This is a genomic window from Nocardia sp. Tas62D01, assembly GCF_055232035.1.
The window spans coordinates 8167916-8398601 of record NZ_JBUYUZ010000001.1 but is presented as its reverse complement, the minus strand read 5'-3'; the positions used below and the strand labels follow the sequence as shown (position 1 = coordinate 8398601).

Sequence of the window (230686 nt, the reverse complement as noted above, 5' to 3'; positions counted from 1 at the left end):
GTGATCAAGGGACGCTACGTCGAGCAGCAGATCCTGCGTGAGCTGCTCGACGAGAACCCCGAGGCCGAGCGGCTGCGGGAGGAGATCCGCGACAAGCCGGAGGACGCCACACGTAACGAGCGCATGGCGCTTGGCGAGATCATCAACCAGGCGATCGAGGCCAAACGCGCCGAAGACACGCGCCGGATGATCGATGCGCTCGACGCACTGGAACCGCTGGTCAACCAGCGGCAACCCACCGACGAGGAAGACGCCTTGCACATCGCGGTCCTCATCGAATTATCCCAGCAGGGCGAACTCGAAGAGGCATTAGGACGACTGAGCGAGGAATGGGACGGCCGCGTCGAGATCAGCCTGTTCGGCCCGATGGCGGCCTACGACTTCGTCATGAAGCAGGAACCGGCGGGCTGAATCATGGGCCTGCTGTCGTCCATCATCTCTTTGCCGTTCGCCCCGATCCGCGGAGTGATCTGGCTGGGTGAAGTGATCCAGGACCAGGTCGAACAGCAACTCCACGATCCGGCGATCGTTCGGCGGCAACTCGAGGAACTCGACGAAGCCCTGGCAGCGGGTCACCTGTCGAAGGAGGAATACAAGGAAGCGCAGCAGGCGGTCCTCAACCGGATGATCCGGGGTCCGACGACATGAGACCGACCGAAGGGAAGGAGTGACCCGCGATGAGCGGCAAAACCACCCGCGACGAGTCCGACGACGTCCAGGAATCCGAACTGACTCAACCGCCTCCGCTGAGCGCGGTGCAGGCCGCCACGGCAGCGATCGCGGCCCTTACGGAGCTGATTCCGAAGGAAGTGCAGGGGGTCACCTCCGTGGAGCCCACTGAACAGGGGTGGACCGTGGAAGTCGAGGTGCTCGAGGACCGCCGTATCCCCTCGTCGGCGGACATGCTGGCGCTTTACGAGGTGGAGATCGACCTGGACGGGAACCTCTTGGCTTATCGCAGAACCAAGCGCTACGGCCGCGGTAGCAGCAACATCGGCGGAAGGTATCAGACATGACGGTGGTAGGGGGCGGGTCGTCGTCGCCGCAGCCATACGGGGGCGGGCACCAGTCGACAAACCTCGGCGACATTCTCGAACGGGTCCTCGACAAGGGCTTGGTGATCGCCGGCGACATCCAGGTGAATCTGCTCGACATCGAACTGCTCACCATCAAACTGCGGTTGGTGATCGCCTCTCTGGAGACGGCGAAGGCGGTGGGCATCGACTGGTGGGAGACCGATCCCTGGCTCAACAGCAAGGCCCGCACGCTCGAGCGGCAGGATCGGGACCTCGAACTCGAGAACCGGGAACTCCGCGACCGAATCGCCGAACTCGAAGCCGGACGCGACCGCCGCCTACCCCTCGAACGCACCCGCCAACCCATGGAAGAGGAGGATCGTGACTGACGGTGCCGGGGTCTGGTTGTACGCGGTGACGGTCGACGGGCACGCCGCGGACGAGCTGCGCCGCGTGACCGGAGTGGCGGGCGAGGACGTCCGCATCGTCGTCTTGAACGACTTGGCCGCGGTCGTCGGGACGGTCCCGCTCGAAGTTTTCGGCAACGAGCCGCTGCGGCACAACCTGGAAGATCTGAAATGGCTGGAGGCGACGGCCCGGGCGCACGACACCGTCGTCTCCGAAGTCGCGCGACGGGGCCCGGTCGTCCCGCTGCGCCTGGCCACCGTCTATCTCGACGACGACAGAGTCCGTGGTCTGCTCGACGAGCGACGGGCGGACTTCGAGTCGGCACTCGCCCTGGTGACCGACCGCACGGAGTGGGGCGTCAAAGCCTACGGCGACCGCGCCGCCCTCACCACCACAGTGGCCGAGGCCCATGCGACGAGCAGCGACAAGGGCACGGGCACGGCGTATTTGCTCCGTCGCAAAGCCCAGCTGTCCGCGCAGGAGATCGTCGAACACGACGCCGCGGCGCGCGCAGACGCGATCCATGCGCGCCTGGTCCGACATGCTGCCGCGGGTCGGCGCCAGGCCGCGACGGATCCGGCGCTGAGCGGCAGCCGGGACTGGATGGTGCTCAACGGCACCTATCTGGTGGACGACGACCGCGCCGACGAGTTCGCTGCGACAGTCGAGGAACTCGGGAAGGAATATCCCGGTATCCGGCTCGAGCTCACCGGTCCGTGGCCGCCGTATTCCTTCGCCGGCGTGGAACGCGACGCCACATGAGGGATGCCGACGGCGAGCGCCGCATCGCCCTCATCGACCTGCTGGACCGGGTGCTGGCCGGCGGCGTCGTCATCTCGGGCGACATCAAGCTCTCCATCGCGGACGTCGACATGGTGCAGATCTCGCTGCGGGCCCTCATCTCCTCCATCAGCACCCTCTCCACCCAGCCACTCGAGTCCACGGCACCGCGCGAGGCACTGGAAAGATGACTGAGTTCGACGGCATCCCACCACATATCGACTCGAATCCGGAATCCGTCGAGCGCGGACTCGTGACGCTCGTGCTCACCCTCGTGGAGCTGCTCCGGCAGCTGATGGAGCGGCAGGCGCTACGGCGGGTGGACGAGGGCGACCTGAGCGACGCGCAGATCGAGCGGATCGGCACCACCCTGATGCTGCTCGAGGAACGGATGGAGGAGTTGCGGGACCACTTCGGGCTGACCCCTGAGGATCTCAACATCGACCTCGGACCGCTGGGGACGCTACTTCCCCGGGAGTGAGGCCTGAACCGCTACACATTCTTACTCGCCTGCACCTCCTCGACCGGTGGGTTATCCTGTTGACGTCGTGCCCCCGTGACGACCTCGATCGGGCTCGGGCGAAAGGATACGCGTTCACCCGGTACGGCGGTCAGGCCGTCGCGTCGAAATGGGCGATCACCTTGCTGGGCCGCAGGCGGACGACCAGTTCGCCGGGCACACCGTTGCGCCTGCCGAACTCCTCCGCACAGTCCGCGCCCATGTAGCGGCCAGCGATCTCGGTGGCGGTGCGCAGCAGTTCGTCCGGGTCCTCCGACAGCGTCACGGTGCCCTGCACCTGGACCGACGGGTACGGCGGCTCCTCCAGGTCGACGCACACCGCAATGCGGCTGTCCCGGGCGAACGCCTTGCCCTTGACCGACGACTTGCCGGTATTGAAGACCAGTTCGTCACCATCGAGGATGAACCAGACCGGCGTCACCATCGGCCTGCCGTCAGCCGCCACGAACGCCACCTTGGCCGTCCGGGTGCCGTGGGTGAGGAATTCGCGCACATCGGGATCCGAAAGTGAGGCCATCCCCCAACCCTAAGTCGCCATACACAGTGGATCCGCGTACCAACAGCGCATGTCGCGGTCATCGCATGGCACCGCGCTGAAACATCGGCGACCGAACGGCGCCGAGCCGCCTACCTGAGCACGGCGCCCTCTTCCGATCGCCTACCCGGGCGCAGCGTCGCGACACCACGACCTTGCCGATGGTTCTCACGCAGATCAGCGCTGTGCCCGGTGTCCCGCGCCGCGTGGCAGGGTGTGGTCGCAGTCGAGGTGATGAGTCGCACGTCGCGGTGATCGTGTCTTCGCCGAATTCCAGGTGAGCGCCGCGGTGATCACCAGTGCGCGCCGAGGGGCCCGATCATCGCGAGTAGCGTCGCGATCGAAGCGGGCGCGGTCGGGCCGAACACCAGCGTGCGAGCCAGATCGCAGCCGGATGAGCTTGCCAGCGCACGGATTTCGAGTTCGTGACGGTGCGCGCGACGACCGGAGATGTCGCGGCGCGGGTAGCCGATCGCCTTTCTGCTTCATGGTGACCTCTCGTTCGGTGGTGCGCCCGACGCCGGAGGCATTTCGCGACCGGCCCGCAGCTCACTGCGGCCGGAGTGCCGTGAGAGCACGACATCGCCCCGGTGTCGGGCGCACCGCAAGCCTCGGGCACCGACGGGTGCGCGGCGACGCTGTCAAGCGCGCGGCGGTAGGTGCGTCCGGGGCCGGGCCGTGAGGTGTCGGCGCACTGGCCGGAAGTGGGGTTTCGGAGGGAGGTTCGGCAAACCCTCGTCGCACGCGGGCGGGGGTGAGCCGTTAGGGGTCGGTGACGGGTCTCTCCCCCGGAGCCACTACCCCCGGCAACATCTGGCGAATCCGCCTTTGGCCCGACGTTCCGTATGAACGACATCGAAACCGAAGGCATTGCCAAACATCATGATTGGCTGATTTAGGAGCGCGAGTACGGCCGCCGGGAGACGCATCGCGGCAGACGGTTCGCGTTCACGGAGCTCGATCCGGACGCACGGCGCTGGTGATGATCGACATGGTGCCGTTTCATGTCGTCGACAGTCCCTATTGCCTCGGCATCGTACCCAACAAACCGCTTGGCCGAGGGGCTTCGGGCCGCTGGTGGCACCGTCGCGTGGGTCCTGCCGACAAGTGGCAATCCCACGCCGAGCAACGTCGAGTTCTTCGACGCGGAACGTGCTGCGATGTAAAACAATTAGGTGGTCCGGGCCTGCTGCATACCCGCCTGTGGCACGAGTTCACTCGACATGATCGAAGCGGGGCGTGGGGCCACCAGGGTTCTCGACGCCGCGCCGGGCTGGTAACCCTGTGTGACGCATGGAAGGTCCGGGGCGTGCTGGGTGTGGGGAATGATCGGGCGGTGAGGTCCGGGGGGCGTGCACATCCCGGACCCCACCCGATTGGCGATCCAGCGACCACGAGGGGTCGTCGGGTTGCGAAGCTCTCACGTTGATTGTGGACCCGGATAGTGCGTGAGCAGCGAGGTTCGCTGTTACAAGCCGGTGAATATGCGTGTCGCCTCGTTAACGCGGATGGCGGTGTGCCTACCTGGGTCGATGTGCTCGTGTGCAAGCCTTGCCCCTGGCTGGAGGCGACTCGCTGATTTCGAACGTGTCCGCGCGATGGGTCGCGGCTTACCGCGCCTCGAGCGACGGATCAGGAACGCCGTCAGCGACGCGCAGAGCAATCTGGGCCAACCTGCCACGACGGGTGCCCTCTCCGACGTACCATCCCTGCGTGGCTGATGCGATTCGTTCCACCCCTCTGCGGGTCCTCGTGTACAGCAACGACGCTGACACCCGGCACCAGGTGATGCTGGCGCTGGGTAGGCACCCGCACCCGGAGCTACCCGGACTGGAGTACCTCGAGGTCGCCACCGTACAGGTGGTGATCGACCAGATGGACGCGGGCGGCATCGACCTGGTGATCCTGGACGGCGAGGCGGCGCCCGCGGGCGGGCTCGGCATCGCCAAGCAGCTCAAGGACGAGATCGACCGGTGCCCACCGGTTCTCGTGCTCACCGGCCGTCCGGACGACGCCTGGTTGGCCACGTGGTCGCGGGCCGAGGCCGCCGTCTCGCACCCGATCGACCCGATCCGGCTCACCGAAGCCGTCGTCGCGCTGCTACGCAACCGCTCCGCGGCCTGACTCACACTCGCACTGGACATGCCTTCGTACTCGCGCGCTTATTGTCACGTGACAACGCCTCGATTACCCCCGTTTCAGTCATAAATGGCAGTCGCGTTTTCGATCAAAAACCGCATCGAAACAGGGCTCAGCCAGGCGCATCAGTTGTAGTGTGTGCCATAGCTCACATGAGCGCGGGCACGGTATGAGACCCGCCACGTCAGGTCTCCTCCAGCTCACCCAACCCGCCGGCTCCGGCTTGCAAGGAGGGGAAGTGCAGTTGTGAATATCGAAATGCCGACGCTCGTGCTCGGCGCGATCGGCGCCGCGTTTGCGGTGTTTTCCATAGTGATGGCCGCCCTTGTCGGCCCGAAGCGCTACAACCGGGCCAAACTCGAGGCCTACGAGTGCGGGATCGAGCCGACCCCGCATGCCGTCGCGGGCGGGCCGGGAAACATTACCGGACAACGTTTTCCGGTGAAGTACTACCTGACCGCGATGCTATTCATCATCTTCGACATCGAGATCGTGTTCCTCTACCCGTGGGCTGTCCACTTCGATGCGCTCGGTCTCTTCGGTCTCGCCGCGATGGGGCTGTTCATTTTCAACGTCTCCGTCGCGTACGCCTACGAATGGCGCCGCGGCGGTCTCAGCTGGGACTGATCGCGTACAAGGTCGTCGGCCGCGGCCGCTAGCGACTGCTTGCAGGCCGCTCGAAACACTCTGTCATTTGCACAGTGGAAGTGAGATGTAGTCCAACATGGGTCTCGAGGAAAAACTGCCCAGCGGCTTTTTGCTGAGCACGGTCGAAGATTTCGCCGGATATCTGCGCAAGGGTTCGCTCTGGCCCGCCACCTTCGGTCTCGCCTGCTGCGCGATCGAGATGATGGCCACTGGCGCCGGACGTTTCGATATCGCCCGCTTCGGCATGGAGGCCTTCCGTGCCTCGCCGCGGCAGGCCGATCTGATGATCGTCGCGGGCCGGGTCAGCCAGAAGATGGCGCCGGTGCTGCGCCAGGTCTATGACCAGATGACCGAGCCGAAATGGGTGCTGGCGATGGGCGTGTGCGCATCGTCGGGCGGCATGTTCAACAACTACGCCATCGTTCAGGGCGTCGATCACGTCGTACCGGTCGACATCTACCTGCCCGGCTGCCCGCCCCGCCCGGAGATGCTGCTCAACGCGATTCTGGCATTGCACGCAAAGATTCAGGAGATGCCACTGGGCGTCAACCGGGACGAGGCCGTGCGGGCCGCCGAACGGGCCGCGCTGGCATCCACGCCGACCATCCGAATGGAGGGTCTGCTGCGATGACCTTCGATTCCCCCGCCAACACCGATAGCCACCCGCCCGAAGACCTTTCGGAGGCTGTCACCGCGGGTCCCGAGGGCACGCCGCCCGAGGAAGAGTCCGCGCCCGCGGGCGCCGAGGTGATCGGCGTGCGCCGCGGGATGTTCGGCGCCAGCGGCAGCGGCGACACCTCCGGCTACGGCAAGCTGGTCCGGCCGGTGACCCTGCCGGGCAGCACGCCCGCACCGTACGGCGGTTACTTCGACGAGGTGGTCGCCGCCCTGCATACCGCACTCACCGCGGTCGGGCTCGGCTTCGAAACCGCCATCGAAAAGATCGTCGTCTTCCGCGGCGAGCTCACCCTGCACGTGCGCCGCGACCGCCTGCCCGTGGTCGCCCTCGCGTTACGCAACGACGCCGCGCTGCGCTGCGAGCTCTGCCTCGGCGTCAGCGGCGTGCACTACCCGGACGACGAGGGCCGCGAGCTGCACGCGGTGTATCCGCTCATGTCGATCACACATAATCGCAGGCTGCGCATCGAGGTCTCCGCACCGGACACCGACCCGCACATCCCGTCGCTCTACAGCGTGTATCCGACCACGGACTGGCACGAGCGTGAAACCTACGACTTCTTCGGCATCATCTTCGACGGCCACCCTTCGCTGACCCGCATCACGATGCCCGACGACTGGCGAGGCCACCCCCAGCGCAAGGACTACCCGCTCGGCGGGATCCCGGTCGAGTACAAGGGCGCGCGCATCCCGCCGCCCGACGAGCGGAGGACGTACAGATGATGAACAACACCGACACCAGGCCCGACGTCTGCGATGACGCCGGGCCGAAGCCGACGATGGTCACCGTCGCAGGTCAGGATTGGGATCAGGTCACCGAAACCCTCGACGGCGCTGGCGAAGAGCGCATCGTCGTCAACATGGGCCCGCAGCACCCGTCCACGCACGGCGTGCTGCGACTCATCCTCGAAATCGAGGGCGAGACGGTCACCGAGGCCCGCTGCGGAATCGGCTACCTGCACACCGGAATCGAGAAGAATCTCGAATTCCGGAACTGGACGCAGGGCGTCACCTTCGTGACCCGGATGGACTATCTGTCGCCGTTCTTCAACGAGACGGCGTACTGCCTCGGCGTCGAGAAACTGCTCGACATCACCGACGATATCCCCGAGCGCGCCACCATCATTCGCGTCATGCTCATGGAACTCAACCGCATCTCCTCGCACCTGGTGGCGCTGGCTACCGGTGGCATGGAGCTCGGCGCACTGACCCCGATGCTGTTCGGTTTCCGGGAGCGCGAACTGATCCTCGACGTCTTCGAGACGATCACCGGCCTGCGGATGAATCACGCCTATATCCGGCCCGGCGGCGTCATCCAGGATCTGCCCGACAACGGCGTCACCAAGGTCCGCGAGCTGCTGGATCTGCTGCCGAAGCGGTTGCGCGACATGGAACATCTGCTCACCAGCAACCCGATCTGGAAGGCCCGCACCCAGGACATCGGCTACCTGGATCTCACTGGCTGCATGGCGCTCGGCATCACCGGTCCGGTGCTGCGCTCCACCGGCCTGCCGCACGACCTGCGCAAGTCACAGCCCTACTGCGGTTACGAGACCTACGAATTCGACATCCCCACCACCACTGGCTGCGACTGCTACGGCCGCTACGTGATCCGGGTCGAGGAGATGAAGGAGTCGCTGAAGATCGTCGAACAATGCCTGGACCGGCTGCGGCCGGGACCGGTGATGGTGGACGACAAGAAGATCGCCTGGCCCGCCGACCTGTCCATCGGCCCGGACGGACTCGGCAACTCCCCCAAGCACATCGGCAAGATCATGGGCACATCCATGGAGGGACTCATCCACCACTTCAAACTGGTCACCGAGGGCATCCGGGTACCTGCGGGCCAGGTGTACACGGCCGTCGAGTCGCCGCGCGGCGAGCTGGGCGTGCACATGGTCAGCGACGGCGGCACCCGCCCGTTCCGGGTGCACTATCGCGACCCCTCCTTCACGAATCTGCAAGCCGTGGCGGCGATGTGCGAGGGCGGCATGCTCGCCGATGTCATCGCCTCGGTCGCCAGCATCGACCCCGTCATGGGCGGAGTGGACAGATGACCGAGATCATGTTGAAGCTCTCCACCCGGCCCGAGCCGTTTCCGGCGTACGTCCGCGAGCGCCTGGAGGTCGACGCCAAGGAGATCATCGGCCGCTACCCGCACCGCCGCTCGGCCTTGTTGCCGCTGCTGCACCTGGTGCAGGCCGAAGAGGGCTGCGTGACCGGCACCGGCATAGAATTCTGCGCCGACCAGCTTGGATTGACCGGCGCCGAGGTCACCGCAGTGGCGACCTTCTACTCGATGTACCGGCGCACCCCGACCGGCGACTATCACGTCGGCGTCTGCACCAACACGCTGTGCGCGGTGATGGGTGGCGACGCTATCCTCGACACCCTCGAACGCCACCTCGGCGTCAAGCACGGCGAAACGACACCGGACGGATCGATCACGCTGGAGCACGTCGAGTGCAATGCGGCCTGCGATTTCGCGCCGGTCGTCATGGTCAACTGGGAGTTCTTCGACAATCAGACCCCCGAATCCGCTCAGGCACTGGTGGATTCGCTGCGTGCGGGCCAGCAGGTGACCCCCAGCCGCGGCGCGCCGCTGTGTACCTTCAAGGAGACCGCGCGCATCCTGGCCGGATTCCCGGACGAGCGGCCCGGCGTCCTGGACGGCGCGGCGGGCGAGGCCACCCTGGCCGGGCTGCGTGTCGCGCAGGAGCAGGACATGAATCCGCCCGCGCCGCAAGAGAATCTGGAGGGCGCCTGATATGACGTTGACTCCTGTGCTCAGCAGGTACTGGGACGACCCGCAGTCGTGGACCATGGACACCTATCGCCGTCACGACGGCTACCAGGCGCTGCGTAAAGCGCTTCGGATGGAGCCCGATCAGGTGATCCAGACCGTCAAGGACGCGGGTCTGCGCGGCCGTGGCGGTGCGGGCTTCCCCACCGGAATGAAGTGGAGCTTCATCCCGCAGGGTCCCGGACCGGACGGCACCAGCAAACCGCATTACCTGGTGGTCAACGCCGATGAGTCGGAACCCGGTACCTGCAAAGACATTCCGCTTATGCTAGCCACACCGCACACGCTGATCGAGGGTATGATCATCGCCGCCTACGCCATCCGCGCGGCGCATGCCTTCATCTACGTGCGCGGCGAGGTGGTGCCGGTGCTGCGTCGCCTGCAGGCCGCCGTGGCACAGGCATACGAGGCCGGTTACCTCGGCTGCGATATCCTCGGCTCCGGCTACGACCTCGAACTCATCGTGCACGCCGGTGCGGGCGCCTACATCTGCGGCGAGGAAACCGCCCTGCTGGATTCCCTGGAAGGCCGCCGCGGCCAGCCCCGGCTGCGGCCGCCGTTTCCCGCCGTCGCCGGTCTGTACGCCTGCCCGACCGTGGTGAACAACGTCGAATCCATTGCCAGCGTGCCGCCGATCATCCTCAACGGCACCGCCTGGTTCCGGTCGATGGGCACCGAGAAGTCCCCCGGTTTCACGCTGTACTCGCTGTCGGGCCATGTCGCCCGACCCGGCCAGTACGAGGCGCCGCTCGGCATCACCCTGAGCGAACTCCTCGACTACGCCGGTGGGGTACGCGCCGGACATCGGGTGAAGTTCTGGACGCCGGGCGGCTCGTCGACGCCACTGTTCACCGAAGATCACCTCGATGTCCCCCTCGACTATGAGGGCGTCTCCGCGGCCGGATCCATGTTGGGCACCAAGGCATTACAGATCTTCGACGACACCACCTGCGTGGTGCGGGCAGTGCTGCGCTGGACCGAGTTCTACGCCCACGAATCCTGCGGCAAATGCACGCCATGCCGCGAGGGCACCTACTGGCTGGTCCAGCTGCTCCAGCGCATCGAAGCGGGCCGGGGCACCGAGTCCGATCTGGACAAGCTCCTGGACATCAGCGACACCATCAACGGCAAGTCGTTCTGCGCCCTTGGTGACGGCGCGGCCAGTCCGATCATCTCCTCGCTGAAGTACTTCCGCGAGGAGTTCATCGACCATCTGCGCCTGGACGGCTGTCCGTTCGATCCCGCGCGCTCCACCGCCTGGGCGGAAGCAGGAGAAGGAGTTCGATGACTGCCACCGTGAACACCAACACCAATGGGCTCGTCCCCGCCGACCTGGTGACCGTGACCATCGACGGCACCACCGTCAGCGTGCCCGCCGGCACCCTGGTGATCCGCGCCGCTGAACTCATCGGCATCCAGATCCCGCGCTTCTGCGACCACCCGCTGCTCGACCCGGTCGGCGCCTGCCGCCAGTGCATCGTCGAGGTGGAGGGCCAGCGCAAGCCGGTCGCCTCTTGCACGATTGCCGTCACCGACGGCATGGTCGTGCGCACCCAGCTCACCTCCGCGGTGGCGGACAAGGCGCAAGAGGGTGTGATGGAGTTGCTGCTCATCAATCACCCCCTCGACTGCCCCGTCTGCGACAAGGGCGGCGAGTGCCCGCTGCAGAACCAGGCGATGTCCAGCGGTCGGCCGGAAACCAGGTTCGAGGGCGTGAAACGCACCTATCCCAAGCCGATTCCGCTGTCCACGGCGGTGCTGCTGGACCGGGAACGCTGCGTGCTGTGTGCCCGCTGCACCCGTTTCTCCGAGCAGGTGGCGGGCGACCCGTTCATCGAACTCATGGATCGCGGTGCGCTGCAACAGGTCGGCATCGCGCAGGCCGAGCCGCTGGATTCGTACTTCTCCGGCAACACCGTGCAGATCTGCCCGGTCGGCGCGCTCACCGGCACCAGCTACCGATTCCGGGCCCGCCCGTTCGACCTGGTGTCCAGCCCAAGCGTGTGCGAGCACTGCGCGTCGGGCTGCGCGCAGCGCACCGACCACCGTCGCGGCAAGGTGCTGCGCCGCCTGGCCGGTGACGACCCCCAGGTCAACGAGGAATGGAACTGCGACAAGGGTCGCTGGGCCTTCGCCTACGCCACCGAACGCGATCGGCTGACCACGCCACTGGTCCGCGGCTGGGACGGCAACCTCGCCCCGGCCTCCTGGTCCGAGGCACTCGCCGCGGCGGCGGAAGGCTTGGCCTCCGCCTTCGGCAGCGCGGGTGTGCTGGTCGGCGGCCGCGTCACCGAGGAAGACGCCTACGCCTACGCCAAGTTCGCGCGAATTGCCCTCGGCACCAACGACATCGACTTCCGCACCCGGGTGCATTCGGTCGAGGAAGCCGACTTCCTCGCCGCACGCGTCGCCGGACAGGGTGTCACCGTCGACTACGACAGCATGGAGAAGGCATCGATCGTCCTGCTCGCCGGTCTCGAGCCGGAAGAGGAATCGCCAATCGTCTACCTGCGGCTACGCAAGGCGGCCCGCAAGCGTGGACTGCCCGTCTACTCGTTGGCCGCTTACTCCTCGCGCGGCCTCGACCGCATGTCCGGCACCCTGCTGCAGGCGATGCCGGGCGCCGAACCGCACCTGCTGGACACCCTGCGCACCAGCGAATTCGCCACGGCCGGAAACGATTCCGAGAAGATGACCGAGGCGTCGCGGCTGCTGCGCCAGCCGGGTGCGGTGATCATGGTCGGTGAGCGGCTCGCCGGGATTCCGGGTGCACTCTCGGCCGCCGTTCGGCTCGCCGACGAGACCGGCGCCGCCCTGGCCTGGGTGCCGCGCCGCGCCGGTGAACGCGGTGCGGTCGAGGCGGGCGCACTGCCCGGCCTGCTCCCAGGCGGTCGGCCCGTGGTGGATCCCCTTGCCCGCCAACAGGTTCGGTCGCTGTGGAACGTGCCGGACCTGCCTGTGACGGTCGGACGCGATACCGCCGCGATCCTCGAGTCGGCCACCACCCTCGGCGCACTCGTCATCGGTGGTGTCGACCTGGCCGACCTGCCGGATCCGAAGGCCGCGCTCGCCGCCGTCGACGCCGCCCGTTTCGTCGTCAGTCTGGAACTGCGCCGCAGCGATGTCACCGAACGCGCCGATGTGGTGTTCCCGGTGGCCTCGGCCATGGAGAAGTCCGGCACCTTCCGCACCTGGGAGGGCCGACCCCGGCCGTTCGACGCCGCGCTGCGCGACTCCGCCGTGCGCTGCGAGGCCGCACCGCTGTCGGATCAGCGAGTCCTGCAGGCGATCGCGGACGAGATGAAGGTGCGCCTCGGGCTGCCCGACACCGACGCCGCCCGCGCCGAACTCGCCGAACTCGGCGTCTGGGATGGCCCGCCCGTCGCATCTCCCGCGCATCGGGCGCACCCGGTCACCCAGCCCGAACCCGGCACCGCCGTACTCGCGGGCTGGCGCATGCTGCTCGACCAGGGCCGGATGCAGGACGGCGAACCGAACCTGGCAGGCATCGCGCGCCCACCGGTGGTGCGGCTGTCCCCCGCGACCGCCGCGGAAATCGGCGCCGCCAACGATGATCCGATCACCATCGGCACCGACCGCGGCACCATCACGCTGCCGCTGCTGATCACCGACCTGCCCGACCGGGTGGTCTGGCTGCCGTTGAATTCGCCGGGAAGTTCGGTCTTCGAACAGCTCGCCACCCAACCGGGCGGCGTGGTGCATCTGCGGCGTGCGGACGAGAGGATGAAGGAACACCGTCATGAGTGATCTGTCCCTCTTCGGTCACGACCCGCTGTGGCTTGTGATCGGAAAGTCCCTCGCCATTTTCGGATTCCTGCTGCTCACCGCCCTGATGTCGGTGTATCTGGAACGAAAGATCGTGGCGCGCATGCAGATGCGCATCGGCCCGAACCGGGTCGGACCCAAGGGCACCTTGCAGGCGGTCGCCGACGGCGTCAAGATGGCGCTGAAGGAAGACATCATCCCCACCATCGTGGACAAGCCGATCTTCATTCTGGCGCCGATCATTTCGGTGATCCCGGCGGTGATGGCGTTCGCCGTTATCCCATTCGGACCGGAGGTGTCGATCTTCGGGCACCGCACCGCGCTGCAACTGACCGATATGCCGGTGGCCGTGCTCTACATCCTCGCCATCACCTCGGTGGGCGTGTACGGGATCGTGCTGGCTGGATGGTCGTCGGGTTCCACCTACCCGCTGCTCGGCGGATTGCGTTCGACCGCACAGGTCATCTCGTATGAGATCGCGATGGCGCTGTGCTTCGCGACGGTGTTCCTGCTCGGCGGCACCATGGCCACCTCCGGCATCGTCAAGGCGCAGGAGGGCACCTGGTATGTCTTCCTGCTGTTGCCGTCGTTCCTCATCTACTGCGTGTCGATGGTCGGCGAGACCAACCGGGCGCCGTTCGACCTGCCCGAGGCCGAGGGCGAACTCGTCGGTGGCTTCCATACCGAGTACTCCTCGCTCAAGTTCGCCATGTTCATGCTCGCCGAATACATCAACATGGCAACGGTTTCCGCGCTGGCCACCACGCTGTTCCTCGGCGGCTGGCACGCACCTTGGCCGCTGAACATGTGGGACGGCGCGAACTCCGGCTGGTGGCCGGTGCTGTGGTTCACGCTCAAGGTCTGGACGTTCCTGTTTTGCTTCATCTGGCTGCGCGGCACGCTCCCGCGGCTGCGCTACGACCAGTTCATGAACCTGGGCTGGAAGCTGCTGATTCCGACCTCGCTGGCCTGGGTGATGCTGGTCGGCGCCGTCCGCGTCCTGCAGTCCGAGGGCTACCACGTCCAGACCCCGGCGCTGGTGATCGCCGGACTGATCATCTCCGGGCTGATAGTCGGGATGTTCCTGCGCGCCGGACGCGCGGAGGGAATGCCGCCGCCCGTCGAAGAACCGAGCGTCGAAGAACCGAGCGTCGCAACCTCGAGTGACAACGCGGTATTCCTCGGCTTCCCGACACCGCCCATGCCGGATCGGTCCACGATGCCCGCCCCAGCCAAGGCCGGCCTGCTGGAACCGCTCGCCGGGTTCGTTGTCACTGCCGCGACGATGTTCAAGAAGCCCAACACCGAGTATTACCCGGAGCACAAGGTGCCGACCGCACCGCGCTACCACGGTCGCCACCAGCTCAACCGGCACTCGGACGGACTCGAAAAGTGCATCGGCTGCGAGCTGTGCGCCTGGGCCTGCCCCGCCGACGCCATCTATGTCGAAGGCGCGGACAACACCGAGACGGAACGCTTTTCGCCCGGCGAGCGCTACGGCCGGGTCTACCAGATCAACTACCTGCGCTGCATCGGCTGCGGGTTGTGCATCGAGGCGTGCCCGACCAGGGCGTTGACGATGACCAACGAATACGAAATGACCGACGACAACCGCGCCGACCTGATTTACGAAAAGGATCGGCTGCTCGCCCCGATACAGCCCGGCATGAGCGCGCCACCGCACGACATGTACCCGGGCGCCGATGAGGGCGACTACTACCGGGGCGATGTGCCCGGCGGTGCGCCCGACCCCGATGCCCCGAGGGAGCCCGCGACGGTGGGCGTGGAAGGAGGGGTGCGATGACCGACCTGATCCTCGCCGCCGAACCATTGACCCGAACCTCCACCCTGGAGTCGGTGCAGTTCTGGATCCTGGCTCCGCTGGCCGTGATCGGTGCGCTCGGCATGGTCTTCGCACCCAAGGCCGTGCATTCGGCGCTGTGCCTGGCCACCACCATGATCACGCTCGCGGTCTTCTACATGGCCCAGGACGCGCTGTTCCTCGGCGTGGTGCAGATCGTCGTCTACACCGGCGCGGTGATGATGCTGTTCCTGTTCGTGCTCATGCTGGTGGGTGTCGATTCGGCCGAGTCGCTGCGGGAAACAATTCGCGGACAACGGCTCGCGGCCGCCGCGGTCGGTCTCGGCTTCGGTCTGCTGTTGATCAGCGGGATCGCCAACGGCATCCGCAATTCCGGAATCACCTACCCGGCAACAGGATTCGCGGGACGGAACGTGATCGGTTCGCTCGCCGAGCTGATCTTCGTCCGCTACGTCTGGGCCTTCGAGCTCACCGGCGCGCTGCTGATCACCGCCACCATCGGGGCGATGGTGCTCGCGCACCGCGAGCAGTTCGGGCAGCGGCTGGGTCAGCGGGAGATGTCCCAGCGCCGGTTCCGGGACGGCAAGGGCCGCGCCACCCCGCTGCCCACGCCCGGCGTCTACGCCAGGCACAACGCGGTCGATATCCCGGCCAGGCTGCCGGACGGTTCCTTCGAAGAGTTGTCGGTCAGCACCATCCTGCGCCACCGCCGCAACCGGGCGCTCACCGAAGCGGCGATCCTGTCGGTCGGCGCATCGGGCAAGCGCAATGGGACCGAAACCCACACGTCCGTCGACGATTCGACACCCATCGACCACTCGACGCAGAGTTGACGAGGAAGGCATCCGGTGAACCCTCAGAACTACCTGTTTCTGTCCGCCCTGTTGTTCACGATCGGCGCGGCTGGAGTGCTGTTGCGGCGCAACGCCATCGTCGTGTTCATGTGCATCGAGTTGATGCTCAATGCGGTGAACCTCGCCTTCGTCACCTTCGCCCGGCTGCACGCGAATCTCGACGGTCAGGTCTTCGCGTTCTTCACCATGGTGGTCGCCGCGGCCGAAGTCGTTGTCGGCCTTGCCATCATCATGACCATCTTCCGTGTCCGCCGCTCGACCTCGGTCGACGACGCCAACCTGCTGAAGTTCTGACGTGGACGGGGCAACGCTGTTTCTGCTGCCCGCGCTGCCGCTGGCCGGCGCGGTCATCCTGCTGCTCGGCGGCAAGTACACCGACAAGTGGGGTCACCTGCTCGGTATTGCCGCGGCCCTGGCGTCGTTCGCGGTCGCCGCGATCGGGTTCTTCGAGATGCTCGGCCGCGCCAACGCCGAACGGGCCATCCACACCAACCTGTTCAGCTGGGTCCCGGTCGCCGGACTGCAGGTCGACTTCAGCCTCCAATTGGACCAACTGTCGGTGTGTTTCGCGCTGCTGATCACCGGAGTGGGATCGCTGATCCACATCTACTCCGTCGGCTACATGAGCCACGATCCGGCGCGGCGGCGGTTCTTCGCCTACCTCAACCTGTTCCTCGCGGCCATGCTGCTGCTGGTGCTTGCGAACAACTACCTGGTGCTCTACCTCGGCTGGGAGGGCGTCGGCCTGGCGTCCTACTTGCTGATCGGGTTCTGGCACGAAAAGCCGTCCGCCGCAACGGCGGCCAAGAAGGCGTTCGTGGTCAACCGGGTCGGCGACATGGGGCTGGCGATCGCCATGTTCACCATGTTCGCGACCTTCGGCTCGATCAACTTCGCCGACGTATTCGCCGCCGCACCGAACGCGAGCGAGGGCAAGCTCACCGCGATCGGATTGCTGCTGCTGCTCGCCGCGTGCGGCAAGTCCGCCCAGGTACCGTTGCAATCCTGGCTCGGTGACGCGATGGAGGGCCCGACCCCGGTGTCGGCGCTCATCCACGCGGCCACCATGGTCACCGCGGGCGTGTACCTCATCGCGCGGTCCGGCCCAATCTTCGACCTGGCCCCCAATGCCCGGCTCGGCGTGGTGCTGGTGGGCGCGGTGACGCTGTTGTTCGGCGCCGTCGTCGGCTGCGCCAAGGATGACATTAAGAAGGCTCTCGCCGCCTCGACCATGAGCCAGATCGGCTACATGGTCCTCGCGGCCGGGCTGGGTCCGGCCGGATACCCGGTGGCCATCATGCATCTGCTCACCCACGGGTTCTTCAAGGCCGGACTGTTCCTCGGCGCCGGGTCGGTGATGCACGCGATGGACGACGAGACCGACATGCGCCGCTACGGCGGACTGCGGACACTGCTACCGATCACCTACGTCACCTTCGGCCTCGGCTACCTCGCCATCATCGGCGTGCCGCCGTTCGCCGGGTTCTTCTCCAAGGACCGGATCATCGAGGCGGCGTTCAACCAGGGCGGGGTAAACGGGCTGGCGCTCGGCACGGTCACCCTCATCGGTGCGGGGCTGACCGCGTTCTATATGACGCGGGTGATGCTGATGACCTTCTTCGGCGAACGCCGCTGGAAGCCCGACACCCATCCGCACGAGTCACCGGCGGTGATGACGGGGCCGATGATCCTGCTCGCCGTGGGTTCCGTCGCCGCGGGTGGATTGTTCGTCCTCGGGTCGTCGCTACAGAACTGGCTCGAACCGGTGGTCGGAGCGCACCACGGCGAGGAGACCGTCCCCGCGGCAGTCGTCACCGCGCTCGCCTTGATCGTGGTCGCGACCGGTGTCGCGGCCGCCTACTACCAGTACGCGCAGCGCGAAATCCCGGAGACCGCACCCGAAGCCGTCACCGTGCTGACCGTGGCGGCCCGTAAGGACCTCTACGGTGACGCGTTCAACGAGGGCGTGTTCATGCGTCCCGGTCGGCACCTGACCCGGGCGCTGGTCTTCTTCGACAGTCGCGGCATCGACGGCATCGTCAACGGCACCGCGGCGCTGATCGGCGGCCTGTCCGTCCGGATCCGGCGGGTGCAGTCCGGTTTCGTGCGGTCCTATGCCCTGTCCATGTTCACCGGCGCGGCCCTGGTGGCCGCAGCCCTGCTGGCGGTGAGGATCTGGTGAACGACTTTCCCTGGTTGACCCTGTTGTGGGTGTTGCCCGCGGTCGGATCCGTGGCCGTACTCGTGCTGCCCGCATCGCAACGCACGCTCGCCCGCTGCCTGGCATTCGGTATCTCGGTCGCCGTGCTCGCGCTGGGTATCGTGCTGGCCGTGCGCTTCGAACCCGGTGGGGCACAGTATCAGTTCGTCGAGAACCACGAGTGGATCCCGGCTTTCGGCGCCGGATACACCGTCGGTTTGGACGGGATCGCACTGGTGCTGGTGTTGCTCACCGCGGCGCTCATACCGCTGCTGATCCTGGCGGGCTGGAATGACGAACGCGAGGTCGGCAGCGGACGCCGCGTCGCGCACACCTATGTCGCGCTCACCCTCATGGTCGAGGCGATGGTGCTGATTTCCTTTGTCTCACTGGACATTCTGCTGTTCTATGTGTTCTTCGAGGCCATGCTCATCCCGATGTACTTCCTCATCGGTGGCTTCGGGCCGCGCAGCGCGGATGTGCAGGTGCGCCAGCAGCGGTCGCGGGCGGCAGTGAAGTTCCTGCTCTACAACCTGTTCGGCGGGCTGATCATGCTGGCCGCGGTGATCGGGTTGTATGTGCTCACCGCCCGGGAAGGGCTCGGCGCCGGGTCGGCGGGCACCTTCGACTTCCGCACCGTCGTCGCGGCGGCCAATACCGGGCAGCTCGGCGCGGGTCCGGCCGTGTTGAATGCGCTGTTCCTCGGGTTCATGTTCGCGTTCGCGGTGAAGGCGCCGCTGTGGCCGCTGCACACCTGGCTGCCGGATGCGGCGGTGGCGGCGACCCCATCGAGTGCGGTGCTGATGATGGCGGTGGTCGACAAGGTCGGCACCTTCGGCATGCTGCGCTACTGCCTGATGCTCTTCCCCGAAGCGTCGGGAACCTATGCGCCGCTGGTGATTACGCTCGCCGTGATCGGCATTATCTACGGTGCGCTGCTTGCCATCGGCCAGACCGACGTGATGCGCCTGATCGCCTACACCTCGATCTCGCACTTCGGGTTCATCATCCTCGGCATCTTCGCCATGACCAGCCAGGGGCAGACCGGGGCCACACTGTATATGGTCAACCACGGCATCTCGACCGCCGCGCTGTTCCTGATCGCCGGCTTCCTGGTGTCGCGCCGGGGCACCCGTGTCATCGCCGAGTTCGGCGGGGTGCAGAAGGTGGCGCCGGTGCTGGCCGGCACCTTTTTCATCGCCGGTCTTGCCACCTTGTCGCTGCCCGGGCTTGCGCCGTTCATCAGCGAATTCCTGGTCCTGGCAGGCACATTCACCCGCTACCAGGTCGCCGCCGTCATCGCAACGGCCGCGCTGGTCTTGGCGGCACTGTATGTGCTGTGGCTCTACCAGCGCATGATGACCGGCCCGGTGAAGGAAGGCAACGAACGGCTCTACGATCTGGTGCCGCGCGAGCTTGCCGTGGTGGTGCCGCTGATCGCTGCCCTGCTGTTCCTTGGGATCTACCCGAAACCGGTGCTGGACTTCATCAATCCCGCGGTGGGACAGACGCTCACCACCATCGGCAAGCACGATCCCGCGCCGTCGGTGCCGTCGCTCCCGGAAGCGGGCGCACACAGCGGAGGAGGGCACAAATGAGCGCTCTCCTGAACGGAACGGTTGATCTGGGCCCCGGCCGCTGTACGAACTTCGATTCAAGGACGGCATAAGTGACTTCCTACGAATACGGAACCGTGCTCGCGGCGACTGTCCCCGCACCGAGCATCGAATACGGCAAGCTGTCGCCGATGCTGATCGTGTTCGGCGTCGCGGTGGTGGGCGTCTTGGTGGAGGCGTTCTTCCCCCGCAAGTATCGGTACGCGACCCATTTGATGCTCGGGCTCGCGGGTTTGGTGGCGGCGCTGGTTGCGGTCATCCGGCTGGCGGGCACCAATGCCACCGCGATGGTCGGTGCGGTGTCGGTCGACGGCGTGACGCTGTTCCTGCAGGGCACGATCATCGTCGTGGCCATCCTCGCGCTGCTGTTCATCGCCGAGCGTGGCGCCGAGCCGCGGGCCGAGGGACGCTCCGGCCCCGGCACCTGGAGTCTGGCCGCGGCGACCGTCGGGCGCGGCGTTGACGCGTTCACGCCGCAGGCGTCCGCGGTGCCGGGTAGTGCGGGCGAAATGGCCGCTGTTCGAGCGGGTGTCGCGACCACCGAGGTCTTCCCGCTCACGCTGCTCGCGGTCGGTGGGCTGCTGCTGTTTCCGGCGTCCAACGATCTGCTTACCATGTTCGTGGCGCTCGAGGTGCTGTCGCTGCCGCTGTATCTGCTGTGTGGAATGGCGCGCCGAAAGCGGCTGCTCTCGCAGGAAGCGTCGCTCAAATACTTTCTGCTCGGCGCGTTTTCATCGGCGTTCTTCCTCTACGGTGTGGCGCTGCTCTATGGGCAGGCCGGAACAGTGCGGCTCGGTGGTATCGCCGACGCGATAGCGCAGCACCCGCAGAACACCACCCTGGCTCTGCTCGGTGTCGGCCTGTTGTCGGTCGGCCTGCTGTTCAAGATCGGTGCGGTGCCCTTCCAGTCCTGGGTGCCCGACGTGTACGAGGGTGCGCCGACCGCGATCACCGGATTCATGGCCGCTGCAACGAAAATCGCAGCCGTCGGTGCGCTGCTGCGGCTGCTCCAGGTCGCGGTGCCCGGCCTGCGCGACGACTGGCGTCCGATCCTCGCCGCCATCGCGATCGCCACCATGGTCGTCGGTGCGGTCATGGCCATCACCCAGACCGATGTCAAGCGTATGCTCGCTTATTCCGCGGTCGCGCATGCCGGTTTCATCCTCACCGGCCTGGTCGGCGCCAACAACACGGGCGTCTCCGCGGTCCTGTTCTACCTGCTGGCCTACGGTATCGGCACCCTCGGCGCCTTCGCGGTGGTCAGTTTGGTCCGCGACAGCTCGGGTGGAGAAGCCACCGCCATGTCCCAGTGGGCGGGCCTCGGCCGCCGCTCCCCCTGGCTGGCCACCGTCTTCGCCCTCTTCCTGCTCTCCTTCGCGGGCCTGCCCCTCACCAGCGGCTTCGTCAGCAAGTTCGCGGTCTTCCAAGCCGCGTCCGCGGGCGGCGCGGCCCTCCTGGTGATCGTCGGCGTCATCTCCAGCGCCATCGCCGCCTTCTTCTACATTCGCGTCATCGTCCTGATGTTCTTCACCGACCCGCCCACGGACGCACCCACGATCGTCACGCCCTTCCTCACCACTACCGTCGTCACCTTCACCGCGGGAGCCACCGTCCTGCTGGGTGTCTTCCCCCAGCCCCTGCTCGACATCGCCTACCGTGCAGCAACTTTCGTGCAATAGGCCCACCGGGACTGGCATCTGCCGGGCAGTGCTTTCGGCCGGTGGCTCGCCATTCCATTTGGCGAGCCACCGGCCATTCAGCAATTTCGTATGGAGTAGTTCACCGTTCCGCCGACTCCTGGCTCTGCCCGTCGTCTGGTTCGGGCAGCAGCAGCCCGAGAGCAATCGCGGCGGCAGGAATGAAGCACAGTGTGGTGGGGACTTGCCTGTGGGCCGTGTTTGTCGGCGATCGCGCCGAGGACGGGCGCACGATTCCGACCCGGTCGGCGAGACGACCACCCGACAACGTTCCCGCCACGCCACCGACGAGGAAGGCGGTCAACGCCGCGCCACCGAGTTCGGGCAGTCGTGACGTTCTACCGCCAATGCGGCCTGATCGGGCGTGAGATCCATGACGGCAGTCTCTCAGAACGCCCTCGCACAACATGTGGGTTTTGAGGGGACTTTTGCGAACGGCCACCTGCGGAAACGGGTCGGCTTCCAGCGCTCTCGCAGAACTCTCACAGATGCGTTTGTGAGGTCGCGGTGTGCGACGGCCGCCGCGCAATGTTCCCGGCGGGCTGCCGCCGGGGCTGGTGATTCCAGGTTCCCGGCGGGGCCTGGGTTAGCCGGTCGTTGTCGGCCGCAGTGCGTCCATGACGAGGTCGATCAGTCGTCCGGTCTGCTTGGAGGTATTGCTGGCGGTGCTGGCGAGGAAGATCCCCAGCAGCATCACGGTGATGTCCTGCGGCTCGACGTCGGCGCGGAGTGAGCCGGCTTCGGCTCCGCTGGCAAGGATCGTGGCGATGGCGGTGGTGATGCGTTCCCGGGTGGCCGGTGTGGCGATCCGTCCCGAGGCCCAGCCTGTGCGGAGTGTGTCGGCCATGCCGCGCTTCGTCGCGATGAATGCGGCGTAGCGCTCCATCCAAGCTCGGAGCGCCGCGTCCGGCGGAAGCTCCTGGAGCAGGGCGGGAGCACTGCCGGCGACGTCGTCGAGTTCGGCGGCGTACACGGCCTCCACCAATGCCTCGCGGGTCGGGAAATGGCGGTACAGCGTGCCGATGCCGACGCCGGCCTCGCGGGCGATGCCTTCCAGCGGGACGGTGCCGTCCGAGGCCGCGAACGCGGCCCGGCCGGCCTGGACGAGCCTGTCCCGGTTGCGCAGCGCGTCGGCGCGGGGGGTGCGCGACTTCTTCCCGGGGTCGGTCCCTGGGGATGTCGGGTCGGCGGAAATCATAACGGAGGTGCCTCCGGTAAAAGTGCTATAGTTCAATGAAGCGGAGGTTCCTCCGCTTCTCTTATTGTCTCATGAGGATGGAATCTCCCATGACCTCGACCAGCACTCCCTCCCCCCAGCTCACGGCCACCGGTGCCCCGCGCGCAGGAGGAGCCGGGACGATCGGAGGCCGCACGGTTTCCCGCATCGGATACGGCGCGATGCAGTTGGAGCGCCGGCACGCCGACCGCGACGCCGCGATCGCCCTCCTGCGCCGCGCGGTGGAGCTCGGCGTCGACCACGTCGACACCGCCCAGTTCTACGGCGACGGTTTCGTCAACGGGCTCATCCGCGACGCGTTCCGCCCCGAGGACGGCATCATGGTCGTCAGCAAGGTCGGCGCCGATCCCAATCCAGGCGGCACCGTTCCGCTACGCCCCGCCCAGCGGCCCGAGGAACTGCGGGCGAGCGTCGAGGACAACCTCGAGACCCTCAGCCTCGACCAGATCCCAGTGGTGAACCTTCGCCGCTTGGACACCAGGCCAGGCCTGCAGGCCGAGGGCGACCAGGTGGTCGACCTCGACGACCAGCTCGCGGTGATGACCTCCCTACGGGACGAGGGCAAAATCGGCGCGATCGGCCTGAGCGGCATCACCCTCGACGGACTGCGCCAAGCCCTTCCCGCCGGGATCGCCTGCGTCCAAAACCTCTACAGCCTGGTGTTCCGCGGCGAGGAGGAGATGCTGCGGCTCTGCACCGAAGAGCAGATCGCCTGGATACCGTTCTTCCCGCTCGGCGGTGCCTTCCCCCGCATGCCGAAGGTGGCCGACAACCCGGCCGTCACCGCCGCCGCGCAGTCCCTCGGCTGCACCCCCTCGCAAATCGGCCTCGCCTGGCTGCTCCACCACGCGCCGAACATGCTGCTCATCCCGGGCACCGCGGACGCTGGACACCTGCAGGCGAACATCGCCGCCGGAACGATCGAGCTCGACGGCGCCACGCTGGCCGCGCTGGACGCCACCGAGTCACAGTCCATCGACGTCACACTCGGCTGAGCGCGTCCGCGGCGGGTGCGCTTGGGAGCCAGCCGGAAGCCCGCAGGGTGGTCCAGGTCAGCGCAGCGGTCTCCAGCGAGACCTTGAACCACCACTACACCCCGGTCCGAAGCCATTCCGGCTCCAGGGTGTGAAAATGAACGCTCGGCCCCTGCGACGGCTCATGTGGACGCCGCGGGATTCTCGGGTCAAGTTCCAAGCTCCATTGCTCCCGCCGCCACCACGGCCGCTCGTGACACGTTTCATCAGCCGCCAACGGAGCCGGACATCACTCGATGTGATCGGCCTACATCAGCCAGACCGCTAAGCGCGACTTTTCTCGCCACTGGACCAAGCGCCGCCAATTGCATCGGATGCGAACTCGCGACGGTATGCGAACACCGGGCGTCGCTGTCCGGAATTGTGTTGGCTGTGAAGGGAATTCCGCCCATCAGCTGACTCTGAGAATAGTCGTCACCGGCGGGCTGGTGCTGCTGCGACATGCCGATGCGGCGTGGTGACCTGCAATTCCTCCCTCGATTCGCACACGATGCGACCTTCTCGCGTGACCGTACCGACTCAGCCGAGGCGGCGATCGCGCTCCTCGGTCTTCACTCGCGCGGCCGGATCAGGTGGGCCGTTTCGCGGAATTCGCTGTTCGGCAGGAGGTCACGCGCGATCCGCACGGTTCGCGGCGGTGTCGATCTCGGCCATGTGCTCCTCCGCCCACGCCCGCAGTGCGGCCAGCGGATTTTCCAGGGACAGCCCGAGATCGGTAAGGCGATAGTGCACGCGCGGCGGAACGGTGGGTTCAACGCGGCGGGCGACCAGCCCGTCGCGGGACAGGCTTTGCAGAGTGACCGACAGCATCTTCTGCGATACGCCGGGCATCCGACGCTGCAGTTCGGCGAAGCGCACCTCGCCGGGCGCGGCCTCGGCGAGCAGTTTCACCACCATGGACACCCATTTGGTGCCGAGCCGATCGAGCAGCCGTCGGGTCGGGCAGCGGGGGGCGAACAGATCCCCGCGCTGGCCTGTGCTGGTTCGGGTAGTCACCTGGAGCTCACCACCTGTATCGAAAGTGCCGTCTTGGCAGGCTACCTCTGGTTACCTACGGTCAGCTAGTAACTATCGGTAACCGGCTAGCGGAGGATCGAATGTCTCACGAACTGCCAGATCTCACAGTGCGGATGGTGGCAACCAACGGGATCAAAGCGAACGTGGCGATCGCCGGCACCGGACCGGTAGTCCTGCTGCTGCACGGCTTTCCACACACCTGGCAGCTATGGCGCGAGGTGATGGGCCCACTCGCGCAACGACATCGAGTGATCGCGCCGGACCTGCGCGGCCTCGGCGCCAGCACGCGAGCACAGGACGGCTACGACGCGGGCACGCTTGCCGCCGACGCCGAGGGGCTGCTCGACGCCCTGGGTGAAACCAGCGCCTCCGTCGTCGCGATCGATGCCGGTGCTCCGCCGGCGTTCCTACTGGCGATGCGGCGGCCCGAACGAGTCAACCGGCTGGTGCTCATGGAATCACTGCTGGGCACGCTGCCCGGTGCCGAAACCTTTCTGACCGGTGGCCCGCCCTGGTGGTTCGGCTTTCACGCGGTACCGGGTCTCGCCGAACAGGTCCTTGCCGGACACGAATCCGATTACCTCGACTGGTTTCTGGCGACCGGCACCCGGGCCGCGGCATACCCGCAGAAATCCGCGACGCTTTCGCCGCCGCCTACACGGGCGCCGATTCCTTGCGGTGCGCGTTCTCCTACTATCGGGCGATGCCCACCAGCGCTGAGCAGATCCGGCGGGCAGTCGACACCGCCCGGCTCACCGTGCCGACGATGGCCATCGGATCCCACCCGGTCGGAACCGCACTCGAAACCCAACTCCGGCCCATCGCCGACACCCTGACCGGGCACTTGATCGAGGACTGCGGCCACATCATCCCCCTCGACCGCCCGGCGACACTGGTGCCATTGCTCGCCGACTTCCTCAATTCCTGAGCGCCACACCATGATCTGGTCATGCGAGGGCGATCAGGCCGGCCGAGCACCGGCTTCGGCGCTGCGTACTCAACCGAAGTAGTGGCGCTTGTCCAGGTCCTCGATGAGCCCGGCTGGACCGGCCGCCACCCGAGCAGCTCGCTGGTCAGCGCGCTGGATGCAGGCTGGATGCAGGCTGGTCGCCCGCGAAGACCTGCCCCAGAAAACCGAGATCCTCGACCGGGACGGAAGCCGTCGGCAGGTTCAGGTGGCGGCCGATCACCTCGGCGATGTCGCGAATCGGCACGCCCTCATCGCCGACCGCGTGCAGCACCGATCCCTGCGGGGCCTGCTCGACCGCGAGGCGGAACAGGTGCGCGGCGTCCAGCACGTGCACCGCGGGCCAGCGGCTGGACCCGTCGCCGACGTAGCCGGAGACACCCTTGTCTGGGACATTCACAGTGTCATCGTGGCCGGGTTGGTGTGTTGAGTCGGGCCATGAGTTCGCGGTTGGTGGCGCGAGCTGCGGCGAGGTCGTCGTCGCGTTCGTCGAGTTGTTGCTGCAGGTCGAGATTCTGCTGTTCGAGCTCGTTGATGCGCTGGTGGAGGGCGTCGATGTCGGTGGGTGCGCCGAGCCCGGACTCGCGCCAGGTCTGTTCACCGAGCGCTTCGGACAAGCGTTTCTCGAGGTGCTGGATGCGGGTGTTGAGCCGGGCGGCTCGTTCCTGGGCGGCGAGCAGGTCGGCCTGCAGCGAGGCGCGGGTGACCGCGGGCCCGGTGTCGGTGATGGGGGCCGGATCTGCTTGCAGCGCATGGATTTTCTCCAGGAGGTCGCGGTGCCGGTAGAGAAAGGTGCGGTCGACTCCGGCCGCGCGAGCGATCGCGGACGCGCTGATCTGCTCGCCGTCGGCCGCGGCCCGGTCGAGCACCGTCAGGACGCGTTGACGGCGGCGCATCGAGTCGTCGCGGCGGCCGTCGAACATCGGCCGGGTATTGATGGTGTGTTGCGCGCGTGTGGATTTCGGTGGGGTGGTGGTCATGCGCTGGTCTCCGATTCGGGTGTGGTCGGTGATGCGGGTGTGGTGGTGAGGATCGGCATGCCCAGTGGGACGCTGTGGGTGGCGCGGTGACGACGCACGATGGCGACCGCGTCGTCGATGCGGGCTCGTTCGGTGTCGTCGAGGTCGGCGACGTCGCTTTTGATCCGGTTGATCAACCGTCTGATCCGGGTGATTTCCTCCTGGGTGGGGGTGGCATCGGCACGGGCCCAGTCGTCGACTCCGTCGAGGGTGGCGGCCAGTCGTTCCCGGGTGCGCAGCAGATCGTCGAGGTATGCCTGGAGGTCGGGCAGGTAGGCGATGTTCGTGCGGAAATGGTCGCAGCCCGCGCAGCGGAACCGGACGGGGCAGGCGCCGCCGCCGGCTGTGACGTTGGTCGGTTCGGTGCAGGTGCCGTAGGGGACGGCGACCTCGCCGACGGCGTGGCGGGCGCGTTCGGATTCCAGCAGCATCCGCGCGTCGCGCCAGATCCGGTTGCCGTGCCGGTCGAAACTGAGCGCGGTGACGGTGTCGACCGCGGCGCGGCGGCGGTCCTCGCCGATGCGGTAATACCGGCGGGTCATGGAATAGCCGCGGTGATCGAGCAATTCGGCCAGCACGTCGATCGGAACCCCAGCGGCCGCGTGTCTCTGGGCATACGAATGGCGGTATCCGTAGGGAACCACCCGGGATTTGTCGAACTCGATTCCGTCGCGGGTTCGCAACGTCGGCAGCGTGGCCACCCAGTCGCGGTGGCGCGCTTGAAGGGTCGTCGTGCTGATCGCCTTGCGTTGGTGTCGATCAACTTCTGCTCGCGGGCGAGGGCATCGTCGAGTTGCTGTTGCAAAGCCTGAACGCTCGCCGGGATCGGCCCGCAGCCAGCGGCGGTCTTGAATTCGGCGATCAGTTCGGTGTGGTGCTCGTAGAGCCGGTGGCGGGCGATGTTCGCCTCGGTCGCGAGCCCGGCGACGGTGAGCTTGCCGCTGCTGCGGTGGGGTGTTCCTTTGAGCAGCCGATGGGCCGCTTCGCGGAGTTGGTGCTGCTCGGCGTCGAGCTGGGCCTGTCGATCCTCGGTCATTTCACGGCTCCGTCCTCGGGGTGTGGTCGTTCGCTCTCGTGGTCGGTGATGGCTCGTTCGTGCGCCTGCAGCCGCTGCTGGATGCGTTGCTGGAGCGGCTCAGGAAGCCCGGGGATGCCCAGCTCCGGCCCTGAGGTTGCGGATATGGTTACGGAGTTCGTTGATGTCGCGGTCGGTGCGTGCGATGTTGGTGCAGGTCATCCGGCAACGCCACCATGACGGACCGCTGTCGGTGTCCTCGGATGCGCGGCAGGCCGCGGTCGCTGGGCGATAGACACAGGTCAGTAGCAGACCATGGTGGATTTGCAGATCAGGATTCGACAGTGCTTGCGCGACTTGAGCTTTCGTGGTGATGGCTAACCTGGCGTATTTGCTTCCGGCGGCGAACCGTCGGCGGTATTCGTCGGCGGCCGGGCCGGAAACGTGCTCACCGCCGAGCACGAGGCGCTGGTGGTCGTCGTGGATGGCTTCAGCGCGGACCAGGAACTGTTCGAAGGCGATCTCATCGACGAAGCCGGAATCGGCACGCCCGGGCGTAGCCGAGAATCAGTTGATCGTGAGCGTGGCCGTATTGCATTGCGCCAGCGATGGTTCCGCCGGGACGCCGGACGATGTGCCAGGCCAGCGTGCGGCGCGCGCTCGCGCCGATGATCACCGGATTTCAGCTGCTCACCGGACATGAAGATCAACCCGAGCATGGCGTCGCGGCTGATGCATCCGTGGCGGAGGTTCAGCGCTACTGGTGCAGGGGTGTTATTCAACCCGTGCACTATTCCGCGGTCTGGAGGGTCTCTGGCAGCTGCAGGAGCTCCGCTTCGGTGGCGAAGGACTCGGTGGCTGAGATGAAGGTCAGCAGGCGGACGGTGCGTCCTGCCGCGGCGGCTGTCTTGTGGTGTCCGTCCAGGAGGTAGTGGAACAGCCCCCAGTGGCGTTCGCGGCGGAACCAGGGTCCTTGGATGTCAAGGAGCCCGAGGGCGACGACTGTGGGGTGGCCGTCGGCAGCGCTGGCATAGTGGTCAGTGGTTGCCGGATCGGCCTGTGCGGGGTCGGTGATGGGGACGGCGAACTGGAACAGTTCGTCGTGTTCGTTGACGCGGTTGCTGCCGAGCCGGTAGTAGGCGGTGTTGGCTGGGTCGAGTGGATACTCGAACTCTTCGTTTCGCCAGGCGCGGGGGCCTTCGGCTGTGAAGTAGTCCTCGGCTGAGCCGGGTGTGACGAGCGTCGGCTGGACGTCCAGCAGCATGACGAGGTAGTCCCCATGGGGCAGCTGGGCCGAGAAGGCGCCGATGACCTCGGAGTCCAGTGTGTCGAGTCCGGTGTTGAGCCGGTCGCGGACCTCCTCTGGGGGCGGCGTGCCCTCGGTCGTTCCGGGTTGGCGGCGAAGGACCAGCCCGCAGGTGCCGCAAGAGTAGGCGATCTGGTAGGCGGGCTTGCCGTCGATCGTCAGGTAGCGGCTGGGGCGTTGTGTCCAGTCGACCCCGAGCCGGGATGTCTTCGTTCCCAGGGTCATGAGTTCGCAGGCGAGGACCTCGGTCATGGTCGGAGTCTGCCGTGATGTCGGTTCTGGGGCATGCGGATTACTCGCCGGCTCACCACCTGATCCGGCGTGAACGGTGATGGAGTTGCCGCGTTCGACTCTCGGGCGACGTCCGCGAGGAGCGCGGCCGCCCAGAGGAAGACCTTGGGGTCGCCGAGGCCTGAGTCGTTGAGCCATTGAGCGGCCCGGCGCGCGCTCTGCTCGGGGGTCGAGGAGTAAATCCGCCCGATCCGGAGCTGTAGCCGAGCATGTGGCGAATGTCTTCGGATACGGTGCGGGCGCAGTCGCGGCTGGTGGAGCGGGTGAAGGCCTCCTGGGGTCGCAGCCAGGGTTCGCTGTACTGGGCGGTCACGGCCAGTACTGGAACGCTGGCGAAGTCGACGAGGAATTACCGCTCATTCGGGAAGCATCAAAGCCCCTTTTCGTCAGTGGAGGGCTGTGCTGCGTGCGACCACAGTTGTTCCCAGTAACGACGATGTGACTGGGCTCGGCGCTGTGACAGGATCGTCGGCAAGAGGGATGAGGAGCCGGTGACATGATGAGAATCCGTACGACGAGGTGTGTCGAGAAGGGGCATGCGGAGTTCACGGCGACGATAGCCGGATCACCATCGATCGTGGCACCTCTTCTCACGTTGTTGAAATCTCTGGAAAAGGCGGTGCTGGGCGGAAGCTGGTTCGAGCCTAGACGCAAGATTCCGCTGGGTATGCGGTTGCTGCGAATCGTTGCCCGCGACGACGAAACGCTCGGGATCGAAGAGCAGACTGCGCCGGGACAGTGGAAGGACCAGGTCGATCGGGCGCTCACCGAGGATCTGGAACAGATGAGCGCCTGCAGCAGGCTTGGTCTGCCGATGGGCGAAGACAGGGTGTACGAAATCCAGCTCGCCACCGTCCAACCTTGCGCGATGGAATCCGAGGTGCTCATCCTCGACCGCAACGTCGATAGCGAGAGGCAGGGGCACTCGGGTTGGCGCGTGCTCTGCGGCACCGAACACGACCACCAGAAGTTGACGTACGTCGCACTGTCCGACGTTGTGGCGGCCTGCGCGGCCGCGGCGCAATTTCTGCGGCTGCCCAGAGGCGCGCGGGTCCTTTTCCGACCTCCACAGTCGCCAGGTAAGCCCATCTGGGCCAATGCCTCCTACCAGGGCCGGGCATTGAACTCCGGCGAGTTGATGCAGTTCCCTGAGAACACCGGCAAAATCCCCTGGGCCCGCGGCGCGCTGCTGCAATTCGACGCCGGGCAATGGCGGACCGGGGCGGGTAAGTTGGTGGAGCTGCCAGATGTCGTTGCCCGAGTCAACGATCCGGTCGCGGCGCAAGCAGCGGGCCAGTGGATAGGCTGGGTGCTGGACGATGTCCAACGGCGTATCTCCCAAGACGGGTTCCGCTTTGCCGCTGGACAAACCATTAGGTGTGGTGCGCGGACGTTGCGGTTGATCGACCGCCCCGATGGACTGGTCGGCCTCGAAGAACGCATCGCAGGCGACCGGTGGTCCGAGCAGGTCGACAACACGCTGCGGGAGCAGTGGCAGCAGCGACAAATACTGAGCTCGTTGGGGGCATCCGATGACTGGCTGCGGTTTCCCGCCGATGACCAGACGGTCAGGGTCGGCGAGTGCGTGAACGAGACGACTCCGGCATTGCTGTTGGCTCGCTCCCAGGATGACAACAATTCACAGTTCAGCGGCTGGACGTTGAGTTGCGTACGAGAGCACGATCACGGCGCCGAACGCGCCAGGGCGATATGGGAGCTGACCGAGTCGTTTCCATTCCTCACCCAGTTCTTGGCGCTGCCTGTTCCGATGTCCGTTACTACCGATGCTCCAAGCGGTGCCGCCTCATCCGATGCCGTTCGGTTCAGCGTTCGGGCCTACGGTCTGGAGTTTCTCGCGGAATCGGGATCCTACCTCGACGGTCTCAACTACCAAGCGGGACAAACGACTATCGACACAGTGGGCCTCTCCGAATGATGGAAAGCTCAACGTGAAACCCCTGGGCCCCGGCATGCCGGGCAATCGGATTTCAACTGGTCACCAGTCGCGTAGATTATCCAGAGTCGTGGCCGGACCCGGTGCCAAGCATCCGCAATTCGGCATTACCGGCGAGGGCGTGATTGTCTTCAATGGCGTAGGCGGGCCGACGATGGTGACTGCTCCTTGATAACGGGTATGCCGAGATGTGCTTGTTCGGGAGATGACGCCGCGCGTGTTCGCGCAGCTCCTCGGCCAGTGCATCCGCGTCCGGATGCTTCTTGTGCCATGACGACGGCCTCAGTCCGGGAGTGGTCCAGTAGACGATATAGATGCCGTGGGTGAGCGCGGCGGGTTCCATGTACTGGCCGACGAGTTGATCGTCGATCGCGGTCAGCAGTTCGCGGTTGTTGACCCGCTTGGCTTCAAAGACCACCCGTCCAAGGTCAATGCCTCCGGAAGTGGCCGTGATGTCGATGCGGGTGCCGACGTTGGTGGCGTTGGGGCGAGTCACCTGTATCTCTCGATCTACGACGACGTGAGGTCGCAGCCGCAAGCGAAGCTGCTCCGCCAACCAGTCGGAGATGGTGTCCTCGCCCTTCGGCGAGGCGTCCTTGGTGCCGGGTTCGCCGTCCCACAGGCTTGGAAAGGCGGCGCGCCCGCGGACGTCGTGTTGGATCTGATCGAGCTGTTCGAGCAGAACTGTGAGCAGTCCGGCGCTGTCGCGGACCAGCCGGGCGTCCCCACTGGCCAGCAAGTTGATGAGCGTGCCCGGCTGCAAGGGCCGCCAGTTCGCAAGCGCCTCACGAGTGCGCGCCTCCTGCAACAGGTGCCGGATCTGCTCGAGGTCTGTTGCCGGGCGGCTGTGCCCGAGGGTGGCCAGGTGAGAGGCCATGGCGCGACCGGCCATCGACTGCAGCAGATGCGTGCGCAGCCGGCGAGCCGTGGACTCCGGGGTGCTCTCAGTGAAGTCGTCGCTTTGTGCAGGATCCTCAGCAAGGGTAGCTCGTCGAGCAGCATGCCGGTCAGCGCGGCGAGTGAGGTGTTGGACAAGCGCTCGGGATCGAGGTCGCGCAGACGCTCTCTCCTCGCTCCTGTAGGGCGGCATCACGGTGATCACCGAGGCCCACGAAGCCCACGCAGTCGGCTCGACGTCGGCCAGCAGGTCAGGGCGGCGCGCGGCCAGGGTCGCGAGCAGGAACACGGCAGCCAGTCGGGCATCGTGTCACCGCCGAGCATCTTCGCCCAGACGGATCGACCGGCGCGCACACCTGAAGGAGATGCCCAGCGCATGAGCAGCGACGCAGCGACCGGCGCCCTGGCGCGCTACAACAAGGACCGCAGCCAGCAGAAGAAGAACGCCGTCCGGGTTGCGCTGGGCGAACTCCTCGAAGACACCCGACAGCCGATCACCAAGTCCAACGTCGCCCGTCGAGCACGCGTTTCCCGCGAGGTCTTCGGCGCCAATAGTCTCGGCCCCGGAACTCGAGCCACGGGTACTGGCCAGTGAGGAACCCGGCCGGCGGGCTACGCAGACATCTACGCCTTCCTCAGCGAGGAGCTGCTCACGGGCGTAAGGGTGAACCACTTCACCCTCGGAAACATGCTTGATCTCGTTGTCGAACCCGTGCCGCTGAGAGGCCAGGCTCACTCCGCCGGCTGATCTGCGTCGGCTGTTGTCGGTTCGTTCGCGTCGAGCAGACGGCACAGCAGTTGGTCGAAGGTTCCCAGTTGAGCGGGTGTCAGAGGCGCGAACGAGTCGGCGAGGACTTCGCCGAGGATCCGGTCGCCGGCTTCGCGGAGCCGTTCGCCCTTGGCGGTGAGGCGATGCCGGATCGCACGCCCTGGGCCGGGAACTCGTTCGATGAGGCCACGTTCGATCATCCGTGTGGCGAGCGCCCCGAAGGCCTGATCGGTCTGGAATGTCAGCTGAGCCAGGGTATGTTGGCTCGCTTCGGGATTCATGTGCAGATGCCGCAGCGCATCCCATTGCACGAGGCTGATCTCTAAGGGCGCCAATCGCGCGTTGGCCGTGCGGTGGTGCCGTGCCTGCAGGCGCTTCACCGACAATCCGATCTCCTGGGGCGTCCTGGTCACCCGTCGAGTGTACCCAATCGAATCAGGTTGCTTAACTAAATATGTTGAGATAAGCTCGTTTATATTCAATCGGCTGATCGAAAGAGAGCTGGCATGACCGCCACAACACACACCCTGACCATCGAGAATCGCGGTTCGGTGCAGGTCGCCTTCACCGAACGCGGCGAAGGACGTCCCACGCTGCTGCTACACGGCGGCGGCGGTCCATCGACGGTGGAGAGCTTCGCCGAGCTTCTGTCCGCAACCGAGCGCACCCGGGTCCTCGTCCCCATCCATCCCGGCTTCGCCGGCACACCGCGCCCATCGTCGCTGACCACCATCCGTGGACTCGCCGCGCTCTACGTCGCACTGCTCGACGAGCTCGGCCTGACCGACGTCACCGTCATCGGCAACTCCATCGGAGGCTGGATCGCCGCCGAGATGGCCCTGCTCGGCTCCCCCCGCCTCAGCCGCATCGCGCTCGTCGATGCCGTCGGGATCGAGGTCGCAGATCATCCCGTTGCCGACTTCTTCGGTCTCACCATGGATCAGGTCGCGCAACTGAGCTTCTACGATCCGGATACCTTCGGCATCGACCCGTCCACCATGCCTGCCGAACTGCAGGCCGTCATGGCAGGCAACCGAGCCGCGCTGGCCATCTACGGCGGGACACCGTCGATGGTCGATCCGACCCTGTTGCCCCGCCTGCACGGCATCGCAGTGCCGGCCCTCGTGCTGTGGGGCGACTGCGATCGGATTGTCGACCCCGACTACGGCCGCGCCTACGCCGACGCGATCCCCACCGCCCGGTTCCAGCTGCTCACCGCCACCGGACACCTTCCCCAGATCGAGGCACCGCACCTGCTCCTCACGGCCGTGCGGGAGTTCACAGACAAGCACACCACCACGACTACCTAGGCAGACGAACATGCGCGTCTTCCTCACCGGCGCCACCGGTTACATCGGCGGCGCCGTACTTTCTGCACTCTGCACGCACGGCCACGACGTCACCGCGGCCGTGCGGCACGCATCGACGGCCGCGAGGATAGAGGCTTCGGGCGCCCGGCCCGCAATCGGCGAGCTGACCGACCTCGATTGGCTCACCAGCCAACTCTCCGATGCCGACGGGGTGATCCACTGCGCCGCACCCAGGGACGGGACCAACGCTGCACTCGATGCCGCGGTCCTCGACTCGGCTGTGGCCGCATTCGCCGGCACCGGACGGCCGTACATCCACACCGGCGGCACCTAGGTCCATGGATCCATTCACCGTCCCACCGACCGACCGGCTCGATCCGCGCGAGCGCCTCCGCGCTCGGCTACACACCCTCGGCCGCCAGCCAACAACTCGCCGCGTTGCAACGCCAGACCGGGCTGCAGCTGGTCTGCGTCCAGGCCTGCATGCACCCGCACCGATTGCCCGGCCGAACCAATGCGCCACTGCTGATGGCGTCGGATGAATTCCATCACGCCCCAACAGCATTCGTTCCTGACATGACACCCTCCAGGCCCTATGCGTTGGCCCGACCCGGCCGCCGCCTCGGTCGCAGATGGCGCCGCCGACGGGATCGACGTGTAGTCGCTCATCCCGAATACGGATCGGCTCGCTGCATCGTCACCCTCAATCTGGGTCCAGCCCTGTCGTGGCCGCCGTTCACCGAGAATATGAACAACCCGTGCTACCAAGACGGTCCGATCCCGGACCCGTGGCAGGGCACCACTGAAATCTGGGAATTCGTGAATGGGTGACGGCTTCTTCCATGGCGTCGAGCGAGGCGTCCTCGACCTGGGCGGCGCCGACCATGAACTGGACTTTGGCCAGTGCCGCATGCCCATTGGGTGCGACTGCGTTCGCCTGGAACGGGTCTGCGACGCGGCCGACTTGCGCCGACTTCGAGAGATTCTGGACGGACTGCTCGATCGCCTGCCGTAACGGCTGATCGGTCACCCGGTACGGGCCGCGCGTTGCGAAGACCACCTGCGTCTGCCCCCGGAAAACGCGGGAAACTTCTCCTTCAACAAATCGGCGGCGGCCTGCGACCGTGTGCCCAGCACCGAGAAGTCATCGACCGTCTTGCCACCCGACCCAGGGCTCCGGCGTTGTCGGTCTGCAAGCCGGTGAGCTGCGGTAATTAGCTGTGCGACACGCCGTTTCGGATGCGAGGCGGACACGGGTGGCTCGAGGAGGATGAAGGTTCCTTAGGCCAGAATCTTCCCCGGAGTCGCCCGTGTCCGTCTGTTCAGTATCCCTTGTCGAGCCCGTTGTGGAGGTGTTGGATCGACGGCGCGTCGAACCGGAAACCCACACGGTCGCACCGTGTTTGCTGGAGGTGCTGAAGACGGTTCCCGACCCGCGTGATCCCCGTGGAATCCGGTACCCGTTGGTGGGGTTGCTGGCGATCATGATCCTGGCCACGGCGGCGGGGATGCAGTCGGTGGCCGGGTTCGCCACCTGGGTGCGTACCGCGCCACCGGAAGTGTTGGCAGAACTGGGCATCCGAGTGCGTCGCCCGAGCGAGAAGACGTTGCGAACCCTCATCGCCAGACTCGACGCCGCGGATCTGGATCGCCGGTTGGGTGACTATTTCGCCGCCGTGGCCGCTGCCGCGGACTCCGGCGGACTGATGGCGGTGGCCCTGGATGGCAAAACCGTGCGCGGGGCGCGCCTGGGCGGGGGCCGCGCACCGCACCTGGTGTCGATCTTCGCCCACCACGCGCGATTGGTCCTCGGCCAGCTGGCAGTCGCCGCGAAGTCCAACGAAATCCCCACGGTGCGAAAGCTTCTGAAGGCAATGAACCGGACCGGGCTCATCGCCACGATCGATGCGATGCACACGCAGGTCGCCACGGCGAAACTGATCTGCGGGCAGCTCAAGTCGCACTATTTGATGACGGTGAAGGCGAATCAGCCCAAGCTGTTGGCTCGCATTATCGCCCAGCCGTGGGCCGAGGTCCCCATCGCCCACCGTGACGCCGACGCCAAGCCATCGCACGGCAGGATCGAGACCCGCACCATGAAGGTGCTGAGCGTGCCGCGCGGGATCGGGTTTCCCTACGCCCGCCAGATCATGCAGATCACCCGCGAACGCGTCCAGGTCACCACCGGGAAACTGACGGTCGAGACCGTATACGCCATCTGCAGTGTCACCTTCGAGCAAGCCAAACCCCGACAGTTAGCCGAATGGTTGCGAAACCATTGGGGAATTGAGAATGCGATCCACTGGGTCCGTGATGTGACCTACGACGAAGACCGCAGCACCCTGCGGACCGGCACCGCTCCGCAAGTCGCCGCGACGCTCCGAAACACGGCGATAAGCCTTCACCGCATCGATGGTGCCGCCAACATCGCCGAGGCCTGCCGGACGACAGCCTTCTCACCGAACAGAGGCCTCCACCTGCTGACGAACACCCAAAACCCTTGGTCGCAGGCTAGTTAGGCGACAACGCCGGAGCCCTGCCACCCGACCCCGACGCGAGAGCGACCACCCCGACCGCGACGAGAACCCAGAATGCGACGACATATCGACGACGGTGAAATTCCCAACGGCCGAGCCGGTACAGACCATGCGGCGGTGCGAGCGTCCGCAGCAGCGTCGTCCCCTACCTCGCAATCTCCATCCCGGTCGTCGGGGTAGGCTTAGCAGCACAGGCTTGGGGCCTGCGGACCGCGGGCGTAGCTTTCGCCGCCGCCGTGGCACTTCTGGCAGTTGCCGCACCGTCCGTGTCCTGGCGGGTGGGCCGTCTCGCCGCAAAATCTAGGGCAGATCAACAAATTCTGTTCACAGGAGCATCATCATGACCGAGCACATCGCAGGTGTCGCAATCCCCGACAGTCGGCTGGTGGCGGAGGCCACCGAACTGGTCCGCAGCAGTGCGCCGCCGCTGCTGTTCCATCACTCCCGGCGGGTCTACCTGTTCGGGATGCTGCAGGGGCAGCGGCGCGGACTGAAGCCCGATCCCGAACTGCTGTATGTCGGCGCGATGTTCCACGACCTGGGCCTGACCGACACCTACCGCACCAAGACCCAACGCTTCGAAGTCGACGGCGCCGACGAAGCCCGTCGATTCCTCGCGTCCCACGAAATCGACGCCGAGACGACACAACGGGTATGGACCGCGATCGCTCTGCACACCACACCCGGCATCCCTGAGCACATGGGACCCGAGATCGCACTGGTGACCGCGGGCGTCGAAACCGATGTCCTCGGCATCGGCTACCACGACCTGGACCCAGCCGACATCAACGCCGTCACCGCGGCTCATCCGCGGCCCGACTTCAAGAAGCAGATCCTCGCCGCGTTCACCAACGGCTTCGCCGATCGGCCCGAGACCACCTTCGGAACCGTCAACGCCGACGTCCTCGCCCACTTCCTACCCGGCTTCACCCGAACCGACTTCGTCGACGTCATCGAATCCAGCCCCTGGCCCGAATAGTCCACCCAAGCCCCGGTCTGCCTGTCACCGTGATCGGAGTCTGCGGCGTTCTATCGCGTGGCCGCGTTGTGCATTCTGCTGTCGGGTGACGGACCGTAGGCCGGACGTAACAGTCCCGCGCCAGTGACGAGGGGCAACTCCATTGCCGACAACATGCCCGGGGCAGCGCGGTGTACCGCGGGGATAGCGTTGACCATCCGTGCCGCGCCTGCGACGCGTGCGCCGAGGTCGTGGTCACGGCCCTCGGCCAGTTCGAGTTCGCATCGCACGCTGGGTGATCCCTCGATCTCGACCCGATAGGTTCCCCGACCCGTGACTCCGGGATGGACGAAATCGTATGGGGCGATGGTGATGTGGGGCTGGGGCCACTCCGGGGCGATGTCGTCGCGCATTCTGCTGACGTGATCGACTATCAGCTTCGGTTGCCCGTCGATGTGCGCGGTGAGGGTCGACCGCATCGCAGCGATCGTCCCTGCCTCGACACGCCCTGTCGGAGTATCGAATCCAGTCTCGGTCGCGACTCGTTCCACGGCTTCGGCAACGTGGTCGATCTCGGCGCCGAGCGCGGCCGCCAGTTGGTGCAGCACCGGCCCCCACCCGAACGTGAACACCCCGGGCGTCGCCGCGAACGCTTGAAATTCCGGCGGTTTGCCGAATCCCAGAATGTCGTAGACGGCATTCGTATCCGGATACGTGCCGTAGTTGAACATCTCGGTGACTCGGATCGAATCGACGGTGCGTGACAGCCCGGTGAGCATCAGCGGAAGCACATCGTTGGCGAAACCAGGATCGATCCCCGTATTGAAGAACGAACTTCCGCCGCCCTGGCATGCCTGCCGAAGGTCGGCGGTAAGCGCGTCGTCCACTGCGGATGGAAACACCAGGGGCACAACCGAACACGACACCACGTCCTTGCCCGCGCGCAGCGCCGCAGCCATGTCCGCGATCGCCTCGGCAGGCCGCAGGTTCGCCGCCGCCGCGTAGACGACGACATCGGCGTCACCGTCCACGATCGCCGCTGGGTCACGGGTGGCGATCACGCCGGTGTCCGGGATTCCGCACAACGCACCGGCGTCTCGTCCCGCCTTCGCCTCGCTGTGCACGACCAGCCCGACAAGCGTCAGATCGGGATGATCGATCACCGCCCGCAGCGCTATCAGCCCCATCGAGCCCGGCCCCCACACTGCCACCTTGATCATCGCGCCTCCTACAACGCTCGGTACTGCCTCCCGCCCGCACGTCGAACTCCACAGTGGCGGACAGATGGACAGCAGTGTTATTCAACCAAGACACATTGCCTGATCTGTCTCAAGCTAGAATCGAAGTGGGCATACTGTCAACATCGAGTTGCGGTCGCAGGAGCCGCTGGAAGGGGTCGGCGTGGCGCGAGACTGGATGGCCGACCGCAGGACCGAGGTCGCGGCCAGTGCGATCCTCGACGCGGCTGCCCAACAGTTCGCCCTCCACGGCCTCCACGCTGTCGGGATGAACGACATCGCACGGGCGGCCGGATGCTCCCGGCCGACGCTGTACCGGTACTTCGAAAACCGCCGCACGCTGCTGCTGGCATTCGTACACCGTGAAACACACCGAATCGCCGAGCGCATCCGAGAAAGGACTGCGCAGATTCCCGACCGGCACGAGCGCCTGACCACCGCGATCACGACCGCCGTCGAATCGGTCCGCGAAACACCCACTCTGACCGCATGGTTCGAACTCGGAGATGCCGCACTCGCCGCCGAACTCGCCCAATCCTCTTCCGTCATAAGCACTTTCGCCGCAACATTTCTCACCGACGATCCGGGCACAGACAACGACCTCGACCTGAAGGTCCAATGGGCCGTTCGCGCCCTCATCTCGCTGCTCACCGTCCCCGCACCCAGCCTGGCGGTCGAGCACGACCTCATCGCCAAGTTCGTCGTTCCCGCCTTGCTCGGCCCCTCCCACGACGCCGAACAGCACAACCACAACTTCGCCTGAATCGCGGCGATCGAGGACGCGGGCCGGCAGCGACCTCGCGCTGCTACACACTCACCAGACCGCGACGACGCCACGTCGCCCGATCAGATCCTCGAGGATCTGCTGCGGATGTTCGGAATCACCGCCGATGCGGCTCGCGACCTGTGCGCCGACCGTTACCCGACCTCGATCGAATCCCACGGACCGGTCCGGCAGCCTGATCACAACGATCTCGGCATCCGGTCACTCGACTGCAAACGGGATCACGGCGTCCAGCGACGTCCCCTCTCCGGCATAACTCACAATGTCGATCCGGCCGCCGAGTGCTTCGATACGATCTCGCAGGCCGATCAGCCCGGAACCGTTGGCCGGATCTGCACCGCCGACTCCGTCGTCGCGGATCGAGAGCTGGAGGCTGTCGCCGTCTGTGGTGACGCGCAGTGTCACCACGGTGGCGCGCGAGTGCCTGGCCGCGTTCGTCAGTGCCTCTGACACAGTGTAGTAGGCAGCGATTTCGACGGATTCGGACATGCGCGGGTCGAGGTTCAGGTCGAGGTCGACCGGGACGGCGGAGCGACGGGCGAGCGCCTTCAGCGCCGGGCCGAGCCCGCCCTTCGACAGGATCGCCGGATGGATCCCGCGGGAGATCTCACGCAGCTCCTCCGAGACGCCGACCAGGCCCTCCACGATGCCGGAGATCTGCGCTTCGAGCGCGGTCAGCTCAGGCGGCACCAAAGCCTCTGCTGTGCGGAGCCCGAGTCCCAGTGAGACGAGGCGCTGTTGCGCACCGTCGTGTAGATCGCGTTCGATACGGCGCCGCGTCTCGTCGGCCGCCGCGACAATTCGCGCGCGGGATGCGGTGAGTTCCGCGCGGGCCTCGGCATTCGCGATAGCAGTCGCGGCGAGATCTGCGAACTCGGCGAGACGTTCCTCGGTGTCGGCCGGCAGGTACTCACGTTGCGACGATCCCGCGACGACCACGCCCCACAAGCGCCCGTCGACGGCGATCGGCGCCCCGACCCCCGAACGCAGACCCAACTCACGGATGCGTGCGGCGGACGAGCCGGCCGCGCCGTCGTGGCTGTCCATGCGGGCGGTGTCCCCAGTGCGCAGCACCATTGCCGCAATGTTCTCACCATCCAGTGTGAACCGCTCGCCGACCGGCATCTTGGGTAATCCGGGCTCGTCGCGGGCCGCGACGAGGATGCTCGAGCCGTCGGGCCGGTAGCGAAGCAGGGAAGCGTTGACGACGCCCACGCAATGCGCCGACTCTTCCGCGACCGCGGAGAACACCTCCGACGACGTCGCACCACGCGCGACCAGGGTAGCGACCCGCCGCAGCGCGGCTTGCTGCTCGGCGATGTGATCGGCCCGCCTGCGTCGGCGCTCCGCCTCGATGGCGTGCGATCGGGCCATTACCGCAAGGGTATTGGCCAACAGTGCAACGACCAGGAAGACCGCGATTGCCACGCCGTTCGAGGCCTCGGTCGGGCTGAAGTGCGCAGGCCAGGTACGGAAGTAGTCGAAGGCGATCGCACTGGCCACCGATGTCGTCACCGCCAGCCCGAGTCCCCACCCCGTCGAGACCACCAGGACCCCCAGCAGATAGACCACGCCGAAGGAGTCGCCAGGGGCGACCTGCTTGAGCCACAGGACCAGAGCCGACTCCGCCGCAATGGCGAAGGCCGCAACCGCGACGCCGAGCAGCAGGGGCGGGGTCGACGGGCGCATCGACAACGAAAGCAAACGCGTACGCATGGATAATGGCTCCGCATCGGTGTCTCGGCGTGCGGGTATCGCAGCTGGCGTGGATACTGGCCAGCCGCGCACGACCTCAGACCGTTTCCACTTCATGACCCAGCGCTCACATCGGTCACCGACAGGCTCGGACGCGTCCCGAATTTCGATCTCAATACTAACCGGGGGCACCGGCGAACCTTTGGCGAGCTGGCAGCACCTATCCTGCTAGGGCGATCCGTGCCCGACTTCCCGTCCGGCGTGCTCAGAGGACGAGCCGCGACGGCGGTGACCACCGAGGCGATGTCGTCACCTCCATGGCTCCCGGCGACAGCGCCACCAACGCGGCAGCAGGCGTCGCACGCATCGGATAGCGCGCGATCGGGGCGCCCATCGTTCCGGTGCCCAGTACGGCGACATTTCGTGGACGCCCGGCCATCACACACCCACCGGAGACGGCCCGGAGACCGGCGTGGCCCACGCCATGATCTTGTCGATCTCGTCGAGGTCGGCGCCCTTCGTGGCTATCACAAGCCCGTCGCGGTCGCGGACGAGTTCGCTGCCCAACGCCTTGCCCAGAATCCGTTCGGACGCGCCGAAGCCGTACGCCTGCGCGGTGTCGAAGAAATTGACACCCAGGTCGCGGGCGTGGCGGATCGCGGCGATCGCCGCATCCTCGTCGAAACGACCCACTCGCCGCCGAGTTGCCATGTGGCGAAGGCAATTCGGGGACATGGAGTCCGCTCGCTCCCAAAGTTGCTGTCTTCATATCGCTCTCCGAATTTCGATAGGCCCGTGTTGTCCACTGTTGCTCTCCGGCAGGCGCTTGTCGCCACCGCCAGAGCACCCATCGACAATTCCCGCCGCCAGCGATCCGAGCCTTCCAACCAGCTGTAAATGCCCGCCGGAACCGAGCAAGACGCCACCGTGCCGTGCGACTGTCGCGGCCTAGATTTGCAGCTGGCGGTAATGCACACCGACAGCGAGTTCGGCAGACTACGGTCATGAAGTCACAGTTGCGCTGCCTGATCGTCGATGACAGCGCGTATTTCCTGGACGCTGCTCGCAGCCTTTTGCAGCAGCAAGGCATCTCGGTCGTCGGTGTGGCCTCCACATGCGCCGAGGCGGTCCAGCGCGGCGGGGAGCTTCGACCCGATGTCGCCCTGGTCGACATCGATCTCGGTAGGGAGTGCGGCTTCGACATCGCCGAGCGGCTCGATCCGAACATTCCGGTGATATTAGTCTCCGCCCACGCCCAGCAGGACTTCGCGGAAATGATCGAGCAGAGCCCGGCGGTCGGCTTCCTGTCCAAGTCGGAACTGTCGTCTGACGCCATCCATGAGCTGCTCCGCGATCAGGGCTGGGGCGCGAGTCGGGTCAGCGCGACTCGAGGAAGGTGATCACCGCAAGCACCCGGCGGTGATCGTCTCCGGTCTCGGGCAGATTCAGTTTGGTCAGAATGCTGCGCACATGAAGGTCGTCGAGCCGGGCGAGCGCACCGTGATCATGGGTTCGCGAGTCGAGGTGTAGGGCGAGCATCCGCATCCACACGGTCGGTCGACACAGTGACAACGGCCCCTGCGGCGCATCGACGCCGGTGCCGTGTTCGCCAGAGCGTACCGATTATGGTGCCGCTGCCGTTGCGTACGACGTGGATGCGGCGTTGATCGGGGCGTCGTAGTCCAGCGTTGCCAGGAAGTCCGGCCAGGCACCCCAGTCTGCTTCGGACACGTGATCGGTGGAGTATTCGCGATGCTCGGCTCCGATGTCACGCAGTCGGGGAACTGCTGGCATGACATGCCGCTTAGTTGTCGTGTTGCAGTGCCTGCGCCATGCAACCCGGCCCGGGGAGGAATACGCGCGGTCGCGCTCGGCATGCCCACCTTCACCGCACTCGCCGGTCGAACAACATCCACATCGCCACCGAGGTGACGACACAGATCGCCCTGTCATGCCGAATTGAGTGCGATGTGGCCACATAGGGGCGGCCACATCGAAAGGAGGAGAGTTCACGGCTGGGTGGTGAGTCCCTCGAACGGACCGGCGTGGCTGTGCGCTGGAGGAGATTCTCGAGCTCCGGTCCGGTGGCGGAGAACTCCCCGCGGCGTGCTGCGTGGAATATGCCGAGCAGCATGTTCGCTTGATCCGCGGGTACACCGTGGCCGATCATTGTGGCCGTCCACGCGTTGTCGTCGGCGGCGACGCGGCGGATGGTGCGTCCGGTGAGTTCGGTGACGATGCCGGCGATGTCTGCGAGGTCGAGCGCGGCCGGTGCGGTCAGCGGCGGGGTCGGACCATCGAACCGGCCCTCGTCGGCGAGGATGATCGCTGCCGCTTCGGCGAGGTCGGCGTGCGTGGTCCAGGATACGGGCCCATCGGCCGGCGCGACGAGTTCGCCGGTCTCGAGCGCCCGGCCGAGCAGGTGCCGGATGGTGCTGGCGTAGAACCCGTTCCACAGCACCGCGAACATTGTGGAGTGCGCGGCGCAGCTCCTGCGTGAGCAGGGCGCAAGCGCGGTCACGACCCGGGTGGTCGCGCAGGCGGCCGGCACGCAGGCGCCGACCATCTATCGGTTCTTCCAGGACAAGGACGCGCTGCTCGACGCCGTTGCCGAACACGTCTTCGCCACCTACGTCGCCGGGAAGACACTCGTCGAGGACAGCGGCGACCCGGTTGCAGATCTTCAGGCGGGGTGGGACACGCATATTGGCTTCGGTCTCGCCAACCCAGCGCTATTCGGTCTCCTCACCGACCCCAGCCGTGGGGCTCGGTCCCCGACCTCGGAAAGACCGATGTGTCGAACACGCCGTCAAAGCCTTCGACCGCATCGACGTGCTGGTCAACAACGCCGGATACGGCTACCTCGCCGCCATCGAGGAAGGGGAGCCGCAGCAGGTGCGAAACCTGTTCGACGTCAACGTCTTCGGACTGACCGCTGTCATCCAGGAGGTGCTGCCCGTGCTGCCCGCCCAACGCAGTGGCCACATCATCAACATCTCCCCTGTCGGCGGCCTGGTCGCCTCGGCGCCACCGGCTACTACCACGCCACCGAGTTCGCGGTCGAAGGTCTGTCGGAGTCGCTGGCCCTCGAGGTCGCCCCGCTGGGCATCAAGGTCACCATCGTCGAACCTGGCGCGTTCGGCACCAATTGGTCCGGTCCGTCCATGCGGCAATCGGCGATCCATATCGACGATTACACCGAAACCGCGGGCAAGCGCCGCGAGTCCACGCTCGACACCTACGGCAGCCAGCCCGGCGACCCGGCCCGCGTGGCCGCGGCCATGCGCACCGTCGTCGCGGCCGAGCGTCCGCCGCTGCGTCTGCTGCTCGCCAATCCCGCGCGCGCCATGGTGGAAGCCAAGTTCGACGCGGTCCGCGCGGATTTCGATGCGTGGGAACATCTCACGCTCGGTTCGGTGTTCCCGCCTGATCGCTCAACGCGCGACAGCAGGCTGCCTGCCGTGTCAGCGTCGGTTCCCAGGCGCAGCCCGGCTGCGCCTGGTTATTTCTAGTTCTTCAGCACCTCGCGCAACCGCACTGCGAAGGCAGCGGGGTCTTCCACGAATCCGGTGTGTCCGCCGGGGAACAGTGCAGGCTCGACATGGAGGGTCTCGCTCAGCGCCCGCGATGTGCGATCGCACAGCTGCGCCGTCGAATCGGCGCCGATGCCGACGACGATCCGGGTGGCCGTCGCACGTAGCGCTTCCAAATCCGGCAGCCACGACGTCGAGCCGCGCAGCTCGTGCGCGAACCAGTAAGGGCCTGTAATTAAGTAACCCGTTATTGTTCGGATCCGGTTGTGGTGGCGTGGTATTGGATGACCGATTGGGCGTCGGCGAGGGTGATTCCTGTCGGCCCGGTGGTGTGTGCGGCCAGGTCGAGTAGAGGGCGGGTCTGCTGGATCGTTTTGTGGATGGATTGTTGGGTGACCTCGAACAGCGCGGCCAGGGCCCGTTGGCGTGTGGCGAACCGCAGGTGGAGCAGGGTGATGGCGACACGATCCTCGAGAGTGAGGACGGATTTGCGGCCGGTTCCGGGCGCGGCCCGGCGGGTGCCTCCGCGTCGTTGGTGCAGGTGGAGTTCGCGTTGAGCGTGACGGGTCACGGTCAAGTTGTTGATGAGCGCGTCCCACTGCGGGGGAGTCAGTCCGCTCAGCGTTGAGGCGTGTAGCCAGGCGGTGTCGGGTCGGGTCGGTTGGGTCGCGGTGTCGCCGTCGGCCATGGCGGGCCTGATGGGTTCGGGGCCGATGGTGTAGTTCCAGTCGCCGTGCCAGGCGTGGCGGGTGATCGGCACGGTGGCGAGTTGGTCGTCGGTGATCTTCACACCCTTCGGGTACTCACCCTGGTCGAGTCCGGCGTGGACCCGCAACCCGGTGCGGGTTGTGGTGGCCGCGATCGAGTTGACGACGACCTCGTGGCTGGTCAGGGGTTGTCCCCGCCAGTTCATCGAGATGTGGGAGAACAACCGGTGTTCGATGCTGTTCCATTTGGAGGTGCCGGGCGGGAAATGACAGACCGTGACCCTCAGGCCCGTCTCGGCCGCGAACCGGGCCAGTTCGGTTTTCCAGGCTCTGGTGCGGTAACCGTTGGAGCCCCCGGCGTCAGCGGTGATCAACAGCTCGGTAGCGCCGCGATAGGCAGCGGCACCGATACCGTGCCACCAGCGACGCACCGATTCCACGGCGAACGCGGCGGTGTCGTGGTCGGTGCCGACATTGACCCATCCCGTGTTGCTGGTCACGTCATAAACCCCGTAAGGCGAGACTTTGCCCAGGTCACCGGGAAAGTCGTGGTCGTTGACCTCGACCGGATACCCCTTGCGGCGCATCGTTTCACCGGCGTTCTTGTACTGCCCGATCAATGAGGTAGGCCGTCGGGCGTGACGCCAGCGGTGCTGGACTTGACCCGACGACCCCCTCCCGAACCGGACGTGCTCGCTTTCCGAGCATCACGGCTCTCCGGTGATTACTGCGTGGGTGGCGCGGTTGGTTGCCCGTTGTGGATCGTGGTGTGGCAGTGGGCGCAGACCACGAGGGTTTTCCTGCGCCGTTTGGCCATGAGTTGGTTCCACACGGGCTGCGGTTGTCCCGGTCTGTCGAGGTCGGCGAGCGCGCGGACGTGGTGGACATCCACCGTGCCGGTTTGCTTGCACAACTCGCAGCGTCCCGCCTGGAGCCGGGTCACCAGCTCTTTCCGGCGGACGGTGACCGGGCGCGGGATGCGATCGGTCAGGACCGCGTGTTTGTTGCGCCGCAGGGGAATCCCACCGAACCGTGCGATCAGTGGTCGACGGCCTTCGCGCTCAACGCTTGCTTCGAAGCACCTGCGTGGCCCGGAGGGTGTGGCGATGGTGGTCTTGTAACGGTCCGCCATCTTGGTCACCGTCGAGTTGTGTTTGCAGGCCAGCGTTTTGAGCATGGAGGTCTTCATCACCCATTCCAGCCGGTTCAGTCGATAGACGTCACCGGCCAGCAGGTAGTACTCCACCAATCCCCGATACTCCGCCCCATAGGTTCTGACGATCGTGTGGTCGTCCTCGTTGACCATCCGGTTGCGTCGCTCGGGTTTGCCGAGCTCGAGGAACGGGGCGCATTTGGCTTTGATCACATCACGGGGGACGCGCAGGCCGACAACGCCGTTCACGCTGCGGCCCTTGCCGCCGACCTTGTGGTCGGCGTGCTGGATGGTGATCTCGTAGCCGAGGAACCTGGCCGCGCCTGTCCGGGCGTGGGTGATCAGGGTCTTCTCGTGTGACAGTTCCAGTTTGAGTTCCTCACGCAGGAACGTCGCCAGACGAGTCTTGATTTCCTCTGCTTCAGCCTTGGGTCCGGTGAACCCGAGGAGGTGGTCGTCGCAGTACCGCACGTAGCGCAGTCGCCGGAACCCCGGGTCTGTCGGGTCCTTGCTCGGCAGTCTCCGCATCTGTTTGCGAAGCGCGCGGACCGCTGGGCGGTCCCCGCGCCGACGCATACGTGCGAGCTGTTTCGCCGCCTCATAATATTCAGGGTTGGATACCCTGCTGTCACCTCGGGTATATTCAGGGATAAGAACTTTCTCGACGAAACTGTCCAGCTTGTGCAGATAAATATTGGAGAGGATCGGGGAAGCAACCCCGCCCTGTGGTGCGCCACTCAACGTGGCGTGCCATATCCAATCTTCCAGGTATCCGGCTTGCAGCATGTTACGCAGCAACCGAAGGAAACGGCCATCGTGAATTCTTTCCGAGAGCACGGATAACACGATTTCGTGATCGAGCGATCCGAAGCAGTCGGCGATGTCGCCTTCAATGAACCATGTCGTGCCGGTCCAGCGACGCGTTATTTCCGACAATGCGATGTGACAGCCACGATTCGGCCGAAACCCATGCGACAGATCGGAGAACTGCGGCTCATAATACGCCTCCAAAAGCAGGCGGATCACTTCGCCGACAAGTTTATCCGACCAGGACGGCAGCCCCAGCGGCCTCTTCTTCCCATTCTTCTTGGGAATATAGGTGCGACGGACGGGCTTGAACCGGTAGCGCTCGTGACGCAACGCATCGATGATGCGTCCGATCTTGCCCAGGGACATGCCATCGACGGTCTCGCCGTCGGGTCCGGGCGTCATGGCCCCCTTGTTGGAATACAGACGCCCGTAGGCCAGCAGATACCACTGCGGGTTGAACAGTTGACGATAGAGTCGTTCCAGCGGCAGGCCGCGCCTTCCGCGTTCACGCAGGACACCCAGTACCGTTTCGGCTTCCCGCATCACGCGTACCTCCCGGCCCTCGGGTGTCCGATCACCTGGCCCAGCTGGGTAGGCCGTCGGCGAGGTGTCCGCGTGCGCGGCTCCTTTTCCGACGGCCCCCCTCCGAACCGGGCGTGCGACTTATGACCGCAGCCGGCTCTCCAGTGCCGTTTTCCTCGAATCCTGCCGGGTGGAACATCCGTTGTGGATGTCTTTGTGGCAGTCGCGACAGACGATAAGGGCTTTGCGGCGGCGTGATGCCATCTGCTTTGCCCAGTCGGGCTGCTCAGCCTCATTCTCCGAGGGGAGGTCGCTCAGTCGCCGAATGTGGTGCGCTTCGACGTCCGTGTATTTCTTGCAGAGTTCGCAGCGGCCGGTCATGAGCCGGTCGATGAGTTCTGCGGAGCGCTTCCTCCATACCGCCGGGAGTTCGTCTTTGAGGGTTACCCTCATGGTCCTGCGGGCCAACGATATTCCGCCCCACCGAGCGACCAGGGCTTTCTTTCCGTTCCCGCGTTCGACTTCGACCTGAAGTCCCCTTCGGGGACCGGCAGGCGTCTGCCAGGTGGACCGGTAACGGTTCCAGACCTTGGTGACGCTGATCTTGTTCTTATGTCCCAGCGTCTTGGTCAAAGACCGTTCCATAATCCATCTCAGCAGGCCGAGACGGTGCCGGTTGTAGGCCAGCTGGTAATACTCCGCGATGCCCCGGAGGCTTATTCATAAGCCTGTCCCGCAATCGGCTGTGGCATAGCAACTCTCGTGGCCTGTGTGGCCGGTGAGACGGTGATCGCACTGCTTGATACGTCGGCGCGTCGCAGCCGAATTGGCAACGGCCCTCATGTATCTCAGTTCGTGGAGTTACGAAGTCTACGAGCGAGAACGAGGGCCGTTGCGGTACAAGGCTATTACGGGGCTGACCGATGGGCAACTGACGGAACTGACTGCCCGGGTACACGAGACCGTCGGCGGGTTCGAGTCGGCCGGTCGCCCTTACGCGTTGAGCTTGTTCAGGTCTGTCGCTTTGGTGGTGTCGTTGATGCGCAGAAACCTCGTCCAGGATGTCGCGGGCGCGTTCTTCGGGATCAGTCAGTCCACGGTGAGCCGCCGCTGGGATCTGCTGCGACCGGTGATCGCTGACGTACTCGAAGAGTTCGTTCCCAACCCCCGCGACGTCATCGGAGTCGGGTCCGTGCTGGTGGACGGCACAATCTGCCCGACCTGGGACTGGTCGGCGATCCCGGACCTGTTCTCCGGAAAAACCCAGTATCCGGGGTTCAACATCCAGATCGCCGCCGACCTCGACGGCAGGCTCGTCGCGGTCGGCATGACGATCGTGCACGGCGCCCGACACGACGCGCACGCATACGCCGCCTCCGGACTCGCCGACCTTCTCGCCGAGATCGACACTGTCGCCGATTCCGGTTACGTCGGTGTCGACGGAATCGATCTGGTGCCCTACAAGAAACCTCCGGGCCGCGAACTGCACGAGAGCCAGGCCGCGTTCAATACCGCACTCTCCGGAATCCGGGCCGCGGTGGAGCGAGCCGTCGCTCACCTGAAGACCTGGCGCATGCTCAGCGAGGAAGGCGGCCGCTACCGCGCGCCAGTCCACAAATTCCCCTCTGCCCTGAAAACGATAGTCGCACTGCACTTTTTCGCGGAGGCTTATGAATAACGCTCCCGGAACTCCGCCTGATAGCGCGCGACGATCCGGAAGTCCGAATCGTGCGCACGCGCGAGCAGAGCAGCAGGTTTACCGCGGCGCAGATAGGGTTTGCGTTTTCCCCGCACGACATCCATCGGCACTTTCAGGCCGATCTGCCCGTTGATCGAGCGGTGACCGTTCCGATCGCGCTTGGCGTCGTTGTGGTGGACCACGATTTCGTAGCCGAGAAATCGAGCGGCCTGTGTCCGCCCGTGGGTGATCAGGGTCTTCGGCTCGGACAGTTCCAGCTTCAAACGATCCCGCAGGAACCTACCGACCTGTTCCTTGATCAATTCGGCTTCCCGCCGTGTTCCGGAGAATCCCAGCAACCAATCGTCGGCATAGCGGATATAGTGCAGCCGGCGGAAACCCGGATCATTCGGGTCATGAGAGGGAAGTTGTTGCAGCTGACGACGCAACTGCCGCGCTTCCTCCCGTTGACCACGTTTCTCCAGCTTCCATGCTGCCTTGTGCACCCGCATATACGGCAGATACGGCCTGCGCCGGGCTCCCCGGTTGAAGGCGGGCAGAAGTGTTGTCTCGACGTACTTGTCCAACCGGTCCAGATAGATGTTGGAGAGCAAAGGACTCAAAATACCCCCTTGCGGTGCGCCACTCAATGTTTCGTGGTAACGCCATTCCTCTAGATATCCAGCCTGGAGCAGTCCGTCGATCAACCGCAAGAAACGGTTGTCGTGAATGTCTTCGACCAGAATGGAGTGCAGCACCCCATGGTCGAGCCGGTCGAAACACTGGGAGATATCTCCCTCGACGAACCACGTCATACTGCGCCACGACTGCGATATTTCCGTCAGAGCGGTGTGACAGCCCTTCCCCGGCCGGAAGCCGTGAGAACGTTCGGAAAACTGCGGCTCGTAATACGCTTCCAACAGGGAACGGATCACTTCCTGCAACAGCTTATCCGACCACGACGGCAGACCCAGGGGTCGGCGTTTCTTCGGCGATCCTTTCTTGTCGATATATACACGCCTTACCGGGGACCACCGATAGCGCTCATACCGCAGCGCTTCGATGATCGCCTGAATCTTCTTCAGGCTCATGCCATCCACGGTCTCCTGATTAGAGCCGGGCGTCATGGAACCGTCGTTTCGGTAGATCTTGCCGTAGGCACGCAGATACAACTCCGGGTTGAACAAGTGCCGATACAATCTCTCCAGTGGCAATCCTCTCTTACCGCGTTCATGGATGATCTCCCTCAGGACTTCGGCTCTCTGCATTACGCATACCTCATCTATCCGGATAACCTCGACACCTGTGCCACTTGGCCCTGTGAACGGCTTTCCCGCTCTCCCTGGTGGGGCGTCACTCCCACGACTACTATTGGCACTCCGTCACCGTGGGGCTCGCGCCCGGTAGGTGATCCCGAATTCCTCTTGCGCTGGACGTATCGAGTGCGACGTAGGCGGCCCGTCCGTTCCCTTGAGTGAGCTCGTTGCCCACCGCCCACCAGCCGGAAGGGTTGGGGCGAAGCAAAGGGGATTCGCCTGATGCTGGTGGCTCCGCTCCGGGCGTTGTATGTCGGAGGATGCACATTTCCATCACCGGGAACTGGGCTTCAAACAGTCTGGTCTTCGCCATATCACACGGGTCTTGCGCGGCAGCACCATCAACGCCTTCACAATGCTCCACGCTTTCCCGCCATGCTGTTGTCCCCTCGCGCTTTCGCGTCCAGGTAAGACGGGTGACCCAAAGGGTCTGCTCCTTCCGAACCTCTACTCTCTGCGAGAGTGATCCAACGCCGAGTTAGACGGCGCAACTTCGCCCTGCGGACGGCTTTCCCGTCCTCCACGGTGGGGCGTTACTCCCACGACTACTACTGGGCCTCTGTCGCCATAGGGCACATGGCACGTGCCCGTTAGGCGATCCCACGTTCGTCCTTGCCATACGTCATAGAGCGATTTAGGTGCCCCGTTCATCCCCTTGAATTCCCTCATTGGGAATCGCTCCGCACCACGGAGGCTGTACCGGATAGGAGCTGACTCCGATACACGGTGCGGCGCCGGTTTCAGGTACTTTTCCGACGGACGAGAAGTTGCGTCTTCCGGGGATTGGGGTTCAGGCAGTTCAGCTTTCACCGTGTCGCTCGGGTCCCGCAGCGCCCCGTTCCTCGTACCTGGACACGGCCGCTGCTTCTCTGGCATGCTACGGTTCCCTTTTCCTTTCGGATCCAGGTGAGCCATCAGACCCAGGAATATTCCTCCGAATTCCTCCCAGCTGAACTAGGAATATGACAAGGCGCTTCGTGGCGCACACTCCTTCTTTTTGGTGTCGACACTGACGACCGGTTGCCCGTCGGCCTGATGAGCCTTGACTTGGTCGTTGATATACCGGAACTGGGCATCGCGATCCGGGTTCTGCTTGCCTTCCAACGTTTTCGCGTTGGCCTGCAAACTGAAACCCAACGCCCGCAACAGATTCCCCACCAAATCGGCCGCGGCCGGGTGCCCCCGAGCGGTCAACTCGTCGGCAAGGTTGCGGGTCGAACGGATCGTCCACCGCAACGGCGACATCGGATCACCCCGCATATCGGGCTCCACCAACTCCAACAACGCCGCGACCAGCCCCTCATCAACCTCGGTCGCGGGCTTGCGGCCGCCCCCGACCCGACGGGCCCGCTCCAACGGAGCCTCCCCGGACTCCAACTCCTTCGCCCCCAGCGACACCGTCGCCTCCCGCACCCCCGCCGCCCGGGCGACCAACCGACCCCCACCCCGCCCGAACATGCGAGCATCCGCACCCAGAAGCAACCGGCGCTGCCGCTCATCCAGATGCGGAAACAACACCTCATACTTGAACGCGAGGTCATCGACGGTCACCACGAAATCACCCATACCACAACATCTTCCAAAATCTTGGGATGTTACGGATTAATTAATTACAGGCCCTAACTCTCACTCGCCCGTTGCCGCGGCTCGCGCTCGCCGCCGAAAATCTGCGCGAGCATCGGCTCCGGCATCTGAATGTTGGCCTGTGCCATGAATTTTCTCCATGCGCCCAGCACGTCGCCGCCCTGGTAGGTGGCGATGAGGTCTTCGGTTTCCGCGTGCAGTTTCGTGCGGTCGTCGAGCAGGTCGAGCAGCGGCGGCTCGTGCGCGACGACCGTGGTGACCAGGTTCGGTCGATCTTGGGCGAGGGCCAGCACGGTGACTGCTCCGCCGCTGGAGCCGAATACCACGGCCGGGCCCGCATTCACCTCGGTGATGAGGCGGGCGAGGTCGTCGCCACGCTGATGCGGGTTCGAGTCCTGTTCCGGGTCATCGAGCACGCTGCCCTGGTGCCCGCGCGGGTCGGTGGTGAGCACCGTGTGGTCGGTGGCGAGCAGATCCGCCAGCGGCGCGAAGGCGGCCGCGTCCATTTGTGGTCCTTGGTGTTCGTGTGTGTCGACCGGGCGCGCGGCGAGAACGGCCTTGGGGACCAGCGGAGCAGCCAGTAACGCTAAGCACTTGATCTTGGGCTTCTAGCACAGGTGATCGGTGCAGTGCGGGGGTTCGGCGGAAGGTCCCCGATGGCTGGTGGGGGATGGCTACGGTCCGCCGCATGCCGGTGGAATTTCTGACTGATGAGCAGGCTGAGGCGTATGGGAAGTTCGCTGAGGAGCCTACGAAGCCCGAGTTGGAGCGGTTCTTCTTCCTTGACGACGAGGACCTGAAGCTGATCGCGAAGCGGCGCGGTGACCACAATCGTCTCGGCTTCGCTCTCCAGATGTGCACGGTGCGGTACATCGGGCTGTTCCTGGAGGACCCCCTCGCGGTGCCGTGGCCGGTCGTCGAGCATCTGGCCGAGCAGCTGGGGATCGGGGACGTCTCCCAGATCAAGCGGTATACCGAGCGCAGGCCGACGCCGTACGAGCATGCGTGGGAGATACGTGACGCGTACGGCTACCACCCGTACGAGGACCACGACCAGGGCCGGAAGTTCCGGGCGTTCCTGCACGGCAGGGCGTGGACGGCGCACGCGGAGGGGCCGAAGGCTCTGTTCGATCACGCGGTGGGCTGGCTGCGCCGTAACCGGGTGCTCCTGCCGGGGGTGAGTGTGCTGGCCCGGCAGGTCGCCGAGGTCCGCGGCGTCGCGGACAAGCGGCTGCACGCCACGGTCGCCAGGGCGGCCCGGCGGGCGGACCCGGCTCTGCCCGGCGACCTGGTCGCCACGCTGAAGACGCCGGAGGGGAAACGGCATTCGGAGCTGGAGCGGATGCGTCGGCCGCCGACGCGGACCACTGGCACCGCGATGAAGGGCGCGTTGCAGCGGGTCGAGGACATCGCCGCCTTCCAGCTGGGCCGCCTCAGGCTGGAGCAGGTTCCGCCGAACCGGCTGTCCGCGCTGGCCCGGTACGGGCTGGGCACCAAGGCGCCGAAGCTGGAGCGGACCCCGGAGCCCAAGCGCACGGCGATGCTTACCGCGGTGATGCGCCACCTGGAGGCGAAGGCGATCGACGACGCGCTGGACCTTTTCGAGATCCTGATGGCCACCCGGCTGATCAGCTCCGCGAGGCGGTCCACGGACAAGCAGCGCCTGTTCACGCTGCCGCAGTTGGAGAAGGCGGCACGGATCACCGCCCGGGTCTCGAAGGCGATCATCGAGGAGCTGGAGCTCATCGAGGCGAGCGGCTGCGATGTTGACGTGGCTGCGCTGTGGCGGGCCTTGGAGGAGGTCGCGCCCCGGGCCGCGCTCTCCAGCGCGGCGGCCACGGTGGTGAGCCTGGTGCCGGAGGACGACGGCACGGCGGAGACTGCGCTGCGTGGGGCGCTGGCGCTGCGCTACAACACCGTCAAGCCGTTCCTGTCGCTGCGAGTCGAAGGCGCTGGATGCGGCGCCCGCCGGAAGACGGATCCTCACCGGTGTGCAGCGGCTCCCGGCCCTCTCCCGGCGGAAGGTGGGCGAGAAGCCGCTGCTGCCGCGTGAGGTCGACGACAAGCTGGTGCCGGTGCACTGGCGCAAGGCGGTGTACGCGAACGCGGAGCTGCCGCAGGGGGCGGTGGACCGGGATGCGTACGTGGTGTGTGTGCTGGAGCAGCTGTTCGGCGCGCTGAGGCGTCGCGACATCTTCGCCTCGCCCTCGCACCGCTGGTCCGATCCGCGAGCCCGGCTGCTTCAGGGCAAGGGGTGGGAGGCGGTGCGCGAGGACGTCCTTGCGGGCCTGAGCCTGGACGAGGACGCCGAACAGCACCTTCGGGAACTGGTCGCTGTGCTGGACGCGACGTGGAAGCAGATGGCCGAGCGGCTTCAGGAGGCGGGCGCCGACGCGAAGATCAGCATCGAGGTGCAGCCGAACGGGCGGGCGAAGCTGAACGTGGAGAAGCTCCATGCGCTCGGTGAGCCGAAGTCGCTGAAGTGGCTGCGCGAGCGGGTCGAGAAGATGCTTCCGAAGATCGACCTGCCGGACCTGCTGTTCGAGGTGTACTCATGGACCGGGTTCCTGGACGCTTTCGTGCATCTGGGCGACGGCAGAACCCGGATGAGGGACCTGACCACCTCGGTCGTCGCCCTGCTGGTGAGCGAGGCGTGCAACATCGGGATGACCCCGGTCATCAACCCGAACCACGAGGCTCTGACCCGCTCACGGCTGGTCCACGTCGACCAGTACTACCTGCGCGCGGACACCCTCGCCGCGGCGAACGCGGCCCTGATCGCCGCCCAGGCCCAGGTGCCCATCGTCGAACACTGGGGAAAGGGGCTGCTTGCGTCCGTCGACGGCCTGCGGTTCGTCGTCCCCGTCCGGACCATCAACGCCGCCCCCTCACCCAAGTACTTCGCGAAGAAGACCGGCATCACCTGGCTGAACGCGATCAATGACCAGGTCATTGGCATCGGGCAGATGGTGGTGCCCGGGACCCCGCGCGACTCCCTGTTCATCCTGGACGCGCTGCTGAACCTGGACGGCGGGGTGAAGCCGGAGATGGTCGCCACCGACAACGCCTCCTACTCCGACATGGTGTTCGGCATCTTCAAGCTGCTCGGCTACCGCTTCTCCCCGCGCTTCAAGGACCTCGAAGACCAGCGGTTCTGGAAGGCCGAGATGCCCGGCGCCGAGACGGCCGGCGGGTACGGGCCGCTGGAGGCGATCGCGCGGAACAAGGTGAACGTGAAGAAGGTGATCACGCACTGGCCGGACATGCTGAGGGTCGCCGGCTCCCTGGTCACCAACCAGGTCCGCGCCTACGACCTGCTGCGGATGTTCGGCCGCGAGGGGCATCCCGCCCCGTTGGGGCAGGCGTTCGCCGAGTACGGGCGCATCGCCAAGACCCTGCACCTGCTCGCCGTCGTCGACCCGGTGGACGATACCTACCGCCGCCAGATGCACAAGCAGCTCACCGTCCAGGAATCCCGCCACAAGCTCGCCCGCGACATCTGCCACGGCAAGAAGGGCACCATCCACCAGGCGTACCGGGACGGGATGGAGGACCAGCTAGGGGCGCTGGGGCTAGTGCTGAACGCCGTGGTCCTGTGGACAACACGCTACATCGACGCCGCTGTCGCCCAGCTCCGCGCCGAGGGCCACGAGATCAGGGACCAGGACATCGCCCGTCTGTCCCCGCTCAAGCACAAGAACCTCAACTGCCTTGGCCGCTACAGCTTCACCGCCTCTCAGCCAGTCCAGGGGCTGCGGCCTCTACGCGACCCGGACACTGCCGACCTCGACGATGACGACGACGGCCAGGACGAGTGAGCGCCGCATCCGCCGTCCGGGGCGGGTCGTTGTACTCAGGGAAGCCCGCTGCCGACCGGCATGGGCAGGATGCAGAGATCGCGGCAGCTGCGGCAGCGAGTATCGGATGAGGCTCGGTCGCCCGGGCCTATATCAGACTGCGTCGCGGGTCGACCTGGGATCTGCCGCCGCGAACGTGCCCCGTCCCCGCATCCCGGCGGAAACCGCCGGCCGAGCGACCACGCAGAGACCATGACCGAAGTCCACGACTCCCAGGCCTTCACCGGCTTCCGGGTAGAGGCCGGCCATGCTTCCGGGCCCGGCCCCGACTGTGATGGGGCCCTCTGTGGGATTGCTGCCACGGACTTTTCCGTCAAGGTCCAACGTATTTGCCGTTCGCGGGGGCGGCTGTACAGGGATCCGGACGACAGCTGTGACGCGTGCGTCACGGGCCGCCGTCCGGAGGGTCGCCGTTTCTAGGCGGCGATGCGATGGGCTATGGCCTTGGCCGTGGAGGCTGCGTCTTCAAATGCCCGCTGGCGGGAGGCCTCGAAGAGGGGGATCAGCTCGGACATCGCCGGGTTGTGTACGGCCATCGTGAGCTCCGGGACGATGAAGTTCACGTCCAGGGCGAGCGCGTCGGCCAGAACGGCCGTGAGGTAGTTCTGCACGTATTCGTAGCCCTCGCGGGGCGTGCCCGGGGCGTAGGAGCCGCCGCGGCTGGCGACGACGGTGACGGGGGTGCCCTTGAGCTTGGAGTTTTCCACGGCGGCGGTGCGGCCGACGAGGACGATGTTGTCGAGCCACGCCTTGAGGGTGGAGGGGATCGAGTAGTTGTACATCGGGGCACCGATCAGTACGGCGTCGGCATTCTCCAGTTCGTCGATCAGCGTCAGGCGGTGGGCGAAGGCGTCGGCCTGGGCGGGGGTGTGCGCGGCCGGATCGGTCTGGCCGGCGGTGTGGGCGTCGGCGGTGAGGTGCGGTACGGGGTTCGTGGCGAGGTCACGGTGGACGACCGTGCCCTCGGGGTGGTGCTCCTGCCAGGTCTGGCGGAAGGCGGCGGTCACGGCGCGGGAGGAGGAGACGTCGCCGGGGAACAGCGAGGAATCGAGGTGCAGAAGAGTGGCCATGGGATGTTCCTCAGGTGTCTACGGGGTGCGGGAAGCAGGTACGGACGAACGGTCAGGGTGCACGCGGAGAGGTGATCGCGCGATCACCCGGCCGGGTTTGCCGGGCGGAGGATGAGCTGTGGCGCCGCGGATTCCGGCCCTGGTCAGGAGGCGAGGACGAGAGTGACGGCGGCAGCGATCGCGATGATGGTGAGGATGGCGGGTGCCATCGCGTTACCGCGGGTCTCGGGGTTGGCGTAGTCGCCGGACTTGGCGTGGAAGCCGATGGCTCCGACGAGCACGGCTGCGAATCCCAGAGCGGCGGCAACGCCGATGGGCTGCCAGAAGAGACCGGCGAGGAGCCCTGCGGCTGCGGCCAGCTCGGCCAGCCCGATGAACCGGACCAGCGGGGCGCTGAGGCCTCCCGGAGACTGCAACTGGGCTGGGATGTTGCCCTTGAGCAGGGCTTTCGGTAGTCCGGCGGCCAGCCCGACAACGGCGAGCAGCACGCTCAGCACGGCGGCGAAGACAAACACGGGTCATGCCTTTCTGGAGAGTGATCGGACCGCCTGAGCTGTGAGGAACCGGCGTCCGTGGAGGATGGGTGTTCCGGCGGATTTCGCTGCTCACGCACGAGCGTTGCTGAAGTGCGGTCTCATCGATGGAGAGCGCTGCGGCGCGGCGGCCTGGAAGCGGGCCGGCTGCCGCGGTGGCGGCCGGTGACGGGCAGACGCTGAGGCGGGACGGCTCGTCGGGGCTGGCCGTGCCGCCATGGGAGGCGGAACGCGGCCAATCAGGTGAGCGGCTGTTCGGTGAAGTTCCTGAGCACCAGTGCGCTGGGAACTTCGATGAGGCGTCCGCCTTCGTCGATCCTGCCGAGTTCCACCGCCGACAGGCCGAGCGTGCGGGCGAGCTCAGCGATCCGGGAGCTGGCCTCCCCGGAGTCGCTGGAGACGAAGACCACGCGCTTGCCCTGGCCGGAGGGCACTTCGGCGGCGAGCGTCTGGGCGGGAAGCTGGTTGAAGGCCTTCACGATCTGTGCGCCGGGCAGGACTTCGGCCGCGTACTGCGAGGAGAGCCGGCCCTTGAGGATGTCGCCGGCGTTGGGCGCGTAGTGCGCGTTGGTGGTGTCGACGACGATCTTCCCGTTCCAGTCGGGCAGGGAGTTGCCGAACGCCTCGACCGCGCCGAACGGGATGGCCATGAAGATGACGTCGCTCGCCAGTGCCTCGGTGAGCGTCACGGCCCGGACCGTGGAGCCCAGGGAAGCGGCGAGTGCACTGATCGAGCCCGGTCCGCGCGTGTTGGCGATGTTTACCCCGACTCCGGCCCTGGCGAAGAGGCGCGCCAGCGCCGAACCGATGTTTCCGCTGCCCACGATGGCGTAGCGGGTGTCTGCAGACATGCGTGTTTCCCGTTCTAGTCGATTGCTGAGGGCTGGCGAGACGGCAGAGCGGCTTCGCCGTCCGGCTACCGTCGCCGCGTTCCTTTCGGGCACGGCACCGGCCTCCGCCAACCAATTTGGTTGAGGTGTTAACCAAATCGTACGCATGGACTAGTTAACATGTCAACCAAAGCGGTAGGGTGGCCTTCATGGACGAACCGCGATGGCTGGACGAGCGTGAACAGCGGGCTTGGCGCAGTCTCATGAAGATGCAGGCCGGCCTGTCCGAATACATCGAGCGGCAGCTGCGCACCCACAGCGGGCTGTCCACCGCCGACTACCAGGTGCTGGCGCACCTGTCCGAGGCGCCCGAAGGACGCCTGAGATCATTCGCACTCGGAGATGCGCTGCAATGGGAGAAGAGTCGCCTGTCGCAGCACCTGACCCGCATGCAGAACCGAAACCTCATCCGCCGCGAGCGTTGTGCCACCGATCAGCGGGGGGCCGTCGTGGTCATCACCGAACAGGGCCGCACCCTCATCGAGACAGCCGCTCCGCTCCACCTGGCTGACGTGCGCAATGTGCTGATCGACCACATGACCCCCGCGCAGATGGACCTTCTCAGCGAATTGGGAGGCCAGGTGGAGGCGCGACTCGCCGAGATCGACCAAAAGCCGGCATGAGTCCTTACGCCGGCCGGGACGGCTTCCGCCGACCGTGCCGCCAGTGTCCCGCCCAGGGCGCCGACGAGGACCCCGGCAATGCGCGAACCCCCTGCTCCAGCACTCCGATCCAACGAAGACGGACTATGCGGGTCGACGAGCCCCGCCTTCAGAAAACGAACGTTTTCTGAAGATCACCGTTTCGAGATCGAAAAGAACCCGGAGCCCTTCAAAAACCCCTTCAAAAACCTGGGCCATTCAAGAACCCCGGACCACCGTTTTCTGACATGATCCGGGGGCATGAGTGACCCCCTAAAGCCGTCCGGCCACCCCGAACTCCTCGTCGCCGAGCCGCTGGTGCGCACTGAGATCAAGATCGGGTACGCCCGGGTGTCGAGCGGCGGGCAGAAGCTCGACCGGCAGATCGATGCCCTTGCTGCCGCCGGGTGCCGGAAGATCTTCGCGGACAAGAAGTCCGGCAAGACCGCGCTCCGCCCGGAGCTGAAGGCGTGCCATGCCTTCCTCGACGCCGGCGACACCCTCGTGGTCCCCTCGCTCGACCGCTACGGCCGCAGCCTCCAGGACCTCATCAACATGGTCGCCGAACTCCGCGACCGGGGCATCGGCTTCACCTCGCTCCACGAGAACCTCGACACCACCACTCCCGGCGGACGGCTCGTCTTCCACGTCTTCGCCGCCCTCGCCGAGTTCATCCGCGAACTCATCGTCCAGGGCACCCGCGAGGGCCTGGCCGCCGCCCGCGCCCGCGGCCGAGTCGGCGGACGCCCCACCGTCGCCACCGAGGAAGTCATCCGCGCCGCCCGTGACCTCCTGCCCGACGCCGGACGCTCCATCACCTCGATCGCCAAGCTCCTCGGCGTGAGCCCCGGCACGCTCTACAACCACATTCCCGACCTCGCCGAACTGCGCGCGTCGGCACGGGCGGAGATCAACGCATGACCGCGACGCCCACCCACGTCTACGTGGTGACGCACAGTGCCACTCAGGTTGGGAAGGTCGGGATCGCCAGCCTGGACTCCTCGCGGATCGCTCAGCACCGGAGCCAGAGCTGGCGCCTGTACCGCGCGGTGCTGCTCCCCTCCCGGGAGGCTGCGCGGCAGGTGGAACGGTCCGTCTTGCGGCGGCTCAAAGCCGACGGGGTGGGTGCGCGCATGCCGGCGGACCGCATGCCGCAGGGCGGCCAGAGTGAAACCGTGAACCTCGACGAGGTACCGGCGGCGGACCTGTGGGACAGGGTGGTTGCGGCGGCCCGCGATGTGCAAGCTCAGGCAGACACGTCCCGGGTGGTGCTGTTCCTCGCCCGCGCGGACGGCGTCCGCGTCCTGGTCGTCGGGACAGACGAGCCGCTTGGCCCGTCCAAGGGAAGCCCCGAGTGCGCAGCCGGGGAAGAACTTGCCGCTGACGGATGGCTGGTGTGCGCAGCGAACATGACTTCGGCGGCGGCGGACGCCGCTCTGCGCGGTCTCAGAAGATGGGCGGCCACGGCTGGTGTGACCGAATCCGAGGCGATGCGCACGGCCGACTGGCCGGTGCCGCTGCTCCGCAACACCTACGAGTTGAACGGCCCAGCGGAGGAGGAGTTCAGTCAAGCGCGCATAGCAGTAGGGGTTCCGCTGCACCCAATCTTCGCCGACGCTCCGGACGAGGACGACTGACCGGAGTCCGAAGCCAAGATCAAGTGCTTAGCGTTACTGGCTGTTCTGTTGGTCCCCAAGGCCGGAGAACTCATCGGTCGCGGGCGTGTCGCGGCGACAATCGCACTTGCGCCTAGGATCACTAGGTTTTATCCTAATTACCCTAGGTATGGAGGTGACATGTCCCCACGCGCCGGTCTCACGGCAGACAAGATCGTCCTCGCCGCGGCCGATCTCGCCGACGAGGTCGGCTTCGACAACATCACCGTGTCCGCCCTGGCACGGAAGTTCGACGTCAAAGACGCGAGCCTGTATTCCCACATCAAAAGCATCAAAGACCTGCGCGGTCGGGTGGCAATGCTGGCCGCCGAGGAGAAGACCGACCTGATCGCCGCGGCGGTCGCCGGTCGGGCCGGCCGGGACGCGCTCGCTGCGTTCGCCCACGGCTGGCGGAAGTACGCGCTGGAGCATCCGGGCCGCTACGCGGCGACGCAGCTGCCACTGGATCCCGCCGTGGCCGAGGTGTGGCCGGGCTGGCGGCGCGGCATCGGCCTGACCTACGGGATGCTGCGCGCCTACGGCCTCGACGAACCCGACCTCACCGACGCGGTTCGCCTGCTGCGCAGCACCTTCCACGGCTACACGAACCTCGAGGCGACCGGTGGTTTCGGGCACTCCCGACCCACTGCGGCCTCCTGGGAACGCATCATCGACGCCCTGCACGTCGCACTCGAGCAGTGGCCGTCGACCGCTAACGAGGAGAAGAAATGAGAAGCGACACCCTGCAGGTCCCCGGCGCGACCATCTATTACGAGGTGCGCGGCAGCGGCCCGGTGTTGCTGTTGCTGCCGGGCAGCGGTGGTGACGCCGCTGTCTTCGATCCGATCGCCGACACCCTCGCCGAACATTTCACCGTCGTCGCCATCGATCCGCGCGGCTACTCCCACAGCACACTCGACAACCCGGAACGCGGGGACCTGCTGATGGAGGCGATGAGCGACGACGCCTACCGAATCCTCGAACACCTCACTCCCGCAGGCGAAGACGCGCATGTATTCGGCGGCAGCGGCGGTGCGGTCGTCGCGCTCGATCTGCTCGCCCGGCACCCCGGGCGGCTGCGGCTGGTCATCGCCCACGAACCCCCGACATTCCAGGTGCTGCCCGACGCGGCGGACCATCGAGCCTTCGTCGACGAGGTCTACGAGGTCTTCCGCACCCAGGGTCCCGCGGCCGCGGGCGCTCGTTTCGAGGCCGGCATCGGCGGCACCATGAAGGGTTTGCCCGACCCCGACTCGCTGTCGCCGCGCACCGGGGCCATGGTCCGCAGGCTGATGGCCAACGGCCCCTTGATGATTGAACACGAATTGCGGCCGGTCACCTCGTACCTGCCCGACGAGGCCGCGCTCGCAACGGTTTCCGATCGTCTCGTGCTCGGCGCGAGCGAACTGACCCGGGGGCAACTCCCGCACCGCCCGGCCGCGGCCCTCGCCGAGAACCTGGGCATTCCGCTGACCATATTCCCCGGCGGCCATAGCGGATTCACCGACGAGCCGGTCGATTTCGTCGATCTCATGCTGGACCTGCTCCTCGCTGCCCGCGTCGGCACGCGCTGACATCGGCGTACTCGCGCCGATGCGTGCCGGTGCCGGAGACAAACATCCCATGCGTTCCGACACAGGCCGCCGGATGGTCGTCAGCTCCGTGGTCATGGATGGTCGGCGGGCTCAGACGCGCTCGGATCATGTGCGGCTTGTGGCGCAATATCTGGGATGGCGACCAGGGAGTGGGCTGGAGCTGAAGGAGCTGGATGAGTTTCTGTTGGCGCGGGCGAGGGAGCATGATTCGCTGGCATTGCTGTTCCGGCTCGCGTGTGAGTACCTGGTCTCGGCGCGGGTGATCCGGCCGGGTCCGGTCACGGTGGTGGAGCGGGTCGCCCACGCCCGTGAGCAGGCTCAAGAGGAAACCTACGACCGATTCGCGCACGAGTTCACCCCTGAGCGGTGTGTGGAGCTGGATGCGTTGCTGGCCACTGATGTTTCGATCGGGATGTCACGGTTGCGGCGGTTGTCGACCGGGCCGGTGGAGGCGTCGGCAAAGGCGGTGAAGGCCGAGGTCGACAAGCTGGGGTTCCTGCGTGGTCTGGGCGCGGACACGCTGGATATGTCGGTGCTTCCTGCGGAGCGGCGCCGGTTCCTGGCCACGATGGGCCGCCGGTTGACGCCGCAGGCTCTGGAACGGCGGGATCCGCAGCGCCGCTACCCGATCCTGTTGACGGTGCTGGCGCAGTCGGCCACCGATGTGCTCGACGAGGTGGTGCAGCTGTTCGACCAGGCGATCTCGGCGAAGTTCAGCACGGCTGAAAAGCGGATGCAGGAGGAGTTGACCGAACGCGGCAAGGCCGGTGAAGACCGGCAAGCGTTGCTGGACGAGCTGCTGTCCATCATCACCGACCCACAGATCCCCGACGAGGAGATCGGTGGCCTGATCCGCGGCGAGAAGATCGGGTGGGAGCGGTTGCGTGCGGCGATAGCGCCGGCCAAGCCCCGGCTGCCGCGTGATCACGGGCATCTAGCCGTGTTGGGTTCCTCCTACAGTTACCTGCGGCAGTTCACTCCGCACGTGTTGTTGACGGTGCGGTTCGCTGGTGCACCGCAGCGACCGAGCTGCTGATCGCGGTGGACATCCTTCGGGAGCTGAATGCCACCGGTTCCCGCAGGGTGCCCGCCCGTTGGGCGACTGCGGGTTCCCGCAAGCCGGATCCCGTCGAATCTGTAACGGCTGCCGTGTACGCACCAGTGTCGACCTGTCGGGGTTCGCAATACACTCCCGGGCCATGCGAATCGGCTACGGACGCGTCTCCACCCGCGATCAGCATCCCGAAGCCCAACACGACGCACTCACCGCGGCCGGGTGCGAACAGATCTTCATCGACAAGGCCTCCGGCAAGCTCGCCTCCCGCCCCGAGTTGAGCAAGGCCCTGCTAGTTGCCAACCGGCCCAAAGACCAACTGGTGGTGACCAAACTCGACCGGCTCGGCCGGTCCCTCGAGCATCTGATCGAGCTGGCCAAAACTCTGCAGGACCGCAGCGTGGACCTGGTGGTGTTGGACCAGGGCATCGACACCTCGACCGCCGTCGGCCGCATGTTCTTCCAGATCCTCGGCGCGATAGCCGAATTCGAGCACGCGCTGATGTCCGAACGCACCCGCGACGGACTGGCCGCGGCCCGCGCCCATGGGCGCACCGGCGGCCAGAAACCCAAACTCGGTCGTCGGCAGGTACTGCTGGCCCGGCAGCTGTACGACGAACTCGACGAACACGGCAAACGCCGCTACACCGTCGACCAGATCGCCGCCGAATTCGGCGTCACCCGCCCCACCATCTACCGACACCTCAACAAGACGACCCCATAGCCGCGCCACCCCTGCGCGCCGCACCGAAGCTGACCGGGCACTACCCGAACTTCGTTCCCGACACGGCATCCACACTGCGCAGTGTGCCCGCCGCGACGCCTGCGACCGCCGTCGAGGGTGAACCCGGTGGCACCATGATCGCGTCACTCGACTCGCGCGAGGTGCCGGACCTGCAGGCCGGCGACCAGGTGCGGTGCACGGTGCACGTGGACGCGTCCGGTTGGGGGCAGGGGGTGGGCCACCGACGTGGGACGTCACGCACTGCCGCAGGTCGTAGCCACCGGCGTTCCGGCTCACCCCCTGCTCAAGACCCATGTGAGTGGCAAGTGTCGCCAGGACGACACTTGCCACTCACGTGGGTTAGGGACCGGTTACGTCCGGTATCGGAAGAGGATCCGGCCGCGGGCCAGGTCGTACGGGCTGAGCTCCACCAAGACCCGGTCGAAGGGCATGATCTTGATGTAGTTCTTCCGTATCTTCCCGCTGATGTGCGCGAGCACGGTGTGCCCGTTGGCGAGCTCTACCGTGAAGATGGCGTTGCGCAGGCACTCCAGCACGGTGCCCTCGATCTCGATGCCCTTGCTCGTCTTGGTCATCGCAGCACCAGTTCCAGGTTGCTGCCGACGCGCCGGGCGCCGATGCCGTCGAACAGCGCCGTTGCCGCGGTGTTGGATTCGTTCACCTCGGTGTACGCCGGGCCGAGCCCGTCCCGGTGCAGCGTGCCCAGCGCGTGCGCCAGCAGCGCCCGCGCCACGCCGGTGCGTTGCTCCCCGGCAGGGACCGCGATCAGGCCGATGCGCGGCTGCCGGGTCGCCTGCACCACGCGAATCAGCCCGATATAGCGGCCCGATCGCACCGCGACCGCGTATTTGGACGGGTCGACGACGGTGTCGCCGTCCGGGCGGGGCAGCACTTCGGCGGGCAGGTCCTGCCAGCCGACGGTCGCCTCGACCTCGTCGCGGATCGCCCGGTCCAATGCCCGCAGCGGACCTTCCGCCGCGGCCCCCGCGGCCACAATCGTGACCCCCGGCGGCGGTGCGGTGGCGTCGAGTCCGGTGACCGCCGGGTCGGTGGGCACGGAATACTCCCACTCGCGGCGGCCCGGCGTGAAGCCCGCCCGCCGCCAGTCTGCGGTCAGGTCGGTCTCGACCTCGTCCACCACGGTGTACAGCGGCCGCGGCAGCTCGGCCCGCAGGGCCGCGGCGAGCTGGTCGAACACGGTGGCGTGCCAGGCGTCGACGCTGACGAAGAGCCGCCCGTCCGGCCGCCGGGCCACGTCGCCGCTGCCGACCACCCGGCCGTCCACCGCGGCGTGCCACTGGGTGTCCGCGACCCGCGTGATAACGGCGGCGGGCTCGCCTGTTTCGAACGTGAAATGTTGTGAATACATGGTTGTCGCCTCTCGGGATTGCCGTTGCTCAGGCGCTCCCGGCGACAACTACGACGTTCGCCCAACCGTGACGGCGAGAGGGAGCACCCACTTCGATGCAGCGTTCATGGGTCTCACCTCCTCGCACGATGTCACGGTCCCGACAGGCTACCAACCACACCGGCCCACGGGCCACTCCTTTTTCGGCGACCGATTGGCAACCTCCGGCGTATTCACACCGAGGCGCGATCATCGACCGTGCCCGGCTATCAGGCCAGGTCGGCGACCTCCAAGTAGATCTGGCGCTCGACGGCGATCTCGGCGAGGAGGCCGTGCGCCCCGCTGACGGAGGCCGTCGTGTGGAACGCGGCTACCGCGATCTCGCCGGTCCGCAGCCGCTGTCCGGTGAACTCGCGCTGCCCGAGGATGATCGGCTGCGCATGGTCGAACTCCCAGTGCCGCACGTCATCCCGCAGTGGCGCACCCAGCATGTCGGTGACGCTGCCGGGGATCAGGCGCGCGACCACGATCTGGTCGAAACTGGGCCGCCGCGCGATCCGGTGCGCCAGATACAGCCGTCCACTCCGGCCGAAGCACAGGTGAGTGAGCAGCTCGCCGCCGCGGCGGCTGTGCGGGTCCAGCACGGCGAAGGAAACCACGGACCGAACCGTCGCCCGCACATCCTTCGCGATCGGCACACCGCCGCGTTCGCGGTAGCCGCGAATCAGGGTGCCGTGGAAGGCCGTGCGTGGCCGCTCGCGGCGCGGGTCCAGCTCCGCGAGCGCGAAGCCGTCCGGATCGAAGGAGTGGACGCCGTCGTATCCGACCCGCCGGTCGGCGCCGAGCGCTCGTTGCCCGCGCTCGTCCAGCTCGATATCGAGTACTACCTGAAAGTTGTATGGCGGCAGAAACATTGGACGATGCGAGAAGTAGCAGTCGACGCCGGTGCCGAACACCAGCATGTCGTTCATGCCTGCCGCGCCCGCGGTGTCGTACCTGGCCGCCCGGGTGCGGATCCCGTTCAAGGGAGCCTCCTTTCCCTCCAGCCCCTCAGGCCGAACATGCCGCGAAAAGAGCATGCGGCAACGAGTGCCGAGCCACCCCAATCGCGGCATCCAGGGTACTCACCAGCCGGAATGCGTCGGGAGCAGGTCTGCGGACGTCGTGGAGTGCGGCCGACAGATCCCTCTGGTACCTCGGCGGGTCGAGGCACTGCCTACGGTCGTCTCGGCGGACGTCGGAGCAACACCCCGGCCGACCCGAGGGCGCCGGGATCCGTGCGCGACGCGGCTTCGGCAAGTGACGCTGCGGGGTCCGGAGGCGAGGCCGGACGCGCCGGAACTAGTGGCAGCGCGACGGTTAGTTGTACGACTTGGTGACCCCGTCGAGCAGGTGCTCGAGGGTGTCGTAGGTCGGGGTGTCGATCACATCGATGAGGTCGGCAGGCACCGGGACATGGTTGTCGGCGGTGACCTTGGCGAACGGGGCGGTGTCGCCGGTGCGGAAGCCGTGTTCGGCGGCCAGTCGCTGCAGTTGCGGGTCGGTGGTCAGCAGGCGTCCGATGCGGTCGCCTTCCGCGTTGAGCGGAACCAGGGTGTGCTTGGACAGCACGGTCGGCGACGGGTAGGTCAGCACCATGCCGGGCTTGAGCTGGCCCTGCGCGGCGGCCTCCACGTACTGGGCCTCGTAGATCAGGACCAGCGGGGTCGGGCCCATGCCCGCCGACAGGTATTCCCTGAACGGGCCGTCGCTGGAGTTCTCGGTGTAGCCCTGGCGGACGAACAGCTTCGACACTGTGGGCAGGACCGACTGCTCAGCGGCCGGGCCCTGCACGACGGTGTTGTCGTTGGCGACGTAGCTGGCGATGGCGAGGTACATGGCCGCGGAGTTCGAGCTGCGCGGGTCGGTCGTGGAGACCACGATGTTCTTGCGCACGGGGTAGCCGGTGTTGTCGGGAAGGAAGTCCCACTGGGTGTCGGAGCGGACGAGTTCGAGGTAGCGAGCCATATCGAAGGTCGCGACCGGGCCGGGGTGCACGACGCCAGCCGTGGTCAGCAGGTCCGCGATCGGCTGGAACGTCGCGATCGCCATCGGCGACGAGAACGGCGTGTACTTCGCGCTGATATTGCGGGCCCGCTGGATCCGTTCGGCCGCAGGGCCACTCGACGGAAACGCGAAGTCGTACTTGCCGAGATCGATCGAGGTGGCGATCTGCCGCGAACCGGCCGGATCGACCTCGACCTTCACCCCGCTGCGGGCCAGGGCGTCGATCACCTTCGGGTCCTGGAAGAACGCCATCTTCTCCGACCCGACCACACCGTGCACGGTGGTCAGCGACTGCGCGACCGGTGTGGCGGCGGTGGGCGAATCCGGTTGGCGCACAGCGACTACGACCACAATCGCGGCGACCAGGATGGCGGCGGCGATGGACAGGGGTACGGCGCGCTTCTTCGTGAAGATCGTGCCGGGGAGGTTCCCGACGAGCTGGCGCACATCACGACCTCGGAAACTCCAATTCCGCGCTGATCCGACGGTACCCGTTGTGGCTGAGGCTGATTCGGCGACAACCGTTGATTCGGCGGTGTCAGCAGTTGCCGTTTCCAGTTCGCGCCGCGCAACGCGCTCGATCAGAATGGGGACGAACTCCCGCACCGGATGGCCCTCGAAGCGCCGTCGCGCGCTCCCCACCGCGGCCTCGATGCGTTCTACGGGGTAGGTGTCGGTGTAGCTCTCGACCAGCCGATCGGTCAACCGGCGGATCGCCTGCTCTTCGCGGACAGTAACGCCACCCACCACAATCTCCTCGGCCTCACATCGGACTGAAGTCACGACAGAAACACCGCCCTGCCCGCGCCGCAGCAAACCCTACGGAATTTTCGGCGGCTCTACGGCGTACATACGCAAAGTTCAACGCACCCTTGGCAATCCGACACCCGCCGTTGTCCCGGCGTTAGCAACCGGTCCGATTGCTCACCTCAGCGCAGCGCCGGGAGGTGGTCGATACCAGCTGCTACGCCGTCGGTGCAGTTGTGCCGAACAGGGCACGCAAGTCGGGGAGGTTGCCGATTCGCTGCGTCGTGGGTCGGTGCGGTGCATCTGTCTGCGGCGAGCCGGTTTCACGCAGTCGCGCCCGTATCCGCGCCGGTGTGGTGCGTCCAGGACCGGCGGCCAGCATGCCCTGGTAGGAGGCGACGGTGCCGACGATGATGGGCGACGCGCTGGAGGTGCCGCTGAAAACGTCGGTGTACCAGAGGTCCTCGTCGCTGCCGCCCTGTAGGTCGCCATAGCCGGTGGTGGTCACCTCGCGGCCCCAGCCCTGCACATCGATGCGAGAACCGTAGTTGGAGAACGCGAGTCGCGATCGTGCCGGTCCGTGATCGCGGCCGCGGAACCCCGGCGGTGGCGCGCCCGCACCGACGATGATGGCGCCGGAGTCGTCGGCGCCGCCGCGGAACGGGTTGCGCCACGACGCCGGAAAGTCGGCGGGGCGCGTGTCATACAGTGCGTCGTCCAGGTTTTCGGCGCCGTTGCCACCGGCCTCCACCACGATGACGCCGCGGTCGATCGCGTAGCGGATCGCCGCGTAGTCGTCGGGCCACCATTCGATCGCGATGTAGCCGCCCTGGTCCGGTCGGGCCGCGTAGTTGAATCGGGGTCCGGGACGGTGCAATTCGAGCAGAATGACGTCCCCGGCGCTGAGCGCGTCGGCCGCGGCGCGGATCGCGGCGGCCGATCCGGCTCCGAAGATCGCCACCGCTCGGATGTTCGCCTCGGGCGCGATACCGGTGATACCGAAGGCGTTTACGTCCCCGCTGATCTCCCCGGCGACCGCGGTGCCGTGGTTGCGCCAGCCCGCGTCGGTGGACGGGGTACCGCCGATCACGCCGCCCTGATTGTCGAGGAGATCCTCGTGGGTGAAGCGCCAGGCGCCCTCGACGTCCACGATGCGAATGCCGGTGCCGCGCCCGCCCGGTCGCGTCCACGCCCAGCGCGCGTCGATGCCCTGCGGCGCCGCATCCAGATAACCCTGTCGCGCTTCGAAACTCGGGGTCACCGGCGGCGCGTCGGCCAGGGACGGTGCGATATCGACACCGGCATCAATCGGAGCGATGGGCGGTTCGGCGGGCGACTTGATGTAGGCGGCCTCGACGGTGTCGTCGCCGCGCAGCCGTTCGGCGACCGCCTCGAGGTTGTCGGCGACCCCGCGCACCGCGAAGTAGTTCAGATAGTCCGCCCCTTCTGGCTCCGCCGGTGTGCCCGCCAGCCTGTGGTGGAGTCGGTTGGCGGGCCCGAAGATTCGGACAAGTTCAGCACCGTCCGGAAGCAGCTCGGACACGTGTGATTCCGTGGTGCGGGTGGTCTCGAGCGCAATCTGATCGCGGCCTTCAGGCGATGGGTCACGACGATCAATTCCGCCGGCGACCGGAGCACGCTGGTTCCCGATGACCCATTCGAACTGCGACGCCGGTCTGTCGATGCCATGGTGCACAGTCAACCTGTTGTGCCGTCCGCCCGCCAGCTCAGTTGGGCGCCACCGGAACCCGGGCCGCGTCCGGGAGGCGCACCGGGCCGCCGCGCCGGCGACTGACGGTCAGCATCTCGAGCGCTCCCATCACGATCAGACACCCACCCGCGACCAGCGCCATGGCGTCGAGTGCGTTGAAGGGCGCGACGATCAGCACGATGCCGAACACCATCGTGAACAGGCCGAACAGTTCCTGTTTACCGCCTTCGAGCATGTTGTCGATCCACACCGCCACGGTGGCCTGGACGATGCCGCGGATCGCCCAGCCCAGGCCGACCCACAAGGCAAGCAGCAGTACCGAATTGCCGCTGCTGAAGCACAACAGTGCCAACAACCACGACAGCGCGCCGCTGACGAACACCAGCACGCGCAACGGCATGGCGAACCGGGCGACCACCGCGATGATCACCTGTAGCACGCCGCTGAGCACCAGATACAGCCCGAATAGCAGCTCCGCGATGGCCACCGACTTATGTGGCCACACCGCGATCACCAGCCCCAGGACCACCGAGCAGCCGCCGGCAATCAGCACCGCCTCCCGTGCCCCATGGAAAAGCACACCTCCACGCCCCGCGCTCTCGTTTTCGGGCATAGCTACATGATATGACGCAGAGGCGTGGATAACCTGATGTTTGCTTAGATCCCCGTGTCGCGGGTCGTCGATCGACGCGCGTCGACTGGCCTTGTCAGGAGCCGGATTTCAGGAAGACCCCGCGCGCGTGGGTGCCATCAGGGAGTTGCCACGGCGCGGTGACGTGCGCACTTTCCGGTTCCGGGCCGGGGCGCAGTACACGTTCGATGCGGATGACCGAATCGCCAAGGGTGATGTCGGTGTAGTCCGATCCGTCCCGAGTCGACACCAATTCGCCTGCGGGGAACCCGGTATCGGCGATGGTCACGGTGACCGAAATGTCCGGGGTGTCGCTCGCTTGCTGCGCCTGTGGCTGCGCCTTGCCCGCCAGCAACGTCGCCACCTGGGCCGCCAGCACCGGGTCGCGGGTACCGTCGTATAACCACCGTTGGCCGAGTACGCCGTGCAGCGAGGTGCCGACAAGTCCGTCCTCGGCGCCGTCGAGCGGGTCTCCCCGATAGGTCAGGGGCACGTGGTAGGTCACCGGCTCCGCCGCGGAACTGTCGGTGACTATCATGAACTCCATCCCGACCTCGCCCGCCGGATCGTCGAGCCGGAAGCCACCGGCCTTCCGCAACTGCGGCGGCTGCCCACTGTCGCGGAACCAAGCCCGCGTCGGCAACCAGGCGGCGAGCAACTCGAGCTTGCCGGGCGACATGGTGGTCTCATAGATAGCGACATGGTGGTCTCATAGATGACAGCCACGTCGCACTGTAACCGGCGACCGACCGGCGAGTCGGTATCGGATTCGATGCCCCGGCCTGGCGGGGATAGTCGGTCGCTTTCCGCACTTGCTGAATACTGCTCAGGCGGACTGGAATTCGACAGTACGGGTGACGGCGGACGCGCGCAAGAGTTCGACGGCGATCCAGCAGGCGCCGACGGTGACCAGTGCGCCCCAGCCGATCCGTGCGGCGTGCGGGAGGTAGAAGTGCGGCAGGTAGGTGACCGATGCGAGGGCCAGCGGGATGCCGCTCCAGCGCTGCATGCTGCCCGAGCGCCAGATGGCGATGGCGGCAAAGATTGCCGCCGCGGCGATGAGGACGAGTCCGATGGCGAAGACGGTGACCGCGATCGGGTCTGTCTGGAAGTCCTCGCCGACCGCGGTGAAGGAGGCATTGCCGTCGGCGACGGCGCGGGCGGCGATGGCCCGCAGCCCGTACACCTCGGCGCCATAGTAGGAGATGCTCAGCGCGGAGCCGATGTAGCCCAGGGTGGCGGCGATGTAGGCGAGTTTCTCATTCCTGTTGCCCTGCAGGTGATTTCGCAAAGCGCCCCAGCCCAGTGCGATGAGGATGAGGCCGACGATGGCGCAGACGTGACCGACCGCCCATCCGGTCGACGCCCAGGAAGCGGCGCCTTCGAGTAACCAACAGTCGACGAGTTCCTGAGCCGTCCTGTCTTCTCCCCCCTGCCGTTTCGTGCCTGGGCCTGGCGGTTTCCTCGTTCCCCTGCGCCATATCACTCGACTGAAGTAGCCTCGCTGCGGCCGATCAGATCACGGCTGTAGCGATAGTTCTTCACTGGGAGTGAAATCAAGGAGGCGTGGGTTGGCGCTCGCGGCGGTGCGGGATCTGCGGGCTCCGGCGACCGAGGACGAACTCGCCGCGTTCGAGACCGACGTGCTATCTGGGTTTGTTCTGGCGCGGGCCTCCGCGGGGCTGGTGGACTCCACGATCCGTAACGACGTCAATCACCTTGAGCTGGTTCGGGATTGGTTCGGTCGGCCATTGTGGGAGATGGAGCCTTCCGACGCCGACACCTATTTTGGGAAGGTGCTGCGGGAGGCGAAGCCATCCACGCGGACCGGCCGCGCGGCCGCGCTGACGGTGTTCTTCCACTTCCTGGAGCTGCGACACAAGGTCGAGCTGCACAATCTCACCGGCCGGGTCGTGGAATGCCCACTCGACGAGATCAACCGGCCGCGGGCGTCGGTGGATCCGCAGCTACGCATCCCGCCGACGGCCGAGGAGATCGAGCAGTTGTTCGCCGGGTGGCGCGCAGAGCTGGCGACCTGCCGCAAGTTCGCCCCGATCGCCCGCAACTACGCCGTCGCCCGCCTGGCCGCCGATGTCGGCTTGCGGATCAACGAGGCCCGCATGCTCGATCTCGACGACGTGCGGTGGGAGCTGGGCCGGTTCGGAAAGCTGAATGTCCGCCATGGCAAGGGATCTCGCCGCAAGGGCCCGAAACCTCGACTGGTGCCGCTGATCAACGGCGCCGACCGGAGTCTGCGCTGGTTCATCGAGGACGTCCTCGGTCTGTTCGACATCGACCCCTCGCGCCACGGGACGCCGCTGTTTCCGTCCGAGCGTAAGAACACCGACGGCACCGCCATGCGCGCGACCGCCGACGTGTTCCGCCGTGCCCTCGCCGATGCCGCCGACCGGCATCTGCTGACCTGGTCCGGGAAACTGACACCGCATGTCCTGCGCCATTTTTGCGCTTCCCAGCTTTATCTCGCTGGGATGAACCTGTTCGCGATCCAGGAATTATGTGGTCACTCCTGGACGGCCACAACTGCCCGGTATATCCACGTCCACGCCACCCATGTCGAAGACGCGTGGGTGACCGGGCAGCGCCGGGTCGCCGACCGATGGAAAGGACTCACCCGATGAAATGGAACCTGCGCCTGGCCGCGGCCAACCGCGGCATCTGGAAGGCCAGCGAACTGCAACGCATGCTCGCCGACCGCGAGCTGGTTATCAGCGCCGGGAAGATGTCCGGGCTGTGGTCGGGCAACCCGAATGTCGTCAAACTCCGCGACCTGGACGTCATCTGCGCTGTCCTCGGCTGCGGCGTCGAGGAACTGCTCATCCCCGAACCCGAGACCGTCACCGCACCGGTTCCGGCGGCCGAGGACACGCCTGCGGCGGTCGGCGAGGTTCGGCCGGTCGTCCCACGCGCCCGGACCGGGAGGTCGCTGCCGCCTCGATGAACTGCCTGCACTGCGGCACTCCGCTGCCGGAGAAACGGCGGCGAGACAAAATCTATTGCAGCCGAACCTGTTCGGCACTTGCCTCCTACTACCGGCGAAGAAACGGTGAGCCGCTCCCGTCACGCTGGCAGCACCAAGCGCTGACCGTCAGCGATCCCGCCCTGCGGGCGGCGGCGCAGCACGCGCAGCAGCTCGCCGCGACGAGGGGCTGGAGCCCGTCGACCTTGCACTGCGTGCTCGATGGGTTGGTCACCGTGCTCGACGGGCGGACCGCCGGTGACAAGGTGCCGGTGAGCGAGATCCGTCAGCGACCTCACCGCCACGTGTCCAGGACACGGCTGATCGAGGTGCTTGCCGATCTGGATCTCCTTCACGACGATTCGACACCGCCGGTTCGTTCCTGGATCGACCGCGCGACAAGCGATCTCGCGCCCGGATTCGCCAGTCCGGTCCGATCCTGGCTGCTGGTTCTGCTCGACGGCGACGCCCGCGCCAGACCCCGCTCGCCCGCCACCTTATATGCCTATTTCGGCGACGTTCGGCCGATCCTGCGCCAATGGGCGACCCACTACGGTCACCTGCGGGAAGTCACCAAATCCGACATCTACGCCGCCCTCGAGCCGCTGCACGGCTACCAGCGCAACAACGCAGTTCAGGCGCTGCGCTCGTTGTTCCGAACCACCAAGAAACGTGGCCTCACCTTCGACAACCCGACCATCGGCGTCAAAGCACCACACATCGACCCCGCGATGGTGCCGATGACCGACGACGAGATCCGCATCATCGAGCAGTTGGCCGTCCGGCCATCCGACCGTCTCGCCCTTGCCTTGGCCGCCGAACACGCGGCCCGGACGAACACGATCAGAAACCTGATGCTCGACGACGTTGATCTGCCCAACCGCCGCATCACTCTGGCCGGCCACAACCAGAGGGTCGGCGACCTCACCTACCGGGCGATGCGAGCTTGGCTCAACCACCGCCGCACCACCTGGCCGCACAGCCCCAACTCACACCTGCTCGTCAGCCCCCGCACCGTCCACGGCACAGGACCGGTCAGCCACGAATTCGCGCGTTTCTCCCTGGGGCACAACGGATTCAGCATCGACCGAATCCGCGCCGACCGCATCCTGCACGAAGCCCTCACCGCCGGACCGGACCCACTGCACCTGTCCCTTGTCTTCAACATCCACCACGAGACCGCCCTGCGCTACTCGACCGTCGCCGAGCACCTACTCAGCGACGAAATCGAACAGCCACCTGGCCGATAGAACAGTCCGGAACGGCTAGAATCCGGCCACGAACCCACCGCATTCCAGATCTGCGAGCGCCGAAAAGCCGTGGGTTCCCGTTGAAATCGCTTCAGTCGCGATGAACCCACGGGAGAGCCCGGAATCCTGAAGCTGGCCCGAGCCGCAAAGTAGGTTCGCGCTCAGCGTGATTCGTCTACTGCTGCCGGTGGCGTGGGTAGCTGTCGCGTTCGAGGTGGCGGTAGATGGTTTTGCGGGAGACGCCGGAGGTGTCGGCGATCTGGGCGCCGGTGTATTTGCATTTGCCTTGCTGGTCGAGTTCGTCGTACATCTCGCGGGCCTCGAGCACCTGTAACTTGGTCAAGGGCGGGTGGGGCGGCCGCCGGCCCGGCTGCGGGTCCGCGCGGATTCCATGCCTTCGAGGGTGCCTTCGCTGATCAGGTCGGCGGTCATCTTGTCTATGGCGGCGATGGCGTGGAGCAGGGACCGTCGGGCCGGGGTGGTGGTGTCGATGCGCTGTTTGAGCACGATGAGGTCGATGCTGCGCTCGTTGAGTGCGGCGGCGAGTTCGGTCATGTGCCGCGCCGAGCGGAATGGGCGCGAGAGCGGGGTGATCACTAGTTCGTCGCCGCGGCGCAGGTGTTCGAAGTATTTGTCCCTCTTCGGGCGGCGCGTGAGCTTGCCGGTTGCCTTGTCCACTCAGATCCGTTCGCATCCGGCGTCGGCGAGGGCGTCGATCTGGGAGTCGTCTTTTTGCCTGCGGGTTGATACTCGCGCGTATCCGAATCGAGCCATGCCCGGGGCTGTCCCGTAAAGGGCTGACATGTCCGGTTCTGTCTCGTAGGTATCGCACACGGGTTGTGCCCCAAAGGGCGTGGTGTGCGAGCTGCTGGTTTCCGGAGGGAGCCGGTGCGGCCGTTTTACGGCCCAACCCGATGCTCAAGGAAATAGTGCTCCGAGCTCAGATAAATCCAGCTTCGCTGGGTGCGGATCATGACGTGTGGTGAGCCGAACCAGGTGCGCCAGCCCTGGGCGAGATGGCTGCGGTGACGCGGTGCGCCAGCGCGCACAGGTGGTCGATGAGTTCGGGCGGTTCGTGCACTCGGAATCCGAAGCCGAAAAGCCCCACATAGACGGCCAATTCGTCCAGCGAGTTCGAACCCGTGTGCAGCAGGCAGGATGTCTCGTCGACGGCCTCGATGACACCGACGGTAGCGGGAATTCGATCGGCGGCCTCCGCCGCCGAAACATGCAAGGTGATTCGAGCCTGGTAGCGGTAGGGGGCAGTGCTCACACCGCGCGAGACGAAACCGGTGAGATCGATCTCGGGCGCCGGGCGCGGATCGAATCGCGGTCCGGTCGGGATGCGTGGCTGCAGTCGGTCGACCCGGTAGGTGCGCCAGTCGGCGCGGTCGACGTCCCAGCCGACCAGATACCAGTGTCGTCCGGTGTGGACGAGCCGATGCGGTTCGGCGGTCCGACGGGCGGTGCTTCCGTCGTAGGTACGGTAATCGAATCGGAGCTGGTGCCGATCGCGAATCGCGGCGGCGATGGCGGTGAGTGTCTTTGGATCGACCTGTGTGGTGCCGGCCGGGATGGTTACCGTCGCAGCCTGCAGGGTGGCGATCCGCTGGCGCAGTCGGGACGGGAGCACCTGTTCGAGTTTTGCGAGCGCGCGCAGCGAACTTTCCTCGATGCCGGTGATGGTGCCACCAGCAGCCGTGCGCAATCCCAACGCGACCGCGACGGCTTCCTCGTCGTCCAACAACAGCGGCGGCAGTACGGCCCCGGCGCCCAGTCGATACCCTGCCGCACCGGCGACCGCATGCACGGGATAGCCCAGCGCGCGAAGTTTGTCGACGTCGCGGCGCACGGTGCGCATGTCGACGTCCAGGCGTTCGGCGAGTTCACGCCCGGTCCAGTCGCGGGGGGTCTGCAGGAGCGAGAGCAATCGGAGCAATCGCGCTGAGGTCTCGAGCATAAAAACTATTCTTCCGGAAACCTAGGGCGGAAACTGTCCTAGGAGCCTACTAACGTAGTTTCCATGAGCACCGAGATCACCTCCTTCCGGATCGACATCCCCCAGGCACAGCTCGACGACTTGAACCGGCGACTGGACGCCACCCGCTGGCCCGACGGGGTAACCGGCGTGGGCTGGGCACAGGGTATCCCGCTCGACTACACCAGAGAACTGGCCGACTACTGGCGCAACACCTACGACTGGCGAACGCAGGAGGCCCGGCTCAACTCCTTCCCGCAGTTCCGCACCGAGATCGACGGCCACGACCTGCATTTCATCCACGTCCGGTCGGCAGAACCCGATGCGTTGCCGCTGGTGCTCACGCACGGATGGCCCGGATCGATCGTGGAATTCCTCGATGTGATCGGACCGCTGACGGACCCGGTGGCGCACGGTGGCGACGCCCAGGACGCGTTCCATGTCGTGGTGCCGACAATCCCCGGCTACGGCTTCTCGGGCCCCGCCGTCGGCTGGTCGACAGCACGAGCCGCGCGCGCATGGGCGCAGCTGATGGCCAGGCTCGGCTACGACCGTTACGTCGCGCACGGAGAAGACACCGGGGCAGCCATTTCCCGCGAGCTGGCGGTGATCGATGCCGAGCACGTAGTGGCGCTGCACGTGACGATGATCGCCTCGGCCACCGTCACGCCCGAGACCGCCGATCTCGACAACCCCGCTGAGAAGCGTGCCCTGCAGCTGGCTCAACGGGCCCAGTACGAACTGGGCGCGTATGCGATGTTGCAGGCGAGCCGCCCGCAAACCCTGTCCTACGCACTCGCCGACTCACCGGTGGGTCAATTGGCTTGGATCGTCGAACGATTCAAGGACTGGACCGATTCCATCGACGTGCCCGAGGATGCCGTCGACCGCGACGCGATGCTGACCAACGTGATGATCTATTGGCTCAACGGCACCGCGGGCTCGTCGGCACGCTACTACTACGAAGGCGCCGCTACCTGGGGCCAACCCGAACCCGACACCGACGTCCCGGTTGCCGTGGCCGTTCTGCCCTACGACCTCGGCGTCCCCGTTCGCCGGATCGCCGAGCAGAACCACAACATCGTGCGCTGGACCGAGTTCGAACGCGGCGGCCATTTCGCTGCCATGGAAGAACCCGACCTGATCATCGACGACGTGCGCGCCGCGTTCCGCGAGCACCGTAAGTAGCCCCGGATCTCGGCGATCCACCCCGGTCGAGCAGTAATCAAAACCACGGCTCCCACCACGCCGCCAACAACGCCGGCAGCATCCGCCGGTAGTGGTTGGAGTACGAGCTGCGCAGCACCGTGCGCACGCAGGCCTGGAATACCTGGTCGTTGGCCTTGGCCTCTTTCACCAGCTCCCGCAGCGTCTTCTCCCCGACCACTGGATACAGGCCTCGCGCACAACGTCGTCGGGGTAATCGACAGCGGCTTCGGCGAGCCGGAACAGGATGTTCTCCTTGCCCCGCACCCGCCGTAGATCCTCGGTCAGCTCCTTCTCCACCCGCCGATCCGCCCGCGTGTTCACCTTGTGCACCAGCTCGATCAGCAGATCCACCAGCGCGTCGGTGATCTCCGCCGACCGCACCCAGCACAATGCCGCCAACAAGGTCAGCATGGTCGGCTCGGGCATATCCCGCAGATCCGACGGGAACGACCGTGCCGCCCGCGCCCGCCAGGCGTCGACCAGCTTCTCACTCGCGTCGGCGAACAAATCCGCAGGCAGCTCGAGCGCCCGCACCGCGGCCAGCTTGTCCACCTCCCGCAGCAACGTCTCCAAACTGACCTTGCCCGGATCGGACTTCAACTCCGCCAACAGATTGCGGCCACTGGCCAATGGCGCGGCGCCGATCGCGATCAGGTTGGTCAACCGGTCGATCGACACATCACTGAGCCGTGAGACGGTGCGATCGCAGAACCGTTTCTCGAAGGTTGTTCGCGCCGACCCGATGATCCGGTCGATACGACCCGGTGGTTCGATCCGCTTGGCCCGGCAGCGCACCAGCAGCGCTTTGCGCAGCTGCTCGTCCCGCAGCTCGACCGGGCACACTTCCGTCGCCAGCCACGCCGCGAGCTTGTCCTCGTCGCTGCGAGAGGATTCCCGAAAGCCGAACGCATCCCGCACCTGCGCCCGGTGGTACTCAATCGTGCGGCCAGTCCAGCGGTCGGTGTCCAGCAGCGCCGGATCGACCTTCACCTGCTCGGCCATGTACGCCACCGCGGCGGCCGGTAACTCCTCCGGCCAGGTAGGGAACCGGCCCTCGAGTTCGAAGAACTTCAGCAACAGACCGAGGCGAGTCGCGCCCGACTTGTTGCCCACCAACCGCCAGTCCTCACCGACCAGCGTCCACGACCCGATCAAATCCTCGGTCGACCACTCCTGACGCACGCCCGGCAACAGCAGACGAATCAGCCTGAGCGCGAAGCTACTTTGCGGCTCGGGCCAGCTTCAGGATTCCGGGGCCATGTCGGGAAGCCGGGCACGTCCTCGAACCGGGCCTGACTGAACCGGCGGACCGGACCCGGCGACGACGCCACGAGACCATCCGAGATGCCTTGCGGCGCAAGCTTCACGACCTACTGACCCACCCGGACACAGGAATAGCCGATCAACTCGCGCCGCTGACCGAAGTCTTCGACACCGTCCCCGGCCCGCGAGTGTCATGAACTGGCTCCAGAAACGCGGCAGCGGTCCGCGCCTGCTCGCGATCTCGCGATGCGCGCGCAGACGAACCCATCACCCATGAACTGCTCGATGCCTATCCGCAAGGCTATGCCCTGCACCGAGTCCGCGACCTCCTCGTTCACGCCGGAATCCTTCCCGGGCGTGATGCCTGGTTGCCCACCTGGGTGCGGATGCGCTCGGCGATCGCATCGAGGAGGGGTTCACGGGCGTTGCTGTCGAGCCTGCGATACGGGGTTCCAGACCGGTGAGGTCGTGTTCTAGGGAGCTATGCCTTTGGTGTGCTGCCGCTGACGATACGGTGGATGGTGGAGCGGCCGACGCTGTTTACGGAACACTTGTTACGACCTATCCGGGAAACTCTCGGTCCCCGTCAGGTCCGAGGTGTGGGCGTTCCAGCTGGCGAGTAGGCGGATCGCGTCGTGTTCGGGTGAGCCCGGTTGCGGGGTGAACACGGTCATGACCTGATCTGCGGCTGTGTCGATGGTGAGGTTCTCGAAGGGCAGGGTGAGCCTTCCGATCAGGGGATGCTGGAAGACCTTGGTGCCTGCGCGGTGTGTCTTGACGTCGTTGGCGGCCCAGCGGGTGCGGAATGCGTGGCTGCGGGTGGACAGCTGACCGATGAGGGCGACCAGCTCTGGGTCGTCGGGGTGTCGACCGGCCTCGATGCGCAGGACTGACACCGTGTCCCCGGCGATACACTCCCACTCGGGAAACAGGCCCCGGGCCGCGTGCTCGTCTAGGAACATGAAGCGCGCTGCGTTCACCGGGCTCTCGGTGTCGAGCATCGTCGTGTAGAGGGCCCGTCCGAGATCGTTGGCGGCGAGAAGGTCGAGACGGCTGTTGAACACGACAGCGGGCAGGTGACTGATCGAGTCGAGCAGTACCCGGATCCCGGGGCTGATCGTGGCAGTGATCGCTGTTTTGCGACGCTTGCGGGCTTCAGGGGTCAGTGCTGCGAGCAACCGGTCGAGGTGGGCGCATTCGTCGTCGTCGAGTCGTAGCACCGCGGCGATAGATTCCACGACACCCGGTGAGGGGCCTGTGGCCCGGCCTCGCTCGAGGCGGATGTAGTACTCGGGGCTGATCCCGGCCAGCAGAGCTACCTCCTCGCGCCGCAGGCCCTTCACGCGGCGTCGGGTCCCGGTCGAGGGGAGGCCCGCGTCGGCAGGTGAGACCCGGTCACGGCGGCTGCTGAGGAATTCGCGGACCGCTGTGCGCGCTGCCTCCTTCTCGTCCATGGTATCGAGCGTAGCCGCAGGTAGGCCGCGTAAAGGGGCACCGTGAGTACCCCTCTCGGCAGACCCTGTCTCGACCGCAGGACACGGTGTTGTCTGGAGCCAGGGAACACCGAGGCCGTGATGCCGCGCTCGGCCGGGCACCCCGGCTATTCCCTTGCAATCACCACCGACAAATCGACGAAGGACTAACTCGATGAAGCACGCTTCCCTGGGCGCTCTGGAGGTGTCCAGGATCGGTCTGGGCGCCATGACCATGGCCGGTACCTACACCTCCGGCGGAGCCCTGGACGACGACGAGTCGATCCGCACCATCCACCGTGCGTTGGAGCTGGGTGTCACCCACATCGACACCGCCGAGATCTACGGTCCATTCCACAGCGAGGAGGTCGTCGGCCGCGCCATCGCCGGGCGACGCGACGAGGTCGTCGTCGCCACCAAGTTCGGCCTGGTCTCACATTCCGGTGGCGGGCCCGGCATCGTCGACAGCAGCGCCGCGAACGTGAAGGCCGCGGTCGAAGGTTCGCTGCGGCGGCTGGGCACCGACCGGATCGACCTCTACTACCAGCATCGCGTGGACCCCGGCACTCCTCTCGAGGAGACAGTCGGCGCGCTCGCCGAACTGGTTGCCGAGGGCAAGGTCCTGCACATCGGGCTGTCGGAGGCCGCCCCGGAGACGATCCGCCGCGCCCACGCGGTGCATCCGCTGGCGGCGCTGCAGACCGAGTACTCACTGTGGACCCGCGACCCCGAGGACGAGCTGCTTCCGCTGCTGCGCAGCCTCGGCATCGGGTTCGTGCCCTACTCCCCGCTCGGGCACGGATTCCTCACCGGCAAGCTCCGTTCGCCCGCCGACATTCCCGACGACGACTGGCGCAAGACCAACCCGCGGTTCGTCGGGGAGGCCTTCACCCGGAACCTGCGCCTGGTGGATGAGGTCCGGGCGGTGGCAGCCGAGGCCGGTGCCACCCCCGCGCAGGTCGCACTCGCCTGGCTGCTGGCCCAAGGCAGCGACATCGCCCCCATCCCCGGCACCCGCCGCGTCGCCCGCGTCGAGGAGAACACCGCCGCCGACGCCGTCGTGCTCACCACCGACCAGCTCGCGCGCCTGGACCGGCTCACACCAGCCGTCGGGGCCCGCCACGACGAAGCGAACATGGCCAGCATCGACCGCTGACGGGCCCTCGCCTCACGTGATCCCCGGTCGAGAGCCGGCCGGGGTCGCCCCGACGGAGTGGACTCAGGCCGAACCCACCGTGCGGGGGCTTGTAAAAGAGCAGGATCGGATACCGGCGCTGCGGGTCACGGCGTTCGAGGGCTTGGCCGGTCAGGCGACGGCCCATCGTCGCTAGGAAACGGCGACGTTCCGCGGGCAGCACCGACATGTCCACGGTGTCCACGCCCAGTCCGCGCAGGAATCCAAGCTTGTCGACCTCGGCCTTCACCGCCGGTGCGGACGCCTCCACCGGGCCGGTCGACAGCCACCGCAACCGCGACATCCCGAGGGACGAGTCGACCACCAGCAGCGCATCCAGCTGCGTGCACCGCTGCGGCGTGAATTCATGGGCGAGCCGGTCGTAGGTCTCGGCCTGGGCCTGCGCGCGAGCGTGCGCCACCCGTTCCACGAGCGTGACGGGGCCCGGCCGGATCACCCGCGCCGAGATCACATACTCGCACGCCAGCCGGAACAGCAGCGTCGGCGAATCGTGCTCCATTGCCCGCGCCAGCAGGAACTCGTCCAGCTCCTTCAACGCCATCGGCCCGGTCGGCCGCCAGCCCAGATACTGGGCCACCAGCCGCACATGCTCGCTGCGGGTCTGCGCCCGGCGGCCGTACGAACGAAGCTGCGCCACACCGACATTCAGTTGTTCCGCCAAAAGCGCCACCGCCACCGGCGGCGCAGAGGCAACCTTGTCCGGAACGAATCCCAGCCACGGCAGGCTGCACAGAATCACCGCCAGCCCCAGGCGCACACCCGCCCCGCGTCCCTGCGGCGCGACGAACGCCAAATCCGCCGGGGTGAGGGTGAAGTACCGGAACAACTCCTCGCAACTGATCTCCGGGAACTCCCGAAGACGCTGCAACTCCTCGTCCGCGAATACCCGCGTCACCACGAACCTCAGCCTCCGGCACGCCAACCAACCTCATCGGCAGCGAAGCCAAGCACCAACCAGCCCACCCCGCATCCGGAACCGTCGAATCACCCTCTACCAGGACGCATCTCGAACTTCGTTGGATTTTCGGCGATTACTACAGGAACCCCGATACAGCGATGTCGAGCGGAGGAGATCGGCGAAGCCGTCCCCGTCGAACCACTGAACAGTCGGTACCACCGCACGATCGTCGGGCCGAAGAAGCTCCCCGGGTCTTGTACCAGGCCCCAGCCCCTCGTTCGTCATCCGCACCTCGTCCTCGACGGACACCCGGTAGTACGCCCTATTCCGGTGCCTGGAAGCCGCCGATCTTCTGCTCGAGCAGTTCGGCCAGCCGCAGCGGGGTGCGGTCCTCGAACATCGGACCAATCAGCTGCGCTCCCACCGGCAGACCTTCAGGGGACCGGCCCGCAGGTATGGCGGTGGCAGGCAGGCCGGGCATGGTCGCCAGACCGGCCCAGACGAGCTGGTCGAAGTACGGGTAGGCGACGCCGTCGATATCGATCCGGCGTTCCAGCGGATCGGGGTTGTGGTCGTGGGGGAACGCGGGTGTCGGCGTGATCGGACACACCACGGCATCGAACTCGGCGAACAGCTGCCGCCAGCCGCGACGGTGGAGCTCTCGACGGTTGTTCACCTCTATCCAATCGCGGTGGCTCAACACCATCCCGCGCAGCCGCGCCGCGTCGAGACTCTGGTCGTCTGCGCTCAGTCCGGCGGCGCGGCCTGCAGCTGCTCGTCCGCTTCGACGGGAAAACGTGCAACGGAGCCCGAAAACTGCAACTGCGTGTAAAGCATGGCGGCTTCGGTCAGATCGGGCAGCAGCGGACTGCGCCGTTCGACGTAGGCGCCGCCGCCGACGAGCGCGTCGGCCACCCGGTTCACGCCCGCCCGCACGGCGGACCCGGTCGCAATGAGCGGATGCTGGTCGAGGACCAAGACCCGGAAGTCGGCCAGCCGCTCGTGGCGCGCGCGCGGCAGCGTCAAGTCGTACGCGACGCCGTGCGTCAGCGGGTCCGGTCCGGCCATCACGTCGAGCAGGAGCGTGAGGTCGCGGGCGGAGCGCGCCATCGGACCGACGACGGCGAGATCGAGATCGACCGGCAAGGCCGGCGCAGGCGGCGCGACCATACCGCGGTTCGCCACCAGCCCGAGTGTCGGCTTATGTGCGTAGACGCCGCAGAAATGCGCGGGGGTGCGCAGCGAACCGCCGAGGTCGGAGCCGATGGACAGCGCGCCGAATCCAGACGCCAGGGCCGCGGCTGATCCGCCGGAGGATCCACCCGGCGTGCGAGTGTGATCCCACGGGTTGTTGGTGGTGCCGTAGATCTCGTTGAAGCTCTGTATATCTTGCAGCCCCAACGGCACGTTCGTCTTTCCGAGCACGACCGCGCCGGCGGCCTTCAGCCGCGACACCTGTACCGCGTCCTCGGCCGGTACATAATTCTTGTACTGCGGCATGCCCCAGGTCGTGGGCAGCCCGGCGATGTTGTAGCACTCCTTGACCGTCACCGGAATACCGAGCAGCGGCCGATCCTCGCCGCGGGCGCGCGCCTGGTCGGCAGCGCGTGCGGCGGCCCGCGCACGGTCGAAGTCCGGCACACAGATCGCGTTGATCACCTTGTCGTCGCGCTCGATACGGGCGATCGCCTCATCGGTCAGTTCCACCGAGGTCACCGCACCGACACGCAAGGCAGCCGCGATTTCTTCGGCCGACTGAAAATTCCACTCCATGAATCCGACGCTATTGGCCTGCCGCAGAGGACATAAAATGCCGCTTCGCACAACGAGAAAGTCGAACGGACAACCTGCATTGGTGAAGTTACGCACTCGTTCTGCCATCGAGGCAGGTCACAGCGTCGGCACTGGGCCAACTCCCCTAGCACAGGACATGAAATGCCGTTTCGCACAACGGGATAGATGTCTCAATGCTCATCATGTTCCTCTCCGGCCACAGACTATTCACCCGACCGCTGGCCATGGCGACGCGCGGCGGGATCGGAAAGTCATGCCGGAACCGAATCACTGAAATCTTGCCGCGGTAGATCGTCCGAGCCATCCCGATGTACGTCGACGTGTTGCGGTCCTCGACGGCGGCATCGGCGGGGTGCGGGATTCCAAGAACCCAATCGGACCTGCCTTGGCCTTCACCAGCAGCGAATGGTGTGAATTCTCCGCTGGCGCTACCAGCGGTGAATTCAATTTTTAGCTGAATCCCTTTGGAGCAGAAAGCAGTTCAGCGGAACTGCGGCTACCACCTCAGTTGAGGTGAACAGGGAACGAGGCCAGGTCATTCTGGGTGAGCACCGGGAGGTTGCGGATTTCCTCGACCGGCACCGCGAGGCGGAGATTGGGGAAGCGGTCGAACAGTGCGGGTAGGCCGGTTCCGGCTTCAAGTCGGGCTAGGGCGGCGCCGGGGCAGATGTGGGGGCCGTAGCCGAAGGCTATGTGGCGGTTGGCGGTTGGGCGGGTGATGTCGAAGTCATCGGCGTCGGTGCCGTGCAGTGCGGTGTCTCTGCCGATTGCTCGATAGGACATGACCACTCCTTCGCCCTTCTCGATCACAGTGTCGCCGATGGTGATGTCTTCGGTGGCGAATCGCATCAGCAGATGGGTGAGGGGGCTGTCCCAGCGCAGAGTTTCCTCCACCGCCATTTTCCACTCGAATTCGCCGCTGCGGATTCTGCTCAGCTGGTCGGGCTGGCGCAGGAGTGCGCGCACGGCGTTGAGGATGAGGCCGACGGTTGTTTCGTGCCCGGCCGCGACCAGTGCCTTGAGGTTGCCCACGACCTCTTCTTCGGTCAGCGGTTCACCACCCTCGTCGGTGGCGAGAATGAGGGCGGTGGTGAGATCGTCGGTCGGGTTGGCGGTCTTCTTCCGGACCAAATCCGTGAAGTAGACGTCCAAGTCGTTGATCACCTGTAGCCGCTCGTCTTGCGGGGTGAGCAGCGAGAAGAATGCCTTGTACCAGGTGAGCAGCATCGGATGATCGACGCGGTCCACGCCCATCAGCTCGCTGATGACCCGCATCGGCAGCGGGTAGGCGAATACCGATTTGAGGTCGACGACCGCGCCGTCGCCGCCGGCCTCTTCGAGGTCATCGAGGAGTTCAGCGGTGAGCCGTTCGACCACGGGACGCAGCGCATCCAGTCGACGCGGTGTCAGCGCCTGGGTGGTTTTGATCCGCAGCCGCCGGTGTTCGGCGCCGTCGACAGTGAACATGGAACGGCCGGCGTCGATCATGCCGATCAGCGGCCATTGGCGAGTCACCACTCCGGATGTCCACAGCGACCAGCCGCTGATGTCTTTGATCAGCCTCGGGTCGGTGAGCAGTTGCCTGGCGAGTGCGTGATCGGTGACGGTCCAGGCGGGTGCGCCGAGCAGGTCGATGCGCGCGAGCGGGCCCGCGGCACGCAGGCGGGTGGTCTCCCCTGCGAGATCACCGACCATCGGGTCGATGGTGATGGTCTCGGCGTACGGGCATTCTTGGCTCACGACTGCACCACGCTGACGCTCGGTTCCGTCGTGCGCCAAGCGCACTGTGTTGATGATTCGCTCGCAAGCTCTCTCATGGTCTACCTCCGACGGCGCGAACTGGGGTGAAACGGACGGGCAAGGAAGTCATGCCGCGCAGGAAGGCCGATTGCCGTCGGACCAGGTTTTGCGGGCGTATTGCCAGATCGAGATCGGGCAGGCGGTCGAGGAGCACCTCGATGCCGGTGCTCGCGATGATCTCCGCGGCTTGCTGCGCCGGGAACGGGCAGCGGTACTCGCCATAGCTGAAGGCGAAGTGCGCGCTGTTGCCGGAGTGTGCCGGTTCGGCGCCGTCGTTGACATGTTGGCGCACATGCGGATCCGCATTGGCGGCCGCGAGGCCGAGCAGCAGCATGTCCCCTGCCCTGACGATTTTATCGCCGAGGCGGGTGTCGCGGGCCGCCCAGCGACCGGCGAGGATCTGCGTCGGGGTGTCTTCCCACAGCACTTCGTTCATCGCCTGCGCCACGCTGGATCGCGCGCCGCCGAGCGCCGCGGCGAACCGGTCGTCGGTGAGCATCAGCCGCACCGAGTTCCCGATCCAGTCCGCAGTCGGCAGATGGCCCGCGGCGGTGATCGCCATCAGGTCCATCGTGTACTCCTGATCGGTGAACGGCTCCGGGTGCTCGAGCATCCGCGACACCAGATCCGCGCCCGGCCGAGCTTTCTTGACCGCCAACAGGTGCTGCATGTGCTCACCGAAACGCGCGTAGGCCGACTGGGCGTCGGCGCCGCCGTCGGCCAGTGCCTTCATCGTCCACGCGAGCCGTGGTCCATCCTCGTCGGGGAACCCGAGGATCGCGGCCAGGGCCAGCACCGGCAGCGGCTCGGCGAAATCGGCGACCAGGTCGGCCTCGCCCCGCCCGCAGAAGGTGTCGATCAGCCCGTCGGCCAATTCCTCACAGGTGCGCCGCAATTCGAAGAGGTCCACCGCTTCCAGCGCGGGCTCCACCATCTTCACGTGCCTGCGATGCTCGGCGCCCGCGGTGAAATAGATCGACGGCATCGGCCGCCCGACCATCGGAAGCAGCGGCCAGTCCTCGGGAATGTTGGGCCACTGGTTCCACAATCCGACATCACGAGGAAACAGGTCCGGATCACTGGTGACCTGATGCAGTTCGCGGTAGCCGATGACCAGCCATGCCGGGACGCCGCCGGGCAGCTCAACGGCGACCACCGGTCCGTGCGTGCGCCGCATCTCGTTGTAGAGATGGTGCGGATCGGTGTGGAAACGCGGACCACTCAGCGGCACGACTCCGGAATCCGGGTGTACCGGGCAGGCGCCGGCCGACGCGAGGTTGGGCGTGGTCATGAGGCGGTCTCCGTGGTGGCGAGGAGAGTGAGGTGCTCGACGAGGGTGATCAGGACCCATTTGCAGGATTCGCGAGACCTGGCGTCGCAGTCGACGAGGGGTACGCGCGCATCGAGATCCAGGGCGTCGCGGACCTCATCGGGTCGTGGCGGCGCATCGAAGTTGTTGCACGCCACGATGAATGGGGTCCGCTGGTGTTCGAGTCGGTCGATCGCGTACCAGGAGTCGGCGATCCGGCGCTGGTCGACGAGCACGATCGCGCCGAGCGCGCCGGTGAACAGGCGGTCCCACAGGAACCAGAACCGTTCCTGCCCGGGTGCGCCGAACAGATAGACCACGTTCTCGGCGTCGATGCTGATCCGCCCGAAATCGAAGGCGACGGTCGTGGTCGATTTGCCCGGCGCGCCGGTTGGATCATCGATCCCGAAACCCGCCTGGGTCATAGTCGCCTCGGTATCGAGCGGGCGGATTTCACTGACTGAGCGAACGAGGGTGGTCTTGCCGACACCGAAACCACCCACGATGACGATCTTCAGTCCGTGGCGGGTGGTATCGTGCAGCGGTGCGTCGGCGCGCGCGGGCCGAGCGTCAGAGGTTGCGGAGTCCAACGAGCACCTTCTCGAGGGTGGTGGTGTCGGGCAGCGAATTCCACGGCGCGCCAGGGGCTGTGGGACCGGTTTGCGGGTGACGCACGGTGATTTTGCCTGCGTGCAACAGGTCCGAGAGCAGGATCGTGGCGATGCCGACCGGAATCCGCAGTTCTGCCGCGATTTCGACGACGGCGGTCGGAGCCCGGCATATCCCCAGGATCGCCACGTGCTCGGACTGCATGCCCGGTGTCGGAGCGCACTCGCTGACCACCAGGGTGACCAAATCGAAGCTGTCGGAGTCCGGTGTGCTCCGGCCCCCCGTCAGCGTGTAGAGCCGATCGGGGTCGTCGTCGCGGCCTGGCCTGTTCATGACACACTCGCTCCCCCGACGCGCGACGCGGCCGCTAGACGATCGCCGAGCTGTTCCACCAGCAACCGCATGTTGTGGCCGACCAGGCCCGCGTCCGCGTCCTCGGCGGCCACCACCGCGACGTGGGCGCCCAGACCGGCCTCGACGATGAACAGGATGCCGCCGTAGAACTCCGTCATCGACTGACGCACTCCGCTGCGGCCGTCACCGAACTCGACCGAAGCGCCGTGGGAGAGGCTTTGGATGCCCGCGGCGATGGCGGCCAGCTGATCGGCCCTGTCGATGGTGAGTTCCGGTGTGTGGCAAATCTTCAGCCCATCGCTGGAGAGCAGTAGGGCGTGCCTAGTGCGCGGGGTTCGGGACAGTAGTTGCGCCAACAGCCAATCCAGCTGCGACGGCTCAGATGTTTTCATCGATCGTTCTCCACGGAATCGGAAGGGGAAGGTGTTGCGGCACTGTCGATGTTGCGTCCGGCCACCGCGCGTTGGAACGCACCGAGGGATGCGGACCTCGACGGCGGCGGTGTCGCAGTCTCCGCGCCGAGCCTGGGAGTTGACAGGCCATCGGGATGGACCGCGGCGAGCGTGCTGCCGCGGCGTCGTTTCGGCAGCTGCGAGTCGTTGATGACGGGCGCGCTCACCGGTTGTGGCGCGGCGACGGCGGGCAGGGTGAGGGTGGCGGTCGCTCCGGGTGAGCGGTCCACCCGAGCGGTGAGATCGCGCGGGACGACCACGACCACCGCTGTCCCGCCGATGGCGGAGGGCCGGTAGGACACCGTGAGGCCGTGCTTGCGCGCGAGATGTCCCACCACCGCGAGGCCGAGGCGGGTGCCACTCAGCGACGACAGGTCCGAGGCGGACACGTTGCCGCGGTTGTCCGAACCCGACACCGCGAGCTCGGCGCGTCGCAGCGCCGATTCGCTCATCACCAGTCCGCTGTCCTCGATGGTGACCACCACTCCGGCGGGTACCTCGGCGGCATAGACGTGCACCTCGGTGGTGGGCGGGGAGAAATTGCAGGCGTTGTCGAGCAGTTCCGCCAACGCGTGCATGACACCTTCGGCCGCGTGTCCGGCGACGGCGATGTCGGCGACGGCGCGCAGTCGTACCCGCTGATAGCCCGCGACGCGGCCCATCGCACCACGCAGGATCGACTCCATCACAATGGGTTTTGCCCACCGGCGCCCGGACCGGGCCCCGCTGAGCACGGCGATGCTGTCGGCGAGGCGGCCCGCCTGCGCGGTGCGATGATCCAGCAGCAACAGATCGGCCAGCACTTGCGGGTCGCCGTGCCGATGTTCCATCTCCCGCAGTTCCGCCAGCATGCTGGTGCTCATCGCCTGCATACGGCCCGCTGCGCCCGCGAAGGCCGCCATCGCCGCGACCCGACGGCTTTCGCTGTACTTCGATTCTTGCGCGTAATCGGCCGCAGCCTCGTGCGCGGCCGCGATTCGGGCCTCCGCGTCGGCGGCGGAGGCCGTAGCGATCGCGGCGGTCTGCCGAGCCTGCGCGGCTTTCGCACGGTAGTAGACGGTCGTAGTGACCGTGATGGACAGAGCAACCGCCGCTATGGTGGCGCCGACTTCCAGCGCGAGGCGGAAGTCAGCGGGTGCACTGAACACCGCGACCACCACGACTGCCGCGGTGACGACGATACAAATCGCCAGCGCCAGCGACGCCTGGCGTACACCCCGAACGGCGCGTTCCCGATGTTCGCCCTGCGGCGGGTTCGATGACTGTGACAAGTTCCGCACTTCCGCACTAGCTTTCGCCAAGGGAAATGCCCCAGCCCCCTGGCCCCTCCTGCTTGTCGGCGCTGACCAAACATACTGGCCAACAGGCAGTTCCATATGTCGGCACGAGCATAGCGGGCACACCAGTTGGCCGCTACCTGAGCGTGATGTTCGCGGCTTGCGCGGTCGGCGGACCTGCCCGCATCGAGGTGTGTGCACCAAGATCCGTTGTGGCGCAATATATTCAGATCACACTGGTGCGTATCGGTCACCTTGCGTGATACCCATCCCACATGCACTGTGCCAGCACGGCGTGGATGTATTACATTGTGCTACTTGGTCTTTCAACTACCCCCTGCTGCCGCATACCGTAATGCAGACGTGTTCAGAACACCTCCCGAACTCATGGGCGATTCGTTACCGGCGGCCGTGGAGGTTGGCGGAACCGTTCGGCCGCCCGCTGGCGCCCGGACCCCGCAACCATCGGCGCAGGGGATCGTGAGCCGACCATCTGGGAGCAGCTCATCGTCGCGGGTTCGGCGCAAAAGCCCTAGGTACGCACGGTGCTCGCCGAGAACGAGTCGGCGAGCTGCGCGGCACGGTCGAGGCCACGAAAGGTACGCGACAGGGACAGCGCAGCAGGGCGTTCAGCGGTGAGAGCCGACATCAATCCTGAATTCGACGCCACGGGCGTTCGGCTTCCAGGGCGAATGCCAGCTCCAGCAGGGTGCGCTCATCCCCATAGGCCGCCGAGAACTGCATTCCGATCGGCAGACCTTCGGTCGAGGCACCCAGTGGCAGTGAGATCGCGGGCGTGCCAGCGACATTGTTCAGCGGTGTGAAGGCGACCCAGGAGAACAGTCGGGCGAACAGTTCGTCGAACGGGACCGTCGGGTGCAGGTGGCCGAGTTTCGGGGTGACGTGCGCCAATACCGGTGACAGCACGACTTCGTGTCGACGGAACATCGCGGCGTAGGGGCGGTGCATCTGCGACAGCCGGTAGAGGATGGCGGGTGTTCTCGGCGCGGCGCGCTGATACCGGGGAACGAGCCCGCGGGTGAGCCCGTTCAGCTTGCTCCGGTCGAAATCCCGGTCCAGTGTCAGCTTTCCGGTGGCGCCGAGGAGGAAGGCCAGCATGGCCCAGTAGTCGGCGAAGTCGTCTACGAAGCGCTGGTCGACCGGAATGGCGATCGGCTCCACCTCATGTCCCAGCTTCTCCAGCCGCAGCACGGTCTCCTCGAGGACGGCACGTGTCCGCGGGCACGTCGGCGAACCTGTGATGGAGTCGGTGAGCAGACCGATCCGCAGCCGTCGCTTGGCCGGACCCTCGACCAACCCCACCGGCGGCAGCTTCGGATTGCGCCAATACTGTTCGGCCGCAGCGAAATACGCCGCGGTGTCGCGCACCGACCGGGTGAGCACGCCTTCGGAGATCAGGTTGATCGGCATCGATCGCGCCTGCGGGCCCCCGACATGCCGACCGCGACTAGGCTTCAGTCCGACCAATCCGCAACAGGCTGCAGGGATTCGGATCGACCCACCGCCGTCATTGCCGTGCGCGATCGGCACCACGCCCGCGGCCACCAGCGCGGCCGCGCCGCCCGACGACCCACCGGCGGAATAGTCTGTGTGCCATGGGTTGCGCGTCGGTTCGGCATCGACGAACTCGGTGCTGGCCGTCAAACCGAACTCGGGCAGCCTGCTCTTGCCCAACACCGTCATCCCGGTACTGAGGAACTGCTCGGTGAACGGTGAATGCTTGCGCGCAGGCTTCGCCACGAACGCCGCGGTGCCATGGTTGGTCGGCATCCCGCGCACATCGGTGTTGTCTTTGACATACGTCGGCACCGCGAACAGCGGCGCGTCCGCGTCGGTGCCGAACAACACCGGGTCCGCGTCGACCACAATCCCCCGCACCACCGGCTCGACCTGGGCCGCCCGAGCCTGCGCCGCCTCGGCCACCTCGGTCGCGCTGACCTCACCCCGCCGCACCAGATCCGCGATGCCAACCCCGTCGTGCTCGCCGAGCGCATCGTCGGTGAAGGCGTGAAGCTTCTGGCTCGGCATCCGGGCTCCTCCGTCGATGATGGTGCGCTACAGATTCACCTGCGTCGCCCCGCCCTCTCCGCCACGGTAGCCAAGCTTGTCATCGGGAGCCAGCACGGCTCGGGTCGACATGTCGGCGGGCCATGTCGACGAAGACGTCAACGATCGGAGTTGCGGTACGCCACACCAGTACGTACGGGACCGATGACGGGTCGGGATCAGGCGATGTTGTTCGCGAGCATCCCCACCGAGCGCGTCGACCGGATCTACAGATCGAGACTTCGCTCAGCGGCGCCGCAGCTCGAAGATCCTGAATTGGCGCCCACCCGAGAGTTCGTGTTCCATCTCGTAACCGGGCCAGAATTCGACCGCGAGGTCCCAGGCGCGTTTGCGTTCCACGCCGGTGATTTCGGTGACGGTGACCTCGAGCTGTTCGGACTTGGTTCGGATGGTGGCGGTGCCGGCGGCGCGGAGGTTGGCCGACCAGACAGGATTCTTGGCGCGGCCCCAATTAGAGCCGAGGACCAGGAAGTTGTCACCCTGCGGGACGTACAGCAGTGAGGTGGTACGTGGCAGTCCGGTCTTGCGGCCGGCGACGGTGATCTCGATCGACGGCAGACCCGCCACATCCAGAATGCCGCGCTTACCGCCGCTCACGCGCCGCACCAGTCGTTCCAGCCACAGCACTACCGGCGCCATGTGCATAACCCAGCGCTGCGCGGCGAGGCGCCGAGCGACAGCGGGCAGTGGATTGGACACCATACATAAATGCTTACAGAAGTCGGTACCGATCGAACGAACCAGAACGTCGGTCGCTAAGTCGTCGCGGGCGGGCGGTTGACAGCCAATTCTGGCAGCGGGTCCCGATACGGTTCGATCTCGACCAGGGCTAGCTGCCCTGTGCAGCCTTGGCTGAGGGATGAGGTGCCACGGTCCGCCGTGAGGACGTTCGGGTTGCCGTGGCGGCAGAAGGTGGGGTCGGTCGGGTCCGGGTCATACCAGGCGCCGGTCGAGAGTTGAGCGATGCCCGCGCATACGGCGTCGTCGACGACGAGGCCCGCCAGGCAGCCGCCGCGGTTATTGAAGATTCGGACGATATCGCCGTCCTGTAGGCCGCGCGCGCTCGCCTCGTCGGGATGCAGTCGAACCGGTTCTCGCCCAACGATTTTCGTCGATTGACTGTGGGCGCCGATATCGAGTTGGCTGTGTAGTTTGGTGCGTGGCTGGTTGGCGATCAGTTGCAGCGGGAAGTGCTGTGCCGCGGGGCCGCCGAGCCATTCCTCGGGTTCGATCCAGACGGGGTGGCCGGGGCAGTCGGGGTAGCCGAAACCATCGATGGTTTCGGAGAAGATCTCGATTTTGCCGCTGGGTGTGGTGAGCGGGAAGTGCTCCGGGTCGGCGCGGAAGTCCGCCAGCAGCACCTGCTCTGGGTCGGGCACCGGGAGTTCGATGTTCTCGCTGTCCCAGAATGCGTCGAAGTCCGGCAGATCTTCGCTGAGGCGCGAACGCCACTGCTGATAGAGGTGCCGCAGCCACTCGCCGGCGGTGCGGCCCTCGGTGAATTCCTTTCCGACGCCGATCCTTTCGGCCAGCTCAGCGAAGATCGCGTAGTCGTCGCGCGCCTGTCCGTAGGGCTGCGTCAGCGCCTTCATCGGGAAGAAGACGCGGTCGTTGCGCCCGGCGCCATAATCGTCGCGCTCGATGGACATGGTCGCCGGGAGGACGATGTCGGCGTGCCGGGCGGTCGCGGTCCAGAATGAATCGTGCACGACCACGGTCTCCGGGCGGGTGAACGCCGTCCGCAATCTGGCCAGATCCTGGTGGTGGTGAAATGGATTCCCGCCGCACCAGTACACGAGCTTTATGTCCGGGTAGACCAGCCGACTGCCGTCGTAGTCGAAGCCGGCGCCGGGATTCAGCAGCATGTCGGCGACCCGGGCGACGGGAATGAACATGTCGACACCGTTGCTGCCCTGCGGCAGCTTCGGGACCGAATGCCCACGCGCGGGCTCGCCCACGTGTGCGGTCGATCCGTAACCGTGGCCGAATCCCCCACCGGGCAGGCCGATCTGACCGAGCATCGCCGCCAGCACCACGCCCAGCCACAGCGGCTGCTCGCCGTGCTCGGCCCGTTGCAGCGACCAACTGACGGTGAGTATCGTCCGTGCGGCGGCCATGTCGTGCGCCAACGTCCAGATCACGTCGGCGGGCACACCGGTGATCGGCGCCGCCCACTCGGGATCCTTCACGACACCATCGAACTCACCCCGCAGATAGTGGGCAAACCGGTCGTAACCCACGGTGTACCTGTCCAGGAATTCCTTGTCCGCCAGGCCATCCGCGTCCACAACCTGCGCCAACGCGAGCATCAGCGCAGTGTCGCTGCCCGGTCGTGGCGCGATCCATTCGGCTTCGGCCTCGGCGGGGATATCGTCACGCAGCGGGCTGATCGAGACGAACCGGCAGCCACGCGCGCGAGCCGCGCCGATCCAGGAACGGGTGTTGCGCCGAGACACTCCGCCCGGCGAGACCGCGGAGTTCTTCGGTGAGAGCCCGCCGAACGCGACCACCAATTCCGAATGCTCCGCAAGCACGCTCTTCGAGGTCGCATGGCCTTCTAGCACGCCCACATGCGCGATCACGTGCGGTAACAGCACACTCGACGCACCGAGGCTGTAGCTGTTCACATGCCGCACATAGCCGCCGAGGCAGTTCAGGAAGCGGTGCACCTGACTCTGCGCGTGATGGAACCGGCCGGCGCTCGCCCAGCCATACGAGCCGCCGTACACCGACTCCGCACCGTGCTCGCGATAGACCCGGCTCAGCTCGCCGGAGAGCAGTTCGAACGCGGTTTCCCACGACACCGGCACGAACGGCTCGTCCCCACGCCCAGCCCCGCCGGGTCCGCGATCCAGCCACGCCTTCCGTACATACGGCTGATCGATGCGAGTCGGATGGTGCTGCGCCGAGGCCACGTTGTCGATCAACGGCATCGGTTCAGGGTCTTCTCGCCACGCCCGCACCGAGGTCAACCGCTCACCGTCGCTGTCTGCCTCGAACACTCCCCAGTGCGTCAGATGCGTGGTCATGCATTCCACCGTAGCCCGTCCAGCCTCAGCATTTTCCCGAGACGGAATACAGCTCGTCCCCAGCTCGACACCGACCTGCGTCGATCCTCGCGCTTCCACTCGCCTGGTACGACGTCCTACTCGAACTCGACGGGGTCCCACCGTTGCGGATGACCGATCTCGGCGAACGCGCCGTACTCAGCCGCACCCGAGTCGGCAGGCTCGCAACCGAGATGCAGGCCGCAGGACTGGTGACCCGCGAAACCAACCCGGAGGACGGCCGATCCGCGTTCGTCACCATCACCGACGCGGGGCGCGAACGCCTGCACGAGGCCGCCCCACGCCATCTCAGCGGTATCGACAAGCACTTCGCCGACAAGCTCGACACCGACGAGCTCGCCACCACACTCGGCAAGATTCTCGGACCGACCGAACTCCCCCTCCACACTCGGCAAGGTCCTCGGTGCGACCGAACTCCCCCTCGCCGCAGGTCGGCAGCGCGGCTCATAACAGCGCCGACACCGGTACGTCCTTATAGTCGGTGGCGTGCCCTTCGTGCAGCCCGCGCTCGATCGAATTCCGGAGCCCTACCGTTCCAAGGCGATCCAGCACCGCGAGCTGCTCGAGTTCGCCACCGTCGGCGCCATCACATGGGTCATCGACACCGGTCTGGTCTACACGCTGAAACTGACCGTGCTCGGCGAAAAGCCGCTGACTGCACGGCTTTTGGGCGTGCTCATCGCCACCATCGCGTCCTACATCCTCAATCGCGAATGGTCCTTCCGCACCAGAGGCGGACGACAACGTCACCACGAAGCGCTGTGGTTCTTCGCCATCAGCGCGCTCGGCATCGGCGTCACCCTGCTGCCACAGGCCGTCTCGCTGTACGTACTGCACATCAGGGTGCCCTACGTCGGACCGGTCACCCAGGCGGTCGCGAACTTCGTGACCGGTCAGATTCTCGGCGTGCTGCTCGCGATGGCGTTCCGTTTCTGGGCATTCCGCCGTTTCGTGTTCCCCGACGACCCCCGCGAAGCCGAACTGCACACGCCGATCGGCTGAATCTCAAACAGGTCTGCTCCTGATTGGTATGTACCTTTGACGACAAGCACATCGCGCGTCCACCCGTGGAAAGGATGCAGGCCCTTGGCGATCCCACCGAACTGCCGCGTCGCCCGAGGAGTCAGCTGATCCTGCTCGTCGTCACCGGCGCGTTCGCGCATCATGAAGCTGCTCGGCGACGACAGCTGGTGGCCGCCGGGCTGGATGCAGCGGATCCAGCAGAAAATCGGTCTCGGCGAACCTATCCTGGATGACGAGCGTCCCGGCACCAGCGATTTGCACGACCTGGTGAAGTCCACGCCGATCACCGACCCGGTCGCGATGAAGCTTCCCGCGGTCACTGCTTCCCACTCGGAGCGTGTGTAGCAGCGTCGCCGGCTCGCCGAAAACCCTCGACGGCACCGTCCAGGGAGGTACGCTCTCCGCCGGAAAGCGTCACACCGGCCACTGGACCGAAGGACGACCACCCATGAGCAGCCACTATCTCGATGCCGAATATGCCGATCCGACGCCGCTCCAGGTGCGCATCGACACCCACCGGCAGTACTCCCAGAAGCCCGACGACCCGAGCGCCGATGTCTTGGCCGCCATCGAATTGAGCGGGACCGAACACCTAGCCGATATCGGCTGCGGGGATGCGAGATTCCTCGCGAGCCTGGCGGCGGGCGGTCATCACGGTCCACTCGTCGGTGTCGACACCTCGCCCGCCATGGTCGCCGCCGCGGCCGCGATCCCCGGGGTCACCGCCGTGCTTGCGGATGCCGCGCGGATCCCGTTCGACGACAACAGCTTCGACGTGATCACGGCGCGCCACATGCTGTACCACGTACCCGACCCGAGGACCGCGCTGGCCGAATTCCAGCGCACCACTAAACCAGGGGGCGCGGTCGCCGTCGTCGTGAATCACCCAGGCGCCTACCCGCGCACCGGCGAGCTGATCGCCGCGCACGCAGGCAGCTACGGCGTCACCGACGCCGAAGCCGTCACCTGTTCCGTCGATTCCAGCACGCTGCCAGACCTGATGTCGGACATCTTCGGCGCAGTCCGCATCCACCGAACCGATAATGCCCTCGTCTTCGACACGGCCGCACCGCTGATCCGCTTCGCCGAGGCGTTGTTCACGTTCTATGGCGTCACGCCCGATCACCCACAGCGGCAGGCGATCCTGAGCGATATGAGTGAGGACATCGAGGACTGGTTCAGCCATCATCCGGGCTCGAGCTGGCGGGATCCCAAGGGATACATCGTCGCGATCGCCGCGGTGTAGGTTTACGGCTTTACTAATCCAGGAGTCAGCGGGCTCCAGAGAACTTGCGGCGCAATCTGATTCGGTGCCCCTTCCCTGTCTATGCGGCTTTTTGTGATGGGTCGTGAGGTTTGTTCGAAGGGTGTGTTGTGGCGATAGTCTAGATGTATAGATGCGCATATCTAAGTAAGACAATGTTACCTGACAGGCTCGAAGGCGATCCCACTTTCACCGCGGGTACTTCATGGATCCATTCGCGGCCGAATTCCCTTGGCGCCCAAGACCTCCCCCTACCACTCACCTACGGCCGCCACGGAACCGCTCCCCTCCCCCGACGCGAGCCGAAACGGGGCGTCCGCTACCGCCCACTGCTGCCACGCTCTCGCCCGAGAGATCGGCCCGAGTCCGCTCTTTCGCGAGTCCCAACCTGATACGGACAATTGCCCAGTTACCCTGTTCGCGTGGTACCGCCCCGACCCGGTGCGCTCGCGCACAGGAGGTCCACGAGCGCCCGTCACCCACTCGGAAGCAGGAGTTCGATGCGATCACCAAGTCGCCGCCACGTTCTGGCCGCCGTCGCGGCAACGGCCGCCGCGTTGGTCCTCGGCGCCACGCCGGCGGCGGCGCGGCCCGCACCACCGACCCAGGTCGCGCCGCTCGGCGCGGACTTCCTGTGGGGTGTGGCGGCGTCGGGGTACCAGTCGGAGGGGCATGCGCCCGACAGCAATTGGTCCCGGTATGTCGCGGAGGGCACGACTGACGATCCGTACCTGGATTCCGTCAACTTCTACCATCACTACCGCTCAGACATCGACCTGGCGGCGAAGCTGGGTATCCAGGTCTACCGCATCGGTATCGAATGGGCGCGGGTGCAACCGCAACCCGGCGTGTGGGACGAGAACGGACTTCACTTCTACGACAACGTCATCGCCGCCATCACTGCGGCCGGAATGCGGCCGATGCTCACCATCGACCACTGGGTCTACCCGGGCTGGGAGGTCGACCGCGGCGGCTGGGGCAACCCGAACATCGTCGAAGACTGGCTCGCCAACGCACACAAGGTAGTCGATCGCTACGCCGCCGCCGACCCGTTGTGGGTCACCTTCAACGAACCCACGATGTACGCCATCAACGAGGTTAGCCACGGCGGCATCTCCCCCGCCGCGGTACCGACGATGTTCGACCGGATCGCCCAGGCCCACAACACCATCTACGACTACATCCACGCCGTGCAGCCCGATGCCATGGTGACCAGCAACGTCGCTTACATCCCCGCCGCCGAAGACGCGATCAATGGCTCGACGATCATCTCCCGTATAGCCGCCAAACTCGACTACATCGGCATCGACTACTACTACGGGCTGTCGCCCGAATCCCTCCTCGGCGGTCTCCCGGACTTCAAGAAACTCTGGACCCAGCCGCTGCAGCCCGAGGGCATCTATTACGCCCTGCAGCACTATTCGCGCGCCTTCCCCGGCAAACCGCTCTACATCGTAGAGAACGGCATGCCCACCGAAAACGGTCTTCCCCGCGCCGACGGCTACACCCGCGGCGACGACCTGCGCGACACCATTTACTGGCTACAGCGCGCCAAAGCCGACGGCATGAACCTCATCGGCTACAACTACTGGTCCCTCACCGACAACTACGAATGGGGCTCCTACACTCCGCGTTTCGGCCTCTACACCGTCGACGTCTTGACCGACCCCACATTGACCCGCAAGCCCACCGACGCCGTCCCCGCTTACACCGACATAACACATAACGGTGGCGTCTCGCCGTCATACCGCCCCACGAGGTACCCGAAGCCCTGCTCCTTCGTCGACGCCGCCGCCAGCTGCACCGACCCGGTCACCGTCCCCCGCTAATCCATTCCGCCGCCTCGCTCGACGACGCGGCGAACAAACGGCGTGCTCATCCAGGGTGAAGTGCGGATGAGGACGCCGTGCCACTTCCCGTCGCCGCCTTCCAGCCCGGACAGATTCCGTCTTGCTGGGTTGGGAGTTGTTGTGGGGCGAGTTGGCAGAGATGTCGGTCTGCCCGGGTGCCGCGGCGGATCGACTGGCGGGTGATGATCGAGAACCAGTTTTCGACATGAGTGATACCGCTGTCATGTGACATCACGACGCATGCGGTCGAACGGCTCACCGGCCGCACGGCTACCTCGATCACCGAATTCTTCACGATGCATCGAGCCGAACTGCTCGCGGGCTGAACCGGACCTGCTACGCAACCACGGCGAACGGACACTTGGTGATTGATCGATGGTTCTACGCCCGAACCATCCGCCGCACCGCGTCGATCGTCGTTTCCGGTGAAGTGTTGAAACGGAACACTATTCCGGGCGCAGCCTCGCTCAATACGTTGATGATTCGTTCGAACAGCAAGGTGTGCTCGGGGATCAACCGTATGGCGCCACCGATCATCGCCATGGCGAAAGGACCGTCCGCAAGGTGCTCACGGATATCGCGTTCTGCGGCATCTGGTGAGACGCTGACCAGGCACGACACCGAGTCGAACCCAGCCGAGCGCATTGCGGCGTTCCCCACTTCGATGCGTGCGAGGAGTTTCGGCTCGTCGAGGTCCGGAAATCGACTGTAATCGAGGGCATTCGGGTGCAGCCCGATCGTCAAGATGCGGCTTCCCGTCGCATCCGGAGAAGCCCCTGCGGTCGGATTTTCGTGGACCATCCCAGCACGCTCCCAGTCGCGAAGTCATTCACCTTTGATTGTAAAACTACTTTGCAAGCAAAGATATGTCAAAGATCGAGGCTGGCGATCCAACCGCCGAAGCGGCAATCGTGTCGCGTTCGAGTGAAGCCTCACGCCCGCGACACGATTACACTCCTTGCGGGACCTGCACCTCAACGGCGGTTCGGGTGGCGGAATGCCGACAGCTCAGCCCGTGGCCCCTCAGCGCTCGGTGACGAGCTGCGCGTCCTGTTGGGGATCGTCAGACCGTTCATCGCCCTCCAACACCGCTTCGCCACGGGCGACCATGCCCGCTTCGTCGGACAGCTTCAGGTGCGGGATGAACAGCGCGAGCAGGAAGGCAAGTGCCGCACCGGGAATCAGGTACCAGAAGCCGGGCACCAGAGCGTTGACATAGGCGCCGATGATCGCGTCATGCAGCTCCGCGGGCAAATGCTTGACCACCGACGGCACCAGATCACCCGGCCGCAGGCCGGATTGGGCCACCTGCTGATGGTGATGCTGGAACACATCGGTGAGTCCCTCGGTCAACCTGTTGGTGAAGATCGAGCCGAAGATGGCGACACCGACCGCACCACCCATTTCCCGGAAGTAGTTGTTCGCACTGGTCGCGGTGCCGATCTGGTTGGGCGCCATCGCATTCTGCACGACCAGCACGATGATCTGCATGATCAGGCCGAGGCCCGCGCCCATCACAAAGAGCATCGCCGAAACGATCCACATCGCGGTATGTGCGTCCAGCCGCGTCAGCCACAGCATGCCGAGGACGATGATCAGCGCACCCACCGGCGGATAGACCCGGTAGCGGCCGGTTTTGGTGATCGCGGTCATCGACCCCATCAGGGTCGCCATCATACCGACCATCATCGGGATCAGCAGCAGACCCGATACCGAGGCGGACGCTCCGGTAGCCATCTGCAGGTAGGTCGGGATGAACGCCAGCGCCGCGAACATCACCAGGCCGACCACCAATCCGATCGCCGAGGTCAGCACGAAGGTCCGGTTGCGGAACAACCACAGCGGCAGCATGGGCTCCGCGGCCCTGGCCTCGACCGCAACGAACACCCCGACCACCACCACGAGTGCCACGATCATCGCCACGATCTCCGTTGAGCCCCAGGCATATCGCTTCCCACCCCAGTCGGTGATCAGGATGAGCAGCGCGGTCGCGGACGACATCAGTACGACACCGAGGTAATCGGGCCGCGACTTGGGACGATGGCTGGGGATACTCAGGTATCGGAACGCGATGACCAGCGCCGCGATACCGACCGGCACGTTGATCCAGAAGCACCAGCGCCAGCTGAGCTTGATTTTTAACCTCTAACTGGCAGCCGTGGTGGTCTTACCGACCGCCTGGTGTGGTGCGCGTCGGATGTTTTTTGCGCCGGGCGGGCGTCCGGGACCCGGCCGTGAGGGTTTCGGCGCGCGGGCCGGAAGAGCGGTTGTCGGGCGGAGGTGGCGAAATCCCCTGCGGACGCGGGCTGGGGTGAGGCGGCTGGGGCTGGTTGGTTTTCTCTCCCAGGGGTGGCGGAGGTCTTCGGTGAGTCCTCGGGCGAGGCGGAGTTGGGTGTGTGCGGCGATGATGAGCCAGGTCCAGCGGTCGGCGGCGGCGGAGTCGCGGATACGCGGCTTGGTCCACCCGAGGGTCTGTTTCAGGAACCGGAAGGTGTGCTCGATGTCGAAGCGCCGCAGGAAGGTTCGCCAGATTCGGTCGATAATGGCGGGGTCGGCGATGTCGGGTTGCGAACACCATAGCCACAGTGGTTTCGGGTTGCGGTCGCCGGGTAGCCGGTCCACCCGAAGCCCGATGACGACGCCCTCGATGATCGGCAGTTCCCCGTCGTGGTAGGCCCAGGATCCTCGGCGGGCGAGTTTGGGGTGCAGACGGTTCCATGCCGTCGCACGCACGGCGCCGTAGCGGTCGGTGTCGGTGGTGGTGACGACAGCGGGCTCGGGATGGGTCCCGGTGTCGGACAACGCGAAGTCGGGGCCGTGCTTGGCGGGACGGCCCCTCTTGCCCGCACGGGGTTCGGCGGGGAAGGCCAGGACGCGGTCGGAGCGTATTCGCCCGATCAGGACCACGGGCAGATCCGCGAGCTCGTATGCCAGGCATGTGATGTCGTAGCCCGCATCGAACACGATCTTGATGTGCGGGTCGCCGGGAACATGGAGGTCGGCGGCTTGCAGGCGTTGCACGACTTCCCGGATCTGGGCGGCGGTGACCTCGGTCGCGTCGTCGTCGGGGTGCAGCCGTATCGCGTCGAGGATCGTGGTCCAAGAGGTCCGGCCGGGCTCCAGCGCGGCGACGTAGGAGAACAGCCAGCCCGGGATCATCTGCGCTTGCCCCCTGCCACGGCCATAGACATGGCAGAACGATCGATCGGGGCTGGTCGCCGCGTCGGGACGCAGCCACGGACTGGCATCGACGGCCAGCATGATCGCACCTTCGTCGTCTCGCCCGACCGTGGTCGTGGCGGTGATCGCGCGCCGGAGCCGGGCGATGTCGATACTTCCGGCGTTCAGACCGTCGTAGAGGGCGCCGTGGCCGCGTCGATATTCCCCGGTCAGACACAGTCCGACCAGCGTGGTGACCGGTCCGTCGTCGCACAGCACCGCGTCGGTGAGTTCGAACAGCGCGTCGGCGCGCGCGGTCAGGCTTTCATAGAACGAATTGCGGAACGCGGCAAGCGATTCCGGTCCCGACGGGCGCGCCGACTCGACCGGACGAAATACTTCGGGCACACTGACAGGCACGGCCACCACAACTTCTCATCAGGCTCTTTAGCGGGAACCCGACGATGATGATGCGGTGGCCGCTCCATGTCACGGCGACACGCCGAAATTCGTCCCTAAATCAACACGGCAGCAACACGTTTCGATGATCGAACCGCTCCAACACCGACCCGGACGGTCGGCGGGCAGTGACCCGGAGGTTAAAAATCAAGCTGAGATGATCCGCGAAAAAACCACCGAGCAGCGGACCGGCGACCGAGGTGATGCCGAAGACGGCACCCATCGGGGCCATGAACTTGCCACGATCCTTCGCGGGCACCACATCCGCGATGATGGCCTGCGCCAAGATCATCAGACCACCGCCGCCGACGCCCTGCAGTCCACGGAACACGACGAATCCCAGAAGCTGGTCGACACGGCCGCACCAACTGAGGCGGCGGTGAAGACGGTGATCGCGAACAGGAACAGCCACCGCCTGCCGAACAGGTCGCCGAACTTGCCATAGATCGGCATAACGATGGTGGTGGCCAGCAGATACGACGTCGCGGTCCACGCCATGTTGGACACGCCGCCGAGTTCGCCGACGATGGTCGGCATCGCGGTGCCGACGATCATCTGATCGAGGCTGGCCAGGAACATCCCCGCGATCAGCGCGGAGAAGATGAGCCAGATCCGTCTCTGGGTGAGGACGATCGGCGTCGGCGGCGCATCAGCCGTCGTGGTCATCGGTGTGTCTCCTTTTTCCTGTCGTCCGTTCGATGGAACAGGCCGGCGGCCAGTTCGCACTGATCGTGGAGGGCTGCGGCCAGCGACCGAGTCGGGTTCGCAGCCAGGGATGCCGCAGCGCGCACAGTGAGGGTCGACATGAGTCCCGCTGCGAGCGCGGCGAATTCGGGGGCGATCTCGCCTCCCGTCCGTGCGGACAGCAGTTCGCCGAGGACGGTCTCGTGCCGGGTGCCGGCGGCGACGAAGGCCGCCAGTACCCGCGGTTCGGTCTTGATGATCTCCGCCACCAGCGAAATACTCTCGCGCACTTCGTCGTCCGGCTCGTAGCCGGAGGCGTACAGCCACGTGAGATCGTCGATCAGTACCCCCGTGGGGCCGCCCGCGACGAACTGCTCCCGTGATTGCGGTGTGCCGATTTCACCGACCGGGCCTACCACCGCGTCCAGCTTCGTCTCGTAGTAGTTGAAGAAGGTGCGCGGGGAGACCCCGACCGTCTTCGCGATGTCCTCGGCAAGAGTCGCATCGAGCCCTCGCTCGATGGTCAGACGCCGCGCGGCCATGCAGAGACCGAGTCGGGTCTGCCGCTTCTTCTGCTCCCGCAGCCCCAACTCCGGCTCTTCTCGGTTCGCATTGGGCATGACAGAAAATTTAGCACAAACTGCAATATTTCATAAACTGCAGCTTCGCGGCCCGCTCCCAACCGGCCCGCCAGATGGTGCACCACCGGGCAATTCGCAACGAGAAGGCCCGGTCCAGACGGACCCAGCCTTCGGGGTGGAGCTGTGGATCGCCCGGCGGATCTCTTCACAACGCAAGTTGTTGTTCAATGAGTTTGAGCCCGCCTCGGATGCGGCTCTTGAGGGTAGGAAGTGGAACACCGAGAGATTCGGCAGCCTCGCGGTAGGTGAGTCCGCTGTAGTAGGCCAGGGCGATCGCTTCACGCTGCTTGGCAGCCAATGCGGCTAGCGCGTCCTGAACCAAGCGACGATCACACCGCCGGTCGACCTCTTCGACGACCACATCTCGGGCACGATCCAGCAGGCTTCGGCTATACACATTCTCTCGGTCGGAGCCGGCCCGCGCCGACCGTACCCAATCGACGGCCCGCCGATGGGTCAGCATCATCAACCATGTCATCGGACTGGACCGGGTCCGGTCGTAGCGGTCCGCGATCACCCACACCTGCAGAAACACCTCCTGGGTGATCTCTTCGGCCACCGCGCGTCGTCGCACGATACTCACCGACAGACCGAACACCCGCGGAAATGTCGCCCGATAGAACTCCGCGAACGCGACTCGGTCCCGCGCCGATACGGCGGCCAGTAGATCGGCCAGCAGCACCGGATCACCTGCCCCCATCAGGGGTCACCACGCTCAGCGAAGGCGCTCCGCTGGCAAGCAGCAGCCCTGTCAGATCGAGAAGCAATCACTGTCGCAGTCTCCTTCCGGCTTTGCACCCGCGGTCGCTGCAACTCGATACCGATCAGCAACTCACGAACAACCGTCGACAAGCCGATGACAGCCGCGGCTATCATCGCGCAACACTGCTGCTTACGCGATTGACCAGGACCGGTGCGCCGAACTACAAGGCGCAGTCGAACTCAAAACCGACCACGGATACTCTGTGGCAATTAGTCAATCCCTACTGTATGAGCTCGAGCACCTCAGCACAGCTCATATTCGGCAATTGGGGGGCACGAATCCACCCGAACAACGAACGTGCAGGCCAGGGCCCGTTCCGAGCGCCCAAGATCGACGCGGATGATCACCACTAGGGGATTTTTCCGACCCTCGCCATTTTTCGGCCACCAAACCCGAGCATGGGCGAGTGGGTCCACAGAACCAGCCGCCCTGGAGCGCGGGCCCACGATAGCCACTCACGGGCGGCCCTGGGACCTCAGGGCACGTTCGACGGCGCGGAGGCACCGACCACGACAGGTAGCGCCGTCAATGCACGGTGGAACGGCCCTGGGCGCCAGGATAACTCGCTCACCGGTACGGCCAATCGCAGATCGGGCAGTGCGTCCAGAAGCTGGTCTATGGCGTCCCGGGCGATCAGATAGGCCGCGGTTCAGGCCGGGCAGGTGTGCGGTCCGGCGCTGCACGCCATCGGCCGGGAAATGTTCCGGACGTGCAGGATCCGCACGGCGGTGCGGTATCCGATCACCAGCGTGGCGGGCACCCCAGGCGCCAGATCCACCGGTACCAGGGAGCCGTAGCGGCTACGCATCTCCTGATAGGCGCGGTGTGGATCGGCAGCGAACTCTGCCGAGTACAGCGAAACACGATGATGGTCGGTGTCGATGGGCGATCCGTAGTGCTGGCCGGCCGCAGGCTGGACGAAGGTTCGTGGCGTGGTCAAACGCGTGACTCCCAACGAGAGAAGAGAATTCGTGCGGACACAGTCGCCATAAACATGGTCCAGTAGGTAGGTGTCGGACATCGGTAGAGCCCGAACCGTCGACTCATTCGGTAGCCGGGCAGGGATCGGATGTGGTCGGCGCGTCGGGACTACCGTGGTCGGATGTGACTGAAACAGCCTCCTACCTGACTGCGACGGCGGAGGCCTATGACGCCGTTGCCGTTCGCTACGCCGACTTCGTCCGGGATAGTCTCAACTCTCTGCCGCTGGATCGTGCGGTGCTCGCGGCGTTCGCCGACTTCACGCGTATCACCGATGCCGGGCCCGTCGCCGAACTCGGATGTGGCCCCGGATATGTGACGGCGCACCTGCGCGACCTGGGACTGGACGCCTTCGGAGTCGACCTTTCGCCGGTGATGATCGATCTTGCCCGTAAGGCACACCCCGACCTGCGCTTCGATGTCGGTTCGATGGACGCTTTGGACCTGGCCGACGGCGAGTTGGGTGTCATCGTGTCCTGGTACTCCGTCATCCATACCCCGCCGCAGGAACTGCCGACGTACTTCGCCGAGTTCCGTCGAGTGCTCGCCCCTGGCGGACATCTTCTGCTCGCCTTCTTCGAATCCGAGGGCAGCACGACGGTGACGTTCGACCACAAGGTGGCGCTGGCTTACCGGTGGCCGATCGACGACCTCGCGGCGCTGGCGCGCGAAGCGGAATTCATCGAGACCGGCCGGATGCTGCGCGAGCCCAACGAGCAGGAGCGGTATCGCCGAGGTCATTTGCTGATGCGCCGGCCGTAGACTCGGCCGCCCGCTGGGTTCAGAATGCGAACACGTCCTCGTTGGAGTTCTGTTCCACGCATTTATTCGGGAAGGTATGGCGATCGGACACCGGACCGCCATGCCAGATCCCGTCCGCGGCGGCGGTTGCCGGTTTGTAGATGAACTCGCAGAGCCGCATGGGTGCACCCCGGAGTTGCCCGAAGGCACCACCAACTGCCCCGAGTTCGTCGCACGCCGGAGCCGTCTGCGGGTGGGTACCGGCGACTATCGGCGAACAAATAAACAACACGATGTGCTGGTTGGTGACATTGCCCAGCGAATCGCCGTCGGCATATATCGATAGATGCGCATATGCCAATATGAACATGTTTACTCCATCGGTGGGGTGGGAGACTCCACCCCACGAAGTTTCTCCGTATCGCCCGTCGCTTCCATCAGAACCTGCTCTCCCCCACCGCAATAATCAGCGACGCGGGCACGACCCCCTCCCCCACTCCACCCGAGCCAGCGACCGACAAGCCCCGCATCAAACAGAGCCACTCTCGACCGGGACGCCGATCACGGTGGCGTCGGCAATGGATGGGTAGGCGGCCCGGACCTTTTCGACCTCGGCAGGGTAGACGTTCTCGCCGCCGCTGATGATCATGTCCTTGCGCCGGTCACGGAGGTAGAGGTACCCCTCGGGGTCTATGTAGCCGAGATCGCCTGTGCGCAGCCAACCGTCGGGGTGAGCGCGGCAGCCGTCTCCTCGGGCCGGTTGAAATAGCCGACAAGATTCTGTTCCGAGCGGGTCCAGATTTCGCCCAACTGTCCGGCAGGCAGTTCTTTCTGGGTGAGGGTGTCGACGATCTTGACTTCGACCCAGGGGTACGGGCGGCCTGCAGACAACAGCAAGTGTTCATGGGGCCATCCGGAGTCATGATCGTCGGGCTCCAGAGCGGGGTTCGTCATGGCTGCCAGGCGGGCGCGGCATCGTCGCCGCCTTCGGCGGCCTGCTCGTCGATCTCGTTGCTGACCTCGAGCACGGCGCGCACGATTCCTTGATAACCGGTGCACCGGCAGGTGTTGCCGGACAACGCCTCCCGGACGCACTCGGCGTCCAGCGGCTTCGGCCGGGTCTCCTCTCGCAGCAGCTCGGTCGCGCTGATCATGAACCCAGGTGTGCAGAACCCGCATTGGAGCCCGTGGTGCCTGCTCATCGCCGACCGCAGCCGGGTGGTCATTTCCCGGCCGCGCAGCCCCTCGACCGTGGTCACCTCGGCACCGTCTGCCTGCACCGCGAGCGTGAGGCACGCGCGGGCGCTGCGGTCGTCCAGTAACACCGTGCAGGCGCCGCAGACACCGTGCTCGCAGCCGAGGTGGGTGCCGGTCAGGCCGAGGTGATCCCGTAGAAAGTCGGCCAGCGTGAGGCGCGCTGGCACGACCGCGTCGACGGCCCTGCCGTTGACCACGACCGTGATTCGGCGGTCACTCATCATTCGCTCCTCTCAGGTGCCACGGCCCGCCGGTACGCCTTCCACAGGCTCGCACCGAGCGCGTCCGCAGCGACTTCACGCACGTAGTCGGCGTCCTCGACGGGCTCGGCCGGCTTGACCCATTCCCGCGCGATCCGCCGCCACACCCGCTCGTCCGGGTGCTCCCCCATGACGTCGTCGGGCGCGCTGACCAGCAGCGGTCGGTCCGCGGCATGCAGCAGGCCCGCGCGGACACCGCAGACAGCACCATCGTCGCCCACGGTGACCAGCGACGCGGCTCCCGCGATGCCGTACTCGCCGTGCCGCTGCGCGTGCTCGACGAAACCCCAGCCCTGGCCCGCCCCCACAGCGGGCATCCGCACCCATGTCAGCATCTCGTCGGGCTCGACGTCGGAGGTGTAGTAGCTGAGAAAGAAGTCCTCCGCACCGACCTCGCGGCGGCCGCGGTCCCGCGATTCGAGGTACAGCGTTGCCCCGGCCACCAGCGCGATCAGGGGAAGTTCCCCGGATGGGTCCGCGTGCACGAGGGTCCCGCCGATCGTGCCGCGGTTACGGATCGCGACGTGACCGGTGTAACGGATGGCCTCGGCGGCCAGCGGGAGCCGGTGGCCGAGCAGCGGGTCGGTCTCGATCGTGCGCTGCCGCACCAGCGCGCCCAGCACCACCGAGTCCTCGTCATCGAAGGTCCGGCCCAGTTCGGCCAGGTCCATGATATCGACCAGTACCCGTGGCCGCGCCAGGCGCAGGTTCATCATTGTCAGCAGGCTCTGCCCGCCGGCGAGGATCTTCACGTCCTCCTCGTCGGCCAGCAGATCCAGCACCTCGCTCACCGAAGCGGCCCGCACGTAGTCGAACACAGGTGGTTTCACGCCGCCTCCCCGGTTCCGGTGCTGATCGCCGCCTTGACCACGCGCGGCGGGATGGGTGTCGCGACGATCCAGCTGCCTGCTGCGTCGTCCACCGCCGCCGCGATAGCGGGGCCCGCCGCGATCGTGCCGCTCTCCCCGGCGCCGCGCACGCCAAGGGGGTTGGCTGTGGCAACCCCCAGGTGCCGCACCCGTACCTCGGGCACCTCACAGGTGCCGGGCAGACCGTACGCGGCGAAGGTCGTCGACATCGGTTCGCCCTCGGCCGAGTAGCAGAACTCCTCGTAGAGCGCGCCGCCAATGCCCTGCGCGACACCACCGAGCACCTGGCCATCCACGATCAGGGGGTTGATCTCGACACCACCCTCGTGGGCGACCGCGTACCGCAGCACGCGCACGACCCCGCTGCCCGGGTGCACACCCACGATCACAGCGTGCGCACCCATCGTCCAGGTGACCGTCTCGCACTGGTAGGTGCCGGCCGCCTGCAACCCAGGTGAGCCCTCCAGCGGCTGCCCGGGCGCGGTGAGCTTCGCGAGGTCGGCCCACGTCGCACTCCGGCCGTCCGACCCCCGGAAAACACCGCCGCGGTAAGAAACCGCGTCGGCGTCAGCGCCGTACGTGGCGGCGAAACGCTGCCACCCGGCTGCGACGAGATCATCGGCGACGGTCGCGATCGCGTTGCCCGCCAGCACCGCCGAACGGCTGGCGAAGCTGCCGACGCCGTACGGCAGGGTCGCGGTGTCGGTGCGCAGCACGCGTACCTGGTCCATCGGGACGTCCAAGCGGTCGGCGGCGACCTGCGCGAACGAGGTCTCGTGTCCCTGGCCGGCCGACGCAGCGCCGGTCATGATCTCGACACGGCCGTCCTGCGTGACCTCCAGCCGGGCCGCTTCGTACGGGCCTCGGCCGGTGGCCTCGATGTAACAGGCCACGCCGTGCCCGATCAGCAGGTCCGGGTGCTCGCGGCGCACCTGGTCGACCGCGGACTTCGGCAGCATGTCGACCGCCTCGTCCAGGCACCGCCGGTAGTCGCCGCCGTCGTAGCTGATCGGCACGCCGTCGCGATACGGGATCGGCCTGCCGTAGGGCATGTCGTCGGCGGTCAGCAGGTTACGGCGGCGGATCTCCACCGGAGTGATCCCGAGCCGCCGCGCGGCCGCATCGAGCGAGCGCTCGAGCACGAACGACGCCTCGGGCCGCCCGGCACCGCGGTACTGCGCGACCGTGCTCTTGTTCGTGAACACCGCGCGGCCGTGGATGTGGGCCGCAGGAAGGCGGTACGGGCCGAGCAGATGGATCGCCGTGTTGGCGACGATTCCCGCGACCCACAGGCTCCCGGCGCCGGTGTTGACGAGGAACTCGTCCTCCAGCGCGAGGATGCGGCCCTCGGCGTCGACCGACAACGAGCACCGGTGCACCTGGTCGCGCCCCTGCGCGGCGGCGATCAGATGCTCCTGACGGTCCTCGATCCACACGAGATCACGGCCGAGCAGCTTCGCCATCACCGGCACCAGAACCTCTTCCGGATACACATTGGCCTTGGTCCCGAATCCGCCGCCGACGTCGGGAACGTGCACACGGACCTGACTCGCGGCCCAGCCGGTCGCCTCGCAGACGCCTCGCCGCACCATGTGCGGGATCTGCGTCGAGGTCCACATGTCGATCCCGCCACTGAGCGCGTCGACCCGGGCCAGGACGCCCCGGCATTCCAGCGGGACCGCGCCGTGCCTGCCGATGCGGTAGGTCTCGGTGACGGTCACCGCCGCGATGGCACGCGCCTGTTCGGGCTCGCCGAAGGCGAACTCCGCCGACGCCGCCTCGTTGCTCAGCAGGTGCGGGTGCAGCACGGGCGCGCCGTCGGCGAGCGCGTCCTCCGGCTCGACGACCGCGGGCCTGCGCTCATAGCTGACCTCGACGATCTCGGCGGAGTCCTCGGCCACATACCGGTCCACGGCAATGACGGCGGCCACGATCTGGCCGACGTGGTGCACCCGTTCCCTCACCATCACGTCGAGGAACTGGTCGGCCATCGTGAACGCGGTGGCCGCCGCGAACACCGGGTCGGGGTTGTGCAGCGACGCGATGTGGTTCGCGGCCAGCCCCAGATCCCCCGCGGTCAGCACGGCGACGACACCCGGAACCCGGCTCGCCGCACCGGTTTCCACCTGCACTACATCGCCGTGCGCGACCTCGGACCGCACGAACACGACGTGCAGCGCACCGTGCGCCCGGTCTGCCACGAACGAGCCGCGGCCGTCCAGCAGCCGGTCGTCCTCCCGCCGCAGGACCGGCGAGCCGATTAGGTGGGCACTACGTTCGCTCACCGCACGCACCTCCCGCCACATCCGGCCAGGCCGATGCCCGCGGCCACGGCCCCGAAGACGACCCCGGCCAGCACGCCAGGCGAACGAAGCAGGCGGGTGGCGAAGCCCGCCGGGGGATCCACAGCCACATACCGAGGCTCCGGCGTGGCGCCGGCCGAGGATCCCCCGGTGGGCACCGCACCTGTGGCCGCTGGGGCGATGCTCACCTTGTCCACCCGCGCGGACGACTCGCGGGGAGTGCGCCGCAGCGCGGGGGGAGCTCCGGGCCGCTCATCGCCGGGCTGGGGGAAATCGGCGGCATCCACCTCCGTCACAGGGACTCCGTGATCTCGGCGAAGGTGCGGATCGTGGCGGCCTTGCTCTCGCCGGGACGCACGAACGGCACGATGGAGATCTGGTCCACACCCATGTCCACAATGGACCGGATGCGCTCGCGACACTCATCGGGCGTGCCGGCGAGTGCGAACAGGTCCACCAGGCCGTCCGGCACCAGGTCGGCGTGGTCGGCCTCGGTGTCCATGTGGTGGTAGTAGTCGTAGTTCTCGCGGATGCGGTCCACCGCGGCCCGCAGATCGGGGGCGATCTCGGCGGGCAGCGGGCGGATCACGACACGCGAGACGTGCGCGCGCACCAGATCGCGGGCTTCTTGGGGGTCCTCGTTGATCGCGGTCGGCGTCCACAGCACGATATGCAGGTCCTCGAGTGTGCGGCCGCTGGCCTTCGCGCCGGCCTCGATGCGGCGAAGCGCGCCCTCGATGAACTGCGGCGCGGTGCCGACGAGCACGATGACGCCATCGGCGACGCGGCCGGACATCTCCAGGATCTTCGGGGCAGAACCGGCAATGTAGATCGGGATGTCGACCGGCCCGTCGAGGTAGTTCAGGTGGAACTCGGCACCGCTGGAGGCTTCCTTGACCTTCTCACCGCGGAAGAGGGTGCGCAGTTCCTCGATGGCATGTTCCAGCTCGGCGAGCTTGAGCGGCTCGAGGCCCATCGTGCGCAGGGAGGAGTCGCCGGTGCCGATGCCCAGCGCGACGCGGCCGCCGGTGTACTCGGCGAGCGTGGCCCAGTGCGACGCGAGCAGCGACCGATGCCGTGTCACGGCGTTGGTGACGCCGGTGCCGAGGACGATCCGTTCGGTACCGACCGCCGCGGCGCCCATGACGGTCGAGGACTCACGCCAGATGTTCTGCGAGTCGCCGAACCAGACGTGGTCGTAGCCGAGGCTCTCGGCGAGCTGGACGTACTCCCGCATTGCCCCGATCGGCTCGGTCGGGAAGAGGCCGACACCTTTGCTGATCAACGATCCTCCAAGTGTATTCTTTATTTGATCCTATCGAAGGCTGCCAAACTCCGGTAGCTCAGCTGGGATGATCGCGATAATGCCCATCCAAGCTGGTATTACTCAAGTCAACTGACATCGAGAACGACCGGCGAAGAGCCTGACCGGCAGGCCATCCGATCGCATCAGCGTATACGATCTGTCGAGCGGGGTGGGCGCTACCTATCGTCCACCCCAGATCGGGAGGATCACGTGCAGCTGGTCAATGGATTCGAAGTCAAGCGGCCCGTCGAGGAGGTGTGGCCGATCCTCATCGACATCGAGCGGCTCATCACCTGTATCCCGGGCGCGTCCCTGCGGGGCCACGAGGGCGACACCTACCGGGGCGCGGTAGCGGTGAAGATCGGCCCGGTGTCGCTCGAGTTCGAGGGCGCCGCCGAGATCGTCGCGATCGACCACCAGGCGCGGACGATGTCCCTGCGTGGCCGCGCACGCGAGCGGGGCGGCCAGGGCAACGTCGAAGCGCTCATCACGATGAGCATGGCCGATGCGGGTGCAGTCGGCACCGCCGTGACCGTGCGCACCGACCTGGACCTCGGTGGCAAGGTCGCGCAGTTCGGCGCCGGGATGATCGAAAAGGTCAGCGGCCGGATCATCAAGCAGTTCGTCGCCCGCCTCGACGCCCAACTCGCCGGCGACGGCGGTGCGGGCGGCGCACCGAAGATCGGCAAGGCGGTCACCGATGCGGGCTCGCCGTCAATCCAGCGCACCGCTGGGGGGCCCGCCGGCCAGACCGATGTGCTGGTGCCCGCACTGTCGCTGGTCATCGCCGCGGTCGGCGCGTTCCTGCTCGGCTTCGCCTCGCGCCGGGCTCTGGGACGGTCGCGCTCGCACCGCTGAGCGCGCTCGAGCGGGCTCAGCGAGTACAGCCGCTGCCCGACCCGACAGACGGGCCCCGCGCGCGGCGCTTACCAACTCACCACGCGCAGGGCCGCTGCCAGATCAGCCCGCCGCCCACTCCGGCGACGACCGCGGCTCCGGCCCGTGCAGATGGGCAACCAGGTCCAGCTCGACCGCCGCGCCGCCGGGAAGGGAAGCCACCCCGAGGGCGGTACGGGCGTGCAGGCCGGCGTCTTTGCCGAGGGCGCGGGCCAGTACCTCCGACGCGGCGTCGATCACCACGGGGTGGCGGTCGAAGTCCGGCACCGCACGCACGTATCCCCGCAGGTGGCCGAGCGCGGCCAGACGCGCGAGGCCCACAGTGGACTCCAGCGACGACAGCAGGTTGGCGGCGGCGCGGCGTGCGGCCAGCCTTGCTTCGTCCAACGAGAGGGTGTCACCCACCACGCCGACCGGGCCCGGTCCGTCGGGCCCGCGGCCGGTCACGCCGGACACCCAGACGGTGGTCCCGACGACGCGGACCGGCGCGTAGTCACCGCGCACGCCCAGCGCCGGGTTCAACCGCAGGCCGTACCTGGCCAGCACGTCGGCGACATGATCTGTGATTGTCATCAGCCCTCGTCTTTCAGCAGGCCGCGCAGGCGGGCCACGGAATCGCTGCGGTGCAGGTTGAGCAGGCGGACCGTACGCTCGACGTCGTGAGCGAACGCGGCGTCGACGATGTCCCGATGGTCGCTGTTCACCGAATCGGCGTTGTAGTGTTGGTCGAAGTACAGCGCCCGATACGGGTCGGTGGCGTCCCATAGCTGGCTCACGGTGCGCATAGCGCGACGCAAGCCCGCCGGCTCGAAGAACTGGAAGTGGAACCGGCGGTTCTCCTGGTTCACCGTGGCGAGGTCGCCCACCTCGGCCGCCCGCTCCATGAGCTTCATCGCGTCCTCGACGACCTCGAGGTGGGCGCGCCCCAGCCGCGGCACGCTTGCGCGCACCAGGCCGGTCTCGATCCACTCGCGGATGTCATAGATCTCGATGAGCTCGGCGATGGACAACCGGGTCATGCGGAAACCGTGGTGCGCGACGTAGGTCACGTGCCCTTCGCCCTCGAGGATCTTCAGGGCCTCACGCACCGGAACACGGCTGACGCCGAACCGCTCGGCGATCTCGTCCTGACGGATCGCCGCACCGGGCGGGAGCTCGCCGGTAACCACGAGCCCGCGCAGTCCATCCAGGACGACTTGATGGGCTGTGGTGAGCGGACCGTATACATTTTGTTTCCGCGACGAAGGCGCCGAAGAGGGGTCCACGACCGCCTCGACAGCCCCGTCAGTCGATTGACGCACCATGCGAAATCCCAGCTGGTAGGGGTTACACCGGCTGTGCCAGGTCACCCGCGGCCGCTTCCCAGATCACATTGACCTTTTCCCGAACGGATCGTATAAATACTACACAAGACTGAAGAGTCCCCGTGTCCCGTGTCCCCCTCGAGGGTATGGGCACGCTCGCCTGCGGTGCGCTCCGCCGACCGAGCCGCAGTGGTACTCGGTCGGCACGACTCACAGGTCCGGTGACAGCCGGTGCAGTGCCGCCGCGACCGGCGTGACAACACTCGAGCAGACACGGGCACCGGACCACCCACGCAGAAGGAGGAATCGCGTGACTCACGTGGGCACCACAGAGCTACGGAGGCGCTTCGCAGCTGCCCTCTCCACCCTCTACGCCACGGAGGTTCCGGCCTATGGGACCCTGGTGGAGGTCTGTCAGGAGGTCAACCGGCGGTTCCTGACCAAGCACGGTGACGCGGCCGAACGCCTGGGAACACTCGAGCGTGTGACGGCGGAACGGCACGGCGCCATCCGGGTAGGCAGTCCACGTGAACTCGCGCAGGTCGCGCGGATCTTCGGCGCGCTGGGCATGGCTCCGGTCGGATTCTACGACCTGCGCGACGCGCACCCGCGCCCTATCCCAGTGGTGTCCACGGCGTTCCGCCCCGTCTCGCGCGAGGAACTGGCCGTCAACCCGTTCCGTGTGTTCACTTCACTGCTGGTCCCGGAGGACCGCCGGTTCTTCGACGGCGCTCTGGAGGAGCGGCTGCGCGCGTTCATCGACTCGCGCCGCCTGTTCCCGGACGAGTTGCTGTCGCTAGCCGACGACGCCGAGCGCGACGGCGGGCTGGACGAGGAGTCGGCTGACCGCTTCCTGGGGCTGGCGACCGCTTCCTTCGCGCTGTCCCGTGCGCCGGTCAACCGCGCCTGGTACGCCGAACTGGAGCGGATCTCCAGCGTCGCCGCCGACATCGGCGGCGTGTCATCCACGCACATCAACCACCTGACCCCGCGGGTGCTCGACATCGACGACCTCTACCGCAGCATGGGCGAGCGCGGCATCGAGATGATCGACCGCATCCAGGGCCCGCCCTGCTGGGACGGCCCGGACGTGCTGCTGCGCCAGACCTCCTTCCGCGCGCTGGCCGAGCCGCGCGTCTTCCGCGAAGCCGACGGCCGGGTGACCGAGGGCGACCTGCGGGTACGGTTCGGCGAGGTCGAAGCGCGCGGCATCGCACTGAACCCGGCCGGCCGCGACCGCTACGACTCGCTGGTGCGCACGGCCGACGAACGCGCCGCCGCGCGGCCGGAAGCCGACCAGGCCGAGATAGCCCGCGAGGTGTGGGCCGAGGGAATGCCGCACACCGAGGCGGAGCTGGACTCCTCGGGGCTGGGCTGGTTCACCTACCACCTGGTCGCCGAGCCACCGTCCGGCGAGCCGCCGCGCACCGTCCGCGAGCTGGTGAACGGCGGCTGGGCCGAGGCGCGTCCCATCGTGTACGAGGACTTCCTGCCGCGTTCGGCCGCGGGCATCTTCGCGTCGAACCTCACCGTGGACGGCAGCATCGACGCCGACCGTGGCGGCGCGCACCGAGACGCCGCCTGGCTGGCCGATGCGATCGGGCGCGAGGTGCTGGTGGCGGAGGATCTCTACGCGCGGGAGTCGAATGCTTCCATGGCCGCGATGGCGGCCACCCTGCGCGTCCCGCTGATCATGAACCCGGCCTGAGGTATCGAAGTGCTCTCGAGAGGGTAGTGATCATGCGCGAGCTGACCGATCAACTCCTGCAATGGCATGTGGCGCAGAAGAATTACGCCGTTGCCAGCATCATCGGTGTCACCGGCAGCGCTCCCCGGCCGCTGGGAGCGGCCCTCGCGGTGGACGAGGACGGCACCCTCGTCGGCAGCATCTCCGGCGGCTGCAGGGCGCGGTGTACGAACTGTGCCAGCAGGCGCTGCGGACCGGAGTGCCGCAGCGGGAACCGTTCGGCTACAGCGATTCCGATGCCTTTGCGGTCGGATTGACCTGTGGTGGGGTGCTCGAGGTATTCGTGCACCCGGTCTGCGCGCTTGATCGTGGCGCGATCGAGAAGGTACTGCGCTGCGATGGTGCGGGATATGAACTCCGGCGCCGTGCTGGCATTGGGCCCGGATTGGGCGTATGGCGCCGAATTCGACAATCGGGTGGTCGCCGAGGCTCGGGCAATGCTCGACCTCGGCGCCACCGGCATGCGGGTAATCGGTTGCGGCCGGGTGAGTTCCGGCCTACAGAATTCTGCTACAGCAGGTGCGGGCCTGGGAGAGTCCGAGGCGGTCACCATATTTGTCGAGTCCTCGGTGCCGCCGCCGCGCATGATCGTCTTCGGTGCCATCGATTTCGCGGCCGCGGTGGCACGGATCGGCAAATTCCTCGGCTACCACGTCACCGTATGCGACGCCCGACCGGTCTTTGCCACAACGGCCCGTTTCCCCGAGGCCGATGAGGTCGTCGTCGACTGGCCGCACCGCTATCTCGAAGGCACCCAGGTCGATTCGCGCACGGTGATCTGCGTACTCACCCACGACACGAAATTCGACGTCCCCGTACTCGAGGTGGCACTGCGGCGCCACGTTGGCTACGTGGGTGCGATGGGTTCCAGGCGCACCCACCGCGACCGCACAGCCCGGCTGCTGTCGGTCGGCCTCACCGAAGACGAACTGTCACAACTGCATTCCCCGATCGGTCTCGACCTCGGCGGCTACACCCCGGAGGAGACGGCCGTCGCCGTCGCCGCCGAGATCGTCGCCGTCCGCCGCCGCGGATCCGGGGAGTCCCTGTCGGTCTCCGAGGGCCCCATCCATCGCTTGGCCCCCCACGAAACCCTGGGCCCACCCCCGATGGAATCCACGAACCCACAGGGTGCACTCCAAAGATCCTGAACGGTCAAACCTCCCGAACGATCCGTGCAGCCCCATCGGTGTCCGGTGAGCTTCCGGCCCAGGCCGGGCGGCCCAGGCGCGGCGGACGCCTTCCCAACGGCACGGGGAGTCCAGGTTCTGCACAAGGCGCGGAACGGAGTTGGATACAATGTTCATTCAGAGCTTCGCATCCTGGTCCGGGTACGCAAGGAGATCAATTGTCGTGACCTCGACGTCCGGCTTCCGTAGGCCACAGACCGCGCATCAGGCGGTTGTGGTGGAACTTCGCCGCATGATCCGGGAGGGCGAACTCGCCCCCGGCAGTAAGCTGATCACCGAGACGCTCGCCGAACGGCTCGGCGTCAGCAGGGTGCCGATCCGCGATGCGCTGAAGGTCCTGGAGGGCGAGGGCCAAGTCGTGCACATCGCCCACCGTGGTTACTTCGTCGCGGAAATGGACATCACCGATCTCGAGGAGATCCAGCGCCTGCGCCACATCCTGGAGAGCGAGGCGGTGCGCCACGCGGTCGAGCGGACCACGTCGGAGGATCTGCAGCGCATGCGGGACGCACTTGCCGACATGGAGGCGTATGGCGACGACGTGGCCCGCCTCAACGCCGCGCACCGACAGTTCCATTTCACGCTGCTCGACGCGTCCGGCATGCACCGGCTGACCCGCTTCATCCACCAGCTGTGGGACTGGTCCGAGGTGTACCGGTCGGTCTACCACGGCGACGACCACTTCCGCTCCGCCGCTCACCAAGACCACCGGCAGATCCTGCAGGCCGCCGAGCAACGCGACGCGTACGCGCTGATCAAGCTGATGGACACGCACCGGATGCACACCGTCGAGGGCCTCCGCAGCGCCGCCGATGGCAAGGACCGGCCGGCGACGTAAGGAGTGCCCTCGATGGGATGATGTGGTCGCCGACGACTCACCCACGCACGGGAAGGAGCCCCGGACACCTGAGGGGGTATCCGGGACTCCTCCGATATCCGTTCGCGGCGCGGCCTACTGCAGACGTCGCTCCCACCACCACAGCACGACCGACAGCACGAACGACACCAGGATCAGCAGCAGGATCGTCGCCATCATGTCGGCGTACTGACCGGCCGAATATGCTTGCAGCACGACCCGGCCCAGCCCGTACTTCGTCGCGAAGAACTCCGCTAGAACGACACCGACCAGTGCGAGACTGATCGCCAGGCGCAGGCCCGTGACCGCGGGACGACGGATTGCGGGCAAGATCACAAACCACAGCAGCTGCAGGCCCGAGGCGTTCACTGACCGCGCCAGCTTCCGGTACACCTCCGGCACGTTCCGGCTGCCGGTCGCGACGTTGACCAGGACCGGGAACACCGCGAACAGCACACCCATCGCGATCTTCGAGTTGATGCTCAAGCCGAACACCGGCAGCAGCACCGGGTACAGGATGATCTTCGGCAGGCCGTTGAGCACCGTGATGAGCGGCTCGAACACGATCTGCGCCCACCGGAACAGCCCGAGGCCGAGGCCGAGCACCATCCCGGCCATCGACCCGATCACAAACGCCCACAACGCCGCGACGAACGTGTATTGCAGGTTCTTCTGGTACCCCGGGTCGCCGAGGTCGCGGCCCAGCGCCGCGACCGTGTCACCCGGGCTCGGCACGACAAAGGTCATGCCCGACACCAGCTGCCAGACGAGGACGGCGAGCACGGCCAGCCCGACCGACCCGAGCAGGGTCTTGGAGGGCGCCTTGCCCCGCCGGATCACCGCGGTGGTCATCGGCCGCTCCTTTTCGCCACGACGCGCTCGAGGATCTCCAGCATCCCGGTGAGCACCACTGCAATCACGAGGACCACCACGACGTAGGCATACATCTGCGGTGTCTCGAAGGACTCGTACAGGTACCGGATGCGATAGCCCAGCCCCGCCTGCGCTGTGGTGAACTCCATCGCGATCACACCGATCAGCGCGTAGGAGGTGCCCAGCCGCAACCCGGCGAACGTCATCGGCGCCGCTGCGGGCAGGGCAACCCGGATGAGCGTCTGCACCGGGCCGCAGCCCACCGATCGCGCCAGCTTCAGATAGACCGGCCGGATGCCGGACAGGCCCGCCCACGTGTTGACCGCCATCGGGATGCCGGCCATAACCGTGCCGATGATGATGACCGACCACACGTTGATGCCGACCATCACGATCAGCACCGGGTAGAACAGCACCAGAGGCACCGAGTAGAACGCCACGAGATAGGGCTCGAAGACCCGCCCGACGCCCGGGGCCTTCCAGAACAGCATGCCGATCAAGAGGCCACCTGTGACGCCGAACGTCACTGAGCCCACAATCTCCACGGCACTGCGGCCGAAGTCGCCCCAAAAGGTCGCGTCGCCGCGCAGTCCCAGCGCGATCGGCGCGACGTCGGAGGGTTTGGGCAGGATCGAGGCAGACCACCAGCCGAGCGACCCTCCCAGCTGGAGCACCAGCCCCAACAGGACGAGCAGCCCGACGGTTGCGGCGAAACTGAGGGTGCCGTCCCCGACCCGGCGCCGGGGCCGCCGCCGAGCAGGCGGCGATTGCGTGCCCGGCTGCACCCGGCTCTGCACCGTCATGAAGCCTGCCTGGATTCGCTCTCGAAGCCACGCATCGACTCGGCCTGCAGTGAACTCCAGATCCGGTTCTGCAGACGGTTGAAGTCCGGGGTCGAGACGATGCTGGGGCTGCGGTCCTCGGGCAGGTCGACGTCGACGACGTCGATGATGCGGCCAGGCCGGTAGGACATGACCCAGACCTGCTGGGACAGCAGGATCGCCTCCGCGATGTCGTGGGTGACGAACAGGACGGTCTGGTGCGTCTGCCGCCAGATCCGCAGTACCTCGGCGCCGAGCAGAATCCGGGTCTGCTGGTCGAGCGCGGCGAACGGCTCGTCCATCAGGACCACCGACGGGCGCAGCGCGAGCGTGCGGGCCAGCGCGACGCGCTGCCGCATGCCGCCCGAGAGCTCGGTCGGCCGGGACTTCTCGAAGCCCTTGAGGCCGACCAGCTCGATGGCAGCCGCGGCGCGCTCCATCTGCTCGGACTTGCCCACCCCCGCGACCTGCATCGCGAAGCGGACGTTGTCCAGGACCGTGCGCCACGGCAGCGTCGAATCCTCCTGGAATACCAGGCCCACGGCCCGGTCCGGTCCGTTGACCTGCCGGCCGCCGATGCTGACCGACCCGGAGGTCACCTTCTGCAGGCCCGCCACGGCCGCTAGCAGCGTCGACTTGCCGCAGCCGCTGGGACCCACGATCGACACGAAGGTGCGCTCGGGAATGTGCTGCGCGACGCCGTCGACGGCGACTAGCTCGGTGCCCGACGAGGTGGGGAAGGCGATTCGGACGTCGTTGAGATCGATGGCGGTCGGAGTAGACATGACACACTCATTTGTTCGTGCGGGCGGTGGCGGGCAGGTACTGCTGGTCCATCGCGGTGGACCAGTCGATCGGGGTCTTGATGAACCCGGTCCGCACCATAAGGTCGGACAGGTTCTTCAGGCCGGCCGGGTCCACCTTCAGCGAGTACGCCTTGGCGGGCTCGGGGGTCTGCTCGATACCGCGCTGTAGCACACCAGGATCGACCTTCAGCATCGGCGCGAGGTCCTTGGCCGCGTTTGCCGGATCGGTCGCGACGTAGTCGAACGTCTTGGCCATCGCGGCGAAGAACGCGGTGACGGCCTGCCCGTGCGAGTCGGCGAACTTGGTGTTGACAGCGACGAGGTCGGCCGGGAAGTCACCGATCTCGGTGCGGGTGTCCAGGGTCACCTGCGCACCCTCCTGCTCTTGCATCTGGTTGATAAACGGATGCATCGCCCAGCCCGCGGTGATGCGGCCTGCCTTGGCGGCGGCCCAGTTCTCGCCGGACTGGCCGACACCGATCGTCTTCAGGCCGGGATGGTTGAGCTGCAGGGCTTTCACGATCAGCTCGGTCGTCGAACCGGCCGAGGAGAAACCGAACGTCGCGCCGTCGACCGGCGCCTTCTGCGGGCCGATGAACGAGAAGTCGTTGACCTGGAACCAGGGTGCGACGATCTTGATGCCCGAGTCGGACTTGAGCGCGCCCAGCACCACGGAGGTGTTGCCCGCGATCGCGATGTCCGCGTCCCCGGTGGACACCGGGCGCAGCGTGCTTCCGCCGCCACTGCCCGAATACAGCGAGACGTCGATGCCCTGCTCCTTGAACCAGCCCTTGTTCTCCGCCATCTGGATAGTGGCCATGAACGGCAGACTGTCGGTTCCGGTCGCCGAGATCCGGATCGGCGTGAGGCCGCCTGCGCTGTCGCTGTTGTCGCTCACGCATGCGGTGAGCGACAACAGCGACAACAGCGACGCACAGAACATGAGCGTCACACGAAATCTGAAGGGGGCGGTGGTCATCGGGGCTCCTTATTAACTTGGTCGGCCATCCAGCTTCGGCACGGACCGGTTGATCGTCTCCGCGGGTGGCGCACCAGACCGCGGGAAACCGCCTGCCTCCCGGCAGGTGTGCGGCTTCGGTGAACGTGTGGATTTCGTCGGGTTGTGGCCGGTCCGATCCGAACAAATGCCACGGCACGGGCATGACTACTGCCATCCTCCGACAGTTCCACGGCCCAGCAACAGGTTTGGTGTGTGCCTGCCCGGTCCCGGAGGAGGGAGGCCCGACGCGGGGGCACACGGGTTGTCATAATCACTCTCCCTGAGATTTTGGATAATATAGCCTGTTGGTGCCACCCCGGGAAGCCCTTGCGGCGGGGCCGACATTGCAACCCTGTAAACAGTGGAGCCCTTTGATGCCAACAACCTTGATCGAAAACATCGATGTCCTGGTCACCGGCGAGCCCGGCGGACCTGTCCTGCGCGATACCACACTGGTGGTCGATGGCGACCGGATTGCCGCGATCGGCGAGGTCCCGGCACATCCCGACTTCGTCGTGGACGCCACGGGCCTGACAGTCATCCCTGGTCTGGTGGACGGGCATGTGCACCCATCCTTCGGGGAGTGGACACCTGCCCAGGACAGTCTCAATTGGATCAGCAACTACGCGCAGGGCGGGACGACCACGATGGTCTCCGCCGGGGAGCTGCACCTGCCCGGTATGCCCTTCGACGAGCTCACCGCCGAGGACGTGGTGGCGCTCGCGCGCACCTCGCGACGCACGACCGCCCGGGTGCGCCCCTCCGGCGTGCGTGTGCACGCCGGCACCGTGCTGCTGGTGCCCGGGATGCGCCAGAGCCACTTCGACCAGCTCGCCGAAGCGGGCGTGCACCAGGCAAAGTTCATCTTCTATGACTGGTCCCGCCTCGGTGACGGCGAAGCCCAGCAGTACGTCGTGTGGGCCCGCGAACGCGGGATTACCGTGAAGATCCACTCCGGTGGTGTGTCCCGGTCGGGTTCCAGCCGCATCGCCGGCCACGAGGTAGTGACAGCCGTCGGCGCCGATGTCGTCGCCCACATCTCCGGCGGTCCCATCCCCATGCCGGACGACGAGATCTGCGCGGTCATCGATGACAACCGCGACTGTGCGGTCGAGGTCTGCAGCTCCATGAACCACCGCGCGACCATCGTCACCACCGACCATCTCAAGGCCGTCGGCGCTCTCGACCGGCTGACTCTCGGCACCGACACCCCGGGCGGCACCGGCGTCATCCCCCGCGGGATGCTGCGCAACGTCGCCTACCTGGCCAGCGTGTGCGGCATTGACCCGGCCGATGCGGTGGCCTGCGGGACCGGCGTGACGGCCGCGCGGCACGGACTGGACGTGGGTGTACTGGCCCCCGGGCGGCCCGCCGACTTCATACTGCTGGGCCCGATCCGCGGGTCGCGCGCCCGCGACGGCCTGGAATCGTTCACACTCGGCGATCTGCCCGGCGTGTCCGCCGTGTTCATTGACGGGCGCCCGCTGTTCCTTGGCCGCAGTTCGCAAACCCCACCGCCACACACGCCGGCCCGGCTGACCCACGGCAACCTGGCCGATCTGCTTCGCTGACCCGGGCGCCGCTCGCCGGCCCGCGGGGGGTGCTCCCAAACCTGCGATGCGGTGGCACCCCTGCTCGTCGTTGTCGTCGGGTCCACCGCTACCGGCCATCGATGTGGAGTTGGGCGGCCAGCAATTGGGCCAGGTGATCGCCGCGACGGTCGGTCAGGTCCGCCAGCTGAGTACGGCAGGAATACCCGTCCGCGAGGATCGTGGTGTCGCCGTCGGCCGCGGCGACGGCCGGGAGCAGTTGCTGCTCGGCGACCGCCACCGACACCTCGTAATGCCCCTTTTCGACGCCGAAGTTGCCGGCCAGGCCGCAGCACCCGCCCAACCGCTGTACGCGGGCACCGGCCTTGGCGAGCAGTTGCGCATCGGGGCTCCAGCCCATGACCGAGTGGTGGTGGCAGTGCGGTTGTGCGACAACTGTTTTCCCTTCGAGCGACGGCGGTTCCCACCCTCGCTCGGTCAGCAACTCCGCCAGGGTTCGGGTGTTCTCCGCGACCAGCGTGGCCGTCGCGGACCCGAGTAGTTCGGCGGCGTCGGCGCGCAGCACCCCCACGCAGGAGGGCTCCATCCCGACTATCGGGACACCTGCGGTGACGTGTTCGGACAACGCGGCGACGGTGCGGCCGAGGATCTTCTTCGCCGCGGTGAGCTGGCCGGTCGAGATCCAGGTCAATCCACAACACTGCTGCTCGGCGGTCAACTGCGCTCGATATCCGGCGTCCTCGAGCACCTTGACGGTGGCTTGCCCTACCTCCGGAGTGAAATAGTTGGTGAACGTGTCGACGAACAGCAGCACCGGATTACCCGAGACTGCGCGGTCATTGCGGGTTGCGTGGAACCACGACCGGAATGTCTGCTTCGCGAACGGTGGGATAGTGCGCCGCTTGTCGATCCCGGCCGACGATAGAGCGAGCGGGCCGATGCCGGGAATCCGCATGGTCGCGTTCACCACGGCTGGCGCACGGCTGGCCAGTCTCGCCCACCGCGGCAACCATCCGAGCGAGTAATGCGACGCGGGGCGGATCCGGCCGCGGTAAGTCTGGTGGAGCACTTCGGATTTGAATGCCGCCATGTCGACGCCGGTCGGGCAATCCGACGAACATCCCTTGCACGACAAACACAGATCGAGGGCCTCGTGCACTTCCGGGGACCGCCAACCACCCGTGACATCGGTGCCGTTGATCATTTCCTGCAGCACCCGGGCGCGCCCGCGGGTCGAGTCCTTCTCTTCCCGGGTGGCCTGATAAGACGGGCACATCACCTCACCGGTCGCGGTGTTGTCTGCCCGGCACTTCCCCACGCCGGTACAGCGGTGCACTGCCTGTGTGAAGTCGCCGCCGTCGTGGTGATACGCCAGAGCAAGGTTACGGCGCAGCATCGCAGCGGCGGGAATGCGCAGGTCCGCGTCCACCGGGCGGGGGTCTACCAGTACACCGGGGTTGAGGATGTTGTCCGGGTCGAAGGTGTGCTTCACCGCGGCGAACAGGTCCATCGCATCGGCTGAGTACATCAGCGGCAACAGCTCGCTGCGGGCACGTCCGTCCCCGTGCTCACCGGACAAGGAGCCGCCATATCCGGCGACGAGCTTGCTCGCCGCGATCAGGAAGCTACGGAAAACTCCCACACCGCCTGGCTTGTCGAGCGGTAGGTCGATCCGGACATGCATGCACCCGTCACCGAAGTGTCCGTACGGCAGTCCGGTCACACCGTAGTCGGCCATCAGCGCGTCGAAGTCGCGTAGATAATTTCCCAGCATGGCCGGGGGCACGGCAGCGTCTTCCCAGCCCGCGTGCGCTGGCAGCCCAGCCGGACTGCGCCCCGCCAGGCCGGCGCCGTCCGCGCGGATCCGCCACAGCTGCGCGGCGCGCGCGACGTCGTTGACCACGAGACTGTCCATGGCGGCGCACTCTCTGCCGACCTGCTCAGCCTTTGCGATCGTCGCGCCCAGGTCATCGCCGACGACCTCGACGAACAACCACGCCTCCCCACCCGGCAATGGCGGCACTGCGTCCGGGCCGCGTCGCTCACGCACGACCGCCACGATCCGTGAGTCGATGCCCTCGCACGCCGTGGGCTCGAAAGTCAACACCTGAGGGGCCGCGTCCCCGGCGGCCGCGATGTCGGGATATCCGAGTACCACCAGCACCCGATGCGCGGGTTCGGAAACCAACCGGACCGTGGCCTCGGTCACGACCGCGAGGGTACCTTCGCTGCCGACCAGCATCCGCGCGACGTCGAAGCGGTTCTCCGGCAGCAGATGCTCGAGCGCGTACCCGGACACTTGGCGGCCGAACTGGCCGAGTTCGGTGCGGATCGTCCCTAGTCCGCCGCGAATGATTTCCCGCAAATCCGACAGCACCGGTGCGTTGACAGTCGCAGGGCCCAACCCGTCCCGCATCGCTCCCAGTCGCAGTGACTCCTCGGTGCCGGTCAGCACGTGCACACCCAGCACATTGTCAGAGGTCCGTCCGTAGCCCAGGGTGCGGGAGCCGCAGGCATTGTTGCCGATCATCCCCCCGACCGTGCAGCGGGTGAACGTCGACGGGTCCGGACCGAATCTCAGCCCGTGCGCGGCGGCGGCTTGCTGCAGAACAACCTGAACCGTCCCCGACTCCACCTTTGCTGTCCGCGTCTCGGGATCGACCGAGAGCACCCGGTTCATGTGTCGGCTGAAGTCGAGGATCACGCCGGTTCCCACCGCATTTCCCGCCACCGAGGTGCCGCCACCGCGCGAGGTCAGCGGCACCCGTTCGCGGCGGCACAGCGCCAGCACCGCCGCGATCTCCTCAGCATGGCGGGGACGGGCCACGACCAGTGGCCGCACCCGGTACAGAGAGGCATCGGACGAATAGGCCGCGCGGGTGGTGTCATCGCAGAGAACATCACGCACCCCCGAGCGGCGCAGCTCAGCGGCCAGAGATTCGGCAGGGATCATTCGTAGCATGCTACCGGTTCCTAGCATGCTACGGATGGGGGTAACTTGTTACAGTGAGGACCGTGGCAGATGAAGTGCTCGACCTCGAACCGCTCGCCTCGTCGCCAGGGCGGCGCATGGAACAGGCGATCGCTGCCATTCGTACCGCGATCGACCAGGGTCGCATGAAGCCCGGAGTGAAGTACTCCGCCTACCAACTCGCGGAGGCGCTCGGCATCTCCCGCACCCCGGTACGCGACGCGCTGCTCCGACTCGAAGAAGTCGGGCTCATCAAGTTCGAGGCCAGACAGGGCTTCCGGGTCCTGCTCCCCGAGCCCAAGGAGATCGCCGAGATCTTCGCGATCCGCCTCGCACTCGAACTGCCCGCTGTGCGCAGGGCAGCCGCCACCGCGAACCCGACGCTGGGACAAGCCCTTCTCGAACAGCGCCGCCTGATGCAAACCGCTGCGACCCACGGCAACGAGAACCTATTCGCCCAACACGATCTGCTGCTACACGATCTCATCCTCGACGCGGCCGGCAACACCCGGTCCCGCGCGATCGTCAAATCCGTACGCGAGGCCACCCGTCTGCTGGGCGCATCCACGGCGGACCAAACCAGAACACTCAACGACATCGACGACGAACACACACCGATCATCGATGCCATCGTTGCCGGCGACCCCCTTGCCGCCGAGGCAGCAATGCGCGCCCACCTGGTCAGCACCGGCAAACTCCTTGTTACACAAGCAATTCGCGGTTACGACACCGACTTGTGCGCCGAAGAAATCTGGGCCGCCGCCGTCTAATGAGCGCCTGATCCACCGACGGACCCAGCCTCCAGATCGTCGACGGGAAAGGCAACAGAACTACAGTGGCGTTGACCAGCGGAATCGCCAGTTCGCCCTCTGTATCTCCGCTTCGTTGGCAGTTCCGCGGTACTTCACCCAGGGACGTCCGCTACGGCTACCGGCAGCCCCGACACACGAGGCATGGACGATCCTCGGACCGCGCTGCAAGGCCGTGTATGAGCAAATCGCCGAGCACGGACTGACAGTTCCCCTCGATGTAATCGCAGCTGCTGGGGTGTACAGCAGCCGCGGATACGAGGCCATCGCGAAATTGGCGGCAGCCGGTCTGATCAACCGATCACATCAACATGTTGAGCTCGGGCCGATCAGCCTCGACGACTTCGCCGCCAATCCCAGACTTGGGAAGGACCCTGAAAGACCAGTTCATGAAGCATGGAGGATCCTCGGCCGAAGCTGTCGTGTGGTGTAGGAGCAGATAGCTGAACATGGCCTCACGACTCCGGTTGACGTCTTCGCGGCCGCCGGCGTCGGCAGTACGGCGGGCTACACGGCGCTAACCAAATTAGGAGCTGCCGGCTTGGTGCGCCGCGGATGGAGAAGTGTTGAGCCCGGACCAGCCAGCCTCGACGAGTTTGTGGCCAACTCCCCGTGGGCGTAAATGGTCGGTGAACAGGGATCGCGGTGGCCCTAGGGGAATCGAACCCCGAACCCCTGCCTCACGAGACCAGGGATTAGCCAGGTGAACCGGGCCCTCTACCTGCAGTAACAGCCATCTCAAGCGATTTCGCTGTGTTTGGCGAACAAAACCGTACCTTCCTGCTACTGACGCCGTCAACAAAACGCGCCTGTACTGACGGCGTCAGTACCCAATAGCGCCCCTCGACGGACCTTCTCAGCCCCGCCCGCACGGTGTCGATCGAACCGGCCATCCACAACCTCGACGCGCGGCGCGGCGCGCCATCCGATCGGCACCCCCGTGCACCGCGCCGCGATGCCACGGATCGGCTGACCGAAGTTGCCCATCTCGACGTCGCGCGGCCATCGCATCCATACCCGCAGTATCCAATAGAGAGGAAGCCCGATGAGGCATCGCATCGTTTCGACGAGACGCGCTGGTCACCGTACCCCTCGACATCTGACCGCGCGCCGTGTTCCATTAAGGGAGCTTTCGCCGCAGTACCGGACATCAGCCGAGACGCTTGTGCGCGGCAGACGTCACCGCGGCGCGACCACGTCGGGAGGGGACGTAGGCATGGACCTCGATATATCCTGCCCCACTTGCGGGCTCATAGATTGTGTCCAAAGCGTGCCCGCGATCCGCGCGACGGGGGTCCATACGACGACCGGCATCGACTACTACACCGGCGTAGGCATCGCATCCAGCGGCATCGTCCCTGTGGTCGGCTCAGCGACGATCGAACGTGTCCACACCTCGAACCTTGCCCGAGCGCTTCCTTTGTCACCGCCGCAACGCACGTCAGGGCGATTGGTCGCGCTGGGCTTGCTGATGTCGATCCCCTTCTTTGGCGCCATAATTCCGGCCATCATTTCGGTGAATGAGCGGCCACCAGGGGCCAGCGAGCCGACAGTGTGGGCAACATCGGTTGCCATCGCGGTGGCGGTGGGGGTCCTCCTGATCTTCGCAACGCCGTCAGCGATCGCGTTCGGCACCGCGATCCGACGTACAAGGCGAAACAACCGGATCGCACGTGGGCGACCGGCAGCAGCCGCCGTCTGGAGCGCGGGCCAGTGCTGCCATCGGTGCGGTCTGTGCTTCTGGCCCTACCAGCCCGCCCCGAATGTGCCTGTCCGGCAGGCGATGCCTCCACATCAGTTCACCTGGATTGTGTGGAACGCTGGAGATTACGCCAACATCTGACAGCTGAGGGTGTAGGGCGACCCGCAGAAGAGCCGGACGAACCGGCGGGTCCTGGATCCGGGGAGCTGTCGATTCACCTCGTGACGATCACGCGGTCAGCGACGACGATGCCCGGCTATGCAACCTGTGCGCCGAGAACCCCGCGGGTCCAGGTGGGATGCTCTGCCCAGATTGCACAGCTCGGCTGGAGGAACGCAACAAGAATCCGTACTCGTGACTCGTGGACGGACGACAAACCCGCTGAGTAGGGCACGAGGCTGGTCCACATCCCACGGCAAATCCGGCCCTACGCGATCGAACACAGGATCATGCCGAGCCGGGCAGCGCCTCTATGTCGTTGGGGCGATGCCGTCATTCGGGGAGCCTGCTAGCGGACACGTAATAATCCGGTTGGGCGGACATTTGGCTCCGGGTCGGCGGACATGATTTCTCCGGGTGGGCGGACATCCGAGGTCTGCGGGACACGCCTGAGCAAATGCGAAACGGGATCCCTTCGAGCGAGTTGAGTTTTGGTTGCTGAGCCAAACCAACTGACGCGTCGAAGGGATCCCGTTGACCAAGTCTGACAGGGAGATCATGGAGATTCTGGAAGCGTTCGACTTAACACGCTGCGCGCATTCGGCCGCGGAGCTGGCGGGTGTGGACGAGAAGACGGTGGCCCGGTATGTCGCGGTCCGCGACTCGGGCCACGACCCGCTGGCAAAGCTGCGGCGACCGCGGGCGATAGACCCGTTCATGGGAAAGATCGAGGAATGGGTGGACAAGTCCGGGGGCCGGGTGCGTGCGGATGTGGTGCATCAGCGGCTGACGGCGATGGGGTTCACCGGCACCGACCGCAGCACGCGGCGCGCGGTCGCAAGGGCGAAAGCGGCGTTCAAGACCGGGCACCGCAGAAAATACCGGCCGTGGCTGCCGGAGCCGGGGATGTGGTTGCAGTTCGACTGGGGTGAGGGCCCGCGGGTGGCGGGTCGGCGCACGCAGTTGTTCTGCGCGTGGCTGGCGTGGTCACGATTCCGGGTGGTGATCCCGTCGTGGGATCAAACCCTGGGTTCGTTGGTGCTAGGTGTGGACGTGACGTTGCGCCGGATCGGTGGTGCGCCAACGTATTTGCTGACCGACAACCCGAGAACCGTGACGGTGGACCGGATCGCGGGGATTCCGGTGCGGCATCCCGAAATCATTGCTGCCGGAAGACATTACGGCTGCAAGGTAGAGACGTGTGAGCCGTTCGACCCGGAATCCAAGGGCGGGGCGGAACACACGGTGAAGATCGCCAAGGCCGATCTGGTGCCGACCACGGCGAACCTGTTGGCGGAGTATGCGACGTTCACCGATCTGGCCGACGCGTGCTGGGCGTGGTGCGAGCGGATCAACGCCCGCCCGCACCGCGAGACCGGCGTGGCGCCGGTGATCCGGCTGGGGATCGAACGTGAGCATCTGCATGTGCTGCCCGCCGAGCCGCATGCGATGGCGCTCGGTGAGGAACGCCTGGTCACCGACGATCAAACGATCCGATGGGGGTCGGTGCGGTATTCGACCCCGGACGGGCACCAAGGCAGGAAAGTCTGGTGCCGGGTTGCCGGTGAGGAGTTGGTGATCACCGGGCCGACCCCGGCCGGGTTGGCTGAGATCGCGCGGCACCGGCTCTCGACGCCAGGGAACCCGCGCATCCTCGATGAGCACTATCCGCACCACGTCGGCGGTGATCTGCCGCGGGTGCGGAAACTACGGCCCCGCACCGTCGAGGAGATCGCGTTCCTCGAACTCGGCGAGGGCGCGCACCGCTGGCTGGTCGAGGCTTCAGCCTCCGGGGTGTCGAGGATCCGCGCGAAAATGACCCGCGCCCTCGAGTTGGCCGCCCTCACTAGCTCAGAGGCGGTCGAGGAAGCACTCGGGGTAGCTGCGGTCGCGGGCCGCTTCGACGACGGCGACCTGGCCGCGATCCTCGATCACCTCGCGAAGTTCTCTCGCCTCACCGACGAGACGCGCGCCGACGAGACGCACTCGGCGCAGCCGGGCACCAGTAACTGGGAAAGGTTCGGCGCATGAGCCACCCGAGGCCACCGGCGCTGCCGGAAGAGCTGGACAAGATCTGCCGCCGGATGCGCCTGCCCTATCTGCGCAAGGCCGCACCCGACGTGCTCGCCACCGCCCGCGCCCAACGCTGGGACCCCGCCGAAGTGCTGCGGGTGCTACTCGCCGAAGAGGTCACCGGCCGCGACTCGGCGACCCGGCGGATGCGACGCAAGACGGCGAATTTCCCAACTGGCAAGACATTTTCGTCCTGGCGGCCGGAGGAGTCCACTATCACCGAGGCCACTCAGAACGCGCTTGCTACCCTGGAATGGGTTGGGCGACAAGAGAATTTAGCTGTCGCTGGACCATCGGGTACTGGAAAGAGTCACTTCGTCGAAGCGCTCGCGCATTCGGCGATCGAGAACGATCTGAGGGTGTCGTGGTTCACCCTCGAGTCGCTGACCGCCACGATCGGCAAAGCCAAGGTCGACGGGTCGATCGCTCGCGCGGTCGCCCGCATCTGCAGCTGTGATCTGATCGTGGTCGATGACATCGGCATGCTGCCGGTCGGCGCCGACGCCGCCGAAGCGTTCTACCGGGTGATCGATGCAGCATACGAGCGGCGGTCTATCGCGGTAACAAGCAATATTCATCCGTCCGGTTTCGACACCATCATGCCCAAGACCCTGGCCACAGCCACTGTCGATAACCGGAGTAGGTGCGGGTTCCTTCAACCGGATTTCGCTGGTGTCAACGCATCTCAGCAGCTCTCGGCCCGTTCGATGGCCTGATCAGACATATCCGGCAATCTGCGAGTTATTACAGGAATCCTGGAGCAGCTGCTGTAATCTGCGACACCATGCCGGATTCCGGGACACGCCCACTGTCGCTCGTTCCGGCGGCCACGCCCGATGGCGATGAAACGTCTGTGGAACCGATCCTCGAGCCGGGGCTAGCAGATGTTGTCACGCTCCAGCGGCGCAAGGCCGCCGAGGTTACTGCCGACGACGAGCAGAGTTTCTTCCTGGATACAGTCGCTGAGTATCAATGGGCCAGGGACACAGCGGGTTTGGCTGCTGCCACGCTGGATGGGCTGACCAAGCCGATCATCGAGATCTGCCAGTACTACGGTTTGGTGCCGTGGCAACTGACCCCACGCCAAGTCGACAAGTACTTCGCGGGTGTCGGCAAGCGGGCACGCTCGACGGTGCGCCGCAAGATGACCCTGATCGACAGCTACTTCGCCTTCCTCGAGCAGCGGTATGCCGGTGAGATCGCCCGCAACTACGGCGTCGGCGTGGAGTCGCCGATCGACCCGTTCAACCGGCCGACCCATCGCGGCGACTTCGGGCTGCGGATACCGCCGTCCCAGCGGGCGACACGCGAATTCTTCGGCCGCTGGCGGGAATCGCTGCCGCAGTCGCGCAAGCCGGCGATCGCCCGCCGCGACTACGTCATGGGCAAGCTCACCTACATCTCCGGCGTTCGCGCCGCCGAGCTGTGCTCGGTGAGGATCGGCGACGTTCACTGGGAGTCCGGTCAATGGGGCCGATTCCTGGTGCACGGCAAGGGAGCTCGCGGATCCGGGCCTCGCCAACGCGAGGCTTATCTGTTCGAGGAAGGCCGGGCGCTGTTGTGGTGGTATATCGAGGAAGTCCGCGCCGAATTCTGCGACGACCCAGACGATTCCGAAGCCCCACTGTTCCCGTCCGAGCGGATCCCGCAGGCCGTCGCCGCGTTGAATCTGGCCACCCCCGGCATCGCGGTCACCCCGTCGACGTTCCGGCGGGCACTGAAAGCCGTCGGCCGCCGGTTTCTCACCGGCCCAGTGACCGAGCTGCATCCACATCTACTCCGACATGCCTGCGCAACCCACAACTACGAGCGGGGAATGTCGCTCTGGGAAGTACAGAAATTATTGGGACACGATCGCCCGACCACCACTGTTTCCTACCTGGCCACCGCACACGCCGACCCGGAAACCGCGAGCCTGGCAGCAGCCGGGAGAGCGGTGCAACGACTCGTCATGGACAAAGGAACCCTGCGATGAAATGGAACCTGCGCTGGGCCGCGGCCAAACGCGACATCTGGCGGCCCAGCGAGCTGATGACCGTATTCGCCGAGGTCGGCTTCACGCCATCGCTGAGCAAAGTCGCCGCCCTCTGGAGCAACAAACCCACCACGGTCAGGCTCGATGACCTGGACAAGATATGCGCCGCACTGCAGTGCACGGTCGCCGATCTCCTGGAAGCCGAGCCCCTCACGACCGCCAATGAGCAAGAGCGGCAAACCAATCGGGCCGTCGGTGGGACGGATGAACCCGTGCGACCGACCGCCCGCCGCGGCGGGACCAAACGATCGATGCCGCCGAACTGACCCGTGACAGCGACACCGAGGAACTGGCCGATCGGGCAGTGCCCGGTCTGCCTGGGCTGGGGCGAGAGACGGCAATACACCACCTGCGCCCCCTGCGGGAAATGGCGCCGCGCCTTCCCAGAATGCAAGCCGTGCTTGCGATGTCGGCATCGCAACCATGTCAGCGACGAGGGACTCTGCCGCTCGTGCTTGCAAGTCCTGCGTGTCGACGATCCCGGATGGCTGCTCGATCCCGTGCCCGGCCGCCCGACGCAACTCACGCTGATCCTGCCGGAACTGCGCTCGTTTCGGGCCACCCCGATCGTTCTGCCCGCGAAGTGGAAAAACCCAAGTGCCGCAACGGGAAAACCCTTCCCCGACCTGGTGCCGACCCCGCAGCAACGACGGCGGCTGACCCCACGGCCTCCCGCGCCATCGATATCACCTCACCTGCTCGACCCCACGCAGATCATGCTGTTCGACGCCCGTCGAGACTGGAGTCGCTTCACCGTCGGTTCCCCCAATGCCCTGCCTGAGCTGACACCGGCAGCCACAGCCCTGCTCGAGGAGTTCCAGCAGCACGCACGAAACCACGGGTGGGGTCCGATGCCCCGCAACGCCGGGGCGATGACCTTGCGGGTCCTGCTGGGCTGGCTCGGCGCAGCCGCCCCCATCCCCGAAGCCGACATCCGTGCGGTCGCCGACCACCGCCCCAATTCCGCCATCCGACGCGTCCTGCAGTTCCTCGACGCTCACGGCATGGTCATCGCCGACCCCGCCCGCCAAGGCGACACCATCGAACGGGCCATCCAGCAGCGCATCGACACCCTTCCCGATGCCCTCGCCGATGAAATCGGTTGCTGGATAAGTGTTCTGCGTGGCGAAGGACGCCGACCACACCCACAATTCCCCTTCGCCACGATCCGCTCCTACCTGAACTGCCTGCGGCCGACGCTGGCCATCTGGACCGAGTCCGTCACCAGCCTGCGTGAGATCACCGGTCCCGACATCCAATCCGCCCTCGACCGGCAACCACCCGTCACAGCCCGCAACCTGCTCTCGGCCCTGCACAGCCTGTTCCGCGCCCTCAAACAAGAACGACGCATCTTCCGCGATCCCACCCGCGGGATCACCCTGACCGCGATGCGTCGCCTGCCCGTCCCGATTCCCACCGACCGCCTGCACGGTCTCATCGACCGCACCGAAGGGCAGATGGCCAAACTCGTCGTCGCCCTCATCGCCATCCACGGCCTGGGCAAACAAGAAACCACCCACCTGCAACTGAACGATCTCGACCTATCCGCCGGACGGCTGCTGGTTCGACGACAAACCCGACACCACACCGTCTACCTCGACGAACTCACCCACACCCTCGCGCTCGACTGGCTACACCAGCGGCGGCGCCTCTGGAGCCGAACCTCCAACCCCCACCTGCTGGTCAGCCAGGTGACCGCAGCCGATGCCACGCTCCCACCCGTCTCCCACCGGGTCATCGACATCATCTTCGAGCGGCTCGGTCTCACCCCATCCCAACTCCGCCGCGACCGCATCCTCGACGAAGCCGCACACACCGCCGACCCCGTCCACCTCATGCGCGTCTTCGGCATAACCGCCAAGACCGCCATCACCTACGTCCAAGCAGCCCACCCCGAACGCCGCTCCACCACACCCCGGTAACAACCCGCCGACGACCGCCCACATCCGCGAACCCGACCCGCTTCGACCACACACCACCCGACCACGCACGGGTTCATCGCATACCACCACCGAGAATCGGCGAACCCGCGCGCTTTCGCCTGCTCCACCACGCGCATCTCGTGCTCACCACAGGTGATTCCCACCGCTTGGCCGAAGCGCTCGCCGGCAAGGGGGTGGTCGCCTTGGCCTGACCCAGCACCTCCAGCGCCGCGGCCCGCGGCTAGAACGGCTCACCGTCGAACATCGGCTCGCCGCGGCTGCCGCCGAACAGGAACGCGAACCGGCCCAGATCGACGCGCAACAGCTCGATCGAGTAGGTATCGGACCCGACGACCCCGGCCAGCGATTCCGCAACGGCCGGACCAGCATTCGCCAGCCAATCATCGAGAAACATCAGCATCTCGGCGAGTTCGACGGCATCGGCAGTTGCCAGGCGGATGTCAGACACGACCACCACAATGCACCACCTCACACAACGCGGAAACCCCGGACCGCCGACGGCCACCCACCCGGACAACCAATGGCCGCCGATCCGGAGAACTAATGTCCACCAGCCCGGACGCTAGCTGTCCACCCACCCGGTTTTCCCGGTGACCGTTGACAGAGCCGAACTGGCGGAGGGTCAGTATGGATCTCGCCGGTCTGCGCAGCCTCCCCGCCACGAGATACCCGTTGAGCTGCATCAGTTGCCGTGCGGACAGGCTCCGCGGCGACGGTACGTGCACCCTCGGAGCGCGGGTTCGCGGCGACGGGCTTCCCACTGTCGTCAGTTGAGCGCCTGGCGGTGGCGTCTGTCTTCGTGGCGTCATTGGCGGCGGCGATCAGCTGGCGGGCCCGCTTCGGGGTGATTTCGAGCAGGTCGGCGACATCGTCGTCGGTGTTGCCTTGCTCGCGGATCGTCACGGCGGCCACCGCTTGACGATGTTGATGCTCAGCGGTTTCGGTGGCAGCGCGTTCCCGCACTGCCGTGATCTGCTGCTCGAGCGCGGCGATGTTGTCATCGCGCGCCTGCTCGATGGTCGTGATTGCTTGCCAGGCCGCGATGTACTCCTGCACGGCCCCGGTGACGGCCTTCTCCCGTTTGCGGGCAGCATTCCGGCGGGCCCGGATTCGTGTGCGAGAGCGTTGAAGTCGTTCGATGACCTCTGGTGAGCGAGTGCCGCGGGCACGACGGCGGGCGACGTTGTCGTCCATGCCGAATTCCTGACCAACCGATCCGCGTGTCAGTCCCCTGCCACGAGGGTACGCGCTGATCTTCGTGTCGACCTCGGCTATTTCGGTGCCATCCCTCCTCGAACCAGTTCGCTCAGTCGCTCCCGTCAAGACGGCTGCGGCGACACTGCGGATGTCAATTCGCCTGTGTCTCAGGTGAAACCACGTCCACTGAGTCGTTCGCCTGCCCTGACTTTGCTCAGCGGCCGGCGGCTGTTGTCTGCCAGCAAGTAACCGAAATCCCCGTGTCGGAACATGGCGGGGTAAGCGCGGACCGCGCTTTTGTAGGCGCGTCGCGCCTTCTTGACCGGTTTCAACCGTCGATACTTGCTGCGGATCCAGCGCACCAGGTAGGAGTTGATACGCGTCAGGAGGGGATGAAGCGCGGAGGGATAGAACGCTCCGTAGTACCGCATCCAGCCGCTCACGACCGGATTGATCGCTTTGGCCAGTTGAGCGAAGGTCGAGCCGATCCGATGGTGAAGCCGCCAGGAGCGAACCACACCACTGATCTTCTTCAAGGCTTCCTTGCTGATCGCGGGCTGGAACGACATGAAGGTGCCGCCGTTCCTCGTCCGTGCCGTGCGAGACCTGAACGTGAACCCCAGGAACGTGAACTGCGTGACGCCGTACTGTTGGCGCCGGTTCGCGTCCCGGCAGTAGACGATCTTGGTTTTGGCCGGGTGCAGAGCAAGCCCGACCTCCTCCATCCGTTCCTGCAGTGCCGCCAGAACCTGGCGGGCCTGACGTTCGGTGGTGCAGTGCACGACCGCGTCGTCGGCTTATGTTGACCGGGGAATTATGTTGACCGTGGTGGTGTAGGTGCTGGTGAGGGCGGTTTTGGTGGTTGGTTGGTCGACATAATTCCGGGGTCGTTGCGAGGTTCGGCTATAGCTGGTCGAGGAAGGCGAGCAGGGTGTCGGGGGCGTGGTAGCGGCCGGGTTTGGTGTCGTGGGGTTGGACGCGGGCGAGGGCTTGTTCCTTGATCGTCATGTCGGCGTGCAGGTAGGCCTGTGTCGAGGAAGGGTCCTGGTGGCCCATCCACAGTGCGATGACCGAGGTGTCGACCCCGGCGTGCAGCAGGGCCATCGCCGCGGAGTGCCGCAGGGTGTGCGGGGTGACGTTCTTCGCGGCGATGGTCGCGCAGGTGTCGGCGGCGTGGGCGGCGTGTTTGGCGACGAGCTTGGCGACGGCGCCCCGCGTGAGCGCGCGACCCGTCCCGGTGGTGAACAGCGGGTCGGTTGGTTCGCCGGTGTTTTCGGTGAGCCAGTCCCTCAGCGCGGCGACGGTTTGTTTGGTCAGCGGGGTCGCCCGATCTTTTCGTCCCTTCCCTCGGCAGGTGAGGTGGGCTCCGTGACCGAGACCGACGTCGCCTCGGGTGAGGGCGATCAGCTCGGACACCCGCAGCCCGGTTTGGCAGGCCACCAGCAGCAGCGTGTGGTCGCGGCGGCCGAGTCGGGTGGCGTGGTCGGGTGTGGCGAGCAACGCGTCGGTTTCCTCGGCGGTCAGGAAGCAGACGATCGCGCGGTCGGCGCGTTTGGGTGCGATGGCCAGCACCCGGCTGATCTGTTCGGCGTGCTCCGGTGCGTGCAGCGCCGCGTATCCGAACAGCGACCGGACCGCCGCCAACCGCGTGTTGCGGGTGGTGACGGTGTTGCGCCGCTCGGTTTCGAGGTGCTGCAGGAACGCGATGATCATCGGTGCGTCCAGGACCGCGAAATCCATGACGGCGGGCGATGTCCCGGTTCGCCGGGAGGCGAATCCGAGGAGCAGGCGGCAGGTGTCGCGGTAGGCGGCGATGGTGTGGGGGCTGGCTTGGTGTTGCCGGATCAGCTTGTTGGTGAAGAATCCTTGCAGGATCGGTGCCAGCGGGCTCATGACGGGTCCCCGAACAGGTGTTGTTCGAGTCGCCCGGCTGCCAACAGAAGCAATTCCGGGTCGTGCTGGAGATACCAGTAGGTCGATTTTGGGTCGACGTGACCGAGCCAGGTAGACAGCAACGGCAGTCGGGCTTGGACATCGCCGCCGTCGCGATACCAGTCGAGCAAGGTCGCGACAGCGAAACAGTGACTTGTCTCCGCAGTGACCGTGTGCAGTTAGGTTCGTGTTGCGTTTGAGCGGGGGGCGGTTTCGGATGTGGAGTTTGAGACGCTGGTTGCTGCTCGTGTTGCGAATAATCTTGGAACATCTGTGACTGACGTCACTATCGCGTGCTGTGTCAGCAGGGCCCGATGATCTTCTGCCATGTCGGCGACAGGTGGGTGACGTTTGCGTTCGAGTTGACGGCGATGCGGTGTCGCGGGACTTCTTCGTGTTGTGCGGCGAGGCGTGCCAGGGGCCTGAATGGTCGCTATTGGGCGTCCGAATCGGTTGGCGCAATTCGCCATAGCGACCGCTCAACTTCGCCGGCGAGTGTTATGGCCATGCTGGCCTCGACGTAGGTAACCGGCCCTGTTTTGTGCGCTGCTTGGTTTCGGAGATGTTGGATCAGGCGAATTCCGGAGGCAACCGACTTGCTGATCTGTCCCTCCTGTTCGAGCATGAACATGATCTCGGTCATGCTGCGGGCACGTCGGCTGCCTGGCTCGATGAGGTCGGCGCGGCTGCATGCTTCGCGTGCGGCGAGTTCGACATTCGCGAAGGCCATCATCACGGCAGCTTCCGGATCGATCTCCAGGACCTGTCGGGCCTTGGACGAGTCTTGGTCGGCTTGCTCGGAACCGAGCCGCCCTGCTGGCTGCGCGTCTTCTTCCTCCTGGCGGATCTTCTCTGCCATGTCCAGGGCGATCTGCCAGGAACCGGCGCCCATGCTCATCTTGGTTGCGCGGGGAAGCTGGTCTCCCACTCGTTGCAGTAACCCCTGTATGGACTTGCGCAGCAGAGCCACGATGACAGCCGCGCTGATCGGCCACCCGAGTGAGTTGACCAGCGACGCAACAAGTTCGAGGGCTCCCATCGAGCGAACCTAACACCCGTAACAGTCGTAGATGTCGGATCTCGATCAATCTGTCGGTGTCGGAGCACCTAACCCGATGCGGAGCTCCCGACTGCGATGCTGGTTGCTGCTCGTGTAGCGACAGGCCAGGACGTGCCAGACGAGCCGGTCGGTGATATCTGCAAAGGCGCGCGCCTTTTCGGCCGCGCCAGGGTGATGCTGGAGTTGATTCTCGGTCGATCGACGCTGCGGCGGTCGTTCTGTGTGGGTCGTTCGCGTTAGCGTGGCTTTATGAGCGAGGCTGTTCCCCCGTGGGCGTATGAGGAAGCGCAGGTGCATCCGCACGATCTCGATGGGCTGAGTGGGCGGAGACCGAGCGGGCCCGGTTGATCGAGCTGTTGGCGCCGTGGTTGGTTGATGGTGTCGAGCATGTTGGGTCGACGGCGGTTCCCGGGCTGGCTGCCAAGCCGATCATCGACCTCATGGCGTCGGTGAACGATGTCGATGCCGTGATCGTCCAGGCGGCGGACCGACTCACCGCTGGCGGATGGTGTTATGTGCCGCCAGAGTTGGATGGTCGGCCTTGGCGTCGTTTCTTCGTCAAGCCAGACGCCACCGGACAGCACCGAAACGCGCACCTGCACTTGATCACATCCGGTCACCCGCGTTGGTCCGAGCAGATTGCCTTCCGCGACGCGCTGAGGCGCGACGAGCAGCTGGCCAAAGAGTATGAACACCTGAAACTGCGGTTGGCCGACCAGTACCGACACGACCGCGAGACATATACGAACGCCAAAGCCGAATTCATCGCAGAAGCGCTCCGACCCGGGGGCGAGCTCAGCACTGACTGACTGTCGGCCAACCCGATTCGGTGTGGTGCATCAGCATGGTCCGATGATCTGCTGCCGTGTCGGTGGCAGGCGGATGACGTTGGCGCTGGGGTCGGCGGCCGTGCGGAGCCGCTGGATCTCTTCGTGTTGCGCGGTGATTCTCGACAGAGTCTGGGTTCGAAAGTCGGCGAGTTGCTCGATTTCTGAATCGGCCTGTGCCAAGCGCTTTTTGAGCTTGTCGATTTCGGCTTTCAGTCGTTCGATCTGGGCGAGTTTCGGGTCGGGAGTTTCGCCGTCGTGTTGGAGTTGCCGGAGCCGGAGCTCGAACTCGGCGCGCAGGTGGGCGTAGGGCCGGGTGCCGTAGAAGGCGGTGCGGTCGACCCCGGCCTGCGAAGCCAAGGTCTTGATGTCGCAGCCGCCGCCGGCCGGGATTTCGCCGCGCAGCAGCCGATCCATGGTGGTGCGGATGCGGTTCTCGGTCTCAACTCGTTGTGCGGCAGTAATTCTCATGACTTGTCCTTGCCGATGGCGGGCGTGGTGGCGGCGTCGATGTCTGCGACGACGCGCAGCGCGCGGGTGTAGTCGGTGGTGAGCCGGTCGCGTTCGGCGGCGCGGGTCTTGCCGAGCTGGCCGAGGAAGGTCTTGGTGCGCTGGGCGTGTTCGGCCCAGACGTCGCGGTGGGCCTGGTGATGGGTGGCCTGCGGGCAGCGCGCCGAATCACACATGCCGATCAGCGGCCGCGTCGCCGTCGGGGTGCCAGCCAGCTTGAGGCAGAGCGCCCGGGCGGGGTCGGTGAACCAACAAAAATTGGCTGGGCCGATGTGCAGCGTCTTCGCCCGTTTGGATAGCAGGTTGAGGATGTCGCGGTCGTTGCGTTGAACCTTCGGCGCTGCAACTGATTCGGGGTCGGGTCCAGCGTCGATGCCGGCGAAGAACTCGATGAGGCTGCGGGCGCCGGGCCCGGCGGGCAGAATGCCTTGCTGGTAATTGCGGAACTCGGCCAATACCAGCTGAAGGTTGCGGTCGGCCTCGTGTTTGTTCACCTCGGCCAGCAATTCCGCTTGCGCCCCACCAGGTTTGGCGACATATCCTTCGGTCGTGGCGGTCGCGATATGTTTGAGCTGCAGTTTCGCTGCGAGAACCCCTCCCGGCCGGTAGGCCATTTCCAGCGCGAGCGTTCTTCTGAGCATGCGCAAGGAGGCGGAGCCTTCGGGGATCGGATCCAGTCCCTGCCGTTGTCCTGCTGGGGAGTTGACCCAGTTGCGGAACCAGTTGTAGCGGACGTAGAAGGAGAAGCGGCCGAACAACAGCTCGCCATCATGTGGATTGTCGTGGAGTTGTTCGGCGAGTTCGATTGCGCGGTAGGCGGGTTCGATGACGACCCATTCGTCGTCGGTGCCGCCGAGGGGCTGGCCTTTGACGATCTTGCTGGCGATGCGGTAGCGCTTCATTCCGGAGATGGGTTCCTCGATCGGGCGGCGGCAACCGACACGCAACTCCATCAGTTCACCGCTGCGCATTCCCGACGATGCCGCGAGCACGATGATCACGGCCGTCCGGACGATCCCGACCACGGCAACGGCCTGCGAGCGGTGCAGCGGCAGGCTCCACGGCTGCATCACGCCATCGGCCGTGGGTGCGTGGTCGGCGTTGCGAGCGAACACCTTCTCGACCCCCACCCTTGCGACGGCGTCAGTGAGAGCGCATCTGAGAACTTGGTAGCTGTTCGGCGTGTGATGCCAGATATGTAGAGGGACTCCCGGTACGACTGAGGTTTCCATACCAAAACGTCGTCACCGAGAGTCCCTGTGCCAGTGTCGCTTACCTGCTCGTGTTCGTTGTGCCCGGCCCACGGCGAGTCCCCGATCACCTCGCCGGAATGCCCGTTCTACCCATCCTCGTCGCTGACCGACCCCGAGTGGGCGCTGCTCGAGCCGCTGCTGCCACCCCCGGGCAACCGCGGCGGCAAGGGCGGACGCGCGGAGAAGTGGCCGCGGCGGCTGGTCTGCGACGCGATCTTCTACCTGGTCCGCGGCGGCATCGCGTGGGCGCAGCTGCCACACGATTTCCCGCCAGCGAAGACCATCTACGACATCTACCGGAGGTGGACGAAAGCTGGTGTGTGGCAACGCATCCACGACGCACTTCGAGACCGGGCGCGGGTGCACGCCGGGCGTGACCCGCACCCGACGGCGGCGATCATCGACTCCCAGACCGTGCGCGGCGCCGACACCGTGGCCGCCGCCACGGCCGGTTACGACGCGGGTAAAAAGACCAAAGGCCGCAAACGCCACATCGCAACCGACTCGGCCGGGCTGCTGCTGGCGGTGGTGGTCACCGCCGCCAGTATCCAGGACCGTGACGGCGCCCACCGGCTGCTGACCGCAATGCGTGCCCGATTCGCCACGATCACGCTCGTGTGGGCCGACGGCGGCTACGCCGGACGGCTCGTCGAATGGGCGAAATCCGTTCTCGCACTGACAGTTCAGATAGTCAAACGCTGCGACACCGCCACCGGGTTCAAGGTACTGCTACTAGTTACGTGGAATCTGTCCACAGGGAAGATTGTCCCCTGCGGAACGACCACGGACTAGGGAGAAACCTTGGGCAGCAAGGTGGTACTGGAGGAGAAGTGGCCGGTGCTCGGCCGGCACGAGCGGGCGGCCGAGTGGCTGCGGGTATGGACTGATCTGGGGCGGGCGCCGCGGACGATCGATGCGTATGCCCGGGGTTTGGCCGAGTTCCTGACGATGTGCGAGCGGGAGGGCATCGACCCGGTCACCGCGACCAGGGCGCACGTCGCGGTTTACGTGCGGGAGTTGAACGAGCGGCCGAGCCGCCGCGGAGCGAACGTCGTGTCCATCGACTCGGGATCGGGCCTGGCCAACGCCACGATTCAGCAGCGGATCGTGCCTGTTCGGCTGTTTTATGACTATTTGATGGAGGAAGGGCTGCGGGAGTCCAATCCCGTTGGGCGAGGCCGCTATACGCCGCGTGGTCGCCATGGCAGCCACCAGCGGGGCCTGGTCCCGCGGATGACGAAACTGCCGTGGATCCCCACCGAGCAGCAATGGCTGGCTGTGTTGGAAGTGGCCGCCGCCGAGCCGGTTCGTAATCGGGTGATGCTGGCGCTGGCCTATGACGCCGCGCTGCGGCGTGAAGAGCTGTGTTCGCTGCGGACCGACGATCTCGATCCGGCGCACCGGACGTTGCGGGTGCGGGCGGAGACGACCAAGAACCGGTGCGAGCGGGTGGTGCCGTACTCCGCGCCCACCGGGGTGCTGCTGTCCGGCTATCTCGCTCATCGCGCCACGATCAGCAGGGCGCGCGGGCCGTTGTTTCTGTCGGAGTCTCGTCGCAACCACGCGCAACCGCTGACCTTGTGGACCTGGTCGAAGGTCGTGCGTCGGATCGCGCTGGCCGCCGGAGTTGCCCGGTTCTCGACTCACACCACGCGGCATTTGTGCCTGACCGATCTGGCGCGCATGGGGTGGGAACTGCATGCCATCGCCCGATTCGCCGGCCATCGCAACACCGAGTCGACGCTGACTTACATCCACCTGTCCGGCCGTGACCTGGCCGACAAGCTCGCCAAGGGCATGGAGCAGATACATTCCTGGCGGGTCGACATGCTCGCCCGCCTTGGCGAGCAGGCGACGGGAGCCGCGCACCGGTGACCACGATGCCATCGGCGGCCGTCGACACGACGGCCGCGGATCCCACCTGGACCTGGCCGTTCGGCCCGTCGCTTTACCAGCAGCGCACCGCGCTCACCGCCGTGGAAACATCGGCACTCCAGCGATTGGGCCTGGATCTTCGCCGCCGCCCCGGCCGCCATGATCCCCAAGCGCCGGGCTGGACGGCCATCAGGTGGCTGCTCCGCCCGCTGGACGACCTTCGTGGGTCACTTTGCTTGGCGGACAACGAATACCACGTCCAAGGCGTGAACGACGCTATCGCGCAGATCCTGCTGCGCTGCGGCGAGCACGGCAGAACATTCTGGTGTTGGAGGGCCGACGACTGGGTCCAGCTGATCGGCGAAACCTCCGCGACGTTCGCTGCCTCGTCTCCCGGCTGGGCGAAGGGAACCGCGCGGTCGACGTTGGTCGCGTTCGCTTACCTGGTCGGAGGCTTCACCGACTTCGATCGTCTGGGCGGATTCCAGCGGATGCCGTTGAGCAGACGCGTATTCGGCGCCGAACTCGTCGACCATGCCCAGCATCAGGTCGCGCGGGTGCTTGACGGATGGGGCTACCGAGCCGACTCCGCTGCAGATCGCCGGATCTCCCCGGCTCTTTGCCAAGCGTTGCTGCTCAACCGCAGCCCGCGGCTGGAGGATCTGACCACTGAGGTGTTCGCCCGGCTGCGTGAGCACTCTGCCATGCGTCGCAGGCATGTCGGCGCTCTGCACGCCATCCAACGCGCAGTCGCCTCCCTGGGCTTCTGTGAACCCCCGCCGTCCCCGTTCCGCGGGAAGATGCCCGAGATCGAGGGCACCGCACCGGAATGGGCGGACTGGGTGGAACGCTGGTATTCGACATCGACGCTCTGCCCGAAGGCCCGCGCGTCCGCCCGCAACGTGTTGTCCAAAATCGGCCGATGGCTGATCGAGGAACACCCGCAGATCACCGAGCCGACGCAGTGGACCCGGCAGACCTGCGCTGCGTGGGTCGCCGCATTGGACCGGATGCGGGCCGGGGACTACAACCAGTGGAACGATGGGCTCGGTGATCGGAAAGGGAAGCCGTTCTCGGCGGAAACCAAGTCGGGATATCTCACCGCGACCAGGGCATTCTTCCGTGACTGCCAGGAGTGGGAGTGGATCCCGCGCCGGTTCGACCCCGCGCGGGCGCTGGCGACCCCGCGAACGGTCCTGGCGATGCTCGGGCCCGATCCCCGTGCGATCGCCGACGACATCTGGGCCAAGCTGCTCTGGGCCGGGCTCAACATCGAGCCCGACGACTTGCCGACCAGCTACAGCAGCCTGCGCTATCCGCTCGAGTTCCTGCGGGCAGTCGCCTTGGTCTGGTTGTTCAGCGGCCAGCGCAGCGCCGAAATCGCCCGGCTGCGGGTCGGTTGCATCCGTTGGCAGCACGACGGATTCCCCATCCCCGGTGATTCCCGCGAGGTTCTGGCCCGAGACGCCGTCTGCCTGTTGGACATCCCCACACACAAGACCGGGACCGCGTTCACCAAACCCGTGGATCCTTTGTTGGGCAAGGCAATCGAGGCATGGGAAGCAGCACGACCCGACCAGCCGAAGATGCTCGACCGCAAGACAGGTGAGCAGGTGAACCTGCTGTTTGCGCTGCGCGCCCACCCGATGGACAAGACCTACATCAACCGCACGATCATTCCCGCTCTCTGCCGCAAGGCCGGAGTTCCCACCGCGGATGCGCGCGGCGCCATCACCAGCCACCGAGCGCGATCCACGATCGCCAGTCAGCTCTACAACGCGAAAGAGCCGATGACCCTGTTCGAGTTGCAAGCCTGGCTCGGTCACAGCAGCCCCGAATCAACCCAGCACTACGCCAAGATCACCCCGAACACCCTGGCCAGGGCCTACAATGACGCCGGTTACTTCGCCCGCAACGTCTGCACCATCGAAGTCCTCGTCGATCGCGACGCCGTCACCTCCGGCCAGGCCGCCGCCGGTGAACCCTGGCAGTTCTACGACCTCGGGCACGGCTACTGCACCTACTCGTTCTTCGAACAGTGCCCGCACAGAATGGCTTGCGCCCGTTGCGATTTCTACACCCCGAAGCATTCCAGCAAAGCCCAGCTTCTGGAGGCCAGAGACAACCTCCAGCGGATGCTGGCCAGCGTTCCGCTCACCCACGACGAGCAGGCCGCAGTCGACGACGGCCAGGCCGCGCTCGACCGGCTCCTGGAGCGGTTGGCCGACGTCCCCACACCGACAGGGGCGACACCCCGCCAGATCGGCATCCCGGCAACGGCGACCCTACTGCCGATCATCTCCGTCAGCCAGGGCGAACAGGCATAAACTTGACAAATCAGATTCCACAGAACCCGCCGCTGGGTGGTAGAGCGCACGTTCGGCTGGCTGGTCAAGCACCGACGCTGCGTCCGCGACTACGAAACCCGCACCGACCACCACGAAGCCATGGTCTACATCGCCGCCATCCATACCCTGACCCGCCGGCTCGCCCGCACCACCGACCCCAACACATGAGTTCTCAGATGCGCTCTGAGCTTGTGATTTAAGGTGTTGGGTCGCGGTTGCGTGAGAACTGTTGTGTTCGTGTGTGTTTCGGTGGCAGTGGCTCGGCGTGTCCGCGTGACATGAAGGCGGCCACCGCTTCATGATCTTCGGGTTCCTGCGAAAGATCCTGAAGAAGAAGACGGTGGCCGTGGCTCAGATTGTGCCCGAGGCGGCGGGTTGTGGCGAGCGGACACGCTCGCCAGGACCGGATTGCCTTGCGGGATTTCGTTGTTCGTTCTACGACAGCCTCGCGGTGCGCGGTGATGCGTTGTTCGATTTGACCGATGCGGTGCTGTGTGCCGACGGGCCGGTGACCACGCTGGTCGGGCTGTCGTTGGCCCCGGAGCACCGTCGGGGGCACGGCGGGCTCTACGACGGTCTGGCTGCCGGGCAGATCCGCGTGGACCGGCTGCGTACGGCGCTGGCGGGTCCGCCGCTGCCCCGCGACACCCACGGCCGGCTGGTGCTGGCCGTGGATGTGAGCCCGTGGCTGCGGCCCGACGCGGTGACCAGCGCCGACCGGTCGTTCTGCCACACCTACTGCCGTGGTAAGGGCCAGGCACAGTTGATTCCCGGCTGGCCGTACTCGTTCGTCGCGGCGCTGGAAACCGGCCGGTCGAGCTGGACGGCGCTGCTCGACGCCCAGCGTATCGGCCGCGCCGACGACGTCACCGAGGTCACCGCCGCGCAACTGCGTGAGGTGATAACCCGGCTGCGGGCCGCCGGGCAGCACAACCCGGGCGAGGCGGACATTCTGATCGTGTTCGACGCCGGCTACGACATCATCCGCCTAACTTGGCTGCTCGCCGACTTGCCCGTCGAGTTGCTCGGCCGGGTCCGCTCCGACCGCGTATTCTGCCTGCCTGCTCCACTGCGGCGGGCCGGCACCAACGGCCGTCCCCGCCGGCACGGCCGGGAAGTCACGCTGAACCAGCCCGACACGCATCCCGAACCTTCCGCCGAAACACGCACCAACACAACCCATTACGGTCAAGCGCGAGCCCGATCATTCAATCGGCTGCACCCTCGCCTGCCCCACCGCGGCGCCTGGGCCGGCCATGACGGCCCGACCCCGGTCATCGAGGGCTCACTCATCGAACTGCGTGTCGAGCACCTTCCCGGCGACCGCAACCCGAAACCGGTGTGGCTGTGGCACTCCCGACCCGACACCACCGCCGACACCATCGACCGGTACTGGCAGGCGTTCCTACGCAGATTCGATCTCGAGCACACGTTCAGATTCTTGAAGCAAACCCTCGGTTGGACCCGCCCCAGGATCCGTACCCCCGACCAAGGCGACCGGTGGACCTGGCTCATCCTCGCCGCTTACACTCAACTCCGCCTCGCCCGCGGCCACACCACAGATCTGCGCCGACCCTGGGAAAAACCCGTCACGGACCCGGCCCGGCTCACTCCCGCCCGCGTCCGCCGCGGGTTTCGCCACCTCCGCCGGAAGACCACTCTGCCCGCCAGCGCGCCGAAACCCTCCCGGCCAGGACCCGGCCGCCCACCCGGGACCAAAAACCAGCATCGCGCCACCCACCCCGACGTCGGCAAACCCACCAAAAAAGGTGCCGCCGCTGACGCGGCGGCACCTTAAATCACAAGCTGAGAGGTTCGCGCAGTCGCGGCATCCAGCGAGACTCGATCTTCCGTCGGCCGGTTTGCCGGGCCAGTATCCCGGTGGCGATGGTCAGCAGGGGGTCGTCGGCTGACCATCCAGTGGTCAGTCTCTCGGCGGTCTTGTGGTCTTCCTGCAGAGGCAGGGGTGTGCCGTTCGTGGTGTAGTCAGCCAGAACGGCGAGGATGTCCTGGATCGGTTCCGCGGAAACAGGACTCAGTTCTGCGGCCCCGGATCCGAAGAGGCGGTCGTGCTTGCGGATCTGCGCATTCACGGTGACCGCGTGCGGGCCAAGGATCTGGACCAGGTGCAGCGCTGCCGCGAGCATGGGTTGCAGAACTTCGTCGGCGACAGCTGGAGTTTTGTTTTCCCTTCGGCCGCTAGGCATTTCGGCAACCGCGGACGCCGTTGCGCCACCCCAGGGCCGTAGATCGGCGGGAACACGGTCGGCAGTGAATAGGTCCTGGTAGTTGACCAGGTCGACAACGATCTGCGCGGCAGAGCGCCGAACCGCGGGGCTCTGCTCACCGACGACATTGTCGTCTTCGTCGAGGATGTAGCGGCGGAACGCCAGATATGCCTCGCAGGTGTGGGTGTCGACTTCGGACAACGAGGTGACATTCCGCGTTTCGAGCCAGCGGAAAAATCGGGTGAGTTCGTTGAGTCGTGCGACGCAGCTGAGCAGATGTAGTGGTGTGCGGTATGCCCTGGGCAATTCGGCGACGGCGGCATGCTGCGGTGCCAAGGCGGCCATGATCAGTTCTTTGGCGACGAGCCGCCATCGCGGGTTGCCGATCACGGCGAAGTCGAAGCGGCGACTGGCCAATTGGACCTGGACCGCCAGACCGGCGACCTGGGTGAAGTCCCAGAAGTCGTCGTCGAACAGCGTGCGGCGAACGCCATCGGGCAATGCGAACCCTGCCTGCAGGCAGACATCGTTTCCAAGGAATGGTGATGGTTGGTCTTCGCGCAGCCTTTCGGTAGCGGAAGTAGTCATGCGGTGAGTTCCTCTGGGCGGAGTGGGATTTCGGTGTCGGCGTCGGTCACATGGGTGGCTGCGGCGGCGAGTTCGGCAGGATCGAACCGGGCAAGAATCTGATCGATGCGGGAGGCGTAGGGGCCGAAGACCGCCATGAAATGCGCGGCCGGCATCTGCTGCCATTGGCGGGAGAAGAATGCCTTGAGCCGCAACAGGTTCACTGCGTGCCGTGGGGCGAATACCGCCAGCGGGCAGAGCACGCAGATCCAGGGCCTGGCCGGACACGGTTTGCCGACCGGGCCGTGCAGTCCGGACAGTTGATCACCACACGCTGCGGTGAACACATCTCGTGCGCCGCCGACCAGTTCGGCGATGGTGCGGTCGTCCAGATTCATAGCCGCGACCATCTGGGGGTATCCGTTGACGAGTGCGGCTGTTTCGTCCTCGGTGATCACCGCGGGCAGGTGAGCGCGGCGCAACAGATCGTGCTGGGCGTCCTCGATGATGGATTCAACGGCCTGTTGCTGGCCTGGGGTCGTCACCGACAGGTAGTGGTCTCCCTCGACTGCGGGCGTGTGGTTCGGGTCGATCGTGGCACGAGCATTGCCTCTCCAGGTTCTTCTGTCGCGCATCGCGTGATGCGTGGTGCGGATGCGTGCTCGATGAATCTTCAGCGGCTTGCCGTCGGCACCGACTACGCCGTGTCGCTGGACCCAGCGTTGGACCGCGACACGGTCGATCTCACCGATCAGAGTGGGTTGGCCGACGTAACTCAGCCCCAACCAAAGCCGATCGCGGTGGATCGGGTCGATCTGGCTGCGCAGCTGGGTCGAGTGCGCAAGCCACTGCTCGAGCAGTCGGACTGCTGACCGCGGCAAGATGAGGCTTTCGGCGGCGGTGCGGCGTTTGATGTAGGACAAAAGGACTGTTGAGTCGCCTACCCATTCGATGTCATCGACGCCGAGGTCGGCGATGCCGTCGGGAACGATGCCCGAGTAGATGCCGAACAGCAGCCGGTAGGCGATGACGACGTCCAGGTGCGGGAACATCGCCTGCAGTGCGTCGAAGTAATCCGGCCATCGACGATTTTGAAAGGCGCTGTAGGTCAAGCCGATCGCGTGAGCGGTTGTCCGGGACCGGACCGGGCCGAGTCGTGACAGCAGCCAGCAAAAGTTCTCCCATGTCCACCCGTGCTGGGCAGGATCGCCGGCCTGCTGAATCGCGGCCAGAGCACGGCGGTGTTCGGAATAGGACCCATCGACCACCCGGCGGCAGATCTCTGTGAGACGGTGCCAGTCAGCCTCGGGGTATGGCGGCAGAGCACGATGGTTGGGTTGAATGTTGAAATGGCGGCCCGCTGCCAACTCCAATACACCCTCAGCCAGGACGCCGCCGGATCTCGCATACCCCTCAACGAGAGCGCGGGTCAACGATTCCAACCTGCGGGGACCTGCCATCCAGAACTGCGCCAACTGCCCTCGGCGTAGCTCTGACGCGTCACCACCAAAACCCTGCTCAGCGAGCGTCCGAACCATCGCCCGGACAGCTCCCGCATACGCATCCACGGTGCCGGCGGCATCGACGCTCCCCGTGGGGATGTATCAGCTCCACCAACCCGGTCGCCAAATCACGCGCAAGTTTCGGGTTCGGCAATCCTGCGAGGTCGAATTCGGCCCGGCTGCCATCGCTGAACACGCAGCTCAGCCCGAACGGATCATCGATCACACTGGCTGGCATCACAGCTCCTCGTCGGTGTCGTCATCGAATTCGGCGTCGGCTTCCCGCTGTGCTGCGGTATCGTCGACGAGTCCGACTGCCACTCCGGCGATTTCGTAGGCTTGCCGGTAAATCCGTGTCGTATCAAGACGTTTCACGTATTTTTCGGTCGTCAACACGGTCGAATGACCCGGAAGGTCCCGCAGCACCAGCAGTGGATCGGCCTTGGTCAGGTAGAACACCAGCGCCGCGTCGGCGTCGGTGTCACACACCAGCTTCGCCGCCTGCCTGTAGTAACCGGTCACCAGATACTCCAAAGTTTGCATAGAGAAGGAGTGCCGGAGCCGGTGCGGATGGATATGCGGGAATCGGGGTTCGAACCGGGCGCGGATCCGGTCGGACGTGCGCTCGAACACCGTCGCCCACGCCGTGAACGGCCCACCATCACCCTTGACCGCCAGCAGGCACGACCCGCCCTGCGGCGCCACCAGCCGCCGCCGCTCCGCGGGAGTCAGCGACGCCCACGACCGGCGGATGCCGTTGATCCGGCCGCCGCGAGCGTCTGGTTCGGTGACGTGCAGCGGTTCGCCCCAGCGTCGCGGTGGCCGCCATCCCGAGCCGTCGGTGACCGCGGCGCGGTCGAACTGCAGGTAGTCGTGCAGCCCGGCCAGGGCGTCGTAGGAGATCCAGGTGGTGCGGAACTTGCGGCCCTTGGTGATTCCCGCCGGAACCGGGAATGGGATCGGGATCCCCGTCGGCGTCGGCGGTAGTGCCGGGATCTCCCACGGCAGCAGGTGAGTGAACTCGCCCAGCCGCAGCCCCGTCGCCAGCGCCAAATCCCCAATTGCGCTGTTCCGGGTCATCTCCCGCCCGGAGAACCCGGTGTCACAGGAGCCGTCCGGCGCCAGCCCACGCAACCCCTTGCGGAGCAGGTCGATGAAATCCGGCTCGAGGTATTTGATCGTGACGTGCGGCTTCGGGGTGCGGCGCACCGCCAGGTTCACCCGGACCTCGCGGCCGGTGCCAGCGAACACCGCCCGCGCGGACCGGTAGGTGAACGGCTCGGCCGCCGCGTAGCCCTCCTCCATGGCCCACCGGTAGAACAGCGACAGGATGCTCATGTGCTGCCCCCACGTGGTCGCCGCGAACCGCTCCCTGATCGGCCCGGCGGCGCGGTGCTCGGCATACCGGCTCAGCCCGGCTTTCAAGCAATCACGCGAATCGAACAGTGCCACACCGTGTTCGGCGAGGAACTCCGTCCATTCCTTGACCGCTCGCGCGTAGTTCTCCCACGAACTCGGCGCCGGAGCCCCGCTGGCCGGAAGCAGCCGCAGCCACTGGTTGATCACCGTGGTCGGGCGCGGCGCGGCCGGGCCGTCCTCGAACAGCAGGTCCTCATCGATCAGGATCGGCATTCCCTCCGGGATCACCGGCCGGTGCTCGACGTCCCAGGACTGCCAGCCCCGCGAGGTGAAGTAGCTCAAGATCATGGACGCCGAGGGTAGAAACGCCACACACCCCGCCGCAACGCCCAAACACCCAGGCCGCCCACCCTTTCCGGACTAATCGCAACACGGGAACTAAGCGCAGACAATGTGCCTCAAATCATGCACGCGCGGGGGTCGCTGCCACGGCTGCGCCTCGATCCCCGCCGCGGCGAGCAGAACGGTGAAGGTGTGGCCGATGTTGGGGATGTTGAGGCGTTTGCCTCGGGTGTTGACGAAGAAACTCGCCGAAACCGGTTCCGGAAAGCATTGGTCGCGACGCTGCCGGTAGTCGCGCAACACGGCGACGGTCGTGGGGTGTAGCAGCACTTGGCGGGACTTGCCGAACTTCGAGTCGAGGATGATCAGCGTCGCGGTGTCGAAGTCGACGTGGTCGCGGTCGAGATTGCATGCCTCGCTTTTGCGCATGCCGGTCACCGCCAACAACCCGATGAAGGTTTGCCAGGTCGCCGCCCGCAGGGGCGGGTCGAGCCGCCCGGCGGCCGTGATCAGGTCGCTGATCTGGTCGGGTGAATACAGATATGGGGCGACGCGGCGTTTGTGGTGGCACAGCATGTCGGTCGGCGGGATCTCGGTGGCCGGGTCCAGCGCCGCCAGGTGCCGGGCGAAGATCCGCACCACCATCAGCCTGCGGCTCCACCACACCCCGTCCTGACTGTCGGTCGGGGTGTGGGTCGCCCACCGCAACGCCGACTCGACGGTCAGGTGCTCGACGGCGTGGGCTTCGCAGTAACCGATGAACTCCCGCAGGATCCGCGCCTGGCCGGTCAGTTTGAATCCCAACGTCCGCCGCATCACCAGATAAGCCTCGGCGGCCTCACGCAGCGTGCTCATGACCGACCACCCACCGGCCACGGGCGGGCCAGGACCCGCAGAGCGTTGTCGTCGACCTTGGCGTAGATGCTGGTGGCGAGCTGGCTGCGATGCCGCAACACCTGCCCCACCTCGGGCAACGACGCCCCGGCGAGCAGCATCTCGGTGGCCAGGGTGTGGCGCAGCCGATGCGCTCCTAGCCGGTCGAGGCCTGCCCGGGCGCACGCATAACCCATGATCGCGCGGATCGCCGCCGGGGTGAGCCGGCGATAGGGGGCGCGGACGGTGCAGAACACCGTCCGGGCGTCGCAACGTGGCCGGCCGTCGGTGACATAGGCGGCCATCGCTTCACCGACCTGCGCCGGCAACGGGAGCCGGTCGATCCGGTTGCCCTTGCCGTGCACGGTGACCTCGCCCGCGCGCCAGTCGATGTCGCCCAGTTCCAGGTCGGCGACCTCAGCTCCACGTAACCCCAACCGCGCCAACAGCAACAGGATCGCGTAATCACGGCGGCCGGTCACCGTGTCGCGGTCACAGCCGGCCAACAGTCGCGCCACCACCGTGGCGTCGAGACCACGCGGCAGCGACGCCAGCCGCCATCCCGCCACCGCGGGCACCGCGCCCGCCAACCCGGCCGGGACATGCCCGGCCACGTGCAGGAACCGCAACAACGCCCGTAACGCCGTCACCATCGCCTTCGCCGACCCGCGGTTACGGCCCTCGCAATGGGCGAGCATGAACGCGGTGACCTGCCCGGCCGTCAACCCCCGCAGCGCCTCATCCAGCGGCTCGGGCAGAAACTCCAGGAATACCCCGCCCTGCTTGCCATAACAACTCACCGTCGCGGCCGACAAGCCCCGCTCACCGGCCAACCAACCCCGAAACTCCACGATCATCAACGCCACCGCCGTCACCGACGATCCGGTGTCCGGCTCGGGAACAACGCCGATCTCACGCAAAAACCGCACCACCAAGCCGATCCCGCGAATATCGGCGTCGGCGAGGACCTCCGATGTCAGCTCGTTCGGCGACAACGCCCGGCCCCGCACCCACTCACTCAACCGAGCCATCGCCAGGATCGAAGCGCGAATCGACGACTCCGAATACCCCAACCGCGCCAACTCCCCGCGAAACGGCGGCTCCCACAACGCCAACGGCCCCACCACTCTCGTGGCCTGTCCCGAACTGTCCGTGCCCATCGCCTTACTCCTATCCGTAGAGGTGTACTCACCACCACAGACAGAGAAAACAACCGACCGCAACCCCCGGAATTATGTCGACCAACCAACCACCAAAACCGCCCTCACCAGCACCTACACCACCACGGTCAACATAATTCCCCGGTCAACATAAGCCGACGACACCCTGCTGGGGTTCGTCGGTCCCAAGGCCGAAGCCGAGCAGATCAAACAACGGTTGACCGACTTCCTGCGCGAGGACCTCGCACTGGAGCTGTCACCGGACAAGACGCTGATCACCCACGCCCGCACCCAGCGGGCGCGGTTTCTCGGCTACGAGATCTCCGTCGCATCCAGCAGCCACAGGACACGCAAACCCACAGCGACCGATCGGCGGAACCGCCGCTCGGTCAACGGGACGGTCCGGCTGCATGTCCCCGCGTCGGTGGTCAAGGCCAAAAGTGCCCCGTTCGTGTTACGCGGAAAACCCGCGAGCCGAACGCCTCTGGTCAACGAGACCGACTACACCATCGTCGGCCATTTCGGAGCCCAGTACCGGGGCATAGTCCAGTACTACCTGCTCGCCGGTGACGTTCACCGACTGCACCGGCTGCGATGGGTCATGGAGACCTCCATGCTCAAAACGCTGGCATGCAAGCATCGCTCGACGGTGTCGAAGATGGCGGCCCGATTCAGGGCCAAGATCACGACATCGCACGGGCCGCGCACGTGCTTCCAGGCTGGCGTCGAACGCACGGGCAGGAAACCACTGGTCGCACATTTCGGCGGAATACCGCTCAAACGACAGAAGACCGCGGTCCTCACCGACCGCGTCTCGACCGGACCGGTCTACTCGAACAAAGAGCTGGTCAAACGGCTCGTCAACGGGCGATGCGAGCTTTGTCGGCGCACGGACAATATCGAAGTTCACCATGTCCGTGCGCTTGCCGATCTCCCCGAAGCCGGTCACCAACAACCCGTTTGGGCACAGGTCATGGCCAAACGCCGCCGCAAATCCCTCGTAGTATGCGGCGACTGTCACGGTCTGATCCACGCACACCCCGCCTCACCGCTCACGCCGCAGTCATCGGAGAGCCGGATGCCCTGATAACGGGCACGTCCGGTTCGGGGGCAGGTCGAGCGGAAAAGGACCAGGAACTACTGGCACCTCGCCGCTCGACCGAGCCTACCCAGACCGGGAACAGCGCATCTGGGTAGCGGGCGTCCTTGACGCGGCGCACGATCAAGCGGGCGGTGACCTTGTCCTTGGTGGAAGCGAAAGCGGTGTAGGCGATTTCGGCGACCTCGGCGTCGGAGATCCACTCACCGGTGTCGGGGTCGCGGACCGCTCCCGGATAGCGCACGGGCCGCGTTGCGGATCATCACCAGCGAGAACTGCGCGCCCGCCCGCAGCGCCGCGTGCACGACTTTGCGGTTGCCGTAAGCAGAGTCACCGCGCACCACGACCGTGCCGGTCGCCCCGGCGGTCCGGGCGGTGTTGATCGCTCGGGTGACCATCGACGCGGCGCCTTTGCCGGAGCCGGTCTTGCCGGCGCGTAGCCGCATCCCCGCGATCACAGGCGCGGCGATGTCGGTGCTGATCGTGGCCGCCAACGGTGAAAGCCCTTTGCGGAGAACCTGTTTACCCGCGATCTTGGTGTGTCCGTAGGACGCACCTTCTTTCTGATGGCCATAGACCGGCCGCAGCAGCGAGTCGATGTCGACGAAGCACCGCACGTCCGCACCGGGCAGCAGATCCACCCGGGCGGACAAGGCGACCAAGTGCTCGCCCAGCACCGACTCCAACTGTCGCGCATGCCCGAAGGTGAACTCCCGCAACAACGTTCCCACCGTCGAGGGCGCATACACCCCGCCGAACAGTTCGGTGCACCCACTGCTGCGCAGCAGATCGATATCGTCGATGCTGTCCGCGCCCGCGCACATTCCCGCGATCAGCGTGGCCAGCTTCGGCGCCGGATTCGCCGACCCCGACTTGATCCTCGGTGCAGCGATGGCGACTTTATCGGCCAATATGCTGGTCAGGCCGGTTTGCTCGGCCAGTGTCATCACCGGCACCAACCCGGCCATCGCAACGAGGTTGTCTTCATCGAACCGCGCCGAGTCCTCGGCGAACGTGTGGAACAATCGCACGAAAGTGTCTGCCTGTCCTGGTCTTGATTAATGCGTCAGAACATCAATCTTCCCAGTTCAGAAGGCACTTTCTCTATTTCAACACGCCCCTACCTGCAGATTGCATCGGTGGATCGAGGCTAAGGAGGAAGCATGCCCGCTTTGGCTGACCTTGCCGTGGGGATCGCGCCCATCGCCGGTGGATTGGCTCTCGGCGCAGCGGCGGGATATCTGAGGGGCCCGGATGTCCGCAAGACGATCAAGCAGGATATGGAACTGCTGGACCACCTACCTCCGGAGGAGGTGGAGCGGCGAGCTGAACTCCAACGGAGCATCGATAGTCGCATCGACGACCTGGTCGCGACCGTCAACCGATACCGGCCGCTGCGCAGAGCGGCCGGCTTCTATCGCGGCGGCTTGCGCGACATCCTGCTGTTTATCTGCGCGATTCTGTTTACGGGGGTCTGGTGGAGCGTCGATCATCATAAGGGCAGCTGGCTACCGATGTTCGTTGTTCTCATTGTGATTTCAGTGTGGGCGGCCGGCTATGCGTTCAGCGGTCTCCGCAGATCCCTACTCAGTTCCCGGCAAAGGAAGGACTGATCTACTGCAGCGTGCCAGCCGGCACCACTGAGGTGCCCGGTTCCTTCCGGACAGTGCTCCTCGCGCCCACGACTGCCACGGTAACCACACGCCCATCGGCAGAAGCGGACATTCGCCGACCGCGCGATAGGCGGCATTTGCGCTCACTTGCTGTAGCTATAGCCAGAAGCTGCCCAATTACCGATTGGGCGCTGGGGCTAGGCGTTGGCTCGGCGGAGGCGTTCGGCTGCCTGCGCGCGGACGGCGTCACAGCACACCGGGGTGTCACCGTGCACCGCCTCCCAGCGAGCGTTGTGCGCCGCCGGCCACAGGCTGGCCGCCCACGCGACCTCCTGCTCCTCCGCGGTGAACCGGCACCCCCGGAGATCCTGATAAGCAACCAGGAACGCGGCGGAGCTCTCGATCGGTGCCAGGGTCGGCGGTGACGCGTTGGCGAACGCCCCGCACGCCGCACCAGCCAGTGTCGCCTCCGGCTGCCACGCCAGGCTGTCCCAGTCGTGGACGACCCACACGTCCCCGTCGCGCCAGCGGAGGTTCTGCGCTTCGAAGTCGGCGTGGCCCAGCACGCACGGCAGGTCGGCGGCCAGCAGCCGCTTGCGCACACGGTCGGCCGTGTCGACGACGTACGCGGGCACGGCGCCTTGGTCTCGGTCGTCCAGCTCCTTGATCATCGGCCACACTCCCGAATCCGTGTGGTCCCAACGCACCCAGCGCGGATTCGGCAGCGGCGGCGCGACGGTCACATCGGCCAGTTCGGCCATCAGCCGGGCGAACACCGCCGCGTAGCGCACGGCGACGTCCGGCGAGTCGCCGGGCAGCAGTTCACCGCCGGGCCGGTACTCCTCGGCGTGTACCGCCAGAGCACCGACGCCGACCGCAGGTGTGAGCGGTCGGGCGCACGGACACCCCCGCTCCGCCAACCGGGCCTGCGCGGTGACACACGACGCGACGCGGCCGCCATTCTCCCGCGCCTTCACCACGACATCGCGCCCACCGGCCAGCCGCAGCCCGAACACCGCCGACATCCGCCGCAGCTCGAACAGCACGCTGACTGGCTCGTCCCCCAACTGGTCCACACACCAGGCCGGCAACCAGTCCGGCAGACCATTCAACGGCACGGTGAGAACTGTGTCATAGGCGTCGGATACAGCGGAAGCGGTCTGGACGTGCCAGGGGAGCATGCACCGGAGTCGTAAACGAACTTCCGCACATCGGCAGAATCGGATGTTCGGTCGGCCGTGGCGTGACCAGTCCGAACAGCGCCGTGAGCGGCTATTAGCCGGCAGCCTGGCAGCACTGCGCGTCATTGGTCCACGACTTCGGCAGGTACAGCTCGCGGTCGATCAGCGCGTGCCCGCGCGGGGCGGCTTAGCCGAGGTAGACCGCGGCCTGGGAGTGTTCTCGATCCGCCCAGCCGCGTTGGTGTACTGCCGCTGCACGCCCGGCGTGGCACTGCCCTTCTTGACGTCCCCCGTCTCATCGACCACCAGCACCGCGCCCGGATCGCCCGGGTGCTCGATGACATAGCCGCGCAGATCATCGCGGACGCCGCGCCAGCGTCCCACCTGGCGCGGGCCAGCAGGTGCTGCATCCCGTCCGGCGACGCGTCACCGGCATGCTCGGCGGCGCACAAAACCCCAGGTCACAGACCTGGGGTTTTCCTTGCCAAGATCAACACCATGGTTTACCCATGGAAAACCCCGTCGGGGTAGCGGTGGCACGGGTGCGGATTCCGCCCACACGACCGATGAGTTCCGCCTCGCCGCGTCGTCTGCATGTTGGGAACGTCCCCCTTCCGCGCCTGCGGGAGGCCCGAGATGAGATGACAAGGAGCGTGCACACCGTGACCGAGGAGAACGTGAGCGCCACCCTGACTGTCACCGTGCCCGCCGCGAGGGTGTTCGCGGTGCTGGCGGACCCGACGACCCATTCTGCGATCGATGGCACCGGCTGGGTTCAGGAAGCTGTCGAACGAGCGCCGCTGACCGAGGTGGGGCAGATTTTCCGGATGGACATGTATCACCCCAACCATCCAAACGGTGACTACCAGGTGGTCAACAAGGTCCAGGTGCTCGACCCGCCGTGCGCCATTGGCTGGCTGACGGGGCAGGAGAAGGGCGACGGTCACCTGGAGTTCGGCGGCTGGATCTGGCGTTACGACCTTGCGCCGCTCGATCCGTCCGAGACTGAGGTCACGCTCACCTACGACTGGTCGGCGGTGCCGCAGTTCATCCGGGAGCGAGGCATCCGGTTCCCGCCGTTCGGCCCTGAGCATCTCACCAACTCGCTGCACCACCTGGCCGAGCTTGCCACACCGACGTCCCGGGCCTGGACGCCCGGCGGCTGACGGAACGAAAGTCAGTAGACGCGGGTGTTCGGCGAACGCCCGATATGCGGCAGAAGAGTGCATTGACCCACCCGCGTTGAAGATCTACCCCAGAACGCGGGTGAGTAGCATGGCGAGATGATCTCGCTCGGTGGGCGACAGGCCGTTGAGCAGGTCGCTTTGAACAATCGAGAGTGCTGAGTCCAGTTCGTCGAGCCGTCGTCGACCCGAGCGGGTCAAGGCGATCAGGTTGCGGCGTCGATCGCTGGGGTCCGGGGTGCGTGCGACGTGTCCTTGCTCGGTCAGTTCCTTGAGCATGGTGTGCATATCGCTCTGGTCGATTCCGCACCGTTGGCCGACCCGCACCTGGCTGTCCGGGCCGAACTCGTCGAGTGCGGCGAGGATCGCAAAGTGGTAGGCGCGGCCGTCGACCGCGGCCATCGCTTCGCCGATGAGCCGGTGCGCCCGCACAGCAGTCTTGCTGATCAGCCATGTCGGTTTACTGCGCAGGCGGCTGGGCGTTTCCTCCAGCTCCATGGACTGAAGTCTAACCAAACCCTTGGGCCGCCCCACGAATACGGTTATCCTTGGGGCGACCAAGCTTGGTTGGTCCAAGAGATTTGAAGGTGGAACGATGTCACTCACTTCGGAGCAAGCGCGGGCCGTCAGCGCCTGCGTACGAGAGCACGCCGCTGCACTCGGGACGCGAGTCACGGTCGCGATCGTCGATGGCGGCGGACATGTGCTGGTTGTCGATCGCATGGACGGCGCGCCACCGCTATCGGCGCGCATCGCCCCGGCGAAAGCGTCCAGTGTGGCGCTGTTCCATCGCGACGGCGGCGAGTTGGTACGTATGCAGCAGGCGTGGCCCGCACTGTTCGCGCAGATGGATCAGGTTGCGGGCACACCCATCATCGCGGGTGCAGGTTCTCGGCTGATACGACGCGGCGATGCCGTCGTCGGTGCAATCGCGGTCAGTGGAGGCATCCCCGAACAAGACGACGCATGTGCAGAGGTTGGGCTCGCCTCGCTCTTGCCCGTCGTGTCGGCTTAGCCAGGCGCTGTCGGGAAGACTGTGCGCGGACACGACCGCGCACAGCAGGCACCCAGGCACCGGCATTGCGCGCTCATCGGCATGAGCGAGCGGTCGCGAGATCACTTGTCGGCCATCGGTTCCGGTCCGATCAAACGCCCGGATCGCGGCATTACCGCGCGCTGTCGTGAAGTGCGTCACATGGTTCGGGTCGATCTTGCGACCGAGCAGCCGGCCACTTCTAAGCTCTGTACCTGTGACCCCGATGGACGACCTCACACTTGCTCAGCAGTTGGCCGATGTCGCCGACACCATCTCTATGCGGTACTTCTCGGCCGGGAGTATCGCGACGCAGTCCAAGCCCGACGGCAGCCCGGTCACGGTGGCCGATCGCGCGGTAGAGCAAGCCATCCGCGCTCGACTCGCGAACGCCCGCCCGCAGGACTGTTGGGTCGGAGAAGAATTCGGTACTCACGGCAATGCCACACGACGGTGGGTTATCGACCCGATCGACGGGACGAGCAACTTCTGCACGGGACGGGCCGAGTGGAGCACCTTGCTCGCAGTCGAAGACGACGGCGAGGTACTCACCGGCATGATCTCCGCCCCGGCCCTGCAGCGCCGATGGTGGGCCTCACGCACCACAGGAGCGTGGACCAGTACTTGCCTGGATGGACAACTCGGACCGAACCAGGCGCTGACGGTGACGAGGACCGACACCCTCAGCGAAGCCACCGTTGTGATCTGGCCTGTCGCAGACTGGGTTCCAACACAGCGTCTGGCCAGAGCCAATACCCTTCTCGCGCGGTGTGCTGACGGTGGCCCGCTGTCGGACTGGGCCGGAGCATGCCAGGGCGCCATGCTCGTGGCTGCCGGACAGGCCGATATCTTTCTTCACCTGACTGCCGGGCCCTGGGACATTGCCGCCGCCGTACCGATCGTGGAGGAAGCAGGCGGACAGTTCAGCGACCTCCACAAAGGACGCAGCATCTCATCCGGCGCCGCCGTATTCACCAACGGCCGCCTGCACGAGCAAGTACTCGATTTACTTGGACACGAATAGAACTGAAACAACACCGGGTCCGCCATCCGGTTCACCGACTTCATCGATGCACGCACATCGGCATGTGCGGACGTTCGTCAGGCTGCGGCCGCGGTTCGATTCCATCGCATCGAGACCGAATCGGACCAGTCGGATGTATGACAACCCTCGGATCGCCCGACGACCTTCAGACCTCGTCGACAGCCCTGCCGGATCGCAACCGACACACAAGAGCCACAAGTCATCCCGTGCGCGAACGTACTCGACAGCAACCAAACTGTGAATGCAGCATCACCTACAGTTTCGGTCAACAACAGCTACCACGCCTGACGACACCGAATCCTGGTCTCCTCCAACCGAATACACCGCAACACTCTCCGCTCCAGTGGTTTGACCGCAACGAGCTGGCGACGTAGATTCGACGCCACTCGAACACCCGTAGGTGTCATCGGTGTCGTGAATCTGCGCCCGAATCCCCCCTCGCACACAACAACCCGACATCTACTCCACACTCGCCGGCATGTCGTATCCATGGAGACGCGACCATAGTTCCTGGACGACGGTCACTGATATCCGCTGGTGCAGTAGGCCGCCGGGAGCAGTGCGCCACAAGAGAGCGGCCGCCATCACTCACGCAGAATTCTCGCGGAGCACTCCCCCGTCCGCGTCCACAAACCCCCGTATACCGGCTGGACGACGATCCTTGCTGATCACCACCGCCGCTTCTCATGATCAAACATGGACAACGCACCTGCAGCGAATACGCTGGGGCCGAATCACTCCCGGCAACCAGCCACAAATCCACACCTGTCGGTCACCTTCGACATCATCCACATCGCCGGTGAGCAAGGACGACGCCTGAACATCCTGCAAGCACAAGCCATCCGGGAGGCACTGCAATGGTCGACCCAACAAACCCCATCCAACCCCACCGCGATACCGCCCGACCCGACACCCAGCCCACGCAGGACGACAACCCCGCCGCCGGTGAGCGGGAACTGATCGGTGACCCACAGTCCACGGTGACCATCGAAGACCTGATCGCCCGACTCACCCCCACCAACCCAAACCAGATCGCACCCATCATCCGCGCCGCCTTCGTCGGCAGGACCTCCACCGACGACAACCAAGACCCCACCCTCTCCATCCCCCGCCAAGTCACCACCTGCCAAGCCAAACTCGCAGGGTTGCCGATCCAAGTGGTGATCGTCGCCTACTACTGGGACATCGAAACCGGCCGCCTCGACCTCGACCAACGCGGACACGGCACCAGCCACGAAAAGTTCAACGTCCCCGTCCCGCGTGACGGCGGCATCACCGACCTCCTCACCGCCGCGGCCGCCGCACAGCCCGCCTTCGATGTCGTTATCGCCGAACAAATCTCACGCACCGCCCGCGACACCCGAGCATCCATCGAATTCGAACACCGGCTCAAACAGTGCGACATCCAACTCTGGTGCGCCAACGAACCCATCGACATCACTACCGGCGACCCCGCCGCCACCACCACCCTCGTACGCGGCATGAACCGCGCCATCGCCGACTGGTACGTCCGCAACCTCCTCGAACAATCCCGCGGCGGCACCGAACAACACATCAAAGCCGGCTACAACATCGGCAAAATCCCCCACGGCTACCAACCCCACCACATCCCACACCCAGTACCCGCCAAACGATCCCGAGGACTCCACAAAACCATCCTCATGATCGATGAGGACACCGCACCCACCATCCGCCAGATCTACACCTGGCGCATCACCGAACGACTCGGCTACACCCGCATCTGCGACCGACTCAACCAAGACATGGACCGCTACCCATCGCCTAACGGCGGACCCTGGTCCACCAGCACCATCTCCCACATCCTGCACAACCCCAAATACACCGGCTACCAGGTCTACAACCGCACCCGCAACAAAACCACACTCCACAAAAGCAAAACCAAACCCGCCAACCAATGGATCTGGTCACCCCAACCCGCACACCCCCCCATCATCACCATCGACCAATTCCACGCCGCCCAACACATCGCACCCGGCCGCGAACGCTCCCGCAGCGACCGAACACCCGGCGACCCCAACCCCCACCGCCAAACCAAACACGTCTACCCCCGGCTGCGCTCCTACATCACCTGTGTCCACTGCAAACACCGCATGTGCGGCAAAGCCGACGGCGGCGCCCGCACCTACTACTTCTGCCAACCCCGCACCAAAGCCTCACGACCCCCCGGACACCCCACCGGGATCTACCTCCCCGAACCCGAAATCCTCGCCGCCATCACCGAATTCTTCAACACCCACGTCCTCGGACCCCACCGCCGCGAACTACTCCTGACCTCACTCCAGACCACCGACACCGCACAAGCCGAAGAACACCAAACCCAAATCGACACCACCCAACGAACCCTCACCCGCATCGACAACACCCGGACACGACTCATCCGCAACCTCGGCATCTTCGACTACGACACCGACCGACACGTCATCGAAGACATCCGACAACAACTCCGCGACCTCGAAATCCAACACCACACCAAGGTGGCCGACCTCACCGAACTCACCAAAACCCAACCACCACAACCCCAACCAGCACTCGACCTCATCAACCAACTCCCCCAAACACAACTCGACCTCACCGAACTCCCCACACCACTCCTACGACAACTCCTCGACGCCTACGCCTTCACCACCACCTACAACCACCAAACCCACCACGCACACTTCACCATCAACATCACCGCACCAACCCTCGACCACATCAACCACCTCACCACCCACGCAGCCGACCCCACAACACCCGCAACCACACAAAACCCGCATCCCGCAAACTTGAGTTCTGTGCCGAATCCCGGACGGTATTCGCAACAGTACTTCCGGAATCCAACAAAAGCGCTGGTAGAAGCCACATAAACCCTGTAGTGAGTACTCGAACGACTGCACGAGTGGAGGCCGGAGCCGGAAGATGCCGAGGACACTGCAGGCGAACTGGATGAGTACGACAGTCGACGGTATCCGCCGTCGTTTTACCACCGGATGTCAGCCGCTCCGACAGAGCGGGCGTCGGAGTTCGGGTCGATGTGCTGCTCGGTGAAGAACAGAACCGGTAGCCCGACCACCGCTACCGCCACAACCGACGGCCAGGTCCACCTCGGTGAGAGCGGGGGATCCGGAGAGCTGACATGGTGATCCTGCGGTGTTGAGGTCGAGGGGATGGTTGGGCCGTAGGTGAGGCTTTAGATAGAGTCCCTTCGATCTCGGCGGGCATCAGGATGGTCCGCCCCCCGCAAAGCCCTAGCCATAGCTGAAATCGATGTCGTCGGCGCGCAGTACCGCCGCGCAAACCGCCAGGTCAGGTAGTCGTTCGGGAGCATGATCCGGTGGGTTCGGTCGGCGATCTCGGCGAACCGGTCGGCCAGCCACCGAAACGGCCGCGACCGGGGGACGTCCCCGAACGGGCCTGTCGCCTCTACCTTTTGGGCCCAGACAGACCTCTCAGCACTCCTACTGGCGTAGAAGGCAGCGTGAGCGCCGACCGAGTCGTTTGAGCGCCGTCGGAAACGGCTGAAATCCGCCGCTGACCTGGTCCGACCACACCGTAGATGTGGTCGATCACCGCGTCGCCGATCGATCATTGACCACACGGTCGGCGACCATGTGCGGTGTCATTTGCCGGAATCGACAGGATGTAGAGGCCCTCGGGTGTTTCCGTGCACTAGGACCACGCAGACACAGGTCTCCGTGGGGTGCGCGGCGGCCGAGGATGAGCAGCTGCTGTACCCGCGCGCCAGCTGACCGATGCTGCCGATCTAGGCGGGCCGCTCGCTCCAGCGAGAGAGCGCCTGCGCCGAGCACCACTGGCGAGTTTCGACTCGCCCTCGCCCCGGGGGTCGAGGAGCAGCCGCGCGGAATCCGGCGGTAGCGCGAATCGAACTGGGCGTTTGCTGTCGGGCCGCCCCCTGGCGTGGCCGGTACCGCGCATAGTTTCCAGAGTCAACCAGTCCAGGCCGGGCCAAAGTGCCAGGTCGACCATTCGAGTCACCCGCGCATAGTGCGCTGCTATGTGCGGTAACTCCTTAGCGCCGGATCGGGCGGATTTGCTCCTCGACCCCCTGACCGGCGACAACGCCTATATCCGTTGTTTTTTCGGCGATTACTACCGGGACCCCTAAGGGTGTCCGCTGAGGGGACGCCTACCGTACGCTTCCCGTGTGACCGCAACCCTCGTCGGCTACGCTCGCTGCTCTACCGACGAGCAGGACCTTACTGCCCAGCGGCAGATTCTGGGTGCGCCATCCCGTGCCGAAAAGCGCTGAGCAAATTGCCTTTCCGGTCGTACCGTGGATCGGGTGAGCATCGTTTCGGACTACGAGCAGCTGATCGCCGACCAGACTCGCGTGCTGGGGGCCGATCATCGTGACACCCTGACCAGCCTGCGCCGACTGACCGAATTCCAGTTCGACCACCGCGATTTCGCCGGGGCGGCCACCGGCTACGAGCAACTGCATGCCGCCCGAGTACGCATCCTCGGTGCCGATCACGAGGAGACGCTGATCACGCTTTCCAACCTGGCCACCTCCCGCGCCCTGATGGGTGACTACATCGCAGCCATCGCCGATTACCAGCAGGTGCACGACGGGCGAGCACGCGTGTTTGGACCCGACAACCCGGACACCCTTCGAACACTGGACATGCTGGCCGACACCCGGGCATCCGCCGGAGACCACGAGGGCGCCGCCGCCGACTTCCAGCAACTGCTCGACACGCGCAACCGAGTGCTCGGCCCGGAGCACGAGGAAACCCTGCGGACCCGCGGTGACCTCATCCACCAACAGAGCCTGCTGATCACAGTTCAACAGCAGACGCCAGACCAGGAAATCGACAATTAGCCTGTCCGGAAAACCGTGAGGCGCGATTGCGCTATCAGTGCTTGCCCCTCTGACCTGGAGCAGTTCGTCTGCGCGGGTGCAGGTTTCGTACAGCCTCCACCACAGGGTCTTCCCGCGCAGGTGGATGTCGCGGCGGGCGATGAGCCGGTCGATCGCGGCACGCGACCGTACCGGGGTGTCGGAGTCCGGCGGGGTGGAGCGCCCAGCCGACGCGGTGTCCGGGGCCATACTTGTTACCTATGCCAGGCTGACATGGAGGGGGATGACTCGCCGATGCCGAAGTCCAAGGGGCGCAAGCCGAAAGACCGCGCACGCCGATCGAACGGCCGGGCAGGCGCACACAGCAATGGGTACGCCACTGGTCAGTTGGGGATCCCGCCGCAGATCATCGCGACCATGCTCGGCGCTGCGCCACCAGACCAGCTCGTAGAGATGTTGCCGCCGATGCTGTGGTTGCACCACTCCAGCGGTGTGCAGGCCAATCTCCGTTGTTGATGATCCTGATGATCCGGCCGCCTTGGCGCGAGACCCCGTTCTTCACCGAGGAGGAGCGGGCAGCGCTCGCGCTGACCGAGGCCGCCACCCGGATCCAGGACGGCTCGCCGGGAGTGACCGACGAGATCTGGGACGCTGCTGCCACCCACTTCGACGAGAACCAGATGTCCGCGATCATCCTGAACATCGCAATCACCAACTTCTTCAACCGGATCAACCACACGATCCGGGAGCAGGCCGGCAAGACCTGGTGAGGGCGTGCTGGCGTCATCCGTCCAGAGGCCGCAGTGGTCGACGTGGCGAAGGACGTGATCGGTCAGCTCCACCGCTGACCGATCCAGCGCCACTTCCGGCAGGCCCCCGTCCTGGGCTCCCACCTTCGGCGGGGGGTTCTGCACCAGCATCTGACCGAGGAGTCCCGATGACGACCGCGACCAAGGTGGGTCGACTGATGACCATGACCGCACGACCAGGACGAGGCAACGACCTCGCGGCTGCCCTGGTCACGGTCGCCAACGGCCTGCGCGACTTCCCCGGCTGCGAGGCGTACCCGATAAGCCAGGACCGCGCCGATCCGGACACGGTCTCCGTCGTGGAGATGTGGGCCGACGCTGCCGCCGCAGACGCGGCCCGTACCGCCACCGGCGACGGGGTGAACATCGCCGACGTGCTGGCCATGCTCACCGACCGGCCGCACCGCATCGACCTGGTCCCCCTGGGCGGGATCGGGCTCACGATCTCCGACCGCAAGCCGGGATCGGAGTCGAACACTGCGGAGGCCACGTGACCACCAGCGATCAACTGCCCGAGTTGGTCATCGCCGACGCCGGCGCATGGCGGGAATGGCTCGACGCACACCACGACAGCTCACCCGGAGTATGGCTGGTGCTCGCCAAGCAGGGCACGATCCAACCCACCAGCCTCACCTACGACCAGGCGCTCGAAGACGCACTCTGCCACGGCTGGATCGACGGCCAGCTACGACGCCGCGACGAAACCACTTATCACCGATGCTTCACACCCCGCCGCCCCCGCAGCCCGTGGTCGGTACGCAACGTCGCTCTCGTCAACCAACTGATCACCGCCGGCCGGATGCACCCGGCCGGCATGGCCGAGGTCGAGCGCGCCAAGGCCGACGGCCGCTGGGACGCCGCCTACGCCGGGCAGACCAGCGCCGAGGTGCCGGACGACCTGGCCGCTGCGTTGGCCGCCGAACCCCAGGCACAGGCCATGTTCGACATCCTGACCGCGCAGAACCGTCACTCCGTCATCTACCGGGTCAGCAGCGCCAAACGCGCCGACACCCGGACCCGCCGCATCGCCCAGTTCGAAATCGCGACCGCCGCCGCGGTCGGCATCCTGTCCGTCTTCCTGTCCGCAGGCGTCGCCACCGCCCAGGCGCTGGACCCGGGACCGGGAGAAGGGCAGGCGGGGGAGCCGACCCCCGGAAGTGGTGCCACGGGCACGGGCATCGACTTCCGGAATCAGGCCGGTGCTGTCGAACCCGTGCAGGTCTTCGGGCCCTCTGCGCCGCCGCGTTCCGACGATGGCGGCAGCGCGGGCGGTACCGGGAACGAGGGCAAGGGTGGGGGCAAAGGCAAAGGTAAGGGTAAAGGCGAGAGCGCGGGCGAATAAGGGCGGTCACTGGGGCCTCTGGCCGTCGGTAAGGCTCACATCTCGCTTGCTATCGGCGGTTACAAAGTAGCCAGCTGTTCCCGAGGTCATTCGCCCTGGCCTTGATCGTGGCCGCTCTACTCGCGGTACGGGTTGGTGCTGGTCAGCCGGGGTTGAGGGCCGACGGCGCACGGGAAGCCACCGCGGCCGCCATCGATGGCGCCGGAACTCCCGCGTAGCGGGCGATGCGCTGCGCCGAGGTCGGGCAAGTGGAAGCTGCAGAGCCCGTCGATGCTCGGCGCGACTCAACACGCAGTCATAACGGAACATTTCGGCACCTGAATCAGATCTCTCTCCGGCACCGCTTTCCATGTGATTCCACCGCCCGGTCCGGGCCTGGGTTCACTCGAAAACGGATCGGGGGACTCATTGCTCGGGTACCGGTGTAGGGGCGTTACTGGATTGAGCCGCACCATCAGGGAGTCGGCACCCAGGTGAAGAGGAACGATGTGACCGGGACGCGACCGTATCGGCTGAGGACTCCACCAGAGAATCTCCGTCATTGTCGGTGGCGCATGTGTCTGGTCTCGGTTCGTCGTGCCTGCTTCACCATTTCAACAAGGAGGCAGCGTCATGCCTATTTCTCCCAACCAGGGGTCGACCGGAGGCGGGACCACCGTCACGATCACCGGCACGAACCTCGGCGGTGCCACCGCGGTGCACTTCGGTTCCAAGTCGGCGACTATCACCGCTGATACGCCTACATCGGTCACGGCTGTCTCGCCGTCCGGGGCGGGTACGGTCGCGGTGACCGTGACCACTGCGGGAGGGACCAGCAACCCGCTGTCGTTCTTCTATGTCGGGGCACCGTTCAAGGCCACCCTGTCCCCGGTTGCCGGTGTCACCGCGGGCGGTAGCACGGTCACCATCACCGGGACTGGTCTGTCCACCGCCACCGCGGTGAACTTCGGTGCCGCGTCCGTGACCCCGACTGTGGTCAACGACAGCCAGTTGACCGTGGTCGTGCCGGCGGGTACGGCGGCCGGGTCGGTGGGTGTCAGTGTCACCACCGCGGGTGGCACCAACAACGGCCTGTCCTACACCTACGTCGATGCGCCGACCATCGCCACCCCGTCCCCGGCCGCCGGTCCGGCGTCCGGTGGCACTGCGGTGACCATCCCCGGCACCAGTCTGACGACTACCCAGTCGGTCACGTTCGGCGGTGTCGCGGCGCCGTTCTCGGTCCTCTCCGACACGTCGATCTCCGCGGTCACCCCGCCGGGAACCGCTGGCGCGGTCGACATCGTGGTCACCACCAGCGGGGGCAGCGTCACCGAGGCCGGCGCCTTCACCTATGTCGCTGGACCTGGTATCTGACCGGTCGTCGGGGCCGGCGACGCCGGCCACCGGATGACGCCCCACCCGGCCCCGGGCAGGCAAGCTCCTTGCTCCCCTGCCCGGGGCCGCATCCCCGTCAGCACCGCACTCTGCCCCTGCCAAACACCCTGCCCACGGTCGGACCGGGAATGTGGCCCGCTCTCGAAGGAGCATGTTCGTGGCCCCTACCATCACTTCCCTGTCCCCGACCTCGGGGCCCGCTGCGGGGAACAACAATGTCACGGTCACCGGCACAGGGTTCACTTTTGTGACCACCGTGCGGTTCGGCACGGTGGCAACAACTTTCACGGTCGACTCCACCACGCAGATCACGGCCATCGCCCCTCCCGGGGCCGGTACGGTGCAGGTCACCGTCATCACCACGGCTGGTACGAGCAACGGGGTCTCCTACACCTATGCCGGGGTGCCTTCGGTGAGCGGTGCGAGTCCCAACCAAGGACCCACCTCGGGCGCGAACACCGTCACCCTCACCGGCGCCAACCTCACCGGCGCCACCGCGGTGACCTTCGGCGCCACCGCGGCGGCCTCGTTCACCGTGAACTCCAGCACGCAGATCACGGCCGTCGCCCCTGCCGGGGCCGGCACGGTGCAGGTCACCGCCACCACCCCGGGCGGGACCAGCAACGGCGTCTCCTACACCTACATCCCCGCCCCCGCCCTCACCTCGGTCGGCCCCAGTTCAGGACCGGCAGCCGGGGGCACCACGGTCACCCTCACCGGCACCAACCTCACCGGCGCAAACGCGGTCACCTTCGGTGCCAACGCCGCGACCTCGTTCACCGTCAACTCCAGCACGCAGATCACGGCCGTCGCCCCTGCCGGGGCCGGCACGGTGCAGGTCACCGCCACCACCCCGGGCGGGACCAGCAACGGCGTCTCCTACACCTACGTCGCGGTCCCTGCCCTGACCTCGGTCAGTCCGAGCTCGGGTCCCGCGGCCGGGGGCACCACGGTCACCCTCACCGGTACGGGCCTGTCCACCGCCACCGCGGTCCGGTTCGGCACTACGGCCGTCTCGTTCACTGTCGTGTCGGCCACGCAGATCACCGCCACCGCCCCACCAGGGGCCGGTACGTTGCAGGTCACCGCCACCACCCCCGGCGGCACCAGCAACGGAGTCCCCTACACCTACGCCGCGGTGCCTTCGCTGAGCGGCGTCAGTCCCAACCAAGGACCCACCTCGGGCTCGAACACCGTCACCCTCACCGGCGCCAACCTCACCGGCGCCACCTCGGTCACCTTCGGCGCCACCGCAGCCACCTCATTCACCATCGTCTCGGCCACACAGATCACCGCCGTGGTCCCCCCGGGTATCGCCGGGGCTGTGAATGTCACCGTCGCCACCGCGGGCGGCACCAGCACCCTGGCCAGCTCCTACTTCTACCTCAGCGTTCCCGCCCTCACCGGCGTCGCCCCCGGCTCGGGTCCGCTCGCGGGCGGGAACACCGTCACCGTCACCGGCGCGCACCTGCTCGCGGCCACCACGGTACGGTTCGGTGCCACCGCCGCCGGCGTATTCACGGTGGTCTCCGACGCCCAGATCACCGTCACAGCCCCTCCAGGAGCCGCCGGGACGGTCGCTGTCACCGTCACCACCCCGGGCGGGACGAGCAACGGAGTCTCCTACACCTACCTGATGGCACCGACCATCACAGGTCTGAGCCCGAACCAGGGACCTACCTCCGGTGGCAACACCGTCACCGTGACCGGCAACAACCTCGCCCAAACCTCCACCGTGCTGTTCGGCACCACGCCCGCAGCGTTCACCGTCGTCTCCGACAGCCAGATCGTCGCCGACACCCCTCCCGGAGCCGCCGGACCGACCAATGTCACCGTCGCCACCCCCGGTGGCACCAGCACAGCGGCGATCTACACCCGCGTCCCCCCACCCACCATCTGATCCGACCATGCGACCGGCGGACGTCTCTGTTGTCGATCTCGGAACTGCGGCACCGGTCCCGTCCGACGCGCCAGCGGTAACGCCGGCCGTCGGCCCGGTGACAATGATCGCTCGCCCAGGCACACCAGTAACGAACGAAAGCATGAGCAGGGAGGACCTCGGCGATGTCGAGACATTGGGGCACGGCGATCAACGGGTACAGCGGAAGTACCGCACAGCAGTTCGGGGTAGGCGGAGCCGACCTCGGCATCCCCTACGACCGCAGCCACTTCGGACCAGGCCGGTCCGGATTCGTGTTCGGCGACACCTTCACCAGCGACAGCCAAGGCTCCGGCACCTGGCTCGGCTCGCCGATCCTGCTGTTCAGCCCCAACATCCCGGACACCACCACCACTTTCACCGGCGCCTCCGGCGGGGCGCAGGCAAAACAGGCTCTCACCTACACCCACAACGCCGACAACGGCTACGGGATCGAGGTCACCCGCATCCCCAACGACGCCTTCGTCGACCCGAACGGGCGCACCTGGTTGACCTACACCAGCGTCCACGACTCGAACGCCTCCGACGACCAGTACGGGGCGCTGTTCTGCGGGCTCGCCTACTCCGACGACGACGGCACCACCTGGACGGATTACGCGGCAGTGTGGCGCAACGACGGCAGCGACGGCTACGACGGCTGGAGCCCGTTCATGATGCAGTCCTTCGCGGGCATCGGCAACAACAACAGCGACGGCTACCTGTACATCGTGTCCAAGGAATGGGGGCGCGCCCACAACCAGGACGGGCCGATCCTGATGCGCGTGCCTTGGCAGCAGCTCGCCACCCGCACCGACTACCAGTACTGGGGCTACGACGGATCGGCCTGGCAGTGGGGCAACCCGACCCCCACCCCGTTGTTCGCGGGGATGGGACCCATCGGGGAGCTGAGTGTGAAAAACATTGCTGGCACCTGGGTCATGTCCTACTTCGACGTCGACGGCTACTGCATCTCCACCCGCACCGCAGCGACGATCGACCAGGTATGGACCAATCCGAGACAACAGATCCACGGCGCCTTACCGTGGTGGCAGTTCTGGGTCCGCTCCTTCCCGCAACTCTACGGCGGCTACATCCACCCCCGCTCCACCTCACCCACCGACGTGACCCTGTATGTCTCGCAATGGAACACCACCACGAACAACCCCTACTGGGTCATGCAATTCGACGGCATCACCCCATAGCCGTGCCGACATCAAGCTCGGCTACACGGCATGGATCAGGCGCCGTCGGGTTGAGGAAGGTACGGCGTCAGCGCGTGGGCGAGGTTGCTGATGGTCAATGACTGCAGCCATACCCGGCCGGGTCCGGTGAGTGCGGCAAGGAAGGGATCATTACGCACCCATTTTCGCGACGAGCCGGTTGAGAAGGGTGATGAGGGTCGCGTTCTGGCCCTCCACGGCGGATAAGGCTCCTTCGGCGCGGGCGACGCGGCCGTCCAGCCATGACAGCAGTTGCCATACCGGCATCGGCACGTTCGGGCCGCTGCTGCCGTCGGGCGCCACCAGCTGGCCTTAATCGGGCGTATATGGCGTAGCCGAACCCGCGGCGGACCTGCCGGTCAGGAGCGCGTCACCAGCCGTAGACGGCTGAAGGGATCACCTATGTCGTTGCTGCTCAGGGATTTTGGTGCAGGTGTTTGGTCCGGGTGGCGTCGTAGTCGGGATCGTTGCGGTAGACGCTCAGGGTGAGAGACAGCGCTGCCCGCAACGCGTTCTCGCGTTCGCTGGCTTCGACCTATTGCATTGGGCTGACGCTGATGTGGCCGTAGATGTCGCAAACCTCGTCGAAGCGGTCGCGAGCCTGGCGGTACGGGATGAGCAGTGCCAGTTTGGCCTGCGCCTCGGCGAGCAGACGCGCCAGGTGCCCGCCGGTCTCGCGTACGCCGGGCCACATGCCGTTGTTGATCCGGGCTTCGAGGAAGGCTTCGGCCTCGGCGGGCATCGGCGGAGGGGTGGTGCTGGCCATGAGGGACATCCCTGTGGTTAAAGCGAAATGTATTCGCGGAGTTTGCCTTTGAGGTGCGGGCGGCCTCGCTGCCGCGCGACTCCGGCCTCGCGCTTTTCGACGCCTTCGCCTCCCGCGAGAAGACGTTGCACGCCAACCCCGGCCGCCATGCGGACATACCCATACCCCCGCCAACTACCCCTGGACTTCGCCACGCACTGGCCAACTATCTCTGGACCTCGCCAACATTCTCTGGACATGACACCTGATTCGACGCCCATGGGTTCCCGGCCGGTTGCTGGCGGTCATGCGGTTGTCCCATGGATGTCCGCCCGCCGCAGCCTCGTTGACCTGCGGCTAGCGCGCGAGAATGGGAAGCAGGCTCCGCGCGGAGGGACGGCTGGGGGGAGGTTGGCAATGTTCAAAGAGACGCACGCCGTTCGCCGATGCGGAGAATTTTCCTTGCGGATAGTCATCGTCGCGCCGATCCGGCTGTACCGCGAGGGGGTGGCGTCGGTGCTGTCCGCGCTCGGCGGCATCGAGGAGGTCGCCACGTGCGAGCAGGTCGTCGACGGACTCCGTCTCGCTCATCGAGTCGTTCCGCATATCCTCCTGTTGGACATGTCCGCGGTGAGCAGTTCGGCGGCCGCACGCCTATTCTCCAGAGAATTGCCAGAGATCAAGATAGTGGCTCTCGCGCTCCCCGAAACCGAGCAGAGTGTCCTCGCCTGTGCGGAATCAGGGGTGATCGGATACGTCCCGCGCGAAGGATCCATCGAGGATCTCATTGCGGTGGTATGGCATGTGGCACAGGGAGAAACGCTGTGCTCACCGGTTATCGCGGCCGGGCTGATGCGTCGAGTCGCCACTCTCGCCAACGACCATCGCCTCCACCGCCCGCGGCTGACCGCGCGCGAGTTGGAGGTCGCCGATCACATCGCGCTCGGCCTGAGCAACCGTGCGATCGCCACGCGCTTGGGAATCGAGTTGTGCACCGTAAAGAATCATGTGCACCACATCCTGGCAAAACTCGGCGCGACCCAGCGCGCAGACGTAACGGAGCACCTGTCGCTCTGAGACCATGCCTCACGGCGTTGTTATTTGGTTTTCGGTGTGTCGTAATCAGTTGTCCCGCATGATGTCTGGCCGTGGTCGACGATCTTTCACGGCGGTTGCCCAACTGGTGGGCGTCGGTGCGCACCATGTCGGCCGGCACGTGCACGTCGGCCGGGTGGCTCTTGGTGCCGGCCGAGACCCAGTGATCGACACCGCGTACGCGGCCACCACGCGGGCGCCGATCCATGTGCTGATCACCCTCCGTGAACAGATCACCGATCTGCAGGGGCAGGTGGCGGGGCATTCGAGCACCGGTCATCAACGTGACCGGGGATGGCTCGGCTGTATCGGTGCCGTATGGGAATCACTCGTCGGATTTGCTCGGCTGTGCGCCGGGTCCCGGCTGGAGACCGGGCGGTTGTGTGGGCGATGTCGTCGGCGTCACCTGCGTAAGCCGGGTGATCGCGATCGCGGCATTGTGGATCGCGTCGATCACAGGTGCGGTATCGCGGGTCGCGGTAATTCCCTCGAGGAGCAGTTCGTCCCTCATGTGCCGGATGAGGGCGGTTTTGGCGATGCCGAGGACCGCGAGCAGGACCGACAGGCCGACAGCGACACCGTGGTACTGCGTGGGCGCGAGACTGATCAGCGCGATGATCGCGGTTGTGGTGGTGATCATTTCGCCTACCCCGGTGACGGCGGCCTTGTAGTAGGGGGTGATCCGGATCATTACGCACCCACTTTCGCGACGAGCCGGTTGACAAGGGTGATGAGGGTCGCGTTCTGGCTCTGCAGGGCGGATAAGGCTCCTTCGGCGCGGGCGACGCGGCCGTCCAGCCATGACAGCAGTTGCCATACCGGCATCGGCACGTTCGGGCCGTTGCTGCCGTCGGGCGCCACCAACTGGCCCTGGGCGTTGTATTGGGTTGGGACCGTGGCGTTGAGCCAGTCGGGCGGCAGCGTGTTGGGCATGGTGTCCTCTTTGGGTTCGGTCACCGACCATTGGCCGTAGTCGCTGACGGTGGCTTCGTTGATGTCGCATTGGACGCCGTCGACGGTTTCGTAGCCCAGGCTGTTGCGCTGGATGATCCGCGCTCGCGGGTCGAGGTTGCCGCCCGACCATGCCTCGGTCTGCCAGCCCCATTTCGCGACACCGGCATCGAGGGCGCGCGACAACGGCCAATAGCCTGCGTAGATGCCGGTGTGCGCGACGCCGATCACGGACCCGGCACCGGTGAGGTAGGCGTTGATGGTGTCCTGTTGTTCCGGGGTCGCGTCGAAATCGACCGAGAAGTAGATGGGTCGGCTCGGTGATCCGCCGCAGGCGATCACTCGAGCGAGGGCGGCTTCCGCGTCGGTGATGCCCCGGGGGTAGCCGCCGAGTGCGGCGTCGGCGGTGGTTTCCCAGTTGGAGACGATGTCGATGCCGTTGGCACGCAATGCGGCGGCCTCGGCGGGCAGCAGCAGCTTGCCTGGGAGATTCGGGCCCCCGTCGGTCAGATAGCGGCAGACAAAGCTGTATCCGGCCGCGGCGATGGCGGCGGGGTTGGGGCGGCCCCCCGCGTAATCAAGACCTCTGGGCATGAGCGTCCTCCAATGACGTCGGTGTAGCCGCCCGCCGGCAACAGCAGGCCCCCGTCGATGGGTTCCCACATTGGTGGGCCCGTACGGGCTTGACCGTGGGACCGGGTCATATCGGTCCTCTGCACCGTGGGGTGCCGACTCTTGTGATGGGGTGGCTACATTCAGTAACGCCCCGACACCGGTACCCGGGCAATGAGTCCCCGGATCCATCTTCGGATGAACCCAGATCCGGACCGTTCGGCCTGATCTGGCGAAAGCTGATAATCCGGCACCAAGGCCCGAACAGGCTGATGACGGGAAGCTGTTGCGAGACAACCGAATAACCGACCGGTCTTGCTTCCGCGTGCGGTGATCGAGGCGGGGCTGATGCATCGAGTCGCCACTCTTGCCGACAATCGATTGCGCGCTCGCGGCTGACCGCGCGCGAGTTGGAGGTCGCCGATCACATCGCTATCGGCTTGGGTAGCCATGCGATCGCCGTGATCGTCGGGCGAACCGATCGGTGCACAACATCCTGGAGAAGCTCGGCGCGACTCAGCGCGCCGACGTAGCGGAGCCCCTCGGGGGCTGAATCCGATCCCTCCCGGACCCACCCGGCCCGCAACTGCTTTGACCGATCGGTCCGGATCCAGGTTCATCCGAAGATGGATCCGGGGGTTCATTGCCGAAGTGCCTCGGCTGGAGGGTTACTGGATATAGCGGTGTCACGACAAGATCGGCATCCGCTGCAGGATAACCCCTTTCACCCTCTCACCGTTTGGCGGTAGACCCATGGCACCTGTTATCACTACCCTTACACCCAGTTCGGGGCCCGTCGCGGGTTTCAACTCTGTGGTGATCACCGGCTCCGGTTTCAGCGGTGTCGGTCCGTTGACCGTGCGGTTCGGCACGACGGCAACCACATTCACCATCGACTCCAATACCCAGATCACGGCCATCGCCCCGCCTGGGACGGGCACGGTGAACGTCACCGTCACTGCAAATCTGGACGGCACGAGCAACCCGCTGCCCTACATCTATGGCCCCGGCCTCGTCTATGCCAGCGATGGCGTCAACCCCGGCACGGTGTATTCGATGCCGGCAACCGGTGGCATAGCAACCCCCGTGGTGACCGGCCTGAATGCGCCTATGGGTCTCGCCCGCGTCGGTAACACCCTCTATATCGCCGAATTCGGGGCCAACAGGGTGGTGTCGGTGCCGGCAACCGGCGGCCCGGTAACCCCCCTGGTGACGACCGGTCTGTCGGGCCCTATCGGTGTCGCCGTTTCCGGTAGCACCCTGTTCATCACCGACAGCGGCAACCTGAGGGTGGTGTCGGCGCCCATCGGCGGCGGTAGCCCCACCTTGGTCGCCACCGTCGCCACCGGCGCATTCGGTGTCACGGTTTAAGCCTCAGGAGGACTACTGAATTATTCGCGTGTCGTCCCCGGCCAGCCTGTGGCTGGCCGTGGACAATCGTGTGATGCGGGTGCGGGTGCGCTGAATTCGCTGGCGATCTGGGGGTTGAGGTCCAGGCACCCGGAATCCGGCGCTAGCCGAATGAAACCGCCTCCGGCCAGGCGTTTTAACTGTCGGGAAGACCGAAGTCGTGAAATCCGGCGCTAAGCGGACGGAAACTCCGATCACCGGCCGGGGTGCGAATCATGCTGCTGACACGCGCAGAGTCCTGCTACAGGCGTGTGCTGGGAACATCCCGAGTCAGCGGCTGCGCCGGTGCGCTGGCTGGGATAGCGGAAGCCGAGATGGAGATCGCTGCCCGCAAGATCGATGAGCTCCGCCACGGCGGTCGCGCCCCTTCCGCCAACCCCGACCAACGACCAGACGATCGAGGACCTGCTGCGCAGCATTGACGACCTCGTTCACCGTGCGGTCATGGGCGATGCGCTCAACAAGCGCCAAGTAGCCCGGAATTTTCTTGTCGTGTCGGTTGTCATCGTGTGCCGAACCTCCGCCGCCCTGCCGACATTGGTACCGCGATGGGCGACATTGGCGTGCGGGTACCGCCCGCCGGTCGCGGCGAGCTGCACGCTGACCGATAGCGCCCGATGCCAAGCATCGCGGGACCTGGAAGCGGCCGGACGCAGTGAACTAGATCCTGCTCGATCTCTTCCGGGCCCGAGGTGACCACGCCCTCCTGTAACGGGTAGTTTGCTAAGGTCGATAACGCTCGGGAGATTCGATCCGGGTTAGACGGATTACGAGCGTTTTCTCTCGATACACAGTGCGAGTAACCAGTGAGGTGAAATGAGCACCAATCCCTTCGACGACGAAACCGGCCGGTTCTTCGTTCTGGTCAACGACGAGGAGCAGCTTTCCCTGTGGCCGACCTTTGCCGAGATCCCGGACGGGTGGAGAGTCGTGTTCGGCGAGGACAGCCGGACCGCCTGCGTCGAGTACGTCGAGAAAAACTGGACGGATATGCGGCCGAAGAGTCTGCGCGATGCAATGGTCGCCGACGCCGCGGTACGGCAGGCCGTCCAGTCCTGACCTGCGGTATCGGATAGTGCGCAGTAGCGGTTCGGCCTGAGCTAATCGCTCGCATCGGATTTAAGGAAACCAGGGACCCGCCTCTGGGAGAACACCGTCACCGTGACCGGCACCAACCTCGCCCAGACGACCGCGGTGCTGTTCGGCACGCCACCCACGGCGTTCACCACCATGTCCGACAACCACATCGTTGCCGACGCCCCACCCGGGGTCGCCGGACCGTCAATGTCACCGTCAGTACTCCCGGCGGGACCAGCGCCGCGCAAATCTACGCCCGACTTCTCCCGCCTGCCATCTAGCTCGATCATCAACCTCGAGGTCTCGCCGTTAGTAGTTCAGTTGTCAACTGCCGTTGCGGATCTCGACGTCGATCGTGCTGTGGTAGGTGTTGCGGTCGACGTGGCCCTCGGCACGGTGTGCGCGTTTGACGACGCAGGGGTGATGCGGGTGCGTCCTTCCGGCGCAGGATCGCTGCGGGCCTCTGTCACGCCACCACCACACACCGCCTGGCCACTAGCCCCTATCCCAACCACCCGTCACTCAGTACTTTTGTCTCGGTGCGCGCGGCAGCTTCAGCCCGGCGGTAGCGATCAGTTCGCGCATGATCTCGTTGACACCGCCGCCGCCGTAGGTCACCACCAGGTTCTGCTTGGTGCGCCGATCCAGCCAGACCAGCAAGTCGGCGGTCTCGGGCTCGGCGGGATCGCCGTAGCAGCCGACGATCTCCTCCGCGAGCAGGCCCGCCTCCTGCAGCGCCTCGGTGGAGAACACCTTCGTGGCCGCGGCATCCGCGATGACGCCCGCGGGATCGCTGGCCTCATTTTCCGAGATCGCGGCGACCTGCCAGTTGAGCAGCTCGTTGAGCCGGACCATGGCGTGCATGCGGCCCAGCGATCGCCGCACGTCGGCCTCACCCAACGCTCCTCGCCGGTGCGCCCACTCGCGCACCCGGTCGTAGAGCTGCTCGATCTTGCCGGACGGGCCCAGGCTCACCCGCTCGTGGTTGAGCTGGGTGGTGATCAGCTTCCAGCCGCCGTTCTCCTCGCCGACGAGCATGTTCGCGGGCACCCGGACGTTGTCGAAATACGCCGCGTTGATGTGATGGGCGCCGTCGCAGGTGATGATCGGCATCCACGAGTAGCCCGGATCCGTGGTGTCCACGATCAGGATCGTGATGCCGTGGTGCAGGGACTCGACCGTGCCGGTGCGGCAGGCCAGCCACACGTAGTCGGCCTCGTGCGCGCCGGTGGTGAAGATCTTCTGCCCATTGACGACCCAGTCGCCGCTCGCGTCGCGCACCGCGCTGGTCCGCAGCGCCGCCAGGTCGGTCCCGGCCTCCGGCTCGGAGTTGCCGATGGCGAAATGCGCATCGCCGGACAGAATCGCGGGCAGAAACTTCTGCTTCTGCTCCTCGGTGCCGAACTGCTGCAGAGTAGGTCCGACCGTCATCAGCGTCACCAGCGGCAGCGGCACATCGGCCCGGGCCGCCTCGTTGTAGAAGATCTGCTGTTCGACCGGCCCGAAGCCCTGCCCGCCGAACTTCTTCGGCCAGCCCACACAGAGCCGGCCGTCGCGGCCCATGCGCCGCACCACCGCGCGGTAGGCGTCGCCGTACCGGTTCACCGCCATCTCGGCTTCCTCGTCAGGAGTGACGAGATCGGCGAAGTACGAACGCAATTCATCGCGTAGCCGGCGCTGTTCGACGGTTAGGTCGATTAGCAACTGGCCCCCAATTGACCCAGCCGGAACGACGCGCCACCGAGCCAGCGGGCGATGTCCTTGGCCTGTGAGTAGTAGCGATGCAGTGGATGGGTCATGTCCACACCGATGCCGCCGTGCAGGTGATGGCACTTCTGCATGGCCGTGGGCAGCGCCGAGGCGACCTCGTAGGCCAGCACCTCGAGGTCGTCGTCGACGCGCTCGCGATGCTCGGGGCTGTCGTCCTCTTGCGCCAGCGCCCAATTCGCCGACAGCGTGATCGCGTGCAGGGTGCGTGAGATGACGTAGATGTCGGCGATCAGCTGGGACGCCGCCTGAAATTGCGCGAGGGGCCGTCCGAACTGATGCTGGGTGCGCACATGTTCGGCGGTCAGCGTCAGCACGCCCTTCAACAGCCCATCGGCCACCGAACCGATCGATGCCAGCGCCAACCGGTGCAGTTCCGGGATACCGCCGGGCAACAGTTGCTCTGCCGGGATCACCACATCGTTGAAATACAGCGAGAATTCCGGCACTCCGGTCGAGGACGGGCTCTTGACGCGGCCGATACCCGGCACCTCCGCATCCACGACGGCGAGCCCGGAATCGGTCGGCACCAGAATCCACCCGGCCAGGTCCGCGTATGGCACGCCGACCTTGTGACCGCTGATCCGTACTGTGCCGCCATCGGTGACCGCGGTGGTCTCCGGCTTCACGGCGAACGGCGCACCCGGTTCGTTGAGCGCCGCGGTGAGCACCGCACCCTCGGCGACGGCCGGAAACACCTTCTCTGCCAAGGCCTCCGGGGCGATTCGCACCAGCGGCAGCGCCCCGAAGCCGAGCGTCGCCAGCGCCGGCACCTGGACGGCGTCGGTGGCTAACTCTGTCAACATGGCGGAGACCTCGAGCAGTCCCAGACCCTCTCCGCCGTAGCGTTCCGGCAGGGCCACCGACAGCAACCCGCTGCCGATGATCTGGGGCCACAGCGCGATATCGCGGGCGCTATCACGTTCCAGCAAACTTACGACAACTTCAGCGACAGCATTCTGGCTGTCATCCCTGGTGAAGTCCAATTCAATGCTCCCGATCGAGGTGTGGACGGATGTACGACTCGCGCAGTAATCCGAGAACCCGCTCACGGGCAACAGTCAACAGGATTTCCTCGGCACCACCAGCAACCAATAAACAGTGCGTGAGCAGTAAGTTTTTCGCCACATTACGCTCCTGAGCGCCAGCAACACCGGTAGGCGCGTCGGCGAGTTAGGTGAGTTCGGCGAGTTCGGCGAGTTCGGCGAGCGCCTGCCGATGCCGCACCCCCCGTCAGTTGGCGGACGCTGCTCCGCGGGGCCGGGATCGGATCCGGAACATCAGAATCGCTTCTAGCAACAATTCGGCGACAGCTTCGTCAACAAGGGGTCGAGCCGGTCGATGGCGAGTGTGGGGGTCGCCGTAGCATCGGCGGAAAAAACAACGGAAATGCTGGTCAGAGGCGGTCTTTCGCGCTGAAAGGTGTGGCGCTCGGGTCTACCTCGGCGTCACATCCAGCGGGCATTCGAAGTGCGTCAGAATAGGCCGCCCACCAGGTATTTCCTGACGCCTGTCCAGCGGGCCCTGAGACTTCGGATTGACATCCGATGATCCGAGCCGCGTCATATCCGCCCGAAATTCGGCGAATTCTACGGGAACCCCGCAGGGCTCCGGCGTTGTCGCTTAAGCTGCTTCTGACCAGCTGTTTTTTGGTTTCATTAGCAGGTGTATGCCTCTATCTGGGCTGAACGCGGTGGTGCGGCAGGCCTCGGCGATGTTGGTGGCTCCGTCGAGACGGTGGAGGTTCATCGCGGTGTTTCTGAGCGTGGCCGCGACTTGGGGAGCATGGCCGGTGCGCAGAGTGCTGAGGTCTTCGCCGTAGGTGACATCACGGACCCAGTGGACCGAATTCTCGATTCCCCAGTGTAGGCGCAACCATTCGGCTATCTTCCTGGGTGTGGCGTGTTCGAAGGGCAGGCTGCACACGGCGTAGACGGTCTCGAAGGTCCGCTTGCCGGTGCTGACCAGGACGCGTTCACGGGTGACTTCGATGATCTGGCGGGCGTGGGGGAACCCGAGTCCTCGTGTCACGGTGAGGACTTTGAAGGTGCGGGTCTCGATACGGCCGTGGCGTGGCTTGTCGTCGCTGTCGGTGCACACCACCGGCACCGCGGCCCAGGGCTGGGCTTTGATGCGGGTCAGCAGGCCGGGCTGGTTGGATTTTACGGTCATCAGGTAGTGCGATTTCAGCTTTCCGCAGATCAGCTTCGCCGTCGCGGTCTGCGTGTGCATAGCATCGATGGTCACCAAAAGCGTTGTGCGACTGAATAATTGCAGTAATTTCCGGACCGTTGGGATCTCATTGGTCTTCGAGGCGACCGCCAACTGGCCCAGGACCAGGCGGGTGTGGTGGGCGAACATCGACACCAGGTGCGGTGCCCGGCCACCACCCAACCGTGCACCTCTCACGGTCTTGCCGTCCAGCGCGACGGCCATCAGCTCCGTAGTGGTGTCGACCGTGGCGGCTATGCCGGCGAAGTAGTCGCCCAACCGTTGGTCCAGGTCGGCGGCGTCGAGGCGGGCCATAATCGTGCGCAACGTCTTCTCGCTCGGGCGTCGGACCCGGATGCCCAACTGCGCCAACACTTCCGTCGGCGCGGTACGGGTCCAACAGGCGATCCCGGCCACCGACCGCATCCCGGCCGCGGTGGCCAGGATCATGATCGCCAACAACGCGGTCAACGGGTAGCGGACCCCGCGTGGATCGCGGGGGTCGGGCACCGTCCCCAACATCTGTAGCAAACACGGCTCGATCACCCGGTCCTGCGGTAGCGGCGACGGTGCCGGTTCGACGCGCCGACGGGTCAACACCTCCACCACGGGCTCGGCAAGCGATACTGGACCAGCGGACACGGGCGACTCCGGAAATCGATTCAGGCGTAGGAACCTTCATCGTCACCGAGAAGCCCGTGTCCGCCTCGCATCCCGAACCGGCGTGTCGCGCAACCGGTTTCCGCAGCTCATGACCTAGACCCCGACAACGCCGGAGCCCTGGGGAACCCCGAGCTGCGCCGCCACTTCCGCGAGCCGCTCATCTTGATCTGGGACGGATTGTCGGCGCACCGCTCCAAGGACATGAAGGCCTGGCTCGCCGGCCAGGCCGACTGGCGCCACGTCGAACCCCTGCCCGGCTACGCCTACGACCTCAACCCCATCGAAATGGTTTGGGGCAATCTAAAATCCAGCGAACTGGCCAACCTGCGCCCCGACACCATCGACGAAGCCCACGCCGCCGCCGAAGCCGGTCTCGAACGCGTCGGCAGCAGCTACGACCTGTGCTTCAACTTCCTCGACCATGCCGGACTTTCCTTATGACCAGAACTCACTTTATTACCGAAAGATCTTTAGATGGAGAACCAGCGGCAGAAAGCCTACCCGAGAAGATATGACAGACCCACCCGGCCAGGGCTCCGGCGTTCTCGTTAAGCGGCCTGTGACCTGGGCGTTTGTGGGTTGAGGAGATGGATTCCGCGGTGGGGGTCGAAGGCGGTTTCCCGGTTGGCTTCGGCGATGTTGGTGGCGCCGTGGAAACGGTGAAGGTTGAGCACCGTGTTTCTCAGGGTCGCCATGACCTGCGGTCCGCTGCGTGCGGCTACTGTCGAGCGATCCTCATCGAACGTCACATCGCGGACGTAGTGGATAGAATTCTCGATGCCCCAGTGCGATCTGATCCAGAAGGCGATCTGTGCGGGCCGGGCCTTGTCGAAGGGCAGGCTGCAGATCGCGTAGACGACCTCGTAACTGGTTTTTCCGGTGGCGATTACGAGGCGTTCGCGGGTGATGCGGATGATCTGTTTCGCGTACGGCCACTTGATGCCTCGGGGTGCGGCGATGATCTGGAAGCTGCGGTGTTCGTCGCGTCCGTGGCCGTGGCTGTCATCGGTCGCGCAGACCGGGACGCGAGCCCAGGGCAGGGCGGTGATCCGGGCCAGCAAACCGCACTGGTTGGCCTTGACGACCATTATGTAATGCGATTTCAGGGTCCGGCAGATCAGTTTCGCGGCAGCTGTCTGCGTGTGGAGGGCGTCGACGACAACCAGCAGCGGAATACGCGGGAATTTCTTGAGAAGTTTTCTCAAACAAGGTATTTCGTTGCTCTTGGCGTCGATGGCGAGCTGGCCCAGCACCAGACGGGTGCGGTGTGCGTACATCGACACCAGATGCGAAGCCGCTGCTTTGGCCTTGCGGGCACCTTTGAGACATCCCAGGGCTTAGCTTGTCAAGCTGCGGCTTGTTGATCTTGGGTGTGGTGTGTCCAGGCGGTGGTCTCGTTGTAGAGGGTTCCGGATTTGAGGCAGCCGTGGAGGATGCCCACGAGCCGGTTGGCGACCTGACGCAGGGCGGCACGGTGGGCTAGGCCGCGGGCGCGTTGCTTGTCGTAGTAGGCGCGGGCTCCCGGCGATACGTTGAGCGCACTGAATGCTTGGGCCATCAGCGCGTCGACGAGCCGGTCCTGGTGCACGAACCGGGCCGCGACGACCTTCATTTTCCCCGAGGCGCGGGTGATGGGGCTGGTCGCGGCATAGTTCTTGCGGGCCTTGGCGCTGGCGTAGCGGGTGGGGTCGTCCCCGAACTCGGCGAGCACCCGGGCGCCGAGGATCTTGCCCAGTCCTGGCTGGGACAAGATGATCTCAGCGGCCGGGTGCCGGCCAAAATGGGCCTCGACCTCCCCTTGCAGGACTTTCACCTGCTCGTCGAGGGTGGCCAGGACCGCGACCGCGGCGCGGGTCCCTGCCGCGTAGGCCGCCGCGATGACCTGGTTGCGGCCCAGCTGCTCGCTGCGCAGGATTGCCTGGATACGGGCGGCTCTAGCGTCGAGGTCGCCGCGGCGGCCGGCCCGCTTCAGCGCGGCCCGGATCTGGTTGAGCGACAACCGCGCCGCGGCGGCCGGGTCGGGTGCCTTGCCGAGCAGCTCCAGGGCGTCGGGAGCGTCGAGGTCGTCGAACGCTTCCAAAGCGGCGGGGAAGTACTCCCGCAACGCGTACCGTAACCGCTGCGTGTGGCGGGTGCGTTCCCAGATCAACGTTTTATGTGCTCGCGCAACAACTTTCACCGCTTCTGCGGCGGGACTGTCCCCGGCGACCGGACGCAACTGGTGCGCGTCGGTACGGACCATGTCGGCAAGGGTATGCGCGTCGGCGGCATCGCTCTTCGCACCCGAAACGCTGCGGCGTTCCCGGAACCGGGCCGCCTGCAACGGGTTCACCGCGTACACCGTGTAGCCGGCCGCGATCAACGCCGCGACCCACGGGCCACGATCGGTTTCGATCCCGATCCGTACCTGCGCGGCATCGGCGTCGTCGCCGAGGTGTTCACCGATCATGGCGTGCAGCCGGGTGATCCCGGCGATCCCTTCCGGTAATCGAGCCTTGGCCAGCCGTTTCCCGGCCTCATCCATCAGCTCGACATCGTGGTGGTCCTCGGCCCAGTCATCACCGACCAGCAGCACAGCTGTTCCCTCTTCATCGTTGTCGGACACCAAATCCGGCAGCGTGCGGGAGAACGTCGGCGACCTAATGAATCGGTGCTCACGCCGTCATGCGGCAGGCACGACATCCCATCAGCGATCCATTTCTCCCGGCCGACCGGCAGGGGCACGATCTCAAAGCAGGACTCGAAGTCCGGGGCCAATCAGTGCTCACCTACCAGCCGCTACCAGTAGCGAGTCTGCCCGATCGACCGACCCGCTACATCTCATTAGGGTCTTGCCGTCCATCGACACCACCAGCAACTCTCCGTTCCCGCCGGCGGTCACGGCCAATTCGGCGAAATACGCACCCAATCGGCGGTCCAGATCGGCAGCATCCAGGCTCGACAAGACTCGCCGAAAGGTCCTCTCCGAAGGACGACTTCGGCGTTGATGCCCCAACCCGGCCAACACCTCCGGTGGTGCGGTGCGGGCCCAGCAGGCAAACCCCGCATAGCCGCGCATCCCGGCCGCGACGGCCAGGATCGCCATCGCCAACAACGCCACCAACGGGTACCGCCTGCCACGCGGATCTCGGGGATCGGGCACCGATGCCAGCACCTCGAGGAACTCCGAATCCACTACATCCACCCTGTCGGCAACCTGCCAGCGATCCAGGGTTTCGGAAGTGGGCGCGACAGGCGATACTGCTACAGCGGGCACGGACGACTCCAGTGACGTTCTTGTGTGGTAACTCGATCCTCACAGAGTCATCCGTGCCCGCCCACACGAAACACCAAGAGCCACGCCCTAATTCACGCCGACTCCCCGCAGGTCACAGACCTGCCAGTCGAGAATGCCGGAGCCCTGGGTCTTTGGCCGGTTTCCAGTTGTTGCTGGGCCGATGATCGGCGAGTAGGCGTCTCGGCGGGTGTTGCCGTGTAAGCATTTCCCCTCGTGCGATCCGACAACTACTCCGCTGAGCCGCTTGGTCTTTGGCGACTGCACCGATGCAGCGTCCGCCTCGACTGGTCAGGCATTGTCGCCCAGCTCGGCCTGTCCGATGGGTTGGACATCGCTGCGTTGCTTGCGAGGAACGACACTGTCGACGGGCAGGAGTTCCTGATCAACACTGACGGCCGCGTCGTTGTGGAGGTCAACGAGTTCTTCGCATCGCGGCGGATGCGTAACCGTCGGCGGGGAACGCGCGAGAAGTACGCCCGCGGGCTGTGCGTGTGGTTGGGTTACCTGGATGCCGTTGGTCGGTGTTGGCGTGAGGCGCTGTCCGAAGATGTGGACGCTTTCAAGTTCTGGCGCATGACCGACGAGGCCAACCCGATGCGCGTTGCTGGCTCGTCGGTGGCCGACAATATCCAGGCGATCAGCGCCTTCTACGAGTGGGCGCAGGAGCTAGACTGGCTGCGCTCGCGGAACGATCAACTATGCGCGCGCCGGTTGGGCGGGAACGCGAGAAGGGAGCGAGGGTGGAGCCCGCACTGGTGCAACAGCTCGTCCTCCAACTCCATCAGGCCCGCTCCGCAGCCATAGACCGCCGAGCCGGTGCTGGAGTACCCGATCAGGTCCTGCAGGATCTGACCGTCGCCATCGCCCCCGCCGTCGCGGTCTTCGCCGACCTGTTCCCAGCAGATGACGATCCCGGAGGCGACAGCGATCACAGCCCCCTTGATCTGCTGGTATTCCTCGCCGAATACGCCGCCGCCGCTGCGCAGTTCATCGAACTCACCTACAACAGCGCCGATCCTGCCCGCGACGAGGCGATCGCGCAGGCCCGCGCCTCACACCGAGAGATCCTCGCCGCAGCACACGCCGCCGCCTACCGCACTGCCTCCCGCGCCGGTCTACCCAGCACCTCGCGCGGATGGCTGTTACGTTTCGACGCCTACCTTCTCAGCGGCGACGTCGCCGCGGCGCACACGATGCACCCGCACTCGCCCATGCCCGAGGCGATTCGCGACCAGATCATGAACGCCGCGCACATGCTGGTGCAGCAGGCGCACAACATAGTCACCACCACAGGCGATTTCGCGACTGGCACGGACTACAGCTGGCTGCTGGGCGTCGCGGCACGCGCCGCGCGGGCCTGCCGCGACCACCCCATCGCCGCGCAATGGCGAGCCGAGGCCCGCGCTCACGCAGTGAGCGATGTCGACCTCCTGATCGATCTGCTTCTGCCCGAACTCGATGCCTCCACCTGGGATACACACCATCTGCTGACCCACGGCCATACCCTCAACACTGTATTGGAGCAGGCATCGGAACCGATGTACAGCCCGCGCCGTGCCGGATGGGTCGCGCGCACCACGCAGGTCTACCGCGGCGCCATCGCGGCACTCGCCACCCATGATGACCAGACCGTGCGGCGGGCCGCTGCGCAATGGTCGCGGCTGCTGGGCAGCTGGTGGACTCACACCAGCGCCCCCGCACCCGGCGTGACGCTCTGCCACACCCTGATCTACGACCGCCAGATCATCGCCGTTTTCGAAGACCACGACAATGTCGAGACCATCACTGCTCCAATCGATCTCGCCCCGCTACGGCTGCTCGCCGACACCAGCATCGACCCGCCGTCAGACCCAATCCTGGTGTTCAAGCCACTGCGCAAGGCACTCGGCAAGGAACTGGCCGACATCCTTGCTGGCCTCGCCGCCCGGCCGCGGTCACGGCTCAACCCGCTCGACATCACCGCCTGGATCCCGTGGCTCGCCCTCCCTTTTGACGGGCGATCGCTCGCCGCGCACGGCGACATCGCCTGGTACAACTCGCATCCCCCGCGCACCGCCAACACCGACGACGGCCGCGAACCCAGCGACCGGCCGCAGCTGCTGGTCATCGATACCGACTTCGACGCGCCCAAGGCGCTGACGCGGCCGTTCCAGCAAACACCCAACATCATCCTAGGTTTCAGCGGCAGCACCGACATCCAACCGCTACACATCGTGGCCCTGTCCACTGCCTTGCGCGACTGCACCCAGGTGGTGTTCTTCTGCCACGCCGGCAGCGAGCCATTCGACCAGCACCAAGCAGGGATAAAAGCCTCCGCCACGACTACGATCAGCCTCACCGAGCTCAGCCAACTCGACCTGTCCCATGTACATACAGTCGTGGTCATAGGATGCGAGACCGGGCGCTCAAACACCTTCATCCCCGCCACCTCCATCGCTCACGCGCTGGCCCGCGCCGGTGTCAGCATCGTTGTGTTCACCCTCTGGGCAATCACCGCACGCACCGCCGGCCCGACGTTTCTCCGTCAGCTGCATGCCGAAATCCGCAGCAACGGTAGCGATCCCGCAATCGCGACCCGCGCGGTGATTGCCCAGGATCCGACCAACATGATGGCGTTCGCGGTCATGACAAGCTGACTAATTCCGCAGTGTGAAGTAGAACCGGCCCTGCAGCCGGACAGCAACTTCGGGCGTCAACTGCCGCCAAGGGGCCGCAGCCAAGCAACATCTGGCTCCGTCCGCGAACTGTGACGTCAGTTGTTCGCGAATCGTGGCGACGTGTCGCCACCTTCGCCTCCTCAGAGGTGTTCACGAACGTCGACGGCAGAGCTCCGGCCAAGGGCTCAGCCGAGCATCCGGCAGTTATCTGGAACGCGCGGTAATGCCGATGAGCGGGTGCTTGGGTTCTGGGCCGCGCCGGCCAGTCCGATTCAAGGTTCCGATTGCCGTTGTCTTGCAGGAAGCCACGGGCGACACCGGCTGCGATCAGGAAGGCGATCCCAGGGCGGCCGAGTATAAGGTCGGCTACGGCTGGTGCGGGTTCGTGGAGCGGAGCAGATCGAGCACGCCTCGGACGGAGTCGAGTTGTTCGTCGGTGATGGGGTCGGGACTGAAGTGCATGAGGCTGTTGCGGAGGGCGACACAGGTTTCCAGTGCCTTGAGGAAGACGGTCTGGTCGGCGGCCCAGCCGATGGTGTTCCAGTTACGGCTGTCACGAAGCAGGTAGGTATAGGCGCCGAAGGAAAGGTCGGCAGCGCAGTGGATCTTGTTTTTACGTTGGGGGTTGGCGGCGCGGATCCGGTCGACGGGGATACGGGCGTCGACGATGCGGCGGAGGCGGCGCTCGATTTCCTCGACGACCACGAACGGTCGCACCCGTAGGCCGAACTGGGCTGTGAGGTCGGCGGAGGTGACGATCCCGCACGTTTTGTGGTCGCGATCGCGGACGAAGATGTAGCCGGTACACCGAATTTCGTCAATCCAGTCGAGCAGGTCGTCGGAGCGGTCGGCTTCGCGTGCTGTCACGGTCGCCGTATCGAGATTGATGGTGGTGGCCGACATGCGGGCGCGGCCGATGGATTCCCAGCTGATCGCTCCGCGCAGCCGGCCTTCGGTGTCGAGGACCGCTAGCTGGCTGTAGCCGCGCAGCGTCATGACTGTCATGGCGGATTGGAGGTTGTCGCCGACGTGCACTGCGGCAGGGATCCGGTTGGCGGAATCAAGGTTACCGACCTGGTAACCGACCGCTGGAGTGTGGCTAGTGATGGGTCCCGGCCGGAATATCCTGTCGACCGTGGCATCTGCGAGGTGGTGTGCGTCGTCGGTGCCGACGCCTGGTTCGTCGTAGACGGGAAGGACGGCGACCAAGGGGTCAAGGTTGTCTTCGGTGAATGAGGAGATCGTCGTGTCCATGCCTTGACGGTGGACCGGCGATCCGTTCGGTTGCATTCGGAAGCCGGAATTCGTTGAAAAAACCAGCGTGCACGCGATGCCCGCGGTTACCCTCCGAACACAACCGAACAGTGCGCTGCTGGCAGAACGAGGCATGGTGAAGATCGATCCGGAAGGCATCACGAACCGTATGGAACTCCACGCGGCCGTGAAGCAGATGCACAGAGCCGATGGCCGCAGCTTCCACCAGCTTGCTGCCGATGCCGGTATCGGCAGCTCAGCGACGGTCCATGGCATCATCGAGGGAAACTCATTCCCGCGCCGGTCAACCCTCAAGGCGATGCTCACGGCGTGGGGCATCACCGGTCAGACCGAAGTGCAGGCATGGGAGCAGGCATATGAGCGAGCCCGTAAGGACTCGGCACCGGGTCCCGGTCGGCCGCTGTCCGAGATCACCGATCCATTCGAACTCGAGGTCCATCAGCTGATCGACCCGGATCAGATCGTCGATCTCGCGGTCCTGCCCCCCTATGTGCCGAGAGCCCATGACGGTCAGCTCGCGGGGGTGGTGCGGCAAGCCATCGACGGTGAAAGTTCCATGGCTGTGCTGGTGGCAGGATCTTCGGCCGGCAAGACGCGGGCGCTTTGGGAGGCATTGGCACCCCTGCGCGACACGGGCCGGTGGCGGTTGTGGCACCCGTGGGATCCGACCCGCCGTGAGGCGTTGGACCTACTCGAACAGGTCAAACCTCACACGGTGGTGTGGTTGAACGAAATGCAGGAATATTTTGGTGGTGAAGACAGCGCTGATGAGCGCGTCGCGGTAGCGCTGAAAAAACTGCTCACCGACACCAGCCGAGGACCGGTACTGGTCTTGGGTACGTTGTGGCCCGACCATTACGCGCAGCTGACACGTAAATCGATATCGGTGCGACAACTCCTGGAAGGCAAAATTATAAATGTACCAGAAGATTTCACCGGCGAAAGCCTGTCAGCTTTCCGTAATGCTGCCGTCACCGATCCACGGCTTGCCATGGCGGCAGCACATGCCGAAGATGGGCAGTTCACCCAGTTCCTGGCCGGAGGGCCGGAACTGGTCGATAAATATTTGAATCGGTCCTCTCCTGCCGCCAGAGCGATCATTGACCTCGCGATGGATGCACGTCGGATGGGTCATCGCAACGCCCTGCCGTATGCATTATTGCAAGATGCAGCACCCGCTTACATGAAGGACGCCGAATTTGACCAGATGGTGGACAATTGGCTTGAGCAAGCGTTAGCCGAGACCGGCGAACAGTGTAAAGGTGCCCGAGGCCCTCTCACTCGGATACGAACCAAGCACCGGCGCGCAGGCCCGAAGGCCTCCACCCGTGGTGAGGCCGCCACCCCGCCGGCAGGGAACGAGCCACTATTCCAGCTCGCCGATTACCTCGATCATTTTGGTCGTGACCATCGGGCTGATCGGATACCACCTGTCTGTTTCTGGGAAGTCATCGCGGAATGCTCTCACCCTGAGGACATGTACGATCTCGGCAATGCTGCAGCCACTTATGGCAGGGCTCCGGCGTTGTCGGTCTGCAAGCCGGTGAGCTGCGGTAATTAGCTGTGCGACACGCCGTTTCGGATGCGAGGCGGACACGGGTGGCTCGAGGAGGATGAAGGTTCCTTAGGCCAGAATCTTCCCCGGAGTCGCCCGTGTCCGTCTGTTCAGTATCCCTTGTCGAGCCCGTTGTGGAGGTGTTGGATCGACGGCGCGTCGAACCGGAAACCCACACGGTCGCACCGTGTTTGCTGGAGGTGCTGAAGACGGTTCCCGACCCGCGTGATCCCCGTGGAATCCGGTACCCGTTGGTGGGGTTGCTGGCGATCATGATCCTGGCCACGGCGGCGGGGATGCAGTCGGTGGCCGGGTTCGCCACCTGGGTGCGTACCGCGCCACCGGAAGTGTTGGCAGAACTGGGCATCCGAGTGCGTCGCCCGAGCGAGAAGACGTTGCGAACCCTCATCGCCAGACTCGACGCCGCGGATCTGGATCGCCGGTTGGGTGACTATTTCGCCGCCGTGGCCGCTGCCGCGGACTCCGGCGGACTGATGGCGGTGGCCCTGGATGGCAAAACCGTGCGCGGGGCGCGCCTGGGCGGGGGCCGCGCACCGCACCTGGTGTCGATCTTCGCCCACCACGCGCGATTGGTCCTCGGCCAGCTGGCAGTCGCCGCGAAGTCCAACGAAATCCCCACGGTGCGAAAGCTTCTGAAGGCAATGAACCGGACCGGGCTCATCGCCACGATCGATGCGATGCACACGCAGGTCGCCACGGCGAAACTGATCTGCGGGCAGCTCAAGTCGCACTATTTGATGACGGTGAAGGCGAATCAGCCCAAGCTGTTGGCTCGCATTATCGCCCAGCCGTGGGCCGAGGTCCCCATCGCCCACCGTGACGCCGACGCCAAGCCATCGCACGGCAGGATCGAGACCCGCACCATGAAGGTGCTGAGCGTGCCGCGCGGGATCGGGTTTCCCTACGCCCGCCAGATCATGCAGATCACCCGCGAACGCGTCCAGGTCACCACCGGGAAACTGACGGTCGAGACCGTATACGCCATCTGCAGTGTCACCTTCGAGCAAGCCAAACCCCGACAGTTAGCCGAATGGTTGCGAAACCATTGGGGAATTGAGAATGCGATCCACTGGGTCCGTGATGTGACCTACGACGAAGACCGCAGCACCCTGCGGACCGGCACCGCTCCGCAAGTCGCCGCGACGCTCCGAAACACGGCGATAAGCCTTCACCGCATCGATGGTGCCGCCAACATCGCCGAGGCCTGCCGGACGACAGCCTTCTCACCGAACAGAGGCCTCCACCTGCTGACGAACACCCAAAACCCTTGGTCGCAGGCTAGTTAGGCGACAACGCCGGAGCCCTGCCACTTATGGTCTCGATCGTGATGCCGCCCAGCTGTGGAAGAATGCTACTCGCCATGGCGCTCACCGTGCTCCCATAGAGCTGATCAATACCATGCATCGGTTGAACCCGGAGGATCGGCGACCGGGCTCCTGGATAGTTGAGAACTATCCCATCGGAGACTCCGAGTACGCGGGAGAACTGCTCGAAGCACTCTGGTGCAGCGGAGGAAAACTCGAAGCTATTACCGTTGCCAAACGAATTGCGGAAACTATCAGCCCGGACGACTTGCACCACGTTAGTAGTATCGAGATCGAGGCAGCTCTGGAAGCATTTCATGGAGCAGGTGCTGGAGCTCACGTTTCCGAGCTTGCATGGCAGGCGGTAGTCGACCTAAAGGACTTTTATGATCGATATGGGGAGTTCGCCCTCTTCGAACTAGTTGATGCCGGTAAATTATCTGCAGTTTTGCGCAAAATTGGCGCACACGATCAGATGAAGTTTCTGGCTTTCATCCTCGAAATCGGTGCCGCCAACTTCCACAGAGCCGATACGGCGGGATCCCGGTTCATTGCTCGGGATGCCGTCGAACTGATCGAAGCATTACATGCTGCCGATGCAGATTCTCGGGCCTCCGAGCTGGCCGAACGTATTATCGGCCAAATTGATATCAGTGATTGGCGCACCACTGCCAGGCTGTTGAAGGTGCTGGGAAAAATTGGCGCACACGCATCCATAATAACGATAACCGAGCACATCAGCGCCAGCAACTGCTCGGCCAGCTATGTGGCCGAACTATTTAAGGAACTCCATAGCATCGGAGGTGATGCCGCTGTTTCCGCACTGGCTGATTGGGTCTGCGCAGGCGTTAATCTAGATATCGACGCCAACATAATGGCTATTGCCGAGGCTGCTGAAATTCTGGCAATAATTCACGACATCGGAGATGTGGTACACGCCGACAACCTGATTGACCGCATCACAGCACGGGACGATTGGCTCTGGGCGCCTGGCGCATCCGCTCTACTCGGGGCACTTTACAAAATCGATGCAAGTACGCGGGCATCTGCACTTGCGGACAAAGCCGCCCAACTCGATCAGTACGAACCGGCCGAGATGGCGAAAACCTTGCACGAGATCGGAAAACACGAAGCCGCGGTCGCGTTAGCCACACGATCAGCGAACGCGGTGAATCCTGCTGGCCCGTCCCCAATGAATGAGACCGCTCGGTATTAGAGTCCTGTTGGCCCTGGTAGGGGCCAGAAGGGACGATTGGGATCATGGCTGGAGGACGGAAGCGGCATTCCGCGGAGGAGATCGTGCGGAAGCTGCGCCGTGCCGATGAGCTGGCCGCGGCCGGTAAGTCGGGCGAGGAGATCGCCGCAGAGCTGGAAGTGTCGGCGGCGACGTTGTACAACTGGCGCCGCTCTTACGGCGGTATGGATACCGATGCGGCGAAGGAGCTCAAGGAGCTGCGGGAGCAGAATTCCCGGCTCAAGCGGCTGCTGGCCGAGGCGGAGCTGGAAAAGGACGCCCTGCGGGAGATCAGCCGGGGAAAATTCTGAGCCCAGCGTCCAAGCGCCGTGCCGTCGACATGCTCACAGCAGTGAAGGGCGTGTCGGAACGGTTCGCGTGCAAGGTCGTTGGGCTTGCTCGTTCGACGTATCGGCGGCTGCCCCTCGCGCAGACCCCGGATGATCCGGACGCCGGTTTGCGGGCCTGGCTGCGCTCGTATGCTACGAAGAACCCGTGTCACGGGTTCCGGCGGGCGTGGGCGCGGTTGCGGTTCGACGAGGGCAGCTCGGTGAACAAGAAGAAGGTGCATCGGCTCTGGCGGGAGGAAGGGCTGCAGGTGCGTGAGCACCAGCCGCGTAAACGGGCCGGCGTTTCGTCGATGCCGCCGGTCGATGCGGATGCACCGAAGGTGGTGTGGGCGTTGGATTTTCAGTTCGATTCCACCATCGACGGCAGAGCGGTGAAGATCGCGTCGATGGTCGATGAACACACCCGTGAATCACTATTGCATCTGGTTGAACGCTCGATCACCGCCGAGCGGCTCGTCACCGAGCTCGAGAAGGTCTTCACCACTCATGGTGGGTCGCCGACGGTGTTGCGGATGGACAACGGGCCGGAAATGATTTCCCATGCGCTGCAACAGTTTTGCGCAAACCGGGTCGGGATCATCTACATCCCACCGGGCACGCCGTGGAATAACGGATTCGTCGAATCGTTCAACCGTCGGCTGCGCAAAGAATGCCTCGACCGGAACCACTGGACAAGCCTGCTCGAAGCCCGCGTCGTCATCGGCGACTACAAGGTAGACCACAACCGACGACATCGACATTCGGCGCTGGGCTATCTGACCCCGGCCGAGTACGCTGCCCGCTGCAGCCACAGCCACCACCCGGTGGCCTGCGGCATCAACTGAATACGGATCGAAAACAACCTGGCTCTAAAACCGGGTGGTTCCGTCATCGGGGACCGGTCACTGCCGACGAGCGCGATATACTCGATATGGCAAACATCCTGTCTGCCCTGCATGAAATAGGGCAGGATGCCGCTGCCTCCGTTCTTGCTGCGCGAGCTGTCAACGAAACCAACCTCAGCAGCTCGATTTATCTTTCTGACATCATTGCCCTACTCAATGTCTTGCATGACATTGGACAAGGAACTGCTGCTTCCGCCCTCGCGGTGCGGTTCGCCAACGAGGCCGATCTCGGTGACCCGATCGAAGATCGATGGTACTTACACCAGCTAGTCGACACGCTCTCTTGTAGCTATTCACCTGGGGTGGTGAGGTTTTCGGTGGTCGGTGTGGTATGCGTGCGTGGTTATGGGGCGGCTGCGGGTGTGAGGGCAGGCGGTAGCCACGGACCGGTGGTGAACAGTTGGGTGAGGGCGTCGAGTTTGTCGAGGCCCCATTTATGGGCGGTGTCGAGGTAGGAAGTGACGATCGCGAAGTCGGTGATTCCCTGCAGGGTTCGCCATGCTCCACCACTGGTTCGTTGCTGTATTTTGACTGGTCGGAGCGTTCTTTCGGCTTCGTTGTTCGAAAACGGGACGGTCAGGTCGGTCGCGAACCGCAAGATCATGTCTTCGTAGCGGGTGAACCGGGCCACCAGCTTGCGGGCGTCGGCGGCCAAGGTAGTTTTCCGGTCACGGTTGTCGTCGCGGCCCAGCCCGATCGCACCGGCGTAGGCGCGGCGGATCCCGGTGAGGGTGTCGGCGTCGAGAGCCGATGCCTCAGCGGCGCGGGCCCGGCCAGCGGCGGTGTGGGCGTCGAGCAGGCAGTCGATCATCGCTTTCGCCCATACCTGCCCGGCTGGATCGGCATCGTGGATCGACCGCAAGTCGCGCAGCAGGTGCGCACCGCACCACGCGTGGGCCGCTTTGAGGTGCGCGTACCCGGCGTAGCCGTCGCGGACCAGTACCCCGGTGAACTCGCCGAGCACACCACCGGCATCAATATCGTCGGCGGAGCGGCCACCGACGTGCATCAACGTCAGATAGTCGGTGCAGGCGACGTGCACGTACTTCAACTCCGCGGCGGCGCGGCCGGTGGTTTCGTCGGCATGCAACACCGGCGCGGTGGCCAGCAGAGTTCGCATGTGGACGGAGAACTGTCGTTCCAGCAGCCGCGCGGCGCGGCCACGCACCCCTGCCAGCCAGCCGGTCGAAATATCGAGGCCGCACAGTGCGACGAACAGATCCCGGCTCCGCCCGATCGGTAGGTAATGCCCGCAGGTCAGCAACGCCGCCCGGGCCAGAGCCACCGGCCCGATCCGCACCGGCGACCCCGCCGCCGCGATCACCGCGACATGCTCGGGTGCCGCATCGGCCCAGTCACCGGCAGTCACTGTCCCGCACCCGCATTCGCGGGCGATACGCCGATACTCGGTGATCACCGGCGCCGCCGCCGGTGCCGTGTCCACGACCTGGCGGCGTTCGCAGGCGACCTCGGCGGCACCGTCGAGCGAACACGAACACCCCTGGCAGCGGGGCGGTTCCAACCGGATCGTGTGGTTCGGGTCATCGTGCAGTGGCCGCGACGTGCCTGCCGAGCCTTTCTGCTTACCCGCCGACCGCCCCGACCGGGTCCGCGACGACCGCTTCTTGGCCGGTTTCTTGTCATAGGGCGAGTCCGACCCCGACGACCACCCCGAGTTCGACGAATCCGCAGCCAACCGCCGCTCCAGCACTGCGATCCGATCCGCCTGCGCCGCAGCCTGTTCGGACTGCGACCCCACCAGCGCCTTCAACTCTGTGTTCTCCGAACCCAACTCCACATTCGCGGCCCGCAACTCCGCATTCGCGGCCCGCAACTCCGCATTCGCGGCCCGCAACTCCGCGTTCTCGGCCAGCACCACCCTCACCTGCGCCGTCAACTCGGCCACCCGCTCAACGAGCTGCTCAACCGACGACGCTCCAGACACCCCGCCACTATGCCCGACAGGCCATCACAATCCAACCGACACGCCATCAAACCCCAGGGCTCCGGCGTTGTCGCCTAACTAGCCTGCGACCAAGGGTTTTGGGTGTTCGTCAGCAGGTGGAGGCCTCTGTTCGGTGAGAAGGCTGTCGTCCGGCAGGCCTCGGCGATGTTGGCGGCACCATCGATGCGGTGAAGGCTTATCGCCGTGTTTCGGAGCGTCGCGGCGACTTGCGGAGCGGTGCCGGTCCGCAGGGTGCTGCGGTCTTCGTCGTAGGTCACATCACGGACCCAGTGGATCGCATTCTCGATTCCCCAATGGTTTCGCAACCATTCGGCTAACTGTCGGGGTTTGGCTTGCTCGAAGGTGACACTGCAGATGGCGTATACGGTCTCGACCGTCAGTTTCCCGGTGGTGACCTGGACGCGTTCGCGGGTGATCTGCATGATCTGGCGGGCGTAGGGAAACCCGATCCCGCGCGGCACGCTCAGCACCTTCATGGTGCGGGTCTCGATCCTGCCGTGCGATGGCTTGGCGTCGGCGTCACGGTGGGCGATGGGGACCTCGGCCCACGGCTGGGCGATAATGCGAGCCAACAGCTTGGGCTGATTCGCCTTCACCGTCATCAAATAGTGCGACTTGAGCTGCCCGCAGATCAGTTTCGCCGTGGCGACCTGCGTGTGCATCGCATTGATCGTGGCGATGAGCCCGGTCCGGTTCATTGCCTTCAGAAGCTTTCGCACCGTGGGGATTTCGTTGGACTTCGCGGCGACTGCCAGCTGGCCGAGGACCAATCGCGCGTGGTGGGCGAAGATCGACACCAGGTGCGGTGCGCGGCCCCCGCCCAGGCGCGCCCCGCGCACGGTTTTGCCATCCAGGGCCACCGCCATCAGTCCGCCGGAGTCCGCGGCAGCGGCCACGGCGGCGAAATAGTCACCCAACCGGCGATCCAGATCCGCGGCGTCGAGTCTGGCGATGAGGGTTCGCAACGTCTTCTCGCTCGGGCGACGCACTCGGATGCCCAGTTCTGCCAACACTTCCGGTGGCGCGGTACGCACCCAGGTGGCGAACCCGGCCACCGACTGCATCCCCGCCGCCGTGGCCAGGATCATGATCGCCAGCAACCCCACCAACGGGTACCGGATTCCACGGGGATCACGCGGGTCGGGAACCGTCTTCAGCACCTCCAGCAAACACGGTGCGACCGTGTGGGTTTCCGGTTCGACGCGCCGTCGATCCAACACCTCCACAACGGGCTCGACAAGGGATACTGAACAGACGGACACGGGCGACTCCGGGGAAGATTCTGGCCTAAGGAACCTTCATCCTCCTCGAGCCACCCGTGTCCGCCTCGCATCCGAAACGGCGTGTCGCACAGCTAATTACCGCAGCTCACCGGCTTGCAGACCGACAACGCCGGAGCCCTGCATCAAACCCCAAGGGGGACAGCTGAATAGCTACGCTCTCTTCACTCCACAGGATCGGCGCAGATGCACAGGCCACAGCATTGGCGGAACGCACGGCTCACCTTGACCACCTCAAATTGGATACACCGGTCGGGATGAGCCTCGCATGCGACTTGTTGAAGGCATTGAGCCAGGTTGGGGCGGTGACCGTAGCAACCAAACTTGCCGAACATGTTTCCATCGGCTGTCCAAACATCGAAAAGTTGAAACTTGAGCGCGACCACGATGCGCACTCTATTAATTCATATGTGATTGATTTGCTTAAGTCACTTGAGGAAGCTGGAGAATTTACTCATGCGGCCGTGCTGGCTGCCAGGTTGGTCGGCGATATCAATGATATGGACATCGATTACCAGGACGACTACTACATCGATTTACTGGAGACACTGTACGAAGTCGGTCCGTGGGATTCGTTTATCTATTTTGCGAGAAAGTGCGCCACACGACTGACTAGGTCTGTGCGGTCAGTAGACCGGAGCCGTTTTCCATTCGGCCGGGAGCCAGACGGTCGACCTGCCGAACCATGGGGATGGGATGATTTGACCTAACCGGCGGAGTGCGTGTTGTCTGAAACCTCGCGACTCGCTGGCCTGGCCTGCGAACGTACGGAAAGACCGCCGGACATTCAGCCGATGAGGCCAGAGGCACAGCGGTTCAGAACGAACCGCTCATGCCGCTGGGCGGGCGTTCGCCGCAGCCCGCCAGGCGATGTCGTTGTTCGTGAACACTGCCTTCTGCCGACTGACGGTGCCGTCGAGATTCGTGAACAACTGCCGTCAGAGATGACGGACAAAACCAAACATCGCTGAATTGGCGAGAGATGGATGGGCGCGGAATCCACCGCCGCGATCGTCGCGACGATACTCGAACCGGAATTCCGGCACCCATGTCTGCTGCCGGATCTGTCGAATCTCATCCTCGTCACCGCACAGACGGGCGATGTTCCATTCACTCGCTTGACCGGTCCCCGATGACGGAACCACCCGGTTTTAGAGCCAGGTTGTTTTCGATCCGTATTCAGTTGATGCCGCAGGCCACCGGGTGGTGGCTGTGGCTGCAGCGGGCAGCGTACTCGGCCGGGGTCAGATAGCCCAGCGCCGAATGTCGATGTCGTCGGTTGTGGTCTACCTTGTAGTCGCCGATGACGACGCGGGCTTCGAGCAGGCTTGTCCAGTGGTTCCGGTCGAGGCATTCTTTGCGCAGCCGACGGTTGAACGATTCGACGAATCCGTTATTCCACGGCGTGCCCGGTGGGATGTAGATGATCCCGACCCGGTTTGCGCAAAACTGTTGCAGCGCATGGGAAATCATTTCCGGCCCGTTGTCCATCCGCAACACCGTCGGCGACCCACCATGAGTGGTGAAGACCTTCTCGAGCTCGGTGACGAGCCGCTCGGCGGTGATCGAGCGTTCAACCAGATGCAATAGTGATTCACGGGTGTGTTCATCGACCATCGACGCGATCTTCACCGCTCTGCCGTCGATGGTGGAATCGAACTGAAAATCCAACGCCCACACCACCTTCGGTGCATCCGCATCGACCGGCGGCATCGACGAAACGCCGGCCCGTTTACGCGGCTGGTGCTCACGCACCTGCAGCCCTTCCTCCCGCCAGAGCCGATGCACCTTCTTCTTGTTCACCGAGCTGCCCTCGTCGAACCGCAACCGCGCCCACGCCCGCCGGAACCCGTGACACGGGTTCTTCGTAGCATACGAGCGCAGCCAGGCCCGCAAACCGGCGTCCGGATCATCCGGGGTCTGCGCGAGGGGCAGCCGCCGATACGTCGAACGAGCAAGCCCAACGACCTTGCACGCGAACCGTTCCGACACGCCCTTCACTGCTGTGAGCATGTCGACGGCACGGCGCTTGGACGCTGGGCTCAGAATTTTCCCCGGCTGATCTCCCGCAGGGCGTCCTTTTCCAGCTCCGCCTCGGCCAGCAGCCGCTTGAGCCGGGAATTCTGCTCCCGCAGCTCCTTGAGCTCCTTCGCCGCATCGGTATCCATACCGCCGTAAGAGCGGCGCCAGTTGTACAACGTCGCCGCCGACACTTCCAGCTCTGCGGCGATCTCCTCGCCCGACTTACCGGCCGCGGCCAGCTCATCGGCACGGCGCAGCTTCCGCACGATCTCCTCCGCGGAATGCCGCTTCCGTCCTCCAGCCATGATCCCAATCGTCCCTTCTGGCCCCTACCAGGGCCAACAGGACTCTAATACCGAGCGGTCTCATTCATTGGGGACGGGCCACGCTGACCTGGTTGAACGCCACGTTCTGCCGTTGTTGCGGGCACACAAGATCCGCTTGGTCGAGGTCGCTCGCGTGGGCCTGTCCAACGCGGACGGAATCGTCGTGCTGCAAGACACTCGCCAACCTTATCGCATGCATTTCGACGCCGAGGAACACGGTTTCTACCCTCTCAGCGGCGAGAACCGCAGCAACGGGATCCTTCCGCAGCGCAGCGGCAAAAGAAAATGTTCGGTTGACTGCACCAACCACCGGCAGTGAAGGATGACCGGTGACAGGTTCGAAGGGTTGGTGTGTGGACACGCGCAGGCGGTTGATCGAAGGGCAAGTCGGGATGATTCGGTTGGGATCTGTTGTAGCTGTACAGCTCCAGTTCCCTCCGTATGTTGTCCTTGGTAAGGATGGTGTCGAGGTCGAGCCCATCACGCAGTTCCTGCGAGATCTGGCGTTAGGTGATACGCGGCCGTTGACAGCCCGCAGCTACGGCTACGATCTGCTTCGTTGGTTCCGGCTTCTGTGGATGCTGGATATTGACTGGGACAGAGCGACTGGCGCCGAGGTCGATGTTCTAGTGGGCTGGCTGAGGACCGCACCGAATCCGCAGCGAGGTCGTTCTACTGCGTCGACTACGACCGCGGGTTCGATCAACGCCAAGACTGGGAAACAGTATCTGGTGCAGGGGTATTCGCCTCGGACCATCAACCATTCACTCAGCGTGATCTACGGCTTCTATGCGTTTCATGCTCATCGCGGTCGTGGCCCGGTGGTCAATCCGGTGCCGTCGTCACGGTCGCGTCGCCAAGCGTTGGGGCATCGCAGTCCGATCGAAGCGCCGGCGAAATTCAAACGAGCTCGGTTGCGGCAGCGTGTCAGTGACGCTGCGCCACGGTCGATTCCGGATTGGCTGTGGGACGAGTTGTTCGCGGCGATGTCGTGTGATCGTGACCGTGCGCTGCTGCTCTGCTACGTCAGCAGCGGTGCCAGAGCGAGCGAGTTGCTCGCGATCGGTGTCAGGGATATCGATTGGGGCGGTAGTCGAATCAACGTCGTATCGAAGGGGACCTGGTTACGGCAATCGGTGCCGGTGTCGGCCGAGGCGCTGCGGTATCTGGCGTTGTACCTCGACTCCGACGGTGTCCCCGCCGACGGTGAGCCGGTATGGCGTACACGGCGTGGGACACCACGGGCCGTCTCATACTGGGCAATGAGGCAAGTCTTGCAGCGCGCCAACGACAAGCTCGGCACCAACTGGTCGCTGCACGATCTGCGTCACACCGCCGCCACGCGAATGGCCAACGACCCAGCACTGACTCTTACCGATGTGCAGGCAATCCTGCGACACGCCAACATCGAAACCACCGGCCGCTACACCGCGGTGCGGGTCGAGGATCTGTTCGACAAACTACAAGAGCACTACAACCGGCCACGACCGACGCCCTCCTACGCGGCTGGATACGACAAGATCGACATCGAGGCGGTGTTCGGTGCCTGAACCTGCCTACACGATGCGTAATCGCCGCTCGGAGTCACTGCGAGCCGCCGACGCCGAGCGTACGGTCAGGCGTTCACGCTTCGCTGTCGATCAGCTCGCTCCCGAGCCGTCGACGGCATCGACGCCAGCGATCCCGTTCGGTGAACTGTCGACCACGTCAATCGAGCGCCTGGTCGATTTGGCCGGTGACGCCTCGTTGGGCGCCACCACCCCCGGACAGCTGGGCAAACGGCGCCGCGGTACGCGGATGCTTTTGGAGCACTTGGCCGCCTTCGCTGGTGCGACGTGGCAGCAGCGGTGGCAGGCTTCCGGCCTGGATGAGGGGTCCGGTCCGGTAGGTGCGATCGCGAATGACAAGTACAACGGGTACAACGTGACCAATGGGCTCAAGTGCCTGTTGCTGATGCGTGTGATCACACCTTCACTGACCGGATTCCGGGTCAACAAGTTCAAGGACTACCCAGCCTACTTCCGCGCCTCACAACGAGACCCGTTGCTGGAGCGTTTTTTCGACGAAACCGCCCGTACACGAACGACCGAGCACCACCAATACAAGGCGCTGTTCGACGTATGCTGCGCGTTGACCGTCCAGGGCGTTGTGTTGGCCGACCTGACCCCCGAGGGGCTGTTGTTCTACGCCGAGGAATGCCGTCGACTCGAGTTGGTCGTCGGTGCCCGCCCGGGCAGCAACCGCTTCGCCGGACTGCTGGCGTGGGAAGTCCTGCACACGATGGGGCATTTCCCGAAAGACACGCCACCGACGCTGCGGAGCTTCATCTACAAAGGTCAGCGCACCCCCGAGCAGATGGTCGACTTCTACGATGTCCGCGACCCTGGTGTCCGGCAACTCATCATCGACTACCTGCTGCGGCGCCAAGGCGACACCGACTATGTCACCCGCGAAGGACTCGCCCGCTGCATCGCTGGCGAATTCTGGTCCAAGATCGAGCAACTCGATCCCGGTCAGCGCAGCCTCACCATCGCGCCCGAACTCTATGACCAGTGGCGGGAGGGGATGCGGTTGCGCCGCGACGGGAAACCCCGCCTCGACGACGGTCAAGGCATCCTGCTGCCGATACGAGCCTTCTACCTCGACATCCAGAGCTGGGCCCTCGAGGAACCCGAACGATGGGCGCCATGGGCCTCACCGTGCCCGATCCCGCCATCTGACCTGCGCGGTTTCGGTGCCCGACGCCGTCGCATCAAAGAACGCATGGCCGATCGCACGCGGGCACGCCAACCCTTGCTGCCCGCCCTGGTTGCCCATGTCGAGACCCGCTACACCGAGATCCGTGCCCTCTACGACACCGCCCGCCAAACCCCGCTCGGAGGAAGCTTCACCTACGCCGGCCGCACCTACACACGTCCTGATGAGCTGCTGGATCGCCGCAACGAGAACACACCCTGCCCGGTGGTCCGCGGTCGTGACCACGACACCGGCCGCATCCGCAAGATCGGCGAGGACGAAGAAGCCGCGTTCTGGGACTGGGCCTACGTCGAGATCTTGCGGCACACCGGAATCCGCGTCGAGGAACTCGTCGAACTCGCCCACACCAGCATCCGCCGATACCAGCGCCCCAACGGCGAAATCATCGCCCTGCTAGTGATCGCGCCCTCCAAAGCGGACCGCGAACGTGTGATCCCCATGTCGGCCGAACTATTCCACGTGATCGCGAAAGTCGTTATGCGCCAATCGCTACAAGGCCCGATCCCCTCGCTTCCGCGCTACGACGGCTTCGAACGAATCTGGACCGCCCCACTGCCCTACCTGTTCCAACGCCAGATCGGTGAAGTTCGCCGGGTAACGAGCCCCGGCACCGTGCTCAACACCTTGAAGAGGCAATGCGAACTGCTCGGCGAAACCAACCCCGCCTTCCGCAGCCTGCACTTCACACCCCACGACTTTCGTCGACTGTTTGCCACCGACCTGGTCAACAACGGCCTGCCCATCCACATCGGTGCCGCGCTGCTCGGGCACCTCAACCTGCAGACAACCCAAGGCTACGTCGCGGTCTTCGAAGAAGACGTCATCCGGCACGTCCAGCAGTTCATGGACCGACGTCGCGCCATGCGGCCGCAAGAGGAATACCGGCCCACCACCGACCAGGAATGGGACGAATTCGAGGAGCACTTCGACAAACGCAAGGTTGAACTCGGTTCCTGCGGAAGACCTTACGGAACAAGTTGTCAACACGAACACGCATGCTTGAGGTGCAGCCAACTCCGCGTGAATCCCAGCATGCTGGGCCGTCTCGACCAACTCGAAGCCGACCTCGAAGACCGTCGACGACGCGCAGTCACGCAGGGGTGGCTCGGCGAGATCGAAGGCATCGACCGCACCCTGGAGTGTCTACGCGATAAACGCTCCGACGCACAGCGGACAAGGATCACCCAAACCGTCAGCTTGGGTTATCCCACCCGAAATCCCCAATAGCTCACTGTCCCAGGAGATCAGCTTGCCCCAAACGCTGCCCCGGCTGCTTTTAATGCCTGGTGCCCCTTACTCGAACCTCGCTGATTCGTCCGCGTTTGGCGGTGTCTATCCGGTCAGATTTCAGAAGTTGTTGTTGCCACGGACTGCGCCGGGCGGGACTGTGCTGCGTGGTGGATGGGTTTCGTACATGCGTGCCGCTACGAGTAGTGCGGCGGCGGCGCTGATGATGGCGGCGGCCCAGACCGCGGCGTGTAGTCCCATGAGGTCGGCGACGATGCCGCCGAGGATGGCGCCGACGGCGTAGCCGAGGTCGCGCCATACTCGGTAGATGCCGACGGCGCGGCCGCGCCAGATCGGGTGGGCGACATCGCCGATCACGGCGAGCAGGGTCGGGTAGACCATGGCGGTCCCGATACCGAGTAGCACGGTGCCGAGCGCCCATCCGGTGAATCCTGCGGAGTAGGCGATGACGGCCAGCGCTGCGGCTTGGATGGCCATCCCGCCGGTGATGAGGTGTTTGCGCCCGATCCGGTCCGATAGTCCACCGGTGATCAGTTGCCCTGCTCCCCACACGCCGGGGTAGAGAGCGAACAAGAGTCCGATCTGCGCGACAGGCAGCTCAGCGGTGGCGAACAGTAGGGGGAACAAGCCCCAGGACAGTCCGAAGTTGAGGTTGTTGACCAGTCCCGCGTGGCTGGCCGAGGCCAGCGCAGGCTCGGCCACGCTGGTCTGGAGGGCAATTTGGCGGTTGGTGAGTTCGGCATGGAGGTGGTCGTGTCGGCCGTCGGCGCGGGGAGTGTGACCGGTGGCCTCGAGTCGGGCGTAGTCGCGGGTTTCGCGGATGAACAGCCCGGATAGCGCCAAGGCCAGTGCGGCGTAAGCCAATCCGAGCAGGAATGGTGCGGGACGTAGTCCGTGGTGTTCGGCAAGGTAGCCCGCGAGCAGGGAGCTCAAGGCTACCGCGCCGTATCCGGCGGCTTCGTTGAGGCCCATGGCCAGTCCGCGCCGGGTAGGTCCGACGAGGTCGATTTTCATGACGACGGTGGTCGACCAGGTCAAGCCTTGGTTGATGCCCAGGAGCACGTTGGCTGCCACGACCCACCACCAGTTGGGTGCCGCGATGAGCATGAGCGGGACGGGCAGTGCGAACAGCCAGCCGATCATCAGTACGGGTTTGCGGCCGTAGCGGTCGGAGAAGGTGCCTGCGAAGTAGTTGGCGATGGCTTTGGTGATCCCGAAGGCGGCGACGTAGGTGAAGATGAAGGTGTAGCCGGTGAGGCCGAATTCGGATTCGGCCAGCAGCGGCAGCACGGTCTGTTGCTGGCCGACCATGCCACCGACGAGCGCGTTGACCGCGACCAGCAGCGCGAACTGGGCGGCGTTTTCCCGCAGTCCCAGCACCAGAGGTCTTGGGCTGGAACGGATAACATTCATCGCCCGGTCTGTAATTGCTCGCCGCGAGCCGTGGCGTAGTCGCCGGGATGTCCGGCCAGTACCCGCACGTCGTTGTGTCCGGCGGCTTCGAGGATGCTGGCCGCACCCATCGCGCGTTCGCCGTGCCCGCACATGACCACCAGCGGCCCGTCGGGCAACTCGCTCAGATTCGCGGCGAGCGCGCCGAGTTCGATGTTGCGCGCGCCGGGCACGTGGCCGTCGGCGAACTCACCGGCTTGGCGGATATCGAGCACGGTGACCGGGTCGGTGCCGGCGAGCTCGTCGGCACCGCCCAGCTGCACCGCGGTCGAGACGGGCCCGGTCCATTCCGTCATGCCGCCGTGGAGTTCTCCGGCGACGGTGTCGAATCCGACTTTGGCTGCCTCCCAAGCGATGTCGGTGGGGTTCTGGTTCTCGGCGCGGACGATGACCAGCGGTCGTTTCGGGTCGGCCAGCCAGCCCAGCCAGGTGGCGAAGACCGGGCGCAGGGTGATCGACAGCGCGCCCGGGATGTGGGCTTCGGCGAAGTCGGCGGCGGGGCGCGCGTCGACGATCTGCGCGCCGTCGGTCAGCAGCTGCTGGACCTGGGTAGTGCTCAGCGCGGTGAGTTCGAGGGTTTCCCCGAGCGCGACGGGGCCGTGGTGGTTGATCTCGCCCAGGCGCAGGAAGTATTCGGGGAAGGTGCCCATCGAGTCCAATAGTGCTGCCACGAAAGCGTCTTCGCTCTCGACGTGTAGCAGCGGGTTGGTGGCGCGTTGTTTCCCGATGGTGCTCACCCGCTCGCCACTCTCGGCGGAGGAGCAGAACGATCCCGCGCCGTGGGTCGGCCAGACCGGGGTGTCGTCGGGCAATTCCATCAGCCGTTGCAAAGAGTGAAACTGCGCCCGCGCCAAGGGAACTGTCTGTTCGGGGCTGACCAGGTCGGTGCGTCCGGCGGTGCCGACCATCAGCGATCCGCCGGTGAACACACCGAGCAGCTGCTCCCCGTTGTGTAGCAGGTAGGACAGGTGCTCGGGGGAATGACCGGGGGTGGCCCACGCCTGCAGGGTGAACTGTCCCAGCGGCAGGGTCTGTCCGTCGGTCATAGCGGTCACCTCGAATCCGCGGGGGCCGACCTCGGGGGCGAGCACGATCGCGCCGTCGGTGTCGGCCAGCTCACGCACCCCGGAGATGAAGTCGGCGTGCAGGTGGGTCTCCACCGCGTAGGCGATGCGCAGTCCACGCGCCCGCGCCTCGGCGCGGACTGCTCGCACGTCGCGTTCGGGATCGAGGACCATCGCGCGCCCGTCGCCGAGATCGAGCAGATAGGTCGAGTTGCCCAGCCCCTCGTCGACGACGGGAACCAGCGTGAAATCGGACGACATGACAGAACTCCTGTGTGCGTTGTCCCAGCAGAGGGTCTTATTCCAATAAACCATGGAATATTGAGAGTAGGCTAGGCGATGTTCACCCGGACGGCAACCGGCGAGGGGTGGATCGGCGTCCATCGTGCAGGTTCGAGGTGGGCGCGTTACCGTATTCCACGGATGATTGGAGGATGGGATGGGTGGTGACAAGACCACCGCGAAAACGGCGCTCTATGAGGCGTTCGCCGCCAGCGGCAAAGCGCTGTCGAGCGGTAAGCGGCTCGAACTGCTGGACCTGCTGGCCCAGGGTGAGCGGACGGTCGACGCGTTGGCCGCTGCGGCGGGGTTGAACCTGACCACCGCCTCAGCGCATCTGCAAACCCTCAAACAGGCCGGTTTCGTCTCGACGCGCCGTGACGGGGTGCGGATCCACTACCGCCTGGCCGGTGAAGACGTAGCGCAACTATTCGCCCTGTTACGCAAGGTCGCTGAAGCCCACCAGGCCGCGGTGGCACCAGCGCGCGCCAACTACCTCGGTCCCGAGCACGGCCTCGAGATGTCGCGCGAGGACTTGGTGGCCCGTGCGGCCGCCGGTGAGATCGTCGTCTTGGACGTGCGCCCGTTGCCCGAGTACGAGGCCGGGCACATTCCCGGCGCGATCTGCATACCGGTCGAGCAACTGGGCGAACGGATTTCCGAGCTGCCGGTGGAGACCGAGATCGTGGTCTACTGCCGCGGCGAGTATTGCGTGCTGGCCTACGACGCGGTGCGCCTGCTCACCGGTCACGGCCGCCGGGCAATCCGCCTGCACGACGGCATGCTCGAATGGCGTCTGGCCGAACTGCCCGTCGACGCCGCAGGACTGGCGTGAGCGCCCCGGCTCCGACGCCAGGGCCGGTCTACCTGGACTACAACGCCACCACCCCGGTCGACCCCCGCGTCCTGGACGCGATGCTGCCCTATCTCAGTGGATCATTCGGTAACCCCTCGAGCGGCCACGCCTACGGGCGCGGCCCCGCCGCCGCACTCGAGCACGCCCGCGCCCAGCTCGCCGATCTGATCGGTGCCGCTGCCCGCGAGATCGTGTTCACCGGTTCGGGTTCGGAAGCCAACCTGCTGGCCTTGCGTGGTGCGGCATTGGCCCCCGACCAGCCCCGCACTCACCTGATCACCCAGGCCACCGAACACCCCGCCGTGCTGGCGACCTGCGCCGCCTTGGCCCGACTGCACGGGCTACGCGTCACAGTCTTGCCCGTCGAATCCGACGGCCGCCTCGATCCGGCCGCACTGGCCGCCGCCCTCGATGACCAACCCGCGATCGTGTCGGTGATGGCAGCCAACAACGAAACCGGTGTGCTGCAACCGATCCGCGAGCTCACCGAGGTCGCACACCGCCACCATGCGCTGCTGCACTGCGACGGCGCCCAAGCCGCGGGCAAGATCGCCCTCGATGTCACCGCGCTCGGGGTGGATCTGCTCACCATCGTCGGGCACAAGATGTACGCGCCCAAAGGAATCGGCGCGCTCTATGTCCGTGAGGGTCTCACCCTCGAGCCGGTGATCTACGGCGGCGGGCAAGAACGAAATCTGCGCTCGGGGACCGAAAATGTCGCCTTCGCCGTCGGTTTCGGCACCGCCGCCGAACTGGCCACCGCTCACCTCGCCGAGAACGGGCCCGCTCGGGTGGCGGAGCTGCGCGATCAGCTGCATCGACGGCTCCGCGCGGCGCTGCCGGGCCGGGTTCATCTCAACGGCGCGTCCGAGCAGCGCCTGCCCAACACCCTCAACATCAGCATCGAGGACACGCGCGGCCACGAAATCCTTGCCGCCACACCACAGATCGCGGCGTCCACCGGCTCGGCCTGCCACGCCGGAACACACACCCCCTCCCCAGTGCTCACTGCGATGGGTATCGACACCGAGCGGGCCTTGGCCGCGTTGCGGCTCTCGCTGGGCCGCGACAGCACCTGCGACGACATCGAAGTCGCGGTCACCGCGCTGAGTACGGCGGCGGCCGCAACGACAGGGGCACCCGCCCACCGTTGACAACCGCCAGGAGAACCATGAGCCAGACCAGCTCCGGACAGGGACTGTCCACCCACAGCGTGCACGCAGGCGATCAGCGAGATCCCCAGGGCGCGATCCACGCACCGCTCTACCCCCATTCCACCTTCGCCTTCGAATCCACCGCCGCACTGCTCGACGTCGTCGAAGGCCGCGCACCCGGCAACCTCTACACCCGCTACGGCCTCAACCCCACCATCCGCGCCCTGGAAGCCAAACTCGCCGACCTCGAACACGGCGAACAGGCTTTGGCGTTGTCCTCCGGCATGGCCGCCGAAGCCGCGACCTTCCTGGCCTACGCCCACTTCGGTGACCACATCATCTGCCTCGGCGACGTCTACGGCGGCACGTTCGAACTCCTCGGAGTCAACCTCGCCCAACTGGGCATCACCACCACCTTCCTGCGCGCCGACGAACTCGACCGCCTACCCGAGGCCCTCACCGACCGCACCCGGCTGGTGTTCTTCGAAACACCCACCAACCCCAACCTCGACGTCTTCGACATCCACGCCATCGCCGAACACGCCCGCACCGTCGGCGCGCTGACCGTGGTCGACAACACCTTCGCCACCCCGGTCAACCAGAACCCGCTACACCACGGCGCCGACCTGGTCATCCACTCGGCCACCAAATACCTCGGCGGACATTCCGACCTCACCGCCGGCACCGTCATCGGATCCGCCGACCACCTGGCCCCGATCATGATGTGGCGCAAGAACCTCGGACAGATGATCGCCCCCGAGATCGCCTCCCAACTCGCCCGCTCCCTGCGGTCACTACCCGTGCGGGTCCGTGCCCAAAACGACTCCGCCGCCGCCATCGCCACCCACCTGTCGGCGCACCCGCGTATCACCCGCGTCAACTATCCGGGCCTGGCCACCGGTGACTCTGCTGCCGAATTCCTGACATGCCGGTTACAGGTTTGAGGTGGTGGCTGCTTGGGCCTGAATGATGTTGTCTGCGGTCGTTTTTCCCTGTTCGCGGCCGTGGGATGGGGTGTGTGGTGTCGATGCAGCCGCGGCCGGTGTCGCAGGTGCCCGAGCAGACCGCGCTGGTGGCGTGGGCAGCGTTCCCGAAGGGCAGCTTGGCGATGACGGTGCGGGACGGGTTGGGTGAGGTGTTCGGTGATGAGCGGTTCGTGGCCGCGTTCGGTGTGCGGGGTGCTCCGGCGGAGTCGCCGGGGGCGTTGGCGCTGGTGACCGCGCTGCAGTTCGTGGAGAACTTGACCGATCGACAGGCTGCGGACGCGGTCCGCGACAAGATCTCCTGGAAATACGCGCTCGGGCTGGAGTTGACCGATCGGGGGTTCGACCCGAGCGTGCTGGCCAAGTTCCGGTCCCGGCTGGTCGACCATGGCCTGGAACGGGTGGTCTTCGACGCGATGCTGGAGACGCTGATGGCCAAGGACCTGATCGGTGCCGGCGGCAAGCAGCGCACGGATTCCACCCACGTGATCTCGGCGGTGCGGGATCTGAACCGGCTCGAGCTGGCCGGAGAGAGCGTCCGCGCCGCCCTGGAAGCACTGGCAGCGGCCGCGCCGGACTGGCTCGCCTCGGTGATCGACGTGACGGAGTGGGCCACCCGCTACGGCGCCCGCGTCGATGGCTGGCGGGGGCCGTCCTCGCAAGCGAAACGGGACCGGCTCGCGGTGGTGTACGGCAGCGACGCTGTGGGGCTGCTGCGCGGGGTTTACGATCCCGCCTCCCCGGCCTGGCTGCGGGAGCTGCCCGCAGTCGAAGTGCTGCGGATCGTGCTGATCCAGAACTATTACGTCCACACCGACATGAGGGGACGGGAGGTCCTCAAGCGGCGGGAGGCAAACAAAGAAGGTCTCCCGCCTGCCAGTATTCGGATCTCCTCCCCGTACGACCTCGATACCCGTTGGGCGGCCAAGGGCGAGGAGCTGTTCTCCGAACGGTTACAAGGTGCACCTCACCGAAACCTGCAGCGACAGCGACGATGCCGATACCGTCGGCGAGGCCGACCCGCACAGCCGGGGGCGACCGAACCTGATCACGCACGTGGCCACCACCGCCTCCACTGTCCCGGATGTGAAGATGACTACCCCGATCAACCACGTGCTGGCCGAGCACGGCCTGCTACCCGCCGAGCACTACCTCGACTCCGGCTACCCGTCGGCACAGACCCTCACCGACGCCGCCGCACTCGGGGTCACGCTGGTCACTCCCGCCGTGGCCGACCAGTCTCGGCAGGCCAAAGCCGGTGCCGGGTTCGATAAAAGCGCTTTCACCATCGATTGGGCTGCCCGGCAAGCGGTTTGCCCGGCCGGGAAAACCAGCTCGTCGTGGAGCCCGGCCAGTCAGCGCAGCACCGAGGTCATCGTGGTCAAGTTCGGTGCCGACACCTGCGGCAGCTGCCCGCAGCGCACTTTGTGCACCAGCGCCAAGCAAGGTGGCCGCCAACTCACGCTCCAACCGAAACAGCTACACCAGGCTCTGGCACGCGCCCGTACCGAGCAAACCACCCAGACGTGGAAGGACAAATACGCTCTGCGTGCCGGCGCGGAATCCACTATCCACCAGGCCGTCACCGCCTGCGGCCTGCGCCGGGCCCGCTACCGCGGCCTGCCCAAAGTGACACTGCAGCACCTGTTCACCGCCATCGCGATCAACCTGATCCGGCTGCACACCTGGTGGACGGCCCCACCCCTCGACCGCACCCACAGCGGCCACCTCACCCGCCTCGACTACGCCCTCAGAGGCTGACCTAATTCGGCAGCAGAGTCACCGGTGAGGCCAAACGCATCGTCGACACCCAGATGCGCGGCGGTGGCGGCATTCTCAGCATCGTCCTGGACGCCACCGCCGAGCAAACCGCCGCCGTGGTCGACCGGCTGCGCATCTTCTCCATCGCACCCAGCCTCGGTGGCGTGGAAAGCCTTGTCACCCAACCCATCACCACCACCCATCATGGCCTCGACCCCGCCGAACGCGCGCGGCGCGGCATCACCGACGGCATGATCCGGCTCTCGATCGGCCTCGAAGACACCCACGACCTCATCACCGACCTCACCCACGCCCTCGACACCGAATGAAAGCATGGTCCGGCCGACACCTCACGGTCTGCCGGACCGGCATCCGGATGTGCTGATCGTTTTCTCGCTGGTCACAGACGACAAAGGGAGCGCACACATGGTGAACAACCCGCCCGGACTGGCCGAGATTCAAGGCCAACATTGGCAATCCACCTATCGCGCGCACCCGGGCATGTATGGCGAGCACCCCTCGGCTGCGGCCGTGTATGCCGCCGGGCTGTTCCAGGCCGCGGGTGCGCAGAACATGCTCGAACTCGGCGCCGGTCACGGGCGAGACAGTCTCTACTTCGCCCGGGAGGGCTTCGACGTGACCGCCACCGACGCCAGTTCAGTCGGGTTGGGCCAACTCGACGAGCGCGCCCGCGAACAAAACCTCACCTCGCGCATCACCACGATCGTGCATGATGTCCGCGACCGGCTGCCGTTGCCCGATGCCTCGGTCGACGGAGCCTTCGCGCACATGCTGTTGTGCATGGCCTTGTCCACCAACGAAATACACGCCCTCGTTCAAGAAGTCCGCCGCGTACTGCGACCAGCTGGCAGTTTCGTCTACACCGTGCGCCACGTCGGCGATGCCCACTACCGAGCAGGCATCGCACACGGCGACGACATCTACGAACACGGCGGCTTCGCCGTCCACTTCTTCGACCAAACCTTGGTCAACGACCTCGCCGACGGCTGGACACTGACCGAGATCCACCCCTTCGAGGAAGGCGAGCTGCCGCGCCGGTTGTGGCGCGTCACCCAGACCCTGCCCCAGTGAGCTGCTCGCAAAGTTCCTGTAGGCCGAATAGGGCTTTCACCGAGCGGTCGAAGCCTACGGCCCGCGACCGCGAGCGTCGGCTTGCTCGTTAGCCGAGGACCTCATTCTCGCGGGCCGCTTGGATCACGCCATCGACGGCGCGCCTGATACGTTCGGCAGCCCGGTCAGGGTCTGGACCACCGGCGTCGAGCCATGCGATGACCGCTTCGAGAGTCACTGTCGGCAGCAGTCGCGCCGCCCAGTTACGCCACCGCACATCGATGCCGGGCATTTCTTCGGCGAGTTGACGTTCGGCGATCTCGATCGACATCGCGCGCAGGGCGTCGATCTGCTCACGGAACTCCGGCTCTCGGGCCGCGTGACGAAACAGCAGCCGGAAGCCATCGGGATCGGCAGCGGCGGCACGCAGCAGCGCGGGAATGCTTCCGTCATCGAAGTCCTCGGTGCCGACATGTTCGGCGAGGTGGGCATGGGTGCGGTCCAGAACCGCCTGGTAGAGATCGGCTTTCGAGGCGAAGTGGCGATACAGGATCACATGGGTGACCCCCGCTTCGGCGGCCACCGCATCCAGGCCGGTCGCCGCGAACCCGCCACGCGCGAACGCCCGCGTCGCCGCGGCCAGGATCTGCTCACGCCGCTGCGCACGCGGCATGCGCCCGGTTTTCGCCCGCTCGGCCACCAACACCTCCTTTTGTTCACAGCCTAATGTACAACTAGACTTGTATAAGACTACTTAAACAACTTCATTGCATGCCGAGGTCGCCATGAACGCACCCGTCCAACTACCGTTCGAGCAGACACAACTCCTCCAGGTCGCACCACAACTGCGAGAACTGTTGTCCCAAGGCGTCATTCACCGCATCCGCACCGCGGGCGGCGATGACGCGTGGCTGGTCACCGGCTACCACCACATGCGCGACCTGCTCAACGACGAACGCCTCGGACGCTCCCACCCACACCCAGACACCGCCGCCAGGACCGGAGAATCGGCGCTGTTCGGCGGCCCGCTGGGCGAATTCGCCACCGAACAGGCCGACCACACGCGCATGCGCGCGCTGCTCCAACCCCACTTCTCACCCAAACACCTCCACGAGCTGCGCCCCCGCATCGAAACACTCACCGTCGGGCTGCTCGATGAGCTCGCCGCCCAGGGACCGCCCGCCGACCTGCACGCCATGCTCGCCGAACCACTGCCGATACTGGTGATCTGCGAACTGCTCGGTGTGCCCTATGAGGACCGCGACCAGTTCCGCGCCTGGACCCAGGCCGCGGGCAACATCACCGACCGGACCCGATCAGAGCAGGGCCTGGCCGAACTATTCAGCTACGGAATGGGATTGGTCGCACGCAAACGACGCCAACCAAGCGATGACGTGATCTCCCGGCTGTGCGCGACCGATGGCGTTTCCGACATCGAAGCCGCCGGACTGTCGATGGCATTGCTGTTCGCAGGCCACGAAACCACCGTCGTGCAGATCGGCCTCGGCGCCCTGCTGTTGCTCACCGCACCCGGTCAATGGCATGCCCTGCACGACAATCCGCGACTGCTACGCACCGCCATCGAAGAAATCCTGCGGGCCCCAGGCAAAGGCGGAGGCGGCATCCCGCGCTACGCGCGCACCGACTTCCAGATCCACGGTGTCACCATCCGGGCCGGCGACCTCGTGCTGCTCGACAACGGTGCGGCCAACCACGACCCGACCGCCTTCCCTGACCCTGACCGGGTCGACATCACCCGCCGAGCCCCCGCCCACCTGAGCTTCGGCCACGGAATGCGCTACTGCATCGGCGCACCCCTGGCCCGCATCGAACTACATACTGTCTTCGCCTACCTCATCCCGAAATTCCCGACCATGCGACTGGCCACCGACATCGAGCAACTCCGCACCCGGCACGACGTACTGACCGGCGGACTGGTCGAACTCCCCGTGACCTGGTGACGAACCCCGGCGGTCACGGAAGTGTCGGCGATGCCGTCCCACGCCGTGCCCGGCGCACACCTTGACGCCGGGCACGGTTGAGCTAATTCTGTTGTGCGGGTTGGCTTTCGAGCCGCTGTTTGAGGGCTGCGAGATTGGCGGGCATCTCCTTGCGGGCCTGCGGGCGCACCGCGAGTGGGACGAGGAGTTTGCCGATGCCGTGCCCGGCGAAGTCGAGGCGAATCGTCAGTCGGGCACGGCGACCGTCATCGAGTGGGGCGACGGTGACGTCGACGGACGCGCGGATCGGACCATCTACCCCACGGACGCCCCACGTCCGGGGTGGATCGAGATGGGCCAGAACTGAAGTGACCGGACGTTCGGCGAACCCGATACGCCGGGTAGTCAAGCATTTCTGCCCGACCTGCGGGGTATCACCACCGTCCATATGCCCGGAGACGACACCCTTCTGCCATTCGCTGAACCGGGTCGGGTCGGTGGCGTAGGCGAACACCTGCTCGGCCGGTCGATCGACCTCGGTGCTGACCTCGATCGCGGCCATCAGCCCTCCTGGCCGACGACGTCGATGTAGCGCTGCAAGTACAGCGGCCAGCCGGCCTCGTTGGCGACACCGTCGCGGACGGCTTCCCCGCCGTCGCTGTGGCGGTCGAGATGGCGGTGTTCGAGCTCGACGCGAGTGCGGTCGGGGCTCTCGGTGATGAATCGGACCTCTACCTCGCTGGCGTTGTCCGGATCGGTCTCGATTTCCCAGCGGCCGTTGATATCCCAGCTGAACACCACCCGGTTCGGCGGTTCGTAGGCCAGCACCCGCGCCCACCGGCACACGCTGCCGTCCTCACCGCGGTCATAGATGAACCCGCCGACCCGCGGTTCGAACACCGTCTCGGCGATCGGGACCGCCAGCAGGTTGTGCTCGCGTGGTTTGATCGCGTCGAATCGTTCGGTGAACAGCGCAAACGCGCGCTCCAATGGTGCATTGACGATAATCTGCAACTGCACCGGTTCGATCTGGGTTTGTGTCACGATTTCTCCCGAGTCTTGTTCGACCACTTGTTGATACGTAGCGAGGGCGCATCCCCAGAACCGATCGAGCTGAGCACGCAACACGCGCATACCGTCTGGATCCAACCGGTAGATCCGCCGTGTCCCCACAGCCTGATCCAGCACCAGCCCCGCATCCTTGAGCACCTTCAAATGCTGCGAAACCGCAGGACGGCTGATCGGCAACTCACGCGCGAGTTCACCGACCGCCCGCGGCCTCTCAGCAAGACGCTCCAGGATCGTGCGCCGCGTCTGATCCGCGAACGCACCCCATTTATCCCCAACTTTGTAAGTCTCTACGAACCGTAAGTCAACGCTTACCAAACTTGGTTGTCAAGGGCCTTCCGTGGATCGATCCCGCCGCCGCAGGCCCTCGTTTCTCTTGTCGAGACGCGGAGTCACGCTCCTTTATGGAAGATTTTGCCGATACGCATCACGGCGTCTCGGGGTGCGGTCAGGACGCACTGATCAACGGCTTCGTGATCCGCCGATGTAGCCAACGGCCTGTCCGTCTCAAGCTCAACTTGCAAAGTGCAGAGAAGCACATTGAAATTCAAAGGCTGGCCGATGGATATGTGGCGTGACCGCGAACTCGGGCAACGCCCTTATCTGCACGCGATCGGCTACAACGTCGACGAAGAAAACCGGATAGCCCGCGAGTCCGTACTCGATCTGGGCGGGCACCGGCAGATGGTCTACCCGATCCATGAGGCCGGGTGGTCGCGGCGACGCTGCCGTGAATACCTCTACAGCATCTTCGGCGTGTGGTGGCCGAAATCGCTGTGCCGTCAATGCCCGTTCGTATCTAAATTTAGTGAACCGGTCGCGCGTAGTCGGTCGGTGAGCCAGGCGCAGTATCGGATTGCGTCGTGAAAGGACACAATCACCACGGGGCGATCCACGTCTGCGTTCCAGATGTCGGTCTCGGTTGTCCAATGGTCCGGGATGGGAGCGTTGTCGTCGAGGACGAACGCGAGGTACTGGCGATCGGTTATGAGTGTTCTCGACAACCGATAAGGCGCCAGCTCCAGGAAGTGCCGGGGTCTGTCACCCGGTTCCCCATGCGGTAGGTCGACGCCTACTGGGACTCGGCCACCGGGGTGTACAACAAGTTCGGGTACGAATTCCCCCGCTACGGCCGCGTCGTGGACGGAATCCGGGATCCGCTGTCGTGCAGGGAAAGTCGTGGCAGTCGGTTGGGTGCTGCGACACATCAGTGTGTGCGCGTATGCCCGGACTCGGGGGGCACGGTCGCGGCTGGCCAACCGTTCCAACTCGTCGGCGGCGCGCTGGTCGCCGTGTGCAGCCACACGGGCGAGCTCTGCGGCCGCATCGAGTCGGGAGCCGGGATCTGCGGCGAACAGATCCTCGCGAATGTAAGCAGGCAACGCTTCGAAGCTGCGCATCGGGAGCAGCTCGGCCCGCTCGCCGGACATGGAGGCGGCCGCATCGACGCCCAACGATGTTAGGAACTCGACGGCTCGGGTCGTCACCTCGTCCAAGGGCACTCCGCGACCGGCGTAAGCGATCGCGACGAGCGTTCGCTCCAGGGCGTGCACGGCGCTAACTGACGGGTTCGACCCAGCCGCTACGAGGATTGCGGGCTTGATTCCGGTGTGCGGCGGCCACGCCGCGATCAGCTCGTCGGCAATCCGGGCCGCTGTGGCCTCACCGGTCAACGGCCTCGCGGAGTCCAGACATAGCAGCACCGGACGCCCACCGCCCGCCTCGGCGACCTGGTGTGCCAGCTCGTCGAATCGGATCATGCTCGAGGGCCGTCCGGGCAGGCTCGCGGGTAAGGCGAAGGCCCACAGGCTTGTGTGGCGACGTGCGAACGGCACGACGTGCGAGGCGGCGGCCAGGATCAGCATGTCCGCTGGTCCCGCCAGCGCACGGGTCACCGCGTCCAGTGTTGCTTTCGGCGAGGCCAGTTGCCGGGCGGACAGCGTGGCCACGGTGGCGTCGTAGCAGTCGTGCAGACTTGCTGCCAGGTCCGCCGCGGCGGACACGTCGACGTGTGCGGGTGGCAGGTGTCGCATCGCTGGGCAGGCAGCGATCGCCGCCCGGAGTCTCACAGGTGTGTGGTGAGCCATTCGATGGTCTCCCGATAGACGATCACCCGTTCGCCAGACTTCTCCAAACAGTGATCGCCGCCGGGCACGATCACCCGTCGGACTGGACCGGCCACCAACTCCTCGGCGCGAGCGCTCTGCTCCACGGGCACCTCGGTGTCGGCATCGCCGTGGATCAACAGTACCGGGGCGCGCACTCCGGTCAACCCCCCAGATACGTCCCGGACCTCCAGCAACTCGGTGAGAAATGGCAGGCCGATCTCCTCGTCATCGCGGACGATGAATCCTCGGGCCCGGGCCTCGGCGAGACTCGCCCCGTCGACGTAGTTGTCGAAGACGTTGTCCAGCAGCCAGATCGCGGGCCACAGCAACACCAGCGCGTGCTCGCTGCCGTCCAGGCCGGCCAGCGCCGCGGTCGCGCCGAAGCTTTCTCCCACGATGCCGACACTCGACGGCATGTAGGTGGCGGCAAGGAATGCGCGGGCCGCCGACAGATCCTCGACTTGACGGGCGATGGTCATATCGCGGTAGCGTCCAGTGCTTTTGCCCGCGCCACGGATGTCGAACCGCAATGATCCGATGCCGTCAGCAGCAAGCCGCGAGGACAGCTCCCGGTAGAGGTCGGCCGGGCCGTCTTTGTCCCCGCCCGGCCCCCCGTGGAGTAACAGCACCCACCGTGCGGCACCGGACTTGGGTGCGACCGCGATCGCGTCCAATGCCGCGTCATTGAGGTATCCGAAGGGAGGCGAGGGTTGACGACACCAGTGCCGGCCAATCCCCGCCGCAACTCCTTCCTGCGGCCGTTCGTTCACGAGACACCCTGCCGCGCGCTACGTGGGATGACAGCACGATTCGCCGAGGGGCCGGGCTTACCGGCCCCGGTCCGGACCCGGTGGGTATGCGTGGTCGGGTGAAAGATTTTCGGATCTGGTTGTAAAGGGATTGCTCTCGGCGCGCCACTACTAGGGTGACGGCCGAGACGCATCGAGGGCTCGGCGCTGGATCCTGGAGGAGAGTCGCTGGGCTTGTCATGGGCATGGGGGTTGAAAGGGCAGGCTGGGCCTGGTGCTGTACCCGGAGGTGCATCGCCCCGGGCTGAACGGCCCGGTCGGTCAGGCGAGATTCTCCATCGCGAGCGTCACCAGGGCGGCGAAGTGGGCGTTTTCCTCGAGTTCGCCGCCCTCGCCGGGCCACCACTCGTACGCGGTCCATTCGCCGTCTGCCCCGGCGCTGTCCGCGTGCAGCAGCCAGTTACCTCCGGTGCCACCGTCGTCGAACCCGATCAGCAGGCACCTGTTCAGCACCGCGAGTTGGTCAGCGAAGAAGTCCAGGTCCGCCCATGCCTCCAGCAGTCCGGCTTCGAGGTCCGCCATCCAGCCGATCTCCTCGACTCCGAGCAGGTCGAGATTACCGATGGTGCTCCAGCCGTTGCTGGTCAGCAGGAAGTTCCGGTACGACGGCGGCAGCCGGACCCCGAGCCGCTCCTCGGCCGCCGCGATCGCCTCCTCGCTGGCCGGCTCGAAACCGAGCCATCCCGCCGCCCGTTGGGCAGGGCTCACCATATAGTGCGCCGTGCCGTTCAGCTCCGCTTTGCGGAGATAGTTCGAGTTCAGGAACTGTGTGCTGTAGTCGTGCAAGAACCCGCGCCACTCGGTGAGGGGCGACGATGCCGAGAGAGCCATGCTGGAAGTCCTTCTGTCAGGCCATGTTTCGCTGACATCCTCACATGGCCTCCGGCGCTCCACATTGGGTGAACCTCAGACCGGAACCACTACCCGCACAGCGTGTTCGGCGATGATCCGGCCGAAGAGCAGACATGAAGACACGATCAACGCGAACAGGATGGCCAGCTCTGGCCGACGAGCGCCCTTGACCGGTCCCCGATGACGGAACCACCCGGTTTTAGAGCCAGGTTGTTTTCGATCCGTATTCAGTTGATGCCGCAGGCCACCGGGTGGTGGCTGTGGCTGCAGCGGGCAGCGTACTCGGCCGGGGTCAGATAGCCCAGCGCCGAATGTCGATGTCGTCGGTTGTGGTCTACCTTGTAGTCGCCGATGACGACGCGGGCTTCGAGCAGGCTTGTCCAGTGGTTCCGGTCGAGGCATTCTTTGCGCAGCCGACGGTTGAACGATTCGACGAATCCGTTATTCCACGGCGTGCCCGGTGGGATGTAGATGATCCCGACCCGGTTTGCGCAAAACTGTTGCAGCGCATGGGAAATCATTTCCGGCCCGTTGTCCATCCGCAACACCGTCGGCGACCCACCATGAGTGGTGAAGACCTTCTCGAGCTCGGTGACGAGCCGCTCGGCGGTGATCGAGCGTTCAACCAGATGCAATAGTGATTCACGGGTGTGTTCATCGACCATCGACGCGATCTTCACCGCTCTTGACCGGTCCCCGATGACGGAACCACCCGGTTTTAGAGCCAGGTTGTTTTCGATCCGTATTCAGTTGATGCCGCAGGCCACCGGGTGGTGGCTGTGGCTGCAGCGGGCAGCGTACTCGGCCGGGGTCAGATAGCCCAGCGCCGAATGTCGATGTCGTCGGTTGTGGTCTACCTTGTAGTCGCCGATGACGACGCGGGCTTCGAGCAGGCTTGTCCAGTGGTTCCGGTCGAGGCATTCTTTGCGCAGCCGACGGTTGAACGATTCGACGAATCCGTTATTCCACGGCGTGCCCGGTGGGATGTAGATGATCCCGACCCGGTTTGCGCAAAACTGTTGCAGCGCATGGGAAATCATTTCCGGCCCGTTGTCCATCCGCAACACCGTCGGCGACCCACCATGAGTGGTGAAGACCTTCTCGAGCTCGGTGACGAGCCGCTCGGCGGTGATCGAGCGTTCAACCAGATGCAATAGTGATTCACGGGTGTGTTCATCGACCATCGACGCGATCTTCACCGCTCTGCCGTCGATGGTGGAATCGAACTGAAAATCCAACGCCCACACCACCTTCGGTGCATCCGCATCGACCGGCGGCATCGACGAAACGCCGGCCCGTTTACGCGGCTGGTGCTCACGCACCTGCAGCCCTTCCTCCCGCCAGAGCCGATGCACCTTCTTCTTGTTCACCGAGCTGCCCTCGTCGAACCGCAACCGCGCCCACGCCCGCCGGAACCCGTGACACGGGTTCTTCGTAGCATACGAGCGCAGCCAGGCCCGCAAACCGGCGTCCGGATCATCCGGGGTCTGCGCGAGGGGCAGCCGCCGATACGTCGAACGAGCAAGCCCAACGACCTTGCACGCGAACCGTTCCGACACGCCCTTCACTGCTGTGAGCATGTCGACGGCACGGCGCTTGGACGCTGGGCTCAGAATTTTCCCCGGCTGATCTCCCGCAGGGCGTCCTTTTCCAGCTCCGCCTCGGCCAGCAGCCGCTTGAGCCGGGAATTCTGCTCCCGCAGCTCCTTGAGCTCCTTCGCCGCATCGGTATCCATACCGCCGTAAGAGCGGCGCCAGTTGTACAACGTCGCCGCCGACACTTCCAGCTCTGCGGCGATCTCCTCGCCCGACTTACCGGCCGCGGCCAGCTCATCGGCACGGCGCAGCTTCCGCACGATCTCCTCCGCGGAATGCCGCTTCCGTCCTCCAGCCATGATCCCAATCGTCCCTTCTGGCCCCTACCAGGGCCAACAGGACTCTAATACCGAGCGGTCTCATTCATTGGGGACGGGCCACCCTGTCGCCTTGGTCTACAGCACATCCGGAGGCGCCGACACCCACCAGCAGGATCTACCCAGATAACGGCTGGGTCGCACTTTCGGCTCCACCCCAAGCACCACAACATCGAACGAGGAACGCATTGTCGATGCATTGACAACGCATTGAGGTCAGCCGAACCGGTGTGTGTTTCATAGACACACACCCAGCGACCATGCAAGAAGGTACGTCTCGGCGGGATCATCGCCCACATGGCATCCACCGGCGGAGACGGCTCAGACCGGCCGACTCCCCGGACCGCAGCGCGCTGCTGTGGGTCGGCCAGTACGGCCTCGGTGAGCGTTTTCAGTTCGTCGCCGCGGACCGAGCCCTCACTGGCCAGTGCACTTTCGATCGACAGGTCGGCCGGGCGGGCGGGCCGGGTCGGTGGTGTCTGGCTGCACCCGAACCGACAGCCGACAGCCAACCGATCACATCGATGATCGGTCGGCTCGGCCGACCCCGCGCACAGCGGAATTTCTGCGCACTGGAAAATCGGCCCGGGTGATCCCGCGGAATCAGCCGGCCGAGCCAGTCCCCGGTCGATGGGGCGGCACGACCGCCGCACCCGAGTAATTCGCATCGATGACGTAGCCGTTCACGAGCTTGTCATGATACTTGCCGGTGCCGTAGTGGGGCGGACAGTTCGTGTCCAGGAGCTTGTTCCGCTGGTGTGGGGATATCTGGTCGGTGTCCGGGACCAATGCCTGCGGCTCGTTGGGTTCGGAAGTGGCAACACAGACTGCCTCGAAATAAATCATGTAGGCGTTGTCGGAGTTATTGGTGCATTGGAGCTCTTCGCAATCGAGGCCCGGTGCGAGGTTGGGGGCCGACTGGGCGACCGCCTGGGGGACGAACAGTCCCGTGGCTGCGATGCCGAGGGCAGCGATGGTCATGGCTCTGGTCAGTCGATGATTCATTACTTGTCAACTCCGATCCGAATGAACGAAATGAATTGGCGGCACAGCGTGAGACTGCAACGGTACGCACGGCACTCTTGTCGGCGTGCGAACCGCTGCCGGGGCAGTCGGGTTAAAGGGGTCAAGAGATGATGTCGGCCAGACGTTTCAGGTCGTCGATATCGTCGGTTCCCGTGTTGAAGATGACGTCGTCGGCGCCGATGTCGGTGAACGCCGAGATCGCGTCGGTGATCATCGCCGGTGAGGTGCAAACCGCCGCGGAGATCATGCCGGCCAACTCTGCACCGGTCGCCTTGTAGTAGTCGTAGACGTTCCGCTGTCCGGCCTCGCCGTCGCCGAGGGAGTAGTACACCAGTGCGACCAGTCGCGGCGAGCCTTCCCGACCGGCCTTGCGCCAGGCTGCCCTGGCCGCGTCGAAGGTCGGGGCGACAGCTGGCGCGGGCAGTGAGCCGCCGACGTAGCCTTGGCCCCACCGTGCCATCCTGTCGAACGCGGCTGGTGCGAATCCGCCGAACAACATCGGAACCTGCCGAGTCCCCGCCGGTACGGCGGGGTTCGGGCCCCCTCCGACCGGCTTACCGTCCCAAATGGTGCGGAAGGTCTCCAGATCACGGTCGAGCCGGGCGCCCCGGTCCTGCGATCCGTGTCCTTCGACGATGTAGTCGTCCGGGCGTGCGCCGACTCCGAGGCCGACGGTCAATCTGCCGCCTGATACGCCGTCGATTCCGGCCAGTTCCTTGGCCAGCAGCGTTCCCGGCCATGTAGGGCCGAGTAGCACGCCACTGACGAGCTCGATCCGGCTGGTCACGGCTGCCGCCGCGGCGAGGGCGACCGTGTCGGAGATACCAGGATAGGCGTACCGGCCGACAGTGCTCAGCGAGGAGAAACCCGCCTCCTCCGCCTGTCTGGCCCACTCGGGGATCACCCCGGGACGCATGTTCCGGACCTGATTGGGAAGTCCCGTGCCGATGTTCATCGTTCACCGAGTATGCGGCTGATCGCGGGCAGCACGTCGCCGGGATTGCGAACCAGGATCATCTTGGCCTTGGGCGCTTCGGCGTGGATGATGTTCAGGACCCGGTTGAACCACGCCGTCGTCTCCTCGGTCGGCGGGTCCTGGGGGTTCTGGCCGCTGATGAAGCTGCCGATCGCCACACCGTCGTAGTCGGTGGCGTTCAACTCCTCGATCAGCCGGGCATCACCTGCCTCGTCGTCGGTCACGACGATCGAGCCGCCCTCCTGGCCGGCCTCCTTGAAGCGCTCATTGATCGCCGCGGCGATCTCGGGGTGCTTGCCGAAGCCCAGCACCCGCCAGCCCTGCGTACCTTGCACTGTCGACATCCTGTTCCAGCCCCTAACATTTAGATAGATTATAAGTTGAATCAACCAACAGCGAGTCTAGCCAAAATGGATGGCGCATGCCAAGGCAACGCAACGCACCTACCGCTCGCCGCCAGTCGAACATTCGCTGCTCGGGCAGTGTGTAAGTCGCTGATCAGGGTTGTGGTGTGGTGGCTCGGTCGAGCAGTTCGGGGTGGCAGGCTTGGGCCATCCTGGCGAGCCCGTCTCGCCACGCCACCTGGGTGTGGCCGATGAGGTCGTGCATTCTGGTGAGGTCGCAGGTCACGCTGCTCAGCGTGTGCGGGGTCGGTGCCAGCGTGTGGTCCAGGCCGGTGAGTTCGCCCAGGTATGCACACCATTCCTCGATGTTCGAGACCTCATCACCGGCCCAGTTGACGATCGTGGCCGGCGTCCGGGCGGCGTCCAAGAGCGCGGGGAGCATCGCCACCATATCGTCGAGGTGGATGGGCTGGTATTGGCTCGGACCATCCTCGTGCACGGGAATCGGAGCGCCCGCCACCATCGCTTCCAACATGAAGAAGGGCCATCCACCCCGATCGCTGTAGGGGACGTTCAGCCGCGCGATGGTGGTCGGCAGTTTCAGTCGGCGGGCGCACGAGCGGGCCATGGCCTCGGCCGCGATCTTCGAGATGCTGTAGGTCGCAAACATCTCGCCGCCGCCGCGGTGGTTGTCGCCCAGCGGATCGTTCTCGGCGAATCGGCGATGACCGTCGGGCTGGTAGACCGCGGTCGTGGAGCAGTGCAGTACGGCCTTGGCGGTACGGCATGCGGACATCAACGCCCCGAGACCGTCGACGTTCACGTCGAGGTCCACACCCCAGTCGTTGGTCCGCGATACCGCGAAATTGAGTACGTAGTCGACATCGGGCAGTGCGGGCAGGTCCGTGTCCGTGAGGTCGGCCTGCACGGTGTGCACACCGGCATCCTCCAGGGTCGCTCGAACCGGCGTATCGCCGAACCGGCCGACTGCCCACACCTCGTTCGTTCGTGCCAGCTCCTTCGCGATCGGCTGTCCCACCATTCCCGTGGCGCCGGTCATCACTATCTTGCTGTCATGCAGCATTGTTGGTTCCTTCCGAGGTGATGGCGAGGCGACCGATCATGAATCGGCTGTGCGGCTGCATCGTGTGGACTGTGTTGATGATCGCTTCGAGCAGCGGGGTGTCGGTGGCCACGAGGCAGATCTCGGCGCCGATGAATACGGTGTCGTAGCGGTTGGCGGCGAGTGCTCGGCGGACCGCGTCGATACCAGAGGCGCCGGTTTCGATGAGACAGTTGTCCACTCGATGTCCGGTGCCGCGCAGGCGAGTGGCGTTGTCGGCGTTGGCTTTTCGGATATCGGCCGCGGTGAGCGCCGGTAATCGAGCGAAACCGGCCCAGCCGGGGTTGAGGGTATCGTGATGTAGGACGATCTGGATCGCCGTGGCGGGTGTACTCGTCGAGCGTTCGTGGTGCTCGTCCGGTGTCGGTGATGCCGGGGGCACGAGGCGCGATGAGTCTGCGGTGGACTGTGATGCGAGCAGAGTGGGGTCGTGGTGAAGAATGCGTTGTTCGAGCGTCTGTAGGGCGGGGCCGGGATCGGTGCCGGTGTCGGCGTAGAGGTACCGGCGGGCTTGGCGCAGGGCGTTCAGTGCCTCGGTTTGGCGGCCGCCGCGGTACAGGCCCAGAGCCAGGAGTTCCCAGCGTCGTTCCCGGTAGGGAGCGGCGTCGACGGCGTGGGTGAGGGCCGCGACCGCGGAGGCGGTGTCGCCGAGCGTCAGCCGCGCGGCCTGTAATTCCTCGACCGCAGTGTCGCGCAACTCGGCCAAGCGGGCCCGGGTGCCGGTCAGTTCGGGTTGTTCCGCGAGGTCCTGCCACGGGGCACCGCGCCACAGCGCTACCGCGGATTCGAGGTCGGCGACCGCGGCCGCGGGGTCGTTGCCGGCGAGGTGTTGCTGCGCGCGAACCACCAAGGCCGACAGGAGACCGTGATCGGTCAGCGATACCGGGATGGCCAGGGCGTACCCGTGGTGATGGCGGTGCAGATACCGGTGCCCGTACGGGCCCAGCCCGACGCGCAGGCGGCTGATGATGGTGCGCAATGCTTGGGTGATGTTGCCGGGGCGTCGATCACCCCAGACCTGTTCGATCAGCTCGTCGTCCGGGATGGGCGCACCCACACCCGTGGACAGCGCCGCGAGTACCTTACGCGTACGGGGACCGCCCAGATCGGCTGCGACACCGTCGATCTCGATCTCGATGGGCCCCAGGATCCGACAGAACAGTGCGGATACTTCCGGCTCGGCGTCCGAACCCGACCCGACCGGGACACCACGACCGGGCAATCCGATACCGCATCGACCGTGCTCGTGACGCTGGGCGTCGGCGGCGTGCCCAATCCGTCCGGCACCAGCCAACTCCTCAACAAGATCCATGGCAGAACTCATGCTGGGATCCGTACGAGTACGCATCGCGAGTCAGTGGTCATGGTGGCGACTCTCTCGGTCCTGCTCATCGCGCAGCAGCTGCTGCTCTAGGTCCTGCTGGGTCTGCTCCGAATCGCTAATACTCAGGACATTCCAGAAAATCGGGTGCGCACCGGGCCCGCAATCACGGGTGTAGTGCGCCTTGCTCTGCGGGGTCATCCTTTGATGCACACTGAGATTTGCGAAGTTGGTGCACGTCAGGCCGATGTCCACCGACGCCTCGGTGATGTCGTTGTTGGTGCAGTCCACTTCCAGCCGCGAGCCGACCGGCCCCCAGGTACACGGCACCAGCGTCGAGGCATTCGCGGGACCGGCCCCGAGCAGCATCGGAGCGCTCGCCCCGACACCGGCTATCACCGCAATCACCGCGAGTCGCCGGGCCGCACTCAGCAGGATGTCGCGGTTCGCGCGCCACGGGAAACCGGAGGTGCCCATTTTCTTTTCAGTCATTGAACTCTGCTCTTCCACAATCGAATACGTTCGTTGAATGGTCTAACTTCATGGCTACGGGGTGTCGACCTGCTGATCCGTCGAAACGATCACTGCCGAACCCTTTTTCAGCGTGGCCGTAACGCGGGTGCTGATATACCTGCCACGCTCGGGGGCGGGTTCGCGGTGATGTCCCAGAGAGTGCCCGACCAATTGTTCGGGACGCCATCGCAATAGATCGCGGACTCCCCGAAGGGCCGCAGGGCGCTGTCAGGTTCCGAGTCCGCAACAGAAATGTCGGCCTGCCCGCCCCCATCACAGGTTGCAGAACCGTTGATCGCCAATAGATTGATGTCCCAGCCCACCAGGGGCGCAACGGAGATCGAGTCGGGAGCTGAGCCGACGCGGTTGCCGCGACGATCCCGTAGCAACTCACCGTCGCGGCGGAAACGGACAGCGACGATCGCGGCCGGTGGTCGAACATGGTTGCGCTCCCTGTATCGAATGCTCATTGGAAAACATGAATCGTCATGGTGCGCAGCGCATTCCAGTGCGCAGCCGGGCACCGGCGGCCCGGGTTCTCATATCCGGTCGCGCAGCGGTGTTCCGGCTCGGTCGACGATGGCTTGTAGCGCCTCGGCGTGGGCGTGCAGGCGTTGCAGGCCGTGCTCGGTGGCGCACACGGTTGTCTTGGGGATCCGACCGGAATAGGTGCGTCGCTGCTCGATGTAGCCATCCTTGCGGAGAGTGGTCAACTGCTTGGACAGAGCCGAGTCCGACAACGCGACCGCATCACGCAGGAACGCGAAATCGCACCACTGCGCCGCGGACAGCACCGACATCACCGCCAGCCGCGTCGGGTCCGACAGCAGCCGATCCAGCTCCGGGCCGCTCACCGGCCCGGCCGCCGCCCATCGACCAATCGCTGGCTCAGGGCAAACAGTCCGGTGGCCACGACCCCATAGAGCAGCCCAGTCACCGTGTTCGGATAGCCCGGAACCCCGATCGTCGAGGCGATCGCATGACCGAAACCGGCGCCATATCGCGCGGCCAGCCACCCGATCACCGCCACGGCGAACAGCAACGCGAACTTCTCCCGGGGCGCGAA

Annotated in this window: 214 protein-coding genes and 27 pseudogenes (2 of these 241 cut by a window edge); 113 read left to right on the top strand and 128 right to left on the bottom strand. The window is 65.7% G+C overall.

The window, feature by feature from the left end; genetic code table 11:
- The 7 genes in view from ACV7NQ_RS40575 to ACV7NQ_RS40545 are tightly spaced (at most 29 nt apart) and all read left to right on the top strand, a layout consistent with a single transcriptional unit that may run on beyond the window.
- Positions 1-411 carry the 3' portion of a GvpL/GvpF family gas vesicle protein gene (locus ACV7NQ_RS40575; RefSeq protein ID WP_463364344.1) on the top strand. 387 nt of this gene lie to the left of the window's left edge, so only the last 411 of its 798 coding nucleotides appear in the window; its start codon lies beyond the left edge, outside the window; the stop codon is at positions 409-411.
- A gap of 3 nt (positions 412-414) precedes the next feature.
- Positions 415-648 carry a gas vesicle protein GvpG gene (locus tag ACV7NQ_RS40570; RefSeq protein ID WP_463364343.1) on the top strand — a complete coding sequence of 78 codons (234 nt, stop codon included), beginning with the start codon at positions 415-417 and terminating at the stop codon, positions 646-648.
- A gap of 29 nt (positions 649-677) precedes the next feature.
- Complete coding sequence (locus ACV7NQ_RS40565; protein ID WP_463364342.1) at positions 678-1016, top strand: gas vesicle protein GvpO; 339 nt, start codon at positions 678-680, stop codon at positions 1014-1016.
- The gene (locus ACV7NQ_RS40560) at positions 1013-1405 is read left to right on the top strand and encodes a gas vesicle protein (protein ID WP_463364341.1); all 393 of its coding nucleotides are present in this window, start codon (positions 1013-1015) and stop codon (positions 1403-1405) included. The genes ACV7NQ_RS40565 and ACV7NQ_RS40560 overlap by 4 nt, the downstream gene beginning before the upstream one ends.
- Positions 1398-2186 (top strand): GvpL/GvpF family gas vesicle protein, encoded by a 789-nt coding sequence (locus ACV7NQ_RS40555; RefSeq protein ID WP_463364340.1) that lies wholly within the window; start codon positions 1398-1400, stop codon positions 2184-2186. The genes ACV7NQ_RS40560 and ACV7NQ_RS40555 overlap by 8 nt, the downstream gene beginning before the upstream one ends.
- On the top strand, positions 2183-2395 hold the full coding sequence (locus tag ACV7NQ_RS40550) for a gas vesicle protein (RefSeq protein ID WP_463364339.1): 213 nt from the start codon (positions 2183-2185) through the stop codon (positions 2393-2395). Before ACV7NQ_RS40555 ends, ACV7NQ_RS40550 begins: the two co-directional genes overlap by 4 nt.
- Positions 2392-2685, top strand: a complete 294-nt coding sequence (locus tag ACV7NQ_RS40545) for a gas vesicle protein K (protein WP_463364338.1) — start codon at positions 2392-2394, stop codon at positions 2683-2685. Before ACV7NQ_RS40550 ends, ACV7NQ_RS40545 begins: the two co-directional genes overlap by 4 nt.
- 130 nt (positions 2686-2815) lie before the next feature.
- On the opposite strand, the gene ACV7NQ_RS40540 is transcribed toward ACV7NQ_RS40545, so the two are convergent.
- Positions 2816-3241 carry a PPOX class F420-dependent oxidoreductase gene (locus ACV7NQ_RS40540; protein WP_463364337.1) on the bottom strand — a complete coding sequence of 142 codons (426 nt, stop codon included), beginning with the start codon at positions 3239-3241 and terminating at the stop codon, positions 2816-2818.
- Positions 3242-4972: 1731 nt separating this feature from the next.
- Here ACV7NQ_RS40540 and ACV7NQ_RS40535 point away from each other — a divergent pair.
- The 14 genes from ACV7NQ_RS40535 to nuoN all read left to right on the top strand — a co-directional run bounded on the left by ACV7NQ_RS40535 (position 4973) and on the right by nuoN (position 21484).
- A complete protein-coding gene (locus tag ACV7NQ_RS40535; protein ID WP_463364336.1) occupies positions 4973-5383 on the top strand; it encodes an Rv3143 family two-component system response regulator in 411 nt (136 codons plus the stop codon).
- A 273-nt stretch (positions 5384-5656) separates the two neighbouring features.
- Complete coding sequence (locus ACV7NQ_RS40530; protein WP_463366006.1) at positions 5657-6025, top strand: NADH-quinone oxidoreductase subunit A; 369 nt, start codon at positions 5657-5659, stop codon at positions 6023-6025.
- Between the two features lie 97 nt (positions 6026-6122).
- Positions 6123-6677, top strand: coding sequence for a NuoB/complex I 20 kDa subunit family protein (locus ACV7NQ_RS40525; RefSeq protein ID WP_463364335.1), 555 nt, complete (start codon positions 6123-6125; stop codon positions 6675-6677).
- On the top strand, positions 6674-7447 hold the full coding sequence (locus ACV7NQ_RS40520; protein WP_463364334.1) for an NADH-quinone oxidoreductase subunit C: 774 nt from the start codon (positions 6674-6676) through the stop codon (positions 7445-7447). The genes ACV7NQ_RS40525 and ACV7NQ_RS40520 overlap by 4 nt, the downstream gene beginning before the upstream one ends.
- On the top strand, positions 7447-8781 hold the full coding sequence (nuoD, locus tag ACV7NQ_RS40515) for an NADH dehydrogenase (quinone) subunit D (protein WP_463366005.1): 1335 nt from the start codon (positions 7447-7449) through the stop codon (positions 8779-8781). The genes ACV7NQ_RS40520 and nuoD overlap by 1 nt, the downstream gene beginning before the upstream one ends.
- On the top strand, positions 8778-9491 hold the full coding sequence (nuoE, locus tag ACV7NQ_RS40510) for an NADH-quinone oxidoreductase subunit NuoE (protein WP_463364333.1): 714 nt from the start codon (positions 8778-8780) through the stop codon (positions 9489-9491). The genes nuoD and nuoE overlap by 4 nt, the downstream gene beginning before the upstream one ends.
- A gap of 1 nt (position 9492) precedes the next feature.
- A complete protein-coding gene (gene nuoF / locus ACV7NQ_RS40505; protein ID WP_463364332.1) occupies positions 9493-10815 on the top strand; it encodes an NADH-quinone oxidoreductase subunit NuoF in 1323 nt (440 codons plus the stop codon).
- The gene (locus ACV7NQ_RS40500) at positions 10812-13295 is read left to right on the top strand and encodes an NADH-quinone oxidoreductase subunit G (RefSeq protein WP_463364331.1); all 2484 of its coding nucleotides are present in this window, start codon (positions 10812-10814) and stop codon (positions 13293-13295) included. The genes nuoF and ACV7NQ_RS40500 overlap by 4 nt, the downstream gene beginning before the upstream one ends.
- Positions 13288-15117, top strand: a complete 1830-nt coding sequence (nuoH, locus tag ACV7NQ_RS40495; RefSeq protein WP_463364330.1) for an NADH-quinone oxidoreductase subunit NuoH — start codon at positions 13288-13290, stop codon at positions 15115-15117. The genes ACV7NQ_RS40500 and nuoH overlap by 8 nt, the downstream gene beginning before the upstream one ends.
- Complete coding sequence (locus ACV7NQ_RS40490; RefSeq protein WP_463364329.1) at positions 15114-15968, top strand: NADH-quinone oxidoreductase subunit J; 855 nt, start codon at positions 15114-15116, stop codon at positions 15966-15968. The genes nuoH and ACV7NQ_RS40490 overlap by 4 nt, the downstream gene beginning before the upstream one ends.
- 15 nt (positions 15969-15983) lie before the next feature.
- Complete coding sequence (nuoK, locus tag ACV7NQ_RS40485; RefSeq protein WP_463364328.1) at positions 15984-16283, top strand: NADH-quinone oxidoreductase subunit NuoK; 300 nt, start codon at positions 15984-15986, stop codon at positions 16281-16283.
- A 1-nt stretch (position 16284) separates the two neighbouring features.
- Entirely contained in the window at positions 16285-18171 is a 1887-nt protein-coding gene (nuoL, locus tag ACV7NQ_RS40480) for an NADH-quinone oxidoreductase subunit L (RefSeq protein WP_463364327.1), read from the top strand.
- Positions 18168-19787 carry an NADH-quinone oxidoreductase subunit M gene (locus ACV7NQ_RS40475; protein ID WP_463364326.1) on the top strand — a complete coding sequence of 540 codons (1620 nt, stop codon included), beginning with the start codon at positions 18168-18170 and terminating at the stop codon, positions 19785-19787. Before nuoL ends, ACV7NQ_RS40475 begins: the two co-directional genes overlap by 4 nt.
- Positions 19788-19858: 71 nt before the next feature.
- Entirely contained in the window at positions 19859-21484 is a 1626-nt protein-coding gene (gene nuoN / locus ACV7NQ_RS40470) for an NADH-quinone oxidoreductase subunit NuoN (protein ID WP_463364325.1), read from the top strand.
- 100 nt (positions 21485-21584) lie between these two features.
- Here the strand turns inward: nuoN and ACV7NQ_RS40465 are convergent, their stop codons facing one another.
- Both ACV7NQ_RS40465 and ACV7NQ_RS40460 read right to left on the bottom strand, forming a co-directional pair.
- On the bottom strand, positions 21585-21806 hold the full coding sequence (locus ACV7NQ_RS40465; protein WP_463364324.1) for a hypothetical protein: 222 nt from the start codon (positions 21804-21806) through the stop codon (positions 21585-21587).
- Positions 21807-22088: 282 nt separating this feature from the next.
- Entirely contained in the window at positions 22089-22700 is a 612-nt protein-coding gene (locus ACV7NQ_RS40460; RefSeq protein WP_463364323.1) for a TetR/AcrR family transcriptional regulator, read from the bottom strand.
- An 89-nt stretch (positions 22701-22789) separates the two neighbouring features.
- Between ACV7NQ_RS40460 and ACV7NQ_RS40455 the strand changes: the two genes are divergently transcribed.
- On the top strand, positions 22790-23734 hold the full coding sequence (locus ACV7NQ_RS40455; RefSeq protein WP_463364322.1) for an aldo/keto reductase: 945 nt from the start codon (positions 22790-22792) through the stop codon (positions 23732-23734).
- A gap of 648 nt (positions 23735-24382) precedes the next feature.
- Here the strand turns inward: ACV7NQ_RS40455 and ACV7NQ_RS40450 are convergent.
- Complete coding sequence (locus ACV7NQ_RS40450) at positions 24383-24769, bottom strand: winged helix-turn-helix transcriptional regulator (protein ID WP_463364321.1); 387 nt, start codon at positions 24767-24769, stop codon at positions 24383-24385.
- Between the two features lie 101 nt (positions 24770-24870).
- On the opposite strand from ACV7NQ_RS40450, the gene ACV7NQ_RS40445 reads away from it, so the two are divergent.
- Positions 24871-25626, top strand: a complete 756-nt coding sequence (locus ACV7NQ_RS40445) for an alpha/beta fold hydrolase (RefSeq protein ID WP_463364320.1) — start codon at positions 24871-24873, stop codon at positions 25624-25626.
- A gap of 161 nt (positions 25627-25787) precedes the next feature.
- Here ACV7NQ_RS40445 and ACV7NQ_RS40440 read toward each other — a convergent pair.
- The 6 genes and pseudogenes from ACV7NQ_RS40440 to ACV7NQ_RS40415 all read right to left on the bottom strand — a co-directional run.
- Positions 25788-26142: pseudogene (locus tag ACV7NQ_RS40440) on the bottom strand (Rossmann-fold NAD(P)-binding domain-containing protein); the annotation flags it as partial.
- Between the two features lie 19 nt (positions 26143-26161).
- Entirely contained in the window at positions 26162-26737 is a 576-nt protein-coding gene (locus ACV7NQ_RS40435) for a DUF6262 family protein (RefSeq protein WP_463364319.1), read from the bottom strand.
- The gene (locus ACV7NQ_RS40430; RefSeq protein WP_463364318.1) at positions 26734-27477 is read right to left on the bottom strand and encodes a tyrosine-type recombinase/integrase; all 744 of its coding nucleotides are present in this window, start codon (positions 27475-27477) and stop codon (positions 26734-26736) included. Before ACV7NQ_RS40430 ends, ACV7NQ_RS40435 begins: the two co-directional genes overlap by 4 nt.
- Before the next feature lie 434 nt (positions 27478-27911).
- The gene (locus ACV7NQ_RS40425; protein ID WP_463364317.1) at positions 27912-28253 is read right to left on the bottom strand and encodes a hypothetical protein; all 342 of its coding nucleotides are present in this window, start codon (positions 28251-28253) and stop codon (positions 27912-27914) included.
- Positions 28254-28581: 328 nt separating this feature from the next.
- Positions 28582-29349, bottom strand: a complete 768-nt coding sequence (locus tag ACV7NQ_RS40420) for a hypothetical protein (RefSeq protein WP_463364316.1) — start codon at positions 29347-29349, stop codon at positions 28582-28584.
- A gap of 235 nt (positions 29350-29584) precedes the next feature.
- A pseudogene (locus ACV7NQ_RS40415) lies at positions 29585-29707 on the bottom strand (phytanoyl-CoA dioxygenase family protein); the annotation flags it as partial.
- A 348-nt stretch (positions 29708-30055) separates the two neighbouring features.
- Between ACV7NQ_RS40415 and ACV7NQ_RS40410 the strand changes: the two are divergent.
- On the top strand, positions 30056-31324 hold the full coding sequence (locus ACV7NQ_RS40410) for a hypothetical protein (protein WP_463364315.1): 1269 nt from the start codon (positions 30056-30058) through the stop codon (positions 31322-31324).
- Between the two features lie 76 nt (positions 31325-31400).
- Here the strand turns inward: ACV7NQ_RS40410 and ACV7NQ_RS40405 are convergent, their stop codons facing one another.
- Positions 31401-32219 carry a hypothetical protein gene (locus ACV7NQ_RS40405; protein WP_463364314.1) on the bottom strand — a complete coding sequence of 273 codons (819 nt, stop codon included), beginning with the start codon at positions 32217-32219 and terminating at the stop codon, positions 31401-31403.
- Between the two features lie 396 nt (positions 32220-32615).
- On the opposite strand from ACV7NQ_RS40405, the gene ACV7NQ_RS40400 reads away from it, so the two are divergent.
- Complete coding sequence (locus ACV7NQ_RS40400) at positions 32616-32834, top strand: hypothetical protein (RefSeq protein WP_463364313.1); 219 nt, start codon at positions 32616-32618, stop codon at positions 32832-32834.
- Between the two features lie 137 nt (positions 32835-32971).
- Here the strand turns inward: ACV7NQ_RS40400 and ACV7NQ_RS40395 are convergent, their stop codons facing one another.
- The gene (locus ACV7NQ_RS40395; protein WP_463364312.1) at positions 32972-33421 is read right to left on the bottom strand and encodes a MarR family winged helix-turn-helix transcriptional regulator; all 450 of its coding nucleotides are present in this window, start codon (positions 33419-33421) and stop codon (positions 32972-32974) included.
- Between the two features lie 93 nt (positions 33422-33514).
- On the opposite strand from ACV7NQ_RS40395, the gene ACV7NQ_RS40390 reads away from it, so the two are divergent.
- The 3 genes and pseudogenes from ACV7NQ_RS40390 to ACV7NQ_RS40380 form a co-directional block, all read left to right on the top strand.
- A complete protein-coding gene (locus tag ACV7NQ_RS40390; protein WP_463364311.1) occupies positions 33515-34318 on the top strand; it encodes an alpha/beta fold hydrolase in 804 nt (267 codons plus the stop codon).
- A gap of 10 nt (positions 34319-34328) precedes the next feature.
- On the top strand, positions 34329-34652 hold the full coding sequence (locus ACV7NQ_RS40385) for an NAD(P)H-binding protein (RefSeq protein WP_463364310.1): 324 nt from the start codon (positions 34329-34331) through the stop codon (positions 34650-34652).
- 8 nt (positions 34653-34660) lie between these two features.
- A pseudogene (locus ACV7NQ_RS40380) lies at positions 34661-34786 on the top strand (helix-turn-helix domain-containing protein); the annotation flags it as partial.
- Positions 34787-35054: 268 nt separating this feature from the next.
- Here the strand turns inward: ACV7NQ_RS40380 and ACV7NQ_RS40375 are convergent.
- The gene (locus ACV7NQ_RS40375) at positions 35055-35348 is read right to left on the bottom strand and encodes an MMPL family transporter (protein ID WP_463366004.1); all 294 of its coding nucleotides are present in this window, start codon (positions 35346-35348) and stop codon (positions 35055-35057) included.
- Between the two features lie 280 nt (positions 35349-35628).
- On the opposite strand from ACV7NQ_RS40375, the gene ACV7NQ_RS40370 reads away from it, so the two are divergent.
- The 3 genes and pseudogenes from ACV7NQ_RS40370 to ACV7NQ_RS40360 all read left to right on the top strand — a co-directional run bounded on the left by ACV7NQ_RS40370 (position 35629) and on the right by ACV7NQ_RS40360 (position 37834).
- A complete protein-coding gene (locus ACV7NQ_RS40370; protein ID WP_463358437.1) occupies positions 35629-36837 on the top strand; it encodes an ISAs1 family transposase in 1209 nt (402 codons plus the stop codon).
- Between the two features lie 137 nt (positions 36838-36974).
- Positions 36975-37199: pseudogene (locus ACV7NQ_RS40365) on the top strand (hypothetical protein); the annotation flags it as partial.
- Positions 37196-37834 carry an HD domain-containing protein gene (locus tag ACV7NQ_RS40360; protein ID WP_463364309.1) on the top strand — a complete coding sequence of 213 codons (639 nt, stop codon included), beginning with the start codon at positions 37196-37198 and terminating at the stop codon, positions 37832-37834. The pseudogene ACV7NQ_RS40365 and the gene ACV7NQ_RS40360, both read left to right, overlap by 4 nt.
- Positions 37835-37884: 50 nt before the next feature.
- On the opposite strand, the gene ACV7NQ_RS40355 is transcribed toward ACV7NQ_RS40360, so the two are convergent.
- Positions 37885-39033, bottom strand: coding sequence for an NAD(P)H-dependent amine dehydrogenase family protein (locus tag ACV7NQ_RS40355; RefSeq protein WP_463364308.1), 1149 nt, complete (start codon positions 39031-39033; stop codon positions 37885-37887).
- Between the two features lie 181 nt (positions 39034-39214).
- Here ACV7NQ_RS40355 and ACV7NQ_RS40350 point away from each other — a divergent pair, with 181 nt between their 5' ends.
- Complete coding sequence (locus ACV7NQ_RS40350) at positions 39215-39814, top strand: TetR/AcrR family transcriptional regulator (protein ID WP_463364307.1); 600 nt, start codon at positions 39215-39217, stop codon at positions 39812-39814.
- A gap of 51 nt (positions 39815-39865) precedes the next feature.
- On the opposite strand, the gene ACV7NQ_RS40345 is transcribed toward ACV7NQ_RS40350, so the two are convergent.
- The 3 genes and pseudogenes from ACV7NQ_RS40345 to ACV7NQ_RS40335 all read right to left on the bottom strand — a co-directional run.
- Complete coding sequence (locus ACV7NQ_RS40345) at positions 39866-39994, bottom strand: hypothetical protein (RefSeq protein WP_463364306.1); 129 nt, start codon at positions 39992-39994, stop codon at positions 39866-39868.
- Between the two features lie 42 nt (positions 39995-40036).
- Positions 40037-41551, bottom strand: a complete 1515-nt coding sequence (locus ACV7NQ_RS40340) for a sensor histidine kinase (protein WP_463364305.1) — start codon at positions 41549-41551, stop codon at positions 40037-40039.
- A gap of 492 nt (positions 41552-42043) precedes the next feature.
- A pseudogene (locus ACV7NQ_RS40335) lies at positions 42044-42299 on the bottom strand (aldo/keto reductase); the annotation flags it as partial.
- 235 nt (positions 42300-42534) lie between these two features.
- Here ACV7NQ_RS40335 and ACV7NQ_RS40330 point away from each other — a divergent pair.
- On the top strand, positions 42535-42930 hold the full coding sequence (locus ACV7NQ_RS40330) for a response regulator (protein WP_463364304.1): 396 nt from the start codon (positions 42535-42537) through the stop codon (positions 42928-42930).
- On the opposite strand, the pseudogene ACV7NQ_RS40325 reads toward ACV7NQ_RS40330, so the two are convergent.
- From ACV7NQ_RS40325 to ACV7NQ_RS40315, 3 genes and pseudogenes are all read right to left on the bottom strand, one after another.
- Positions 42908-43003 (bottom strand): annotated as a pseudogene (locus ACV7NQ_RS40325) (DNA-binding response regulator); the annotation flags it as partial. The gene ACV7NQ_RS40330 and the pseudogene ACV7NQ_RS40325 overlap by 23 nt on opposite strands.
- A gap of 150 nt (positions 43004-43153) precedes the next feature.
- Positions 43154-43324, bottom strand: a complete 171-nt coding sequence (locus ACV7NQ_RS40320) for a hypothetical protein (RefSeq protein WP_463364303.1) — start codon at positions 43322-43324, stop codon at positions 43154-43156.
- A gap of 91 nt (positions 43325-43415) precedes the next feature.
- Complete coding sequence (locus ACV7NQ_RS40315; RefSeq protein ID WP_463364302.1) at positions 43416-43991, bottom strand: Rossmann-fold NAD(P)-binding domain-containing protein; 576 nt, start codon at positions 43989-43991, stop codon at positions 43416-43418.
- A gap of 10 nt (positions 43992-44001) precedes the next feature.
- Here ACV7NQ_RS40315 and ACV7NQ_RS40310 point away from each other — a divergent pair.
- The 3 genes and pseudogenes from ACV7NQ_RS40310 to ACV7NQ_RS40300 form a co-directional block, all read left to right on the top strand.
- Positions 44002-44127 (top strand): annotated as a pseudogene (locus ACV7NQ_RS40310) (helix-turn-helix domain-containing protein); the annotation flags it as partial.
- 10 nt (positions 44128-44137) lie between these two features.
- Positions 44138-44494, top strand: a pseudogene (locus tag ACV7NQ_RS40305) (SDR family NAD(P)-dependent oxidoreductase); the annotation flags it as partial.
- Entirely contained in the window at positions 44383-45042 is a 660-nt protein-coding gene (locus ACV7NQ_RS40300) for an SDR family NAD(P)-dependent oxidoreductase (protein ID WP_463366003.1), read from the top strand. The pseudogene ACV7NQ_RS40305 and the gene ACV7NQ_RS40300, both read left to right, overlap by 112 nt.
- Here ACV7NQ_RS40300 and ACV7NQ_RS40295 read toward each other — a convergent pair.
- The 5 genes and pseudogenes from ACV7NQ_RS40295 to ACV7NQ_RS40275 all read right to left on the bottom strand — a co-directional run bounded on the left by ACV7NQ_RS40295 (position 45039) and on the right by ACV7NQ_RS40275 (position 48960).
- Complete coding sequence (locus ACV7NQ_RS40295; RefSeq protein WP_463364301.1) at positions 45039-45239, bottom strand: hypothetical protein; 201 nt, start codon at positions 45237-45239, stop codon at positions 45039-45041. The genes ACV7NQ_RS40300 and ACV7NQ_RS40295 overlap by 4 nt on opposite strands.
- 71 nt (positions 45240-45310) lie before the next feature.
- Positions 45311-45751 (bottom strand): transposase family protein, encoded by a 441-nt coding sequence (locus ACV7NQ_RS40290; protein ID WP_463366002.1) that lies wholly within the window; start codon positions 45749-45751, stop codon positions 45311-45313.
- A 15-nt stretch (positions 45752-45766) separates the two neighbouring features.
- Positions 45767-46390: pseudogene (locus tag ACV7NQ_RS40285) on the bottom strand (ISAzo13 family transposase); the annotation flags it as partial.
- A gap of 104 nt (positions 46391-46494) precedes the next feature.
- A complete protein-coding gene (locus tag ACV7NQ_RS40280) occupies positions 46495-48276 on the bottom strand; it encodes a reverse transcriptase/maturase family protein (protein ID WP_463364300.1) in 1782 nt (593 codons plus the stop codon).
- Between the two features lie 120 nt (positions 48277-48396).
- Complete coding sequence (locus ACV7NQ_RS40275) at positions 48397-48960, bottom strand: HNH endonuclease (protein WP_463366001.1); 564 nt, start codon at positions 48958-48960, stop codon at positions 48397-48399.
- A gap of 136 nt (positions 48961-49096) precedes the next feature.
- Between ACV7NQ_RS40275 and ACV7NQ_RS40270 the strand changes: the two genes are divergently transcribed.
- The gene (locus ACV7NQ_RS40270) at positions 49097-49933 is read left to right on the top strand and encodes a transposase family protein (RefSeq protein ID WP_463358528.1); all 837 of its coding nucleotides are present in this window, start codon (positions 49097-49099) and stop codon (positions 49931-49933) included.
- Here the strand turns inward: ACV7NQ_RS40270 and ACV7NQ_RS40265 are convergent.
- The 3 genes and pseudogenes from ACV7NQ_RS40265 to ACV7NQ_RS40255 form a co-directional block, all read right to left on the bottom strand.
- Positions 49924-51120, bottom strand: coding sequence for a reverse transcriptase/maturase family protein (locus tag ACV7NQ_RS40265; protein WP_463364299.1), 1197 nt, complete (start codon positions 51118-51120; stop codon positions 49924-49926). The two genes, ACV7NQ_RS40270 and ACV7NQ_RS40265, sit on opposite strands and share 10 nt — an antisense overlap.
- 1116 nt (positions 51121-52236) lie before the next feature.
- Positions 52237-52815 (bottom strand): annotated as a pseudogene (locus ACV7NQ_RS40260) (ISAzo13 family transposase); the annotation flags it as partial.
- 53 nt (positions 52816-52868) lie between these two features.
- Positions 52869-53339: an alpha/beta fold hydrolase gene (locus ACV7NQ_RS40255; RefSeq protein WP_463364298.1), complete on the bottom strand. Its 471-nt coding sequence runs from the start codon at positions 53337-53339 to the stop codon at positions 52869-52871.
- A 182-nt stretch (positions 53340-53521) separates the two neighbouring features.
- Between ACV7NQ_RS40255 and ACV7NQ_RS40250 the strand changes: the two are divergent.
- Positions 53522-56651: pseudogene (locus ACV7NQ_RS40250) on the top strand (Tn3 family transposase).
- 455 nt (positions 56652-57106) lie between these two features.
- Here ACV7NQ_RS40250 and ACV7NQ_RS40245 read toward each other — a convergent pair.
- From ACV7NQ_RS40245 to ACV7NQ_RS40235, 3 genes are all read right to left on the bottom strand, one after another.
- Complete coding sequence (locus tag ACV7NQ_RS40245; protein WP_463364297.1) at positions 57107-57760, bottom strand: FMN-dependent NADH-azoreductase; 654 nt, start codon at positions 57758-57760, stop codon at positions 57107-57109.
- A gap of 143 nt (positions 57761-57903) precedes the next feature.
- Complete coding sequence (locus ACV7NQ_RS40240) at positions 57904-58275, bottom strand: DoxX family protein (RefSeq protein WP_463364296.1); 372 nt, start codon at positions 58273-58275, stop codon at positions 57904-57906.
- Positions 58276-58532: 257 nt separating this feature from the next.
- Positions 58533-59144 (bottom strand): NADPH-dependent F420 reductase, encoded by a 612-nt coding sequence (locus ACV7NQ_RS40235; protein WP_463364295.1) that lies wholly within the window; start codon positions 59142-59144, stop codon positions 58533-58535.
- A 188-nt stretch (positions 59145-59332) separates the two neighbouring features.
- On the opposite strand from ACV7NQ_RS40235, the gene ACV7NQ_RS40230 reads away from it, so the two are divergent.
- The 7 genes and pseudogenes from ACV7NQ_RS40230 to ACV7NQ_RS40200 all read left to right on the top strand — a co-directional run bounded on the left by ACV7NQ_RS40230 (position 59333) and on the right by ACV7NQ_RS40200 (position 64852).
- Positions 59333-59806 carry a MarR family winged helix-turn-helix transcriptional regulator gene (locus tag ACV7NQ_RS40230; RefSeq protein ID WP_463364294.1) on the top strand — a complete coding sequence of 158 codons (474 nt, stop codon included), beginning with the start codon at positions 59333-59335 and terminating at the stop codon, positions 59804-59806.
- A 279-nt stretch (positions 59807-60085) separates the two neighbouring features.
- Positions 60086-60745 carry a recombinase family protein gene (locus ACV7NQ_RS40225; RefSeq protein WP_463364293.1) on the top strand — a complete coding sequence of 220 codons (660 nt, stop codon included), beginning with the start codon at positions 60086-60088 and terminating at the stop codon, positions 60743-60745.
- The gene (locus ACV7NQ_RS40220) at positions 60742-61461 is read left to right on the top strand and encodes a hypothetical protein (RefSeq protein WP_463364292.1); all 720 of its coding nucleotides are present in this window, start codon (positions 60742-60744) and stop codon (positions 61459-61461) included. Before ACV7NQ_RS40225 ends, ACV7NQ_RS40220 begins: the two co-directional genes overlap by 4 nt.
- Before the next feature lie 159 nt (positions 61462-61620).
- Positions 61621-62211, top strand: coding sequence for a TetR/AcrR family transcriptional regulator (locus ACV7NQ_RS40215; protein WP_463364291.1), 591 nt, complete (start codon positions 61621-61623; stop codon positions 62209-62211).
- Positions 62208-63053, top strand: coding sequence for an alpha/beta hydrolase (locus tag ACV7NQ_RS40210; protein ID WP_463364290.1), 846 nt, complete (start codon positions 62208-62210; stop codon positions 63051-63053). The genes ACV7NQ_RS40215 and ACV7NQ_RS40210 overlap by 4 nt, the downstream gene beginning before the upstream one ends.
- Before the next feature lie 100 nt (positions 63054-63153).
- Positions 63154-64160: pseudogene (locus ACV7NQ_RS40205) on the top strand (DUF4158 domain-containing protein); the annotation flags it as partial.
- Between the two features lie 113 nt (positions 64161-64273).
- A complete protein-coding gene (locus ACV7NQ_RS40200; RefSeq protein ID WP_463364289.1) occupies positions 64274-64852 on the top strand; it encodes a recombinase family protein in 579 nt (192 codons plus the stop codon).
- Between the two features lie 371 nt (positions 64853-65223).
- Here ACV7NQ_RS40200 and infA read toward each other — a convergent pair whose 3' ends face one another.
- From infA to ACV7NQ_RS40160, 8 genes are all read right to left on the bottom strand, one after another.
- Positions 65224-65448, bottom strand: coding sequence for a translation initiation factor IF-1 (infA, locus tag ACV7NQ_RS40195; RefSeq protein ID WP_463364288.1), 225 nt, complete (start codon positions 65446-65448; stop codon positions 65224-65226).
- Positions 65445-66242, bottom strand: a complete 798-nt coding sequence (locus ACV7NQ_RS40190) for a GNAT family N-acetyltransferase (protein ID WP_463364287.1) — start codon at positions 66240-66242, stop codon at positions 65445-65447. Before ACV7NQ_RS40190 ends, infA begins: the two co-directional genes overlap by 4 nt.
- Before the next feature lie 248 nt (positions 66243-66490).
- Positions 66491-67246, bottom strand: a complete 756-nt coding sequence (locus tag ACV7NQ_RS40185) for a hypothetical protein (protein ID WP_463364286.1) — start codon at positions 67244-67246, stop codon at positions 66491-66493.
- Positions 67247-67580: 334 nt separating this feature from the next.
- Positions 67581-69050, bottom strand: coding sequence for a three-helix bundle dimerization domain-containing protein (locus ACV7NQ_RS40180; RefSeq protein ID WP_463364285.1), 1470 nt, complete (start codon positions 69048-69050; stop codon positions 67581-67583).
- Between the two features lie 181 nt (positions 69051-69231).
- A complete protein-coding gene (locus ACV7NQ_RS40175; RefSeq protein WP_463364284.1) occupies positions 69232-70557 on the bottom strand; it encodes a S8 family serine peptidase in 1326 nt (441 codons plus the stop codon).
- Between the two features lie 184 nt (positions 70558-70741).
- Positions 70742-71338 carry an HdeD family acid-resistance protein gene (locus ACV7NQ_RS40170; RefSeq protein ID WP_463364283.1) on the bottom strand — a complete coding sequence of 199 codons (597 nt, stop codon included), beginning with the start codon at positions 71336-71338 and terminating at the stop codon, positions 70742-70744.
- A 94-nt stretch (positions 71339-71432) separates the two neighbouring features.
- Entirely contained in the window at positions 71433-72035 is a 603-nt protein-coding gene (locus tag ACV7NQ_RS40165) for a maltokinase N-terminal cap-like domain-containing protein (protein WP_463364282.1), read from the bottom strand.
- Between the two features lie 147 nt (positions 72036-72182).
- The gene (locus tag ACV7NQ_RS40160) at positions 72183-72647 is read right to left on the bottom strand and encodes a hypothetical protein (protein ID WP_463364281.1); all 465 of its coding nucleotides are present in this window, start codon (positions 72645-72647) and stop codon (positions 72183-72185) included.
- 280 nt (positions 72648-72927) lie between these two features.
- Between ACV7NQ_RS40160 and ACV7NQ_RS40155 the strand changes: the two genes are divergently transcribed.
- Genes ACV7NQ_RS40155 through ACV7NQ_RS40145 form a run of 3 tightly spaced genes read left to right on the top strand, consistent with a single transcriptional unit; the run spans position 72928 to position 75583 of the window.
- On the top strand, positions 72928-73995 hold the full coding sequence (locus ACV7NQ_RS40155) for a tyrosine-type recombinase/integrase (protein ID WP_463364280.1): 1068 nt from the start codon (positions 72928-72930) through the stop codon (positions 73993-73995).
- A complete protein-coding gene (locus ACV7NQ_RS40150; protein WP_463357732.1) occupies positions 73992-74315 on the top strand; it encodes a helix-turn-helix domain-containing protein in 324 nt (107 codons plus the stop codon). The genes ACV7NQ_RS40155 and ACV7NQ_RS40150 overlap by 4 nt, the downstream gene beginning before the upstream one ends.
- Positions 74312-75583: an integrase gene (locus ACV7NQ_RS40145; RefSeq protein ID WP_463357731.1), complete on the top strand. Its 1272-nt coding sequence runs from the start codon at positions 74312-74314 to the stop codon at positions 75581-75583. Before ACV7NQ_RS40150 ends, ACV7NQ_RS40145 begins: the two co-directional genes overlap by 4 nt.
- A gap of 175 nt (positions 75584-75758) precedes the next feature.
- On the opposite strand, the gene ACV7NQ_RS40140 is transcribed toward ACV7NQ_RS40145, so the two are convergent.
- From ACV7NQ_RS40140 to ACV7NQ_RS40130, 3 genes are all read right to left on the bottom strand, one after another.
- Complete coding sequence (locus tag ACV7NQ_RS40140) at positions 75759-75926, bottom strand: hypothetical protein (RefSeq protein WP_463364279.1); 168 nt, start codon at positions 75924-75926, stop codon at positions 75759-75761.
- Positions 75923-76261 carry a recombinase family protein gene (locus ACV7NQ_RS40135; protein ID WP_463364278.1) on the bottom strand — a complete coding sequence of 113 codons (339 nt, stop codon included), beginning with the start codon at positions 76259-76261 and terminating at the stop codon, positions 75923-75925. Before ACV7NQ_RS40135 ends, ACV7NQ_RS40140 begins: the two co-directional genes overlap by 4 nt.
- Before the next feature lie 292 nt (positions 76262-76553).
- On the bottom strand, positions 76554-77543 hold the full coding sequence (locus tag ACV7NQ_RS40130) for a helix-turn-helix transcriptional regulator (RefSeq protein WP_463364277.1): 990 nt from the start codon (positions 77541-77543) through the stop codon (positions 76554-76556).
- Positions 77544-77606: 63 nt separating this feature from the next.
- On the opposite strand from ACV7NQ_RS40130, the gene ACV7NQ_RS40125 reads away from it, so the two are divergent.
- Positions 77607-78749, top strand: coding sequence for an epoxide hydrolase family protein (locus tag ACV7NQ_RS40125; RefSeq protein WP_463364276.1), 1143 nt, complete (start codon positions 77607-77609; stop codon positions 78747-78749).
- A gap of 37 nt (positions 78750-78786) precedes the next feature.
- Here ACV7NQ_RS40125 and ACV7NQ_RS40120 read toward each other — a convergent pair whose 3' ends face one another.
- The 3 genes from ACV7NQ_RS40120 to ACV7NQ_RS40110 all read right to left on the bottom strand — a co-directional run bounded on the left by ACV7NQ_RS40120 (position 78787) and on the right by ACV7NQ_RS40110 (position 81487).
- Positions 78787-78918 carry a hypothetical protein gene (locus tag ACV7NQ_RS40120; RefSeq protein ID WP_463364275.1) on the bottom strand — a complete coding sequence of 44 codons (132 nt, stop codon included), beginning with the start codon at positions 78916-78918 and terminating at the stop codon, positions 78787-78789.
- Positions 78915-79952 (bottom strand): DUF4158 domain-containing protein, encoded by a 1038-nt coding sequence (locus ACV7NQ_RS40115; RefSeq protein WP_463364274.1) that lies wholly within the window; start codon positions 79950-79952, stop codon positions 78915-78917. Before ACV7NQ_RS40115 ends, ACV7NQ_RS40120 begins: the two co-directional genes overlap by 4 nt.
- Positions 79953-80587: 635 nt before the next feature.
- Positions 80588-81487, bottom strand: coding sequence for a helix-turn-helix domain-containing protein (locus ACV7NQ_RS40110; RefSeq protein ID WP_463364273.1), 900 nt, complete (start codon positions 81485-81487; stop codon positions 80588-80590).
- Positions 81488-81680: 193 nt separating this feature from the next.
- Between ACV7NQ_RS40110 and ACV7NQ_RS40105 the strand changes: the two genes are divergently transcribed.
- Positions 81681-82661, top strand: a complete 981-nt coding sequence (locus tag ACV7NQ_RS40105; protein ID WP_463364272.1) for an aldo/keto reductase — start codon at positions 81681-81683, stop codon at positions 82659-82661.
- A 97-nt stretch (positions 82662-82758) separates the two neighbouring features.
- On the opposite strand, the pseudogene ACV7NQ_RS40100 reads toward ACV7NQ_RS40105, so the two are convergent.
- The 3 genes and pseudogenes from ACV7NQ_RS40100 to ACV7NQ_RS40090 all read right to left on the bottom strand — a co-directional run.
- Positions 82759-83598, bottom strand: a pseudogene (locus ACV7NQ_RS40100) (DUF4158 domain-containing protein); the annotation flags it as partial.
- A 322-nt stretch (positions 83599-83920) separates the two neighbouring features.
- Positions 83921-84304, bottom strand: a complete 384-nt coding sequence (locus ACV7NQ_RS40095) for an amidase family protein (protein ID WP_463364271.1) — start codon at positions 84302-84304, stop codon at positions 83921-83923.
- 41 nt (positions 84305-84345) lie between these two features.
- Positions 84346-85371, bottom strand: coding sequence for an amidase (locus tag ACV7NQ_RS40090; protein WP_463364270.1), 1026 nt, complete (start codon positions 85369-85371; stop codon positions 84346-84348).
- Between the two features lie 355 nt (positions 85372-85726).
- Here ACV7NQ_RS40090 and ACV7NQ_RS40085 point away from each other — a divergent pair.
- Positions 85727-85846: pseudogene (locus ACV7NQ_RS40085) on the top strand (DUF397 domain-containing protein); the annotation flags it as partial.
- Positions 85847-85896: 50 nt separating this feature from the next.
- Here ACV7NQ_RS40085 and ACV7NQ_RS40080 read toward each other — a convergent pair.
- The 9 genes from ACV7NQ_RS40080 to ACV7NQ_RS40040 form a co-directional block, all read right to left on the bottom strand.
- A complete protein-coding gene (locus ACV7NQ_RS40080; RefSeq protein ID WP_463364269.1) occupies positions 85897-87132 on the bottom strand; it encodes a cytochrome P450 family protein in 1236 nt (411 codons plus the stop codon).
- Between the two features lie 73 nt (positions 87133-87205).
- Complete coding sequence (locus ACV7NQ_RS40075; RefSeq protein ID WP_463364268.1) at positions 87206-88483, bottom strand: cytochrome P450 family protein; 1278 nt, start codon at positions 88481-88483, stop codon at positions 87206-87208.
- The gene (locus tag ACV7NQ_RS40070) at positions 88480-89091 is read right to left on the bottom strand and encodes a GTP-binding protein (protein ID WP_463364267.1); all 612 of its coding nucleotides are present in this window, start codon (positions 89089-89091) and stop codon (positions 88480-88482) included. The genes ACV7NQ_RS40075 and ACV7NQ_RS40070 overlap by 4 nt, the downstream gene beginning before the upstream one ends.
- On the bottom strand, positions 89072-89443 hold the full coding sequence (locus ACV7NQ_RS40065; RefSeq protein WP_463364266.1) for a DUF742 domain-containing protein: 372 nt from the start codon (positions 89441-89443) through the stop codon (positions 89072-89074). The genes ACV7NQ_RS40070 and ACV7NQ_RS40065 overlap by 20 nt, the downstream gene beginning before the upstream one ends.
- A complete protein-coding gene (locus ACV7NQ_RS40060) occupies positions 89440-89856 on the bottom strand; it encodes a roadblock/LC7 domain-containing protein (RefSeq protein ID WP_463364265.1) in 417 nt (138 codons plus the stop codon). Before ACV7NQ_RS40060 ends, ACV7NQ_RS40065 begins: the two co-directional genes overlap by 4 nt.
- Entirely contained in the window at positions 89853-91187 is a 1335-nt protein-coding gene (locus ACV7NQ_RS40055) for a sensor histidine kinase (protein WP_463364264.1), read from the bottom strand. The genes ACV7NQ_RS40060 and ACV7NQ_RS40055 overlap by 4 nt, the downstream gene beginning before the upstream one ends.
- A 654-nt stretch (positions 91188-91841) precedes the next feature.
- A complete protein-coding gene (locus ACV7NQ_RS40050; RefSeq protein ID WP_463364263.1) occupies positions 91842-93242 on the bottom strand; it encodes an amidase in 1401 nt (466 codons plus the stop codon).
- Between the two features lie 264 nt (positions 93243-93506).
- The gene (locus tag ACV7NQ_RS40045; RefSeq protein ID WP_463364262.1) at positions 93507-93983 is read right to left on the bottom strand and encodes a nitroreductase family deazaflavin-dependent oxidoreductase; all 477 of its coding nucleotides are present in this window, start codon (positions 93981-93983) and stop codon (positions 93507-93509) included.
- Between the two features lie 53 nt (positions 93984-94036).
- Entirely contained in the window at positions 94037-96310 is a 2274-nt protein-coding gene (locus ACV7NQ_RS40040) for a molybdopterin guanine dinucleotide-containing S/N-oxide reductase (protein WP_463364261.1), read from the bottom strand.
- A gap of 149 nt (positions 96311-96459) precedes the next feature.
- Here ACV7NQ_RS40040 and ACV7NQ_RS40035 point away from each other — a divergent pair.
- From ACV7NQ_RS40035 to ACV7NQ_RS40015, 5 genes and pseudogenes are all read left to right on the top strand, one after another.
- Positions 96460-96516 (top strand): annotated as a pseudogene (locus tag ACV7NQ_RS40035) (hypothetical protein); the annotation flags it as partial.
- 319 nt (positions 96517-96835) lie between these two features.
- A complete protein-coding gene (locus ACV7NQ_RS40030) occupies positions 96836-97351 on the top strand; it encodes a GtrA family protein (RefSeq protein ID WP_463364260.1) in 516 nt (171 codons plus the stop codon).
- A 162-nt stretch (positions 97352-97513) separates the two neighbouring features.
- Positions 97514-97717: a hypothetical protein gene (locus ACV7NQ_RS40025; RefSeq protein WP_463366140.1), complete on the top strand. Its 204-nt coding sequence runs from the start codon at positions 97514-97516 to the stop codon at positions 97715-97717.
- 103 nt (positions 97718-97820) lie between these two features.
- Positions 97821-98618 (top strand): class I SAM-dependent methyltransferase, encoded by a 798-nt coding sequence (locus tag ACV7NQ_RS40020; RefSeq protein ID WP_463364259.1) that lies wholly within the window; start codon positions 97821-97823, stop codon positions 98616-98618.
- 518 nt (positions 98619-99136) lie between these two features.
- Positions 99137-100465 carry a family 1 glycosylhydrolase gene (locus ACV7NQ_RS40015; protein ID WP_463364258.1) on the top strand — a complete coding sequence of 443 codons (1329 nt, stop codon included), beginning with the start codon at positions 99137-99139 and terminating at the stop codon, positions 100463-100465.
- 402 nt (positions 100466-100867) lie between these two features.
- Here ACV7NQ_RS40015 and ACV7NQ_RS40010 read toward each other — a convergent pair whose 3' ends face one another.
- The 7 genes and pseudogenes from ACV7NQ_RS40010 to ACV7NQ_RS39980 form a co-directional block, all read right to left on the bottom strand.
- Positions 100868-101230, bottom strand: a complete 363-nt coding sequence (locus ACV7NQ_RS40010) for a hypothetical protein (protein ID WP_463364257.1) — start codon at positions 101228-101230, stop codon at positions 100868-100870.
- Positions 101231-101509: 279 nt separating this feature from the next.
- Positions 101510-102622 carry an MFS transporter gene (locus ACV7NQ_RS40005; RefSeq protein ID WP_463366000.1) on the bottom strand — a complete coding sequence of 371 codons (1113 nt, stop codon included), beginning with the start codon at positions 102620-102622 and terminating at the stop codon, positions 101510-101512.
- 9 nt (positions 102623-102631) lie between these two features.
- Positions 102632-104071 carry an NF041680 family putative transposase gene (locus ACV7NQ_RS40000; RefSeq protein ID WP_463358523.1) on the bottom strand — a complete coding sequence of 480 codons (1440 nt, stop codon included), beginning with the start codon at positions 104069-104071 and terminating at the stop codon, positions 102632-102634.
- A 94-nt stretch (positions 104072-104165) separates the two neighbouring features.
- A pseudogene (locus ACV7NQ_RS39995) lies at positions 104166-104641 on the bottom strand (MFS transporter).
- A gap of 125 nt (positions 104642-104766) precedes the next feature.
- The gene (locus ACV7NQ_RS39990) at positions 104767-105408 is read right to left on the bottom strand and encodes a TetR/AcrR family transcriptional regulator (RefSeq protein WP_463364256.1); all 642 of its coding nucleotides are present in this window, start codon (positions 105406-105408) and stop codon (positions 104767-104769) included.
- 166 nt (positions 105409-105574) lie between these two features.
- Positions 105575-106129, bottom strand: coding sequence for a sigma-70 family RNA polymerase sigma factor (locus tag ACV7NQ_RS39985; protein WP_463364255.1), 555 nt, complete (start codon positions 106127-106129; stop codon positions 105575-105577).
- 749 nt (positions 106130-106878) lie between these two features.
- Positions 106879-107147 (bottom strand): annotated as a pseudogene (locus tag ACV7NQ_RS39980) (cytochrome P450); the annotation flags it as partial.
- A gap of 149 nt (positions 107148-107296) precedes the next feature.
- On the opposite strand from ACV7NQ_RS39980, the gene ACV7NQ_RS39975 reads away from it, so the two are divergent.
- Positions 107297-107935, top strand: coding sequence for a class I SAM-dependent methyltransferase (locus ACV7NQ_RS39975; RefSeq protein WP_463364254.1), 639 nt, complete (start codon positions 107297-107299; stop codon positions 107933-107935).
- A 19-nt stretch (positions 107936-107954) separates the two neighbouring features.
- Here ACV7NQ_RS39975 and ACV7NQ_RS39970 read toward each other — a convergent pair whose 3' ends face one another.
- The 7 genes from ACV7NQ_RS39970 to ACV7NQ_RS39940 all read right to left on the bottom strand — a co-directional run bounded on the left by ACV7NQ_RS39970 (position 107955) and on the right by ACV7NQ_RS39940 (position 113888).
- Positions 107955-108284: an SSI family serine proteinase inhibitor gene (locus tag ACV7NQ_RS39970; protein WP_463364253.1), complete on the bottom strand. Its 330-nt coding sequence runs from the start codon at positions 108282-108284 to the stop codon at positions 107955-107957.
- A 320-nt stretch (positions 108285-108604) separates the two neighbouring features.
- On the bottom strand, positions 108605-108868 hold the full coding sequence (locus tag ACV7NQ_RS39965; RefSeq protein WP_463364252.1) for an AMP-binding protein: 264 nt from the start codon (positions 108866-108868) through the stop codon (positions 108605-108607).
- A complete protein-coding gene (locus ACV7NQ_RS39960; RefSeq protein ID WP_463364251.1) occupies positions 108865-109392 on the bottom strand; it encodes a (2Fe-2S)-binding protein in 528 nt (175 codons plus the stop codon). Before ACV7NQ_RS39960 ends, ACV7NQ_RS39965 begins: the two co-directional genes overlap by 4 nt.
- The gene (locus ACV7NQ_RS39955; RefSeq protein ID WP_463364250.1) at positions 109392-110261 is read right to left on the bottom strand and encodes an FAD binding domain-containing protein; all 870 of its coding nucleotides are present in this window, start codon (positions 110259-110261) and stop codon (positions 109392-109394) included. The genes ACV7NQ_RS39960 and ACV7NQ_RS39955 overlap by 1 nt, the downstream gene beginning before the upstream one ends.
- Positions 110258-112585: a xanthine dehydrogenase family protein molybdopterin-binding subunit gene (locus tag ACV7NQ_RS39950; RefSeq protein WP_463364249.1), complete on the bottom strand. Its 2328-nt coding sequence runs from the start codon at positions 112583-112585 to the stop codon at positions 110258-110260. Before ACV7NQ_RS39950 ends, ACV7NQ_RS39955 begins: the two co-directional genes overlap by 4 nt.
- Entirely contained in the window at positions 112582-112899 is a 318-nt protein-coding gene (locus ACV7NQ_RS39945; RefSeq protein WP_463364248.1) for a hypothetical protein, read from the bottom strand. The genes ACV7NQ_RS39950 and ACV7NQ_RS39945 overlap by 4 nt, the downstream gene beginning before the upstream one ends.
- Positions 112896-113888 (bottom strand): LLM class flavin-dependent oxidoreductase, encoded by a 993-nt coding sequence (locus ACV7NQ_RS39940; protein ID WP_463364247.1) that lies wholly within the window; start codon positions 113886-113888, stop codon positions 112896-112898. Before ACV7NQ_RS39940 ends, ACV7NQ_RS39945 begins: the two co-directional genes overlap by 4 nt.
- 231 nt (positions 113889-114119) lie before the next feature.
- Between ACV7NQ_RS39940 and ACV7NQ_RS39935 the strand changes: the two genes are divergently transcribed.
- On the top strand, positions 114120-114767 hold the full coding sequence (locus ACV7NQ_RS39935; protein ID WP_463364246.1) for an SRPBCC family protein: 648 nt from the start codon (positions 114120-114122) through the stop codon (positions 114765-114767).
- Between the two features lie 102 nt (positions 114768-114869).
- Here the strand turns inward: ACV7NQ_RS39935 and ACV7NQ_RS39930 are convergent, their stop codons facing one another.
- Together ACV7NQ_RS39930 and ACV7NQ_RS39925 are read right to left on the bottom strand one after the other, a co-directional pair.
- Positions 114870-115379: a RidA family protein gene (locus tag ACV7NQ_RS39930; protein ID WP_463364245.1), complete on the bottom strand. Its 510-nt coding sequence runs from the start codon at positions 115377-115379 to the stop codon at positions 114870-114872.
- Positions 115379-116071, bottom strand: coding sequence for a GntR family transcriptional regulator (locus ACV7NQ_RS39925; RefSeq protein ID WP_463364244.1), 693 nt, complete (start codon positions 116069-116071; stop codon positions 115379-115381). The genes ACV7NQ_RS39930 and ACV7NQ_RS39925 overlap by 1 nt, the downstream gene beginning before the upstream one ends.
- Before the next feature lie 349 nt (positions 116072-116420).
- Here ACV7NQ_RS39925 and hglS point away from each other — a divergent pair, with 349 nt between their 5' ends.
- From hglS to ACV7NQ_RS39910, 3 genes and pseudogenes are all read left to right on the top strand, one after another.
- On the top strand, positions 116421-117818 hold the full coding sequence (gene hglS, locus ACV7NQ_RS39920) for a 2-oxoadipate dioxygenase/decarboxylase (protein WP_463364243.1): 1398 nt from the start codon (positions 116421-116423) through the stop codon (positions 117816-117818).
- A gap of 32 nt (positions 117819-117850) precedes the next feature.
- Positions 117851-119008: pseudogene (locus ACV7NQ_RS39915) on the top strand (XdhC family protein).
- Positions 119009-119210: 202 nt separating this feature from the next.
- Positions 119211-119885, top strand: coding sequence for a GntR family transcriptional regulator (locus ACV7NQ_RS39910; RefSeq protein WP_463364242.1), 675 nt, complete (start codon positions 119211-119213; stop codon positions 119883-119885).
- A 114-nt stretch (positions 119886-119999) separates the two neighbouring features.
- On the opposite strand, the gene ACV7NQ_RS39905 is transcribed toward ACV7NQ_RS39910, so the two are convergent.
- The 4 genes from ACV7NQ_RS39905 to ACV7NQ_RS39890 are packed head-to-tail and all read right to left on the bottom strand — an operon-like array spanning position 120000 to position 123382.
- Positions 120000-120755, bottom strand: coding sequence for an ABC transporter permease (locus ACV7NQ_RS39905; RefSeq protein WP_463364241.1), 756 nt, complete (start codon positions 120753-120755; stop codon positions 120000-120002).
- Positions 120752-121579: an ABC transporter permease gene (locus ACV7NQ_RS39900; protein ID WP_463364240.1), complete on the bottom strand. Its 828-nt coding sequence runs from the start codon at positions 121577-121579 to the stop codon at positions 120752-120754. The genes ACV7NQ_RS39905 and ACV7NQ_RS39900 overlap by 4 nt, the downstream gene beginning before the upstream one ends.
- Positions 121576-122382: an ABC transporter ATP-binding protein gene (locus tag ACV7NQ_RS39895; protein WP_463364239.1), complete on the bottom strand. Its 807-nt coding sequence runs from the start codon at positions 122380-122382 to the stop codon at positions 121576-121578. Before ACV7NQ_RS39895 ends, ACV7NQ_RS39900 begins: the two co-directional genes overlap by 4 nt.
- A gap of 7 nt (positions 122383-122389) precedes the next feature.
- A complete protein-coding gene (locus tag ACV7NQ_RS39890) occupies positions 122390-123382 on the bottom strand; it encodes an ABC transporter substrate-binding protein (protein WP_463364238.1) in 993 nt (330 codons plus the stop codon).
- 395 nt (positions 123383-123777) lie between these two features.
- Between ACV7NQ_RS39890 and ACV7NQ_RS39885 the strand changes: the two genes are divergently transcribed.
- Positions 123778-124974 (top strand): amidohydrolase family protein, encoded by a 1197-nt coding sequence (locus ACV7NQ_RS39885; protein WP_463364237.1) that lies wholly within the window; start codon positions 123778-123780, stop codon positions 124972-124974.
- 88 nt (positions 124975-125062) lie between these two features.
- Here the strand turns inward: ACV7NQ_RS39885 and ACV7NQ_RS39880 are convergent, their stop codons facing one another.
- Positions 125063-127915, bottom strand: coding sequence for an FAD-binding and (Fe-S)-binding domain-containing protein (locus ACV7NQ_RS39880; RefSeq protein ID WP_463364236.1), 2853 nt, complete (start codon positions 127913-127915; stop codon positions 125063-125065).
- A gap of 53 nt (positions 127916-127968) precedes the next feature.
- On the opposite strand from ACV7NQ_RS39880, the gene ACV7NQ_RS39875 reads away from it, so the two are divergent.
- From ACV7NQ_RS39875 to ACV7NQ_RS39845, 7 genes are all read left to right on the top strand, one after another.
- Positions 127969-128694 (top strand): GntR family transcriptional regulator, encoded by a 726-nt coding sequence (locus tag ACV7NQ_RS39875; RefSeq protein WP_463364235.1) that lies wholly within the window; start codon positions 127969-127971, stop codon positions 128692-128694.
- 1309 nt (positions 128695-130003) lie between these two features.
- The gene (locus ACV7NQ_RS39870) at positions 130004-130576 is read left to right on the top strand and encodes a hypothetical protein (protein WP_463364234.1); all 573 of its coding nucleotides are present in this window, start codon (positions 130004-130006) and stop codon (positions 130574-130576) included.
- Positions 130577-131152: 576 nt separating this feature from the next.
- Positions 131153-132625, top strand: coding sequence for an IS21 family transposase (istA, locus tag ACV7NQ_RS39865; protein ID WP_463365817.1), 1473 nt, complete (start codon positions 131153-131155; stop codon positions 132623-132625).
- Positions 132622-133383 (top strand): ATP-binding protein, encoded by a 762-nt coding sequence (locus ACV7NQ_RS39860; protein ID WP_463361311.1) that lies wholly within the window; start codon positions 132622-132624, stop codon positions 133381-133383. Before istA ends, ACV7NQ_RS39860 begins: the two co-directional genes overlap by 4 nt.
- Positions 133384-133520: 137 nt before the next feature.
- Entirely contained in the window at positions 133521-134642 is a 1122-nt protein-coding gene (locus ACV7NQ_RS39855; protein WP_463358548.1) for a tyrosine-type recombinase/integrase, read from the top strand.
- Positions 134639-134968 carry a helix-turn-helix domain-containing protein gene (locus ACV7NQ_RS39850; RefSeq protein WP_463358547.1) on the top strand — a complete coding sequence of 110 codons (330 nt, stop codon included), beginning with the start codon at positions 134639-134641 and terminating at the stop codon, positions 134966-134968. The genes ACV7NQ_RS39855 and ACV7NQ_RS39850 overlap by 4 nt, the downstream gene beginning before the upstream one ends.
- A 189-nt stretch (positions 134969-135157) precedes the next feature.
- Positions 135158-136624 (top strand): hypothetical protein, encoded by a 1467-nt coding sequence (locus ACV7NQ_RS39845; protein ID WP_463358546.1) that lies wholly within the window; start codon positions 135158-135160, stop codon positions 136622-136624.
- A gap of 241 nt (positions 136625-136865) precedes the next feature.
- Here the strand turns inward: ACV7NQ_RS39845 and ACV7NQ_RS39840 are convergent, their stop codons facing one another.
- The 5 genes and pseudogenes from ACV7NQ_RS39840 to ACV7NQ_RS39820 form a co-directional block, all read right to left on the bottom strand.
- The gene (locus ACV7NQ_RS39840; protein ID WP_463358545.1) at positions 136866-137093 is read right to left on the bottom strand and encodes a hypothetical protein; all 228 of its coding nucleotides are present in this window, start codon (positions 137091-137093) and stop codon (positions 136866-136868) included.
- Positions 137094-137185: 92 nt separating this feature from the next.
- A complete protein-coding gene (locus ACV7NQ_RS39835) occupies positions 137186-137839 on the bottom strand; it encodes a hypothetical protein (RefSeq protein WP_463364233.1) in 654 nt (217 codons plus the stop codon).
- Between the two features lie 170 nt (positions 137840-138009).
- Positions 138010-138627, bottom strand: a pseudogene (locus tag ACV7NQ_RS39830) (group II intron maturase-specific domain-containing protein); the annotation flags it as partial.
- A 118-nt stretch (positions 138628-138745) separates the two neighbouring features.
- Positions 138746-139735 (bottom strand): tyrosine-type recombinase/integrase, encoded by a 990-nt coding sequence (locus tag ACV7NQ_RS39825; RefSeq protein WP_463364232.1) that lies wholly within the window; start codon positions 139733-139735, stop codon positions 138746-138748.
- A 472-nt stretch (positions 139736-140207) separates the two neighbouring features.
- Positions 140208-140813: a DUF4145 domain-containing protein gene (locus ACV7NQ_RS39820; RefSeq protein ID WP_463364231.1), complete on the bottom strand. Its 606-nt coding sequence runs from the start codon at positions 140811-140813 to the stop codon at positions 140208-140210.
- Between the two features lie 335 nt (positions 140814-141148).
- On the opposite strand from ACV7NQ_RS39820, the pseudogene ACV7NQ_RS39815 reads away from it, so the two are divergent.
- A pseudogene (locus ACV7NQ_RS39815) lies at positions 141149-141643 on the top strand (GrpB family protein); the annotation flags it as partial.
- 30 nt (positions 141644-141673) lie between these two features.
- On the opposite strand, the gene ACV7NQ_RS39810 reads toward ACV7NQ_RS39815, so the two are convergent.
- Together ACV7NQ_RS39810 and ACV7NQ_RS39805 are read right to left on the bottom strand one after the other, a co-directional pair.
- Positions 141674-142132, bottom strand: coding sequence for a hypothetical protein (locus ACV7NQ_RS39810; RefSeq protein ID WP_463364230.1), 459 nt, complete (start codon positions 142130-142132; stop codon positions 141674-141676).
- The gene (locus tag ACV7NQ_RS39805; RefSeq protein WP_463364229.1) at positions 142129-143286 is read right to left on the bottom strand and encodes a site-specific integrase; all 1158 of its coding nucleotides are present in this window, start codon (positions 143284-143286) and stop codon (positions 142129-142131) included. Before ACV7NQ_RS39805 ends, ACV7NQ_RS39810 begins: the two co-directional genes overlap by 4 nt.
- 144 nt (positions 143287-143430) lie before the next feature.
- On the opposite strand from ACV7NQ_RS39805, the gene ACV7NQ_RS39800 reads away from it, so the two are divergent.
- The 5 genes and pseudogenes from ACV7NQ_RS39800 (at position 143431) to ACV7NQ_RS39780 (ending at position 149445) form a co-directional block, all read left to right on the top strand.
- Positions 143431-144216, top strand: a complete 786-nt coding sequence (locus tag ACV7NQ_RS39800) for an IS5 family transposase (protein ID WP_463364228.1) — start codon at positions 143431-143433, stop codon at positions 144214-144216.
- A 9-nt stretch (positions 144217-144225) separates the two neighbouring features.
- Positions 144226-145299, top strand: coding sequence for a tyrosine-type recombinase/integrase (locus ACV7NQ_RS39795; protein ID WP_463364227.1), 1074 nt, complete (start codon positions 144226-144228; stop codon positions 145297-145299).
- A 5-nt stretch (positions 145300-145304) separates the two neighbouring features.
- Positions 145305-147626: a tyrosine-type recombinase/integrase gene (locus ACV7NQ_RS39790; RefSeq protein WP_463365999.1), complete on the top strand. Its 2322-nt coding sequence runs from the start codon at positions 145305-145307 to the stop codon at positions 147624-147626.
- Between the two features lie 27 nt (positions 147627-147653).
- Positions 147654-147815, top strand: a pseudogene (locus ACV7NQ_RS39785) (IS5 family transposase); the annotation flags it as partial.
- Between the two features lie 130 nt (positions 147816-147945).
- Positions 147946-149445, top strand: a complete 1500-nt coding sequence (locus tag ACV7NQ_RS39780) for an NF041680 family putative transposase (protein ID WP_463364133.1) — start codon at positions 147946-147948, stop codon at positions 149443-149445.
- A gap of 1 nt (position 149446) precedes the next feature.
- On the opposite strand, the gene ACV7NQ_RS39775 is transcribed toward ACV7NQ_RS39780, so the two are convergent.
- From ACV7NQ_RS39775 to ACV7NQ_RS39755, 5 genes are all read right to left on the bottom strand, one after another.
- A complete protein-coding gene (locus ACV7NQ_RS39775) occupies positions 149447-150463 on the bottom strand; it encodes a hypothetical protein (protein WP_463364226.1) in 1017 nt (338 codons plus the stop codon).
- Entirely contained in the window at positions 150460-151710 is a 1251-nt protein-coding gene (locus ACV7NQ_RS39770; protein ID WP_463364225.1) for a hypothetical protein, read from the bottom strand. Before ACV7NQ_RS39770 ends, ACV7NQ_RS39775 begins: the two co-directional genes overlap by 4 nt.
- A 471-nt stretch (positions 151711-152181) precedes the next feature.
- Complete coding sequence (locus tag ACV7NQ_RS39765) at positions 152182-153675, bottom strand: site-specific integrase (RefSeq protein ID WP_463364224.1); 1494 nt, start codon at positions 153673-153675, stop codon at positions 152182-152184.
- Positions 153676-153741: 66 nt separating this feature from the next.
- A complete protein-coding gene (locus ACV7NQ_RS39760) occupies positions 153742-154500 on the bottom strand; it encodes a tyrosine-type recombinase/integrase (protein ID WP_463364223.1) in 759 nt (252 codons plus the stop codon).
- Complete coding sequence (locus ACV7NQ_RS39755; RefSeq protein WP_463364222.1) at positions 154497-155678, bottom strand: tyrosine-type recombinase/integrase; 1182 nt, start codon at positions 155676-155678, stop codon at positions 154497-154499. The genes ACV7NQ_RS39760 and ACV7NQ_RS39755 overlap by 4 nt, the downstream gene beginning before the upstream one ends.
- Before the next feature lie 217 nt (positions 155679-155895).
- On the opposite strand from ACV7NQ_RS39755, the gene ACV7NQ_RS39750 reads away from it, so the two are divergent.
- Entirely contained in the window at positions 155896-156765 is an 870-nt protein-coding gene (locus ACV7NQ_RS39750) for a group II intron reverse transcriptase/maturase (protein ID WP_463364221.1), read from the top strand.
- A gap of 82 nt (positions 156766-156847) precedes the next feature.
- On the opposite strand, the pseudogene ACV7NQ_RS39745 reads toward ACV7NQ_RS39750, so the two are convergent.
- A pseudogene (locus ACV7NQ_RS39745) lies at positions 156848-157808 on the bottom strand (IS1380 family transposase); the annotation flags it as partial.
- Positions 157809-157940: 132 nt separating this feature from the next.
- Here ACV7NQ_RS39745 and ACV7NQ_RS39740 point away from each other — a divergent pair.
- Positions 157941-158390 (top strand): hypothetical protein, encoded by a 450-nt coding sequence (locus ACV7NQ_RS39740; protein WP_463364220.1) that lies wholly within the window; start codon positions 157941-157943, stop codon positions 158388-158390.
- Between the two features lie 197 nt (positions 158391-158587).
- On the opposite strand, the gene ACV7NQ_RS39735 is transcribed toward ACV7NQ_RS39740, so the two are convergent.
- Together ACV7NQ_RS39735 and ACV7NQ_RS39730 are read right to left on the bottom strand one after the other, a co-directional pair.
- Positions 158588-159508, bottom strand: coding sequence for a phosphotransferase (locus tag ACV7NQ_RS39735; protein WP_463364219.1), 921 nt, complete (start codon positions 159506-159508; stop codon positions 158588-158590).
- Between the two features lie 160 nt (positions 159509-159668).
- Positions 159669-160014: pseudogene (locus ACV7NQ_RS39730) on the bottom strand (transposase); the annotation flags it as partial.
- Between the two features lie 219 nt (positions 160015-160233).
- Here ACV7NQ_RS39730 and ACV7NQ_RS39725 point away from each other — a divergent pair.
- Complete coding sequence (locus tag ACV7NQ_RS39725; protein ID WP_463364218.1) at positions 160234-160737, top strand: SRPBCC family protein; 504 nt, start codon at positions 160234-160236, stop codon at positions 160735-160737.
- 84 nt (positions 160738-160821) lie between these two features.
- Here ACV7NQ_RS39725 and ACV7NQ_RS39720 read toward each other — a convergent pair whose 3' ends face one another.
- On the bottom strand, positions 160822-161253 hold the full coding sequence (locus ACV7NQ_RS39720; protein ID WP_463364217.1) for a MarR family winged helix-turn-helix transcriptional regulator: 432 nt from the start codon (positions 161251-161253) through the stop codon (positions 160822-160824).
- 97 nt (positions 161254-161350) lie between these two features.
- Here ACV7NQ_RS39720 and ACV7NQ_RS39715 point away from each other — a divergent pair, with 97 nt between their 5' ends.
- The 11 genes from ACV7NQ_RS39715 to ACV7NQ_RS39665 all read left to right on the top strand — a co-directional run bounded on the left by ACV7NQ_RS39715 (position 161351) and on the right by ACV7NQ_RS39665 (position 174303).
- Complete coding sequence (locus ACV7NQ_RS39715) at positions 161351-161770, top strand: GlcG/HbpS family heme-binding protein (RefSeq protein ID WP_463364216.1); 420 nt, start codon at positions 161351-161353, stop codon at positions 161768-161770.
- 244 nt (positions 161771-162014) lie between these two features.
- Complete coding sequence (locus ACV7NQ_RS39710) at positions 162015-162812, top strand: inositol monophosphatase family protein (protein WP_463364215.1); 798 nt, start codon at positions 162015-162017, stop codon at positions 162810-162812.
- A gap of 878 nt (positions 162813-163690) precedes the next feature.
- Positions 163691-165700, top strand: a complete 2010-nt coding sequence (locus ACV7NQ_RS39705) for a recombinase family protein (RefSeq protein WP_463364214.1) — start codon at positions 163691-163693, stop codon at positions 165698-165700.
- Between the two features lie 1436 nt (positions 165701-167136).
- A complete protein-coding gene (locus tag ACV7NQ_RS39700) occupies positions 167137-167676 on the top strand; it encodes a tetratricopeptide repeat protein (RefSeq protein WP_463364213.1) in 540 nt (179 codons plus the stop codon).
- A 273-nt stretch (positions 167677-167949) separates the two neighbouring features.
- Positions 167950-168171 (top strand): hypothetical protein, encoded by a 222-nt coding sequence (locus tag ACV7NQ_RS39695; protein WP_463364212.1) that lies wholly within the window; start codon positions 167950-167952, stop codon positions 168169-168171.
- A gap of 8 nt (positions 168172-168179) precedes the next feature.
- On the top strand, positions 168180-168425 hold the full coding sequence (locus ACV7NQ_RS39690; protein WP_463364211.1) for a carboxymuconolactone decarboxylase family protein: 246 nt from the start codon (positions 168180-168182) through the stop codon (positions 168423-168425).
- A gap of 167 nt (positions 168426-168592) precedes the next feature.
- The gene (locus ACV7NQ_RS39685) at positions 168593-168958 is read left to right on the top strand and encodes a putative quinol monooxygenase (protein ID WP_463364210.1); all 366 of its coding nucleotides are present in this window, start codon (positions 168593-168595) and stop codon (positions 168956-168958) included.
- Positions 168955-169806 carry a YdeI/OmpD-associated family protein gene (locus tag ACV7NQ_RS39680; RefSeq protein WP_463364209.1) on the top strand — a complete coding sequence of 284 codons (852 nt, stop codon included), beginning with the start codon at positions 168955-168957 and terminating at the stop codon, positions 169804-169806. The genes ACV7NQ_RS39685 and ACV7NQ_RS39680 overlap by 4 nt, the downstream gene beginning before the upstream one ends.
- Positions 169807-170418: 612 nt before the next feature.
- Entirely contained in the window at positions 170419-171162 is a 744-nt protein-coding gene (locus tag ACV7NQ_RS39675; RefSeq protein WP_463364208.1) for an IPT/TIG domain-containing protein, read from the top strand.
- 178 nt (positions 171163-171340) lie between these two features.
- The gene (locus tag ACV7NQ_RS39670) at positions 171341-173083 is read left to right on the top strand and encodes a beta strand repeat-containing protein (protein ID WP_463364207.1); all 1743 of its coding nucleotides are present in this window, start codon (positions 171341-171343) and stop codon (positions 173081-173083) included.
- Positions 173084-173247: 164 nt separating this feature from the next.
- Complete coding sequence (locus tag ACV7NQ_RS39665; protein WP_463364206.1) at positions 173248-174303, top strand: DUF4185 domain-containing protein; 1056 nt, start codon at positions 173248-173250, stop codon at positions 174301-174303.
- 35 nt (positions 174304-174338) lie between these two features.
- Here the strand turns inward: ACV7NQ_RS39665 and ACV7NQ_RS39660 are convergent, their stop codons facing one another.
- From ACV7NQ_RS39660 to ACV7NQ_RS39650, 3 genes are all read right to left on the bottom strand, one after another.
- A complete protein-coding gene (locus ACV7NQ_RS39660) occupies positions 174339-174461 on the bottom strand; it encodes a hypothetical protein (protein WP_463364205.1) in 123 nt (40 codons plus the stop codon).
- On the bottom strand, positions 174454-174624 hold the full coding sequence (locus tag ACV7NQ_RS39655) for a hypothetical protein (RefSeq protein ID WP_463364204.1): 171 nt from the start codon (positions 174622-174624) through the stop codon (positions 174454-174456). The genes ACV7NQ_RS39660 and ACV7NQ_RS39655 overlap by 8 nt, the downstream gene beginning before the upstream one ends.
- Before the next feature lie 232 nt (positions 174625-174856).
- On the bottom strand, positions 174857-175087 hold the full coding sequence (locus ACV7NQ_RS39650; RefSeq protein ID WP_463364203.1) for a hypothetical protein: 231 nt from the start codon (positions 175085-175087) through the stop codon (positions 174857-174859).
- A gap of 441 nt (positions 175088-175528) precedes the next feature.
- Between ACV7NQ_RS39650 and ACV7NQ_RS39645 the strand changes: the two genes are divergently transcribed.
- On the top strand, positions 175529-176143 hold the full coding sequence (locus ACV7NQ_RS39645; protein WP_463364202.1) for a LuxR C-terminal-related transcriptional regulator: 615 nt from the start codon (positions 175529-175531) through the stop codon (positions 176141-176143).
- A gap of 343 nt (positions 176144-176486) precedes the next feature.
- Here the strand turns inward: ACV7NQ_RS39645 and ACV7NQ_RS39640 are convergent, their stop codons facing one another.
- Both ACV7NQ_RS39640 and ACV7NQ_RS39635 read right to left on the bottom strand, forming a co-directional pair.
- Positions 176487-176852: a hypothetical protein gene (locus ACV7NQ_RS39640; RefSeq protein WP_463364201.1), complete on the bottom strand. Its 366-nt coding sequence runs from the start codon at positions 176850-176852 to the stop codon at positions 176487-176489.
- Entirely contained in the window at positions 176852-177706 is an 855-nt protein-coding gene (locus ACV7NQ_RS39635; RefSeq protein WP_463364200.1) for a glycoside hydrolase domain-containing protein, read from the bottom strand. Before ACV7NQ_RS39635 ends, ACV7NQ_RS39640 begins: the two co-directional genes overlap by 1 nt.
- Before the next feature lie 771 nt (positions 177707-178477).
- Here ACV7NQ_RS39635 and ACV7NQ_RS39630 point away from each other — a divergent pair.
- The 3 genes and pseudogenes from ACV7NQ_RS39630 to ACV7NQ_RS39620 all read left to right on the top strand — a co-directional run.
- Positions 178478-179095 (top strand): IPT/TIG domain-containing protein, encoded by a 618-nt coding sequence (locus ACV7NQ_RS39630; protein WP_463364199.1) that lies wholly within the window; start codon positions 178478-178480, stop codon positions 179093-179095.
- A gap of 855 nt (positions 179096-179950) precedes the next feature.
- Positions 179951-180193 (top strand): MbtH family protein, encoded by a 243-nt coding sequence (locus ACV7NQ_RS39625; protein WP_463359123.1) that lies wholly within the window; start codon positions 179951-179953, stop codon positions 180191-180193.
- A gap of 102 nt (positions 180194-180295) precedes the next feature.
- Positions 180296-180421, top strand: a pseudogene (locus ACV7NQ_RS39620) (IPT/TIG domain-containing protein); the annotation flags it as partial.
- 312 nt (positions 180422-180733) lie between these two features.
- On the opposite strand, the gene ACV7NQ_RS39615 reads toward ACV7NQ_RS39620, so the two are convergent.
- The 3 genes from ACV7NQ_RS39615 to ACV7NQ_RS39605 all read right to left on the bottom strand — a co-directional run bounded on the left by ACV7NQ_RS39615 (position 180734) and on the right by ACV7NQ_RS39605 (position 184831).
- Complete coding sequence (locus ACV7NQ_RS39615) at positions 180734-181915, bottom strand: acyl-CoA dehydrogenase family protein (RefSeq protein WP_463364198.1); 1182 nt, start codon at positions 181913-181915, stop codon at positions 180734-180736.
- Positions 181909-182964, bottom strand: a complete 1056-nt coding sequence (locus ACV7NQ_RS39610) for an acyl-CoA dehydrogenase family protein (RefSeq protein WP_463364197.1) — start codon at positions 182962-182964, stop codon at positions 181909-181911. Before ACV7NQ_RS39610 ends, ACV7NQ_RS39615 begins: the two co-directional genes overlap by 7 nt.
- 637 nt (positions 182965-183601) lie before the next feature.
- Complete coding sequence (locus ACV7NQ_RS39605; protein WP_463364196.1) at positions 183602-184831, bottom strand: ISAs1 family transposase; 1230 nt, start codon at positions 184829-184831, stop codon at positions 183602-183604.
- A gap of 69 nt (positions 184832-184900) precedes the next feature.
- Here ACV7NQ_RS39605 and ACV7NQ_RS39600 point away from each other — a divergent pair, with 69 nt between their 5' ends.
- Positions 184901-185293 (top strand): transposase, encoded by a 393-nt coding sequence (locus tag ACV7NQ_RS39600; protein WP_463365998.1) that lies wholly within the window; start codon positions 184901-184903, stop codon positions 185291-185293.
- A gap of 107 nt (positions 185294-185400) precedes the next feature.
- On the opposite strand, the pseudogene ACV7NQ_RS39595 reads toward ACV7NQ_RS39600, so the two are convergent.
- From ACV7NQ_RS39595 to ACV7NQ_RS39585, 3 genes and pseudogenes are all read right to left on the bottom strand, one after another.
- A pseudogene (locus tag ACV7NQ_RS39595) lies at positions 185401-186177 on the bottom strand (ISAs1 family transposase); the annotation flags it as partial.
- Between the two features lie 20 nt (positions 186178-186197).
- Positions 186198-187427, bottom strand: coding sequence for an IS110 family RNA-guided transposase (locus ACV7NQ_RS39590; protein WP_463365473.1), 1230 nt, complete (start codon positions 187425-187427; stop codon positions 186198-186200).
- A 189-nt stretch (positions 187428-187616) separates the two neighbouring features.
- Positions 187617-188027: a transposase family protein gene (locus ACV7NQ_RS39585; protein WP_463361080.1), complete on the bottom strand. Its 411-nt coding sequence runs from the start codon at positions 188025-188027 to the stop codon at positions 187617-187619.
- Between the two features lie 315 nt (positions 188028-188342).
- Here ACV7NQ_RS39585 and ACV7NQ_RS39580 point away from each other — a divergent pair, with 315 nt between their 5' ends.
- Positions 188343-188933, top strand: coding sequence for a hypothetical protein (locus tag ACV7NQ_RS39580; RefSeq protein WP_463364195.1), 591 nt, complete (start codon positions 188343-188345; stop codon positions 188931-188933).
- Positions 188870-190765, top strand: coding sequence for a CHAT domain-containing protein (locus ACV7NQ_RS39575; RefSeq protein WP_463364194.1), 1896 nt, complete (start codon positions 188870-188872; stop codon positions 190763-190765). Before ACV7NQ_RS39580 ends, ACV7NQ_RS39575 begins: the two co-directional genes overlap by 64 nt.
- Before the next feature lie 387 nt (positions 190766-191152).
- On the opposite strand, the gene ACV7NQ_RS39570 is transcribed toward ACV7NQ_RS39575, so the two are convergent.
- Positions 191153-192040 carry a CBS domain-containing protein gene (locus ACV7NQ_RS39570; RefSeq protein ID WP_463364193.1) on the bottom strand — a complete coding sequence of 296 codons (888 nt, stop codon included), beginning with the start codon at positions 192038-192040 and terminating at the stop codon, positions 191153-191155.
- 133 nt (positions 192041-192173) lie between these two features.
- Between ACV7NQ_RS39570 and ACV7NQ_RS39565 the strand changes: the two genes are divergently transcribed.
- The 4 genes from ACV7NQ_RS39565 to ACV7NQ_RS39550 all read left to right on the top strand — a co-directional run bounded on the left by ACV7NQ_RS39565 (position 192174) and on the right by ACV7NQ_RS39550 (position 197349).
- Complete coding sequence (locus tag ACV7NQ_RS39565; protein WP_463364192.1) at positions 192174-193622, top strand: hypothetical protein; 1449 nt, start codon at positions 192174-192176, stop codon at positions 193620-193622.
- Positions 193623-193714: 92 nt separating this feature from the next.
- Positions 193715-194923, top strand: coding sequence for an ISAs1 family transposase (locus tag ACV7NQ_RS39560; RefSeq protein ID WP_463358437.1), 1209 nt, complete (start codon positions 193715-193717; stop codon positions 194921-194923).
- 121 nt (positions 194924-195044) lie between these two features.
- Positions 195045-196157: a hypothetical protein gene (locus ACV7NQ_RS39555; protein WP_463364191.1), complete on the top strand. Its 1113-nt coding sequence runs from the start codon at positions 195045-195047 to the stop codon at positions 196155-196157.
- Positions 196158-196201: 44 nt separating this feature from the next.
- Positions 196202-197349 (top strand): IS3 family transposase gene (locus ACV7NQ_RS39550; RefSeq protein WP_463358517.1). Its coding sequence is split into 2 segments (ribosomal slippage): positions 196202-196472 and positions 196472-197349, totalling 1149 coding nucleotides; the frame shifts between segments, so codons are not numbered across the junction.
- A gap of 403 nt (positions 197350-197752) precedes the next feature.
- On the opposite strand, the gene tnpC is transcribed toward ACV7NQ_RS39550, so the two are convergent.
- Together tnpC and ACV7NQ_RS39540 are read right to left on the bottom strand one after the other, a co-directional pair.
- Complete coding sequence (tnpC, locus tag ACV7NQ_RS39545) at positions 197753-199243, bottom strand: IS66 family transposase (RefSeq protein WP_463365536.1); 1491 nt, start codon at positions 199241-199243, stop codon at positions 197753-197755.
- Between the two features lie 185 nt (positions 199244-199428).
- Complete coding sequence (locus ACV7NQ_RS39540; RefSeq protein WP_463360829.1) at positions 199429-200637, bottom strand: ISAs1 family transposase; 1209 nt, start codon at positions 200635-200637, stop codon at positions 199429-199431.
- A gap of 323 nt (positions 200638-200960) precedes the next feature.
- Between ACV7NQ_RS39540 and ACV7NQ_RS39535 the strand changes: the two genes are divergently transcribed.
- The gene (locus ACV7NQ_RS39535; RefSeq protein WP_463364190.1) at positions 200961-201365 is read left to right on the top strand and encodes a hypothetical protein; all 405 of its coding nucleotides are present in this window, start codon (positions 200961-200963) and stop codon (positions 201363-201365) included.
- Positions 201366-201641: 276 nt separating this feature from the next.
- The gene (locus ACV7NQ_RS39530; RefSeq protein WP_463364189.1) at positions 201642-201791 is read left to right on the top strand and encodes a hypothetical protein; all 150 of its coding nucleotides are present in this window, start codon (positions 201642-201644) and stop codon (positions 201789-201791) included.
- Between the two features lie 43 nt (positions 201792-201834).
- Here the strand turns inward: ACV7NQ_RS39530 and ACV7NQ_RS39525 are convergent.
- Positions 201835-202982, bottom strand: a protein-coding gene (locus tag ACV7NQ_RS39525; RefSeq protein WP_463358517.1) for an IS3 family transposase whose coding sequence is annotated in 2 segments (ribosomal slippage) — positions 201835-202712 and positions 202712-202982 — 1149 coding nt in all. Because the reading frame shifts where the segments join, the coding sequence is not laid out codon by codon here.
- 154 nt (positions 202983-203136) lie between these two features.
- Here ACV7NQ_RS39525 and ACV7NQ_RS39520 point away from each other — a divergent pair.
- The 3 genes from ACV7NQ_RS39520 (at position 203137) to ACV7NQ_RS39510 (ending at position 206987) form a co-directional block, all read left to right on the top strand.
- A complete protein-coding gene (locus tag ACV7NQ_RS39520) occupies positions 203137-203322 on the top strand; it encodes a hypothetical protein (protein WP_463364188.1) in 186 nt (61 codons plus the stop codon).
- A 595-nt stretch (positions 203323-203917) separates the two neighbouring features.
- Positions 203918-204553: a tyrosine-type recombinase/integrase gene (locus ACV7NQ_RS39515; protein ID WP_463364187.1), complete on the top strand. Its 636-nt coding sequence runs from the start codon at positions 203918-203920 to the stop codon at positions 204551-204553.
- The gene (locus tag ACV7NQ_RS39510; RefSeq protein ID WP_463364186.1) at positions 204546-206987 is read left to right on the top strand and encodes a tyrosine-type recombinase/integrase; all 2442 of its coding nucleotides are present in this window, start codon (positions 204546-204548) and stop codon (positions 206985-206987) included. Before ACV7NQ_RS39515 ends, ACV7NQ_RS39510 begins: the two co-directional genes overlap by 8 nt.
- 120 nt (positions 206988-207107) lie before the next feature.
- Here the strand turns inward: ACV7NQ_RS39510 and ACV7NQ_RS39505 are convergent, their stop codons facing one another.
- Both ACV7NQ_RS39505 and ACV7NQ_RS39500 read right to left on the bottom strand, forming a co-directional pair.
- Positions 207108-208421, bottom strand: coding sequence for an MFS transporter (locus tag ACV7NQ_RS39505; protein ID WP_463364185.1), 1314 nt, complete (start codon positions 208419-208421; stop codon positions 207108-207110).
- Positions 208418-209785, bottom strand: a complete 1368-nt coding sequence (locus ACV7NQ_RS39500; protein WP_463364184.1) for a rhodanese-like domain-containing protein — start codon at positions 209783-209785, stop codon at positions 208418-208420. The genes ACV7NQ_RS39505 and ACV7NQ_RS39500 overlap by 4 nt, the downstream gene beginning before the upstream one ends.
- 178 nt (positions 209786-209963) lie before the next feature.
- Here ACV7NQ_RS39500 and ACV7NQ_RS39495 point away from each other — a divergent pair, with 178 nt between their 5' ends.
- From ACV7NQ_RS39495 to ACV7NQ_RS39465, 7 genes and pseudogenes are all read left to right on the top strand, one after another.
- Positions 209964-210638 (top strand): ArsR/SmtB family transcription factor, encoded by a 675-nt coding sequence (locus ACV7NQ_RS39495; protein ID WP_463364183.1) that lies wholly within the window; start codon positions 209964-209966, stop codon positions 210636-210638.
- Positions 210635-211813 carry a cysteine desulfurase family protein gene (locus tag ACV7NQ_RS39490; protein ID WP_463364182.1) on the top strand — a complete coding sequence of 393 codons (1179 nt, stop codon included), beginning with the start codon at positions 210635-210637 and terminating at the stop codon, positions 211811-211813. Before ACV7NQ_RS39495 ends, ACV7NQ_RS39490 begins: the two co-directional genes overlap by 4 nt.
- A 17-nt stretch (positions 211814-211830) precedes the next feature.
- Positions 211831-212757, top strand: coding sequence for a trans-sulfuration enzyme family protein (locus ACV7NQ_RS39485; protein ID WP_463364181.1), 927 nt, complete (start codon positions 211831-211833; stop codon positions 212755-212757).
- A 65-nt stretch (positions 212758-212822) separates the two neighbouring features.
- Positions 212823-213194: pseudogene (locus ACV7NQ_RS39480) on the top strand (transposase); the annotation flags it as partial.
- A 694-nt stretch (positions 213195-213888) separates the two neighbouring features.
- The gene (locus tag ACV7NQ_RS39475) at positions 213889-214557 is read left to right on the top strand and encodes a transposase (RefSeq protein WP_463364180.1); all 669 of its coding nucleotides are present in this window, start codon (positions 213889-213891) and stop codon (positions 214555-214557) included.
- Positions 214558-214595: 38 nt separating this feature from the next.
- A complete protein-coding gene (locus ACV7NQ_RS39470) occupies positions 214596-214886 on the top strand; it encodes a PLP-dependent transferase (protein WP_463365997.1) in 291 nt (96 codons plus the stop codon).
- 97 nt (positions 214887-214983) lie between these two features.
- Positions 214984-215649 (top strand): class I SAM-dependent methyltransferase, encoded by a 666-nt coding sequence (locus ACV7NQ_RS39465; RefSeq protein ID WP_463364179.1) that lies wholly within the window; start codon positions 214984-214986, stop codon positions 215647-215649.
- A gap of 88 nt (positions 215650-215737) precedes the next feature.
- Here ACV7NQ_RS39465 and ACV7NQ_RS39460 read toward each other — a convergent pair whose 3' ends face one another.
- Positions 215738-216328 (bottom strand): TetR/AcrR family transcriptional regulator, encoded by a 591-nt coding sequence (locus tag ACV7NQ_RS39460; RefSeq protein ID WP_463364178.1) that lies wholly within the window; start codon positions 216326-216328, stop codon positions 215738-215740.
- Between the two features lie 85 nt (positions 216329-216413).
- On the opposite strand from ACV7NQ_RS39460, the gene ACV7NQ_RS39455 reads away from it, so the two are divergent.
- Positions 216414-217589, top strand: coding sequence for a cytochrome P450 (locus ACV7NQ_RS39455; RefSeq protein WP_463364177.1), 1176 nt, complete (start codon positions 216414-216416; stop codon positions 217587-217589).
- Between the two features lie 82 nt (positions 217590-217671).
- On the opposite strand, the gene ACV7NQ_RS39450 is transcribed toward ACV7NQ_RS39455, so the two are convergent.
- From ACV7NQ_RS39450 to ACV7NQ_RS39375, 16 genes and pseudogenes are all read right to left on the bottom strand, one after another.
- A complete protein-coding gene (locus ACV7NQ_RS39450) occupies positions 217672-218130 on the bottom strand; it encodes an SRPBCC family protein (RefSeq protein WP_463364176.1) in 459 nt (152 codons plus the stop codon).
- Entirely contained in the window at positions 218130-218612 is a 483-nt protein-coding gene (locus ACV7NQ_RS39445; protein WP_463365996.1) for an SRPBCC family protein, read from the bottom strand. Before ACV7NQ_RS39445 ends, ACV7NQ_RS39450 begins: the two co-directional genes overlap by 1 nt.
- 3 nt (positions 218613-218615) lie before the next feature.
- A pseudogene (locus ACV7NQ_RS39440) lies at positions 218616-218954 on the bottom strand (ArsR/SmtB family transcription factor); the annotation flags it as partial.
- A 464-nt stretch (positions 218955-219418) separates the two neighbouring features.
- The gene (locus ACV7NQ_RS39435; RefSeq protein ID WP_463364175.1) at positions 219419-220669 is read right to left on the bottom strand and encodes a formylglycine-generating enzyme family protein; all 1251 of its coding nucleotides are present in this window, start codon (positions 220667-220669) and stop codon (positions 219419-219421) included.
- Positions 220670-220701: 32 nt separating this feature from the next.
- Positions 220702-221514 carry an alpha/beta hydrolase family protein gene (locus ACV7NQ_RS39430; protein WP_463364174.1) on the bottom strand — a complete coding sequence of 271 codons (813 nt, stop codon included), beginning with the start codon at positions 221512-221514 and terminating at the stop codon, positions 220702-220704.
- 300 nt (positions 221515-221814) lie between these two features.
- Positions 221815-222384, bottom strand: coding sequence for an SMI1/KNR4 family protein (locus tag ACV7NQ_RS39425; protein ID WP_463364173.1), 570 nt, complete (start codon positions 222382-222384; stop codon positions 221815-221817).
- 248 nt (positions 222385-222632) lie between these two features.
- Complete coding sequence (locus ACV7NQ_RS39420; protein WP_463364172.1) at positions 222633-223085, bottom strand: transposase; 453 nt, start codon at positions 223083-223085, stop codon at positions 222633-222635.
- 66 nt (positions 223086-223151) lie between these two features.
- Positions 223152-224299, bottom strand: a protein-coding gene (locus ACV7NQ_RS39415) for an IS3 family transposase (RefSeq protein WP_463358517.1) whose coding sequence is annotated in 2 segments (ribosomal slippage) — positions 223152-224029 and positions 224029-224299 — 1149 coding nt in all. Because the reading frame shifts where the segments join, the coding sequence is not laid out codon by codon here.
- Positions 224300-224920: 621 nt separating this feature from the next.
- Positions 224921-225298, bottom strand: a complete 378-nt coding sequence (locus tag ACV7NQ_RS39410; RefSeq protein WP_463364171.1) for a hypothetical protein — start codon at positions 225296-225298, stop codon at positions 224921-224923.
- Between the two features lie 145 nt (positions 225299-225443).
- Entirely contained in the window at positions 225444-226298 is an 855-nt protein-coding gene (locus ACV7NQ_RS39405; RefSeq protein WP_463364170.1) for an LLM class flavin-dependent oxidoreductase, read from the bottom strand.
- Positions 226295-226654, bottom strand: a complete 360-nt coding sequence (locus tag ACV7NQ_RS39400; RefSeq protein WP_463364169.1) for a hypothetical protein — start codon at positions 226652-226654, stop codon at positions 226295-226297. Before ACV7NQ_RS39400 ends, ACV7NQ_RS39405 begins: the two co-directional genes overlap by 4 nt.
- Before the next feature lie 163 nt (positions 226655-226817).
- Positions 226818-227747, bottom strand: a complete 930-nt coding sequence (locus tag ACV7NQ_RS39395; RefSeq protein WP_463364168.1) for an NAD-dependent epimerase/dehydratase family protein — start codon at positions 227745-227747, stop codon at positions 226818-226820.
- Positions 227737-229110 carry an AfsR/SARP family transcriptional regulator gene (locus tag ACV7NQ_RS39390; protein WP_463364167.1) on the bottom strand — a complete coding sequence of 458 codons (1374 nt, stop codon included), beginning with the start codon at positions 229108-229110 and terminating at the stop codon, positions 227737-227739. Before ACV7NQ_RS39390 ends, ACV7NQ_RS39395 begins: the two co-directional genes overlap by 11 nt.
- Positions 229111-229140: 30 nt before the next feature.
- Positions 229141-229599: a hypothetical protein gene (locus ACV7NQ_RS39385; protein WP_463364166.1), complete on the bottom strand. Its 459-nt coding sequence runs from the start codon at positions 229597-229599 to the stop codon at positions 229141-229143.
- 560 nt (positions 229600-230159) lie between these two features.
- On the bottom strand, positions 230160-230474 hold the full coding sequence (locus tag ACV7NQ_RS39380; RefSeq protein WP_463364165.1) for a transcriptional regulator: 315 nt from the start codon (positions 230472-230474) through the stop codon (positions 230160-230162).
- Positions 230471-230686: the final stretch of a hypothetical protein gene (locus ACV7NQ_RS39375; protein WP_463364164.1), read on the bottom strand. 276 nt of this gene lie beyond the right edge of the window; only the last 216 of its 492 coding nucleotides appear in the window; its start codon lies off the right edge, out of view; the stop codon is at positions 230471-230473. Before ACV7NQ_RS39375 ends, ACV7NQ_RS39380 begins: the two co-directional genes overlap by 4 nt.

Bases quoted from the DNA above. Each gene is read 5' to 3' on its own strand.
- ACV7NQ_RS39705 (WP_463364214.1), top strand. From the start codon at position 163,691: ATGGTCGACCCAACAAACCCCATCCAACCCCACCGCGATACCGCCCGA.
- ACV7NQ_RS40570 (WP_463364343.1), top strand. From the start codon at position 415: ATGGGCCTGCTGTCGTCCATCATCTCTTTGCCGTTCGCCCCGATCCGC.
- ACV7NQ_RS40040 (WP_463364261.1), bottom strand. From the start codon at position 96,310: ATGACCACGCATCTGACGCACTGGGGAGTGTTCGAGGCAGACAGCGAC.
- nuoE (WP_463364333.1), top strand. From the start codon at position 8,778: ATGACCGAGATCATGTTGAAGCTCTCCACCCGGCCCGAGCCGTTTCCG.
- ACV7NQ_RS39640 (WP_463364201.1), bottom strand. From the start codon at position 176,852: ATGATCCGGATCACCCCCTACTACAAGGCCGCCGTCACCGGGGTAGGC.
- ACV7NQ_RS40130 (WP_463364277.1), bottom strand. From the start codon at position 77,543: ATGCTCGAGACCTCAGCGCGATTGCTCCGATTGCTCTCGCTCCTGCAG.
- ACV7NQ_RS40385 (WP_463364310.1), top strand. From the start codon at position 34,329: ATGCGCGTCTTCCTCACCGGCGCCACCGGTTACATCGGCGGCGCCGTA.
- istA (WP_463365817.1), top strand. From the start codon at position 131,153: ATGGAGATTCTGGAAGCGTTCGACTTAACACGCTGCGCGCATTCGGCC.
- ACV7NQ_RS39690 (WP_463364211.1), top strand. From the start codon at position 168,180: ATGATCCGGCCGCCTTGGCGCGAGACCCCGTTCTTCACCGAGGAGGAG.
- ACV7NQ_RS40565 (WP_463364342.1), top strand. From the start codon at position 678: ATGAGCGGCAAAACCACCCGCGACGAGTCCGACGACGTCCAGGAATCC.
- ACV7NQ_RS40090 (WP_463364270.1), bottom strand. From the start codon at position 85,371: ATGGAGTGGAATTTTCAGTCGGCCGAAGAAATCGCGGCTGCCTTGCGT.
- ACV7NQ_RS40245 (WP_463364297.1), bottom strand. From the start codon at position 57,760: ATGGCCACTCTTCTGCACCTCGATTCCTCGCTGTTCCCCGGCGACGTC.
- ACV7NQ_RS40320 (WP_463364303.1), bottom strand. From the start codon at position 43,324: ATGCCAGCAGTTCCCCGACTGCGTGACATCGGAGCCGAGCATCGCGAA.
- ACV7NQ_RS40165 (WP_463364282.1), bottom strand. From the start codon at position 72,035: ATGTCGCCCGGCAAGCTCGAGTTGCTCGCCGCCTGGTTGCCGACGCGG.
- ACV7NQ_RS40270 (WP_463358528.1), top strand. From the start codon at position 49,097: ATGTATCTCAGTTCGTGGAGTTACGAAGTCTACGAGCGAGAACGAGGG.
- ACV7NQ_RS39810 (WP_463364230.1), bottom strand. From the start codon at position 142,132: ATGAGAATTACTGCCGCACAACGAGTTGAGACCGAGAACCGCATCCGC.
- ACV7NQ_RS40540 (WP_463364337.1), bottom strand. From the start codon at position 3,241: ATGGCCTCACTTTCGGATCCCGATGTGCGCGAATTCCTCACCCACGGC.
- ACV7NQ_RS39900 (WP_463364240.1), bottom strand. From the start codon at position 121,579: ATGACGGTGCAGAGCCGGGTGCAGCCGGGCACGCAATCGCCGCCTGCT.
- ACV7NQ_RS39710 (WP_463364215.1), top strand. From the start codon at position 162,015: ATGGACGACCTCACACTTGCTCAGCAGTTGGCCGATGTCGCCGACACC.
- ACV7NQ_RS39570 (WP_463364193.1), bottom strand. From the start codon at position 192,040: ATGGACACGACGATCTCCTCATTCACCGAAGACAACCTTGACCCCTTG.
- ACV7NQ_RS40455 (WP_463364322.1), top strand. From the start codon at position 22,790: ATGACCTCGACCAGCACTCCCTCCCCCCAGCTCACGGCCACCGGTGCC.
- ACV7NQ_RS40545 (WP_463364338.1), top strand. From the start codon at position 2,392: ATGACTGAGTTCGACGGCATCCCACCACATATCGACTCGAATCCGGAA.
- ACV7NQ_RS40110 (WP_463364273.1), bottom strand. From the start codon at position 81,487: ATGGACGAGAAGGAGGCAGCGCGCACAGCGGTCCGCGAATTCCTCAGC.
- ACV7NQ_RS40490 (WP_463364329.1), top strand. From the start codon at position 15,114: ATGACCGACCTGATCCTCGCCGCCGAACCATTGACCCGAACCTCCACC.
- ACV7NQ_RS39930 (WP_463364245.1), bottom strand. From the start codon at position 115,379: ATGACAATCACAGATCATGTCGCCGACGTGCTGGCCAGGTACGGCCTG.
- ACV7NQ_RS39410 (WP_463364171.1), bottom strand. From the start codon at position 225,298: ATGACCATCGCTGCCCTCGGCATCGCAGCCACGGGACTGTTCGTCCCC.
- ACV7NQ_RS39775 (WP_463364226.1), bottom strand. From the start codon at position 150,463: ATGACTACTTCCGCTACCGAAAGGCTGCGCGAAGACCAACCATCACCA.
- ACV7NQ_RS40065 (WP_463364266.1), bottom strand. From the start codon at position 89,443: ATGAACAGGCCAGGCCGCGACGACGACCCCGATCGGCTCTACACGCTG.
- ACV7NQ_RS39425 (WP_463364173.1), bottom strand. From the start codon at position 222,384: ATGGCTCTCTCGGCATCGTCGCCCCTCACCGAGTGGCGCGGGTTCTTG.
- ACV7NQ_RS39880 (WP_463364236.1), bottom strand. From the start codon at position 127,915: ATGCTACGAATGATCCCTGCCGAATCTCTGGCCGCTGAGCTGCGCCGC.
- ACV7NQ_RS39780 (WP_463364133.1), top strand. From the start codon at position 147,946: ATGATCTTCGGGTTCCTGCGAAAGATCCTGAAGAAGAAGACGGTGGCC.
- ACV7NQ_RS40095 (WP_463364271.1), bottom strand. From the start codon at position 84,304: ATGGTGTTGAGCCACCGCGATTGGATAGAGGTGAACAACCGTCGAGAG.
- ACV7NQ_RS39435 (WP_463364175.1), bottom strand. From the start codon at position 220,669: ATGCGACACCTGCCACCCGCACACGTCGACGTGTCCGCCGCGGCGGAC.
- ACV7NQ_RS39485 (WP_463364181.1), top strand. From the start codon at position 211,831: ATGAGCCAGACCAGCTCCGGACAGGGACTGTCCACCCACAGCGTGCAC.
- ACV7NQ_RS40435 (WP_463364319.1), bottom strand. From the start codon at position 26,737: ATGACCACCACCCCACCGAAATCCACACGCGCGCAACACACCATCAAT.
- ACV7NQ_RS39475 (WP_463364180.1), top strand. From the start codon at position 213,889: ATGACTACCCCGATCAACCACGTGCTGGCCGAGCACGGCCTGCTACCC.
- ACV7NQ_RS39970 (WP_463364253.1), bottom strand. From the start codon at position 108,284: ATGTTCATATTGGCATATGCGCATCTATCGATATATGCCGACGGCGAT.
- ACV7NQ_RS39755 (WP_463364222.1), bottom strand. From the start codon at position 155,678: ATGGGCACGGACAGTTCGGGACAGGCCACGAGAGTGGTGGGGCCGTTG.
- ACV7NQ_RS40530 (WP_463366006.1), top strand. From the start codon at position 5,657: ATGCCGACGCTCGTGCTCGGCGCGATCGGCGCCGCGTTTGCGGTGTTT.
- ACV7NQ_RS40210 (WP_463364290.1), top strand. From the start codon at position 62,208: ATGAGAAGCGACACCCTGCAGGTCCCCGGCGCGACCATCTATTACGAG.
- ACV7NQ_RS40355 (WP_463364308.1), bottom strand. From the start codon at position 39,033: ATGATCAAGGTGGCAGTGTGGGGGCCGGGCTCGATGGGGCTGATAGCG.
- ACV7NQ_RS39450 (WP_463364176.1), bottom strand. From the start codon at position 218,130: ATGGCCGCGATCGAGGTCAGCACCGAGGTCGATCGACCGGCCGAGCAG.
- ACV7NQ_RS39860 (WP_463361311.1), top strand. From the start codon at position 132,622: ATGAGCCACCCGAGGCCACCGGCGCTGCCGGAAGAGCTGGACAAGATC.
- ACV7NQ_RS39820 (WP_463364231.1), bottom strand. From the start codon at position 140,813: ATGGGAGCCCTCGAACTTGTTGCGTCGCTGGTCAACTCACTCGGGTGG.
- ACV7NQ_RS40290 (WP_463366002.1), bottom strand. From the start codon at position 45,751: ATGGCCGACGGCGACACCGCGACCCAACCGACCCGACCCGACACCGCC.
- infA (WP_463364288.1), bottom strand. From the start codon at position 65,448: ATGACCAAGACGAGCAAGGGCATCGAGATCGAGGGCACCGTGCTGGAG.
- ACV7NQ_RS40520 (WP_463364334.1), top strand. From the start codon at position 6,674: ATGACCTTCGATTCCCCCGCCAACACCGATAGCCACCCGCCCGAAGAC.
- ACV7NQ_RS40020 (WP_463364259.1), top strand. From the start codon at position 97,821: ATGAGCAGCCACTATCTCGATGCCGAATATGCCGATCCGACGCCGCTC.
- ACV7NQ_RS40220 (WP_463364292.1), top strand. From the start codon at position 60,742: ATGACCGCGACGCCCACCCACGTCTACGTGGTGACGCACAGTGCCACT.
- ACV7NQ_RS40215 (WP_463364291.1), top strand. From the start codon at position 61,621: ATGTCCCCACGCGCCGGTCTCACGGCAGACAAGATCGTCCTCGCCGCG.
- ACV7NQ_RS39530 (WP_463364189.1), top strand. From the start codon at position 201,642: ATGGGCGCGGAATCCACCGCCGCGATCGTCGCGACGATACTCGAACCG.
- ACV7NQ_RS40015 (WP_463364258.1), top strand. From the start codon at position 99,137: ATGCGATCACCAAGTCGCCGCCACGTTCTGGCCGCCGTCGCGGCAACG.
- ACV7NQ_RS39390 (WP_463364167.1), bottom strand. From the start codon at position 229,110: ATGAGTTCTGCCATGGATCTTGTTGAGGAGTTGGCTGGTGCCGGACGG.
- ACV7NQ_RS39740 (WP_463364220.1), top strand. From the start codon at position 157,941: ATGCCCGCTTTGGCTGACCTTGCCGTGGGGATCGCGCCCATCGCCGGT.
- ACV7NQ_RS40025 (WP_463366140.1), top strand. From the start codon at position 97,514: ATGAAGCTGCTCGGCGACGACAGCTGGTGGCCGCCGGGCTGGATGCAG.
- ACV7NQ_RS39790 (WP_463365999.1), top strand. From the start codon at position 145,305: ATGCCATCGGCGGCCGTCGACACGACGGCCGCGGATCCCACCTGGACC.
- ACV7NQ_RS40360 (WP_463364309.1), top strand. From the start codon at position 37,196: ATGACCGAGCACATCGCAGGTGTCGCAATCCCCGACAGTCGGCTGGTG.
- ACV7NQ_RS39890 (WP_463364238.1), bottom strand. From the start codon at position 123,382: ATGACCACCGCCCCCTTCAGATTTCGTGTGACGCTCATGTTCTGTGCG.
- ACV7NQ_RS39455 (WP_463364177.1), top strand. From the start codon at position 216,414: ATGAACGCACCCGTCCAACTACCGTTCGAGCAGACACAACTCCTCCAG.
- nuoH (WP_463364330.1), top strand. From the start codon at position 13,288: ATGAGTGATCTGTCCCTCTTCGGTCACGACCCGCTGTGGCTTGTGATC.
- ACV7NQ_RS40525 (WP_463364335.1), top strand. From the start codon at position 6,123: ATGGGTCTCGAGGAAAAACTGCCCAGCGGCTTTTTGCTGAGCACGGTC.
- ACV7NQ_RS40390 (WP_463364311.1), top strand. From the start codon at position 33,515: ATGACCGCCACAACACACACCCTGACCATCGAGAATCGCGGTTCGGTG.
- ACV7NQ_RS40125 (WP_463364276.1), top strand. From the start codon at position 77,607: ATGAGCACCGAGATCACCTCCTTCCGGATCGACATCCCCCAGGCACAG.
- ACV7NQ_RS40050 (WP_463364263.1), bottom strand. From the start codon at position 93,242: ATGCCGAGCCAGAAGCTTCACGCCTTCACCGACGATGCGCTCGGCGAG.
- ACV7NQ_RS40405 (WP_463364314.1), bottom strand. From the start codon at position 32,219: ATGGCCTCTCACCTGGCCACCCTCGGGCACAGCCGCCCGGCAACAGAC.
- ACV7NQ_RS39825 (WP_463364232.1), bottom strand. From the start codon at position 139,735: ATGAGCCCGCTGGCACCGATCCTGCAAGGATTCTTCACCAACAAGCTG.
- ACV7NQ_RS40235 (WP_463364295.1), bottom strand. From the start codon at position 59,144: ATGTCTGCAGACACCCGCTACGCCATCGTGGGCAGCGGAAACATCGGT.
- ACV7NQ_RS39405 (WP_463364170.1), bottom strand. From the start codon at position 226,298: ATGAACATCGGCACGGGACTTCCCAATCAGGTCCGGAACATGCGTCCC.
- ACV7NQ_RS39895 (WP_463364239.1), bottom strand. From the start codon at position 122,382: ATGTCTACTCCGACCGCCATCGATCTCAACGACGTCCGAATCGCCTTC.
- ACV7NQ_RS39885 (WP_463364237.1), top strand. From the start codon at position 123,778: ATGCCAACAACCTTGATCGAAAACATCGATGTCCTGGTCACCGGCGAG.
- ACV7NQ_RS40255 (WP_463364298.1), bottom strand. From the start codon at position 53,339: ATGGACGCGGCCGCCTTCGCGCCGCTGGCGGATCTGCTCGCCACCGAC.
- ACV7NQ_RS40280 (WP_463364300.1), bottom strand. From the start codon at position 48,276: ATGCGGGAAGCCGAAACGGTACTGGGTGTCCTGCGTGAACGCGGAAGG.
- ACV7NQ_RS39650 (WP_463364203.1), bottom strand. From the start codon at position 175,087: ATGGCCAGCACCACCCCTCCGCCGATGCCCGCCGAGGCCGAAGCCTTC.
- ACV7NQ_RS39395 (WP_463364168.1), bottom strand. From the start codon at position 227,747: ATGCTGCATGACAGCAAGATAGTGATGACCGGCGCCACGGGAATGGTG.
- ACV7NQ_RS40105 (WP_463364272.1), top strand. From the start codon at position 81,681: ATGAAGCACGCTTCCCTGGGCGCTCTGGAGGTGTCCAGGATCGGTCTG.
- ACV7NQ_RS39720 (WP_463364217.1), bottom strand. From the start codon at position 161,253: ATGGAGCTGGAGGAAACGCCCAGCCGCCTGCGCAGTAAACCGACATGG.
- ACV7NQ_RS39630 (WP_463364199.1), top strand. From the start codon at position 178,478: ATGGCACCTGTTATCACTACCCTTACACCCAGTTCGGGGCCCGTCGCG.
- ACV7NQ_RS39850 (WP_463358547.1), top strand. From the start codon at position 134,639: ATGAAATGGAACCTGCGCTGGGCCGCGGCCAAACGCGACATCTGGCGG.
- ACV7NQ_RS40340 (WP_463364305.1), bottom strand. From the start codon at position 41,551: ATGCGTACGCGTTTGCTTTCGTTGTCGATGCGCCCGTCGACCCCGCCC.
- ACV7NQ_RS40410 (WP_463364315.1), top strand. From the start codon at position 30,056: ATGCGGTTGCTGCGAATCGTTGCCCGCGACGACGAAACGCTCGGGATC.
- ACV7NQ_RS40230 (WP_463364294.1), top strand. From the start codon at position 59,333: ATGGACGAACCGCGATGGCTGGACGAGCGTGAACAGCGGGCTTGGCGC.
- ACV7NQ_RS39495 (WP_463364183.1), top strand. From the start codon at position 209,964: ATGGGTGGTGACAAGACCACCGCGAAAACGGCGCTCTATGAGGCGTTC.
- ACV7NQ_RS39985 (WP_463364255.1), bottom strand. From the start codon at position 106,129: ATGGGGGCAGGTGATCCGGTGCTGCTGGCCGATCTACTGGCCGCCGTA.
- ACV7NQ_RS39665 (WP_463364206.1), top strand. From the start codon at position 173,248: ATGTCGAGACATTGGGGCACGGCGATCAACGGGTACAGCGGAAGTACC.
- ACV7NQ_RS39965 (WP_463364252.1), bottom strand. From the start codon at position 108,868: ATGACGAACCCCGCTCTGGAGCCCGACGATCATGACTCCGGATGGCCC.
- ACV7NQ_RS39685 (WP_463364210.1), top strand. From the start codon at position 168,593: ATGACGACCGCGACCAAGGTGGGTCGACTGATGACCATGACCGCACGA.
- ACV7NQ_RS40550 (WP_463364339.1), top strand. From the start codon at position 2,183: ATGAGGGATGCCGACGGCGAGCGCCGCATCGCCCTCATCGACCTGCTG.
- nuoF (WP_463364332.1), top strand. From the start codon at position 9,493: ATGACGTTGACTCCTGTGCTCAGCAGGTACTGGGACGACCCGCAGTCG.
- ACV7NQ_RS39565 (WP_463364192.1), top strand. From the start codon at position 192,174: ATGGTGAAGATCGATCCGGAAGGCATCACGAACCGTATGGAACTCCAC.
- ACV7NQ_RS40145 (WP_463357731.1), top strand. From the start codon at position 74,312: ATGAACTGCCTGCACTGCGGCACTCCGCTGCCGGAGAAACGGCGGCGA.
- ACV7NQ_RS39465 (WP_463364179.1), top strand. From the start codon at position 214,984: ATGGTGAACAACCCGCCCGGACTGGCCGAGATTCAAGGCCAACATTGG.
- ACV7NQ_RS40500 (WP_463364331.1), top strand. From the start codon at position 10,812: ATGACTGCCACCGTGAACACCAACACCAATGGGCTCGTCCCCGCCGAC.
- ACV7NQ_RS40420 (WP_463364316.1), bottom strand. From the start codon at position 29,349: ATGACCGAGGTCCTCGCCTGCGAACTCATGACCCTGGGAACGAAGACA.
- ACV7NQ_RS39500 (WP_463364184.1), bottom strand. From the start codon at position 209,785: ATGTCGTCCGATTTCACGCTGGTTCCCGTCGTCGACGAGGGGCTGGGC.
- ACV7NQ_RS39990 (WP_463364256.1), bottom strand. From the start codon at position 105,408: ATGCCCAATGCGAACCGAGAAGAGCCGGAGTTGGGGCTGCGGGAGCAG.
- ACV7NQ_RS40170 (WP_463364283.1), bottom strand. From the start codon at position 71,338: ATGCCCGAAAACGAGAGCGCGGGGCGTGGAGGTGTGCTTTTCCATGGG.
- ACV7NQ_RS40200 (WP_463364289.1), top strand. From the start codon at position 64,274: ATGCGAATCGGCTACGGACGCGTCTCCACCCGCGATCAGCATCCCGAA.
- ACV7NQ_RS40400 (WP_463364313.1), top strand. From the start codon at position 32,616: ATGAGCAGCGACGCAGCGACCGGCGCCCTGGCGCGCTACAACAAGGAC.
- ACV7NQ_RS39695 (WP_463364212.1), top strand. From the start codon at position 167,950: ATGCCGAAGTCCAAGGGGCGCAAGCCGAAAGACCGCGCACGCCGATCG.
- ACV7NQ_RS39635 (WP_463364200.1), bottom strand. From the start codon at position 177,706: ATGCCCAGAGGTCTTGATTACGCGGGGGGCCGCCCCAACCCCGCCGCC.
- ACV7NQ_RS40150 (WP_463357732.1), top strand. From the start codon at position 73,992: ATGAAATGGAACCTGCGCCTGGCCGCGGCCAACCGCGGCATCTGGAAG.
- ACV7NQ_RS40330 (WP_463364304.1), top strand. From the start codon at position 42,535: ATGAAGTCACAGTTGCGCTGCCTGATCGTCGATGACAGCGCGTATTTC.
- nuoD (WP_463366005.1), top strand. From the start codon at position 7,447: ATGAACAACACCGACACCAGGCCCGACGTCTGCGATGACGCCGGGCCG.
- ACV7NQ_RS39960 (WP_463364251.1), bottom strand. From the start codon at position 109,392: ATGAGTGACCGCCGAATCACGGTCGTGGTCAACGGCAGGGCCGTCGAC.
- ACV7NQ_RS39505 (WP_463364185.1), bottom strand. From the start codon at position 208,421: ATGAATGTTATCCGTTCCAGCCCAAGACCTCTGGTGCTGGGACTGCGG.
- ACV7NQ_RS40060 (WP_463364265.1), bottom strand. From the start codon at position 89,856: ATGAAAACATCTGAGCCGTCGCAGCTGGATTGGCTGTTGGCGCAACTA.
- ACV7NQ_RS39625 (WP_463359123.1), top strand. From the start codon at position 179,951: ATGAGCACCAATCCCTTCGACGACGAAACCGGCCGGTTCTTCGTTCTG.
- ACV7NQ_RS40225 (WP_463364293.1), top strand. From the start codon at position 60,086: ATGAGTGACCCCCTAAAGCCGTCCGGCCACCCCGAACTCCTCGTCGCC.
- ACV7NQ_RS40045 (WP_463364262.1), bottom strand. From the start codon at position 93,983: ATGGTGTCCAATCCACTGCCCGCTGTCGCTCGGCGCCTCGCCGCGCAG.
- ACV7NQ_RS39905 (WP_463364241.1), bottom strand. From the start codon at position 120,755: ATGACCACCGCGGTGATCCGGCGGGGCAAGGCGCCCTCCAAGACCCTG.
- ACV7NQ_RS40075 (WP_463364268.1), bottom strand. From the start codon at position 88,483: ATGACCACGCCCAACCTCGCGTCGGCCGGCGCCTGCCCGGTACACCCG.
- ACV7NQ_RS39675 (WP_463364208.1), top strand. From the start codon at position 170,419: ATGCCTATTTCTCCCAACCAGGGGTCGACCGGAGGCGGGACCACCGTC.
- ACV7NQ_RS40445 (WP_463364320.1), top strand. From the start codon at position 24,871: ATGTCTCACGAACTGCCAGATCTCACAGTGCGGATGGTGGCAACCAAC.
- ACV7NQ_RS40460 (WP_463364323.1), bottom strand. From the start codon at position 22,700: ATGATTTCCGCCGACCCGACATCCCCAGGGACCGACCCCGGGAAGAAG.
- ACV7NQ_RS39385 (WP_463364166.1), bottom strand. From the start codon at position 229,599: ATGACTGAAAAGAAAATGGGCACCTCCGGTTTCCCGTGGCGCGCGAAC.
- ACV7NQ_RS40560 (WP_463364341.1), top strand. From the start codon at position 1,013: ATGACGGTGGTAGGGGGCGGGTCGTCGTCGCCGCAGCCATACGGGGGC.
- ACV7NQ_RS40190 (WP_463364287.1), bottom strand. From the start codon at position 66,242: ATGTATTCACAACATTTCACGTTCGAAACAGGCGAGCCCGCCGCCGTT.
- ACV7NQ_RS39715 (WP_463364216.1), top strand. From the start codon at position 161,351: ATGTCACTCACTTCGGAGCAAGCGCGGGCCGTCAGCGCCTGCGTACGA.
- ACV7NQ_RS39760 (WP_463364223.1), bottom strand. From the start codon at position 154,500: ATGAGCACGCTGCGTGAGGCCGCCGAGGCTTATCTGGTGATGCGGCGG.
- ACV7NQ_RS39835 (WP_463364233.1), bottom strand. From the start codon at position 137,839: ATGGACGACAACGTCGCCCGCCGTCGTGCCCGCGGCACTCGCTCACCA.